Annotated in this window: 220 protein-coding genes, 4 tRNA genes, 6 pseudogenes and 1 riboswitch (2 of these 231 cut by a window edge); of the genes and pseudogenes, 125 read left to right on the top strand and 105 right to left on the bottom strand. The window is 67.7% G+C overall.

Annotated features, from left to right (window positions below; genetic code table 11):
* Together ACZYZ3_RS03565 and ACZYZ3_RS03560 are read left to right on the top strand one after the other, a co-directional pair.
* Positions 1-441: the 3' portion of a tyrosine-protein phosphatase gene (locus ACZYZ3_RS03565; protein WP_463962505.1), read on the top strand. The gene continues 240 nt to the left of window position 1, outside the view; 441 of the gene's 681 nt are visible here — the last part of the coding sequence; the start codon falls outside the window, past its left edge; the stop codon is at positions 439-441.
* A gap of 9 nt (positions 442-450) precedes the next feature.
* Positions 451-2,829: a hypothetical protein gene (locus ACZYZ3_RS03560; protein ID WP_463962459.1), complete on the top strand. Its 2,379-nt coding sequence runs from the start codon at positions 451-453 to the stop codon at positions 2,827-2,829.
* A 344-nt stretch (positions 2,830-3,173) separates the two neighbouring features.
* On the opposite strand, the gene ACZYZ3_RS03555 is transcribed toward ACZYZ3_RS03560, so the two are convergent.
* The 3 genes from ACZYZ3_RS03555 to paaZ form a co-directional block, all read right to left on the bottom strand.
* A complete protein-coding gene (locus ACZYZ3_RS03555) occupies positions 3,174-3,890 on the bottom strand; it encodes a DUF4397 domain-containing protein (RefSeq protein ID WP_463962458.1) in 717 nt (238 codons plus the stop codon).
* A gap of 70 nt (positions 3,891-3,960) precedes the next feature.
* On the bottom strand, positions 3,961-4,368 hold the full coding sequence (locus tag ACZYZ3_RS03550; protein ID WP_463962457.1) for a VOC family protein: 408 nt from the start codon (positions 4,366-4,368) through the stop codon (positions 3,961-3,963).
* Positions 4,369-4,544: 176 nt separating this feature from the next.
* Positions 4,545-6,656: a phenylacetic acid degradation bifunctional protein PaaZ gene (paaZ, locus tag ACZYZ3_RS03545; RefSeq protein WP_463962456.1), complete on the bottom strand. Its 2,112-nt coding sequence runs from the start codon at positions 6,654-6,656 to the stop codon at positions 4,545-4,547.
* A 163-nt stretch (positions 6,657-6,819) separates the two neighbouring features.
* Between paaZ and ACZYZ3_RS03540 the strand changes: the two genes are divergently transcribed.
* Positions 6,820-7,236 carry a PaaI family thioesterase gene (locus ACZYZ3_RS03540; protein ID WP_463962455.1) on the top strand — a complete coding sequence of 139 codons (417 nt, stop codon included), beginning with the start codon at positions 6,820-6,822 and terminating at the stop codon, positions 7,234-7,236.
* A gap of 408 nt (positions 7,237-7,644) precedes the next feature.
* Here ACZYZ3_RS03540 and ACZYZ3_RS03535 read toward each other — a convergent pair whose 3' ends face one another.
* The 4 genes from ACZYZ3_RS03535 to ACZYZ3_RS03520 all read right to left on the bottom strand — a co-directional run bounded on the left by ACZYZ3_RS03535 (position 7,645) and on the right by ACZYZ3_RS03520 (position 11,416).
* Complete coding sequence (locus ACZYZ3_RS03535; protein ID WP_463962454.1) at positions 7,645-8,574, bottom strand: DUF427 domain-containing protein; 930 nt, start codon at positions 8,572-8,574, stop codon at positions 7,645-7,647.
* 280 nt (positions 8,575-8,854) lie between these two features.
* Complete coding sequence (locus ACZYZ3_RS03530; protein WP_463962453.1) at positions 8,855-9,460, bottom strand: TetR/AcrR family transcriptional regulator; 606 nt, start codon at positions 9,458-9,460, stop codon at positions 8,855-8,857.
* A gap of 84 nt (positions 9,461-9,544) precedes the next feature.
* Positions 9,545-10,873, bottom strand: coding sequence for a phenylacetate--CoA ligase PaaK (gene paaK / locus ACZYZ3_RS03525; protein ID WP_463962452.1), 1,329 nt, complete (start codon positions 10,871-10,873; stop codon positions 9,545-9,547).
* 15 nt (positions 10,874-10,888) lie between these two features.
* Positions 10,889-11,416 carry a hotdog fold thioesterase gene (locus ACZYZ3_RS03520; protein WP_463962451.1) on the bottom strand — a complete coding sequence of 176 codons (528 nt, stop codon included), beginning with the start codon at positions 11,414-11,416 and terminating at the stop codon, positions 10,889-10,891.
* A gap of 538 nt (positions 11,417-11,954) precedes the next feature.
* Between ACZYZ3_RS03520 and pta the strand changes: the two genes are divergently transcribed.
* On the top strand, positions 11,955-14,066 hold the full coding sequence (pta, locus tag ACZYZ3_RS03515) for a phosphate acetyltransferase (RefSeq protein WP_463962450.1): 2,112 nt from the start codon (positions 11,955-11,957) through the stop codon (positions 14,064-14,066).
* 87 nt (positions 14,067-14,153) lie between these two features.
* Here pta and ACZYZ3_RS03510 read toward each other — a convergent pair whose 3' ends face one another.
* Positions 14,154-14,429, bottom strand: a complete 276-nt coding sequence (locus tag ACZYZ3_RS03510) for a hypothetical protein (protein WP_463962449.1) — start codon at positions 14,427-14,429, stop codon at positions 14,154-14,156.
* A gap of 209 nt (positions 14,430-14,638) precedes the next feature.
* On the opposite strand from ACZYZ3_RS03510, the gene ACZYZ3_RS03505 reads away from it, so the two are divergent.
* Positions 14,639-15,811, top strand: a complete 1,173-nt coding sequence (locus ACZYZ3_RS03505; RefSeq protein WP_463962448.1) for an acetate kinase — start codon at positions 14,639-14,641, stop codon at positions 15,809-15,811.
* Positions 15,812-16,130: 319 nt separating this feature from the next.
* Here ACZYZ3_RS03505 and ACZYZ3_RS03500 read toward each other — a convergent pair whose 3' ends face one another.
* Both ACZYZ3_RS03500 and ACZYZ3_RS03495 read right to left on the bottom strand, forming a co-directional pair.
* Positions 16,131-16,706 (bottom strand): class F sortase, encoded by a 576-nt coding sequence (locus ACZYZ3_RS03500; RefSeq protein ID WP_463962447.1) that lies wholly within the window; start codon positions 16,704-16,706, stop codon positions 16,131-16,133.
* Between the two features lie 138 nt (positions 16,707-16,844).
* On the bottom strand, positions 16,845-18,074 hold the full coding sequence (locus ACZYZ3_RS03495) for an ice-binding family protein (RefSeq protein WP_463962446.1): 1,230 nt from the start codon (positions 18,072-18,074) through the stop codon (positions 16,845-16,847).
* Positions 18,075-18,228: 154 nt separating this feature from the next.
* Positions 18,229-18,303, bottom strand: a riboswitch (cyclic di-GMP riboswitch).
* A 294-nt stretch (positions 18,304-18,597) separates the two neighbouring features.
* Here ACZYZ3_RS03495 and ACZYZ3_RS03490 point away from each other — a divergent pair.
* A complete protein-coding gene (locus ACZYZ3_RS03490; protein WP_463962445.1) occupies positions 18,598-19,197 on the top strand; it encodes a GNAT family N-acetyltransferase in 600 nt (199 codons plus the stop codon).
* 63 nt (positions 19,198-19,260) lie between these two features.
* On the opposite strand, the gene ACZYZ3_RS03485 is transcribed toward ACZYZ3_RS03490, so the two are convergent.
* The 6 genes from ACZYZ3_RS03485 to ACZYZ3_RS03460 form a co-directional block, all read right to left on the bottom strand.
* Positions 19,261-20,091, bottom strand: coding sequence for an HpcH/HpaI aldolase family protein (locus ACZYZ3_RS03485; RefSeq protein WP_463962444.1), 831 nt, complete (start codon positions 20,089-20,091; stop codon positions 19,261-19,263).
* Positions 20,076-20,861: a 2-oxo-hept-4-ene-1,7-dioate hydratase gene (gene hpaH, locus ACZYZ3_RS03480; RefSeq protein ID WP_463962443.1), complete on the bottom strand. Its 786-nt coding sequence runs from the start codon at positions 20,859-20,861 to the stop codon at positions 20,076-20,078. The genes ACZYZ3_RS03485 and hpaH overlap by 16 nt, the downstream gene beginning before the upstream one ends.
* 2 nt (positions 20,862-20,863) lie before the next feature.
* Complete coding sequence (gene hpaD, locus ACZYZ3_RS03475) at positions 20,864-21,943, bottom strand: 3,4-dihydroxyphenylacetate 2,3-dioxygenase (protein ID WP_463962442.1); 1,080 nt, start codon at positions 21,941-21,943, stop codon at positions 20,864-20,866.
* A 72-nt stretch (positions 21,944-22,015) separates the two neighbouring features.
* The gene (gene hpaE / locus ACZYZ3_RS03470; RefSeq protein ID WP_463962441.1) at positions 22,016-23,548 is read right to left on the bottom strand and encodes a 5-carboxymethyl-2-hydroxymuconate semialdehyde dehydrogenase; all 1,533 of its coding nucleotides are present in this window, start codon (positions 23,546-23,548) and stop codon (positions 22,016-22,018) included.
* Positions 23,549-23,647: 99 nt separating this feature from the next.
* A complete protein-coding gene (locus tag ACZYZ3_RS03465; protein WP_463962440.1) occupies positions 23,648-24,352 on the bottom strand; it encodes a GntR family transcriptional regulator in 705 nt (234 codons plus the stop codon).
* Positions 24,345-25,946 carry a fumarylacetoacetate hydrolase family protein gene (locus ACZYZ3_RS03460; protein WP_463962439.1) on the bottom strand — a complete coding sequence of 534 codons (1,602 nt, stop codon included), beginning with the start codon at positions 25,944-25,946 and terminating at the stop codon, positions 24,345-24,347. The genes ACZYZ3_RS03465 and ACZYZ3_RS03460 overlap by 8 nt, the downstream gene beginning before the upstream one ends.
* A 251-nt stretch (positions 25,947-26,197) precedes the next feature.
* On the opposite strand from ACZYZ3_RS03460, the gene ACZYZ3_RS03455 reads away from it, so the two are divergent.
* From ACZYZ3_RS03455 to ACZYZ3_RS03445, 3 genes are all read left to right on the top strand, one after another.
* On the top strand, positions 26,198-28,138 hold the full coding sequence (locus tag ACZYZ3_RS03455) for an FAD-binding monooxygenase (RefSeq protein ID WP_463962438.1): 1,941 nt from the start codon (positions 26,198-26,200) through the stop codon (positions 28,136-28,138).
* Between the two features lie 320 nt (positions 28,139-28,458).
* Positions 28,459-28,839, top strand: a complete 381-nt coding sequence (locus ACZYZ3_RS03450) for a VOC family protein (protein ID WP_463962437.1) — start codon at positions 28,459-28,461, stop codon at positions 28,837-28,839.
* A gap of 414 nt (positions 28,840-29,253) precedes the next feature.
* Positions 29,254-29,898, top strand: a complete 645-nt coding sequence (locus ACZYZ3_RS03445) for a GNAT family N-acetyltransferase (protein ID WP_463962436.1) — start codon at positions 29,254-29,256, stop codon at positions 29,896-29,898.
* A gap of 226 nt (positions 29,899-30,124) precedes the next feature.
* On the opposite strand, the pseudogene ACZYZ3_RS03440 reads toward ACZYZ3_RS03445, so the two are convergent.
* Both ACZYZ3_RS03440 and ACZYZ3_RS03435 read right to left on the bottom strand, forming a co-directional pair.
* Positions 30,125-30,418: pseudogene (locus ACZYZ3_RS03440) on the bottom strand (DUF2306 domain-containing protein); the annotation flags it as partial.
* Positions 30,419-30,460: 42 nt separating this feature from the next.
* A complete protein-coding gene (locus ACZYZ3_RS03435; RefSeq protein WP_463962435.1) occupies positions 30,461-30,934 on the bottom strand; it encodes a hypothetical protein in 474 nt (157 codons plus the stop codon).
* Between the two features lie 392 nt (positions 30,935-31,326).
* Between ACZYZ3_RS03435 and ACZYZ3_RS03430 the strand changes: the two genes are divergently transcribed.
* A complete protein-coding gene (locus tag ACZYZ3_RS03430) occupies positions 31,327-32,382 on the top strand; it encodes an iron-containing redox enzyme family protein (protein ID WP_463962504.1) in 1,056 nt (351 codons plus the stop codon).
* A gap of 39 nt (positions 32,383-32,421) precedes the next feature.
* Positions 32,422-32,664 (top strand): CDGSH iron-sulfur domain-containing protein, encoded by a 243-nt coding sequence (locus ACZYZ3_RS03425; RefSeq protein WP_463962434.1) that lies wholly within the window; start codon positions 32,422-32,424, stop codon positions 32,662-32,664.
* Between the two features lie 242 nt (positions 32,665-32,906).
* Here the strand turns inward: ACZYZ3_RS03425 and ACZYZ3_RS03420 are convergent, their stop codons facing one another.
* The 5 genes from ACZYZ3_RS03420 to ACZYZ3_RS03400 all read right to left on the bottom strand — a co-directional run bounded on the left by ACZYZ3_RS03420 (position 32,907) and on the right by ACZYZ3_RS03400 (position 38,218).
* Positions 32,907-33,203 (bottom strand): hypothetical protein, encoded by a 297-nt coding sequence (locus ACZYZ3_RS03420; protein ID WP_463962433.1) that lies wholly within the window; start codon positions 33,201-33,203, stop codon positions 32,907-32,909.
* Positions 33,204-33,205: 2 nt separating this feature from the next.
* Positions 33,206-33,589 (bottom strand): hypothetical protein, encoded by a 384-nt coding sequence (locus tag ACZYZ3_RS03415; RefSeq protein WP_463962432.1) that lies wholly within the window; start codon positions 33,587-33,589, stop codon positions 33,206-33,208.
* Positions 33,590-34,352: 763 nt separating this feature from the next.
* The gene (locus tag ACZYZ3_RS03410; protein ID WP_463962431.1) at positions 34,353-34,619 is read right to left on the bottom strand and encodes a GlsB/YeaQ/YmgE family stress response membrane protein; all 267 of its coding nucleotides are present in this window, start codon (positions 34,617-34,619) and stop codon (positions 34,353-34,355) included.
* Between the two features lie 225 nt (positions 34,620-34,844).
* Positions 34,845-37,061, bottom strand: coding sequence for a S9 family peptidase (locus tag ACZYZ3_RS03405; RefSeq protein ID WP_463962430.1), 2,217 nt, complete (start codon positions 37,059-37,061; stop codon positions 34,845-34,847).
* A gap of 77 nt (positions 37,062-37,138) precedes the next feature.
* Positions 37,139-38,218, bottom strand: a complete 1,080-nt coding sequence (locus tag ACZYZ3_RS03400) for an LCP family protein (RefSeq protein WP_463962429.1) — start codon at positions 38,216-38,218, stop codon at positions 37,139-37,141.
* Between the two features lie 489 nt (positions 38,219-38,707).
* On the opposite strand from ACZYZ3_RS03400, the gene paaA reads away from it, so the two are divergent.
* Genes paaA through ACZYZ3_RS03370 form a run of 6 tightly spaced genes read left to right on the top strand, consistent with a single transcriptional unit; the run spans position 38,708 to position 43,613 of the window.
* Positions 38,708-39,739, top strand: a complete 1,032-nt coding sequence (paaA, locus tag ACZYZ3_RS03395) for a 1,2-phenylacetyl-CoA epoxidase subunit PaaA (protein ID WP_463962428.1) — start codon at positions 38,708-38,710, stop codon at positions 39,737-39,739.
* Positions 39,736-40,041, top strand: a complete 306-nt coding sequence (gene paaB / locus ACZYZ3_RS03390) for a 1,2-phenylacetyl-CoA epoxidase subunit PaaB (RefSeq protein ID WP_024367847.1) — start codon at positions 39,736-39,738, stop codon at positions 40,039-40,041. Before paaA ends, paaB begins: the two co-directional genes overlap by 4 nt.
* Complete coding sequence (paaC, locus tag ACZYZ3_RS03385; RefSeq protein ID WP_463962427.1) at positions 40,038-40,982, top strand: 1,2-phenylacetyl-CoA epoxidase subunit PaaC; 945 nt, start codon at positions 40,038-40,040, stop codon at positions 40,980-40,982. The genes paaB and paaC overlap by 4 nt, the downstream gene beginning before the upstream one ends.
* 11 nt (positions 40,983-40,993) lie before the next feature.
* Positions 40,994-41,548 (top strand): 1,2-phenylacetyl-CoA epoxidase subunit PaaD, encoded by a 555-nt coding sequence (gene paaD, locus ACZYZ3_RS03380; RefSeq protein ID WP_463962503.1) that lies wholly within the window; start codon positions 40,994-40,996, stop codon positions 41,546-41,548.
* Between the two features lie 10 nt (positions 41,549-41,558).
* On the top strand, positions 41,559-42,791 hold the full coding sequence (gene paaE, locus ACZYZ3_RS03375) for a 1,2-phenylacetyl-CoA epoxidase subunit PaaE (protein WP_463962426.1): 1,233 nt from the start codon (positions 41,559-41,561) through the stop codon (positions 42,789-42,791).
* 39 nt (positions 42,792-42,830) lie between these two features.
* A complete protein-coding gene (locus ACZYZ3_RS03370; RefSeq protein ID WP_463962425.1) occupies positions 42,831-43,613 on the top strand; it encodes an enoyl-CoA hydratase/isomerase family protein in 783 nt (260 codons plus the stop codon).
* 2 nt (positions 43,614-43,615) lie between these two features.
* On the opposite strand, the gene ACZYZ3_RS03365 is transcribed toward ACZYZ3_RS03370, so the two are convergent.
* Positions 43,616-44,722, bottom strand: coding sequence for a hypothetical protein (locus ACZYZ3_RS03365; protein ID WP_463962424.1), 1,107 nt, complete (start codon positions 44,720-44,722; stop codon positions 43,616-43,618).
* An 86-nt stretch (positions 44,723-44,808) separates the two neighbouring features.
* On the opposite strand from ACZYZ3_RS03365, the pseudogene ACZYZ3_RS03360 reads away from it, so the two are divergent.
* The 3 genes and pseudogenes from ACZYZ3_RS03360 to galU all read left to right on the top strand — a co-directional run.
* Positions 44,809-45,072, top strand: a pseudogene (locus tag ACZYZ3_RS03360) (2Fe-2S iron-sulfur cluster-binding protein); the annotation flags it as partial.
* A gap of 6 nt (positions 45,073-45,078) precedes the next feature.
* A pseudogene (locus ACZYZ3_RS03355) lies at positions 45,079-45,533 on the top strand (enoyl-CoA hydratase/isomerase family protein); the annotation flags it as partial.
* A 102-nt stretch (positions 45,534-45,635) separates the two neighbouring features.
* Positions 45,636-46,526 (top strand): UTP--glucose-1-phosphate uridylyltransferase GalU, encoded by an 891-nt coding sequence (gene galU, locus ACZYZ3_RS03350; protein WP_463962423.1) that lies wholly within the window; start codon positions 45,636-45,638, stop codon positions 46,524-46,526.
* Positions 46,527-46,831: 305 nt separating this feature from the next.
* Here the strand turns inward: galU and ACZYZ3_RS03345 are convergent, their stop codons facing one another.
* The gene (locus ACZYZ3_RS03345) at positions 46,832-47,296 is read right to left on the bottom strand and encodes an Lrp/AsnC family transcriptional regulator (protein ID WP_463962422.1); all 465 of its coding nucleotides are present in this window, start codon (positions 47,294-47,296) and stop codon (positions 46,832-46,834) included.
* Between the two features lie 159 nt (positions 47,297-47,455).
* On the opposite strand from ACZYZ3_RS03345, the gene pdhA reads away from it, so the two are divergent.
* From pdhA to ACZYZ3_RS03295, 10 genes are all read left to right on the top strand, one after another.
* On the top strand, positions 47,456-48,706 hold the full coding sequence (gene pdhA / locus ACZYZ3_RS03340) for a pyruvate dehydrogenase (acetyl-transferring) E1 component subunit alpha (protein WP_463962421.1): 1,251 nt from the start codon (positions 47,456-47,458) through the stop codon (positions 48,704-48,706).
* Positions 48,703-49,827 carry an alpha-ketoacid dehydrogenase subunit beta gene (locus ACZYZ3_RS03335; RefSeq protein WP_463962420.1) on the top strand — a complete coding sequence of 375 codons (1,125 nt, stop codon included), beginning with the start codon at positions 48,703-48,705 and terminating at the stop codon, positions 49,825-49,827. Before pdhA ends, ACZYZ3_RS03335 begins: the two co-directional genes overlap by 4 nt.
* A 2-nt stretch (positions 49,828-49,829) precedes the next feature.
* A complete protein-coding gene (locus ACZYZ3_RS03330; protein WP_463962419.1) occupies positions 49,830-51,275 on the top strand; it encodes a dihydrolipoamide acetyltransferase family protein in 1,446 nt (481 codons plus the stop codon).
* Positions 51,276-51,414: 139 nt separating this feature from the next.
* Complete coding sequence (locus ACZYZ3_RS03325) at positions 51,415-52,230, top strand: MBL fold metallo-hydrolase (RefSeq protein WP_463962418.1); 816 nt, start codon at positions 51,415-51,417, stop codon at positions 52,228-52,230.
* A gap of 130 nt (positions 52,231-52,360) precedes the next feature.
* Entirely contained in the window at positions 52,361-53,773 is a 1,413-nt protein-coding gene (locus ACZYZ3_RS03320; protein ID WP_463962417.1) for a MinD/ParA family ATP-binding protein, read from the top strand.
* 57 nt (positions 53,774-53,830) lie between these two features.
* Entirely contained in the window at positions 53,831-54,565 is a 735-nt protein-coding gene (locus ACZYZ3_RS03315; protein WP_463962416.1) for a GAF and ANTAR domain-containing protein, read from the top strand.
* 84 nt (positions 54,566-54,649) lie between these two features.
* Positions 54,650-55,864, top strand: coding sequence for an MFS transporter (locus ACZYZ3_RS03310; protein ID WP_463962415.1), 1,215 nt, complete (start codon positions 54,650-54,652; stop codon positions 55,862-55,864).
* Positions 55,865-56,070: 206 nt separating this feature from the next.
* Positions 56,071-56,607 (top strand): hypothetical protein, encoded by a 537-nt coding sequence (locus ACZYZ3_RS03305; RefSeq protein ID WP_463962414.1) that lies wholly within the window; start codon positions 56,071-56,073, stop codon positions 56,605-56,607.
* A 17-nt stretch (positions 56,608-56,624) separates the two neighbouring features.
* Positions 56,625-57,161, top strand: a complete 537-nt coding sequence (locus ACZYZ3_RS03300; protein ID WP_463962413.1) for an RES family NAD+ phosphorylase — start codon at positions 56,625-56,627, stop codon at positions 57,159-57,161.
* Positions 57,162-57,250: 89 nt separating this feature from the next.
* Positions 57,251-57,673: a DUF6855 family protein gene (locus ACZYZ3_RS03295; protein ID WP_463962412.1), complete on the top strand. Its 423-nt coding sequence runs from the start codon at positions 57,251-57,253 to the stop codon at positions 57,671-57,673.
* A gap of 53 nt (positions 57,674-57,726) precedes the next feature.
* Here ACZYZ3_RS03295 and ACZYZ3_RS03290 read toward each other — a convergent pair whose 3' ends face one another.
* The 6 genes from ACZYZ3_RS03290 to ACZYZ3_RS03265 form a co-directional block, all read right to left on the bottom strand.
* Positions 57,727-58,950 carry an aminotransferase class I/II-fold pyridoxal phosphate-dependent enzyme gene (locus tag ACZYZ3_RS03290; protein ID WP_463962411.1) on the bottom strand — a complete coding sequence of 408 codons (1,224 nt, stop codon included), beginning with the start codon at positions 58,948-58,950 and terminating at the stop codon, positions 57,727-57,729.
* Between the two features lie 159 nt (positions 58,951-59,109).
* Positions 59,110-60,585 (bottom strand): amidase, encoded by a 1,476-nt coding sequence (locus tag ACZYZ3_RS03285; protein WP_463962410.1) that lies wholly within the window; start codon positions 60,583-60,585, stop codon positions 59,110-59,112.
* Positions 60,582-61,826, bottom strand: coding sequence for an amidohydrolase (locus ACZYZ3_RS03280; protein ID WP_463962409.1), 1,245 nt, complete (start codon positions 61,824-61,826; stop codon positions 60,582-60,584). Before ACZYZ3_RS03280 ends, ACZYZ3_RS03285 begins: the two co-directional genes overlap by 4 nt.
* A gap of 85 nt (positions 61,827-61,911) precedes the next feature.
* Positions 61,912-62,640, bottom strand: coding sequence for a hypothetical protein (locus ACZYZ3_RS03275; protein ID WP_463962408.1), 729 nt, complete (start codon positions 62,638-62,640; stop codon positions 61,912-61,914).
* Positions 62,641-62,684: 44 nt separating this feature from the next.
* The gene (locus ACZYZ3_RS03270; protein WP_463962407.1) at positions 62,685-63,431 is read right to left on the bottom strand and encodes a DUF5058 family protein; all 747 of its coding nucleotides are present in this window, start codon (positions 63,429-63,431) and stop codon (positions 62,685-62,687) included.
* A gap of 103 nt (positions 63,432-63,534) precedes the next feature.
* Entirely contained in the window at positions 63,535-64,809 is a 1,275-nt protein-coding gene (locus ACZYZ3_RS03265; protein WP_463962406.1) for a M20 family metallo-hydrolase, read from the bottom strand.
* Positions 64,810-65,105: 296 nt separating this feature from the next.
* Here ACZYZ3_RS03265 and ACZYZ3_RS03260 point away from each other — a divergent pair, with 296 nt between their 5' ends.
* Positions 65,106-66,077, top strand: a complete 972-nt coding sequence (locus ACZYZ3_RS03260; protein ID WP_463962405.1) for a LacI family DNA-binding transcriptional regulator — start codon at positions 65,106-65,108, stop codon at positions 66,075-66,077.
* A gap of 22 nt (positions 66,078-66,099) precedes the next feature.
* On the opposite strand, the gene ACZYZ3_RS03255 is transcribed toward ACZYZ3_RS03260, so the two are convergent.
* Positions 66,100-67,077, bottom strand: a complete 978-nt coding sequence (locus ACZYZ3_RS03255; RefSeq protein ID WP_463962404.1) for a phosphatase PAP2 family protein — start codon at positions 67,075-67,077, stop codon at positions 66,100-66,102.
* A 166-nt stretch (positions 67,078-67,243) separates the two neighbouring features.
* On the opposite strand from ACZYZ3_RS03255, the gene ACZYZ3_RS03250 reads away from it, so the two are divergent.
* The 10 genes from ACZYZ3_RS03250 to ACZYZ3_RS03205 all read left to right on the top strand — a co-directional run bounded on the left by ACZYZ3_RS03250 (position 67,244) and on the right by ACZYZ3_RS03205 (position 79,262).
* The gene (locus tag ACZYZ3_RS03250) at positions 67,244-68,617 is read left to right on the top strand and encodes a glycoside hydrolase family 32 protein (RefSeq protein WP_463962403.1); all 1,374 of its coding nucleotides are present in this window, start codon (positions 67,244-67,246) and stop codon (positions 68,615-68,617) included.
* 250 nt (positions 68,618-68,867) lie between these two features.
* Complete coding sequence (locus ACZYZ3_RS03245; protein WP_463962402.1) at positions 68,868-69,392, top strand: DUF6993 domain-containing protein; 525 nt, start codon at positions 68,868-68,870, stop codon at positions 69,390-69,392.
* A 13-nt stretch (positions 69,393-69,405) separates the two neighbouring features.
* Positions 69,406-70,194 carry a class E sortase gene (locus ACZYZ3_RS03240; protein WP_463962401.1) on the top strand — a complete coding sequence of 263 codons (789 nt, stop codon included), beginning with the start codon at positions 69,406-69,408 and terminating at the stop codon, positions 70,192-70,194.
* Positions 70,195-70,197: 3 nt separating this feature from the next.
* Positions 70,198-70,353 (top strand): hypothetical protein, encoded by a 156-nt coding sequence (locus ACZYZ3_RS03235; RefSeq protein WP_463962400.1) that lies wholly within the window; start codon positions 70,198-70,200, stop codon positions 70,351-70,353.
* A 3-nt stretch (positions 70,354-70,356) separates the two neighbouring features.
* Positions 70,357-71,361: an o-succinylbenzoate synthase gene (locus ACZYZ3_RS03230; protein WP_463962399.1), complete on the top strand. Its 1,005-nt coding sequence runs from the start codon at positions 70,357-70,359 to the stop codon at positions 71,359-71,361.
* Between the two features lie 103 nt (positions 71,362-71,464).
* The gene (locus tag ACZYZ3_RS03225; RefSeq protein WP_463962398.1) at positions 71,465-71,647 is read left to right on the top strand and encodes a hypothetical protein; all 183 of its coding nucleotides are present in this window, start codon (positions 71,465-71,467) and stop codon (positions 71,645-71,647) included.
* 193 nt (positions 71,648-71,840) lie between these two features.
* A complete protein-coding gene (locus tag ACZYZ3_RS03220; protein ID WP_463962397.1) occupies positions 71,841-73,931 on the top strand; it encodes a PhoX family protein in 2,091 nt (696 codons plus the stop codon).
* 168 nt (positions 73,932-74,099) lie between these two features.
* Positions 74,100-75,992, top strand: coding sequence for an arginine--tRNA ligase (argS, locus tag ACZYZ3_RS03215; RefSeq protein ID WP_463962396.1), 1,893 nt, complete (start codon positions 74,100-74,102; stop codon positions 75,990-75,992).
* Positions 75,989-77,782 carry a 2-succinyl-5-enolpyruvyl-6-hydroxy-3-cyclohexene-1-carboxylic-acid synthase gene (gene menD, locus ACZYZ3_RS03210; RefSeq protein ID WP_463962395.1) on the top strand — a complete coding sequence of 598 codons (1,794 nt, stop codon included), beginning with the start codon at positions 75,989-75,991 and terminating at the stop codon, positions 77,780-77,782. The genes argS and menD overlap by 4 nt, the downstream gene beginning before the upstream one ends.
* A 526-nt stretch (positions 77,783-78,308) precedes the next feature.
* Positions 78,309-79,262, top strand: coding sequence for a type IV toxin-antitoxin system AbiEi family antitoxin domain-containing protein (locus ACZYZ3_RS03205; protein ID WP_463962394.1), 954 nt, complete (start codon positions 78,309-78,311; stop codon positions 79,260-79,262).
* Between the two features lie 304 nt (positions 79,263-79,566).
* Here ACZYZ3_RS03205 and ACZYZ3_RS03200 read toward each other — a convergent pair whose 3' ends face one another.
* The 4 genes from ACZYZ3_RS03200 to ACZYZ3_RS03185 form a co-directional block, all read right to left on the bottom strand.
* Positions 79,567-80,370 carry an amino acid ABC transporter ATP-binding protein gene (locus ACZYZ3_RS03200; protein WP_463962393.1) on the bottom strand — a complete coding sequence of 268 codons (804 nt, stop codon included), beginning with the start codon at positions 80,368-80,370 and terminating at the stop codon, positions 79,567-79,569.
* Between the two features lie 11 nt (positions 80,371-80,381).
* Positions 80,382-81,173 carry an amino acid ABC transporter permease gene (locus tag ACZYZ3_RS03195; RefSeq protein WP_463962392.1) on the bottom strand — a complete coding sequence of 264 codons (792 nt, stop codon included), beginning with the start codon at positions 81,171-81,173 and terminating at the stop codon, positions 80,382-80,384.
* Between the two features lie 94 nt (positions 81,174-81,267).
* Entirely contained in the window at positions 81,268-82,071 is an 804-nt protein-coding gene (locus ACZYZ3_RS03190) for an ABC transporter substrate-binding protein (protein WP_463962391.1), read from the bottom strand.
* Between the two features lie 162 nt (positions 82,072-82,233).
* Positions 82,234-83,733, bottom strand: coding sequence for an isochorismate synthase (locus ACZYZ3_RS03185; protein WP_463962390.1), 1,500 nt, complete (start codon positions 83,731-83,733; stop codon positions 82,234-82,236).
* Between the two features lie 118 nt (positions 83,734-83,851).
* Here ACZYZ3_RS03185 and ACZYZ3_RS03180 point away from each other — a divergent pair, with 118 nt between their 5' ends.
* The 4 genes and pseudogenes from ACZYZ3_RS03180 (at position 83,852) to ACZYZ3_RS03165 (ending at position 88,535) form a co-directional block, all read left to right on the top strand.
* On the top strand, positions 83,852-84,652 hold the full coding sequence (locus tag ACZYZ3_RS03180; RefSeq protein ID WP_463962389.1) for a demethylmenaquinone methyltransferase: 801 nt from the start codon (positions 83,852-83,854) through the stop codon (positions 84,650-84,652).
* Between the two features lie 12 nt (positions 84,653-84,664).
* A pseudogene (locus ACZYZ3_RS03175) lies at positions 84,665-86,014 on the top strand (geranylgeranyl reductase family protein); the annotation flags it as partial.
* 197 nt (positions 86,015-86,211) lie between these two features.
* Positions 86,212-87,312, top strand: coding sequence for a polyprenyl synthetase family protein (locus ACZYZ3_RS03170; protein WP_463962388.1), 1,101 nt, complete (start codon positions 86,212-86,214; stop codon positions 87,310-87,312).
* Positions 87,313-87,713: 401 nt separating this feature from the next.
* The gene (locus ACZYZ3_RS03165; RefSeq protein ID WP_463962387.1) at positions 87,714-88,535 is read left to right on the top strand and encodes an endonuclease domain-containing protein; all 822 of its coding nucleotides are present in this window, start codon (positions 87,714-87,716) and stop codon (positions 88,533-88,535) included.
* A gap of 104 nt (positions 88,536-88,639) precedes the next feature.
* Here the strand turns inward: ACZYZ3_RS03165 and ACZYZ3_RS03160 are convergent, their stop codons facing one another.
* Complete coding sequence (locus ACZYZ3_RS03160; protein WP_463962386.1) at positions 88,640-89,068, bottom strand: hypothetical protein; 429 nt, start codon at positions 89,066-89,068, stop codon at positions 88,640-88,642.
* Positions 89,069-89,082: 14 nt separating this feature from the next.
* Positions 89,083-89,754: a trimeric intracellular cation channel family protein gene (locus ACZYZ3_RS03155; protein WP_463962385.1), complete on the bottom strand. Its 672-nt coding sequence runs from the start codon at positions 89,752-89,754 to the stop codon at positions 89,083-89,085.
* A gap of 61 nt (positions 89,755-89,815) precedes the next feature.
* Between ACZYZ3_RS03155 and ACZYZ3_RS03150 the strand changes: the two genes are divergently transcribed.
* From ACZYZ3_RS03150 to ACZYZ3_RS03070, 17 genes are all read left to right on the top strand, one after another.
* On the top strand, positions 89,816-90,550 hold the full coding sequence (locus tag ACZYZ3_RS03150; RefSeq protein WP_463962384.1) for a sirohydrochlorin chelatase: 735 nt from the start codon (positions 89,816-89,818) through the stop codon (positions 90,548-90,550).
* 190 nt (positions 90,551-90,740) lie between these two features.
* Positions 90,741-92,489: a nitrite/sulfite reductase gene (locus ACZYZ3_RS03145; RefSeq protein WP_463962383.1), complete on the top strand. Its 1,749-nt coding sequence runs from the start codon at positions 90,741-90,743 to the stop codon at positions 92,487-92,489.
* On the top strand, positions 92,486-93,202 hold the full coding sequence (locus ACZYZ3_RS03140; protein ID WP_463962382.1) for a phosphoadenylyl-sulfate reductase: 717 nt from the start codon (positions 92,486-92,488) through the stop codon (positions 93,200-93,202). The genes ACZYZ3_RS03145 and ACZYZ3_RS03140 overlap by 4 nt, the downstream gene beginning before the upstream one ends.
* Positions 93,199-94,170, top strand: a complete 972-nt coding sequence (gene cysD, locus ACZYZ3_RS03135; protein ID WP_463962381.1) for a sulfate adenylyltransferase subunit CysD — start codon at positions 93,199-93,201, stop codon at positions 94,168-94,170. The genes ACZYZ3_RS03140 and cysD overlap by 4 nt, the downstream gene beginning before the upstream one ends.
* Positions 94,170-95,654 carry a sulfate adenylyltransferase subunit 1 gene (locus ACZYZ3_RS03130; protein WP_463962380.1) on the top strand — a complete coding sequence of 495 codons (1,485 nt, stop codon included), beginning with the start codon at positions 94,170-94,172 and terminating at the stop codon, positions 95,652-95,654. The genes cysD and ACZYZ3_RS03130 overlap by 1 nt, the downstream gene beginning before the upstream one ends.
* Positions 95,655-95,951: 297 nt before the next feature.
* Positions 95,952-97,187 (top strand): DUF1611 domain-containing protein, encoded by a 1,236-nt coding sequence (locus ACZYZ3_RS03125; protein ID WP_463962379.1) that lies wholly within the window; start codon positions 95,952-95,954, stop codon positions 97,185-97,187.
* 59 nt (positions 97,188-97,246) lie between these two features.
* The gene (locus ACZYZ3_RS03120) at positions 97,247-98,980 is read left to right on the top strand and encodes an ABC transporter ATP-binding protein (RefSeq protein WP_463962378.1); all 1,734 of its coding nucleotides are present in this window, start codon (positions 97,247-97,249) and stop codon (positions 98,978-98,980) included.
* A complete protein-coding gene (locus tag ACZYZ3_RS03115; RefSeq protein ID WP_463962377.1) occupies positions 98,980-100,098 on the top strand; it encodes a CapA family protein in 1,119 nt (372 codons plus the stop codon). Before ACZYZ3_RS03120 ends, ACZYZ3_RS03115 begins: the two co-directional genes overlap by 1 nt.
* A 158-nt stretch (positions 100,099-100,256) precedes the next feature.
* The gene (locus tag ACZYZ3_RS03110; RefSeq protein ID WP_463962376.1) at positions 100,257-101,066 is read left to right on the top strand and encodes an alpha/beta hydrolase; all 810 of its coding nucleotides are present in this window, start codon (positions 100,257-100,259) and stop codon (positions 101,064-101,066) included.
* Positions 101,067-101,137: 71 nt separating this feature from the next.
* A complete protein-coding gene (locus ACZYZ3_RS03105) occupies positions 101,138-102,304 on the top strand; it encodes an RtcB family protein (RefSeq protein ID WP_463962375.1) in 1,167 nt (388 codons plus the stop codon).
* 245 nt (positions 102,305-102,549) lie between these two features.
* Positions 102,550-103,788, top strand: a complete 1,239-nt coding sequence (locus ACZYZ3_RS03100; protein ID WP_463962374.1) for an ABC transporter substrate-binding protein — start codon at positions 102,550-102,552, stop codon at positions 103,786-103,788.
* A 44-nt stretch (positions 103,789-103,832) separates the two neighbouring features.
* Positions 103,833-104,558: an ABC transporter ATP-binding protein gene (locus ACZYZ3_RS03095; RefSeq protein WP_463962373.1), complete on the top strand. Its 726-nt coding sequence runs from the start codon at positions 103,833-103,835 to the stop codon at positions 104,556-104,558.
* On the top strand, positions 104,548-105,483 hold the full coding sequence (locus ACZYZ3_RS03090) for an ABC transporter permease (protein ID WP_463962372.1): 936 nt from the start codon (positions 104,548-104,550) through the stop codon (positions 105,481-105,483). The genes ACZYZ3_RS03095 and ACZYZ3_RS03090 overlap by 11 nt, the downstream gene beginning before the upstream one ends.
* A 282-nt stretch (positions 105,484-105,765) precedes the next feature.
* Positions 105,766-106,062, top strand: a complete 297-nt coding sequence (locus ACZYZ3_RS03085; protein WP_463962371.1) for a putative quinol monooxygenase — start codon at positions 105,766-105,768, stop codon at positions 106,060-106,062.
* 361 nt (positions 106,063-106,423) lie between these two features.
* The gene (gene cobA / locus ACZYZ3_RS03080; protein WP_463962370.1) at positions 106,424-107,716 is read left to right on the top strand and encodes a uroporphyrinogen-III C-methyltransferase; all 1,293 of its coding nucleotides are present in this window, start codon (positions 106,424-106,426) and stop codon (positions 107,714-107,716) included.
* Between the two features lie 109 nt (positions 107,717-107,825).
* Positions 107,826-109,298 carry an FAD-dependent oxidoreductase gene (locus tag ACZYZ3_RS03075; RefSeq protein WP_463962369.1) on the top strand — a complete coding sequence of 491 codons (1,473 nt, stop codon included), beginning with the start codon at positions 107,826-107,828 and terminating at the stop codon, positions 109,296-109,298.
* 220 nt (positions 109,299-109,518) lie between these two features.
* Positions 109,519-110,520: a DNA topoisomerase IB gene (locus tag ACZYZ3_RS03070; protein ID WP_463962368.1), complete on the top strand. Its 1,002-nt coding sequence runs from the start codon at positions 109,519-109,521 to the stop codon at positions 110,518-110,520.
* A 104-nt stretch (positions 110,521-110,624) separates the two neighbouring features.
* On the opposite strand, the gene ACZYZ3_RS03065 is transcribed toward ACZYZ3_RS03070, so the two are convergent.
* Positions 110,625-111,512 carry a DUF1206 domain-containing protein gene (locus tag ACZYZ3_RS03065; RefSeq protein WP_463962367.1) on the bottom strand — a complete coding sequence of 296 codons (888 nt, stop codon included), beginning with the start codon at positions 111,510-111,512 and terminating at the stop codon, positions 110,625-110,627.
* Positions 111,513-111,648: 136 nt separating this feature from the next.
* Here ACZYZ3_RS03065 and ACZYZ3_RS03060 point away from each other — a divergent pair, with 136 nt between their 5' ends.
* Entirely contained in the window at positions 111,649-112,185 is a 537-nt protein-coding gene (locus ACZYZ3_RS03060; protein ID WP_463962366.1) for a hypothetical protein, read from the top strand.
* 129 nt (positions 112,186-112,314) lie between these two features.
* Here ACZYZ3_RS03060 and ACZYZ3_RS03055 read toward each other — a convergent pair whose 3' ends face one another.
* The 3 genes from ACZYZ3_RS03055 to ACZYZ3_RS03045 form a co-directional block, all read right to left on the bottom strand.
* Positions 112,315-112,995, bottom strand: a complete 681-nt coding sequence (locus ACZYZ3_RS03055; RefSeq protein WP_463962365.1) for a FadR/GntR family transcriptional regulator — start codon at positions 112,993-112,995, stop codon at positions 112,315-112,317.
* Positions 112,992-114,329, bottom strand: coding sequence for an MFS transporter (locus ACZYZ3_RS03050; protein ID WP_463962364.1), 1,338 nt, complete (start codon positions 114,327-114,329; stop codon positions 112,992-112,994). The genes ACZYZ3_RS03055 and ACZYZ3_RS03050 overlap by 4 nt, the downstream gene beginning before the upstream one ends.
* A gap of 173 nt (positions 114,330-114,502) precedes the next feature.
* Positions 114,503-115,945, bottom strand: coding sequence for a PucR family transcriptional regulator (locus tag ACZYZ3_RS03045; RefSeq protein WP_463962363.1), 1,443 nt, complete (start codon positions 115,943-115,945; stop codon positions 114,503-114,505).
* Between the two features lie 145 nt (positions 115,946-116,090).
* On the opposite strand from ACZYZ3_RS03045, the gene ACZYZ3_RS03040 reads away from it, so the two are divergent.
* Together ACZYZ3_RS03040 and gabT are read left to right on the top strand one after the other, a co-directional pair.
* Positions 116,091-117,521: a gamma-aminobutyraldehyde dehydrogenase gene (locus tag ACZYZ3_RS03040; protein WP_463962362.1), complete on the top strand. Its 1,431-nt coding sequence runs from the start codon at positions 116,091-116,093 to the stop codon at positions 117,519-117,521.
* A 73-nt stretch (positions 117,522-117,594) separates the two neighbouring features.
* Positions 117,595-118,950: a 4-aminobutyrate--2-oxoglutarate transaminase gene (gabT, locus tag ACZYZ3_RS03035; protein ID WP_463962361.1), complete on the top strand. Its 1,356-nt coding sequence runs from the start codon at positions 117,595-117,597 to the stop codon at positions 118,948-118,950.
* Positions 118,951-119,098: 148 nt separating this feature from the next.
* Here gabT and ACZYZ3_RS03030 read toward each other — a convergent pair whose 3' ends face one another.
* Positions 119,099-119,926: an AMIN-like domain-containing (lipo)protein gene (locus tag ACZYZ3_RS03030; RefSeq protein ID WP_463962360.1), complete on the bottom strand. Its 828-nt coding sequence runs from the start codon at positions 119,924-119,926 to the stop codon at positions 119,099-119,101.
* A gap of 202 nt (positions 119,927-120,128) precedes the next feature.
* Between ACZYZ3_RS03030 and ACZYZ3_RS03025 the strand changes: the two genes are divergently transcribed.
* Entirely contained in the window at positions 120,129-121,001 is an 873-nt protein-coding gene (locus tag ACZYZ3_RS03025) for a universal stress protein (RefSeq protein ID WP_463962359.1), read from the top strand.
* A 44-nt stretch (positions 121,002-121,045) separates the two neighbouring features.
* On the opposite strand, the gene rarD is transcribed toward ACZYZ3_RS03025, so the two are convergent.
* Entirely contained in the window at positions 121,046-122,071 is a 1,026-nt protein-coding gene (gene rarD, locus ACZYZ3_RS03020; protein WP_463962358.1) for an EamA family transporter RarD, read from the bottom strand.
* Positions 122,072-122,277: 206 nt separating this feature from the next.
* Between rarD and ACZYZ3_RS03015 the strand changes: the two genes are divergently transcribed.
* The 6 genes from ACZYZ3_RS03015 (at position 122,278) to ACZYZ3_RS02990 (ending at position 131,009) form a co-directional block, all read left to right on the top strand.
* The gene (locus ACZYZ3_RS03015) at positions 122,278-123,726 is read left to right on the top strand and encodes an FAD-dependent oxidoreductase (RefSeq protein WP_463962357.1); all 1,449 of its coding nucleotides are present in this window, start codon (positions 122,278-122,280) and stop codon (positions 123,724-123,726) included.
* 862 nt (positions 123,727-124,588) lie between these two features.
* Positions 124,589-125,992: a GAF domain-containing protein gene (locus tag ACZYZ3_RS03010; protein WP_463962356.1), complete on the top strand. Its 1,404-nt coding sequence runs from the start codon at positions 124,589-124,591 to the stop codon at positions 125,990-125,992.
* A 167-nt stretch (positions 125,993-126,159) separates the two neighbouring features.
* Complete coding sequence (gene exaC / locus ACZYZ3_RS03005; protein WP_463962355.1) at positions 126,160-127,683, top strand: acetaldehyde dehydrogenase ExaC; 1,524 nt, start codon at positions 126,160-126,162, stop codon at positions 127,681-127,683.
* Positions 127,684-127,839: 156 nt separating this feature from the next.
* Positions 127,840-128,850, top strand: coding sequence for an alcohol dehydrogenase AdhP (gene adhP / locus ACZYZ3_RS03000; protein WP_463962502.1), 1,011 nt, complete (start codon positions 127,840-127,842; stop codon positions 128,848-128,850).
* 16 nt (positions 128,851-128,866) lie between these two features.
* Complete coding sequence (locus ACZYZ3_RS02995) at positions 128,867-129,277, top strand: DUF779 domain-containing protein (RefSeq protein ID WP_463962354.1); 411 nt, start codon at positions 128,867-128,869, stop codon at positions 129,275-129,277.
* A 154-nt stretch (positions 129,278-129,431) separates the two neighbouring features.
* Entirely contained in the window at positions 129,432-131,009 is a 1,578-nt protein-coding gene (locus tag ACZYZ3_RS02990; RefSeq protein WP_463962353.1) for an amino acid permease, read from the top strand.
* 148 nt (positions 131,010-131,157) lie between these two features.
* Here the strand turns inward: ACZYZ3_RS02990 and ACZYZ3_RS02985 are convergent.
* The 3 genes and pseudogenes from ACZYZ3_RS02985 to ACZYZ3_RS02975 form a co-directional block, all read right to left on the bottom strand.
* A pseudogene (locus ACZYZ3_RS02985) lies at positions 131,158-131,518 on the bottom strand (DUF2461 family protein); the annotation flags it as partial.
* A gap of 137 nt (positions 131,519-131,655) precedes the next feature.
* A complete protein-coding gene (locus ACZYZ3_RS02980; protein WP_463962352.1) occupies positions 131,656-133,161 on the bottom strand; it encodes a catalase in 1,506 nt (501 codons plus the stop codon).
* Positions 133,161-133,652 (bottom strand): Fur family transcriptional regulator, encoded by a 492-nt coding sequence (locus tag ACZYZ3_RS02975; protein WP_463962351.1) that lies wholly within the window; start codon positions 133,650-133,652, stop codon positions 133,161-133,163. The genes ACZYZ3_RS02980 and ACZYZ3_RS02975 overlap by 1 nt, the downstream gene beginning before the upstream one ends.
* A gap of 209 nt (positions 133,653-133,861) precedes the next feature.
* On the opposite strand from ACZYZ3_RS02975, the gene ACZYZ3_RS02970 reads away from it, so the two are divergent.
* From ACZYZ3_RS02970 to ACZYZ3_RS02960, 3 genes are all read left to right on the top strand, one after another.
* Positions 133,862-135,133, top strand: a complete 1,272-nt coding sequence (locus ACZYZ3_RS02970) for an MFS transporter (RefSeq protein ID WP_463962350.1) — start codon at positions 133,862-133,864, stop codon at positions 135,131-135,133.
* A 52-nt stretch (positions 135,134-135,185) separates the two neighbouring features.
* Positions 135,186-136,055, top strand: a complete 870-nt coding sequence (htpX, locus tag ACZYZ3_RS02965; RefSeq protein ID WP_463962349.1) for a zinc metalloprotease HtpX — start codon at positions 135,186-135,188, stop codon at positions 136,053-136,055.
* A gap of 630 nt (positions 136,056-136,685) precedes the next feature.
* The gene (locus ACZYZ3_RS02960; RefSeq protein WP_463962348.1) at positions 136,686-136,943 is read left to right on the top strand and encodes a hypothetical protein; all 258 of its coding nucleotides are present in this window, start codon (positions 136,686-136,688) and stop codon (positions 136,941-136,943) included.
* 716 nt (positions 136,944-137,659) lie between these two features.
* Here ACZYZ3_RS02960 and ACZYZ3_RS02955 read toward each other — a convergent pair.
* The 3 genes from ACZYZ3_RS02955 to ACZYZ3_RS02945 form a co-directional block, all read right to left on the bottom strand.
* Entirely contained in the window at positions 137,660-138,046 is a 387-nt protein-coding gene (locus ACZYZ3_RS02955; RefSeq protein ID WP_463962347.1) for a hypothetical protein, read from the bottom strand.
* Positions 138,047-138,166: 120 nt separating this feature from the next.
* Positions 138,167-138,601 (bottom strand): Panacea domain-containing protein, encoded by a 435-nt coding sequence (locus ACZYZ3_RS02950; RefSeq protein WP_463962346.1) that lies wholly within the window; start codon positions 138,599-138,601, stop codon positions 138,167-138,169.
* Between the two features lie 232 nt (positions 138,602-138,833).
* Positions 138,834-139,322: a helix-turn-helix domain-containing protein gene (locus ACZYZ3_RS02945; protein WP_463962345.1), complete on the bottom strand. Its 489-nt coding sequence runs from the start codon at positions 139,320-139,322 to the stop codon at positions 138,834-138,836.
* Between the two features lie 49 nt (positions 139,323-139,371).
* Between ACZYZ3_RS02945 and ACZYZ3_RS02940 the strand changes: the two genes are divergently transcribed.
* Positions 139,372-139,602: a helix-turn-helix domain-containing protein gene (locus ACZYZ3_RS02940; RefSeq protein ID WP_463962344.1), complete on the top strand. Its 231-nt coding sequence runs from the start codon at positions 139,372-139,374 to the stop codon at positions 139,600-139,602.
* Positions 139,603-139,985: 383 nt separating this feature from the next.
* On the opposite strand, the gene ACZYZ3_RS02935 is transcribed toward ACZYZ3_RS02940, so the two are convergent.
* The 12 genes from ACZYZ3_RS02935 to ACZYZ3_RS02880 form a co-directional block, all read right to left on the bottom strand.
* Positions 139,986-140,165 (bottom strand): hypothetical protein, encoded by a 180-nt coding sequence (locus ACZYZ3_RS02935; protein WP_463962343.1) that lies wholly within the window; start codon positions 140,163-140,165, stop codon positions 139,986-139,988.
* Between the two features lie 1,533 nt (positions 140,166-141,698).
* The gene (locus ACZYZ3_RS02930; RefSeq protein ID WP_463962342.1) at positions 141,699-142,523 is read right to left on the bottom strand and encodes a hypothetical protein; all 825 of its coding nucleotides are present in this window, start codon (positions 142,521-142,523) and stop codon (positions 141,699-141,701) included.
* A 9-nt stretch (positions 142,524-142,532) separates the two neighbouring features.
* Entirely contained in the window at positions 142,533-142,685 is a 153-nt protein-coding gene (locus ACZYZ3_RS02925; protein WP_463962341.1) for a hypothetical protein, read from the bottom strand.
* The gene (locus tag ACZYZ3_RS02920; protein ID WP_463962340.1) at positions 142,682-142,996 is read right to left on the bottom strand and encodes a hypothetical protein; all 315 of its coding nucleotides are present in this window, start codon (positions 142,994-142,996) and stop codon (positions 142,682-142,684) included. The genes ACZYZ3_RS02925 and ACZYZ3_RS02920 overlap by 4 nt, the downstream gene beginning before the upstream one ends.
* Positions 142,993-143,208, bottom strand: a complete 216-nt coding sequence (locus ACZYZ3_RS02915) for a hypothetical protein (RefSeq protein WP_463962339.1) — start codon at positions 143,206-143,208, stop codon at positions 142,993-142,995. Before ACZYZ3_RS02915 ends, ACZYZ3_RS02920 begins: the two co-directional genes overlap by 4 nt.
* The gene (locus ACZYZ3_RS02910) at positions 143,202-143,402 is read right to left on the bottom strand and encodes a hypothetical protein (protein WP_463962338.1); all 201 of its coding nucleotides are present in this window, start codon (positions 143,400-143,402) and stop codon (positions 143,202-143,204) included. Before ACZYZ3_RS02910 ends, ACZYZ3_RS02915 begins: the two co-directional genes overlap by 7 nt.
* On the bottom strand, positions 143,399-144,121 hold the full coding sequence (locus tag ACZYZ3_RS02905) for a hypothetical protein (RefSeq protein WP_463962337.1): 723 nt from the start codon (positions 144,119-144,121) through the stop codon (positions 143,399-143,401). The genes ACZYZ3_RS02910 and ACZYZ3_RS02905 overlap by 4 nt, the downstream gene beginning before the upstream one ends.
* Before the next feature lie 27 nt (positions 144,122-144,148).
* Positions 144,149-144,274, bottom strand: a complete 126-nt coding sequence (locus ACZYZ3_RS02900) for a hypothetical protein (protein WP_463962336.1) — start codon at positions 144,272-144,274, stop codon at positions 144,149-144,151.
* On the bottom strand, positions 144,271-144,519 hold the full coding sequence (locus ACZYZ3_RS02895) for a DUF3039 domain-containing protein (RefSeq protein WP_463962335.1): 249 nt from the start codon (positions 144,517-144,519) through the stop codon (positions 144,271-144,273). The genes ACZYZ3_RS02900 and ACZYZ3_RS02895 overlap by 4 nt, the downstream gene beginning before the upstream one ends.
* On the bottom strand, positions 144,516-145,013 hold the full coding sequence (locus ACZYZ3_RS02890; protein ID WP_463962334.1) for a hypothetical protein: 498 nt from the start codon (positions 145,011-145,013) through the stop codon (positions 144,516-144,518). The genes ACZYZ3_RS02895 and ACZYZ3_RS02890 overlap by 4 nt, the downstream gene beginning before the upstream one ends.
* The gene (locus tag ACZYZ3_RS02885; protein WP_463962333.1) at positions 145,010-145,252 is read right to left on the bottom strand and encodes a hypothetical protein; all 243 of its coding nucleotides are present in this window, start codon (positions 145,250-145,252) and stop codon (positions 145,010-145,012) included. The genes ACZYZ3_RS02890 and ACZYZ3_RS02885 overlap by 4 nt, the downstream gene beginning before the upstream one ends.
* Positions 145,252-145,449 carry a helix-turn-helix transcriptional regulator gene (locus ACZYZ3_RS02880; RefSeq protein ID WP_463962332.1) on the bottom strand — a complete coding sequence of 66 codons (198 nt, stop codon included), beginning with the start codon at positions 145,447-145,449 and terminating at the stop codon, positions 145,252-145,254. Before ACZYZ3_RS02880 ends, ACZYZ3_RS02885 begins: the two co-directional genes overlap by 1 nt.
* A gap of 115 nt (positions 145,450-145,564) precedes the next feature.
* On the opposite strand from ACZYZ3_RS02880, the gene ACZYZ3_RS02875 reads away from it, so the two are divergent.
* Both ACZYZ3_RS02875 and ACZYZ3_RS02870 read left to right on the top strand, forming a co-directional pair.
* Positions 145,565-146,071, top strand: a complete 507-nt coding sequence (locus ACZYZ3_RS02875; RefSeq protein ID WP_463962331.1) for a helix-turn-helix domain-containing protein — start codon at positions 145,565-145,567, stop codon at positions 146,069-146,071.
* Positions 146,046-147,155, top strand: a complete 1,110-nt coding sequence (locus ACZYZ3_RS02870; RefSeq protein ID WP_463962330.1) for a tyrosine-type recombinase/integrase — start codon at positions 146,046-146,048, stop codon at positions 147,153-147,155. The genes ACZYZ3_RS02875 and ACZYZ3_RS02870 overlap by 26 nt, the downstream gene beginning before the upstream one ends.
* A 19-nt stretch (positions 147,156-147,174) precedes the next feature.
* Here the strand turns inward: ACZYZ3_RS02870 and ACZYZ3_RS02865 are convergent, their stop codons facing one another.
* Positions 147,175-147,666: a YajQ family cyclic di-GMP-binding protein gene (locus tag ACZYZ3_RS02865; protein ID WP_463962329.1), complete on the bottom strand. Its 492-nt coding sequence runs from the start codon at positions 147,664-147,666 to the stop codon at positions 147,175-147,177.
* Positions 147,667-147,925: 259 nt separating this feature from the next.
* Between ACZYZ3_RS02865 and ACZYZ3_RS02860 the strand changes: the two genes are divergently transcribed.
* From ACZYZ3_RS02860 to ACZYZ3_RS02850, 3 genes are all read left to right on the top strand, one after another.
* A complete protein-coding gene (locus ACZYZ3_RS02860) occupies positions 147,926-148,180 on the top strand; it encodes a hypothetical protein (protein ID WP_463962328.1) in 255 nt (84 codons plus the stop codon).
* A 149-nt stretch (positions 148,181-148,329) separates the two neighbouring features.
* Positions 148,330-148,411 (top strand) — tRNA-Tyr (locus ACZYZ3_RS02855).
* Positions 148,412-148,796: 385 nt separating this feature from the next.
* Positions 148,797-149,099 (top strand): SHOCT domain-containing protein, encoded by a 303-nt coding sequence (locus ACZYZ3_RS02850; RefSeq protein WP_463962327.1) that lies wholly within the window; start codon positions 148,797-148,799, stop codon positions 149,097-149,099.
* 114 nt (positions 149,100-149,213) lie between these two features.
* On the opposite strand, the gene ACZYZ3_RS02845 is transcribed toward ACZYZ3_RS02850, so the two are convergent.
* The 4 genes from ACZYZ3_RS02845 to ACZYZ3_RS02830 all read right to left on the bottom strand — a co-directional run bounded on the left by ACZYZ3_RS02845 (position 149,214) and on the right by ACZYZ3_RS02830 (position 150,682).
* Entirely contained in the window at positions 149,214-149,711 is a 498-nt protein-coding gene (locus ACZYZ3_RS02845; protein ID WP_463962326.1) for an SRPBCC family protein, read from the bottom strand.
* Between the two features lie 15 nt (positions 149,712-149,726).
* Positions 149,727-150,059, bottom strand: coding sequence for an ArsR/SmtB family transcription factor (locus ACZYZ3_RS02840; protein WP_463962325.1), 333 nt, complete (start codon positions 150,057-150,059; stop codon positions 149,727-149,729).
* Between the two features lie 53 nt (positions 150,060-150,112).
* Positions 150,113-150,379: a hypothetical protein gene (locus ACZYZ3_RS02835; protein ID WP_463962324.1), complete on the bottom strand. Its 267-nt coding sequence runs from the start codon at positions 150,377-150,379 to the stop codon at positions 150,113-150,115.
* 117 nt (positions 150,380-150,496) lie between these two features.
* Positions 150,497-150,682 carry a hypothetical protein gene (locus ACZYZ3_RS02830; protein WP_463962323.1) on the bottom strand — a complete coding sequence of 62 codons (186 nt, stop codon included), beginning with the start codon at positions 150,680-150,682 and terminating at the stop codon, positions 150,497-150,499.
* 601 nt (positions 150,683-151,283) lie between these two features.
* Between ACZYZ3_RS02830 and ACZYZ3_RS02825 the strand changes: the two genes are divergently transcribed.
* Positions 151,284-151,460 (top strand): DUF1059 domain-containing protein, encoded by a 177-nt coding sequence (locus ACZYZ3_RS02825; protein WP_463962322.1) that lies wholly within the window; start codon positions 151,284-151,286, stop codon positions 151,458-151,460.
* A 217-nt stretch (positions 151,461-151,677) separates the two neighbouring features.
* Positions 151,678-152,631, top strand: a complete 954-nt coding sequence (locus ACZYZ3_RS02820; RefSeq protein WP_463962321.1) for an EAL domain-containing protein — start codon at positions 151,678-151,680, stop codon at positions 152,629-152,631.
* Here ACZYZ3_RS02820 and ACZYZ3_RS02815 read toward each other — a convergent pair.
* From ACZYZ3_RS02815 to ACZYZ3_RS02805, 3 genes are read right to left on the bottom strand one after another with little or no spacing between them, the layout of a single operon-like run.
* Positions 152,603-153,100: a DUF1810 domain-containing protein gene (locus ACZYZ3_RS02815; RefSeq protein WP_463962320.1), complete on the bottom strand. Its 498-nt coding sequence runs from the start codon at positions 153,098-153,100 to the stop codon at positions 152,603-152,605. The genes ACZYZ3_RS02820 and ACZYZ3_RS02815 overlap by 29 nt on opposite strands.
* The gene (locus tag ACZYZ3_RS02810; RefSeq protein ID WP_463962319.1) at positions 153,100-153,741 is read right to left on the bottom strand and encodes an ANTAR domain-containing protein; all 642 of its coding nucleotides are present in this window, start codon (positions 153,739-153,741) and stop codon (positions 153,100-153,102) included. Before ACZYZ3_RS02810 ends, ACZYZ3_RS02815 begins: the two co-directional genes overlap by 1 nt.
* A 53-nt stretch (positions 153,742-153,794) precedes the next feature.
* Entirely contained in the window at positions 153,795-154,520 is a 726-nt protein-coding gene (locus tag ACZYZ3_RS02805) for a GAF and ANTAR domain-containing protein (RefSeq protein ID WP_463962318.1), read from the bottom strand.
* Positions 154,521-154,764: 244 nt separating this feature from the next.
* Here ACZYZ3_RS02805 and ACZYZ3_RS02800 point away from each other — a divergent pair, with 244 nt between their 5' ends.
* The 6 genes from ACZYZ3_RS02800 (at position 154,765) to ACZYZ3_RS02775 (ending at position 158,798) form a co-directional block, all read left to right on the top strand.
* Positions 154,765-155,487 (top strand): GAF and ANTAR domain-containing protein, encoded by a 723-nt coding sequence (locus tag ACZYZ3_RS02800; RefSeq protein WP_463962501.1) that lies wholly within the window; start codon positions 154,765-154,767, stop codon positions 155,485-155,487.
* A gap of 15 nt (positions 155,488-155,502) precedes the next feature.
* Entirely contained in the window at positions 155,503-155,823 is a 321-nt protein-coding gene (locus ACZYZ3_RS02795) for a hypothetical protein (protein ID WP_463962317.1), read from the top strand.
* A gap of 83 nt (positions 155,824-155,906) precedes the next feature.
* Positions 155,907-156,632 carry an MgtC/SapB family protein gene (locus ACZYZ3_RS02790; protein ID WP_463962316.1) on the top strand — a complete coding sequence of 242 codons (726 nt, stop codon included), beginning with the start codon at positions 155,907-155,909 and terminating at the stop codon, positions 156,630-156,632.
* A 21-nt stretch (positions 156,633-156,653) separates the two neighbouring features.
* Positions 156,654-157,196 (top strand): GNAT family N-acetyltransferase, encoded by a 543-nt coding sequence (locus ACZYZ3_RS02785; protein ID WP_463962315.1) that lies wholly within the window; start codon positions 156,654-156,656, stop codon positions 157,194-157,196.
* A 104-nt stretch (positions 157,197-157,300) separates the two neighbouring features.
* The gene (locus ACZYZ3_RS02780) at positions 157,301-157,705 is read left to right on the top strand and encodes a VOC family protein (RefSeq protein WP_463962314.1); all 405 of its coding nucleotides are present in this window, start codon (positions 157,301-157,303) and stop codon (positions 157,703-157,705) included.
* Positions 157,706-158,252: 547 nt separating this feature from the next.
* Positions 158,253-158,798, top strand: a complete 546-nt coding sequence (locus tag ACZYZ3_RS02775; RefSeq protein ID WP_463962500.1) for an acyl-CoA thioesterase — start codon at positions 158,253-158,255, stop codon at positions 158,796-158,798.
* Between the two features lie 44 nt (positions 158,799-158,842).
* On the opposite strand, the gene ACZYZ3_RS02770 is transcribed toward ACZYZ3_RS02775, so the two are convergent.
* Positions 158,843-159,643 (bottom strand): ABC transporter permease subunit, encoded by an 801-nt coding sequence (locus ACZYZ3_RS02770; RefSeq protein ID WP_463962313.1) that lies wholly within the window; start codon positions 159,641-159,643, stop codon positions 158,843-158,845.
* Positions 159,640-160,662: an ABC transporter ATP-binding protein gene (locus ACZYZ3_RS02765; RefSeq protein ID WP_463962312.1), complete on the bottom strand. Its 1,023-nt coding sequence runs from the start codon at positions 160,660-160,662 to the stop codon at positions 159,640-159,642. The genes ACZYZ3_RS02770 and ACZYZ3_RS02765 overlap by 4 nt, the downstream gene beginning before the upstream one ends.
* A gap of 145 nt (positions 160,663-160,807) precedes the next feature.
* Here ACZYZ3_RS02765 and trxA point away from each other — a divergent pair, with 145 nt between their 5' ends.
* Positions 160,808-161,221 carry a thioredoxin gene (trxA, locus tag ACZYZ3_RS02760; protein ID WP_463962311.1) on the top strand — a complete coding sequence of 138 codons (414 nt, stop codon included), beginning with the start codon at positions 160,808-160,810 and terminating at the stop codon, positions 161,219-161,221.
* Positions 161,222-161,353: 132 nt separating this feature from the next.
* Here trxA and ACZYZ3_RS02755 read toward each other — a convergent pair whose 3' ends face one another.
* The gene (locus tag ACZYZ3_RS02755) at positions 161,354-161,632 is read right to left on the bottom strand and encodes a putative quinol monooxygenase (RefSeq protein ID WP_463962310.1); all 279 of its coding nucleotides are present in this window, start codon (positions 161,630-161,632) and stop codon (positions 161,354-161,356) included.
* Between the two features lie 101 nt (positions 161,633-161,733).
* Here ACZYZ3_RS02755 and ACZYZ3_RS02750 point away from each other — a divergent pair, with 101 nt between their 5' ends.
* Positions 161,734-163,410: an AMP-binding protein gene (locus ACZYZ3_RS02750; protein ID WP_463962309.1), complete on the top strand. Its 1,677-nt coding sequence runs from the start codon at positions 161,734-161,736 to the stop codon at positions 163,408-163,410.
* Between the two features lie 172 nt (positions 163,411-163,582).
* Positions 163,583-164,503 carry an endonuclease domain-containing protein gene (locus tag ACZYZ3_RS02745; RefSeq protein WP_463962308.1) on the top strand — a complete coding sequence of 307 codons (921 nt, stop codon included), beginning with the start codon at positions 163,583-163,585 and terminating at the stop codon, positions 164,501-164,503.
* A 103-nt stretch (positions 164,504-164,606) separates the two neighbouring features.
* Here ACZYZ3_RS02745 and ACZYZ3_RS02740 read toward each other — a convergent pair whose 3' ends face one another.
* Positions 164,607-165,599 carry a DNA-3-methyladenine glycosylase family protein gene (locus tag ACZYZ3_RS02740; RefSeq protein WP_463962307.1) on the bottom strand — a complete coding sequence of 331 codons (993 nt, stop codon included), beginning with the start codon at positions 165,597-165,599 and terminating at the stop codon, positions 164,607-164,609.
* Between the two features lie 166 nt (positions 165,600-165,765).
* On the opposite strand from ACZYZ3_RS02740, the gene ACZYZ3_RS02735 reads away from it, so the two are divergent.
* The 6 genes from ACZYZ3_RS02735 to ACZYZ3_RS02710 all read left to right on the top strand — a co-directional run bounded on the left by ACZYZ3_RS02735 (position 165,766) and on the right by ACZYZ3_RS02710 (position 171,627).
* The gene (locus ACZYZ3_RS02735; RefSeq protein ID WP_463962306.1) at positions 165,766-166,152 is read left to right on the top strand and encodes a VOC family protein; all 387 of its coding nucleotides are present in this window, start codon (positions 165,766-165,768) and stop codon (positions 166,150-166,152) included.
* Positions 166,153-166,222: 70 nt separating this feature from the next.
* On the top strand, positions 166,223-166,657 hold the full coding sequence (locus tag ACZYZ3_RS02730) for a VOC family protein (RefSeq protein ID WP_463962305.1): 435 nt from the start codon (positions 166,223-166,225) through the stop codon (positions 166,655-166,657).
* A gap of 136 nt (positions 166,658-166,793) precedes the next feature.
* Complete coding sequence (locus ACZYZ3_RS02725; protein ID WP_463962304.1) at positions 166,794-168,179, top strand: cystathionine beta-synthase; 1,386 nt, start codon at positions 166,794-166,796, stop codon at positions 168,177-168,179.
* A gap of 91 nt (positions 168,180-168,270) precedes the next feature.
* A complete protein-coding gene (locus ACZYZ3_RS02720) occupies positions 168,271-169,488 on the top strand; it encodes a cystathionine gamma-synthase (protein ID WP_463962303.1) in 1,218 nt (405 codons plus the stop codon).
* A gap of 6 nt (positions 169,489-169,494) precedes the next feature.
* Entirely contained in the window at positions 169,495-170,769 is a 1,275-nt protein-coding gene (locus ACZYZ3_RS02715) for a glycosyltransferase 87 family protein (RefSeq protein WP_463962302.1), read from the top strand.
* Positions 170,770-170,808: 39 nt separating this feature from the next.
* Positions 170,809-171,627 (top strand): SDR family oxidoreductase, encoded by an 819-nt coding sequence (locus tag ACZYZ3_RS02710; protein ID WP_463962301.1) that lies wholly within the window; start codon positions 170,809-170,811, stop codon positions 171,625-171,627.
* A 10-nt stretch (positions 171,628-171,637) separates the two neighbouring features.
* Here the strand turns inward: ACZYZ3_RS02710 and ACZYZ3_RS02705 are convergent, their stop codons facing one another.
* The 4 genes from ACZYZ3_RS02705 to ACZYZ3_RS02690 are packed head-to-tail and all read right to left on the bottom strand — an operon-like array spanning position 171,638 to position 176,252.
* Positions 171,638-172,819, bottom strand: a complete 1,182-nt coding sequence (locus ACZYZ3_RS02705) for an acyl-CoA dehydrogenase family protein (RefSeq protein ID WP_463962300.1) — start codon at positions 172,817-172,819, stop codon at positions 171,638-171,640.
* A gap of 24 nt (positions 172,820-172,843) precedes the next feature.
* A complete protein-coding gene (locus ACZYZ3_RS02700) occupies positions 172,844-174,361 on the bottom strand; it encodes an APC family permease (RefSeq protein ID WP_463962299.1) in 1,518 nt (505 codons plus the stop codon).
* Positions 174,358-175,572 (bottom strand): glutathionylspermidine synthase family protein, encoded by a 1,215-nt coding sequence (locus tag ACZYZ3_RS02695; protein ID WP_463962298.1) that lies wholly within the window; start codon positions 175,570-175,572, stop codon positions 174,358-174,360. Before ACZYZ3_RS02695 ends, ACZYZ3_RS02700 begins: the two co-directional genes overlap by 4 nt.
* A gap of 2 nt (positions 175,573-175,574) precedes the next feature.
* Entirely contained in the window at positions 175,575-176,252 is a 678-nt protein-coding gene (locus tag ACZYZ3_RS02690) for a Tat pathway signal protein (RefSeq protein ID WP_463962297.1), read from the bottom strand.
* A gap of 146 nt (positions 176,253-176,398) precedes the next feature.
* Between ACZYZ3_RS02690 and ACZYZ3_RS02685 the strand changes: the two genes are divergently transcribed.
* The 5 genes from ACZYZ3_RS02685 (at position 176,399) to ACZYZ3_RS02665 (ending at position 180,896) form a co-directional block, all read left to right on the top strand.
* A complete protein-coding gene (locus tag ACZYZ3_RS02685) occupies positions 176,399-177,052 on the top strand; it encodes an MOSC domain-containing protein (protein WP_463962296.1) in 654 nt (217 codons plus the stop codon).
* A 391-nt stretch (positions 177,053-177,443) separates the two neighbouring features.
* Entirely contained in the window at positions 177,444-179,639 is a 2,196-nt protein-coding gene (locus ACZYZ3_RS02680; RefSeq protein WP_463962295.1) for a DEAD/DEAH box helicase, read from the top strand.
* A 242-nt stretch (positions 179,640-179,881) separates the two neighbouring features.
* Positions 179,882-179,953 (top strand) — tRNA-Thr (locus tag ACZYZ3_RS02675).
* 61 nt (positions 179,954-180,014) lie between these two features.
* A tRNA-Met gene (locus ACZYZ3_RS02670) sits at positions 180,015-180,088 on the top strand.
* A gap of 148 nt (positions 180,089-180,236) precedes the next feature.
* A complete protein-coding gene (locus tag ACZYZ3_RS02665; RefSeq protein ID WP_463962294.1) occupies positions 180,237-180,896 on the top strand; it encodes an NAD(P)H-binding protein in 660 nt (219 codons plus the stop codon).
* A 90-nt stretch (positions 180,897-180,986) separates the two neighbouring features.
* Here ACZYZ3_RS02665 and ACZYZ3_RS02660 read toward each other — a convergent pair whose 3' ends face one another.
* Complete coding sequence (locus ACZYZ3_RS02660; protein ID WP_463962293.1) at positions 180,987-182,165, bottom strand: ROK family transcriptional regulator; 1,179 nt, start codon at positions 182,163-182,165, stop codon at positions 180,987-180,989.
* Between the two features lie 107 nt (positions 182,166-182,272).
* On the opposite strand from ACZYZ3_RS02660, the gene ACZYZ3_RS02655 reads away from it, so the two are divergent.
* From ACZYZ3_RS02655 to ACZYZ3_RS02635, 5 genes are all read left to right on the top strand, one after another.
* Positions 182,273-183,979, top strand: coding sequence for a glycoside hydrolase family 13 protein (locus ACZYZ3_RS02655; protein WP_463962292.1), 1,707 nt, complete (start codon positions 182,273-182,275; stop codon positions 183,977-183,979).
* Positions 183,980-184,047: 68 nt separating this feature from the next.
* Positions 184,048-184,980, top strand: coding sequence for an aldo/keto reductase (locus tag ACZYZ3_RS02650; RefSeq protein WP_463962499.1), 933 nt, complete (start codon positions 184,048-184,050; stop codon positions 184,978-184,980).
* A gap of 173 nt (positions 184,981-185,153) precedes the next feature.
* Positions 185,154-186,017, top strand: coding sequence for an HpcH/HpaI aldolase/citrate lyase family protein (locus tag ACZYZ3_RS02645; RefSeq protein WP_463962291.1), 864 nt, complete (start codon positions 185,154-185,156; stop codon positions 186,015-186,017).
* A gap of 24 nt (positions 186,018-186,041) precedes the next feature.
* A complete protein-coding gene (locus tag ACZYZ3_RS02640) occupies positions 186,042-186,983 on the top strand; it encodes a DUF2797 domain-containing protein (protein ID WP_463962290.1) in 942 nt (313 codons plus the stop codon).
* 147 nt (positions 186,984-187,130) lie between these two features.
* Positions 187,131-187,355 (top strand): DUF3188 domain-containing protein, encoded by a 225-nt coding sequence (locus ACZYZ3_RS02635; RefSeq protein WP_463962289.1) that lies wholly within the window; start codon positions 187,131-187,133, stop codon positions 187,353-187,355.
* Here ACZYZ3_RS02635 and ACZYZ3_RS02630 read toward each other — a convergent pair.
* Positions 187,345-189,006 carry a SulP family inorganic anion transporter gene (locus ACZYZ3_RS02630; RefSeq protein WP_463962288.1) on the bottom strand — a complete coding sequence of 554 codons (1,662 nt, stop codon included), beginning with the start codon at positions 189,004-189,006 and terminating at the stop codon, positions 187,345-187,347. The genes ACZYZ3_RS02635 and ACZYZ3_RS02630 overlap by 11 nt on opposite strands.
* Complete coding sequence (locus tag ACZYZ3_RS02625; RefSeq protein WP_463962287.1) at positions 189,003-189,380, bottom strand: ArsR/SmtB family transcription factor; 378 nt, start codon at positions 189,378-189,380, stop codon at positions 189,003-189,005. Before ACZYZ3_RS02625 ends, ACZYZ3_RS02630 begins: the two co-directional genes overlap by 4 nt.
* Positions 189,381-189,528: 148 nt before the next feature.
* Here ACZYZ3_RS02625 and ACZYZ3_RS02620 point away from each other — a divergent pair, with 148 nt between their 5' ends.
* The 4 genes from ACZYZ3_RS02620 to ACZYZ3_RS02605 are packed head-to-tail and all read left to right on the top strand — an operon-like array spanning position 189,529 to position 192,880.
* A complete protein-coding gene (locus ACZYZ3_RS02620) occupies positions 189,529-190,029 on the top strand; it encodes an FAS1-like dehydratase domain-containing protein (protein WP_463962286.1) in 501 nt (166 codons plus the stop codon).
* Between the two features lie 2 nt (positions 190,030-190,031).
* Positions 190,032-190,469 (top strand): MaoC family dehydratase, encoded by a 438-nt coding sequence (locus ACZYZ3_RS02615; RefSeq protein ID WP_463962285.1) that lies wholly within the window; start codon positions 190,032-190,034, stop codon positions 190,467-190,469.
* Between the two features lie 15 nt (positions 190,470-190,484).
* Positions 190,485-191,762 (top strand): MFS transporter, encoded by a 1,278-nt coding sequence (locus tag ACZYZ3_RS02610; protein WP_463962284.1) that lies wholly within the window; start codon positions 190,485-190,487, stop codon positions 191,760-191,762.
* Positions 191,763-191,812: 50 nt separating this feature from the next.
* On the top strand, positions 191,813-192,880 hold the full coding sequence (locus ACZYZ3_RS02605; RefSeq protein ID WP_463962283.1) for a UDP-N-acetylmuramate dehydrogenase: 1,068 nt from the start codon (positions 191,813-191,815) through the stop codon (positions 192,878-192,880).
* Positions 192,881-192,891: 11 nt separating this feature from the next.
* Here ACZYZ3_RS02605 and ACZYZ3_RS02600 read toward each other — a convergent pair whose 3' ends face one another.
* A complete protein-coding gene (locus ACZYZ3_RS02600) occupies positions 192,892-193,380 on the bottom strand; it encodes a hypothetical protein (protein WP_463962282.1) in 489 nt (162 codons plus the stop codon).
* Between the two features lie 69 nt (positions 193,381-193,449).
* Between ACZYZ3_RS02600 and ACZYZ3_RS02595 the strand changes: the two genes are divergently transcribed.
* The gene (locus ACZYZ3_RS02595) at positions 193,450-194,556 is read left to right on the top strand and encodes a winged helix DNA-binding domain-containing protein (protein WP_463962281.1); all 1,107 of its coding nucleotides are present in this window, start codon (positions 193,450-193,452) and stop codon (positions 194,554-194,556) included.
* A gap of 17 nt (positions 194,557-194,573) precedes the next feature.
* Here the strand turns inward: ACZYZ3_RS02595 and asd are convergent, their stop codons facing one another.
* The 17 genes and pseudogenes from asd to ACZYZ3_RS02510 form a co-directional block, all read right to left on the bottom strand.
* Positions 194,574-195,704 (bottom strand): aspartate-semialdehyde dehydrogenase, encoded by a 1,131-nt coding sequence (gene asd, locus ACZYZ3_RS02590; RefSeq protein ID WP_463962280.1) that lies wholly within the window; start codon positions 195,702-195,704, stop codon positions 194,574-194,576.
* Positions 195,705-195,848: 144 nt separating this feature from the next.
* A complete protein-coding gene (locus tag ACZYZ3_RS02585) occupies positions 195,849-196,268 on the bottom strand; it encodes a hypothetical protein (protein WP_463962279.1) in 420 nt (139 codons plus the stop codon).
* Complete coding sequence (locus tag ACZYZ3_RS02580; RefSeq protein WP_463962278.1) at positions 196,231-196,647, bottom strand: hypothetical protein; 417 nt, start codon at positions 196,645-196,647, stop codon at positions 196,231-196,233. Before ACZYZ3_RS02580 ends, ACZYZ3_RS02585 begins: the two co-directional genes overlap by 38 nt.
* Complete coding sequence (locus tag ACZYZ3_RS02575; protein ID WP_463962277.1) at positions 196,644-197,294, bottom strand: hypothetical protein; 651 nt, start codon at positions 197,292-197,294, stop codon at positions 196,644-196,646. The genes ACZYZ3_RS02580 and ACZYZ3_RS02575 overlap by 4 nt, the downstream gene beginning before the upstream one ends.
* A gap of 23 nt (positions 197,295-197,317) precedes the next feature.
* Positions 197,318-198,295: a WXG100 family type VII secretion target gene (locus tag ACZYZ3_RS02570; protein WP_463962276.1), complete on the bottom strand. Its 978-nt coding sequence runs from the start codon at positions 198,293-198,295 to the stop codon at positions 197,318-197,320.
* A 348-nt stretch (positions 198,296-198,643) separates the two neighbouring features.
* Positions 198,644-199,156, bottom strand: coding sequence for a hypothetical protein (locus tag ACZYZ3_RS02565; RefSeq protein WP_463962275.1), 513 nt, complete (start codon positions 199,154-199,156; stop codon positions 198,644-198,646).
* A gap of 221 nt (positions 199,157-199,377) precedes the next feature.
* Positions 199,378-199,758: a hypothetical protein gene (locus ACZYZ3_RS02560; RefSeq protein WP_463962274.1), complete on the bottom strand. Its 381-nt coding sequence runs from the start codon at positions 199,756-199,758 to the stop codon at positions 199,378-199,380.
* A gap of 44 nt (positions 199,759-199,802) precedes the next feature.
* Entirely contained in the window at positions 199,803-200,654 is an 852-nt protein-coding gene (locus ACZYZ3_RS02555; RefSeq protein WP_463962273.1) for a WXG100 family type VII secretion target, read from the bottom strand.
* 150 nt (positions 200,655-200,804) lie between these two features.
* The gene (locus ACZYZ3_RS02550) at positions 200,805-201,209 is read right to left on the bottom strand and encodes a hypothetical protein (protein ID WP_463962272.1); all 405 of its coding nucleotides are present in this window, start codon (positions 201,207-201,209) and stop codon (positions 200,805-200,807) included.
* Positions 201,206-201,433, bottom strand: coding sequence for an NF038396 family protein (locus ACZYZ3_RS02545; RefSeq protein WP_463962271.1), 228 nt, complete (start codon positions 201,431-201,433; stop codon positions 201,206-201,208). Before ACZYZ3_RS02545 ends, ACZYZ3_RS02550 begins: the two co-directional genes overlap by 4 nt.
* Positions 201,434-201,437: 4 nt before the next feature.
* On the bottom strand, positions 201,438-202,025 hold the full coding sequence (locus tag ACZYZ3_RS02540; RefSeq protein ID WP_463962270.1) for a dihydrofolate reductase: 588 nt from the start codon (positions 202,023-202,025) through the stop codon (positions 201,438-201,440).
* Positions 202,022-202,825 carry a thymidylate synthase gene (locus ACZYZ3_RS02535; protein ID WP_463962269.1) on the bottom strand — a complete coding sequence of 268 codons (804 nt, stop codon included), beginning with the start codon at positions 202,823-202,825 and terminating at the stop codon, positions 202,022-202,024. Before ACZYZ3_RS02535 ends, ACZYZ3_RS02540 begins: the two co-directional genes overlap by 4 nt.
* A 60-nt stretch (positions 202,826-202,885) precedes the next feature.
* Positions 202,886-203,863, bottom strand: coding sequence for an NUDIX hydrolase (locus tag ACZYZ3_RS02530; protein WP_463962268.1), 978 nt, complete (start codon positions 203,861-203,863; stop codon positions 202,886-202,888).
* Positions 203,864-203,874: 11 nt separating this feature from the next.
* On the bottom strand, positions 203,875-206,139 hold the full coding sequence (locus ACZYZ3_RS02525; protein WP_463962267.1) for an RNA degradosome polyphosphate kinase: 2,265 nt from the start codon (positions 206,137-206,139) through the stop codon (positions 203,875-203,877).
* A 114-nt stretch (positions 206,140-206,253) separates the two neighbouring features.
* Positions 206,254-207,234: a mycothiol synthase gene (gene mshD, locus ACZYZ3_RS02520; RefSeq protein WP_463962266.1), complete on the bottom strand. Its 981-nt coding sequence runs from the start codon at positions 207,232-207,234 to the stop codon at positions 206,254-206,256.
* A 283-nt stretch (positions 207,235-207,517) separates the two neighbouring features.
* On the bottom strand, positions 207,518-207,748 hold the full coding sequence (locus ACZYZ3_RS02515; protein ID WP_463962498.1) for a winged helix-turn-helix domain-containing protein: 231 nt from the start codon (positions 207,746-207,748) through the stop codon (positions 207,518-207,520).
* A gap of 195 nt (positions 207,749-207,943) precedes the next feature.
* Positions 207,944-208,216 (bottom strand): annotated as a pseudogene (locus ACZYZ3_RS02510) (DNA-binding response regulator); the annotation flags it as partial.
* Positions 208,217-208,473: 257 nt separating this feature from the next.
* Between ACZYZ3_RS02510 and ACZYZ3_RS02505 the strand changes: the two are divergent.
* The 6 genes from ACZYZ3_RS02505 to ACZYZ3_RS02480 all read left to right on the top strand — a co-directional run bounded on the left by ACZYZ3_RS02505 (position 208,474) and on the right by ACZYZ3_RS02480 (position 213,892).
* Complete coding sequence (locus ACZYZ3_RS02505) at positions 208,474-209,208, top strand: permease (protein WP_463962265.1); 735 nt, start codon at positions 208,474-208,476, stop codon at positions 209,206-209,208.
* Positions 209,209-209,383: 175 nt separating this feature from the next.
* On the top strand, positions 209,384-209,998 hold the full coding sequence (locus ACZYZ3_RS02500; protein WP_463962264.1) for a nitrobindin family protein: 615 nt from the start codon (positions 209,384-209,386) through the stop codon (positions 209,996-209,998).
* A gap of 102 nt (positions 209,999-210,100) precedes the next feature.
* On the top strand, positions 210,101-210,826 hold the full coding sequence (locus ACZYZ3_RS02495) for a flavodoxin family protein (protein ID WP_463962497.1): 726 nt from the start codon (positions 210,101-210,103) through the stop codon (positions 210,824-210,826).
* 22 nt (positions 210,827-210,848) lie between these two features.
* Complete coding sequence (gene ygfZ / locus ACZYZ3_RS02490) at positions 210,849-211,931, top strand: CAF17-like 4Fe-4S cluster assembly/insertion protein YgfZ (RefSeq protein ID WP_463962263.1); 1,083 nt, start codon at positions 210,849-210,851, stop codon at positions 211,929-211,931.
* Positions 211,928-212,314, top strand: coding sequence for an ankyrin repeat domain-containing protein (locus ACZYZ3_RS02485; protein WP_463962262.1), 387 nt, complete (start codon positions 211,928-211,930; stop codon positions 212,312-212,314). Before ygfZ ends, ACZYZ3_RS02485 begins: the two co-directional genes overlap by 4 nt.
* 51 nt (positions 212,315-212,365) lie before the next feature.
* Positions 212,366-213,892: a DHA2 family efflux MFS transporter permease subunit gene (locus tag ACZYZ3_RS02480; protein ID WP_463962261.1), complete on the top strand. Its 1,527-nt coding sequence runs from the start codon at positions 212,366-212,368 to the stop codon at positions 213,890-213,892.
* A 35-nt stretch (positions 213,893-213,927) separates the two neighbouring features.
* Here ACZYZ3_RS02480 and ACZYZ3_RS02475 read toward each other — a convergent pair whose 3' ends face one another.
* The 5 genes from ACZYZ3_RS02475 to ACZYZ3_RS02455 form a co-directional block, all read right to left on the bottom strand.
* Positions 213,928-214,638, bottom strand: a complete 711-nt coding sequence (locus ACZYZ3_RS02475) for a GNAT family N-acetyltransferase (RefSeq protein ID WP_463962260.1) — start codon at positions 214,636-214,638, stop codon at positions 213,928-213,930.
* A gap of 61 nt (positions 214,639-214,699) precedes the next feature.
* A complete protein-coding gene (locus ACZYZ3_RS02470) occupies positions 214,700-215,725 on the bottom strand; it encodes a 6-phosphofructokinase (protein WP_463962259.1) in 1,026 nt (341 codons plus the stop codon).
* A 156-nt stretch (positions 215,726-215,881) separates the two neighbouring features.
* A complete protein-coding gene (locus tag ACZYZ3_RS02465) occupies positions 215,882-216,136 on the bottom strand; it encodes a PspC domain-containing protein (RefSeq protein WP_463962258.1) in 255 nt (84 codons plus the stop codon).
* 3 nt (positions 216,137-216,139) lie between these two features.
* Complete coding sequence (locus ACZYZ3_RS02460) at positions 216,140-216,436, bottom strand: hypothetical protein (protein ID WP_463962257.1); 297 nt, start codon at positions 216,434-216,436, stop codon at positions 216,140-216,142.
* 1 nt (position 216,437) lies between these two features.
* Entirely contained in the window at positions 216,438-217,961 is a 1,524-nt protein-coding gene (locus tag ACZYZ3_RS02455) for a PspC domain-containing protein (RefSeq protein ID WP_463962256.1), read from the bottom strand.
* A 352-nt stretch (positions 217,962-218,313) separates the two neighbouring features.
* Here ACZYZ3_RS02455 and ACZYZ3_RS02450 point away from each other — a divergent pair, with 352 nt between their 5' ends.
* Positions 218,314-219,618, top strand: coding sequence for an ATP-binding protein (locus tag ACZYZ3_RS02450; protein ID WP_463962255.1), 1,305 nt, complete (start codon positions 218,314-218,316; stop codon positions 219,616-219,618).
* A complete protein-coding gene (locus ACZYZ3_RS02445; RefSeq protein ID WP_463962254.1) occupies positions 219,615-220,289 on the top strand; it encodes a LuxR C-terminal-related transcriptional regulator in 675 nt (224 codons plus the stop codon). Before ACZYZ3_RS02450 ends, ACZYZ3_RS02445 begins: the two co-directional genes overlap by 4 nt.
* A gap of 80 nt (positions 220,290-220,369) precedes the next feature.
* On the opposite strand, the gene ACZYZ3_RS02440 is transcribed toward ACZYZ3_RS02445, so the two are convergent.
* Positions 220,370-221,587 carry a pyridoxal phosphate-dependent aminotransferase gene (locus ACZYZ3_RS02440; RefSeq protein WP_463962253.1) on the bottom strand — a complete coding sequence of 406 codons (1,218 nt, stop codon included), beginning with the start codon at positions 221,585-221,587 and terminating at the stop codon, positions 220,370-220,372.
* 311 nt (positions 221,588-221,898) lie between these two features.
* Here ACZYZ3_RS02440 and ACZYZ3_RS02435 point away from each other — a divergent pair.
* The 4 genes from ACZYZ3_RS02435 to rplK all read left to right on the top strand — a co-directional run.
* Positions 221,899-221,971: transfer RNA gene (locus tag ACZYZ3_RS02435), tRNA-Trp, on the top strand.
* A 78-nt stretch (positions 221,972-222,049) separates the two neighbouring features.
* Entirely contained in the window at positions 222,050-222,334 is a 285-nt protein-coding gene (gene secE / locus ACZYZ3_RS02430; RefSeq protein WP_463962252.1) for a preprotein translocase subunit SecE, read from the top strand.
* Between the two features lie 115 nt (positions 222,335-222,449).
* A complete protein-coding gene (gene nusG / locus ACZYZ3_RS02425; RefSeq protein WP_463962251.1) occupies positions 222,450-223,313 on the top strand; it encodes a transcription termination/antitermination protein NusG in 864 nt (287 codons plus the stop codon).
* Positions 223,314-223,443: 130 nt separating this feature from the next.
* Positions 223,444-223,776, top strand: partial view of a 50S ribosomal protein L11 gene (rplK, locus tag ACZYZ3_RS02420; protein ID WP_024365990.1) — the 5' portion only. Its footprint extends 99 nt past the window's final position; the window shows 333 of its 432 coding nt (coding positions 1-333); it begins with the start codon at positions 223,444-223,446; its stop codon lies beyond the right edge, outside the window.

The raw sequence follows: 223,776 nt of genomic DNA, 5'->3' as shown, positions 1-223,776 counted from the left end.
GAATTCCGGGCGCTCTGCGTCCCCTACCTGAATGATCCGGCGTCGTACGCGGACAATGCGCGGATCTTCCCCGAGAAGCTCGCCGGGGTCTTCAAAGCGGTGGCGGAGGCACGCGGCGGCGTCGTGATCCACTGCTCGGCGGGCCGGGACCGCAGCGGGATGATCGCGGCCATGCTCCAGGACCTCGCCGGCGCGGGTGAAGAGGCCATTGCCGAGGGCTACGAGCGGGCCGTGCGGGGCATCAACGAACACCACCGGGTGTCGGCGGTCCCGCATCCGCATGAGCGGTACCTGCCCGAGGAGGTTCTCGCGCCGCTGCTCGAAACGCGCAGGGAAAGCCTGCTGCGGTATGTGCGACACGTCAAAACCGGGGAGTTCCTGCGCCGCAACGGGGTGACGGAGCCGGAGGTGACGGCCATTCTGGCTAGGTTGGGGCGCTAGAGTAACCGGGTGAAGACTCCGAAATATCAGCTGACAGTGCGGGCAGTAGCGGCCGCCGCCCTTGCGCTCGCGGGCTCGTTCCACGCGGTTCCCGCGCTGGCCGAAGCCGGGGGACCGGAACCCGTTTCGACAGCTTCGCCGTCAGCTTCGCCGTCAGCCTCGCCGACCTCCCCGCCGATGGCGACCGCCATCCCGGCCGCGCCGGTTGAGCCGGTTGATACGGCGACGGCGGCTGGCGCTCCGGCCGCCGTCGGGCCGGCGCCGGTAGTGGCGCCGGAAATCGGCGACGCCGGACTCGCGGAAGCCGTCCGGCGGGACCTGGGCATGACGCTCGAGGAATTCAACGCCGCCGGCCAGCTGGCCAGGACCGCCGCCGACGCCGTTCCCTCGCTGCGGGGGCTGCCCGGCTACCTGGGGATCAGCCTGCTGGGCGGCAAAATCCTCATCGAAGGCAGCGGCCCCGAGCTGCAGGCCCGGGTGACCGAACTGAACGGGACGGGAACCTCGGCCGTGTTCGTGCTCGTGGCTCCGGCAGCTGAGCGCTCGACTACTCCCTCGACCCCTCCGACGGAGGCTCCTACCGTTGCCCCCTCGTCGGCCGAGCTGGTGGCGTCCAGCACCGAGCAGCTGTTCCAAGCCTATGTCCGCGAGGTCGGGCCGGCCGGACTGCAGGCCGTGGCCTACTCAGGGGGGAAGTTCATTATCCGCACCGGCGGGACGAACCAGGCCGAAGCCGACCCCACCCTGCTCCCGGACCAGCAAGCCGCGCCGGAGCAGCAATCGGCCACGACGCCCGGGCCCGCGGCCACAGCCACGACGCCCAGGAAGATTTCCCCGGCCGACTTCGTGGCCCGCTACGCCAACGTCCAACTGGAGCAGGGCGCCCCGGTCACCACCGAAGCGGACGTTTTCGGCGGTGAGGGAATCGCCATTGACCGGCAGACCATCTGCTCGACCGGATTTGGCGCGTTCAACGCGGCGGGACTTCCGGTCGTTCTGACTGCGGGGCACTGCGCCGGGGACGGCACGGCACGGATCGCAGAGCTTGAACCGCCGACCTCCGCCACGGCCGGCGGGGCAGCGCCCCGGTCCGGCATGCTCGCCCTGCTGGGCAGCTTCGGCTTCAGCCAGTTCGGCGGGCCGCTGAACTCCTGGATGACCGGCACCGAAGACTCCCCCGGCAACGTGGGTACCGACATCGCCGTCATCGAGGCACTCGACAACGGAATCAACCTCCAGCCGGCCGCAACCACCTGGGCCGATCCCGCGAACCCCGGCGCCACCGCCGTGAAGATCATCGGGGTGGTTGCCCCGTTCCAGGGCCAGGAGGTGTGCCGCTCCGGGCGGACCGCGGGCTGGTCCTGCGGTCAGGTGGAGGAAACCGGCATCTACGTGGTGGGCGGACGAACCACCGCAGCCGCGGATCTCCGGGCCTTCCGCGGGTTCCTGTCCACGAACGTCCAGTCCAGCGGGGGAGACTCCGGCGGTCCATGGATCAGCGGCAACTTCGCCGTGGGCACCCATTCGGCCGGCGAGACTTCCGGAGACAACTTCGCCATCGCCACGACCCTAGAGGACGCCCTCACCAAGTTCCCGACCCCCGTGCAGCTCCAGCTGTTCCTGAACAAGCCCGAACTCGCGGCCCCGGAAGACCTGAGCGTTCTGGCGGGCCAGCCCATCACGGGCCGGGTCCCCGCGGCCCCGGCGTCGGCCGTCGCCGCCAACTCACGGGTCCGCGTCACCCTGGACAACCAAACTAACGAGCAAACGGTGGACGTGCCGGTCGACGCCGCCGGGAACTGGGCCTTCCCCGCACCCGAGAGCAACGGCAAGCTGACGTTCACGGCCGAGACGGTGAACGGATTCAGCCGTTCCGGCGCAGTCTCGCTGACGGTCATGGTCACGGACCTCGACGCCCCGGCGATCACCACCCCGGCCGAGGGTGCGGCGCTGAACACCGTCACCAGCATCGACGGGACCGGAACCCCAGGGCTCACGGTGAAACTCACGGGCGACATCACCGGCTCAGCAGTCGTCGCACCCGACGGCCAGTGGACGATCCCCGTCGACCCAGCCGCACCGGGCGGTTTTACGATCCGGGCTGTCCAGACTTCCGCCGGCAAGGTGGACAGCCCCTCCGTCACCCGGACCTTCACCGTTGAAGCCCCGGTCGAGCCCGTTGTGCCGGTTGCCCCGGCAGGGATCGTTGTCCCACCGGCGGCGCCGGCGGCCCCCGCGGAGCGTCTTAGCCCGGTCCTTCCGGCCGTCTCCGGTCAGTTGCCGGATACCGGCGCCGGTCCGCTGCTCCCGACGGCGGGTCTTGCCGGCGGTGCGATTCTGCTGGGTGGCGTCCTCTTGGCCGCCACACGGCGCCGGGCGGTCCGCTAACCACCGCGGTACCGCGTAGTCCGCAAGCTAAGGCCGTCGGATCCTAACAGCCGCCGAACGGTCCGCCAACTACAGCCGCGCGCCGCCGGGCGGCGCCCAGCCACCCGCCGGAGAACTCGGACCCGGAGCCCGTTCCACCGACGGGGTGTTCAGGAACCACGTCTTCAGCGTCACGTCCGGCAGGGCGGCCAGATCCTCCCGGACCTGCCCCCGGAGCGGGAAGGACGACTCGCTGCTATCAGCGTGCAGCAGCATCACCTGCCGTGGGGAGCCGGACAGGCCGGCGTCGCCGAAACCAGCAGCGCACCCCTGGTAAGAGGTGCGCTGTTGGCCGCAGCCGGAGCTCAGTCGTCGTCTCCGCGCCACTTGTCGGAATCGACGACCTGGACGGCCACGCCCAGGGAGTCGTCTTCCAGGCTGCCCCAGGCGTAAACGATGGTGTTCTTGCCCTTCTTGACCTGAATGTCTGCCGGGCCGATCAGGGGCTCGGTGGTGCCGGCGGCCGCAACCGAGGCGGAAACCGTCCCGGCCTTCAGCGTCAGCACCTTCTGCTCAGGATTCTCGAGCCCCTCAATCACCGCGGTGTCGCCGGCGAGGACGTCGACGGCCGGCGCCGCCGCCACGTGCCGGACGGTCAGCTTGCCCTCGCCCTTGGGGCTGGCCGAGGTGTCGTTCTTGAACAGGGTCGCAGTGGGCTCCCCGGAGGCATCCAGATGCGCCACGGCGGTGTAGTTCCGGCCCTCCTTGAGATCGACCTTGACCGGGCCGATCACGGGGTCGTCGGCGCTGGTGGCGTCGGCGGCCGTGATGGCGATCTTGTACCTGCCGTTGTCGAGCTTCAGCGGTCCCGCGAGGTCGCCAGGCTCAAAGTCGTCCAGGGCGAGCTTGCCGTTCACCCAGACATCCACGGTGAGGTCAGGGACGCCATGCAGGACGGACAGGAGGGCATAGTCGCTATAGTGCCTGCCGCCGTCGTGATTCCCGCCGGCCTGGGCGGGGGCAGCGAAAGTGAGCGCCGCCAGCATCGACAGGGCCCCGGCGGCATAAACAGTTTTGCGCATTTCAAACTCCTCGTGAGGCTGCCCGGATCCGGGCGTTGATTTGCAGGGTTCGACTCCCAGGGTGCGCCGGCTAGAGCTGGTAATCCACCGGCGTGGCGATGGTCTCGTGGACGCAGAGGATGTTGTGCTCGGTGTCCATGAACCAGGCGCACTTCTCGGAATCCGTTGTACAAATGTGGTTCTCGGTCTTCAGATCCGGCAGGTCGTAGTCCTGGAACTGGACGCCTTTAGACTCCATCTCCTGGACGGTCCGCTCGATCTCCGAGACTTCAAAACTCAGGGTGGTGTGCTCGGAATGCTTACCATCCCTGACGGGCATCAGCTGCAGCATGGGGCCGCCGTCGGTGCCGAATAGGTCGCTTCCGTCGTCTGCCACTCCACGGTGAGGGAGACCCAGGGCTTCTGCATAGAAGCGGTGGGCGCGCTCGACGTCATCGACCGGCAGGACTGTTGTGGCTTTATTCAATACGAGGGTCATGTCGCCACCTCCTACGTACGAAATTCTACGCCGGGTCGCGGCAGAAAGAGCCTGCCAATCGACGCCGAGGTGAGATTTCGCGCCCATATCCAACGGGACAATGGGCGCGAAATCTTACCTTTGCGGCAACGGCGGAAGAGCCGTCAGTGCAGCAGCGACGCCGGAAGAGGTTGCGGCTATTTCTCCACGAGGGTGAGGACGTCGTAGGTGGCCACGATCTCGTCGTTCTGGTTGGTCAGGACGGCGTCCCAGGCCACCTCTCCGTACTCGTCGGTCTCGCGCGGGGTGATCTTCTTGGCGGTCAGGGTAACCCGGATGGAATCGCCCGCGGCCACCGGAGTGACGAAGCGCAGGCTCTCCAGGCCGTAGTTCGCCAGAACGGGGCCCGGTGCGGGCTCCACGAACAGCCCGGCGCCCCAGGCCAGCAGCAGGTAGCCGTGCGCGACGATGCCCGGGAAGAACGGATTGGCCTCCGCGGCCTCCTGGTTGGTGTGGGCATAGAAGGTGTCGCCGGTGGTGTTGGCGAACTTCGTGATCTCGTCCAGGGTCACTTCGCGCAGCCCGGAGCGGATCGCGTCCCCGATGTGCAGCGTGCTCAGGTGCTTCCGGAACGGGTGCTGGCCCTCGGTCTCGAGCGTGAAGTTGCGGTCGGCCCCGGTGTGCCAGACGCCGGTGACGGCGGTCAGCATGTTCGGTGAGCCCTGGATGGCGGTGCGCTGCATGTGGTGCAGGACGGAGCGGATGCCGCCGAGTTCCTCGCCGCCGCCGGCGCGGCCCGGGCCGCCGTGGACCAGGTGCGGGACCGGTGAGCCGTGGCCGGTGGAGCTGCGGGCGTCCTCGCGGTTGAGCATATGCACGCGGCCGTGGTGCGCGGCGATGCCGGTGACGAGTTCACGGGCGACGTCGGGGTCGTTGGTGCAGACCGAGGCGACGAGCGAGCCGCCACCGCGGGCGGCGAGGCGGACGGCGTCGGCCAGGTCCGTGTAGCCGATCACCGAGGAGACCGGGCCGAAGGCCTCCAGCGAGTGGACCTCGTCGGCTTCCGGATCCGCCCAGCTCAGCAGCACCGGGGACATGAAGGCACCGTCGTCGACGACGCCGACCGTTCCGTCTGCGCTGGTGACCTTCGGCGAATCGAGCGTGCCGTAGGCGAGTTCGCCGCCGGCGTCGAGCATGGACTGGACGGCGGCGCGCACATCGGCGAGCTGCTCCAGGGACGCCAGGGCGCCCATGTTGACGCCCTCGGCGCGCGGGTCACCAAGGACGATGCGCTGCTGGATCCGCTCCCCGACGGCGGTGATGACGTTCTGCACCAGCTCCTGCGGCACGATGGCCCGGCGGATGGAGGTGCACTTCTGGCCGGCCTTGGCGGTCATCTCGGTGACGAGGGACTTGATGAAGGCGTCGAATTCCGGGGTGCCCTTGACGGCGTCCGGACCCAGGATCGAGGCGTTCAGGGAATCGGTTTCCGAGGTGAAGCGGACCCCGCCCTTGACCACATTGACGTGGGACTTGAGCGTGTTGGCGGTGGTCGCGGAGCCGGTGAAGGCCACGATATCGCGGTAGTCGAGGTGGTCCAACATGGTGCGGACCGAACCGGAAATCAGCTGCAGCGACCCCTTGGGCAGGATGCCGGATTCGATGATCGCCCTGACCACGGCGGCGGTGACGTAGCCGGTGGGGGTGGCCGGCTTGACGATCGTGGGCACGCCGGCGATGAACGCGGGTGCCAGCTTCTCGAGCATGCCCCACACGGGGAAGTTGAAGGCGTTGATCTGCACGGCGACGCCGGGAATACGGGTGTAGATGTGCTCGCCGGCGAAGGAACCGTCCTTGGACAGCACCTCCATGGGCCCGTCCACGATCACCTGGGCGTTGGGGAGTTCGCGCCGGCCCTTGGAGCCGAAGGTGAAGAGCACGCCGATGCCGCCGTCGATGTCGACCATCGAGTCGATCTTGGTGGCGCCGGTCTGCGCGGAGAGCGCGTAGAACTCCTCGCGGCGGCCGTTCAGGTACTGCGCAAGCTCCTTGAGCTTGAGCGCGCGCTGGTGGAAGGTCAGTTTGCCGAGTTCCGCCTGGCCGGTGGTGCGTCCGTAGTCCACGACGGCGGCGAGGTCGAGTCCCGCGGTGCTCACCCTGGCGAGGAGTTCGCCCGTGCTGGCATCAAGGACGGACGCGGCACCGGCTGCGGCGCCGGCGTCGGGGGTCCACCAGGAATCCCGGATGAAGCTGGGAACGATCTCGACAGTGTCTACTGTGGGTTCCGGAGCAGTTGCAGTGGTGGTCATCGTTGACGGGTCCTTCCAACAGGGGCAAGATCAACACGGCCAGCATTACTGACCGTCCGTTCGGTAATATGTCTACAGTACATGAATGAGGCCTGCCGCACACTAGCTGCGGCGGCACTGACCCCGCCGGGACCCCTGGATTTCCGGCCACAGAGGAGACGTTATGACGCCCGAGCCCCGCAGTACCGAGCTCTGGAAGATCACCCTCGGCGAACTCGACGAGAAAATGGGCGTGAAGATCGTTGAGGAATCAGTCGAACGGGTCGTCGCCACCATGCCGGTGGAGGGAAACCGGCAGTCTTTCGGGCTGCTGCACGGCGGAGCCTCGCTGGCGGTCGGGGAAGCCGTGGGCTCCTGGGCCGCGGTCATCCACGCCAGCACCCTGGGCAAGACCGCCGTCGGCGTGGACGTCTCCGCCACCCACCACAAATCCGCCCGCGAGGGGCTCATCACGATCACCGCGACCCCGATCCACCTCGGCGGCACAGTCACCACCCACGAGGTGCTGATCAGCAACGCCGCCGGCGAACGGCTCTGCACGCTGCGGATCACCAACCTGCTGCTGGACCGCAGGGGCTGAGTCGCAGCTCCCCTGGGGGCGAAACCGCCGGGGTCGCCCAGGGGCCGGGGACGCCAGCGGTTTCGGCAGGACGCACCCGGCGCCGGCGTCGCCCAGAGCTGCGATGGCGGGGCTCCGGAGGGCGAAACCTCCGGGGTCGCCCAAGAGCTGCCCAGTCGCCGTCCGGCTACGGCGACTGGGCAGCTTTCCGGCGAACCCGGTGAGCAGGGAGGCTGCTGGGCTGGCGTAGGTTCCTGGGTGCACCTGGGCGTGCTGCTGGGGGTCCCTGGGGGCGCCATGGACGGACAGCACCGAGCCGTCCGTCGTCCGGGGGCGCATTGACACGGACACGCCGGGCTTCTTGGCCGGAATCCGCCCCGCGGCCTTCAAAGTTGCCCCGGCCGACCGGAGCCTGACCACGACTCGCCCCTAACCATGGCCACCCCGCCCTGGAAAGCGGACACCGGACGCCTCACGCAGACAAGAAAGTGGCCTGCAGCCGTCAAAGAGCCCCCGGCCGCTGGGGCGGGACCACGGCGTCACCGGCCGCGGCTGGAGCACGCCGTCGACCGTCAGGTCCACCCGCTCGTTGAAGAAGCTGATGAGCCCGTGGATCTGGGCGGCGTCGCGGTACCTCCGGTCGTAGCTCCACGCGAGGTTCCTGCCCTGCCCGGAATCCGGGTAGCTCCAGTAGCTGGCCAGGCCCTTGTATGGGCAGACCGTCCGCTTCGGGCTCTCCTCCAGCAGGTCCAGCCGCACATCCGCCGGCGGGATGTAGTACCGCACCGGGAGCAGTGTCTCGTAGAGCAGCTGTGCGCCGTTTGTGCTGGCCAGCGCCACGCCGTCGAGCGCCACCTGCACGTCCACGGACGACGCGCGGATATCGACGCGGTGGAACGGATCACGGGGGTGGCCGATGATCTCCTCGTCGTCCTCAAGCCAGTCGAACGCCGCGAAATCCAAGATCACATACCCGGCCAGGTCGGGGTCCTCGGGACGGAAGGCGGCCCGGGGAGCCGTCGCCGCTGCCGTCACGACGTCGAGCTCCCCGCCGGCGGCAGTGTGATTCCCAAACGACGTTGAGGGGTCCAGCGACGTCGGGGCCGCGCCGTGCCGCAGGGCGAAGGGGTGCTCCTCGACCGAGGCCGCCGGCAGTGCCGGTGATGTGAGCTCGGCCAACAGTTCTCGCTCCGGTACCGCATAGATGGGGGTTATTCGCCGCGGTTCCCAGATCAGATAGGCCCGATGCGTGTCGACGACGGCGGCCCCGTCGAGGCTAGCGCGGACCCTTTTGGCCGTGGGTTCGTACCGCAACTGGGGGAAGGCGCCGATGAGCACCGTGGAAAGTCTCGTGGCCATGCCCCCAGCGTGGCCCGGAGGTCATGCGCCGTCAATGGGGGCGGACCCGACCAGGTTGGTTGCCGTGACGCGGGCGGAGCCGTCGCCGGATGGTCGGCCGCACGGGGGCACTGTGACACGGACACTCCGGTGTACGAGGGCGAAACCCGTGCCGATGCCCTCTACGAGCCCCCGGACCCACATGCGGAGGCCCTCTACGAGCCCCCGGACCGCACATGCCGCCGGACCCGGGGCGTCGCGAGGTGGCGAGGAGGGGCGGGCGTCATGAGGCCGCCCGGGCCTACTGCGGGACGTGGAGGCCGTGGAAGGCCATGGTGATGACGTCGTCGGCCAGTTTTTCGGGGGAGAGGGAGCCTCCGGGTTTGTACCACTCGACGATGGAGTTGATCGTGCCGAAGAGCAGCCGGGTCACGGTGCGGGGGTCGATGTCCTGGCGGAGCGAGCCCTCGTCGCGGGCGGCGGAAATCAGGGCAGCGACCTTGTGGTCGAAGGCGCGACGGCGTTCCATCGCGTCGCGTTCGATCTCGGTGTTGCCGCGCAGGCGCAGCAGCAGGGTGACGAACGGAAGCCGCTCCACCAGCACCGAGATGGTCTCGCGGAGGACGAACTCCAGCCGGGCCTCGGCGGTGCCGGTCCGGGCCTGCGGCTGGTCCAGGATGGCCTCGAGGCCGCCCAGGGCGTGGTCCAGCGCGAGCTTCAGGAGGTCGCCCTTGGACGGCACGTGGTGGTAGATGGCGGACTTCGAGATGCCCAGGTTTTCAGCGAGGATACCCATGGACGTGGCGTCGTAGCCGTGGCGGTTGAAGACGTCCACAGCGATCACCAGGACCGACTGCTGGTCATAACCGGGGCGGCCGCGTTTGGTGGTGGTTGCTGTTGTGGGCATAGTCGCTAGTTTCTCACGATCAGGAGATCAGTCAGCCCGCCGGGAGGCCCGGGTGGGCCGGCCGGCGGGCTGAACGTCATATGGTCAGGCCTTGGGACGCATGTCGTAGATCCGGCGGAGCTTGCCGTTGGACCGCTCCAGGGAGCCGGGCTCGACGACGTCGACGGCGCAGGAGGAGCCGACGTGGATCTTGATCTGCTGCATCAGGACCTTGGCCGCGGCCGCGCCGCCCTCGACCGTGACGGTGTCGCGGCGTTCAATCTTGACGGTCATCTGGTCCATCCGATGGCCCTCGGGCCGGGTGAGTTCCAGCTGGAAGTGCGGGCTGAGCTCGGGGATCCGCAGTGCGATCTCCTCAATCTGTGAGGGGAACAGGTTCACGCCGCGCAGGATGATCATGTCGTCGCTGCGGCCGGTGATGCGGCCCATGCGGCGGTGCGCGGGGCGCGCGGTGCCGGGCAGCAGCCGGGTGAGGTCCTTGGTGCGGTACCGGATGATCGGCAGCGCTTCCTTCGTGAGGGAGGTGAAGACCAGCTCGCCGTGTTCGCCGTCGCCCAGGACCACGGAGGGGTCGAAGGCGTCGATGATTTCGGGGCGGAAGTGGTCCTCCCAGATGTGGCTGCCGTCCTGGGTTTCCACGGCCTCGCCGGCAACGCCCGGGCCCATGACCTCGGAGAGCCCGTAGATGTCGCAGGCCTTGATGTTCATGGTCACTTCGAGCTCGTGGCGCATTTCCTCGGTCCACGGCTCGGCACCCAGCACGGCGTACTTGAGCGAGGTGGAGGCCGGGTCGATGCCCTGTTTCATCATGGCGTCGGCGATGGTCAGCAGGTAGGTCGGGGTGGCCAGGATCGCGTCGGGCTTGAAGTCCTGGATGAGCGTGATCTGGCGTTCGGTCTGGCCGCCCGAGATCGGGATGACCGTGCAGCCGAGGGCCTCGGCGCCGGCGTGGGCGCCCATGCCGCCGGTGAACAGGCCGTAGCCGTAGGCGTTGTGGACCTTCATTCCGGGGCGGACGCCGGACGCGCGCAGCGACCGTGCCACGAGCTTGGCCCAGTCGGCAAGGTCCTTCTTGGTGTAGCCGACGACGGTGGCGCGGCCGGTGGTGCCGGAGCTCGCGTGGATGCGGGCCACCTCGTGCTGCGGGACGGCGAACATGCCGAAGGGGTACTCCAAGCGGAGGTCTTCCTTGGTGGTGAAGGGGAACTTGCCCAGGTCGGAGAGCTCGTGGAGGTCCGTGGGGTGGACGCCGGCTTCGTCGAACTTGCGCTTGTACAGGGGAACACGGTCGTAGGCGTAGGCCACGGTGTGCTGGAGCCGGCTGAGCTGCAAGGCCTCAAGCTCGTCGCGGGAGATGGTTTCTTCGCGGTCCAGGACTGCATCACTGGTGGGTGCGACGGTTTCTTGGGTCATCTGGGGTTCCTGCTTCTATTTCTTGGAGATGGTGCGGCTGCGGCCGCGGAACTCGGCGACGAGTTCGCCCGGGAGGATGTCGGTGGGGAGTTCGCCCGGGACCGTGGTGGCCGGGACCGTGACGGCTGGTGAGGACGCTGTGACCGGTGCGGTGCCCGCGACCGGATCGGCGGCGTAGATCTGGATGTCGTAGAGGCCGCTGCGTCCGGTGCTGGCGCGGCGGTTGGCGACGGCGGTCAGCACCTGGCCGCGGAACGCGGGCTTGAGGAAGTTGATATCAACGCCGGACGCCACCGTGATGTTGCCTTCCTCGGCCGGGTCCGGGCTGGCCGGGTTGCAGGCCAGTGCGAAGGCGGTGTCGCCGAAGGCGAAGATCATTCCGCCGTGGGCCATACCGAAGCCGTTCAGCATTTCCTGCCGGAGCGGCATGCGGATCGTCGCATGTCCGTCGTCCAGCGCCACAACTTCGATGCCCATCCACTCCGAGGCGTAGTCGTCTTTAAGGATGGGATGGGTGTCACCGGAAACCGTCAATCCAGCCATGCGTCATTGCCTCCAGCTTTATTTACCGAATGTTCATTAGGTAATCCCATTATGGCGCCCGCTGTCAAGAGCGGGCGGGCGCATGAAGCTCAAGGCGGACCCGGCGAGGCGTGCGGAAGACGCCCGGAAGCGCCCGGAAAACCAGCTGCGAACTACAAGGTAGGCGGTCCGGCACGCGGTCCGGCACGCGGCCCGGCACGCGGTCCGGCACGCGGTCCGGCAACCGGCCCGGCACGCGGTCCGGCACGCGGTCCGGCAGCCGCTCAGGCTGAGCCGGAAGGCGCGGTCAGTCCCGTTCGAATGCGGGCCCACCAGGCTGTGCCGCCGACGTCCCGGAGCTCAATGCGCAGCGTTTCCACGAGTTCCTCCGCTCTGACCACCCAATCACTGGGTCCCCCCACACCGGCTGGCGGGCAGCAGAGGGGGTAAGCGGCCAAAGTCCCGCGGTCAGCCTGCGGGCGCCGCATGGAGAAACGGCAGCAACAAGTGAAAGTATGGAGGGACCGAGCACCACCACGGCACAACCTAAGGGCGAACCATGGCCAAAGGAATCTACGTCAGCGCGACCACGCCGGGCTCCGGGAAGTCGCTCATAGCCCTCGGGCTGGCGGACACCCTGCACCGGCACGCGGACCGCATCGGCTTCTTCAAACCTGTGGTCAACGGCCACGACGCCGCGTCGGACCCTATGGTGGCGCTGATGAAGTCCCGGTTCAACCTCGACGACGCACGCTGCCGCGGCGGCCTGACCTTCCCCGAGGTCCGCAGCCTGCTCGCGGAGGGCAAGCGCGAGGAGATCGACACCCGCTGCGTGGAGATTTTCGCCGAGATGGCCCGGCACTGCGACGTCGTGATCGTGGAGGGGACCGATCTGACCGGCCAGGATGCCGCCGTCGAGTTCGACCTCAATGCCCGGCTGGCCAACAACCTCGCCGCCCCGGTCGTCGCCGTCGTCGGCGCCAAGGGCCGCACCGTCGCCGAGACCGTCGACGCCGTCGAGGTGGCCCGCAAGGAACTCGTCGCCGAGCGGTGCACGCTGCTGGCCATCATGGTCAACCGCGCCGACCCGGAGGACCTCGAGGCCATCGCCGCCGCGGTCCGTCCGGGCACCTCCGGCCGTCCGGTTTACGTCCTGCCCGAGCTCGAGGAGATCGCCCGGCCCACCACCGGCGAGGTCGCGGCCGCCATGGGGATCGGCCAGGTGGCCGGCCTCGCGGACCTGGAACGCGACGTCCGCTCGGTGAAGGTGGCGGCCATGAGCGTCGCCAACTTCCTGCACGTGCTCGACGACGGCGCGCTGGTAATCGTGCCCGGTGACCGCGCCGACGTGCTCGTCGCCTGCCTGGCGTCCTCGTTCTCGCCGGAGTTCCCGGTGCCCTCAGCCCTGATCCTCACCGGCGGCCTGGCCCCGGACGCCACCATCTACTCCCTGCTGGCGCAGGCCCCGTTCCCGATCTTCGCCGCCCCCGACGACACCTACGTGACCGCCAAACGGGTCTCCGAGGTCCGCAGTGAGATCTGGTCCGGGCACCGCCGCAAGGTCGCCTCCGCCCTGGGTCTGTGGGCCCGGCGGGTCGACGAGGCGGAGCTGCTGGAGCGGCTGCACCTGCCGCGGCTGGAGCGGATGACGCCGCTGCGCTTCCTGCACGACCTGATCGAGCGGGCCCGTTCCGAGCGCCGCCACATCGTGCTGCCGGAGGGCACGGATGTCCGCATCCTGCGTGCCGCGGAAATCCTGCACCGCCGCGACGTCTGCGAATTGACCCTGCTGGGCCGCGAATCCGAGGTCCGCGAGCTCGCCTCCACCCAGGGCATCGACCTGTCCGGCATCCACATCATCGACCCGGCCACCTCGGAGCTGCGCCAGGGGTTCGCGGAGAAATACGCGGAGCTGCGGGCGCACAAGGGCGTGGACCTTGCCAAGGCCCTCGAGGTCATGCTGGATGGGAGCTACTTCGGCACCATGATGGTCCAGCTGGGAGTGGTGGACGGGATGGTCTCGGGCGCCGCCCACACCACCGCGCACACCATCCGGCCGGCGCTGGAGTTCGTCAAGACACGCGACGGCGTCAAGATTGTCTCGTCCGTGTTCCTGATGCTGATGCCGGACCGGGTTCTGGTCTACGGCGACTGCGCCGTGAACCCGGAGCCCAACGTGCAGCAGCTCGCGGACATCGCGGTGGCCTCGGCGGAAACCGCGGCCCAGTTCGGTGTGGATCCGCGGGTGGCCATGCTGTCCTACTCCACCGGCGGCTCGGGCGCCGGGGAAGCCGTGGACGCGGTCCGCCAGGCCACCGAGCTCGTGCGGTCACGCCGCCCGGACCTCGCCGTGGAAGGGCCCATCCAGTACGACGCCGCCGTCGACGCCGCCATCGCCGAGTCGAAGATGCCGGGGTCGTCCGTGGCCGGGCAGGCGACGGTCTTCATCTTTCCGGACCTCAACACCGGCAACAACACCTACAAGGCGGTCCAGCAGTCCTCCGGGGCGGTCGCCGTCGGGCCGGTGCTGCAGGGCCTGCGCAAGCCGGTCAACGACCTTTCGCGCGGCTGCACCGTGGAGGACATCGTCAACACGGTGGCCATCACCGCCATCCAGGCGCAGTCCGCGGAGGCCGCCGCCGATCCGGCCCCCGCGGCCGCCCATGCCTAGCCGGCGGTACTTCGGTCGGCGGGATCCGGGTCAGCTGTTCCACGGGTCAGCTGTTCCGGTCGGCTGTTTCTGTCAGCTGTTCTCCGGTCAGCTGTTCGCCGGCTCCACCGGGCTGTCGGGATCTTCCTGCTCCGCGGGCTCGTCGGCCAGTCCCGACGGCGTGAGATCCAGGTCCTCCAGGTTTTCCGGGGCCTCGGGGGCTTCTCCGGTCTCGGCGGCTTTGAGGTCCCCGGTGTCGTCCAGGGCCGGGTTCGCGCCCTCGACGCCGGTCGGATCCGCCTTGCCGGACCCGCTGGTCGGCTCCGCGCCCTCCGGCCCGGTGCCCTCCGGCGTGGTCTCTGGCTGCGTGGTCTCGTTAGTCATGGAAATCCCTTCGTGAGTGGTCCAGTTGCTCCGCCGACTCTAGGCGCCCGCCGCGGCTTACGCAACGAATCGGCGCCCCCGCCACTCCGGCAAAAAATAGTCCGGCAATTTATAGTGGGTCCCACGGAGCGCTCCGCCAGGTTCATCCGTGTTGCCCGTCCCGGCGCGCCCTTCGTGGTCAGCGCAGAAGCCAAGGCGTAGGAGGCCCCATGCTCGTGCTCGTTATCAACTCAGGCTCGTCCTCGCTCAAGTACCAGGTCCGCGACGTCGAAGCCGGCAGTGTGCTGGCCGAGGGGCTGGTCGAGAAGATCGGCATGGGCGCCGGCGGCGAGGGTGACGGCGAGATCGAGGGCCCGCGCGACCACGCCGAGGCACTCGAACAGGTGGACGCCGAGATCCACGCGGCCCTGGGTGGCCGGGTGCTCGACGCCGTCGGGCACCGGGTGGTGCACGGCGGGGAGCGCTTCTCCGAACCGGTCCTGGTCAACAACGAGATCACCCGCGCCATCGAGCGGCTCAACCCGCTGGCGCCGCTGCACAACCCGGCGAACGTGCTCGGCATCCGCGCGATCTCCAAGAAGTGGCCGGAGATGCCGCAGGTCGCCGTGTTCGACACCGCCTTCCACCGCACCCTGCCAGAGCACGCCTGGCGCTACGCGGTGCCGGAGGAGCTCTACGCCAACCACGGTATCCGCCGTTACGGCTTCCACGGCACCTCGCATGAATACGTCGCGCACCGGGCGGCGGCGCTGCTGGATGTCCCGCTGGAGGAGTTCGACGCCGTCATCGCCCACCTGGGTAACGGGGCCTCGGTCACGGCGATCCGCGGCGGTGCGTCCGTGGACACCTCGATGGGCTTCACCCCGCTGGAGGGCCTCGTGATGGGCACCCGTTCCGGGGACCTCGACCCGTCCATCCTCGTCTTCCTCGGCCGGGCCGGCTGGTCCCCGGAGGACCTCGACGCCCTGCTTAACCGCCAGTCCGGACTCAAGGCCCTGGCCGGCAACAACGACATGCGCTCCGTGGTGGAAGCCGCGGAGGCCGGCGACGCCCGGGCCGCCATGGCGCTCGCCGTCGCCTCCTACCGGCTCGCGAAGTACATCGGCGGCTATCACGTGGCCGTCGGAGGCGCGAAGGCCCTGGTCTTCACCGCCGGGATCGGGGAGAACTCGCACCAGTTCCGCGCCCTCGTGGCGGAGCGGCTGGGCGCCCTGGGCGTGCTGCTCGACGACGGCCTGAACCGTCAGCGCTCCAAGGAGCCCCGCGTGATCTCCACGGCGTCCTCGGCCATCCCGGTGCTCGTGGTCCCCACCGACGAGGAGCGCGCAATCGCCGAGGCCACGGCCGCCGTCGTCACCCACCCAGCATCGGTTGCTCCGTAACGGCCCTTTTGGGGGCTCATAACGGCATTTGTGGAGCAGTCGATGGTCTGCCCACCCATCGGTTGCTCCGTAACGGCCGTGTTGGGGCTCATAACGGCATTTGTGGAGCAGTCGATGGTAGCCCCCTCATCGGTTGCTCCGTAACTGCCCTGTGGGGGGGGGTCATCAAGGGGACGCCGGGTCCAGGGCCTCTCGGTCTGTGCGCTTGCAACCAGACACCGAATTCACCGAAGGACGGTGCGAGGTGAACTTAAACCTGCCGTAGTCAGTCGGCACTCCGGCCGCCGTCGAGATGTCTCCGCAACCCGCGTCGGTACCGTCAGGGGACGGGTTTCAAGTCCGCCGTGACGACAATGTTGGTTCCCTGGAGGTCGGCGGTGTAGCAGCTGACCAGGATCAGCCGGCCGGGGACCCTGATCCAGATGGGACTGTCCCGGAGCGTGTATTTGTTTTCTGTGGTCACCGTCTTGACGGTGTAGGTTGCCGGTCCGGCCGCTGTAGTGACGGTGAGCTGATCCCCCGGCTGTGCCTGGCTGCTGAGATGGTTAAAGGCTGAGTCGCGGCCCTCCCAGCTGTGGCCGATGAGGTACGTCGTGTCCGTGGAACCGGGGCTGCCGTAGGGCGTGAGCCAGTACGCGTCCGTGGTCAGCGGGGGAACGATTGTCGCCTGCGGTCCCAGGTCCTGGGGTGTCAGGGGGAGCACGTCCTGGTCCATGCCGATGACCGGATAGGTGATGTGCAGCGGCGGGGATCCTTGCGAAGGTTTGGCGCTCGGCGGAGACTCGGCAGGTGCAAGAGCTGTCGTCACGATGCCGGGTTCCGCTGCAGGAAGCGGCGAGGCCGGCCCTGCCGTGAGGACGACCGCGGCGGCCACCGCGGCCGCTAGCAGGGCCAACCCGGATATTATTCCGGTGCGTGGCCGGCAGCGGGCGGAAGCTGGGGCGGGCGCACCTTCGGTGACTGTCTCGTCCTTCACCGGAAGATGCGCCTGCCGCCGACTTGGGTGCCCCAAACAGTTGTCGCCGACCCGGGGTTACCGGTTCCGTCCGAACAGGCGCCTTCCACCAGCCAACATCCAGACCCCGATCAGGCCGGTCGCCGCAGCCGCTGCGCCGAGAACCGTCCCCGCGTTTGCGGACGTGGCTTCCACCGCAGTGTCAATATTCACACCACGATCAGCTTCCGTGTCCGCATCTGTGTCTGTATCAGTATTGGTGCCCGCGCCGGTGCCTGTGTCCGTGCCGGTGCCTAAGTCCGTGCCCGTCCCCGTGCCCGCGCCGGTGCCCGTGCCGGTGCCCGTGCCTGTGTCCGTGCCGGTGCCGGTGCCCGTGCCGGTGCCCGTGCTGGTCCCCGTGCCCGTGCTGGTCCCCGTGCCGGTGCCCGTGCTGGTCCCCGTGCCGGTGCCCGTGCTGGTGCCGGTGCCGGTGCCGGTGGCAGTGCCGGTTCGGGTCCCGGTGCCCGAAGCCGGGCCTGCGCCGGTCCCTGTGCCCGAACCCGGGCCTGCGTTTCCGGTGGGCGACGGCGATGCTGTGGGAGTTGTGGAAGGGGTCGGCGATGCTGTCACAGCCGGGGACGACGATGCTGATGCTGAGGGGGTTGTTGAGGCCGAGGGCGACGCTGTGGCGCAGCCCGGGGCCGTGAAGACGTTTGTATCCAGCGACACCTGCCCGTTCCGGGCCAGTGCCCTGCCCTGGACCGTTGTGCCGGTGGTCGCCGTGATCGAGGTCAGGGCCAGTATGTTGCCGTTGAACGTTGACGCCGTGCCCAGGGTGGCGGAGCTGCCGACCTGCCAGTAGATATTGCAGGCCTGGGCGCTGTTGGTCAGGACGATGCTGCTTGCCGTGGCGGTCGTCAGGGTTGAGGCGACCTGGAAGATGAACACCGAGTTCGGGTTTCCCTGTCCGTTCAGGGTCAGCGCGCCGCTGACGGAGAGCGGGCCGGAGGATTTGTAGACGCCCGGGGTCAGGGTTTTCCCGACCAGGTCACCGGCGACACTGGCGGTCATGGCCCGGCCTGCTGCGTCGTCGTAAGCGGTGGTCAGGTCGGACTGGGCTTGGAGGGCGTGCGCGTCGGCCGCGTGGGTGGCTCCGGCGACGAGACCCGGCTCAAAGCCCGTGATCGCGCTTCCGGGGTTCACCCCGAGGTCTCCGGCCAACGTTGTCGGCCCGGTGTTGGTGACCGTTGTTCCGCCCAGGACGGAGTAGGAAGCAGCCGTCCCCAGCCCCACCGGGGCGTCAGCGGCGTAGGCCGGAGACAACCCCACGGCTGCCCACGTCAGCAGGACCGTTGTTCCCAGGGCGGCCCCCGTTGCAACCCGGGGTCCTGCTCGATGGCCTCGCGCTCGGGATCCGCTACCGGATTGGATCTGAATGTGGCTGTGCCCAGGGGAGATCGAAAGCATCGTGGAATCCTTGCTGCTCGGCGGCCCGGCCAACCGCGAGGGTCCCGTAGCTTTGCGTCCCGGGTTCGCACCCGGTTTGCCCTTATCGACGAGCGGACGCTCAATCTGTCGCAACCCTAACAGCAGTAAGTATGCTTCTATTGGCATTTTGGCCGGATTTCCACAAATTGAAATTCATGTCGCCAGAGGCGTCCTGAAGCCCCAACTAATGCAGCTTGCGCCGTAGGAACAGCGATCCGGGATATGGCCGTGCCGGCGCCTTCCCGGTTGGTCAGGCCGCCGGACCCGAACGGAATAGCCATCACACGCATCGGTTGCTCCGTAACTGCCCTTTTGGGGGCTCAAAAGGGCGCTTATGGAGCAGTCGATGGGTAGCGTTGGGGGCATGACGGAACCCAAGCCCCTCCCGCTGCCGCTCCGGACCGGACGGCTGGTGCTTCGGCGCTTCGTGGCCGGGGACCTGGACGCGTATTACGCGTGCCATTCGCTGCCCGAGACCGCCCGGTTCCTCCCTGGGGAGGCGAAGAGCTACACCAAGTCCATGGAGTCCGTGGTCAAGTACGCCAACTTCGTCTTCGAAAAAGAGGGGGATTGGATCTGCCTGGCCATCGAGGCCGCGGATTCGCCCGGCCTGCTCGGCGAGGTGGTGCTGAAGTGGCTGCCGGGTTGCGGTCAGGCCGAGATCGGCTGGAGCCTCGCCCCGGAAGCCCGCGGCAAGGGCATCGCGACGGAAGCCGCCGAAGCCCTGCTGAGTCTGGGCTTCGAGGAACTCCACTTCCACCGGATCGACGCCAAGCTCGATGCGCTGAACACGGCATCGGCGGCGCTGTGCGAACGCCTAGGCATGCGGCTGGAATCCACCCAGGTGGACAAGTGGCACTACAAGGGTCAGTGGGCCACGGAAGTGCTCTACGCCATGCTCGAGCACGAATGGAAGGCCCGGCACCCCGCGTCCGACAACCGCGCTGAGGGCTCACCCAGTTGACGCAAATGGCCGCTATGTGAGGTCCCATAGCGGCCATTTGCGTCGAGCGGGTGCAGGAACGCGTCAGTAGCTGGCGGGGGTGTCGCCGCCGTCGCTGTCGCCGTCGTCCGGCCGGATGAACGCCGCGGCGAGTGCCTCGGAGCCGCGGGCCAGCAACGCCACATCGGCGCCCACCAGCACAAACGAGGCGCCGGAGGCCAGGTAGCGGTGCGCGGTGGCGGGGTTGAAGGCGTTCACTCCGGCGGGTTTGCCGGCCGCCCTCGCAACGGCCAGGCAGTGCTCGACGGCGGCGCGCACCCGGGGATGTTCCTGCTGGCCCAGCAGCCCCATGGAGGCCGCGAGGTCGGAGGGCCCGAGGAAGATGCCGTCCACGCCGTCGACGGCGAGGATCCCGTCCACCGCGTCGACAGCGGCCGTGGACTCGATCTGGACTGTGACGCTGATGGTCTCGGAGGCCGTGGCAAGGTAGTCCGGGACCCGGTTCCAGCGTGCGGCGCGCGCCAGGGCGGAACCGACGCCGCGCACGCCGTGCGGAGGGTAACGGGTGGCGCCCACGGCGGCCTCCGCCTCGGCCACCGAATTCACCATGGGGATCAGCAGGTTCTGCACCCCCAGGTCCAGGTACTGCTTGATCACCACGGTGTCGTTCACCGGCGGCCGCACCAAAACATGGACCGGGTAGCCGTGGATCGCCTGCAGCTGGGCGAGGATGGACTCGAGTCCGTTGGGGCTGTGTTCGGCGTCCACCAGCAGCCAGTCCAGGCCGGAGCCGGCGCAGAGCTCGGCCACCAGGGGGCTGCCGGAACAGACCCACATCCCAACCAGCGGGCGGCCGGCATCGCCGGTTTGGTTGCGCAGTGCGCCCCGGAAAGAAGGTTCTACTCGAAGCGGCATGTGACAACTCCCAAGGGTCCGTAGTCGGCGTGGACGGTATCGCCCTTGTACACCCAGAGGGGCCGGGTGAAGGAGCCGGCGAGGATGATGTCGCCGGCCTTCATGCCGTCCCCGTGGGCGGCGATCTTGTTGGCCAGCCAGTGCACCCCGTTGGCGGGGTGGTCCAGGACGCCGGCGGCGACGCCGGTTTCCTCCACGGTCTGGTTCTTGTAGAGGATGGCCGAGACCCAGCGCAGGTCCACGGCATCCGGGCGGACCGGGTTCCCGCCGATCACCATGGCCCCCATCGCGGCATTGTCCGAGATGGTGTCCACGATGGTCCGGCCCTCCATTTCGATGCGGGAGTCCAGGATTTCCAGGGCCGGAATGACGTAGTCCGTGGCGTTCAGGACATCGAAGATGGTGCAGCCCGGACCGGACAGGTCCTTCTTCAGCACGAACGCCAGCTCCACCTCCACTCGGGGATGGCTGTACTGGTCCCACGCCACCGAGCAGCCCGTCTCCAGCACCATGTCATCGAAGATGGCGCCGTAGTCCGGCTCGGTGATGCCAGTGGCGGCCTGCATCGCCTTGGAGGTGAGGCCGATCTTGCGGCCCACCAGCTTCCGCCCGGCGTCCTCGTTGCGGCGCCGCCACAGCTGCTGGACGGCATAGGAGTCCTCGACTGTCATCCCCGGATAGCGGGCGGTCAGCAGCGGGACCGGAGTCCGGCTCCGGCCGGCCTCCAGCAGCTCATCGGCGATGGCCTCAATCGTCATGGCATCCAGCATGGCTAGAGCTGCGTCCCGAGCTTGAAGCCCTCGGCTGCGCTTTCGGCGTCCTTGCGGGTGTAGGAGAACCCGTCGGCGCCGACGGTCACGGCCAGCTCGGAGGCGTCGGTGCGGACGACGACGGGCTGCGGGTTGCCGTCGAGGTCCAGGACCAGGGAGGCTTCGGTGTACCAGGACGGGACCACGGGGTTGCCCCACCAGTCGCGGCGCTGGTTGTCGTGGACGTCCCAGGTGATGGTGGGGTTGTCCGGGTCGCCGGTGTAGTAGTCCTGGGTGTAGATCTCCACGCGGTGGCCGTCCGGATCCAGGATGTAGAGGTAGAAGGCGTTGGACACGCCATGCCGGCCGGGGCCGCGTTCGATCCGGTCCGAAATGCGCAGCGCGCCCATCTTGTCGCAGATCTGGATGATGTTGTGCTTCTCATGGGTGGCGAACGCGACGTGGTGCATCCGCGGGCCATTGCCGCCGGTCAGGGCGGTGTCGTGCACGGTCTGCTTGCGGTGCATCCAGACCGCGTAGCTGACGCCGTCGGAATCCTGGATGTCCTCCGAGACCCGGAAGCCGAGGTCCTCCAGGTATTTCCGGCCGCGCGGCACGTCCGGGGTGACCTGGTTGAAGTGGTCCAGCCGGACCAGTTCGCCGGCGGAGTAGAGGTCGTAGCGCTGGGTGAGGCGTTCGACGTGCTCCACGTCGTAGAAGAACTCGTAGGGGAAGCCCAGCGGGTCCTCCACGCGGACGGAGTCGCCGATGCCCTTGGTGAAACCGTCCTTGCGGCGTTCGGTGCGGCAGCCGAGTTCCTTGTAATAGGCCTCGGCGGCGTCCACCTCGGCAGGGGACTTCACCCGGTAGGCGAAGGCGGCAACCGCCGCAATCGGTCCCTTGCGCAGCACCAGGTTGTGGTGGATGAACTCCTCCAGGGAGCGCAGGTAGATGTTGTTCTCGTCCTCCTCGGTGACGTGCAGGCCAAGGAGGTCAACGTAGAACTCGCGGGACTTGGCGAGGTCGGTGACCACGATCTCCATGTAGGCGCAGCGGACGATGTCCGGCGCGGGGACCGAGGGCTTGGGGATGACGTTGCTCATGGTGTTCTCTCTTCGTTGAGGGGCGGTGGTTGATGCACGACGACGGCGGGCCGGCTTGGGCGGCTGCGTCGCCTAGGCGCCGGACTTGGGGGTGTCGCCGAATTTAGGGGTGTGCACGGTGCCGAGGGTGATGTGGACGGCCTGCTGGTCGGTGTAGAAGTCGATGGAACGGTATCCGCCCTCGTGGCCGAGCCCGGAGGACTTGACCCCGCCGAAGGGGGTGCGGAGGTCCCGGACGTTGTGGCTGTTCAGCCAGACCATCCCGGCCTCGACATTTTGCGAGAAGTTGTGCGCCCGGGTGAGGTTCTGGGTCCAGATGTACGCGGCGAGCCCGTACTTCGTGTTGTTCGCCAGGGCGAGGGCTTCTTCGTCGCTGTCGAACGGGGTGATCGCGACGACGGGACCGAAGATCTCCTCCTGGAAGATCCGCGCATCCGGGGCGACGTCGGCGAAGACGGTCGGCGCGATGTAGTTGCCCTCCGGGAGGTGCTCCGGGCGGCCGCCGCCGGCCAGCAGCCGGCCCTCGGACTTGCCGATCTCCACGTAGCGGGCCACCTTGGCATAGTGTTCCGGGTGGACCAGGGCGCCCACCTCGGTCTTCGGGTCATGCGGGTCACCGACCACGATGTTCTTCGCCCGGGCGGCGTACTTCTCGCAGAACTCCTCGTAGACGGCGCGCTCCACCAGGATCCGGGACCCGGCGGTGCAGCGCTCGCCGTTGAGCGAGAAGACCCCGAACAGGGCCGAGTCGATCGCGGCGTCGAGGTCGGCGTCGGCGAACACGACGCACGGTGACTTGCCGCCGAGCTCCATGGACAGGCCCTTGAGGTTCTCCGCGGCGTTGCGGAAGATCGTCTGCCCGGTGGTCGTTTCGCCGGTGAAGGAGATCAGCGGCACGTCCGGGTGTTTGACCAGGGCGTCGCCTGCTTCCTCGCCCAGGCCGTTGACCAGGTTGAACACCCCGTCGGGCAGGCCGGCGTCCTTGAAGATCTGCGCCCAGAGCGAGGCCGAGAGCGGCGTGAACTCGGCCGGTTTGAGGACCACGGTGTTGCCGGTGGCCAGCGCGGGCGCCAGCTTCCAGGACTCCAGCATGAACGGGGTGTTCCACGGCGTGATGAGGCCGGCGACGCCGATCGGCTTGCGGTTCACGTAGTTGATCTGCGCGCCGGGGACCTTCATGGCGTCGTCGAACTGCGCCACAATCAGGTCCGCGAAGAACCGGAAGTTCTCCGCCGCCCGGAGGGCCTGGCCCTTGGCCTGGGTGATCGGCAGGCCGGTGTCGAAAGTCTCCAGCTCGGCGAGGCGCGACTCCTGCGCCTCGACGGCATCGGCGATCTTGTTCAGGATCCGGGCGCGTTCCCGCGGTTTCATCTTCGGCCACGGGCCGGTGGTGAAGGCCTTGCGGGCAGCGGCGACGGCGAGGTCGATGTCCTCTTTCTGGCCCGCGGCGGCCGTGGCGTAATTGGTGTTGGACACCGGGTCCAGGACATCGAAGGTCCTGCCGCTGACGGAATCAACGAATTCGCCGTCGATGTAGTGCTGGATGTGGGTGGTCAGGTCCTGCGGGACGTAGTGGGTGGCGGTCTCAGGGGCTGTGAACGTCATTGTTTTCCTTACTGAACTGATAGTGCAGCGCTGATCACTCCAACTGGTGCAGCGCTAATTACTGCAACGCGGGGTCACTTACGGCCCATGCGGGGGTCTTTAGTGGGCGCTAACTGACCCCGCGTTGCTTTGGGCGAGGTAGGCGTCCAGGGTGGCGGAGCGGTGCAGGCGGGCGGCTTTTTCGATCAGGTCGGCGTCGGCGGCCGACTCGATGAGCCGGAGCAGGGCCTCGTGTTCGTCCACCGATTCGTGGGCGCGGCGGGGGACAAAGCGGAACGTGGAGGACCGCAGCGACGCCAGCCGGTTCCAGCCCCGGTGGACCAGGTCCAGGATGTGCGGGTTGGGGCAGTGTTCGAACAGGATGCTGTGGAAATCCTGATTCAGCCGGGTGAACCGCACGGGGTCGAAGTGCTCCAGGCATTCGCGCATCTCGGCGTTCAGGGCCCGGGCCCGGGCGACGTCGGCCGGCCCGATCAGGGGAGCTGACAGGGCCGTGGCGGCGCCCTCGACGATGCTGAGGGTCTGCATCGTGTAGAGGTACTCGGTGGGATCGATCCCGGCGACGGTGGCTCCGACATTCCGCTCGAACTTCACCAGGCCCTCGGCCTCGAGCCGGCGGATGGCTTCGCGGACCGGCACCACACTGACGCCCAGGTCCTCGGCGATCTTGGCCAGCACCAGCCGGTAGCCGGGGGAGTAGTTCCCGTCCACGATCCGGGCCTTGACGGCCGTGTAGGCCTGCTCGGACTTGCTGGCGGTGTGCGTGCGGAGGTGGGTGCCCGCGGCGCTGACGGTGTCATTCATTGGCTTTGCCGGCTTCCCAGTTCACGTACCGGGCACGCCAGTCAGCGTTCAAGGGGTAGAGGCCGTCCACGCTGTGGCCCTGCTGCACCATCTCGGTGATGAAGGCCTCCTCGCGTTCCTGGGCGATGGAATCGTCCGCGAGTTCCGCGGCCAGCGCCGGCGGGATCACCAGGATGCCGTCCGCGTCGGCAACAATGATGTCTCCGGGCTGCACGGTGGTGCCGCCGCAGGCGATCGTGATATCTGTGTCCCAGGGGATGTGCCGGCGGCCCAGCACGGCGGGGTGCGGGTTGGCGTAATAGGTGGGGATGTCCATCGCGGCCACGGCGGAGAAGTCACGGACACCGCCGTCGGTGATGATGGCCGCGGCGCCGCGGACCTGGGCGCGGAGGGCCAGGATGTCGCCGATGGTGCCCGTGCCCTTTTCGCCGCGCGCCTCCATCACCAGGATCTCGCCCTCGTTGACCGAATCGATGGCCTTCTTCTGGGCGTTGAAGCCGCCGCCGTGGGTCTTGAAGAGGTCCTCGCGGTTGGGGACATAGCGAAGGGTCCGGGCCAGGCCCACGATCCGCTTCTCCGGACGGGTGGAGGTGAGGCCGTCGATGCTGACGTTGTTCAGCCCGCGCTTGCGCAGCTGGGAGGACAGGGTGGCCGTGCAGACGCTTTCCAGCTTGGTCTTAAGCTCCGGGGTCAGGACAGGCGCGACGGCGGCGGCCGGCGCCTCCGCCGAGGGGGCATGCTCAGCCGCTGGAAGCCCGGCCGCCGTGCGGGAACCGTAGGCCTCCTCGCGCTGCAGGTCATCGGTCCTGGGCTGCGCTCCGAACTCACCGAACGCCGTCGTACCGTCTGCCACCAGGGTGACCAGCCGGCCCGTTGTGGGGCCGCCGGTGGTGGGGCCGCCGGTGGTGGGGCCGCCGGTGGTTAGGCCGCCGGTAGTGGGGCCGCCGGTAGTGGGGCCACCCGCCGTCGTAGTCTCAGCGCCGACGACAGTGCTGACCTCAACCTCGACGACGTCGCCCGGCTTGGCCACCGACGCGCCGGCGGGGGTGCCGGTCAGGATGATGTCGCCCTCCTCGAGGGTGAGCAGCTGGGACAGGTCGGCGACCAGGCGGGCGAAGGGGAAGAACAGGTCCCCGGTGGCGTCGTCCTGGACCAGTTCGCCGTTGTGCCAGGTGCGGATCCGCAGGCCGGCGGGGTCCACGCCGTCCGCGGCGATCAGTCCCGGGCCCACGGGGGTGAAGCCGTCACCGCCCTTGGACCGGAGGTTGGAGCCCTTGTCGGCCCAGCGCAGGTCGTAGACGCCGAGGTCGTTGCTGGCCGTGACCCACTCGACGTGGCTCCAGGCGTCCTCGATGCCTACGCGGCGGGCGGGCTTGCCGATGATCAGCGCGATTTCGCCTTCGTAGCCGAGGAGCTCGCAGCCGGCCGGGCGCTCCACGGTCGAGCCGCTGAGGGCAAGCGACGAGGAGGGCTTCAGGAAGTACGACGGCTGCTCGGGGGTGCGGCCGCGCTGGGCCGCCCGGCTGGGGTAGTTGATGTGCACCGCGATGACCTTGCGGGCCGCTGCCAGGGTGTGGTCGGTGACCTGTTCCAAGAATGACTCCTCATCGAGTACGAAATCGTATACGAAAACTATTGCCCAGGAACCGCGGATCGTCAACCCTTCGGTTCCGGCGGACTCGACGGCCGCTTGTAACCCACGTCATATCTGCGTACAGTTTTGGGCAGACAGAAATTCTATTATTGAACGTCATGTTCTATTATCGAACACGCAGCGTCGGTGCCGGCCCGCCTCCCGGCGAAGTGCCACCCCGCGCAGTGCCCACAACGAAGTGAGGAAAGCCCGTGCAGTTCCACCACCACGGTTACGTATCCGGTGACCCGCGAGTCCAGCCCGCCGCCGGCGTCGGTATCGACCGGCCCACAAACCTTCCCGACGATGTCGACGTGCTCATTGTCGGCACCGGCCCCGCGGGCATCGTCACCGCCGCGCAGCTGTCCCAGTTCCCGGGCATCACCACCCGAATCGTGGAGCGCCGCGGCGGTCGCCTGCCCATCGGCCAGGCCGACGGCATCCAGGCCCGGAGCGTCGAGACCTTCCAGGCCTTCGGCTTCGCCGAGCGGATCATCGCCGAGGCGTACCGCATCACCGAGATGGCCTTCTGGAAGCCGGACCCCGCCGACCCGTCCAAAATCGTCCGCGCCGCCCGCGCCAAGGACGACACCACAGGAATCAGCGAGTTCCCGCACCTCATCGTCAACCAGGCCCGCGTTCTGGATTACTTCGCGGAGTTCATGGCCAACGCGCCCACCCGCATGGAACCGGACTACGGCTTGGAGTTCCGGAGCCTGGAGGTCGACGACGGCGCGGAGTACCCTGTCACCGTCACCCTCCTGCACACCGCCGGACCCGACGCCGGCCGGGAGCGCACCGTGCGGGCGAAGTACGTGGTCGGCGCGGACGGCGCCAAAAGCAAAGTCCGGGACTCGATCGGCTGCACCCTCGCGGGCGACCAGGCCAACCACGCCTGGGGCGTCATGGACGTCCTCGCCGTCACCGACTTCCCGGACATCCGCACCAAGTGCGCCATCCAGTCCGGTACCGGTGGCAGCATCCTGCTGATCCCGCGCGAGGGCGGCCACCTCTTCAGGATGTACGTCGATCTCGGCGAGGTCGACAAGGAGGACAAGGGCGCCGTGCGCAGCACCACTATCGAGCAGATCATCGCCCAGGCGAACGAGATCCTGCACCCCTACACGCTCGAGGTCCGCAATGTTGCCTGGCACAGCGTGTACGAGGTCGCGCACCGCCTCACCGACCGGTTCGACGACGTCCTGCCGGAGCAGCAGGGCACCCGCACGCCGCGCGTGTTCATTACCGGCGACGCGTGCCACACGCACAGCGCCAAGGCCGGCCAGGGCATGAACGTGTCCATGCAGGACGGCCTGAACCTGGGCTGGAAGCTCGGGCACGTGCTGGAGGGCCGCAGCCCGGAGAGCCTGCTGTCCACGTATTCGGCCGAGCGCCAGGTCATCGCGAAGAACCTCATCGACTTCGACAAGGAGTGGTCGACGCTGATGGCGAAGAAGCCCGAGGAGTTCAAGAGCCCCTCGGAGCTGGAGGACTTCTACGTGAGCACCGCCGAGTTCCCCGCCGGATTCATGACCCAGTACACCCCCTCGATGCTCATCGGCGAGGCCACGCACCAGGATCTGGCCACCGGGTTCCCCGTCGGCAAACGCTTCAAGTCCGCCCCCGTGGTGCGGGTCTGCGACACCAACCCGATGCACCTCGGCCACCACGCCACGGCGGACGGGCGGTGGCGAATCTATGTCTTCGCCGACGCCGCGACGCCCGTCACGCCCGTCACGGGGCAGCCGGGTGCGGGATCGCCGGTCGCCGACTTCGCCGACTGGATCGCGAACGCGCCGGACTCCCCGCTCGCCGCAACCCCCGAGGGGGCCGACCGCGACGCGTGGTTCGATGTAAAGGTGATCTACCAGCAGGACCACACGAGCATCGACATCGGCGCCGTGCCGGCCGTGTTCAAGCCCTCCGTGGGTCCGTTCCAGCTCACGGACTACGAGAAGGTCTACGCCACCGATCCCTCGGCGGACATCTTCGGGCTGCGCGGCCTCGACCGCGGCGGCGTTGTGGTGGTGGTGCGCCCGGACCAGTACGTGGCCAACGTCCTGCCCCTGACGGCGACGGCGGAAGTCGGCGCGTTCTTCGCACCCCTCCTGCAGGCCGGCAAACGCGCCGAACTCCAGGACCACGCGGGCTAAGCACCAATCCGGCCGCCGGGCGGTCGAACGGCGGCGCTCCCGCCCAGTTACTGCCTGCCGCACCGCCACGCAGCCACGGAATCCCGCAGTTCTGTGGGGCGGGAGGCAGGGTGCGGCACTGAGTAACTGGGCTGGAGCGCGGCTCGGTCCGGAACCTGGGGCGAAACCAGCCCACGAAAACCCCGGCTCGGTCCTCACCGCGGCCACTTCCGTTGCGGCAAACGTCCCATGACGCGCGGCCGGTCCAGCGGTAGGGGGATCCCTGTGGCGCCTGAGCCGTCTGCGCGTCGCCATTCCGGAACCTGGGTTATCGTGTTGCCATGTCTAGCAAATTAGCTGTTATTGCCATCGACGCGATCCGGCCACGGGTGGTGGCCGACTTCTGGTGCGCCGTCCTCGGCTGGAAAATTGTCGAAGAAGACAGCGACATCATAAGCATCGCGCCGCGGGAAAACAGCTGGCCTTCCATCGATGTGATCGCGGTGCCCGAGGGCAAAACTGTCAAGAACCGGCTGCATTTCGACCTGCGGGCTGACGGCGTGTCCACCGCCGAGGAGCTCGAGCGCCTCCTCGCCCTCGGCGCGCGGCGCATGGACGTGGGCCAGGGCCCGGACGTCAGCTGGGTGGTCCTGGGCGATCCCGAGGGCAACGAGTTCTGCCTGTTGTCCCGAACTGTCCAGGAGCTCGAAGATCAGCGCTGAGAGGTTCTGTCCTCTCCAGCCTGAATGAGAAGCGCCTGTCATTTCGAAGTCGTCTGCAAGGGCATCCGCGGACGTATGGGGGTTGTGCAGCCGGCTCTGGACACTTGGTTTGGGGTGACCGGCTAAAGGGCACTGGCAGGCCCTCCAGCGGCACCTGCTCGAACTAGTGAATGTTTGAGAAGTTCGCCAGACGGTCCACGGCCATGTCCCAGGCTCCGACGCGGTCATTTGAGCAGCAGAAGCGCAGCCAGTTCGCCAAAGGCTTTTCGATAAGTATGGTGGGACCACTTTCAACGAGGATCTTTACAGGGTCCATGATGCTGTCTCGTCTGGTGAAGCCGCGGGGACGCCGCTGTTGTGTATCCGGCGCTGAAGTTTCCAGGGGTACGTCGCGCAAGTCGGTAGGGTGGCGGCATGACTATCGAGCTGCGCACCATGTCCGCCGACGACTGGAGTGTTTGGCGGTCGGTGAGGCTCGCGGCGTTGACTGACTCGCCGGGTGCCTTCGGCTCACGTTTTCGGGATTGGGCAGACGCGCCGGAGGATCGCTGGCGTGAGCGTCTGTCTATCCCGGGAGCGATCGATCTGCTGGCCTACGATGCCAACGGGACCGCTCCCGTCGGCATAGCCACTGGCACCCCGGGTGGGGGTCGAGGCAGCCGCGCCGAGCTGATTTCGATGTGGGTCGACCCTGCCGTTCGCGGTCGTGGCGTCGCCACTGTGCTCATCACAGCGATCGCGCGTTGGGCGGCAGACACTGGTGCAGCGACGCTCATTCTGTCCGTGATGCCGGACAATTTCGCAGCGCGACGCACCTATGAAAGGAACGGCTTTACCGTGTCCAACGAACCCGGCGATCTGTTACCGGGTGGTCGGCGTGAGCTAGTCATGCTCCGGGACCTCAGCCCAAGCGCATCGGCAGCGACTGGCAGCGACTGGCAGCAACTGGCAGCGGGGCCGCAGGACGGAACCGCGCCAGATATGAGGTATCAAAGTTCAGATCAGAGTCACCAGGCCCTCGGCGGCGATTGGCAGACGGAACCATGGCGAACAGCGTGACGCTCCGGATGGGAGAGCCCGAACTCGGTTGCCTGGAAAAGACTTTTCTCGTCGGGTGTCCTTCTTGACTGGGTAACGGACTCCCGGGGCCCCGGGGGACGCCACAACGCTTTGAAGGGAAGCCCCGAGGTGGTGGCGGATCGGCGCGGAGCAATCGACTAAGAGCTACGACGGATGCGCAGTGCTTGATCCGGGTTCGTCTGGCAAGGACCCCCACGAACGCGCCGATGAGTCCGAAGTAGCTCCCGGTCATGAAACTGCGGTGTGCCCGGATATTCCTTTTGTATGCGGCGAACAGCCCTGCGGTGAGCGTGCAGAATGTCAGCACCGATAGTCCGTGCAGCCAGATGAACCCTCCGTCAATGGTCCGGATACCAAAAGACATCAGTATGACGGCAAACATCGCGGCGGCCCAGATTCTGCCCACGATGCGATGGAGCCTGCCGCCCTTAGTCCGACGGATCAGGTTCACGGCGCCAAAGATCAGCGAATAGCTGGCTGCTAGCGCGTGACGTGAGATCAGGTCGGTCCAGGTGGAGGGCCTACCCGGAGCCTAGCGGACTTAGTCGCAGCCGCCGCCTCCGTCGCCGCCGCCTCCGTCGCCGCCGCCTCCGTCGCCGCACCCGCCGTCCCCGCCAGAAGCGAAGCCGCCTCCATCGCCGTGGGATCCGCCGGATCGCTTGTTCACAGTGCGAGGGGCCATGGCGCCGAACAGCAGCACGCCAGCGGCGGCCGGGTCGCCTCCCGATGCCGCGAATGCGGCCCGACGACTGCGACCAAGGAGCCAGATGATGCCGAGGAAAAGGACGAAGGACAGTCCCATGCCGGCGGCCACTGCGGCCATGGTCCCCGAGTCGGACTCATCCGCATTGAAGGCATCCATTAGCTTCCCGCCGAAAAACAAGCCGACGGGGACGGCGAAGATCAGCCTGCGCCCCAGCGCCCAGCGGAGGCTTAAGACGGGAACTGGAAGCTTTTTGAACCGGCGGCTGCGTGAGCCCTTGCCGCTGCGTACCGTAATCTGTGACCTTGCCATGGCCCCCACCTTACGGTCGGCGACCCTGGACGAGGCGCGGCCGCGCCTGGCGTAGCCGAGGCGACTGCGCGTGACCCCGGATTGTCACCCTCACGTCGACGAAGGCCCGCCGTCAGAACCAGGCCTGAGGCGACGGGCATCGGCACAATAGACAGTTTGCTTATCATTTAATCTGCGCCTAAAGTCTACGTTGTAGGCAAGTCGCTTGGGCGGGCTTCCGCGGCACCCGGACAACCAGCCCAGCAACGCCTTTCCCCGGTCTGCGGTGTCTCAGGCAACCCGGGATCCTGCGTCAACGCCGCGTGCACGGCATTGAGGCCTAGCTGCTGTAGCCCCGCGGCGGCACAAATGCACTGCAAGGAAGCGACTCAGCCATGGCAACTTCTCAAAACATGACAATCCCTGCCGCGCGCGGACCCATCAGCGCCGGGCTTTTCCGGCTTCTCGCCGGCAGCCCGGGAGGCGACGCCGCGGCGATCGGCGCCCTGCATGATCTCGTCGAGGCACAGTTGTCCCTCACCGATGACATCGTCGACGACGGCGATGTGCAGCTGACGCTCTTCTGCCTGTACGAGCTGCATTACGGAGGCCTCGACGGGGTGGGTGACCGCTGGGAGTGGAACCCCGGCCTGATCGCAATCCGGCAGCTGATTGAGGGGCCTTTCGAGCACGCGCTGCGCGAAGCGGCCCTCCTGTCCGCCGGCCCTGACCAGCCCGTTTCTGCCGCGGGCCTGGACAGCGACGCAGTGGCGGACATCCTTTTCGCGATCGCGGCCCAGGACGGCGGACCGGGGATGTCCCGCCATGTGGCCAAGAAGGCGACCCTTGAGCAGCTCCGTGAATTCCTGATCCACAAGTCGATCTACCAGCTCAAGGAAGCCGACCCGCACACGTGGGCGATCCCGCGCCTGCACGGCCGGGCCAAGGCTGCGCTGGTGGAGATCCAGGCCGACGAATACGGCGGTGGCCGCCCGGACCGCATGCACAGCACTCTCTTCGCCCGGACCATGCGCGGGCTGGGGCTGGATGACCGCTACGGCGCCTACGCGGACGCCGTACCGCCCGTCTCGATCGCCTCGGTCAACATGATGTCCCTCTTCGGGCTGAACCGCCGACTCCGCGGAGCCGTCGCCGGTCACCTGGCGATTTACGAGATGACGTCGTCACGGCCGAACCAGCTGTACGGCAACGGATTCCGGCGCCTCGGATTCGGGGCCGACGTGACCGGGTACTTCGACGAGCACGTCGAGGCGGATGCCGTCCATGAGCAAATCGCCGGCAGGGATCTCGCCGGCGGGCTGGTGGAGTCGGAACCTGGCCTCTTCTCGGACGTCCTGTTCGGCGCGACGGCGGTGATGGCCATCGATGCCCGCCTCACCTTGCACATCATGGGGGCTTGGGAGAAGGGCGAGTCCTCGCTTCGGGCGTCCGTGCCCGCCGCGGTTTGACCCCATCCCGGCCCTTCAAACGCCAGACAGTGAGCACCGATGAACCTGAATGAATCCGCCAGCGAGAACTCCATCGTCGTGTGCCCCGACGGACCGATCCTGGTGCGCGGCGACTTCGAGATCGTCACGCCGTCCGGAGAGCAGGTGCCCCGGCAGCGCAAAACCGTGGCCCTGTGCCGCTGCGGCGCCTCCGCGATCAAACCCTTCTGCGACGGCACCCACAAGCTAATCGGCTTTCGGACCGAAATCCCCGCCAAGCCTGGGGCGAAAGAACGTCCCTAACTTCCGTTTCCGCTGCGCAAAATGTGCCGTGCTGCGCGGACGGCTCTGCGCTACGGGTATATCGTCGCGCTGGGCACGGTCCGCGTCGCCAGCCCGGATCCGTAGCGGACTATGGCCGGAACACGGCGTCGAAGGTCTCTGCAGCCCCAGTGTCGCCGGGCAGGTAGTGCTGGAGCCGACGACGGCGGGACAAGAGCCGGAAAGTGGCCGTCTGTCCGGACTCTGGCGGCTTTCCCGGGGGCTCAGCCGCGAGGTGCGTCCGGGACGGGACCCAGAGCGACCCGTGACGGGTGGGCGCCGCCGACGCCGGCGGCCTTGCCGTCCAGCAGGTTGCGGGTGCCGTGGCCAATGTACCGGGCCATCTTCTCCCCGACGGCGGTTGCATCCGTGCTTTTGAGGGCGGCGGCCAATTCTTCTAGCGTGCCGGCGACCGCCGCCCTGGCATGCCGTTCGGCGAGGCCCCAGGAAACGCCTTCGGCGACGAGGTCCTCTACGGTTAGGGACGGTTGAAAGCCGCGGGAGTTGACCTGCAGGGACATGTTCAGCTGGCCGTCTGGGGCCAGGGCATGCGAGGACACATCGTGCCGTCGGTGCTGCCGGCTTCCTGCTCGATCGTGCTGTCCTGAGTGGACTCGGCGGTGGTGTCGGCCGCAATGCCCTGGTTGATGATGACGCCCTGGTCGGAGAGCGCTTGGGCGTCCGAGCCGTAGGAGAGGATGTTCGCCGAGGCTGCGGCGTCGATCGGGGCGGCCACGTTGGCGTTGGCCGCGACGGCGAGGTCGATCGGGGCAGCAGCGTTGAGGCCGAGGTCCAGGTCAGCATTGAGGTCCAGGATGGAGGCCACTTCCTTGTCCGGAAGCGCGGTGCCCGCCTCCGCCATCAGCTCATCGTCACTCAGCGGGGTCATGTCCTGTTGGGTGCTCACGAAGACTACAGTTCCGGCGCGGTTTCTGCTGCCCCCAGTGAGCAGTTTCCAGACCGACGTGCCTGATGCGAGTCAATAGTAAGCATGATGAGCATTTATTCGGTAGACGACTCCCGAAAATTCCGCCGTCGTCCGTTGCGGTCGGTCAGCGGAGTGGCCGGCGATGCAGAGGTACCGGGTGGCGGCGAATTCGGTGATGCCTTACCGACCTGACGCCCGGGTGCAGGATCGGCGCATCGGTCCTGGATCGGCCACGGAGGATCCGGACTGGGCCGCCGCCCGGATGCGTCAGCCTGTTGCCAACTGGAACGGGAATAAGGGACATCAGATGTCGGTCGGCCCGTTTTCACTTCCGGAATGCAGCCTGGGCAGAACTCCGCCACCGCAGCCTCGCCTAGTATCGCTGAACAGAGTCAAACTTCCGGTGGCAAGAAGATGCCGGACATCGGGCTGGGATCGATAATCCGTCCCCTGCATACGTCCGCCCCCGTAGTCGTGCTACGGGGGGACTTCGAAATTTGCCCGCAGCGCAGTTCGCAGCCGTAGCCCTGCAGATAACGGCTTGGCTCGCTGCGCCGCGCCGTTATCTGCAGGGAATCTTCCGGTTGAGCGCACTGCGGCCCCTCCGGGTGCTGCCGCTCACTGGATGCGCGGGTAGCCGAAAAAGCCAACGGTCCGGATCGTGCTGTGACAGGTCGGCCCCGACCGCGGTACGTTGCTCAATACGAGCTCACCGGCAGGACAAGCGCGGCAGCCGCCAGCCTCACACCCTGCTGCGGCGTCCCGCGACGGCTCCGTAGACCAGCAGCACGATGACGGCGCCGAGGATGGCGAGGAGCCAGGTCCGCAGATCAAAGAAGTCAGCGAGACCTCCGCCGAAGATCAACGAACCAATCCAGCCGCCCAGGATTGCTCCCACGACGCCCAGAACCAGGGTGATTACCCATCCGCCGCCCTGGCGGCCGGGAAGGATGGCTTTAGCGATCGCCCCTGCGATCAGCCCCAGCAGAAGAAATCCGAGAATGCCCATGGCTGTACTTCCTTTCGGTGGGACCGTCGCGAGTCAGCGGCGGTAACAATGAGTTTTTCAGCATGCTTACGATCCCGCAATACCTGTGGCTGGAGGGGCAGGATCACTGGTGGGGCGAACGCCCGGCGGGGACGAGCCCGCCGGACCATCGGCTGCTCCGTAAGGGCCCTTATGGGGGCTCAAAAGGGCCCTTACGGAGCAATCGACGGCAAAGAGGGCGGGACGCTACTTAAGTCCGGCCCCCGGCAGCAGCTCCGTCGCGCCCAGGGAGTCGGCGACGAAGGCGTAGTCCCAGGCCCGTTCCTTCCACTGCACGTAGCGGCCCGAGGCGCCGCCGTGGCCGCCCTCCATCTCGATCTTCATCACGATCGGCTCGCTGCCGGTGTTGAGTTCGCGCAGCCGCTGCACCCACTTGGCGGGCTCCACGTAGAGCACCCGGGTGTCATTGAACGAGGTGACCGCCGCGATCTTGGGGTACGCCACCGCGCGGACGTTTTCGTACGGCGTGTAGGACTTCATGTACTCGTACACGGCGCGGTCGGTGATCGGGTTGCCCCATTCCTCCCACTCCAGCGCCGAAAGCGGCAGTTCGGGATCCAGGATGGTGGTCAGGGCGTCCACGAACGGGACGGCGGCCACGATCGCCGCGTACTTCTCGGGTGCCTGGTTCGCGACGGCGCCCATCAGCAGGCCGCCGGCCGAGCCGCCCATGGCCGCGATCCGGGCCGGGTCCACCCAGCCGGACTGCGCCAGCCAGTCGGTGGCCGCGATGAAGTCCGTGAAGGTGTTCTTCTTCTGCAGCTTTTTGCCGGTGTCGTACCAGTGCCGGCCCAGTTCCCCGCCGCCGCGGATGTGGGCGATCACAAACACGATGCCGCGGTCCAGCAGGGAGAGCCGCGGGATGCCGAAGCCGGGATCCATGCTCAGCTCGTAGGAGCCGTAGCCGTAGACCAGGCCGGCCGCCGTCGAATCGCGGACAACCGAGGCGTGCCGCAGCACGGACAGCGGGATGCGGGTCCCGTCGGAGGCCTCGGCCCACTCGCGGGTGGCGACGTAGTCCGTGGCGGAGTAGCCGCCGAGCACCGGGCTTTCCTTGCGCAGCAACAGCTCACCGGCGGGCAGTTCCGCGGTGGGCAGCACAAAGTCGTAGACCCGGGACGGGGTGAAGTAGGAGGTGTAGCCCATCCGGATCACCGGGGCCTCGTAGTCAGACCCTGCCACCCCGGCGGTGTAGAGCTCCTCCTCGAAGGCCGGCTCCACCGGGGCGCCCTGCTCCGCCGTGCCCAGCCCGGCCAGCGGCAGGACCTGCACGCGCTCGATCGTGTCCTTGCGGACCGAGACCACCAGGTGGGTGGAGGTGACGCCGGCGCCGTTGACGCGCACCTGGTCGGAGTGTTCGACGACGGTGGTCCAGTGCTGCTCGGCGAGCGGCTTGACGAGTTCGGCCGGGTCCACCAGGGAGACCATGGAGTTGATGGCGTCCTTATTGTGCGTCAGGACGATGGCCTCGGCCGGTGTCCCAGAGGCGTCGGTGAGCAGGAAGGGCTCAGCCTCGTAGAGGATGCGTTCGTCCCGGGAGATCACGGTGCGGAGCCCGGCGTCGAGCGCGTCGAAGCGCAGCAGCCGGGTTTCGCTGAACTCGGAGCAGCCGATGCCCAGCACGAGGTGGCGCCGGTCGGCGGAGAGCTCGAAGCCCAGCCACATGGCGACGTCGTCCTCCTGGTAGATGACCTCGTCCCCGGCGACGGGCGTGCCGAGCACGTGGGACTTCACCTGGTAGGGCCGCCAGGCGTCGTCCACCACGGTGTAGAAGAGCCGGGTGCCGTCGGGGGAGAAGGAGATGCCGTAGAAGACGTTCTCGATCACGTCGGGCAGGAGTTCCCCGGTCCTCAGGTCCTTAATCCGCAGCGTGAACCGCTCGTCGCCGGCGTTGTCCACGGCGTAGGCGTAAAGGTTCCCGTCGATGGTCACGGCGGCGCCGCCGATGGCGAAGAACGGCTTGCCCTCGGCCTCGACGTTGCAGTCCAGCAGGATTTCCTCGCCCGGAACCTCGACGCCGACCTCGACGGCGGGCGGCGTCCAGTCGGCGACGCGGTCCCCGGTGTCCTGGGCGCGGACGCGGCATTGGATGCCGTATTCCTTGCCCTCCACCGAGCGGGTGTAGTACCACCAGCCATCCTTGCGGTTGGGCACGGAGAGGTCCGTCTCCTGGGTGCGGCCCTTGATCTCGCCGAAGATTGCCCCGCGCAGCGGCTCCTGGTGGGCGGTCACGGCCTCCTGGTAGGCGTTCTCGGCCTTGAGCAGCTCCACGACCTCCGCGGATTCCTTGTCCCGCAGCCACTCGTAGTTGTCCTCGAAGGCATCACCGTGGTGCGTGCGGAGGGCGGGGATCTTCTTGGCAACGGGGGGCTGCGGGGAGGGCTGCACGGGAGTCTGGGTCATTTCCCTAATCTACCGCCCGGGCATCGGGAGTCCGCCACCAGCCGGGCCCGTCCCGCCGCCGCCCCGCAAACGGTGCCTCAGTTGCCGTTCTGCAGCCCGTTCGCGGCGATGTACTCGGCCAGGGTCCCGGAGGCCAGCGCGGCGGACACGGCGGCGGTGGCCGCGGGATTCTGCAGGATGATGGACTGGCCGTCCCGGCTGAATCCCGGGCCAGCGGTGGGGAGGGTGAAGAACCGGGCGTTGCCTGGGGGCGTGCTGCGGAGGCTGAACGCGAGCTGTTCCAGCGACCCCACCGTGAGTCCCGGGGAGACAGTGGCGTGGGGAAGGACGGTGGAGACCAGCTGCTTCACCGTGTTCCGGTCCGACAGCCCGCCCTCGGCGGCCATCTTGGCCATCACGGCCTTGAGGAAGGTCTGCTGGTTTCGGACCCGCTGGTAGTCGCCGTCGGAGAAGGCGTGGCGCTCGCGGACAAAGGCCAGCGCCTGCAGCCCGTTGAGCCGATTCACCCCCGCCGGGAAGTACACGAAGTCGTCGACGGTCCCCTGAAAGGCTTGCGGGATATTGACGTCCACCCCGCCGAGCGCGTCTGTCATGGCGGCGAAGCCCTCGAAGTCCAGCATCACGGTGTGGTTGATGGGCTGCCCGAGCAGGGCCTCCACCGTCCGCGTCATGAGCGGCAGGCCGCCGAGCTCCAGCCCGGCATTGACCTTGGCCGCGCCGTAGCCGGGGACATCCACCCAGACGTCGCGCATGATCGAGATGCCGTAGATGCTCTGCCGGTCGGCCGGGAGATGGAGGAGGACCAGGGCGTCCCCGCGCTGGTCCGAGGTGGCACCCGATGCTGCGACGGCCCGGGCATTCACCCTGCTGTCGCTGCCCACCAGCAGGATGTTGAGCGCGGTCGGCGGCGGATCCGGGGTCGGGGTCGGCGATGGGTCCGGGGTGGGGGCCGGTGTGGTCTCCGGTGACGGCGCGGAGGTCTGCACCGGGGCGGCGGTCTCGGTGCGCGGCCGATTCAGCAGGAACGCGGCGGCGGCGACGGCAAGAACCACCAGTCCGGCGATGACGGCGATGGCAATGGTGCGGCGGCGGTTCGTTCCGCCCGGGGCCGCGGTTGAGCCTGCGGCTGCTTCTTCTGGTTCCGGCGACGTTCCCATGGCCGGACATTACCACCGCCATCCCTCAAATGATGCCGGTGGCGCGGAGGTTGCTAGTTCAGCCGTGCTGGCGGGCGAAACCGCAGGATGGTCAGGATGGCCGGGGCGAGTTCGTCCTCCGTCTGGGGGTACAGTTCCTGGTCGCGCCGGTAGGGGTCACCACGTCGTTGTCGGAGGCCTCCGGGGCCAGCACGTGGGCGGACTCCTGGAGCATTTTTGGTATCTGCAGCCGGGCCGCTACGGGGGAGCGGCAGATGTTGCCGGTGCACACGGTCAGGATACGAACGGAGTGGGGCGTTTCGCGGGAGGCTCATTCCGGGGTGGATGGCAGGTCGGTGCGAACCGGGAGTTCCAGCTCAACATGACGAGGGTGGCCAATACCGGCGAGCACCCCCAACGGAGCGCCCCGGTGCTTGACGCATCTCCCGCCTTCCGCATATCCTGAACGAACGGTCGGTAATTATTTATCGGAAATGCATAGGAGCAACCATGGCATCGCAGACCCTGCAGTCAGTGCCCGGAGAGCCATCAGCGGCACGGCACGAACAGAGCCTTGAAGATGTGGCCCGGCGTGAGGCTGAAGGCCAGGCATACTTCGACAAAGTCATGGCGGAAGACTCGCGGATCGAACCCCGCGACTGGATGCCCCCGGCATACCGCAAGACCCTGCTGCGCCAGATCTCCCAGCACGCGCACTCGGAGATTATCGGCATGCAGCCGGAAGCCAATTGGATCTCCCGCGCCCCCAGCCTCAAGCGCAAGGCCATCCTGATGGCCAAGGTCCAGGACGAGGCGGGCCACGGCCTGTACCTGTACTCCGCCGCCGAGACTCTCGGCCAGCCGCGCGATCAGATGATGCAGGACCTGATGGACGGCAAGGCCAAGTACTCCTCCATCTTCAACTACCCCGCCCGCACCTGGGCGGACATGGGCGCCATCGGCTGGATGGTCGACGGCGCCGCCATTGCCAACCAGGTGCCGCTCTGCCGCGCCTCCTTCGGCCCCTACGGCCGCGCCATGGTCCGCGTCTGCAAGGAAGAATCCTTCCACCAGCGCCAGGGCTTCGAGATCCTGCTGGAACTCTCCCACGGCACACCCGAGCAGAAGCAGATGGCCCAGGACGCGGTGAACCGCTGGTACGCCCCGGCCCTGATGATGTTCGGCCCGCCGGATGACGACTCGCCGAACTCCAAGCAGTCCATGGCCTGGAACATCAAGCGATTCAGCAACGACGAGCTGCGCAACCGCTTCGTCGGCATGATGATGGAGCAGGTCAAGGTCCTGGAGCTCACCCTCCCGGACAAGGACATCCGCTTCAACGAGGAGACCAAGAAATGGGAGCACGGCCCGCTGGACTGGGATGAATTCCACGAAGTCCTCGCCGGCCGCGGCCCCTGCAACGCCCAGCGCCTGGAACGGCGCCGCGAAGCCCACAATGAGGGCACCTGGGTCCGCGAAGCCGCCGCCGCCTACGCGGACAAGCAAAGCCGTAAGCAAGCAGAGAAGGAATCCGCAGCATGACCACCCCCGAACCGCACGCAGGTAACGTCTGGCCCATCTGGGAAGTCTTCGTCCGCTCCAGCCGCGGGCTTTCCCACGTCCACGCCGGCTCCCTGCACGCGCCGGACGCCGCCATGGCGCTGCGCAACGCCCGTGACCTCTACACCCGCCGCAACGAGGGCGTGTCCATCTGGGTTGTCCCGGCGGACGCCATCGCCTCGAGCGATCCGGACGCCAAGGGCTCGTTCTTCGAGTCGCCCCAGGGCAAGGATTACCGGCACGCGACGTATTACACCAAGAGCGAGGGCGTGAAGCACCTGTGAGCACCTCACCCGAAACCACGGCAGCCGCGGCAGTGGCCCCCGCAGAAGAAACCGGCGGCCACGGCGACATCTCCGTCGGCGTCAAGGGCTCCGGCAACAGCGGCGAGGCCACGGCCAGCGCCACCCGCATCACCCCCGGCAACGCCCTCCGTCCCGAGGACATCGCCCTTGCCGTCAGCCGCGGCACCGCCAAGCCGGGCCAGGACGTCGCGGAGCTCGCCCTGCGCCTGGGCGATGACGCCCTGGTCCTCGCCCAGCGCCTCGGCCACTGGATCTCCCGTGCCCCGGAGCTCGAGGAAGACATCGCCCTCGGCAACATCGCCCTGGATCAGCTGGGCCACGCCAGGTCCTTCCTCAGCTACGCCGGCGGACTTGACGGCCGGAGCGAGGATGACCTCGCGTACTTCCGCCGCGAACCCGAGTTCCGTTCGGTGGAGATCTTCGAACTCCCGAACGGCGACTTTGCCGTCACCATCGCCCGGCAGTTCGTCGTCAGCTACTACCAGTTCGAGCTCTACCGCCGGCTGACCCAGTCCACCGACGCCACCCTGGCCGGCATCGCCGCCAAGGCCGTCAAGGAAGTGGACTACCACCGCGACCACAGCGCCCAGTGGGTGCTGCGGCTGGCCCAGGGCACGGACGAGTCCCGCGAGAAGATGATCCACGGCTTCAAGGTCATCTGGCCCTACGTGGACGAGCTGTTCCGCGATGACGAACTCACCGCCCGCCTCAGCGCGGCCGGCGCCGCCGTCGAGCCTTCCAGCCTGCGCGCGGACTTCGACCGCCTCACCGGCGAGGTCCTCGCCGCCGCCGGACTGGACGTCCCCGCGGTCAAGCCCGCCCCCGGCGGCGGACGCCAGGGCCTGCACTCCGAACACCTCGGCTACCTCCTCGCCGAAATGCAGGTGCTCGCCCGCGAGTACCCAGGCGCCAGCTGGTAACCACCATGGACATGTACGTCAGCCACCCCACCGCCGCGGACGGCCGCCCGGCGGAGCAGAAGACGCCGGAGCAGAAGGCCTGGGACCTCGCTGCCACCGTTTGCGACCCGGAAATCCCGGTCCTCACCATCGAGGACCTGGGGATCCTGCGCAACGTCCAGCTCTACGACGACGGTGGCATGGTCCCCGCGGTGCAGGTCACCATCACGCCGACGTACTCCGGCTGCCCGGCCATGGACGCCATCCGTGACGACCTGAAGGCGGCCTTCAGCCGCGAGGGCTACCCCAGCGTCACCGTGGAAATGGTCCTCTCCCCGGCGTGGACCACCGACTGGATGAGCGAGTCCGGCAAAGCGAAGCTGCAGGAATACGGCATCGCGCCGCCCTCCGGACACTCGGCCGCCGTGCGGCACGCCGGGCCGGTCCGCCTGTCCCTTGCCGTCAAATGCCCGCAGTGTTCATCGTTGAACACCAAGGAACTCACCCGCTTCGGTTCCACCTCCTGCAAGGCGCTGTATGTCTGCCAGGACTGCAAGGAACCGTTCGACTACTTCAAAGTCCTGTAAGGAAGCACCCATGCCTGTTGTCCGCCAGACCGCCGCTGAAACGGCCGCCGCCACCGGGCGCCGTCGTGCGTCCTTCCACCCGCTGACGGTGGACGAGGTCCGCCGGCTCACCGACGACGCGATCGAGGTGAACTTCGGCGTTCCGGCTGAGCTCGCCGGGCAGTTCGACTACCTCCCGGGCCAGTACGTCGCGCTGCGCACCACCCTGCCGGATGAGAACGGCGAGCCGAAGGAGATCCGGCGCAGCTACTCGATCTGCGCCGAACCGCGGAGCTTTGCGGACGGCAGCAGCGAGATTCGGGTCGCCATCAAGAAGGACCTGGGCGGGCTGTTCTCCACCTGGGCGAACGCCGAGCTCAAGGCCGGCGACGTCCTGGACGTGATGAGCCCGATGGGCGCGTTCGTGTCCAGGCACGGCCGGGATGGCAAAGAGCAGAACCTGATGAACTCGATGAACCACCCGGAGGCCATGGCCACCGAACTCGCGGGGGAGCCCGGCTCCTTCGTCGCGATCGCCGCCGGATCCGGGATTACCCCGGTCATCGCGATCGCCCGCACGCTGCTCGCGGCACACCCGGAAACCCGCTTCGACCTGGTCTACGCCAACAAGGCCGCCATGGACGTGATGTTCCTCGAGGAACTCGCCGACCTGAAGGACAAGTACCCGGCCCGGCTCGCCCTGCACCATGTGCTCTCCCGCGAACAGCGGATCGCCCCGCTGCTCAGCGGCCGGATTGACGCGGAGAAACTGCAGGCCCTGCTGGGGACCGCCATCCACGCCGACGACGTCGACGAGTGGTTCCTGTGCGGCCCGTTCGAACTCGTCCAGCTCTGCCGGGACACCCTGGCCGAGCGCGGCGTCAACCCGGAGCACGTCCGCTTCGAACTGTTCACCACCGGCAAGCCGGACCGGCCTGAGGGCAATGCCGGGCGTCCGGTGATTGTGGACGAGTCGCAGGCGACGCACAAGATCACCTTCAAGCTGGACGGCCTCCAGGGCGAGGTGGCCAGCCCCACGCACGCCCGCGAGTCCATCTTGAACGCGGCCTTGCGGGTCCGCCCCGACGTGCCGTTCGCCTGTGCCGGCGGCGTCTGTGGGACCTGCCGCGCCAAGGTGGTCACCGGTGCCGTCACCATGGACGAGAACTACGCGCTGGAACAGGACGAGCTGGACAAGGGCTACGTGCTCACCTGCCAGTCCCACCCCACGACGCCGGAAGTCACCGTCGACTTCGACGTCTAAGCATCCAGTCCCACTTCCCGCCCCGACCCCAGGAGCACCGTGATTTCCCTTTCCATCGCCGACGGCGTCGCCGAGATCGTCCTGAACGCCCCGCATAAGCTCAACTCCCTGGACGGGCAGGCACTCAGGGATCTGTCGCAGGCGTACGACGACGCCGCTGCCGCCGCCGCCCGCGGTGAGGTGCGGGCGCTGCTGCTCCGGGGAGAGGGCCGGGCCTTCTGTGCAGGCCGGGACATCGCCGGCGTCACACCGGAGACCGACGACGTCCAGGGATATCTGGGCGGGCTGCTGCAGCCCTTGTTGAAGAAGATGTCAGAGTTCCCGGCGCCCACCTTCGCAGCGGCGCAGGGGGCCTGCCTGGGCGTGGGGCTGGGCCTGCTGCTGGCCACCGACGTGGTCTACGTGGCGGAGAACGCCAAGTTCGGGTCCCCCTTCGCGAACCTGGGCGCCACCCTCGATTCGGGCGGGCACTGGTACTTCACCGAACGCCTCGGCATGCACCGGACCCTGGACCTGATCTACACCGCCGACCTCATGAGCGGCGCGGACGCCGTGGCGCAGGGGATGTTCAGCCGGGCCATGCCCGCAGCTGACCTTCTGGAGAACACCCGCGCCATCGTCGCCAAGGCCGCCGCCGGCGCCACCGGCGCGTTTACCGCCAGCAAGGACCTCGTGGCGCATATCCGGGACCAGCGGCTGGGCCTCTGGGAGTCCATGGAAGAGGAGAACGCCGAGCAGGCCCGCCTCTGCAAGACCGGGGATTATGCGGAAGGATTCCGGGCCTTCCAGGAGAAGCGGACCCCGCAGTTCAAGGGCAGGTGAAATCAGGCCGCCGGATCGTCCACCATAACTACGCTGTCCCTCAGTTCGGACCAGAGCTCTGACTCCGTGGGCAGGTTGGCCGGGCAGGCGAGGTTGAGTTCCATCAGGCCGTTTCCGGCGGGCATGGAACGCACCGCAATCCGGTACACCAGGTCCGTGTTGCCCTTGTTCGTGAACCGCAGTTCGGCCTCCTGAAGTTCAATCACATTGCCGCCTGCATTCCGCAGCTTGGTGTAAGTCGAACCAGAATCGCTCACCACTGTCACCGGCGATCCAGCAAAGGACTTGACGCCCTCGATCTCGATCTGCATTGTGGCCGCGGTTGCTTCTTCGTCAACTGTGGCGTCCCTGGGCGGCAGGATGGCCTGGTGGGTGGTGAAGATACAGGGGTTGTCACTGCTGCGGTACGTGACGGTGCCGCCCTTGACGTCCGACATTTTCCAGCCGTCGGGGATCTTGGTGGACCAGACAGGCGGTGAGGTGAAGTCCGCGTCGTGGAAGAGATACACGCTTTCGCCGCCGGAGGCTGCGGCCGGGGAATTGTCCGGAGTAGCCCCGTCGGTGGCGTTCGGGGACTCCGAGCTTCGGGTGCTTTCGGTGGGCGCCGGCGTCGGCGTCGCTTCGGGCCCCTTGCCCGAAGCGAGGCCTCCCAGGACCATGACCCCTGTAACTGCCAGGACCGCAGTTACACCCACGCCGCCGGCAACCCAGCCCCAAACGGGAATCCCGCCCTTGGGCGGGGCCTGGCCGAACTGTCCCGGTCCCGGCTGGCCGTACGGTCCCTGGTTGGGATCGCCGTAGGGCGGCTGACCAGCGTTGTACTGGTCTGCGCGCGGGGGATAGGGCGGCTGCCCAGCGTTGTCCTGGTCTGCGCGCGGGGGATAGGGCGGCTGCCCAGCGTTGTCCTGGTCTGCGCGCGGGGGATAGGGCGGCTGCCCAGCGTTGTCCTGGTCTGCGCGCGGGGGATAGGGCGGCTGCCCAGGGGTGGGCTGGTACTGACCCTGCTGGCCCGGCTGGCCCGGCTGACCCTGCTGGTTCTGCTGGCCGGGCTGCTGCCACCCGTTGTTCTCCGGCTGCTGCGGTACGCCGGGCTGCTGGTCGTTATTCAAGACATCCCCCAATATTGGAAAAAACTGCAACCAGTAGTATGTCTGACAAATCCGGGCCCTGCGATGGGCAGAGGTGCCCATGAGGCGTCATTTTGAAACTGGACGGCCTCCAAGGTGAGGTGGCCGGCCCCACGCATGCCCGGGAATCCATCCTGAACGCAGCCCTGCGGGTCCGCCCCGACGTGCCGTTCGCTTGTGCCGGCGGCGTCTGCGGCACCGGCCGCGCCAAGGTGGTCACCGGTGCCGTCACCATGGACGAGAACTACGTGCTGGAACAGGACGAGCTGGACAAGGGCCACCTGCTCACCTGCCAGTCCCGCCCCACGACATCGGAAGTCACCGTCGACTTCGCCGAGATCGTCCTGAACGCCCCGCATAAGCGCAACTCCCTGGGCGGGCAGGCGCTCAGGGACCTGTCACGGGCGTACGACGACGCCGCTGCCGCCGCCTCCCGCGGTGAGGTACTGGCGCTGCTGCTTCGGGGAGAGGGCCGCGCGTTCTGTGCGGGCGGGGGCATCGCTGGCCACGGGCGTGGTCCACGTGGCGGAGAACGCCAAGTTCGGTTCCCCCTTCGCGAACCTGGGGCCACCCTCGATTCGGGCCACCCTCGATTCGGGCGGCACGGGTACACCGGCGCCACCGGCGCTTTCACCGCCAGCACGGACCTCGTGGCACACATCCGGACCAGCGGCTGGGCCTCCGGGCGTCCACGGAAGAGGAGAACGCCGAGCAGGCCCGCCTCCGCCAGAAAGGGAATTACTCGGAAAGGGTTCCCGGCGTTCCAGAAAAGCGCAAACCTGTATTCAAGGGCTGGCAGCCCCGAAATACGAACTACGCGGAACCAAGTTGTCTCTGGTACTTGTCTTGTGTTGAAGCCGTTCTCATTTTGATGGGGCGCTTGTAGGGTTCGTCTATGACTGCGGGGAAACCAGTAATTAAGGCTGTCATTCCGGCCGCGGGACTCGGGACACGCTTCCTGCCCGCCACCAAAGCCATGCCGAAGGAAATGCTGCCGGTGGTCGACCAGCCGGCGATCCAGTACGTTGTCGAGGAAGCAGTTCGCGCTGGCCTGACCGATTTGTTGATGATTACCGGCCGTCAAAAGCGCGCCCTCGAGGACCACTTTGACCGTGAGCCCAGCCTGGAACGCGCACTGGAACTCAAGGGTGATCTGGAGAAACTGGAAGCCGTCCAGCACGCCTCCAGTCTGGGACCCCTCTTCTACGTCCGTCAGGGCGACCCCAGGGGCCTGGGGCACGCCGTGCTCTGCGCGCGCCAGCACGTGGGGGACGAGCCCTTCGCCGTTCTTCTGGGCGATGACCTGATCGACGAGCGCGACGAGCTCCTGAGCACCATGATCGAGGTGCAGGCCCGAACGGGAGGCTCCGTCATCGCACTGATCGAAGTGGACCCCGTTGAGATCAGCGCCTACGGCTGCGCCGATATTTCAGCCGTCGACGGCGAAAACCATGTGCGCGTAAACCGACTGGTGGAAAAACCCTCGATCGGCGATGCCCCCTCCAACATGGCCGTCATCGGACGGTACGTGCTCCACCCGGCGGTCTTCGACGTCCTCGAGGAAACGGAGCCCGGCCGCGGCGGCGAAATCCAGCTCACGGATGCCTTGCAGACTCTGGCCCTTTCGGAGTGTGAAGGCGGCGGCGTGTATGGGGTGGTCTTCAAAGGCCGCCGCTACGACACCGGCGACAAGCTGAGTTACCTCAAGGCCGTCATCTCGATCGCCTCGGAACGGGTGGAATTCGGCGAAGAGCTCAAGAGCTGGATGAAGGCGTTCGTCAGCTAGCCCCTAGCTTCCGCGTCCTTTCCTCGGCCCCGGGATTCCTGGGCCAGGAGAATTCCGAGCAGGGTGCCTGCCGTGTCGGTCGCGCCCAAGGCCGCTGTCTGCCACCAGATGCCGCGGCAACCAGAGCCATACCCACAACAACCGGCCCTGCTGACAGGTCATCTGGGGTCCAGGTCATTCTGCTCACAGGCGGTGGCGAGGGCGGCGATGTCGCCGGCACGGACCAGCCATTGCAGGCGTTGATTTTCGTGCCAATGGCTCCCCACGGTTCCCATAGCTATCACAGCCGGGCGGCGGTGGAGCCGCTAGCGGGTGTCCACGTCCTCGAACACCAGGAAGGTCTGGGTGTCCAGAACCCCGGGCATGGACTGCAGCTGGTCGAAGATCACCCGGCGCAGGTCTATGTTGTCCACCGCGCGTACGAGCAGGATGACGTCGAAGTCCCCGCCCACCAGGGCTATATGGTGCACCTCCGGGATAGCGCGCAGCAGTTCCCGCAGCTCGCGCCAGGAATGCTGCCGCACCTTCAGAGTCACGTAGGCCGAGGACTTCAGGCCGGCCTTGATTGGGTCCACCAGCGCAGTGAACTTGGTCAGGACCCCTTCGCCGGTCAGCCGGGCGATCCGCGTGTACGCGTGAGCACGCGAGATATGGACGTTTTCCGCGACCTGGGTGACGGACATCCGGCCGTCCCGGGTCAGCTCCGCAATGATGTTCCGGTCCACATCATCCAGCGGTACCGCCGTCTGGTCCGCCTCGGCATCTGCCATTCGTCCACAACCCCCGCCGGTAATCCAGCTCACACTTACGATTCGTCTTCCAGAGTAGTCCTGTTCGCTGGACTTCTCCAAGATTTCAGCCGGAGCTGGATACGAAACATCGCCCCGCGCCATACTGGGAACGAATAGTGGCTACAGAAGGACGGACCAATGACGATCTCCGCAGACCACACTGCGCAGCACCCGGCGCCCGGGGACCAGACGCCTGGCGTTGCAACACCGGGCCCTGCGCCGGAAGACGCCGCCACCGAGGCGGTGCGCAAGTTCGGCATCACCGTGGAGGACTATATGCTGCCTGCGCGGCACCAGATCCAGATGGTGGGCCCGGACGGCACCCTGAACCCGCACGCCGAACAGGGCGCCCAGCCCGGCCACGAATACTCCCTCCCCGGCGACGAGGAACTGCTGGCCGCCTACGAGCAGCTCGTCGTCGGACGCCGCGTCAACGACCAGAACTCTGCGCTGGTCCGGCAGGGCCGCATGGCCGTCTACCCGTCCAGCCACGGCCAGGAGGCCTGCCAGGTGGCCGCCGCCCTGTGCCTGTCCGAGGGCGACTGGATGTTCCCCACGTACCGCGACTCCGTGGCCGTAATGGCCCGCGGCGTGGATCCGGTCCAGACCATGACACTCTTCCGCGGTGACTGGCACGGCGGCTACGATCCGTCCAAGCACAAGGTCGGCATCCAGTGCACCCCTCTGACCACCCAGCTGCTGCACGGCGTCGGCGTGGCCCACGCCGCCAAGCTCCGCGGCGAGGACACCGTGGTCCTGGCCATGTGCGGTGACGGCGCCACCAGCGAGGGCGACTTCCACGAGGCGCTGAACTTCGCCGCAGTGTTCCACCTGCCCGTCGTGTTCTTCGTCCAGAACAACCAATACGCGATTTCCGTGCCGCTCGCGCACCAGTCCGTTGCACCATCGCTCGCCCACAAGGCCGTGGGCTACGGCATGGCCGGGGAGCGCGTGGACGGCAACGACGTCGTCGCGCTCCTCGCCGTGCTGGGCCGCGCCGTCAGGCTCGCCCGGGAAGGCTCCGGCCCGCTGCTGGTGGAGGCGCACACCTACCGCATGCAGGCCCACACCAACGCCGACGACGCCACCCGGTACCGCCAGGACAGCGAAGTCGCAGAATGGGTGGCCAAGGACCCGCTGAGCCGGATGAAGACCTACCTGACGGACCGCGGACTGCTCGACGACGACCACGCTGCCACGATCGCCGGGAAGGCCGAAACCGTGGCCACCCAGCTCCGCGACGGACTCAGCGAGGAAGTCCCGGTGGAACCGCAGGACCTCTTCAAATACGTCTTCTCCACGCCCACACCCCAGCTGAAGGAACAGTCCGCCATGCTCGCCGACGAACTCGCCCGCGACGCCGCATCGAAGACGGAGGCCGCGAAATGAGCCCCACCATCACCACCTCGTCCGAGGCGAACGGCAACGTCAGCGCCGCCACCGCCCGCGCCGCCGCCACCGCAGCGACTGCTGCTGAGCAGAAGGCAGCGGAGACCGGCCCGCAGTCCATCACCCTGGCCAAGGCGCTGAATACCGCCATGGCCGACGCCATGCACGCGGACCCCTCCGTTTTGGTCTTCGGCGAGGACGTCGGCATGCTGGGCGGGGTCTTCCGGATCACCGACGGGCTGACTAAGACCTTCGGTAAGGAGCGTTGCTTCGACACCCCGCTGGCCGAGTCCGGCATCGTCGGCATGGCCGTAGGCATGGCGATGAACGGCATGCGCCCGGTCATCGAGATGCAGTTCGACGCGTTCGCCTACCCGGCTTTCGAACAGATCGTCAGTCACGTCGCCAAGATGCACAACCGCACCAAGGGCGCCGTGAAACTGCCCATGGTCATTCGGGTGCCCTACGCCGGCGGGATCGGGGGCGTGGAGCACCACTGTGACTCCTCCGAGGCGTACTACGCCCACACCGCAGGGCTCAAGGTCTTCACCCCGGCCACCGTCGCCGACGGTTACCGGATGCTCCGCGAGGCCATCGACTCCGACGACCCTGTGATGTTCATGGAGCCCAAGAAGCTCTACTGGTCCAAGGACCAGGTGGACCTGGACGCACTGCGCGCCGAACATGCCGAGAACGCCGAGCGGGGGACCTCCTCCGAGGGCCGCGCCGCCGTCGCCCGCCCGGGCACGGACGCGACCCTGATCGCCTACGGGCCCTCGGTCCCGACGGCGCTCGCCGCAGCCGCCGCAGCGGCCGAAGAGGGGCGCTCGCTCGAGGTCATCGACGTCCGCTCCATCGTGCCATTCGACGACGAGACGGTCTGCGCCTCCGTGCGCAAGACCGGACGGGCTGTCGTTATCGCCGAGGCCCACGGCTTCGCCTCCGTAGCCTCCGAGATCGTTGCCCGGGTCCAGGAGCGCTGTTTCCACCACCTGGCCGCGCCGATCCGCCGCGTCACGGGCTTCGACGTCCCGTACCCGGCGCCGAAGCTTGAGCACTACTACCTGCCCGGCGTCGACCGCATCCTCGACGCCGTTGACGACCTCCAGTGGGAAGACTGACCATGACCGAACCGAAAGTATTCCTCCTCCCGGACCTCGGCGAGGGCCTCACCGAAGCCGAACTCGTGAACTGGCTCGTGGCCGTGGGCGACGAGATCAGCGTCGACCAGCCGATCGCCGAGGTAGAGACGGCCAAGTCCATGGTTGAGGTCCCCTCCCCGTACGCCGGCACCGTCGCCGTGCTGCACGGCGAGCCCGGCCAGACCCTCGACGTCGGAAAGCCGCTGATCTCCGTGACACCCGTCGGCTCGGCGGCGGCGCCTGCCGCTGCTGCGGTGTCCAAGCCTGCCGACACCGCCGACGTTGCCGCGGAGGTCTACCGCGAGGAAGAAAAGGCCGGGTCCGGAAACGTCCTGATCGGCTACGGAACTCCCGGCGGGCACGGGATTGCCCGCAGGAGTCGGCCCCGGAAATCCTCGTCCGGCACCGCAGTGGCCGAGCCGGCGGCCCAGGTGCCCGCGGCTGAGAAGGCAGCGGATGACCTGCTGCTGATGCGGACCCGGGTGCCCGGAAAGCTGGGGGCCGTTATTTCCCCGCTGGTCCGGCGGATGGCGCGCGAGCACGGGGTCGATCTGGGCGAGCTCCAGGGGTCCGGGGACAGCGGTCTCATCATGCGGCGTGACGTTGAGGCTCTCATCAAGCCCCCGGCGGTTGAACGTCCCGCGGCTGTGGAGATTCCGGCGGTAGCTCCGGTCGTGACCGTCGGCGACACCGACGCGCGCACGGGGCTGGGCATTTCCGGCCGGACTGCCGTCCGTGGCGTGCGGAAGGCTGTTGCGGCGAACATGAGCCGCAGCCGCTCCGAGATCCCCGAGGCCACGGTGTGGGTCGATGTCGACGCCACGGCCCTCGTGGAGATGCGTGCCGCGCTGAAGAAGGCTGACCCGCACCATACCCCGGGCCTGCTGGCATTCATCGCGCGCTTCGTCACCGCGGGGCTGAAGAAGTTCCCGGAGCTGAACACGCGGATCGTCACCACCGAGGACACCACCGGGGGAGCGTCCCAGGAGATCGTGGCGTTCGACGGGGTCAACCTCGGCTTCGCGGCCCAGACCGACCGCGGTCTGATGGTGCCGTCGGTGCGCAACGCCGACCAACTCAGCGCCCGTGAACTGGACGCGGAGATCCGGCGGCTTACCGGCGTCGTCCGCGACGGCAAGGCCAGCCCCGCGGAGCTGGGCAGCGGCACCTTCACTTTGAACAACTACGGTGTGTTCGGGGTGGATGGCTCCGCCGCGATCATTAACCACCCCGAGGTCGGGATCCTCGGCGTCGGGCGCATCATCGACAAGCCCTGGGTGGTCAACGGCGAACTTGCCGTCCGCAAAGTCACCGAGCTGACCCTCACGTTCGACCACCGCGTCTGCGACGGCGGAACCGCCGGCGGCTTCCTGCGCTATGTGGCCGACGCGATCGAGAACCCGGGTTCGGTGCTCGCGGACCTCTAAACCAGCCGCGGGCTGCGCTCGAGGAAGGGCCTAACTGGCGGTGCCGGCTTCCAGCTTGGGACCAGTTCCGGTGCGTACAATCGAGGGCAGAACATCGCACCAACGACGCCGGAAATATGCCGGAATACGGAGAATCATAATGTCACGATGGCTTGAGGTTGGCCCGGACAACTACGTCCTGACCACCCAAGGTTCCCTGCTCAACACCGGCTTGGTTGTCGGCTCCGAACGCGCCCTTGTGATCGACACCGGCGGCGGGCCGAGGCAGGGACGCGAGATTCTTGACGCCGTGCGGGAAAAGACGCAGTTGCCGCTGGTCGTCGTTAACACCCACGCCCACTACGACCACTTCTTTGGTAATGCGGTGTTCGCCGATGCTGGCGTCACCGAGTTCTGGGCGCATGAAAACTGTGCCGCCGAGATCGACGAGGCTGGCGACACTCAGCGCCGCGCCGTCGGGGCGGATGAGCCGGAAATGGCAGCAGCCGAGGGCAGCAACACCGAACTCGTCGTGCCAAATGCGATCGTGAAGGACCAGCCGGTCCTGGTGGATCTCGGCGGCCAGACCGTCACGCTCTTTTATCTGGGCCTTGGACACACCGACGGCGACCTCCTGGTCGGGACGGCGACCACCCTCTACGCCGGCGACTTGGTGGAGCAGGGCTCCCACCCGTCCTTCGAGGATTCCTACCCCGAAGAATGGGCAGATGTCCTCCGGCACGTCTCGGCACTCCGCCACCGCTACGAATTCCTGATCCCCGGGCACGGAGAACCGTGCAGTGACCAGTTCGTCAAGACCATGGCCAACACCATGACTACGGCCGTCCGGCAGGCCACCCAGGCGACAAGGGAGACCCCGGACGACGCCACCAAGGCCATCCCGATCCTTCCCTACGGGCCCGAGCAGTCCCGATGGTTCATTAAGCGCCTGCAGGAGACCCGGGCACACCACTGAGTCCGCGGCTTGAGGCTGCCGATGGCAAGGGTACTCACGGCAGCGCCTAGAATTGCGGTTGAACCAATACAACCGAGCACCGCAGCGGTCTGCGCTGTGAGTCCCAGGGGGGACCAATATGCCCGATCCGGTGGACAACAAGACAGCCAACGCTGCCGCTGAGGCAGATCAACCCGAACTCCGTCGCCGGCGCGAGCGCCGCCGCGGCGAGGACTCCGATTCCCGGACAGGAACCATGCCGATCACAAACTCCGACGCCGTCGACAACCCGGCGGCGCGTCCGCTGCGCCGTAGCTCTTGGGCCGAGGCCGCCGAAGCTGCCGACGAGCGCAATGCCGCCGCCGGGACTTTCCCCCTGATCCGGCAGGTCCCGGCCGCCCCCGAGCTGCCCGCCGCTCCGCCGGCGGTGGCTGCCTCGGACGCCGCCGTGTCAGCTGACGTTGACCGGCAGGCGTTCGAGGAGTTCGAGACGGAGTCGCCGGCCTTCGCAGCGGTCGTTCCTTCGTCCCGCCGTTCAGCTGTGCCGGCGGCGCCGGACAGTGCCCCCGCCGTGCCGGCCCTGCCGGGACGTGCCACTCGCTCCGCCAGCCGGGCCGCCGCCCTGACCGCCCCGGCTCCCGACTTCATCAGCTCGCCCGGGCTCTTTGTCCGCGAGCAGAAGCCCCGCCCCGTCGGCGGTGTCCGCGGCGCCCTCTACAGGATGACCGGCGGCGGGCTGAATCTCGGCCCAAGTCCCCGGCAGCGCGAGGAAGACGAACTCGCCCGGCGCATCTCCCGCCAGCTCCAGGGCAGCTACAACACCGCCGTCCTGAGCCTCAAGGGTGGAATCGGCAAGACCTCGACTACCGTCGGTGTCGGACTCACCCTGGCGGAGTACCGCGGCGACCCGCCATGCGCCATCGACGCGAACCCGGACTCCGGCGACCTCGTTGAGCGTGCCCTTGGCGAAGGCATCTACCAGCAGCAGAGCCCGCGCACCATCACGGACCTGCTCAAGAACATCGAATCCATCGATTCGCTCACCGCCCTGGCCCGGTACATGCACCACGCCGGCCGGCTTCACCTGATAGCCGGTGAACAGGACCCCGAGGTCTCGGACTCGCTGACCGCCGAGGAATACCTGCGCATCCGCAAGCTCATCTCCGGCTACTACTCCGTAGCCCTCACCGACTGCGGCACCGGGGTCACGCACAACGCCATGAGCGGCATCCTGCAGTCCGCGGACAACCTCATCATCGCGGCTGGCTATGCGGTCAGCGGCGCAAAGCGTGCCCGCAGCACCCTGCACTGGCTGGCCGGCCACGGCTACGAGGAACTGGCGCGCAACGCGATCGTCGTGATCACGGACAAGGACGAGGTCTCCTCGCGGGTGGACAAGGACGCGATCGAGGACCACCTGTCCGGTATCTGCCGCCAGCTGATCGCTGTGCCGCACGACCGCGGAGTGGCCGACGGCGATCTGGTCACCCTTGATGTGCTCCGCCCGGAAACCCGACGCGCCTACCGAGAGATCGCCGCCGCGATCGTGGACGGCTACGTTTAATGGCTGGTCCCCCGGGCTGAATTTGTGTCGGGCCGGGGACCGCCCTACATTTTAGGCATGACCAACAACGCCGGGGACGAAGCAGCCCTGCAACTGCAGGACCTCCTGATGGGAACCGAGAACGTCGAGGACTTCCTCGACCAGCTCGCGGGATTCTCGGCGGCAACGCTCAGCCACGCCGCCGGCGCCGAGATTGAATGCGGCGTGACGCTGCAGCGCCGGAAGAAGACCATGACCGTGGCGGGGAGCAGCCAGCGGGCGGTCACCCTGGACCGCATCGAGCAGGCCCTCGGTGAGGGCCCGTGCATCGAGGCGCTGCGGACCAAGTCCGTGGTCCTGCTGGCCGATGTAAGAACCGATCCGCGCTGGCCGGCCTATCAGGCGGAACTGGCGAGCCACGGGTGCTTCAGCACCCTGGGCGTGCCCCTGGAAATCGGCGATGGCGCCACCGCAGCCTTGAACTTCTTCGCCCCCGGTACCGGGATCTTCACCGAGAACATCATCACCGAGGCGGCAGGCTTCGCTGACCTCGCCGGCGGCTCCCTGCGCCTGGCCGTTCGGATCGGCACCGCGCAGTCCCGGGCGGAGGACCTCCAGGCCGCCATGGAACACCGCACCTCGATCGACCTGGCCTGCGGAGTGGTGATGGCCCAGAACCGCTGTACCCAGGAGGAAGCCATGGGAATCCTCACCCGGGTCTCCAGCAACCGGAACCAAAAACTTCGTGTCGTCGCAGCCGAGATCCTCAAGAACCTCACCGCCGGGGAAGTCCGCACCCACTTCGACGCCTGAGCACGCCGACGCCTCAACACTTCGTCGCCTACGCACTTCAACGCCTGGGCGCTTGGGGCTCGCCGTCGGCCTAGGATGAAGGGGATGAGCACCACACAGACCGCGCCGTTCAGCCTCCGCAGCATCGCCGTCCCCGCCTTCGGCCCGGCCCTGCTGTTCAGCATCGGCGAGGGCGCCATCCTGCCAGTGGTGGCACTGTCCGCCCGCGGCCTCGGCGCCTCGGTCGCCGTCGCCGCCCTGGTGGTCACCCTGATCGGTCTCGGCTCCTGGTTCTTCAACCTGCCTGCCTCGCTTATCACGCTGAAGTTCGGCGAACGCTGGGCAATCGTCGGTGCCGCGGCGGCCAGCGCCGTCGCGCTCGCCGCCGCGGCCCTGGCCCCGCTGCTGCCCGACGGGCTTTGGCTGCTCGCCGCGGCGATGCTCGTCGTCGGCATGGCCGCGAGCGTCTTCAGCCTGGCCCGGCAGAAGTACCTGACCGAGGCGGTCCCGGTGGTCCTCCGGGCGCGGGCGTTGTCCACACTCGGCGGCGTCAACCGGATCGGCATCTTCATCGGCCCCTTCATCGGCGCCGCCGTGATGCAGTCCGCCGGCATCACCGGCGCGTACTGGGTGGGCGTCGTCGCCATGGCGGCGGCCGCGGCCCTGTCGGTGACCATTCCGGACCTGGTGGCCAGGCCCGTACCGGACGGCGGCGTCCCCGTCCCGCAGGCGACGCTGCGCAGCGTCGCCGCCTCCCACGCCGGGGTGTTCCTGTCCGTGGGCGTGGGGGTGCTGCTGCTCAGTGCGCTGCGCGCGTCCCGGCAGGTGGTGATCCCGCTCTGGGCCGAACACCTGGGGATGGACGCGACGCAGGCCTCGCTGATCTACGGGCTCTCCGGCGCCATCGACATGCTGGTGTTCTATCCGGCCGGGAAGCTGATGGACCGCAAGGGCCGGCAGTGGGTGGCCATTCCCTCGACCCTGATCATGGGCACGGCCATGCTGCTGATCCCGCTCAGCACGGGCTTCGCGGGGCTGCTGCTCGCGGCGCTGCTGATCGGCTTCGGCAACGGCATCAGCTCGGGCCTGAACATGACGCTCGGCGCCGACTTCTCACCCGACAACGGCCGCGGCCAGTTCCTGGGCATCTGGCGGTTCATGGCCGACGCCGGCGCCACGGGTGGGCCGGTGCTGCTCTCAGGCGTGACGGCTGTGGTATCGCTCGGGGCCGGGGTGGCAGCCACCGGCGTGCTTGGCTTCGCGGCCGCTTCGGTGTTCGCCATCACCATCCCGCGGCTGAAGCACCGGCGCAACTACTGAGGGTTCCGGCGCACGCCTTGCTATTTACCTGACCACGTCGGCAGCGTCCCGGTCCACGCCGCCGATCAGGCCCGAGGTCTGGGCGTACTCAGCGCGTCGCCCACCGGCAAACACGGCCGGACGCCGTTCGGCGCTCCCCTCGGGGCGGGGATCAAAGAAGAGCCCAAGCACTATTCTCGGAGCTGCCCAACGGATAGTGTTGGGCTATGGAGGCGAAGCGGACAATCCCAGAGCAGACTGTCATCCTGAAAGGCCCCGGCCGTGCGTTTACTGTTAAGGTCCGTGACGGCGCCGGTCTAATTCCTAAGGATCTGACCCAAGTGCAGAAGCGCCGGCCGGCACGTTCGAAGGCCCATACAAAAGCGCCGGCAGAGACAAGCACCATCAGCTTGAGCGGCTTTAAAAAGAACGCTCCTGACTACGGACCGGGCGCCATGACGCAGCGCCTCGTCAATGCCCTCGGGAACAACACAGTCGCCGCACTCTTGGGCGTCAACAAGGATCGCCCTAGCCGGTGGGCGTCCGGCAAAGACGCACCGAACGAAGAGAACCGTGCCCTACTGGCCGACCTCGACTCTCTGGTGGGCCATCTCCACAGTGCATTCACCCCGGCTCAGGCCATCCTCTGGATGGAGGGGCACAACGCCCATCTCGATGCCCGGCCGATAGACGTCTACCGGCTCGAAGGTGCAGCACCCGTGATCGAGGCGATCCGCGCCCACGAGCAGGGGGCTTTCGCCTAGTGGAATTCTGGCGCGTAGTGAACTATCTTCCGGCCGCCACTGAACCCGCCTCGAACGGGCATCCGCTCTACATCTGGCCCAGGCAGGGATCCGGGCGCGTCGATGACCCCGACCGGGACTATCTGGTGCTCTATGTCGGCGATTCACCGGAGGGTGCCGTTGCCGAAGCTCTCGGCGACTTCGCAGTCTGGAGGCCTGAAGTGCTGGATCCGCCGCCGGGGGCCCCGGCAGGGACGGTAAAAGCCCTTGTGAAGTACACCGGGGACCCGGCCATCCTGGACCTTGATGACCCTCAGGTGCTGCAGGACTGGTCGCTGCGTCCCAGCAGTGTTGTCTCCAAGGACCGTGGGTCCACACAGCAGTGGGCGCGGTCCATGTACGAGACGGGCGACTACGCCGGGCTGTCCTGGTGGTCCTTCTACGAGCCGCGCTGGGCAAGCTATGGACTGTGGGACATCGCGGGACTCAGTGTGGCCGGCGCTCCGGAAACGCTGACCCTCAATCACCCTGCAGTGCAGGATGCGGCGGCCCTGATCCGGAGGATAAACAGCTGACCCGGCCTAGTGCACACTTTTCCGCACGTCTCCCCGAGTCGGTAACTATGCTGTGTACGACCGAACCACGAGTGTGAGGAAGGCCCGACATGGCGCAAGGTACGAAGGAAGACCCCTGGCAGCTGCTGACTGCTCCCGGTACATCGGAGTACAGCATGTACCGCGACGAGGGCGCCGATCCTCCCGCTCTGGTGTGCCAGATCGGATCCACCACGCTTAAGTACCACCTGCGCGCCGTCGAGGACCTGCATCACTGGCTCACGGCACAGGGCGGCTGGGTTCCGCTGGGCGCCGCGGACGAGAAGAAGCCCGCGGCCGACGGAACCGTGGAAGCCTGGGGGAGGGACGCCTCGAACCCGGTCCACGGCTGGTACGGGCTCCGCAACGGCTACCGGGGCAGGTTCGGCATGTACCTGCCGCCACTGCTGGAGGCGCTGGGCCTGGCCGAACTCACCCACGAGAAGCGGAACAACAGCATCCGCGCGATCAGCCCCGACGGGGCCACGACGTAGGGAAAGCGCGCCGCCGTCGCGCACCAAGCCCAACGGGCGGACGACGGCGCGTGTCAGTGCTGCGGCAGTGCCCCGCCCGAGTCCTGGATCGCCGCGGCGAAGACCGGCAGGGCGCGCTGGATCATGTCCTCCGAGGCGGTGAGCGAGATCCGGAAATAGCCCGGGGTCTCGAACAGGGTGCCCGGCAGCACGAACACGTCCTGGTCCGCGAGGGCGGCGGTGAACTGCTCGTCGTCGTCGGCGGGGGTGCGGACGAACAGGTAGAACGCCCCCTCCGGCCGCGTGACCTGGTAGCCCATGCCGGTCAGCGCCTCCACCATCAGGTCGCGTTTGCGCTCCAGTTGCCCGACGTCGATCGAGAACTCCTCCAGCCGCGGCAGCGCATACTGCAGCAGCGCGTTGGGGTAGATCCAGCCCAGCGCCATCTGCAGGGCAATGATCGCCTCCCGCAGCGGGCCGCGGTCCGGCATGGTCGGCGGCAGCGCCAGGTAGCCGATCCGCTGCCCGGGCGCCAGATGGGTCTTGCCGTACGAATAGGCCAGGAGCGTATACGGATAGTGTTCGGCGGGGCTGTGGAACCGGGCGCCGTCGTAGACGATCCGGTTGTACGGTTCGTCCGAGAGCAGGTAGACCCGCCGCCCGTTGCTGCGCGAGGCGCCCTCGAGCATGGCCGCCAGGTCCTTCAGCAGCGCGGGCGGGTAGATCCGGCCGGTCGGGTTGTTGGGCGTGTTGACGATCACCACCCTGGTCCGCGGGGTGATGGCCGCACCCAGTGCCGCCAGATCGACGTCGAACGTCCCGGGCTCGCAGCGGATCTTGACCGGCACCAGTCCGGCCTCGAGCACCAGCGGCTCGTAGAAAAACCAGGGCGGCAGGGTGAAGATGACCTCGTCGCCGGGGTCGGCCACGGCCTTCAGCCCTAGCGGAATCGCGGTGAAACCGCCCGTGGTGAGGTGGATGTCCGCCGGCTCGAACGGCATCCCCAGCAGCCGCTGCAGGGACGCCGCCGCCGCGGCCTGTGCCTCCAGCTCGTTGGTCTTGTAGGCGAACCAGCGCTCGTTCCGGGGCGTCAGCGCGTCCGCCAGGGCCTCGACGTAGGCGGCCTGCGGCATCTGGTGCGGGTTGCCCAGGGCCAGGTCGCAGACGCCCAGCAGGTGCTGGCGGCGGGCGTAGACGGAGTCGCGGAGAAAGGTATTGATCCGCTGCTGCGACGGGACGGACGCGAGGGTGGCGGCGCGCCGTGAAACGTTCGGTGAAGCCGGAGAAGCAGTGCTCATGACACTCCCTCGAGAGGTGGCCGCGTGATCCGCCGATGGCCCAGCGCGCCGCCGGGCCAGTGGCCGTGCGGGACTAATTCTGGCCCCCGGCGGGCCCGATGTAAACGGTTTCGGGCACCGGGCGGGGAGTTTCCGCAGTGTCAGCGCCCCGGCCGCCCGTCACCCCACGGCTGGCTCCCGCTTAGCGTGGCCAGTGGCCTGTTCGTAGCCGTAGGCGACCTGGAGCAGCTCGAAATCCTGCCCGTGGTTCATGGCCAGCTGTAGCCCCACCGGCAGGCCGCCGTCGCTGAACCCGGCCGGGACCGAGATGGCAGGGATGCCGGTCGCGGAGATCAGGCAGGCGGAGCGCATCCAGTCCAGGTATGTCTCGAACTCGACGCCGTTGATGGACATCGGGTACCGCAGGGACGCCTCGAAGGGCAATAACTGCGCGGTGGGGCTGGCGAACACGTCGTACCGGCTGAAGAAGCGCCGCACGCTGGTGTCCAGCCGGGTCCGGGCGAGGGCGGCAGAGACCAGGTCCTGCCCGCTGAGGGCCCGCCCCCGGTCCACGTTCCAGCGCACCTCGGGCTTGACCACGTCCAAGTGCCTGCCCACCAACTCACCCATGCCCAGGGCAAAATCGAACGCCCGGGTGGTGCCGAACACTTCATCCGCGTCCCGCAGGTCCGGCGCGGATTCCTCAACGGTGGCGCCGAGCTCCTCGAAGATCCGCAGCTGGCTTTCCAGGACGCGCAGTACCTCCTTCTCCACCGGCACGCCCAGGCCGAAGTCCGGCGACCAGCCAATCCGCAGGCCGGTCAGGTCCCGCCGCAGCGGCTCGGCGAATCGCCCGGCCGCCACCGGCGCGACGAATGGCACGGCGGGGTCCGGCCCGGCCACGGCCACCATGGCCAAGGCAATGTCTTCCACGTCGCGGGCCATGGGACCGGTCCGGGCGAGCCAGGCCCACGCGTTGCGGGTCGGCGCCACCGGGATCACGCCCAAAGACGGCCGAAACCCCACGACATTGCAGAACGATGCCGGGATGCGCAGCGAGCCGCCCATGTCGCTGCCGTCGCTAAGCGGCTGGACGCGGGCCGCGATGGCGGCGGCCGCGCCGCCGCTGCTGCCGCCAGCGCTTTTAGCCGTGTCATAGGGGTTGACGGTGGTGCCGAAGACATCGTTGAAGGTGTGCGAGCCCGCCGCGAACTCCGGCACGTTGGTCTTGCCGGAGGTGACCACCCCGGCCGCCTTGAACCTGGCGATGATGAGGTCATCAAAGTCCGGCACGAAATCCCTGAAGATCACCGAGCCCTGCGTGGTCCGCAGCCCCCTGGTGTTGTTGGTGTCCTTGTGCGTCATGGGCAGGCCATGGAGCGGCGGGAGCTCCGCCCCGGAGACGGTGAGCGCGTCGGCGGCAGTCGCCCGCGCCGCAGCGCCCTCACGGTCCTCGGTCACCACCGCGTTGAGCGCTCCGTTCACGGCGTCGATCCGCGCGAAGTGCGCATGGAGGGCCTCTCGTGCGGAGATGTCCCGACGCCGGATGGCGGCGGTCAGCTCCTTGGCGGACAGCGCGCTGATGCCGTCGGCCGCCGCGGAAGCTGCCTGGCGTGCGGCCGGGGTGGCCCCGGACCGGGCCGCCGGGTCGGTCATAGCGCGGCCCCGGACCGGCCCACCCGGGAGAGCAGGGAGGTCAAGGCGGCGCGGAGGCCCGTGCTCAGGGTTGGCTCGACGTCCGGCGCGAAGTACGGGGAATGGTTCCCGGGAAGGGGAGTCTCGGCGTCGAGCCTTTCCTGCGTGTAGGCACCGAACATCCAGTACACGGACGGCACCTCCAGCACCTCGGCCAGGAGCCCGAAGTCCTCGCTGCCCATCACCGGCGGGACCACGTTCACGCAGTCCTCGCCGAGGGCCGCCTGGAACTCGCAGATCAGGGCGTCGGCGGAGGCGGGGTCGTTGTAGCACTGCGGGAAGCTGGAGATTTCCTCGATCGCGGGGGCCGGGGCGCCGGAGGCGTCCGCTTCGGCGTGCAGGATGCGCCGCAGGGAGTCGAGCACCCGGGTGCGGACGTCGACGTCGAACGTCCGGACGTTGATGGAGAACTCGGCCGTGGCCGGGATGATGTTTTCCTTCAGCCCGGCGTGGAAGGTGCCCACGGTCACCACGGCGGACTTCATCGGGTGGACCTCGCGGGAGACGACTGTCTGCAGCCGCACCACCATGTGGGCGCCGAGGACGATCGGGTCGATGGATTGTTCCGGCTGGGAACCGTGCGCCTGGCGGCCGTGGACGGTGACCTTCCAGGAGTCGGCCATGGCCATGGCCGTGCCGCTGCTGATGTTGACTGTCCCGGATAGGCCCGGCCAGACATGCTGCCCGTAGATGATTTCCGGCTTCGGGGCCTTGTCCCAGAGTCCGTCCGCGATCATGGCTTTGGCTCCGGCGCCGGTTTCCTCGCCGGGCTGGAAGATGAAGACCACGGTTCCGGACCACGCGTCCAGGTTTTCGCTCAGCAGTTGCACGGCCGTCAGGGCGACGGTCATGTGGGTGTCGTGCCCGCAGCCGTGCATCACAGGGACAGGCGTGCCGTCCGCGAGCGTGCCGGTGGCGGTGCTGGCGAACTCCAGGCCGGTCTCTTCCTTCATCGGCAGGCCGTCGGTGTCCGCCCGGTAGCCCACCACGGGTCCGGTCCCGTTGCGCAGGATCCCGACGACGCCGGTGCCGCCGCACACGAACGTTTCCAGGCCCAGGGCGTCGAGCTTCTGCTGGATGAACGCCGCCGTGTTGGTCTCCTGCATGGAGAGTTCGGGGTTGGCGTGGAGGTGGCGGTAAAGCTCGTGCATTTCGGCCTGGCGGGTGTCGCTGAGTTCAAACAAAGCAGTGCTGGTGGTCATGGGGTTCCTTCCGGAGGAGTTGGGAGTTGGGAGTTCGGTTCGGGCGCTCACTCGGCTTAGCTCAGTGAGCATGGTTCGGATGCGCCTAGTTCACCAAGGTGGTGGCGGCGGGCGCGTCCTTGCGGGGCCGCAGGAACCACGCCAGGGTCGCCGTCAGGAGGACCACAATCCCGGTGGCCGGCTTGGCGAGCGCCGGCACGGCGGGGACCAGGACGAAGAGGACCACGACGGCGACGACGACGGCGATGACCGTCACCCGGGGCTGCTTCATCGTGACGACGAGCTGGACCAGGACGGCGCCGATGATGGCGGGGAAGATGTAGAGCCGGGCGACGTCGACGATGTCGGTCGGGATGACGCTGACCAGCCAGGTGCCTAGCACGCCGACGAACAGCAGCATCGAGAACACGTGCACCATCGCGGCTCCGCAGATGGCCATGAGGGCCGCAAACTCGCCCCGTTTGGTGCCGGCCTTGGCGCCGACGGTCGCCTGGGCCACCAGGGCCGACGGGAGCAGCTTGTTGGCGATGTTGCCGATCATGAAGGCCTGGTACATCGCGGCCGGGCCGAGGACGGGGTAGTAGGTGATGGGCTCGACGAACCACAACACGAAGAACGCGGCCGCGACGGCGAAGAAGGCCGTCCAGACCTGGCCGGAGGTGATGCCCAGGTCGCCGAAGAGCACCAGGTAGAGCGGAGCTGCGACCGAGAGGATGAGTGCGGAGCCCATGGTGATCTGGCCCCAGCGGGAGGTGGTGCGGTCGAATTGGAGGAGGGTCGCGGCGCGGGAGGCATCAGTATCGAGAGCGGTCATGAAAATCAATCCTTTCGAGACGGGATATGGCTGGAGTTCGCTGCCTAGGCAGCCATGCCGGACGTGTGGGCGGCGTAGGCGACGAACAGGCCAACCAGGATCGAGATCCCGAGTCCCCATTCCCGGAGCCACGCGGCGTCGAACTTCTTGGCCAGCGCGAGGCAGATGCCCATGACCAGGGCGGACACGATGACGGTGATGATATGCACCGGGGTCTTGCCGAGCTCCGCAATGCCGAGGCTGGCGAACGCCCCGATCAGGGCGGCCGCGGGAACGATCGCCATCAGGGCCGGGTTGACCTTGCGCAGTTTCGAGTCACCGCGCCGGAGGATCGGGGTGAGGATCAACGTGGAAATCATCCACATGGCACCGGACATGCTCATCGCCATGAAGGCCACCGCAAAGACGCTCTGGTTGTAACCCGGGCCGCCGAGCGTTGCCCCCATGGTCGTGGCGGCAAGGCTCGCCGATGCGGATTCTGTGGCTGCAGAGCCCACCAGGCCGATCCGGACCAGCACTGCGGGCGTCCCGAACAGTGTCATCAGCGCAATGCTGACCAGCACGACGGCGAGGGACGGGCCGATCGCCGCCACGGCACCGGCACGGAAGGATTGTTTCAGCTCGGTCTCGGAAATGTCAGCGGCGGGCCCCGCCTTCCTGGCCGCGCGCATGTAGATGACGGTCTGGAGAATGATGGCCCCGAAGACGCCGATGGCCAGGACCCACAGGACTGGGATGTTGGCGATCGCGAGAATGTCCGTGGAGGCCCCGGAATTTGCTGCAGTACTCATGGATGCTCCGATACTGGATGAGGATGTGAGCGGAAATGGAGTGGCGTGCTGCCGGGTCAGTGGAGGTCAGGGCGGTTCAGTTGTCAGGTCCAGGCGGTTCAGGTCAGGGCTGCGGTTCCAGCTCGGCGCGGTCGAGCCGGGTCAGCGTCTGCGCGAGCGCGACGACACCGGTGGCAATGTCCGCGAAGTCGGTCCATTCCTCCGGGCAGTGGCTCTTGCCGGCCCTGGACGGGACAAAAATCATGCCCATCGGCGCCAGCGCCGCCATGTGAACGGCGTCGTGGGTGGCCCCGCTGGGGATAGGCATCCATGGAATGCCGATGGCGTCGGCGGCCGCGGCCGCGACGTCGTGGATGCCGGCGTGGGCGTGCACCACGGTGTTGTCGGTGGACCAGTCGAATTCGACGTCGACCCCCAGGCTCCGGGCGTTGGCCAGGATCTCCTCGGCCAGCCGGCCGCGGACACCGCTGAGCCAGTCGTTGTCGACGCTCCGGACTTCGCTGGTCATCCGGACCAGGGAGGGCACCACGTTGGGCGACCGCGACTCGGATTCGACCCGGGTGGTGGTGGCGACCCCGTGGTTGGGGGCTCCGCAGCCTTCGCGGCGGACCGAGAGCACCGCTTCGGCCGCGGCGACCATGGCGTCCTTGCGATCATTCATCGGCCGGGTGCCGGCGTGGTCGGGGCTTCCCGTGAAGGTTGCGACGAGGCGCTCGATCCCGGTGATCGCGGTGACGATGCCCAGCGGCAGCCGGCGCTGTTCCAGCGTGGGGCCCTGTTCGATGTGCAGCTCGATGAAGGCATGCAGCGGCGCGGTGCGTGCCCAGCGTGTCTGGAGCACGGCCCCGGGATCGAGCCCGAAGTCCCGGTACGCCTGCCCGAGGCTGACTCCGCGGTAATCCTGCCGGTCCAGGTCCGCGCGCGTGAGTTCGCCGGCGATGGCCCTGCTGCCCAGACAGCTGAGGCCGAAGCCATTGGATTCCTCGCCGAGGAAATCCACCACGAGGAGGTCGCGGCTGAGCCGTTGTCCGGATTCCCGCAGCAGCTGCACGGCCTCCAGCGCGCCGAGCACTCCCACGACGCCGTCGAAACGGCCGCCGCCGTCGACCGTGTCCGTGTGTGACCCGGTCACCAGCGCCGGGGCGTTGGGGTCGGTGCCCGCCAGCCGGCCAACGATATTGCCGGCAGTGTCCACCTGGACCTCCAGTCCTGCGGCAGCCATCCGTTCGGAAATCCTCTGCCGGGATTCGCGGTACGCCTCGCTGAACACTTCCCGGGTCCAGCCTGGCCGGGTCGCATCCCGGTACCTGGCCAGGTCCAGGATGCCTTGGCCGAGTCGTTCGGCGGCTTCCTGGCTCTGATCGGTGAGATCGAGCATCGGGCTCCTTCGTCGAGCATCGGTCCTAATGGATGACGGACAGTGCAATCGATTGCGCTGCACCCGTAACGGGTACAAAGCGGTGGGAATGTTTCGTACATCACACTAGAATCCGGTTGTTTCGTCAAGGTTTCATCGCGATTGCGATGTGACGATCATCCGGGCGTTGCGGACCAACGCAATCCTTTGCGTCGAATTTTTCCCCGGATGGCCCTAAACTTCTTGGAACAGAAGGGGGCACCGCCATCGCCGACCAACCCGCATCCGGGCGCTCCAAACCCGTCACGCTGGCCACGGTGGCCCGTCACGCCCAGGTGCATGTCTCCACGGCCTCCCGGGCGCTCAGCGAGGACCCCGCCGGGATCAGCACCGAGACCGTCCGGCGCGTGCGCGAGCTCGCTGCCATGCTCGGTTACCACCGCAATCTGGGCGCCGCCGGGCTCCGGACCGGAACGTCACGACTGATTGGCGTATTGGTTCCCCGCCTGACCGATCTGGCGCTCGCCACGATCTACGAGAGCATCGACGCGACAGCGGAATCGGCCGGCTACAGCACCGTAGTAGCGAACACCTACGACGATCCCGAGCACCGCCGGGCCCGGCTCGATGCCATGCTGTCCCGGCGGATGGACGGTGTGATCATTGGGGATTCGCACATCGGCGACACAGCCGGCTACGAGCTGCAGAGCCGCGGCGTTCCCTATGTGCTCGTGATGCGCCGGCTGGAGGGGCATCTGTCCGTGGCGACCGATGACGAGCTTGGCGGCAGGCTGGCCGCGCAGCACCTTTTGGAATTGGGTCACCGGCGGGTCGGCATCATCGCCGGGGACCTGCTGGCGAGCACCGGACGAGAACGGTCCCAGGGCTTCCGGCGAGCGTTCGACGCGGCCGGCTATCCGGTGGAGGACCCGTATGTGGTGAGCACCGGATTCGGCACGGCTGCCGGCCGCGTGGCCGGAGCGCAGCTGCTGGCGCTGCCCGAGCCGCCCACGGCGATCTTTGCCGTGGACGACCTCACCGCCCTGGGCGCGATGGGTGCCATCCGGGCCGCCGGAAAAAGGCTGCGCGAAGACGTTGCGCTCATCGGCTACAACGACCTCATCCTGGCCGACAACCTGCCCGTTCCACTCACGTCAGTGCGTTCGGACCTGCTGGCCATGGGCCGGCTCAGCGTCGAGGCCCTGCTGCAGGGGATCGGCGGCAAAACGGCGAGCTCAACGCTGCTCCCGCCGGTCCTGGTGCCGCGGGCGACGACTGTGGCTGACTAGACGGGTCCCGCTGCCCTGCCGGTCAGCGGCGCGGCGCGGTCCGCCGTCGGGCCGCATGCCCGAACAGCCAGACGCCGGCGACCGTGGCGAGGTAGCCCGCGATGATGATCAGCGCGGTCCCGGCCCAGAAGTAGTGCGTGGTGCTGCCCGCCAGTCCGGTGCCGGCGGCGACACTGAGCAGCGCAAAGGCGGCCACAGCGGCCGCGGCGAGCCCGGCCAGCAGCATCAGCGCCAGCCACAGCCGGGAGGAGGCCCAGTGCCGGCCGTAGCCGTCCCAGACGTTCCAGCGCGGACCCTGGCGGATGATCAGCCAGCCTGCCGGGAGCATAAACACGGCCACGACGAGGAAGGCCGCGACGACGTCGGCGGGCCGGTGCCACTGGTTGATCAGCGTGGAGACCCCGGTGGCGACGGCGAAGCTGCCGCCCAGGAAACCGGCGAGCGGCCGCCAGCGCGGGGAGACCATCAGGAACACCGCCGCCGCGGCCGACGCCGCGAGGGTGGTGTGGCCGGAGGGCAGCGAGTTCAGCTCCAGCGTCTCGATCCCGCGGTAGGGCCGGTCGGGGGAGATGCCCTTGAGGATCTGGGTGGCGACGTTGGCGCCCACGCAGGCGGCCACGGCGATCCCGGCCGCGGTCCAGCGCCGCTTCAGCACGGTGACGATCAGGACCACCACCGCGGAGATCAGCAGGGACAGTGCGGGCAGCGAGTCGAGGAGCTTGTTGGCGGCCTTGCCGGCGGTGCCGTGGATTTCGACCGCCTCCACGAGTGCCGATTCGTCGATGAACTGGCCCGTGGTGGTGCGGACAAAGAAGTAGTAGGTCCCGGCCAGCGCGGCCATGCTGGCGAGGGTGGCGAGCAGGAACAGGAACCCGGTGCCCCGGCCCTGGCGGCCGGCGGGCTCTGCAGGGGAGTCCTCCCGGGAGTCCTCCCGGGTGCCGGTGCGTGGGCCCGCGGCGCGCGGGGTCGGCGGCTGCGGGTACTCCGAAGCCGGCTGCATGCTGGTGTGTTCCTGCCGAAAAATCATCGATCTCAGGTTCCCACAGAACCCTGCGAACTTTCTGAGGGGCCACCTCCGGGCAGATCAGGGCGGATGCTGGGAGCGCATTCGCCCTGATCTGCCCGGCGGGCAGCCCTCCGCCCGCGGCGCGGGTAGTGTTTTGGCCATGGACACCGCGGCGCAGCATCCGGACCGAGCCTTCCCCCGCTTCCATCCGCGGCCCGCGCAGGGCTGGATCAGCGATCCCAACGGCCTGGGCTACGCGGACGGCCGCTACCACGTGTTCTTCCAGCAGAACCCGGACTCGGCACGGCACCACAGCATCTGCTGGGGGCACCTGAGTTCCCCCGACCTGGTCCACTGGGACGAGGAACCCGTGGCGCTCCGGCCCCAGCCCGGCGGGCCGGACGCGCTGGGCTGCTGGTCCGGTGTGGTGATGGACGACGGCGGCGTCCCCACCGCCGTCTATTCCGGCGTCGACACCGTGGGCGGCCGCTCCCGCGTGGTCCTGGCCCGGGCCGATGCGGCCCTGCGCACCTGGACCCAGGAGGGGCACGTCGCGGCCGAGGTGCCCCCGGACCCGCAGGTCACCGCCGTCCGCGACCCGTTCCTCTTCAGCTTCCAGAGCCGCCGCTTCGCCCTGCAGGGCGCCGGGCTCGCCTCCGGCCAGGCCGCCGTGCTTCTGTACAGCGTGGAGGATGTGCGCCACTGGAGGTACGAGGGGATCTGGTTCAGCTCCGAAGACCCGCTCGCGGCCCGGCACCTGCCCGCGGAGATCTGGGAGTGCCCGCAGCTGGTCCGGGTCCCGGACTCCTCCGGCGCCGAAACGTGGGTGCTAATGGCCTCGCTCTGGCTCGCGGCGGACCACCACGACCACCCCAACGGCGTCGGCTACCTCCTGGGCTCGCTGGCGGCGAACGGCAGCGGGCTGCCGGTGTTCAGGCCGGCTTCGGGCGGAAAAGCGGACCTGGGGCGGGAGTTCTACGCCCCGCAGCTCCTCGCGTTGCCGGACCGGGTGCTGCTCTGGGGCTGGTCCGCTGAGGCCGAGGATTCCCAGGACCGCCCCGGGCGCAGCCAGGCGGAGACGGACGACGCGGGCTGGGCCGGGATCCTGACCTTCCCGCGCCAGCTGTCCGTGCACGGCGGGGTCCTCGCCGTCGAACCCGCACCCGAACTACGCGCCTACCGCGGCGACCGGCTGCACCACGGCGCGGCCGGCACGATTCCTGTTCCGCCGGCGTCGGAGGTCCGGGTGGCCGGGGGAGAGGGCACGCTCCGGCTGGTTCTCGTCTCGGCGGGGCGGCGTCGGACCGTGTTCGCCGACACCGTGGCCGGCGGCGATGAGCTGCGGATCTTCGTCGACGCCTCGATCGTGGAGGTCTACCGCCACGGCTCGGTGCCCGCGACCCTGCGCGCCTACCCGGGCCCGGGCGAGGAGTGGCAGCTCGAGCTGCCGCACGGCGCCGCGGCGGACGTCTGGGAGCTCCGGCAGCCGGAGCGGCCGGACGGTTCCCGGCCCGCGGAGGCACCGACGGCATGACGGCGCGGGCACGCGGGACATGCCCCACTCTTGCGTCGAGGAGTGGACATAGTCCCGATATGTCCACTCCCGGGCGCGCCAAGGGGCATGTCCGCTGCGCCCGCCGGGCCGCGGGAGGGCATGCCCGGTCTTGGACGCGCCAGATGGGCATCCCCGCCGCGTTGGCCAGGCAGCCGGAGGGCATTCCCATCCCGTCGGAGCCCGGGTGCGGGTGCGGGTGGCGCCGGCCCCGGTATGGGAGGATGATCCGGTGACTTGCCCTGCCCCCGCCCCGCTCCGCAGCTCACGCGGCCGCCGTTACGTGGGGATGGTTGCCATGGTGCTGCCATTGGTGATCGGGATGGCTGCGTGTTCGGCCCCCGCACCCGCGGTTACCTCCAGCCCGGCTGATTCAACCGGCCCGACCGGCGGCACCCCGGCTGCGGGCGGGCAGGCCACGGAGGCCCCCTCCCCGGGAGTGACCGGGGCGTCCCCGGCCGCTCCGTCCGCCGTTTCCGGTGCCGTCGAGGCGGCGCTGCAGGCGCTGATGGCTTCCTCGCCACAGCCCAGCACGGCGCAGGTCCGCGAGAGCCTCTTCGCGGCGGGGTTCGCCCCGGCCGCCGTCGAGGTGTCCGCGTCCCGCACCCCCACCGGACTGGCCGCGGACGCCGTCGAGGTCGGAGTGCTGGGCGGGAACGAATGTGTGATGGCGCAGCTCCGGTCCGGAACTGTGGCCACGTCAGTCTTGCCGGTTCTTCCGAACGGGCGATGCTTCATTGGCAGCGTCCAGCGGTAGCAACAGGAGTCGCATGTCGAAGGTACTGAACCGCCGCGCCGCCGTCGCGCAGGAAACCCGCCGCACCCGCCCGCGGCGATCGCTGATGGCTGTCCAGGTGGCGGGGGAACTGCTGATCACCCTCGGCGTGATCGCGGGCCTCTTTGTCGCCTGGCAGCTGTGGTGGACCAACGTTGAGGCCGATGCGGCCCAGGGGGCTGCCGTGAAGCAGTTCGTCCAGGAGCACCAGGCGCCCATCCCTGATTCTTCCGGCACCCTGCCGGCGGACACGGTCCCCGCGGCCACGCCGGTCGGCACCGCGCCGGCCCACGGGACGGCCATCGGGGTCATCTACGTTCCCCGGTTCGGTGCCGATTACAGCCGCCCGATCATCGAGGGCACCAGCAGCGATGTCATCGACACCCTGGGCCTGGGCCGTTACGCAGGCACGGCGATGCCGGGCGCCGTCGGGAACTTCGTCATGGCAGGACACCGCCAGACCCACGGCGCGGTCCTGGACAACATCCACACCCTGGTGCCCGGGGACAAAATCTACGTCCAGACGGCCGACGGCTTCTACACCTATGTCTTCCGGAACCAGGAGATCGTCCTGCCGGACCGGACCGACGTGATCCTGCCCGTGCCGGCGCAGCCCGGCGCGGCGCCGGAGCAGCGGCTGCTGACCCTGACCAGCTGCAATCCGCTCTTCGGGTCCGAGGAGCGGATCATCGCCTACTCGGCCTTCGAATCCTGGCAGCCGCTCAGCGCCGGGCCCCCGGCGCCCATTGCCCAACAACTCGCCGCACTGCAGGGGAAAGGCTAGACCATGTACCTTTGGCTGTTTCAGCACCTTCCCGGGCCGCTCTGGCTGCGGATCCTGCTTTCGGCCGCTCTCCTGGCGGGGGCGCTGTTCCTGCTGGCCGAGTTTGTCTTCCCCTGGCTGGCCGATCTCACCAACCTGACTGACGCGACGGTGGGCTGAGCGGTGCCTGCGAGCTCGCACCTACCGTCCCTGGAGGAACTCCTCGCCGGCGCGCACGTGGTGAGCCTGCCGATGCGGGTGAAATTCCGCGGCATCCTCCGGCGCGAGGCCCTGCTGCTGGACGGCCCGCGGGGCTGGGGCGAATTCTGCCCCTTCCCGGAGTACGGCGACCCGGAAGCCTCCCGCTGGCTCGCCGCCGCGATCGAGGCCGGCTGGCAGAGGTTCCCGGAGCCGCGCCGTCAGCTGATTCCGGTCAATGCCACGGTCCCCGCCCTCGCCGCGGACCGGGTCCCGGAAATCCTGGCCCGCTTCGGCCGGGTGGATGCCGTCAAGATCAAGGTGGCCGAACCCGGGCAGAGCCTCGACGACGACGCCGCCCGGGTCGCCGCGGTCCGCGCGGCGCTCCCGGACGCCGCAATCCGGGTGGACGCGAACGGCGGCTGGGACGTCGCGACCGCCGTCGCGGCACTGATACGGCTGGCCGACGTCGGGCTCGAATACGCCGAGCAGCCGGTGCCGGACATCGCCGGCCTCGCCGAGGTCCGCCGCCGGCTGCGCGCCGCCGGGGTCCCGGTGCTGATCGCCGCGGACGAGAGCGTGCGCAAGGAAGACGACCCGCTCAAGGTGGCCCGCGCCGGCGCCGCGGACCTGATCGTCGTGAAGGTGGCACCGCTCGGGGGAGTGCGGCGCGCCCTGGACATCGTGGCGCAGGCCGGGCTCCCCGCCGTCGTCAGCTCCGCACTGGACACCTCCGTGGGAATCCGCGCAGGACTGGCACTCGCCGCCGCGCTGCCGGACCTGCCGTACGCCTGCGGGCTGGGGACCGTGTCGCTGCTCGCCGCCGATGTCACCCGGGATTCCCTGGTGCCCGACGACGGCGCCATCCGGGTCCGCGACGTCGCCGCCGATCCGGTGTTGCTGGCCGAACACGCGGCCGCGCCGGAACGCCGCGAGTGGTGGCTGGAGCGCCTGCGCCGGGTCCACGCGGTGCTGGCTGCCGACCGGTGACGCCCGGGGTTGCGAGGAAAGTGGATGCGGACGCGGCGACGTTGCCGCCGGAAATGGCCCAAGAACCGAATATTCGTCATGACCACCCCGGTACCCCAGCAAGTTGACGAGCCTGGCTAAGGCCACGCCTGCGGAGGGCCGGAACGCGACCCCCAAAGTCGGGCTGCTGCGCATGGTCCAGGGCCGCCTTGGGGGTGCGGCGTCCACCTCGCCCACAAAGGCCATCGCGTTGATGTCGATCGTGCCGATCCGCAGCTTCCCGGACAGCCGGATCCGGAGCGCGTAGGTCCGGTGTCAACCGCCGCAACGCTCCGGACGCCGATATTCCGGTGATGCATGCTGTAGGAGCATCTCCCTCACATCTGGCGGATTTCGGGGCGACGCCCGGTGTTCACCAGGACTTCATGCGAGAGTCGGCTCCGTGTAGTTTGCGGCTGGGACGGTGGGCAGGCCCCCAATTCCCCGTGGAAGGTCTCTCCATGTCTGTCTCCTCCGGACGCAAATTCTCCCTGCTCCCGATGCTCGGCCACACCAAAGGCAAGCGCAGCGCCGTCACCTGCGCGCTGAAGTGCGACAATGCCTGCACCGGCGAGGTCTGCAACACCAGCTCCAACGACTACTTCCGCGACATCGCCTCCGCGACCATGTCCCGCCGCGCCGCCCTGGGCTTCGGCGCCGCCGGTGCGCTCGCCGTCGCGTTCGGCGGTGCCCTGGCCTCGCCCGAGTCCGCAGTGGCCGACGGCGGCCCCGGCCTGTCCGCCGCCGCCAAGAACGGCTACGGCCACGGCAAGTCCAAGCTCAAGTTCACGGCGATCGCCCCGGTGGATGCCGCCGTCGACGCCGTCACGGTCCCGGAAGGCTTCACCTGGCAGCCCGTGATCCGCTGGGGTGACCCGATCTTCAAGGACGCCCCGGACTTCGATCTCGACAACCAGACCGCAGCAGCCCAGGCGCGGCAGTTCGGTTACAACAACGACTACACGGACATCCTCGAGATCCCCGGCAGCAAGAGCCGCCGGGCGGTGCTCTTCGCCAACCACGAATACACCAACGAGGCCATCATGTTCCCGGCCACGATGCCCCCCGCGGACGTCCGCGCGATCGGTGCCGCAGCGCACGGGCTCTCCGTCGTCGAGCTGGAGCGCAAAAACAAGAACAAGCCGTGGTCCTACGTCAAGGGCGCGAAGCTGAACCGCCGCTACCTGAACGACACGGCGTACCAGCTCACCGGTCCGGTGGCGGGCTCGCCGCTGGTCCGCACGAAGGCGGACCCCACCGGCCGCACCATCCTGGGCACGCTGGGCAACTGCGCCGGCGGCACCACCCCGTGGGGCACCATCCTCTCCGGCGAGGAGAACTTCAACGGGTACTTCGTCGCCCCCGGCACCTCGGCCGAGGACAAGCGCTACGGGCTCACCAACAAGCCCACGGCCCGGCAGTGGGAACTCGACGATCCCCGCTTCGACACACGCAACCCCGACTCCGCCAACGAGGCCAACCGCTTCGGCTGGATCGTGGAGGTCGACCCCTTCGATCCCACGTCGACCCCGAAGAAGCACTCCTCGCTGGGCCGCTTCAAGCACGAAGGTGCCAACGTGATCGTGGCCGAGTCCGGCCATGTGGTGGCCTACTCGGGCGACGACGAGCGTTTCGACTACCTCTACAAGTTCGTCTCCGCCGCGAAATACCGTGAGGGCGACCGCAAGCACAACATGACGTTGCTCTCCGCGGGCGACCTCTACGTGGCCCGGTTCACCGGCAACTCCCCGGCCGCCGAGATCACCGGCACGGGCGCTGTCCCGTCCGACGGCGGCTTCGACGGGACCGGCAAATGGCTGCCCCTCGTCGTCGGCGGAGTGTCCCACGTGCCCGGGATGTCCGTGGAAGAGGTGCTGGTCTACACCCGAGTGGCCGCGGACAAGGTGGGCCCCACCAAGATGGACCGCTGCGAGGACGTCGAGCCCAGCCTGCACACCGGCAAGGTCTACGTCGCCTGCACCAACAACTCGGACCGCGGCAAGGCCGGCAAGGAAGGCGCCAACGAGGCCAACCCCCGCAACGAAAACCGCGACGGCCACGTCGTGGAGATCACCGAGACCGGCGGCCAGACATCCACGTCGTTCACCTGGAACCTGCTGATGGTCTGCGGCGATCCCGCTCAGGGCGACGTCACCTATTTCTCCGGTTACCCGGTGGACAAGGTCTCGCCCATCTCCTGCCCGGACAACCTTGCCTTCGACTCGGTCGGCAACCTCTGGATCTCCACCGACGGTGCCCCCTCCGGCATCAAGAAGGCCGACGGGCTGTTCAAGGTCACCCTCGAAGGCGCCGAGCGCGGCCGGGTGGAGCAGTTCCTCGCCGTCCCGCGCGACGGCGAGACCTGCGGGCCGATCATCCGCGATGAGGAGCGCACCGTGTTCGTCTCCGTGCAGCACCCGGGCGAGGACGGCACGTTCGGCGCGCAGCTGTCCTTCTTCCCGGACTACGTGCCTGCGGGGACGACGCCGACCCGGGGCCAGGCCCGCGCCCCCCGCCCCTCGGTAGTCCAGGTCTTCCGCACGGACGACTAACCCCGCCCGCCCCACCCCACCTCCACTCCCGCAAAGCAACGCGGGGTCACATCCGGCCCATGTTGGGGCCCGTGATGGGCGATATCTGACCCCGCGTTGCTTCCGGGGTGGGGGAGCCGGGGGTGTTGGGGAACTGATAATTTGAACAGTGTGAATAATCCGGCCGAAATGGTTGTCCCCAGAGTCCAGGCAGCAATTGCCAGCGCGTTCGGCGAAGAGTACCGCGGGACCGATCCGGTGGTCCGGCCCTCGCAGTTCGCGGACATCCAGATCAACGCGGCCATGGCGCTGGCCAAGAAGGTCGGACTGCCGCCGCGGGAGGCCGCCGCCAGGATCGTCGGGGCCCTGGACCTGGACGGGATCTGCACCGCAGTCGAGATCTCCGGACCCGGCTTCATCAACCTCACCTTCGACGGGACCTGGATCGAGGAGCTGCTCAACGCCGCGTCTCCCGGCGCCCCGGCCGTGCCGGCGGCGGAAGCCCAGCGCGTCGTCGTCGACTATTCCTCCCCTAACGTCGCCAAGGAAATGCACGTGGGCCACCTGCGCACCACGGTGGTGGGCGACAGCCTCGTGAAGGTCTTCGAGGCGCTGGGCGACACCGTGATCCGGCAGAACCACATCGGCGACTGGGGCACCCCGTTCGGCATGCTGATCGAGCACTGGCTGGAGATCGGCGAGGACTCCCCGGAAGCGGCGCTGCTGGTTGATGACCCCAGCGCGTTCTACCAGGCCGCCCGCGCCAAGTTCGACTCCTCCGCCACCGACGCGGACGGCTTCGCCACCCGCGCCCGGCAACGGGTCGTGGCGCTGCAGGGCGGCGACGCCGAGACATTCGCCGTCTGGCAGCGGCTCGTGGCCCAGTCCAAACGCTATTTCAACGCCATCTACTCGATGCTGGGCATCAGCCTCACCGACGACCACATCGCCGGCGAAAGCTCCTACGACGCCGACCTGGCACAGCTGTGCCAGGAGCTCGAGGAACGCGGCATCGCCCGGATCAGCGACGGCGCCCTGTGCACCTTCCCGGCCGGCTTCACGGGCCGCGACGGCGAGCCGATGCCGCTCATCATCCGCAAGTCCGACGGCGGCTACGGTTACGGCACCACGGACCTCGCCACCATCCGCTACCGGGTCCGCGAGCTCGAGGCCCACCGCGTCCTGTACGTCGTGGGTGCGCCGCAGAACATGCACCTGCGCATGGTCATGGCCACTGCCCGCGACGCCGGGTGGCTGCCGGACACTGTGGAGGCCGTGCACGTGCAGATCGGCAACGTGCTGGGGGAGGACGGGAAGATTCTGAAATCCCGCTCCGGCGCCCCGGTCAAGCTGATGGCGCTGCTGGAGGAGGCCGTGGACCGCGCCCGCGCCGTCATTGACGCCAGCAGGCCCGAACTCACCGAGGCGGAGCGCGCCGTGACGGCCCGGCAGGTGGGCATCGGCGCGGTCAAGTACGCCGACCTCTCCGTGGGGCACGACACCGAGTACGTCTTCGACTTCGACCGGATGCTGGCCCTGAGCGGCAACACCGGACCCTACGTGCAGTACGCGGCCGCGCGGATCCGCTCGATCCTGCGCAAGGCCGGGGTGCTGGAGCGGTACACCGCGCTGGAGGCTGCCGGGGCAGCGTTCGGTGCCGCCGGGACCGAGGTCGTGGGGACCGACGCTGCCGGGACCGCTTTCTCGACCGACGCTGCCGGGGCAGGGTTCGGTGCCGCCGGGACCGAGGTCGTGGGGACCGACGCTGCCGGGACCGACAGCGACGGGGGGACGCCCGCGACTCCGATCGCCGTCGTCGAACCCGCCGAACGCGCCCTGGCCCTGCACCTGCTCGAGTACGGCGCGACGCTGTACAAGGTGCGCGAGGCGCTGGAGCCGCACCGGCTCTGCACCTACCTGTTCGAACTCGCGCAGCTCTTCACGGCCTTCTACGACCAGTGTCCCGTGCTGAAGTCCGAGGATTCGGTCCGGGAATCGCGGCTTGCCCTGTGCGCCCTGGTGCTGCGCCGGCTGTCCGGGGGCCTGGACCTGCTTGGCATCGAGACGCCGGAGAACATGTGAGCTCGGAGGAGCTGAGCGCGCTGGATGCCGCGCGGATCGCCGTCGCGGCCCTGCTGCTCGAGGGGGTCCGCTACGTGGTGGTGGCACCGGGATCCCGCTCCGCCCCGATGGCCTACGCCCTGGCCGAGGCCGACGCCGCCGGCCGGGTCGAGCTGCTGGTCCGGATCGATGAGCGCGACGCCGGCTTCACCGCCCTCGGCCTGGCCCTGGCCACGGGTGCGCCCGCTGCCGTGCTAACCACATCCGGGACGGCCGTCGGCAATCTCCTGCCGGCGGTGATGGAGGCCAACCACGCCGCCGTCCCGCTCGTGGTGATCTCGGCCGACCGCCCCGAGGAACTCCGCGGGACCGGCGCCAACCAGACCACGGCGCAGCCGGACCTGTTCGGTGAGCATGTCCGTTTCGGTGCGGATGTGCCCGCCGGCAGCGACCCGCGCCGTGCCGTCGAGACCGCGCTCAGTGCCGCCACCGGGGCCTTCGAGGACACCCCGCCCGGGCCGGTGCACCTCAACCTGGCCTTCCGCGACCCCCTCGTTCCCGCCCCCGGCGACGGGCTGCCGCCCGAGTCCGGCCGCCGGGTGTACCGCGCGCCCCGCGGCCCGCTGGACCTCGATTTCCCGCCCGCCCCGGCCGGCCTGCCGGAACGGCGCACCGTGGTGCTGGCAGGGCACGACGCCGGCCCGGTCGCCGAGGCGTTCGCCCGCGCTCACGGCCTGCCGCTGCTGGCCGAGCCGTCCTCCAACGCGCGGTTCGGGCCCAACGCGGTGGGACCGTACCGGCTCCTGCTCGAGGCGTTCGGCCCGGAGTCGGCGCAGCCGATCGAGCGTGTGGTGCTCTTCGGCCGGCCCACGCTCTCCCGGCCGGTGGGCGCCCTGCTGGCCCGCGCCGACGTCCCCTCCGCGCTGTACCAGCCGGTTCCGGTGGCCTGGTACGAGCCCGGCCGCCGCACCGAACTCCCCCTGAACAACCTGGGTGACCTCGCCGACTTCGCCGGCCGCGGCTCCGCGGCGTGGCTGGATGCCTGGCTCCTGGCCGGGGCCGCCGCGCAGCACGCCGTGGACGTGGTGCTGTCCGGGACCGCTGCTGGGACCGGGCCCGCGGCGTCCGGGTCTGGCGCGGGCGGGCACGCGGCGTCCGGGACTGCGGCGCCGGGCCCCGCCGTCGGGCCGGCCTCGACTGGACCCGCCGTCGGCGCCCTCGTCTGGGAACACACGCGCGGGCAGCTCGTGCTCGGCTCCTCCAACGGCATCCGCGACGTCGACCTCGCCGGCGCACCCGCCCCGGAGCCGGCCGCCGTCGTCTTCGCTAACCGCGGACTCTCCGGCATCGACGGGACCCTCGCAACGGCGACCGGCATCGCGCTGGCCGGCCGGCAGGAAACCACGGTGCTGCTGGGCGACGTCACCTTCCTGCACGACGCCGGCGGGCTGCTGCTCGGCGCCGGGGAACAGGAGCCCGACCTGCGGATCGTGGTCCTCAACGACGCCGGCGGGGCCATCTTCGGGCTGCTGGAGCACGGCGCCGTCGAGGCCGCGGGCCAGTACGGCACCGCCGTCGAACGCCTCTTCGGCACCCCGCACAGCGTGGACCTGGCAGCACTCGCGGCCGCGTACGGCGTCGCGCACCGTTCGGTCAGCACGACGGCGGAGCTCGCCGCGGCGCTCGCGGAACCGTGGGAGGGCCGCAGCATCATCGAAGTGCACACGGACCGGCGCGGGCTGCGGCAGCTGCACGGACACATCAGGGCCGCCGTGGCCGCCGCAGTGGCCGGAGTCCTCGCGACGGAGTAGCCCAGGCGCGTTCGCCCGCTGCGCCTCCGCTGCGGACGTGGCGGGGCGGCCAGCGCTGGCGGGGAAGGGCGGGTCCACGTACCAGGCGCGGGGCAGCCCGGTCTCGCGGCACGCTACATGCCCTGCGACGCCCTAACAGCCCTGCGACGCAGAACGTGCCTCGTGACGCGCCAAGTACCCGGCGCGCCCTTATACCCGCAGCGTCAGGTCTTTAGCGCCGCGCACAACCGGAACCGGGTCGCAGAACGGGAGGGAGCACTACGCGTGAATTAGCGACGCCGAACGTGCCCGGCGACGCCGAACGTGCCCGGAGACGCTGAACGTGCCCGGAGACGCTGAACGTGCCCGGCGACGCGGAACGAGCTCCATGAGGCGGCAAGTATTCGGCGCGCCCTTATACCCGCAGCGTCAGGTCTTTAGCGCCGCGCACAACCGGAACCGCGTCGCAGAGCTGGAAGCGCGTCGGTTGTCCACATGGCCACCCTGCGGGATGGTGGGGCCGCCGTAGTGCTGAGAGGTTCGTTCCATGAACGAGCTGCCAAAGTTGATCCTGACCCGCGAGAACATCCAACAAGGACTGAACCCCAAAGAGGTGGCCCGCCGCTGCCGCTCAGGCGCGCTGGTCCGGGTGCGTCGCGGTGTCTATGTCGACGGTGGCGGCTGGCGGGATTTGAAACCATGGCAGCAGTACCGGGTCCGGGTGAGTGCGGCGGCGGAGACCTTGGTTGCTCCGACGATCTTCGCCTGGCACTCCGCCGCTTCCGTGTGGCGAATCCCGACCATCGGACTGCGGCATCCCGTGCACGCACTGACCCTGCAGAACGACGGCGGACGCTCCCGGGCGGGAGTCGTGCGGCACTATGCCCCGAAGACCGGGTTGAAGTGCGTCCGGCGGGACGGGCTGCTGGTGACCGGGAGAGTTCGCACGGTACTGGATCTCGCGGCCTTCTCACCGTTTGTCGAGGCCGTAGTGCCTGTAGACCACGTGCTCAAGCCGGACGTTGCCCAGGGACTCCCGGCTCTCACGAAGGAGCAGCTCTTGGCCGGAATCGACGGCAATTACACAGCGGCTGCCGCGAGGCGGATCCGGGCGGCCGTGGAATTTGCCGATTCGCGGTCCGGATCGCCCGGCGAGTCATACAGCCGGGCTCTCATGTGGGTGGCCGGGTTCGAGGCGCCGGAACTCCAGCATGAGATTCGCGATGGTTCAGGGCTTGTCGGCTACACGGACTACTACTGGGACGGCGTGCGCGTGGCAGGAGAGTTCGACGGCGTCGAAAAGTACGTCAAGCCCGAATTTCTGAAAGGCCGGACTATCTCGCAGGCCGTCGTCGACGAGAAGGACAGGGAAGACAGGATCCGGGCATTGGGACACGGCGTGGTCCGCTGGGTCTGGGCCGATCTGATGGCAGCCGGCCAGCTCGAAAGGAAGCTGGCAGCGGCGGGTGTTCCCCGGCGTCGCACACGCTCTGCACGGTGACGGTGACGGTGACGGTGGCGGTGACGGTGACGGTGACGGTGACGGTGACGGCGACGCGCCATCCGCCTCATGACGCGCGAAAGCCCTGACGCCGCCGTATTCCGGTAGCGCCAGGGCTTTTGCGCGTCGCCAAGCGCAATCCGCCGCGCGCGGGTTCGCGCAAACGCCGTACTACGCGATGGCGGTGTGGGCAGGGAGTAGCGTCGGGGCTTTTGCGCGTCGCCAGGCGAGATCCGCCGCGCGCGGGACCGCGACGGACCAGCGGGCGACGTGGAATCCGCGGCGCAGGCGAGCGAAAGGGAACCTACTCCGCGATGTCGATGTGGGTCGGGTCGAGGACACGGCGGAGGAATTCCTTGGTGCGGGCGTGGGCGGGGGAGCTGATGACCTTCTCGGCCACACCTTCCTCCACGACGACGCCGCCGTCCATGAAGACCACCCGGTCGGCGACCTCGCGGGCGAAGCCCATCTCGTGGGTCACCACCAGCATGGTCATGCCTTCCCTGGCCAGGTTCCGCATGACGGATAGGACATCGCCCACGGTTTCCGGGTCCAGGGCCGAAGTGGGCTCATCGAAGAGCATCAGTTCGGGGTCCATGCTCAGGGCGCGGGCAATGGCCACCCGCTGCTGCTGCCCGCCGGAGAGCTCGTCCGGGAAACGGTCCGCGAGGTGTCCCAGGCCGACGCGCTCGAGGTTCTTTATGGCCGCCGCGGAGGCATCGGCCTGGCTGCGCTTGAGCACCTTGGTCTGCGCGATCGTGCAGTTCTGCAGCGCGCTCAGATGCGGGAAGAGGTTGAACTGCTGGAAGACCATGCCCACCTTGCGGCGCATCTTGTCGATGTCCACATCCGGGTCGGTGGATTCGAACCCGCCCACGTGGATCGTGCCCTGGTTCGGCTGTTCGAGCAGGTTCACGCAGCGCAGCAGGGTCGATTTGCCCGAGCCCGAGGGGCCGATCAGGCAGACAACCTCGCCGGGGGCAACCTCGAGGTCGATCCCCTTCAGGACCTCGTTGGAGCCGTAGGACTTCCGCAGGTCCTTGATGGAGACCCCTGCGGCCTGGACGGCCCCGCTGCGGCCGTGGGCGTTCTGTTCGACGTCGTTCATGACTGTCCTGCCTATCGCTTCGTCCGCGCGGAGCGGCTTTCGAACTTCCGGGCCAAGAGGCTCAGCGGGATGGTGATCACAAGGTAGAAGGCGCCGGCGACCAGGAGCGGGGTCAGGCCCGCGCCGAGGCTGGAGATGCCGTCGCGGCCGAACTTCGTGAGCTCGTACTGGGAGGCAGTGAGGCCGAGCACGTAGATCAGCGAGGAGTCCTTGGTCAGCAGGATGACCTCGTTGGTCAGCGGCGGCAGGACGATCCGGAAAGCCTGGGGGATGACGATCGAGATCATCGCCCGCCACTGCGGCATGCCGAGGGAACGGGCGGCCTCCATCTGTCCCTTCGGCACGGCCTGCAGGCCGGCGCGCAGAGTTTCGGCAATGTAGGCCGCGGCCACCATGCCGAGCGAGACCATAACCACCACGGTCACGTTCCAGGAAACTCCGAAGGCCAGCGGCACGCCGTAGCCGAACGCGATGAAGACCAGCAGGGCCGGGACACCGCGGAAGAACTCGATGTAGCCGGTGGCGATCCAGCGGTACAGCGGGAACGAGGAGAGCTTCATGAGGGCCAGCAGCAGACCGCCGGACAGGCCCACGATGAAGCCCAAGGCCGTGTAGATCAGGGTGTTCTTGAGGCCCACCAGGATGATGTCCGGGAACATCGGGCCGATCTTGGCGAAGTTGAAGACGCTGTTGCTGATGGTCTCCCAGTCCGTGGCCACGATCAGGGCGATCACGGCCGCCACAAAGATTCCGGCCTGGACATACAGGCTGACTTTGGCTCGTTGACGTGCGGTCATTGCCATGGTGCTCTCACATTCGTTTTGCGCAGTTGAGGCCCCGTACGGACTGTCGTCCAGCGGTACGGGGCCTCGTCTGTGTCGGTCTCAGGCCGGGGTGCTACTTGGCGGCTTCGCCGAACCAGGTGGTCTCGAACTTCGTCAGCGTGCCGTCATCGGTCAGGCGCTTGAGCGTGCCGTTGACCTGGGTGGCCATCGCGGTGTTGCCCTTCTTGAGGGAGATGCCGAGCTGCTCGCCGGTGGTGAAGTTCTCCACACGCTTGAACTTGGGATCGTCCTTGAAGGCGTAGGCGAGGACAGACTGGTTGCCGAGGGCGGCGTCGATGGTGCCGGCCTGCAGGGCCTGGACCAGGAGGCCGGTGTCCTCGAACTGCTGCGCGTCGAGGCCCTTTTCCTGGGCGTACTTGGCGCCGGTGGTGGCCTGCTGGACGCCGACCTTTTTGCCCTTGGCGCCGTCGAGGTTCGTGATCCCGGAAGCCTCGCTGGCCACCAGGGTCAGGTCATCGTCCATGTACGGGCTGGAGAAGTCCATGACCGACTTGCGGGTGTCCGTGATGGAGATGGAGGAGATGGAGATGTCGCACTGGGTCAGCGCGGTACCGGTCTCGATGGCCTCGAAGGAGCTGTCCACAACGCTGAGTTCAGCCTTCATGTCCTTGGCCACCTCAGCGGCGATGTCCATGTCGAAGCCGACGATCTTGCCGTCCTTCTGGAATTCGAACGGCTCGTAGGGCACATCCGAGCAGACCGTCAGCTTGCCGGCGTTGATGAGCTTGATGCCGCCTTCGGAGGTGGCTGCGGGGGTCGAGCTGCCGCCGCAGGCCGTGAGGGTGAGGGCGCCGACGGCGAGGAGTGCGGCTGCCTTGGCGGCCACCTTTGCCGAGGCGAGGGACTTGAGCTGCATGGTTTTTTACCTCTTGTTGCAGGAGCAGACGTGACTTAGCGGCTTATAGTGTACCGCCGAATACGAGATGTGCATCACAGGAAACTTAGTTTTACCATTGGATAACTATTGACGACACTAGTGCAAGCCCCCACGGGCCCGCAGTGTCTCCTATCCCGGACTCTAGCTGTTGATGCCGAGGGACTCCAGCATCGGCCGGAACTTCGCCCAGGTTTCCGCGAGCTCGGCCTCGGGCACGGATCCCTCGACGACGCCGCAGCCGGCGTACAGCCGCACGGTCTCCGGGGATTCGATGACGGCGCCGCGCAGCGCGATGCCCCATTCGCCGTTGCCGGCCGCGTCGAGCCAGCCCACCGGTCCGGCGTAGGGTCCGCGGTCGAGGTGCTCCAGCTTGCGGATCAGCGCTCCCGCCACCGTGGTGGGCGTGCCGCAGACCGCTGCCGTGGGATGCAGGGCGTTGATCAGCGCGAGGCAGGTGGGCACATGGCCTTCGACCTCGGCGAGCTCCGCTTTTACGTCCGAGGCGAGGTGCCAGACGTTGGGCAGTTCCAGGATGAAGGGTTCGCTGTGCGCATTCATCGCCTCCGAGAACGGCGCCAGCTGGGTGGTCAGGGACTGGATGGCGATGTCGTGTTCGTGCCGCTGCTTTTCGGACCCGGCCAGCACGCGCTCGGCGAACTCCAGCGGCGAGCCGTCCATGCCGTCGGCGTCGCGGCGGTCCAGGGTGCCGGCCAGGACGCGGGCCTGCGCGGTGCGGCCCTCCACCTGGATCAGCATCTCCGGCGTCGCGCCCACGAGCCCGTCCACGCCGTAGGTCCAGCATTCGCGGTAGCGGACGGCGAGCTGGCGGAGGATTTCGGCGGCGTTCACCCCGGCCGGGACGGTGGCCACGATATCGCGGGCCAGCACCAGCTTCTCCAGCGCCCCGGTGCGGATCTCCGCCACGCCCGCGGCCACCGCCGCCATCCAGTCCGCCTCGCTCAGCGACCCGGTGTGCAGCGTTGCCCCGGCGGCCAGCGGAAGGGGACGCACGACGGCGCCGCCCGCCGGCGCGGTGCTGATTGCTGCGGTGCCGTCCCCGGCTGTGCCGCCCGCCGGCGCGGTGCTGATTGCTGCGGTGCCGTCCGCAACAGAGCCGGCTCCCGCCGTCGGGCCCGCTACCAGGGTTGCGTCGACAAGAGTGGCGTCGAGCAGGGTGCCGCCCAGATCGCTGGCGCGGGCGCCGGCGTGCCCGCCGCCCAGCCAGCGGTCCAGCGCGGTGCGGGCGCCCGCTTCGGTGAGGTCGCCGTCGTCGAACGTCATCTGGGTGAGCCAGGCCTTGCCGTCGCGCAGCCCGACGACGATTTCGGGCACGATCAGCCTTGAGGCGTGCGCGGAGGCTTTGGAGAAGGCGAACGAGCCGAACGCGACGGGGCCGGTGCCGGGCCAGTCGACGGGGTCGTCGATCTCGGCCTCGAGGACCAGATGGCGCCACCAGATGTCCGCTTCGAGGAAACGCTCGGGTCCCGTGGCGGTGAACCGGGCCACCTCGCCGAAGCCGACCAGGCCGGCTTCGCGGCGGGTCCAGCAGAGGAGGTCGTCCCGGACCAGAAACGACGGCAGCCCCCCGGGGAATGATTCTGCATCGAGGGGGACTGTCAAGGTTCGGAACGCGCTCGTCATAGTGAGACAACACTACTCCCGCCCCGCCGGGGGCTCCGCTCAAGCGCTGCCGACGCGCAGTTCAGCCCCAGTTCAGGCGTGGTTAGGGTGTGTGCTGATCATTTGAGACAATGTCAGGGTGAACCGAGCATCCTTGGATAAGCGTCCGGACGAAGTAGCCACGATGTTTGACGACGTCGCCCCCAAATACGACGTCGTCAACGATGTCCTGTCAATGGGGCAGACGCGCCGTTGGCGCAAGGTTGTGGTCGAAGCCATGGATGTGAAGCCCGGCCAGCGGGTGCTCGACCTCGCCGCCGGCACGGGCACCTCCAGCGAACCGTATGCCGACGCCGGCATCGATGTGATCGCCTGCGACTTCTCCCTCGGCATGCTCAAGGTCGGCAAGCGCCGCCGCCCCGACATCGACTTCATCGCCGGCGACGCCACGCGCCTGCCATTCGCGGACAACACCTTCGATGCCAGCACCATCTCCTTCGGCCTGCGCAACGTCAACGAGCCCAAGAAGGCCCTGGCCGAGATGCTCCGGGTCACCAAGCCCGGCGGCAAGCTCGTCATCGCCGAGTTCTCCCAGCCCGTGGTGCCGCTGTGGCGGACCATGTACACCGAATACCTCATGCGCGCGCTCCCCGCGATCGCCGTCAAGGTCTCCTCCAACCCGGACGCCTACGTTTACCTTGCCGAGTCCATCCGCGCCTGGCCGGACCAGGACCACCTCGCGGCCTGGCTGCAGGAAGCCGGCTGGGACAAGGCTTCCTACCGCAATCTCAGCGGCGGCATCGTCGCGGTGCACCGCGGCGTCAAGCCCGGCGCCGAGACCGGTGCGTCAACTGACCCTGCCGCTGGCGCGAAGGCGCTGGCGAACCACACCGGACCGGTGGCGAAGCTGCGCCGCAACATCACCCGGCCCGCGCGTTAGTCCACCGACGCCGTGAAAGTACTGATCGTCGGAGCAGGTCCGGCCGGATCCACTGCCGCCTACTACCTGGCGCAGGCGGGCATCGACGTCACGGTGCTGGAAAAGACCAGCTTCCCGCGGGAAAAGGTCTGCGGCGACGGGCTCACCCCCCGCGCCGTCCGCGAGATCCAGAAGCTCGGCCTGCCGCACCCCGAGGGCGACGGCTGGCGCCGCAACAAGGGCCTGCGCCTGCTGGCCGGCGGCCGCAGCATCGAACTGCCCTGGCCCGAGGTCTCCGACTTCCCGCAGTACGGACTGATCCGGACCCGCCTGGGCTTCGATGAGGAACTGGCCCGGCACGCCCAGTCCGCGGGCGCCGTCGTGCTGGAACGCCACAGCGTCACCGAGGCACTTCGCGACGACGACGGCCGCGTCACCGGGGTCCGCGCCGCCCTGCTGGATGAGTCCGGCCGCAAGACGGGGGAGACCCGGGACTTCACCGCCGACGTCGTCCTCGCCGCCGATGGGAACTCCAGCCGCACCGCGGTGTCGCTGGGAATCCGGAAGCGCGATGACCGGCCGCTCGGCGTCGCCGTCCGCACCTACTTCACCTCGCCGCGGCACGACGACGACTGGATGGAAGGCTGGCTGGAGCTCCGTTCGCCGGCTTCCCACGTCTCGCAAGCTCGCCGCGGGCCCCCCGCCGGCTCGCTCGGCCGCGACGGCAAGCTGCTCCCCGGCTACGGCTGGGTGTTCGGCGTCGGCGACGGCACCTCCAACGTCGGCCTGGGCATCCTGAACTCATCCAAGGAATTCGGCAAGCTCGACTACAAGCAGGTCCTGCGCGAATGGACCGCCGGCATGCCCGCCGAGTGGGGCTTCACCCCGGAAAACCAGGTCGGTGAGATCCGCGGCGCAGCGCTGCCGATGGGCTTCAACCGCACCCCGCACTACTCGCCGGGCCTCCTGTTGCTCGGCGACGCCGGCGGCATGGTCTCCCCGTTTAACGGCGAGGGCATCTCCTACGCCATGGAATCCGCCCGGTTTGCGGCCGAGTTCATCATCGACGGCGCCGCGCGCTCTGCCTCCGCGGGCTGGGGCCCGGCCGACGCCGATGCGCACCTTTCGCGGTACGCGGACTATGTGCGGGACCAGTGGGGATCGCACTTCACCCTCGGCCGGGCCTTCGCCGCCCTGATCGGCAAACCGGCCGTGATGAAACTGGCCCTCCGGACGGGCATGCCCATCCCTGTCCTGATGCGCTTCGTCGTGAGGCTGCTGGCCAACCTGACCGACCCCGCGGCCAAGAGCTTCGAGGACCGCGTCATCCGGGTGCTGGAATCGCTGGGCCCGGCGACGTCCAATCAGGGCCCGTCCCGGGCGGACGCCGGCAGTGCGGCGGCGCCCAACCAGGCCTTGCCCAGGTCGGACGCTGGCAGTGCGGCGGCGCCCAACCAGGCTCTGCCCAGATCGGACGCCGGCAGCGCGGCCTCGCCGCAGACTGGCCCGTCCCGCACCGACATCCCTGCGCACACCGGCGCCAACTCCGCGGTTTCCGCAACAATAGTTAGGGTTAACCCGTGACCAACTCTGCAGACCAAAGCTGGACGCACGCCGGACACGGCCTGCCGAGCTCCGAGCCCGACCTCAACACCACCGCGATCGCCACCGGATTGCAGCTGCCGGCTGGCTTTGCCGCGATCGCCGGGGACCCCGAACTGGGGCCGGCGATCACCACCAACCTGGCCCGCGTGGAGAAGAAGCTGCGCGAAGCCATCGCCAACTCCGATCCGCTGGCTGACGCCACGTCGCGCCACCTCGTGGAGGCCGGCGGCAAGCGCATCCGGCCATTGTTGACTCTGCTCTGCGCCCACCTGGGCGACGCCTCCCGGCCCGCCGTGGTGCAGGCCGCCGTCGTCGTCGAACTCACCCACCTGGCGACGCTCTACCACGACGATGTGATGGACTCCGCTCCGTTCCGCCGCGGCGCCCCCACGGCGCACGAGGTCTGGGGCAACTCCGTCGCGGTCCTGACCGGCGACCTGATTTTTGCCCGCGCCTCCATCCTGGTCTCCGAGCTCGGTTCCCGCGCGCTGGGCATCCAGGCCCGCACCTTTGAACGGCTCTGCCTGGGCCAGCTGCACGAAACCGTGGGGCCGCGCCCGGACGAGGACCCGGTGGAGCACTACCTCTCGGTCATCGCGGACAAGACCGGCTCGCTGGTGGCGGCCTCCGGGCAGCTCGGCGCGATCTTCTCCGGCGCCGACGAAGCCTACGAACCGATGCTGGTCGAGTACGGCGAAAAGGTGGGCGTGGCCTTCCAGCTCGCCGACGACGTCATCGATGTCACCGGCGTCAAAGTCAAGTCCGGCAAGTCCCCGGGCACCGACCTGCGGGAAGGGGTGCCGACGCTGCCGGTCCTGCTGCTGCGCAAGAAGGCCGACGACGGTGACCAGTCCGCCGTCGAACTCCTGAAGCTCATCGACGGAGACCTCAGCTCCGACGAGGCCCTCGCCGCCGCCGTCGCGGGCCTGCGGGAGCATCCCGTGACGGCGGAATCCTGGGTGGTGGCCCGGGCCTGGGCCGACGAGGCAATTGCCGCCCTCGTGCCGCTCCCCGAGGGCGTTGTGAAGGACTCGCTGACCAACTTCGCGCTGGCAGTGGTGGACCGCGCCAGCTGAGTTTGGTTGGGTCCGGTTTCGGCGGATTTCATAGTCCTGGGTTTTCCGGCTTAAACGGAATGGCCCCGGTTCCTGCAACGGCGAGTCATCCGTTGCGTCGAACCGGGGCCATTTCTCCGTTCGCATCAGATCCACCGGAGGCATTTAGTGAACCCACGAACGAGCATATGACAGAAATGTCACGCTGTCTAGATCCTATGTAAATGGCTTGTCACAGGCTTATCAGGTGATTCCCGAAGGACTTTCCCCACGTTTCAACGTTGCATTGACGTAACCCCTGGCCTTTCGCTGCGGCACGCCGTGGGGGGTGTCTGATAAGTGGGGAGATTCGGCGGAGCGTTTTGTCCACATAGTCCAACCGCCGGGTCTACGACATGGTCCCCGACGGGTCTGCTGGAGTCATGGACGTCACCGAGTACTTGAAATACGCCGGCTCGGTGGCCCGGACGGCGACGCTGTTGCAGGCCGGATTCACCGAACGGGCCATCAGGAGCACCCTGGCTTCCGGGCAGGCGGTGCGGTTGCGGCACGGAGTAGTGGCGCTGCACGGTGCGCAGCCGGACTTCGTTGCCGCCGTACTGGCCAACGGACTGCTGTGCTGCGCCTCGGCGGCCCCGCACCACGGGCTCTGGAGACTGTATGCCCCGGAGCGGCTGCACCTCCTGTGCCGGCATGGCTCCGTTGCCGGGGTCGTGATTCATCGTGGCAGTGTGGTGCCGCCGGATTTCCCCCGCCCGGTGGCTGGGATAACCAACTCGTTGTTGCATGCAGTGCGGTGCCTGCCCGCTGTCGAAGCCGTGGTCATGGTGGAAAGCGCCCTGGTTCAGGGCCGCACCACGCTCGGCTATCTCGGGCAACGTCTTCCGGGAAATCGAAACGGAGGGGCACGCAGGGTCCTGGACCTAGTCGACGGAACCGCGGACTCCGCGATAGAAGTTGTGGCCAGGCTGCTGTTCCGGAGTGAAGGGATCTACACCCAGACGCAGGTGGACCTGCCGGGAATCGGCATTGTGGACTTCCTGCTTGAAGGCTTCCTCATCGTGGAGATCGATGGAGGCACGCACTTCGAACCCCGGCAGGTCAAGAAAGACCGCCTGAGGAACAATGCCAGCACCCTGACCGGCTACGCCGTGCTCCGTTACGGGTACCAGGACGTTGTCTACAACCAGCAAAAGATCGTCCGGGAAGTGTGGCAGGTCCTGCGGGGCCGGGCGGTGCGCTGAGATTCCCCACTTGTGGCTTCCCGACGCCGGGAATCCCCGCAATTCGGGGCAACACGCGGGATGTGCCAGTCAAAGGTGGGGAGAATCCGCCGGCGAAGAGGAGGTTAGTCCTCGTCCTCGTCGTTGAAGGCCCACTCGAACATGTCGAAGACGAACTCCGAGAACGTTCCCTCTTCGCTCTTCCACTGGCCGCGGGCATTGTTGCGGCGGTACACGATCGGGTCCGGGACACTGAGGTCGCCGACCCGGAAACCCCAGGTGAACTGTTCTTCCTCGTCCTCGAGGAACATGAGGAAGCCCTCGTCATCAACTTCGAGCTCTTCGGGGTCCCAGAAGTAGTGGTACGCCTCCATGATGTCCTCGCAACCGCCGACCGCGAGGTAGAACTCCCGCAACACCATCGGCACCTGGAACTGGTGCTCGGCGAGGGCATCGTCCAGCTCCTCGGCCAGGAGGCCATCCTCTTCCTGCCATTCGTCTTCGAGATACTTCGGAACAAGCGCGCGGAACTTCTCGAGGAACATGTCAGTCATGGTTCTTATCCTAGCTAATCCTTGGGACCGCCACTCGCCGCGCCCAGGCCGAGCCGGTGCCAGCCGCGGACCGCCAGCGGAACGTGCCATTGGCGCCGCCAGGCCGTGACGCGGAAGGCGAAAACGATGGCCGCAACGGCCCCCGCGGTGACCGCGTTGAAGGTGCCCGTGACGGACAGGACCATGGTCAGTGCCGCCCCCGCAAACGCCGGCAGCGCGTAGATGTCCCTCGGATCGAACAGCTGCGGCACCTCATTGGCAGTGATGTCGCGCAGCAGGCCGCCGCCCACCGCCGTCGTGACCCCGAGGAGCACCGCCGCAACGGGGTTCATCCCGGCGTCCATCGCCTTGAGGGTACCGGTGATGCAGAAGAGCGCCAGTCCGCCGGCATCGAACAGGATGAGCAGCGAGGTGTAGCGCTGGACGCTGGAGAACAGGAAGTACACCAGCACCGCGGCCAGCAGCGGCGGCGCCAGGTAGGCCGGGTTGGTGAAGGCCGTCGGCGGGCCGGCGTTGATGATGATGTCGCGGATGACGCCGCCGCCCAGGCTCACCACCGAGGCTAGGAGCAGGGAGCCGATGATGTCGAACTGTTTCCGCGCCGCGAGCAGGGACCCGGAGACCGCGAAGAAGAAGACACCGGCCAGGTCCAGCCAGAGCAGGACAACGCTGAAGGAAAAAGTCATGGAGGGTCCCGGGGGCTATCAGGGGGGCGGATGGGGCGGGTCCAAGGCTACGCTAACGGCTATGAATAGCCCCATCCTGATCGCCTGCGCCCACGGCACGTCAAGTACCGAGGGCGCCGCCGAAGTCAACGCCCTCCGGGCCGGGATCGCCGCGCTGCGGCCCGGACTCGACGTCCGCGAGGCCTACGTCGATGTCCAGGACCCCGAGCTGCCGGACGTGGTCGCGGGCCTGCCGGCGGGGGAGACCGCCGTCGTTGTCCCGCTGCTGCTCAGCGTCGGCTACCACGTCAAGGTGGACATCGCCCGGGCCGTCAAGAGCCGCCCGGGCACCCGCGCCGCCGCGCCGCTGGGGCCCGACCCGCGGCTCGCGGCGCTGCTGGACGTCCGGCTCCGGGAGGCCGGGGTGACCGACAACGACGCCGTGATCCTCGCCGCTGCCGGGTCCTCCGACCCCACCGCCGCGCAGAATGTCGAGGAACTCACGGTCCAGCTGCGCGCGCTGCGGTCCAACCGGATCATGGCCGCCTACGGGGCGTCCGCGAAGCCGTCCGTGCCCGAAGCCGTGGCCATGCTCCGCGAGGAGGCCGCAGGCGGCGCCGGCGCGGGGGAGTCCGCCGGGGCGGTGGACCTGGGCGGCCGGGTGGTCATCGCCGCCTACCTGCTGGCCCCGGGCTTCTTCCACGACCAGCTCGGCAAGGCCGGCGCCGACCTCGTCACGGCGGCCCTGCTGCCCTCGCCCGTGCTCGCCGAAATCGCGCTGGAACGCTACGACGCCGCGCTCGCCGCGGGGGCCTGACGCCGCGCTCGCGGCCGCGCTCGATGCGGGGCCTGACCCGCCTGGGGCACGGCCGGCCTGCACCCCGCACCATGCACACCGCCCCCGCCGCTTCAAGGCCCGCCGGTGCTTCGTGACGATTTGTTGCCCTAGGTGACCCCGCGTTTCCGGACCTTTGGAACGGCATTAAGGCCGCCCCTACAGTCGATCCATGACTGATACAGCTCTAGCCGGAGCGTCCCCGGACCAGGCTGCCCCAGGCCGCACCAAGCGCCCCACCTCCCGCCCCGCCGCAAAGCCGCACGGGCAGTGGAAAGTGGACGGCACCGCGCCGCTGAACGCCAACGAAACCTGGAAGCAGGAAGACAACGGCCTGAACGTCCGCGAGCGTATCGAGTCCGTCTACTCCAAACACGGCTTCGACTCGATCGAGGGCACGGACCTGCACGGCCGCTTCCGCTGGTGGGGCCTCTACACCCAGCGCAAGCCCGGGATCGACGGCGGCAAGACCGCAACGCTCGAGCCGCACGAGCTCGAGGACAAGTACTTCATGCTGCGGGTCAGGATCGACGGCGGCGCCCTCACCACCGGGCAGCTGCGCGTCATCGGCCAGATCTCCGTCGACTTCGCCCGCGACTCGGCCGACCTCACCGACCGCCAGAACATCCAGCTGCACTGGATCCGGGTCGAGGACGTGCCGGAAATCTGGCGCCGGCTCGAATCGGTGGACCTGTCCACCACGGAAGCCTGCGGCGACGTCCCCCGCGTCATCCTCGGCTCCCCGGTCGCCGGCATCGCCAAGGACGAAATCATCGACCCCACGCCGCTGATCCACGAGCTGGCCGAACGGTTCATCGGCGACCCGGAACTGGCCAACCTGCCGCGCAAATTCAAGACCGCCATCACCGGCCACCCCAGCCAGGACGTGGTGCACGAGATCAACGACGTCGCCCTGGTGGGCCTGGTCCACCCGGAGCTCGGCATCGGCTACGACCTCTGGGTGGGCGGCGCGCTCTCCACCAACCCGATGCTGGGCAAGCGCCTCGGCGCCTTCGTCCGGCCGGACCAGGCCGCCGACGTCTGGCTGGGCGTGACCAGCATTTTCCGCGACTACGGCTACCGGCGCATGCGCACCAAGGCCCGGCTGAAGTTCCTGCTGGCCGACTGGGGACCGGTGAAGTTCCGCCAGGTCCTCGAGGACGAATACCTCGGCTACAAGCTCGACGACGGCCCGGCTGCGCCCAAGCCCTCCACCCCGGGCGACCACATCGGCGTGCACGAACAGAAGGACGGCAAGTTCTTCATCGGCGCCACCCCGCTCGCCGGGCGCCTCTCCGGCGGCCAGCTAGTGAAGCTCGCCGACACCCTGGAAGCCCGCGGTTCGCAGCGGCTGCGCACCACCCCGCACCAGAAGCTCGTCGTCCTCGATGTGCCCAAGGACCAGGTGGAACCGCTTGTCGCCGAACTCGATGCCCTGGGCCTCTCCGCCCGCCCGTCCGTGTTCCGCCGCGGCACCATCGCCTGCACCGGCATCGAATACTGCAAGCTCGCCATCGTCGAAACCAAGCTCACGGCCGCCACCGCGGTCGCCGAGCTGGAACGCCGCCTCGCCGACCTCGTCGAGTCCCGGCAGCTCCCGCAGGCCCTGTCGCTGCACATCAACGGCTGCCCCAACTCCTGCGCCCGGATCCAGACCGCGGACATCGGCCTCAAGGGCATGATGCTTCCCACGCCCGACGGCGACCCCACCCCGGGTTTCCAGGTCCACCTCGGCGGCGGGCTGGCTTCCGAGAGCCGCGAGGAAGCGGGCCTCGGACGCACCGTCCGCGGCCTCAAGGTCACGGCCGAAGACCTCCCCGACTACGTGGAACGCGTGGTCCGGAAGTTCGTGGCCGACCACACCGAGGGCCAGACCTTCGCCGAGTGGGCCTTCGCGGCCGCTGAGGGTGATCTGCAGTGACCCGGACCCAAGCACTCCGCACCCACGACGAGCTCACGGCCGTCGCCGAATCCGGCGCCGCCGAGCTCGGCTGGGACGCCCCGGCCCGCGAGGTGATCGCCTGGGTGGCGCGCCACTTCGAGCTGCCCGCCGTCGCCGTCGCCTGCTCCATGGCCGACGCCGTCCTCCCGGCGCTGGTCGCGGACCAGCTTCCCGGCGTCGACGTGCTTTTCCTGGAGACCGGCTACCACTTCCCGGAAACTTTCGCGACCCGCAACGAGGTCGCGGCGAGCCTGCGCGTGAACGTCGTCGACGTGCTGCCGGAGAACACCGTGGAGCAGCAGGACCGGCTGCTCGGCAAGGACCTCTTCGCCCGCGACCCCGCCCAGTGCTGCGCGCTGCGCAAGGTGGCACCGCTGCGCCGCACCCTGGCCGGCTACGAACTCTGGTTCACCGGCGTCCGCCGCGACGAGGCCCCCACCCGCACCAATACCCCGCTGGTCACCTGGGACGAGACCAACGGCCTGGTCAAGGTCAACCCGGTCGCGGCATGGAGCTTCGACCAGCTGGTGCAGTACTCCGATGACAACCTCCTCCCCGTCAACCCGCTGCTTTCACAGGGCTACCCGTCCATCGGCTGCCAGCCCTGCACGCGCAAGGTGGCGCCGGGCGATGACCCCCGCGCCGGCCGCTGGGCAGGAACCGACAAGACAGAATGCGGACTACACGTATGAGCATCAAAACCACCAACGAGGATCTGGAGCTTTCCGTGCTGGATCTTGACGCTGATTCTCCGAATGCAGCCCCGGCCCGCCTGTCGTCCCTGGACACCCTCGAGTCCGAGGCCATCCACATCATCCGCGAGGTCGTGGCCGAGTTCGAGAAGCCGGCGCTGCTCTTCTCCGGCGGCAAGGACTCCGTGGTGATGCTGCACCTGGCCACCAAGGCGTTCTGGCCGGGCAAGGTGCCGTTCCCGGTGCTGCACGTGGACACCGGGCACAATTTCCCCGAGGTCATCGAGTTCCGCGACCGGACGGTGGAGCGGCTGGGGCTCCGGCTCGTCGTTGGCAGTGTCCAGGAGTTCATCGATTCCGGCGAGCTGGCCGAGCGTGCCGACGGCACCCGCAACCCGCTGCAGACCGTCCCGCTGCTCGACGCGATCCAGCGCAACAAGTTCGATGCCGTGTTCGGCGGCGGCCGCCGCGACGAGGACAAGGCCCGGGCCAAGGAACGGATCCTGAGCCTGCGCGACGAGTTCGGCCAGTGGGACCCGCGCAACCAGCGGCCCGAACTGTGGAACCTCTACAACGGCCGGCACACCGTCGGCCAGCACGTCCGCGCGTTCCCGATCAGCAACTGGACCGAACTCGACGTCTGGCGCTACATCGAGCGCGAAAACATCGACCTGCCGCACCTGTACTACGCCCACGACCGCGAGGTCTTCGCCCGCGACGGCATGTGGCGCGCGGTCGGCGAGGTCTCCCAGCCCCGCGACACCGAGCAGGTCGTCACCAAGACCGTCCGCTACCGGACCGTCGGGGACATGTCCTGCACCGGCGCCGTGGTATCCGCCGCCGCCACAGTGCGCGACGTCGTGATTGAAGTTGCAGCCTCCACCATCACCGAACGTGGCGCCACCCGGGCGGATGACCGCATCTCCGAGGCCGCCATGGAAGACCGCAAGAAGGATGGCTATTTCTAATGAGCACCGACATCGACACCGCCCGCGCGGCCGCCCTTCTTGACGAGGCGCCGCTGGCCCACCGCATTGCCTCTGCGACCCTGTTCCGCTTCGCGACCGCCGGATCGGTCGACGACGGCAAGTCCACCCTGGTGGGCCGGCTCCTGCACGACTCCAAGGCGATCCTCGCCGACCAGCTCGACGCCGTCGCCCGCACTTCCGCGGACCGCGGCTTCGGCGGGGCCGGCGCGGCCGAAGGTCCCAACGGGAAACAGCGGATTGACCTCGCGCTGCTCACCGACGGCCTGCGTGCCGAGCGGGAACAGGGCATCACCATCGACGTCGCCTACCGCTACTTCGCCACGGACCGCCGCAGCTTCATCCTCGCGGACTGCCCCGGGCACGTGCAGTACACCAAGAACACGGTGACCGGCGCGTCCACCGCGGATGCCGTCGTCGTGCTCATCGACGCCCGCAAGGGTGTCCTCGAACAGACCCGCCGGCACCTGTCCGTGCTGCAGCTGCTGCGCGTGGCGCACGTGATTGTCGCCGTGAACAAGATCGACCTGGTGGACTTCAGCGAGGCCGTGTTCCGCGGGATCGAGGCCGACGTGCAGCAGGTGGGCCGCGAGCTCGGACTGGGTCGTGACGACCCAAATACAGGCGGGATCACGGATCTTTTCGTCATCCCGGTCTCCGCGCTCGACGGCGACAACGTCGTGGACCGCTCGGACCGCACCCCCTGGTACGACGGCCCGGCCCTCCTCGAGGTCCTGCAGACCCTGCCGGCCGCGGACGAACTCGAAAGCCACCTGGAGAGCTTCCGGTTCCCGGTCCAGCTCGTGGTCCGGCCGCAGGGGGCGCTGGCTCCCGACGCTATCGCCGCCGGGATCGACGTCGAAGGCTTCCGCGACTACCGCGCCTATGCCGGCCAGATCACCGAGGGCTCCGTGAAACTCGGGGACCAGGTCAGCGTCCTCACCCCGGGCCAGGCGCCGCGCACCACCACGGTGACGGGTATCGACTTCGCGGGCCAGCGGCTGACCGAGGCCGTGGCCCCGCAGTCGGTGGCCCTGCGCCTGGCGGACGAGTTCGACGTGGCACGCGGGGACACGATCGCGGCGGCCGGGCCCGCCGGTGGCAAAATTCCGCAGGCCTCCGCCGACCTGTACGCCGCGCTGTGCTGGCTCTCGCCGAAACCGCTTCGCGAGGGCGCCAAGGTGCTGGTCAAGCACGGGACCCGCACGGTCCAGGCCCTGGTCCGGAACGTCACGGGAAAGCTGGACCTCGCCAACTTCCAGCTCGAGCCCACCACGACGCTGGAGCTCAACGACATCGGCCACGCGCAGCTGCGGCTCGCCGCGCCGCTGCCGCTGGAGAACTACCTGCACCACCGCCGCACCGGGGCGTTCCTGGTGATCGACCCGCTGGACGGCAACACCCTCGCCGCCGGCCTCGTCAAGGACCACCCCGGCGACCACGAGGACGAGCGGTATTCGATCTGAGTTGTTGGCCTGATCTCCGTCTCGCCATACGTAATATTTATGCTGCATCCCGTCAAAATGGGAATCATGCCTGCCGGCCACTAAGTTACTCCCTGGTAGCGGCGGAACGCCGCAAGGTGTGCGGCGCCGTGGGCAGGTACCCGGTGGCCGCCACCTGCCGCACCGGCTTCGGACCAGGCCCGGGTAGGGCCGTCTGGAAACTAAGTGGCGCCCTTCCGAGGCACGTAACCCAGTTCCGGATAAACGAGTAGCGGCTGGGCTTCCGGACCCATAACACCGTCGCGTAGCGTGCTCGGCATGAGCAGAGACCGAAGCATTTGGGTCAAACCGCTGGACGCGGAGCGAGTGGCAACGGCCAAGGCCGCCTTCACGACCCGCCGTGCAACTCCGGACGCGATGCGTTCGCTGATTTCCGGGGCAGTCCGTCCAGGGTCCGGTGATTTGGTGCTGGCCCGAATCGTCCAGTTGGGGCATCACCGTCACATCGAGCAACCGAACGGGCGGCGTGCGGTACTTCACGACGACGATGAAATCATCGTCACGTACGGGGACAGGTACGCGACCGACCAATTCGAATCGCACGTGCCGGCCACCCTTGGAGGGGCGCAGCTCGTCGCCTCTGGGGGGATCGCCTCCGAGGTCCTCAGCCGCAGCCTGGCAGTCCGCAAAGCGACAGAAATCGAGCCCATCGGCCTCGTAGGGGACGCAAAGGGCCTCCCGCTTAACATTCGGGACTTTGCGCTGAAGCCGGTCGGGCCGCAGACCCGCCGTCCCAGGACCATTGCCGTCATTGGTACTGCCATGAATTCGGGCAAAACGACCACTGTCCATTGCCTCGTCCACGGACTGAGCAGGGCGGGTATCCGTGTGGGCGCTACCAAAGTAACCGGAACGGGATCCGGCAACGACTACTGGTGCATGCTGGATGCCGGTGCCCACCGGATGCTGGACTTCACAGATGTGGGCTTGGCCTCGACCTACCGTCAGCCGATGGACGTGGTTGAGACCAAGTTTGGCGAACTGATCGACCATCTCACGGCCTCCGGGACGGCTCTCAACCTCGTTGAAGTCGCCGACGGCATCTTCCAGGGCGAAACATCCCGCCTGTTGGAGTCAGCGGTTTTCAAATCGATGATTGACGCGGTCGTCTTCGCGTCGCCGGACTCGATGGGTGCCTTGGCCGGCGTCACTCACCTGCAGAAATTGGGACATGAGGTCCTGGCTGTAACCGGGTTGCTTACCCGCTCGCCCCTGGCGGTCCGGGAAACCGCGGCCGTCACCGGACTGCCAGTGCTGACCCGTGAGGAGCTCTCCGATCCTCAACTGGCAGCGTCGCTGCTAGGTATTCCCGAAATCCTTGAGGCGACCGCCGTGAACCGTGCTGTATCCATGAGCGAGGTGGAAACAGTCTCCGAGACCAGAGAGGTTCTGATCGGGCCGTTCACCGCGTCGGAGGAGCGCCCCCGGGCGCGGCCGGGGCTCTTTGGGTTCCCCAAGCCAGCGACTCCCGCCGGCAGCCCGGACAGCTGGTGACCGCCGTGGCGGGCAAGGACGGGCTCTACCGCATCCCGCCTATTGTCTTCGTGAAGGTTGTGGCGATCGGCCTGGCCCAGGTTGTCACGCTGGTGTCCTTTGTTTTGTTGTTACGGTCCATCGTGGACAGCCTGACCCCGGTCACGGTCGGTGCTGCTGCGGACCTGCAGTGGCGCTGGGCGCTGGCTCAAACCGTCATCCTTGGCGTCGTCGCCTTGCTGCACGGCTGGCTGCGGGCCATCGGATTCAACGTCGCCGAAACAGCCGGCTACCAGATCGTCAGGGATCTGCGAATGATGATGTACAAACACCTGCAAGGCATGACACCTCGGCAGTTTCAGGGCAGGGCCCGAGGCGGCCTGCTCCTGAGATTCCTTGGTGACCTGTCAATGACCAGGATGTGGATCAGCCGCGGGGTGCTCGGCGGATTGATCGCCGCCATGGTCCTGGGTGGGACCCTGACGGTCCTCTTCTTCCTGAACTTCTGGATGGCACTTGCCATCGTCGCGGCCGTGTCCGCAGGCTCCGCTGCATCCTTCGTCGCCGGGCGTCGCATGCGCCAGGCGACACGCGTCATGCGCCGACGCCGTTCCCTCGTCATGAGCAACCTCGACGAGCAACTGAATGCTCAACCTGTGGCTCAGGTGTTTGGGCGCTCCGCAGGAGAATACGCCCGCCTTTCCCATCAGAACGATGAGCTGACGCGGGCCCTCATCAGGGTTGCCCGTCTCCGCGGTTACCTCCGCGGAGTCGCGACCGCCTTTTCTCTGGTGGCCCTGGGAGCCGTTCTCGCCGCAGGCCTGTTTGAAGTCCGGCAGGGCACCGCGAGCATCGGCCTGGTGGTCGGCTTCGTTGTAGTGACCCGACAGCTTTCCGGCCCGGTCCGGACCCTTGGATTAGCCCACGATTACTGGCACCGTGCTCAAGTGTCGGTCGGCAAGATCAAGGAGTACCTTCGCAGTTCGGGCAGGGAGCTGGAGGCAAGCGGCCTCGGGCCCCTGAAGATCCGTAAAGGATCAATCGAGTTTGTGTCGGTGACGGTCGACGGGGCCTTGCAGGATGTGAATCTGAAGATCAAACCGGGTGAAGTGGTTGCTGTGACGGGAGACGGTGGCAGCGGCAAGTCATCGCTGCTCGGTCTGGTCTCCAGGATGGTAGAGCCTGACCACGGCTGCCTCGTCCTCGACGGACAGGTACTTGGGAGAACCACGCTTCGATCTGCAGCCAGATGGATCGGAGCCATGGGCCCGGACCTGCCGCTGATGCGCGGCTCGCTGCTGCGGAACCTTACTTATGCCTGCCCCCAGGCGCCCCCGGAGGAAGTCGAGCGCGTGCTTGCCGCATCCGGGCTGGACGAGATGCTCCCGGACCTTCCCTATGGCCTTCAGACATGGATTACCGAGGGCGGACTGAATTTGTCCCATAGCCAGCGGCAGCGGATAGCAGTTTGCCGGGCGCTCATGGGTAATCCACCGATCCTGCTACTGGATGAGCCGACCTCTGGATTGGATGCGGCAGGACGGAAGGCCTTCGCGGCGATGTTGGCAAGATTTAAGGGGACCGTGCTGCTAGCCACCCATGATCCCCAGGACATCGCCCTGGCGGACAAGGTTGTGGTTCTGGCGAAAGGCGCCGTAGTGGAAGTTATCTCGCGTGAAGAGTTCCGGGACAGGGCATGGCTAGAGGCGAACCTCGTAGCGCCGGTGGCCTTGGCCGCCGACGGCGACGGTACCCCGCATTCTGCGGGCGGGGAACGCCACAAGCAGGCAGCCAGCCTGGAAGGGGACATGTGATGAAGCCAAGAACACGCGACAAATTCCTCATGGTGGTGGCGTTGGCTGTCTCCCTCACCGGGACCGGGGCCCTGGCGGCCAACTACGGGGATAATACGGCCCCGGCCGTAGAGTCCGTGGACCTCTCTGCGGCCCTGGTCACTGACGGGCGGTGGTCTGTTCAGTTCCTGGGGGACACCATGGTGGGTGACGGAGCCACTCCGATGCTGGATCCACGCGGCTTTGACGCAGCGCTCTCGGCGGTGGCGCCACTGATCGATGGAGACTTTGTCATCGCCAACCTGGAAGCACCGATAACGCTCCACGATCAGGCCTTGAATCCTGGAAAGAACTACTCGTACCGGGCAGAGCCGCAGGCAGCCGGGGCACTGTCCAGGGCGGGCATCGATGCCCTTGGACTGGGCAACAACCATGCCATGGATATGGGACTGCCAGGACTTGAGGAGACAATGACGCTCGCGGGCGACAAAGGGATGGCCAGTTTCGGGGCGGGGCGCAACCTGGCCGAGGCCGAGCGGCCCCTGATTCTTCGCACTGACATGGGCACTGTCGGCGTCGTCGCCCTCGGGGAGAATTTCGGCAAGGCTATAAAGGCCGCGGAGACCAACCCCGGCACCGTGGTGCTGAGCCCTGCCACCGTCCAGCGCGGGTACGATCTCGCCCGGGCGGCCGGCGCTGACTGGGTTGTCGCGTATGTGCACTGGGGGGACAACTACACGGACACAAATGCGGAGCAACGGCACTGGGCCCAGGTAATGGCGGATGCGGGTTACGACCTGATTGTGGGCACAGGCCCGCACATTGTCGACAAGATCGAATTTGTCGGCGATGTCCCGGTCGCCTACAGCATCGGCAACTTCGTTTTCGGCACGGCCGGACGTTACAAGTCCTTCGGAAAGCCGGGGGTGGGACTGATGCTCAGCGTGGAGATGAGCAAGGATGCTCCCGCCCAGCTGGCGATCAAGTGCATCGTGACGGACAACGTCGAGACCGGGTTCCTCACCCAGCCTTGCTCCGCCCCTCAGATTCAGAGCATCATTCCGGCAATCCATCCGGCCCTTGAGATTCAGGGCAACGTCGCCAGAATGCCCTGCCGCTGCTTCGAGACGCCGAATTGATCCCGCCACTCCTCCAGCCAGATCGGCACCAGCGGCGGCCCGGGGCCCTGCTGGCCCTGCTGGCCTTGCTCCTTGGATCGTTCACGGTGCTTACAGTCGCCACCCTCTCGGCAGGCGACAAACCCGCGAATTCAGAGGAATCCCAACAAGGAGACACGATGATCAAGCCGTCCACAAAGGGGGATTTTAGCTTTTCCGGGTCCGGGCCTCTGACCGGCCAACCCATACGCGTCTGGTATCAGGCGCCGGATGATCCGTCCTCGGCACAAATTCTGATGGTCATGACGGGAGCGCAGCGCGATGGCGAAGCCTATCGGGAGGACTGGCTGCCGTTGGTGGAGAATCGCAACACGCTGCTGCTGGTGCTGGAATTCTCCAAAGACGAATACCCGGGGGTTTCCTCCTATAACCAGGGCAACATTCTGGGCAAGGACGGCAACATCAATCCACCGGAGGCCTGGACCTTCAACATGGTGGAAGCTCTTTTTAGTGCCGTGGTGCGGGATACGAACAGCGGTGCCGTCGACTATGCCCTCTTTGGCCACTCAGCAGGAGGCCAGTTTGTGCACCGTTTCATGGAGTTCACCCCGGACAGCCATGTGCGCGTAGCCGTTGCGGCAAACGCAGGCTGGTACACCATGCCGGACCAGGGCATTGAATTCCCGTACGGACTGAAAAATTCACCCCTTTCGTCCAAAGGATTGCGGGAGGCATTTGCGCGTCCCCTTGTCGTGATGCTGGGCGCCGACGATGTCGATCCCAAGGACTCTCTCCTTCAGCGTGACCGGAATACCGATGCCCAGGGAGACAACAGGCTCACACGCGGATTGAACTTCTATCAGGCAGCCAGGGACGCGGCTGGGGACAGCGGAGAATTCAATTGGTCGCTGGTAGTGGTTCCCGGTGCAGCCCACGACCACACGCGAATGGCAGCAGCGGCGGCAAAATTGCTGCTGGACGCCAACTGAGCCAAGCCTTGGGGTTTGACACCGCCGCCCTGTGGCCATGGTTTCGCCCTATCCCGCCGGGAGGACAGGCCGTGGAGCGTATCAACAGCAAGCTGTTCAGCTGGGCGTCGATCCTGGATGACAAGACCCGAGAGCAGGCCCTGGCAACGGCGCAGCTGTCCATCATCTATCCGCATCTTGCGCTGATGCCGGACGCCCATCTGGGCCTGGGTGCCACCGTGGGGTCCGTCATCCCCACGCTGGGCGCCGTCATCCCGGCGGCAGTGGGCGTTGACATCGGCTGTGGCATGATCGCCGTCCGCACGCAGTATGCCGTGAAGGATCTGCCCCGGGACCTCAAACGGCTGCGGGAGGGCATCGAGCACGCCGTTCCGCTGTCCGCCGGCCACTTCAACCACAGGATCAGCGCCACCGCCGCACCCCGGATTGACCAGCTGCGGCGGCTGGCAGCGAAGGCACAATTCGACCCGGGCCAGTACGCCGCGAATTGGACACTGCAGCTGGGGTCGCTGGGCTCGGGCAACCACTTCATCGAGGTGTGCGCGGATGAAACGGACGCCGTGTGGCTGTTCCTGCATTCCGGCTCCCGCGGCGTCGGCAACAAACTCGCCCAGCGGCACATCGGTGAGGCCCGGAGCATGACGCGGAGCCGGCACATCGCCCTGCCGCATCCGGATCTGGCCTACCTCGAGGAGGGCACCCCCGAGTTCGACCGCTACATCAGGGAGCTCCGCTGGGCCCAGCACTTTGCCCTGCTGAATCGCGAGGAGATGATGGACCGGGTGGTCCGGCAGTTTGAATCCTGGACCGGCGGCTCCGTCCGGGAGGCCGAACGCATCAACTGCCACCACAACTTCACCGCGAAGGAACACCACTACGGGAAGTCAGTCTGGGTCTCCCGCAAGGGAGCCATCAGGGCCGAGGCGGGGGACCCGGGGCTGATTCCCGGCTCCATGGGCACCGCGTCCTACGTTGTGGTGGGCCTGGGGAACCGGGAGTCGCTGAACTCCTCGCCGCACGGCGCCGGAAGAGAATACTCCAGGCACGCCGCGCAGAGGATTTTTACCCTGGCCCAGCTGAAGGCCGCCATGGAAGGCATCGAGTTCCGTCCCAGCAAGGCCTTCATCGACGAAATCCCGGCGGCCTACAAACCCATCGACACGGTGATGCGCGACTCCGCGGACCTCGTAAAGATACGGCACAAGCTCCGGCAGCTCGTCAACGTCAAAGGCGACTAAGCCGCACTAAATCCGCAGCAGGCCCGGATTGCGGGCCGCATATAGGCCCGCATATGACGCTGCATGAACCCGCGTGACCCCGGGTTTCCGGGCCGTTGAACCGTCTTCCGCGCAGTCCCTATGGTGAAGCCATGACAACCACGGAACTGCCCTCCCAAGGCCCCGCCAGCCGGGTACCCCTGGGGCGATGTCGCCGGCGCTGACCACCTGCCCGGCCCCCACCCCCAGGAACAGGACTTTCCCGCATGTCATTTCCATCGGATCACCCCACCCCCGGGACCACCCCCGGCCGGACGCCCGGGACCACCCCCGGCCGGACGCCCGGGACCACCCCCGGCCGGACGCCCGGGACCACTCCCGGGACCACCCGGATCGTCGCCGGCGAATCGGCCAAGCCCAGGCGCACGCTGGAGATCAGTCTGGCGGCCGGCCTCGTGCTGCTGATCGGCGCCGGCGCCGCCGTCGCGTCCACGCTGTCCCGTACCAATGACGCCGCTGCCGCGGCCCCCGCGGCTGGCCCGGCTGCCGAACTCAAGCTCGGCTATTTCGGCAACATCACCCACGCCCCGGCCCTCATCGGCACCAGCCAGGGCATCATCGCGAAGAGTCTCGGCGACACGCGGCTCAGCACCCAGGTCTTCAACGCAGGCCCCGCCGCGATCGAGGCCCTCAACGCCGGCGCCCTCGACGCCACCTACATCGGCCCGAACCCGGCCATCAACTCCTATGTCAAGAGCAGGGGCGAATCGGTCAGCATCATCGCCGGCGCCGCGTCCGGCGGGGCGCAGTTGGTGGTCAAACCGGAGATCACCTCGGCCGCTGACCTGGCGGGCAGGAAGCTCGCGACCCCGCAGCTCGGCGGCACCCAGGACGTGGCTCTCCGCGCCTGGCTCGGCCAGCAGGGCTATAAGACCAATACCGACGGCAGCGGCGACGTAGCCATTAACCCCACCGAGAATGCCCAGACGCTGAAACTGTTCCAGGACGGAAAGCTTGACGGCGCGTGGTTGCCGGAGCCCTGGGCCTCCCGCCTGGTGCTCCAGGCCGGCGCGAAGGTCCTGGTCGACGAGAAGGACCTGTGGGAGAAGGGCGAATTCATCACCACCGTCCTGATCGTCAACAAGAACTTCGCCGCCGCGCACCCCGAGACGGTTACGGCACTGCTGAAGGGCCACGTCGCATCCGTGGACTGGCTCAACGCCGCCCCCGCGGCGGAGAAGTCCACGGTCCTTAACGCCGCGCTCAAGGACTCAGCCGGGGCAGCCCTGACCGCTGACGTGATGGACCGGTCGCTCAAGAACATCGTTTTCACCGTCGACCCGCTCGCCGGAACGTACCAGAAGCTGCTCCGGGACGGTGTCGACGCCGGCACCACCAAACAGGCCGACATCACTGGCATCTTCGACCTCACGGCGCTGAACAGCGTCCTCGGCGAGGGCACCACGGGAACGAAGATCTCAGCGCAGGGACTGGGCAGGGACTAACCAGTTCCTATCCCCGGCCCGCCAACAGAAGTAAGGACGTGACCATGCCAGTCGTACTGGAAAACCTGGGCAAGCGCTTCGGCGCCGGCGCCCCGGTGCTGGACGACGTCAACGCCACCATCGGGCAGGGAGAGTTCGTCGCCCTGCTCGGTGCGTCCGGCTGCGGCAAGTCCACCCTGCTGAACATCATGGCGGGACTGGAGGCGCCGACGTCGGGCGCCCTGGAGGTGCCGAGCGACGGTGCCGCGTTTATGTTCCAGGACGCGGCGTTGTTCCCCTGGCTGACTGCGCGGGAGAACATCGAGCTGGCCCTGAAGCTGCGCGGCGTCGGCAAGGCCGAGCGCCGGGTTAAGTCGAATGAACTGCTGGACCTTGTGCACCTGGGCGGGGCGGGGGATAAGCGCCCGCACGAACTCTCCGGCGGAATGCGCCAGCGCGTCGCCCTGGCCCGTTCACTGGCCCAGGACCGGCAGCTGCTGCTGATGGACGAGCCGTTCGCCGCGCTGGACGCGATCACCCGCGACCTGCTGCATGACGAACTGGAACGGATCTGGAAGGAAACCGGCCGCACCATCGTTTTTGTCACCCACAACGTGCGCGAAGCCGTCCGCCTGGGCCAGCGTGTGCTGCTCCTCTCCTCCCGGCCCGGCCGCGTGGTGCGGGAATGGCACGTCAGCGAGCAGCACCGAACCGACGCCGGACTGGCCGGCCAGCTCACCGGCGAAATCACCGCACGGCTGCGCGAGGAGATCCGCCGCCATGCCAAATAAAGCAACGCCGCTGGTGGAGCCCGACGAGACCCGCCACATAACAGCGGCCCTGACCCGGTCCTCCACCGGCCCGGCCGACCTGCGCGAGCTCGAGGCCGGCCTGGACTCGCTGCAGTCCGACGCCGAGCGCAAGGCCCGCGTCGACTGGAGCCGGATCCTGCTGCCGGCTGCCGCGCTGGCGGTGCTCGTCATCATCTGGCAGCTCTACGTGTCCCTGGGCATCAAGAGGCAGGACCTGGTGCCCGGCCCGCTGGATGTGCTGGGCCAGCTGGGAACCCTCTGGCACGACGGGAAACTGCAGGAAGCGGTGTGGACCTCGCTGCAGCGCGGGCTCGTCGGGTTCCTGATCAGCGTGGCCATCGCGACCCCCGTCGGGCTGCTGCTTGCCCAGGTCGCGCCGCTGCGCCGCGCGTTTGGCCCGCTGATCTCCGGGCTCCAGGTGCTGCCGTCCGTGGCCTGGGTGCCGGCGGCGATCATCTGGTTCGGCCTCACCGACGCCACCGTGTACTTCGTGGTGTTCATGGGCGCCATCCCCTCGATCATCAACGGGCTGATCTCCGGCGTGGACCAGATCCCGCCGCAGTACCGCAGCGTCGGGAAGGTCCTGGGCGCGTCCCGCCTGCAGCTGGCGCTGCAGATCATCCTCCCGGCTGCGCTGCCGGGTTACCTGGGCGGGCTCAAGCAGGGCTGGGCCTTCTCCTGGCGCTCGCTGATGGCCGCGGAAATCATCGCCGTCGGGGGCACCATCGGCTTCGGACTCGGCTCGCTCCTGGACCAGGGCCGCGTGCTGTCCGACATGACGGTGGTGATGGCCGCGATCCTGCTGATCCTCGCCGTCGGCATCCTAATTGAGCTGCTCGTGTTCGCCCCGGTCGAAAAGCGCCTGCTCCGCCGTCGTGGCCTCCTGAGCGGCAGCACCCGCTAACCCCACCCCCACCCAGCAACGCGGGGTCACTTAGCGCCCATAGACCCCAGGTTTATCGGCGCTAAGTGACCCCGCGTTGCTGTTGTCTGCCCAGGGCCCAGCGCCACGCTTTGGACCCGTGGGCTGGCTGGTCGAGCGGGTCGTCCTGCGTCGCTAACTGGAACGTCTTGTTGCCGGGCGAGGGGCCCTCCCAGCAACGCCTTGTCCGGACCCCGGGACCGGCCTACACTCGCGGCTATAGGCCGGTCCCCGGCCGATCCAGCCAATTCTGAGGAGACAGCCGTGGCGCCAAAATACGGAGTGTTGGCACTGGTCGAGGCCAAGCCGGGGAAGGAGGAGGACGTCTGGGACTTCCTCAACGGTGGCCGGGAGATCGTTCTGACGGAGCCTGGCACCCGGACCTGGTACGCCTTCCGGGTCAACGAAAACACGTTCGGCATCTTTGACACCTTCGACACCGAGGAGGACCGGCAGACCCACCTCAACGGCGCCATCCCGGCCGCCCTTGGCCAGCACGGACCCGTCCTGCTGGCCAAGGACCCCGACATCAGACTCATCGAACTCATCGCAGTGAAATAGGCCCATGGCCGCCCAGCCGCCGCCGAACGGGGGCACATTTACACGCCGTCAGCTGGGCACGCAGTGGCTGTTCCGGACATCAAAGTGCCCCCGGACGGCGACAGGGTCGCCCCATCCCCAAGCGACGGCCCACCAGTCGCGCTTCCAACCGCGGCCCGGTTCCTGGCATGTCTCGAAACCCTGCGCTCGGACGAGGAGCAAACAAAGTACCAGCGGTAGTTCAAGACCGGGGCCCTGCGCCGGCATTACCCGGCTCTGAGGTTGCCCTGAGCGCGACAGCTGTGTGACGCGGCGTTACCCCGCGTGAACGGGTGTTTCCGCACCGTTGTTCCGGCCCATCACGCCGCCCTATCGTCGATGCATGGCAATTCAGGACATTTACCCCACGGCGCTGCGCCTCCTGGGCCGCCCCGTGCTGGTGGTCGGCGGCGGCCCGGTCGCTGCACGCCGCGCCAAGGGACTGCTTGACGCCGGCGCCCGCGTCACCGTCGTCGCGCCCCTGGCCTGCCCGCCCCTGGCCGGCCTCGCCGACGCCGGTCTGCTCACCTGGGAGAACCGCACCTACCGCCCGTCCGACGTCGACGGCGTCTGGTTCGTCCAGACCGCCACCGGCGAACCGGCTGTCGACGCGCAGGTAGCCGCCGACGCCGAGGCGCAGCGGATCTGGTGCGTCAACGCCTCCGACCACGAGGCCTCCGCCGCCTGGACGCCCGCCGTCGCCGTCGTCGATGACGTCAAGATCGCCGTGAACGCCGGGGGAGACCCACGCCGGGCCATGGCGCTGCGCGACGCCGTCGCCACCGCCCTGGAAACCGGGGACCTGCCGCTGCGCCGGCGCCGTGCCCCGGCCGATGCATCCGCCGGCAGTGTGGCACTCGTCGGCGGCGGACCCGGGGATTCCGGGCTCATCACCGTCCGCGGCCGGCGGCTGCTGGGCCAGGCCGACGTCGTCGTCGCGGACCGTCTGGGCCCGCGCGAACTGCTCAGCGAACTCGCGCCTGACGTCCGCGTGATCGAGGTCGGCAAGACCCCCGGCCACCACCCCGTCCCGCAGTCCGGGATCAACCGCATCCTCGTCGACGAAGCCCTGCGAGGACACCGCGTGGTCCGGCTCAAGGGCGGCGACCCGTACGTGCTGGGCCGCGGCGGCGAGGAAGCCGAGTTCTGCCGGCAGCACGGCGTCGAGGTCGAAGTGGTCTCCGGCGTCACCTCCGCCATCTCGGTCCCGGCGGCCGCCGGCATCCCCGTCACGCACCGCGGCCTGGCCAAGGGCTTCAGCGTCGTCACCGGCCATGAGGAGCTCTCCGAAGTCCCCGCCCGGGCCGACCATACCGTGATCCTGCTCATGGGCGTGGGCCGGTTGCGGGATTCCGCGGCCTCGCTGGGCCGCGCCGGTTTGCCAGCGGGGACGCCTGTTGGCATCGTAGAGAATGGTTATCTGCCGAGCCAGCGGGTGACCATCGGAACGCTCGGGACCATCGCGGACCAGGCGGAGGCAGCAGGGGTCGCGAACCCCGCCGTGATCGTGATCGGTGACGTCGTCCGCGTCAGCCCGTTTGCGCCGTCGCACTTCAGGACCGCGGACTACAGCACCACCGCACCGAACGCCCCCCGCACGCCCCAGACCGCCCAGACCCGCGCACTGACCCCCTAGACCCGCGCACTGACCCCTAAACCCCGTCGATTGCTCCAAAACTGCCGTTATCAACCCCGAAAAGGGCAGTTGTGGAGCAACGGATGCAGAAGAACGAAGGAACACAGCCGTGTCAACGATCACCCCTGTAGGAACTGCTGCCCGCCCGCTGCGGATCGCCGTCGTCGGCTCCGGACCCGCCGGGGTGTACGCCGCGGACATCCTGACCAAGAGCGAGGCCGTCAGGAGCGGCGAGCTCACGGTCAGCATCGACCTGTTCGACCGCTACCCGGCGCCCTACGGACTGATCCGCTACGGCGTGGCCCCGGACCACCCGCGCATCAAGGGCATCGTCAACGCGCTGCACAAGGTCCTGGACCGCGGGGACATCCGCTTCTTCGGCAACGTCGACTACGGCACGGACCTCTCGCTCGAGGACCTCCGCACGCACTACGACGCCGTCATCTTCGCCACCGGCGCCATCAAGGACGCGGACCTGAACATCCCCGGCATCGAACTCGAGGGCTCCTACGGCGGCGCCGACTTCGTCTCCTGGTACGACGGACACCCGGACGTGTCCCGTGACTGGCCCCTGGACGCCAGGGAAATCGCGGTGATCGGCAACGGCAACGTGGCCCTGGACGTCGCCCGGATGCTCTCCAAGCACGCCGATGACCTCCTGGTCTCCGAAATCCCGGACAACGTCTACGCCGGCCTGAAGTCCTCCCCGGTCACGGACGTGCACGTCTTCGGCCGCCGCGGACCGGCCCAGGTGAAGTTCACCCCGCTGGAGCTGCGCGAGCTGTCCCACTCCAAGGACGTCGACATCATCCTGTACGCCGAGGACTTCGAGTTCGACGCCGAATCGGACCGGCAGATTCAGAGCAACAACCAGACCAAGACCATGGTTGGCACGCTCACCAACTGGATCGCGGAGCAGCCCGAGGACCTCGCCGAGCTCACGGCCTCCCGCCGCCTGCACCTGCACTTCCTGCACAGCCCGGTCGAGGTGTACGGGGACAAAACCGGCGAAGCCGGTGCTCCCGGCCGCGTCGCCGGCATCAAGTTCGAGCGCACCGAGCTGGACGGCACCGGCCGCGCCCGGGGCACCGGTGAGATCATCGACTACCCGGTCCAGGCCGTGTACCGCGCCATCGGCTACTTCGGCTCCTCGCTGCCCGAGGTGGAGTTCGACCACAGCAGGGGTGTCGTGCCGAACGACGGCGGCCGAGTCCTGGACGTTTCCGGCGCCCACGTGCCGGGCATCTACGCGACCGGCTGGATTAAGCGCGGCCCGGTCGGCCTGATCGGGCACACCAAGGGCGATGCCCTGGAGACCGTGACCTACCTGCTCGAGGACCGCGCGAACCTGCCGCTGGCCGCGGCACCCGCCCCGGAGACGATCGTCGAACTGTTGGAGAACCGCGGCGTGCAGTACACCAGCTGGGAAGGCTGGCTGGCCCTGGACGCGCACGAGCGGTCCCTGGGCGAGAAGGCCAGCGCCGGCGCCGGCACGGACGGCCTCGTCCGCGAACGCGTCAAGGTGGTCCCGCGCGAGGACATGGTGGAAATCTCCCGCGGCGGGGTAGCCGTAGAGGTCTGATCCCCGCACCCACCCACCGTCACCACCGCACCGAACAGCAACGCGGGGTCACATCGCGCCCATCCCGGAGGGGAATATGGGCCGTTGGTGACCCCGCGTTGTTTGGTGTGGGTGGGGGGAATTCGGGTTTGGTCAGTACGCTTACCTTCATGGATGAGCAGCACATGCCAGAAACCCGCACAACCGCCGGACCAGGAGCCCGCCGAGCCGGAGCCGGCCGATGAGGCTCCGGCGCAGCAACGCGTCCGGCCGCGGCTACCGCCGGGTCCCGGCCGGAACCGGTTTCAGCTACAAAGACCTGGACGGCTCCACGCTGCCGCCCGGGCCGGTGCGCGAGCGGCTGGAAAGCATCGGCATCCCGCCGGCGTGGACGGATGTCTGGATTGCACCGTACGACAACGGGCACATCCAGGCCACCGGGCTCGACGCCGTCGGCCGGCGCCAGTACATCTACCACCCGGGCTGGCGCGAAAAGAAGGACCGGCTCAAGTTCGACCGCGCCATCCAGCTCGCCGAAACCCTGCCCGCCGCGCGCCGGCTCGTCACCATGGACCTGCGTTCCGAGGGCCTCACCCGGGAGCGCGTGCTGGCCGCCGCCTTCAGGATGCTGGACAGCGGCTCGCTGCGGGTCGGCTCCGAGCGCTACACAAATGAAAACGGCAGCCACGGCCTCGCCACCCTGCTCTGCGCCCACGTCGGCGTGCGCAAGGACGAACTCCGGCTCAGCTTCCCCGCCAAAAGCGGCAAGAACTGGGAATCGCGGATCCACGACGCCGACCTGGCCGCCGTCGTGCGCCAGCTCAAGCGCCGCGGCGGCAACGCCCGCTTGCTGGCCTACAAGGACGGCCGGAGCTGGCGCCCGGTGTCCAGCTCGGACATCAACGATTACGTCAAGGAGCGCACTGGCCAGGACTTCACCGCCAAGGACTTCCGCACCCTGCGCGGGACGGTGGCCGCGGCCGCCAGCCTGGCGAAGAGCGGTCCGCAGCCCAAGGTGGCCGCCCGGAAGAGGGCGGTGAGCCGCGCCATGCTGGACGCGTCCGACGTCCTCGGCAACACGCCGTCGATCGCCCGGAAAAGCTACGTGGACCCGCGGCTGCTGGACCACTTCGCCGCGGGCGAGACCATCGATCCGAAGCGGATGGACTCCGCCGAATCCGAGGTCCGGGCCCTGCTGTATCAGGAGGGCGACGTCGTCCCGCTGCGGAAGGCCGCGGGGTAGCTGCCGGGCAGCCGACGTCGGGCAGCGTGCGCCGGGCTTGTTCGTCCGGCGACCTCCGCCGGGCCGCGTGCGGCGTGTTTGACCGTCCGGCGACCTCCGCCGGGCTACATCCGCCCGAAGCGTGCCCGGACCAGCGCGAACAGCCCGTAGGCGATGAAGCCCGCACCGATCGCCAGGAGCAGGACGGGGCCGAACGGGTGGTCCTGCAGGGCTTTGAGGCTGCCGTCCAGTCCCGTGGACGAACCGGGATCGTTGGTGCCGGCCGCGATGACAAACAGCAGGCCGGTCAGGATCAGCGCCACCCCCTTGGCGATGTGGCCGGTGACGCCCAGGCCGCTGATCAGCCGGCCCCGGCGCATCCCCTCAAAATGGCGCAGCTCCTCCTTGAACTTCTTTCCCGCGCCCTTGACGATGAAGTACACGCCGATCCCGATGATGGTCAGGCCCAGGCCGATCAGTGCCGGCACCCCAAAGGGGCTGCGGACCAGGGCGGTGCTGAAGTCCCGGGTCGAGTCGCCCGAATCGCCCCGGTTGCCCAGCGCGAAGGCCGCGAAGCTGAGCCCCACGCTGCCGTAGGCGATGCTGAGGAAGCCGGAGGATACGAGCTTGCCGAGCCGCTGCCGCCGCGGGAGGTGCCTGGCCCGCAGCGTCGCCTCGCTCAGCTGCCACAGGGAGAGCCCGGCGCAGGCAATGAACCCGGCCCACATGACCGCCGGACCCCACGGGTTGGCCGCGAGCTGTTCGATCGCCCCGGTCGGCTCGGCCTGGCCGGGGGCGCCCAGGACCAGGGCCACCGCAATCGCGCCGATCACGACGTGCAGCAGTGCCATCACGGCGAAGCCTGACCGGGCGACGACGTCGAGCGCCGCGCTGTCCGAGGCGGACTCCGCGGCGTCGGCAGCGCCGCCGGCGGCCGCGCCAAGGGCTCCGCCGAGAGTCTCGCCGCGCGCAGCGCCGGACGCTGGCTGGCCGTGTGGCCCCGGTGATTCCATGCCGCCGAGTCTACTCAGGGGGGGCGCATCCCCGGAACTACCAACTTTTTCATAAGTGTGCTTACCATAGCCGGGACGTGGCCTTTCATGGGCCACGACTGTTCCGGTTTCTAACTCAGACGATAGGAAGCTCAACATGGCAGGAAATCTTGTTGCCCGATCCATCCACGACCTGACGGCGGGTGCCTGGTTCGGCGGTTCGCTGATGGGCGCCATCGGGCTGAACGGTGCGACGGCGGAAGCCAAGGATCCGGCCGAACGCACCCGGCTCTCCAGCCTGGGCTGGAAGAAATGGGCCCCCGTGCAGACGGCGGCCTTCGGCGCGCATTTCCTCTCCGGCCTCGCGATCATGTGGGAGAACAAGGGCCGGATGGCCAAGCAGGACGGCGTCGCGCGCCTGAGCGTCATCAAGTCCGTTGTCACCCTCGCCGGCGCCGGCGTGAGCCTGTACGCCGGGCTCCAGGGCGCCAAGGTGGACAAGCTCGCCAGCGAAGGTGCCATGGGGGCCACCGAGCCCAAGCCCGGCGCCTCCGAGGAACTTCGCTCCGCACAGCAGCAGTTGAAGATCCTGCAGTGGGCCATCCCGGTCTTTGCCGGCACCGTGATTGTGCTGGGCGCCAGGCACGGCGAAATGCAGCGTCCCAAGAACGTTTTCGCGGGCCTCGCACGCTAATCGCGCACGCGTCCTGCACGCTGACTATGGGACACGTCAGCCGACGGCGAGCTAGCCGTGGTTCAGCGTGACATCAAAGGCCCCCGCACCGGGATTCCGGTGCGGGGGCCTTTGTGCTCGGCGGGGCAGCTACTGCTGGATCCACTCCGCGCAGGAGTTCAGGTTCCGGTGCACGCTCTCGACGGCGGCCGTTTCGTCGTGCGCGGCGATCGCGTCGACGAGTGCGTCGTGGCCTTCGTGCGGGAGGCCGTTGAAGCCGGAACGGCCCTGCTGCCGGAGCAGGTCGGCGTGGAAGACGACGCCGAAGCTGACGTACAGCTCGTGCAGCAGCGGATTGCCCGAGGCCTGCGCCACGTGGACATGGAAGTCCCAGTCCGCCCGGGCCCAGCCGGCGTAGTCCTCGGCCAGCCAGGCGATCCGGCGGGCCTCGAGCAGTCCGCGCATAGCGTCGACGTCGTCGGCGGTGGCGTGGCGGGCGGCGAGCCGGGCGGCCTGGGTGTCCAGGCCGACCCGGACCTCCAGGATGTGGACCTGCGAGTGGTCCCGGTACATGCGCTGGGCGGCGCCGGAGATCTCGCTCGTGGCGCGGACGTAGGTGCCGTCCCCGCGCCGGACCTCCAGCATGCCGCTGTGGGCGAGGGCTTTGATCGCTTCGCGCAGCGTGCCCCGCGAGACGCCGAGGGCGGCCATCAGCTCGGGTTCCGCCGGGATCCGCTGCTGCAGCGGCCATTCGCCTGAATGGATCAGCTCCCGCAGTTTGGCGGTGATTTCCTCCGCCAGCGGCGGCCGGTGCGATGTGGTGAGTGTCATGACTGTCCCTCTCGGGCGGAGGCCAGGCTGGAGGCCCCGGCAGGCCGCGGCCCGGCAGTCGACGCCTCGGCAGGCTGCGGCTCCGGTGGCCGGGGAACCTTGGTCCTGGCCGTCAGCAGGTGCCCGACGGCGATCTGGCCCAGGGCGACGGCGAGCAGCAGGATCAACGGCAGCGTCCAGGAACCGGTGGCGCTGTGCAGCAGCCCCATCCCGAAGGGGCCCAGTGTCGCCAGCAGGTAGCCCGCGGACTGCGCGACCGTGGACAGTGCGGTGGTTTCGGCGGTGGTGCGGCCGCTGCGGCTGATCATCACCATCACGAGCGGGAAGATGCCCAGCCCGAAGCCGAGCAGCACGGCGGTCAGCGGCGCCCAGGAGACCGGCAGGACGAGCATGGACAGGACCCCCGCCGCCATCGTGACCGTGGCCAGGTAGAAGGCGGTGCGCTGCATCCGGGGACGAGAGCCGATCGCCACCAGAACCATGCCGGCCGGGACGGAGACCAGCTGCATCAGGCCGAACATCAGCCCTCCCTCGGAGGCCGTCAGGCCGAGGGTGACCAGCATGTAGGGGAACCAGCTGAGCACGGCATAGGCCAGCAGGGCCTGGACCGTGAAGCCGAGTGTGATTAGCACACCCGTGCGGGTCCGCAGCAGCGGCCACGGTGACACCCGGCCGGCCTTGACGGCGGGCGCGTTGCGGTGGGCGTGCAGCGCGATCGGCAGGAAGCCGAGGCAGGCGCCGAGCGCCAGGAATCCTATCGCCCCGACGCCGGCGGAGGGCGAGCCGAGCTGCTGTGCCAGAGGGACGATCAGCACGGCCACGACGGTGGCTCCCGTCGTCATGGTCACGGTATACAGCGCCGTCATCAGCGATGTCCGGTGCGCGAAATGGACCCGGATGAAGGACGGCATCGCCACGTTGCAGATCGCCAGCCCGGACATCCCGACGACGGTGCCCGCCATCAGCATGCCGGTGGAGGGGATCCCGCGGACCAGCAGCCCGGCGGCGAGCAGCACAAGGGAGAGCAGGATCGCCTTCTCCAGCCCCAGCAGCCGGGTGAGCCACGACGTCGCGGCTCCGGCCACGGCGAAGCACAGCGTCGGGATCGAGGGGATGACGGCGGCGATCAGCGGCCCGTAGCCCAGGACCGCCTGCAGGTCATGCAGGAGCGCGGCGGCGCCGGTGATCCCGGCGCGCAGGTTGAGCCCAATCAGGACGATCGCGACGACGCCGGCGATGACCACGCCGCGCGGTGCGCGCACGACGGCGGGAGGTGCTGTGACGGCAGGAGGTGCGGTCTGGGGAAGGGCGGACGCCGCCGTGCTCGTAGCCATACCCAAAGGTTAGACGTTTGATGTTTGCTGCCCAGCCTTTAGTGGCGAATATCTCGGCACGTGACGCCCTCCGCACGGCCCCCTCCACCAAGCAACGCGGGGTCACTTCGCGCCCAGGATGGGGCCCGGGATGGGCCGTAGGTGACCCCGCGTTGCCCTGGGCGGGGGAGGGGTCAGCGCGGGTGGCGGGCGCCCAGGCGCTGCACGGCCAGCGCCAGCCACAACTGCACCCGGTCCGCGGTCTGGGCCGGGTCGTAGCCGGTGAGCTCGGTGATCTGGGCCAGCCGGTAGCGGACCGTGTTCCGGTGCAGGGTGAGCTCCTCGGCCACGGCCGCCACCGAGCCGTTGTTGTTCAGGTAGCTCTCCAGCGTCGTGAGCAGCTCGGCGCCATGGGCGGCGTCGAAGCTCCGGAGCGGATTGAGGGACTCGTTGGCCATGTCCGCCAGCGGCACATCCTCGCTGGCGAGCAGCAGCGAGGTCAGGCTCAGCCGCTCGGGTTCGTTCACGGGCAGGCCGTGGCTTGCCGCGTCGCGGGCCTCGAAGTAGCTCCAGCGCAGCCCGTTGGGCTTGGTGTACGCGCCGCCGATCCCGATCGTGGCGTGGATCCCGGCCTCGGCCAGGTGGTCGCTGAGGCTCCGGGCCAGCGCCCCGGCGCCGTGGCCGTCGTCGGGAACCACCACCACCAGATCCTTGCCGACGACGGCGCTCACCGCCTCTTCCAGCGGCTGCGGCAGGGAGGACGTGCCCAACTGCTTGGCGTGCGCGGCGGACTCGCCCAGCAGGACGACGTTCCGGCGCGTGCTGTTGACGCCGATCCCCGCGAGCCGGCGGGTGGCCTCGCTCGGCTCCAGGGTCCCGTGAATGACGTCCTCAAGGACCTGCCCGGCCAGGGCACGCCGGGACTGGCGCTGCTTGACCATGTTGTTGAGCTCGACGCTGATCAGGTTCTGGGCGTAGCCCACGATCCCGGAGTCCTCGAAGGGCTGCTTGACCCACAGCGTGCACGCGTCGCGGCGGCCGGTGGGAATCGGGAAGGACGCCCAGCCCTCCGCGCTAGGCGCGGGATGGCCGGGCACGCTGTTGTAGAGCTGGGCGGTGAACTGGGTCAGCACGATGTCGGTGCGCAGCATCGACCCGAGGTGCTTGAGGAGTTCGGCGAGGCCGCCGCCGGTGAGCAGGGCGCGGGCGAGGATCTGGTGCCCGGCGATCAGCCGCTCCAGCTTGGTGAAGTGATCCGCGGACTGGGCGTCGGCGACGAGTTTGCCGATCGCGATGAACGGCGTCTCGTAGGGCACCTCCACCACCGGAAGCCCCCAGCGGTTGGCCTCGGCGACCAGGGCCGGCGGGACGGCGTCATGCGTCAGGCCGATCCCGAAGCCGATGCCCACAGCCCCTGCACGCTGGACCTGGCGGACGAAGCGGCGCTGTTCCGGGGCGCTCCTGAGCCGCATGCCGGTGGTGAGGACCAGTTCGCCGCCGTTGAGGAACCGCTGCGGGTCTTCCTGTTCGGTGACGGCCACCCAGAGGATGTCCTGGTGCCAGGTGGTCTCCGCCAGACCCGCCTTGGCGAGTTTGAGGGACGGCACCCCCAGCAGGGCAGCAAGTGAAATGGCCATGGATTCAGGATAACCGCGGGCTGGGCAAGCGCACTAAAATATTGCCGCAACGGTGTGCAGGTGGCTATTCCCCGGGGTTGACCGGCTGGCATAGGCTCGGAGCAGTCTCATTGGGTCCTTTTCAGCGCGAAAGAGGTTGTACACCGTGGTTCAAACCTTGCAAAACTTCATCAACGGCGAGTTTGTCACTCCGGCCGGAACCGGGGCCCTGGACATCGTCAACCCCATCAACGGCGAGGTCGTTGCGAAGTCGCCGGTCTCGGGCCAGGCCGACGTTGACGCCGCCATGACCGCCGCGAAGGACGCCTTCAAGAGCTGGAAGCGCACGACGCCGGGGCAGCGCCAGCTGATGCTGCTCAAGCTCGCCGACGCCGTCGAGGCCAACAGCGACGAGCTCGTCGAGGCCCAGCACCGGAATACCGGCCAGGTCCGGTCCCTGATCGCCTCCGAGGAAGTTGCCGCCGGCGCGGACCAGCTGCGCTTCTTCGCCGGCGCCGCCCGCATCATGGAGGGCAAGTCCGCCGGGGAGTACTTCGAGGGCCACACCTCCTACGTCCGGCGCGAACCGATCGGCGTCGTCGCCCAGGTCGCGCCCTGGAACTACCCGTTCCTGATGGCCATCTGGAAGATCGGCCCGGCCCTGGCCGCGGGCAACACCGTGGTGCTCAAGCCCTCGGACACCACCCCGGAATCCACCCTCGTCCTGGCCCGCCTCGCCGGCGACATCTTTCCGGCCGGGGTGCTCAATGTGGTCCTGGGCACCGGCGAGACCGGTGCCCTGATGGTGGAGCACAAGGTCCCCGGCCTGGTCTCCATCACCGGCTCGGTGCGGGCCGGCATCGCCGTCGCCTCCGGCGCCGCGAAGGGCCTCAAGCGCGCGCACCTGGAGCTCGGCGGCAAGGCGCCGGCCATTGTGTTCGCCGACGCCGACATCAAGAAGAGCGCCGCGGCCATCGCCGAGTTCTCCTTCTTCAACGCCGGCCAGGACTGCACCGCGATCACCCGCGTGCTGGTCCAGGATTCGGTGCACGACGACGTCGTGGCCGCCATGGTCGAGCACACGAAGACCCTGCACACGGGCTCGCAGAACGACGAGGACAACTACTTCGGCCCGCTGAACAACGTCAACCACTTCGAGGCGGTCTCCTCCGTTGTCGAGCACCTGCCGGCGAACTGCAGGATCGAGACCGGCGGGCACCGGGCGGGGGAGAAGGGCTACTTCTTCGAGCCGACCATTGTCACCGGCGCCAAGCAGAGCGATGACATCGTCCAGAAGGAAACGTTCGGTCCGGTCATCACCGTGCAGAAGTTCAGCACCGAGGAAGAAGCCGTGGAGATGGCGAACGACGTCGACTACGCCCTCGCCTCCAGCGTGTGGACCACCAACCACGGCACGGCCATGCGCCTGAGCCGCGACCTGGACTTCGGCGCCGTCTGGATCAACACCCACATCCTCCTCACCGCCGAAATGCCGCACGGAGGGTTCAAACAGTCCGGTTACGGCAAGGACCTCTCCATGTACGGCGTGGAGGACTACACCCGCATCAAGCACGTCATGAGTGCACTGGACGCATAACGCCGTTGCATCCCCGCTGGCACCGCACCGCTGCACAGCCCCACGCACACCCAGCACGTTAGAAAGGCTTTCCATGACCACCACCGCGAATGACATCATCTACCGTCTTGAGCAGAAGCGCCGTGTCCAGGCCGATTTCCCGGGCCCGAAGTCCGTTGCCCTGACCGAGCGCCGCAAGGCCGTCGTCGCCGCCGGCGTCGCGTCCACCGTCCCTGTCTTCGTCGCCGACGCCGACGGCGGCATCATCCACGACGTCGACGGCAACTCCTTCATCGACCTCGGCTCCGGCATTGCCGTGACCAGCGTCGGCGCCTCCGACCCCGCCGTCGTCGGCGCGGTCAAGGAAGCGGTGGAGCACTTCACCCACACCTGCTTTATGGTCACGCCCTACGAGGGCTACGTCGCCGTCGCCGAGCAGCTGAACCGGCTCACCCCGGGCGACCACGAGAAGCGCACCGTGCTGTTCAACTCCGGCGCCGAAGCCGTCGAGAACGCCGTCAAGGTGGCCCGCCTGGCCACCGGCCGGGACGCCGTCGTCGCCTTCGACCACGCGTACCACGGCCGGACCAACCTGACCATGGCGCTGACCGCCAAGGCCATGCCGTACAAGACCAACTTCGGCCCGTTCGCGCCCGAGGTCTACCGCATGCCGATGAGCTACCCCTACCGCGAGGAAAACCCGGCGATCACCGGTGCCGAGGCCGCCAAACGCGCCATCACCATGATCGAGAAGCAGATCGGCGGCGAGCAGGTTGCCGCGATCATCATCGAACCGATCCAGGGCGAGGGCGGCTTCATCGTCCCCGCCGAGGGCTTCCTGCCCGCGCTGGCGGCCTGGGCCAGGGACAAGGGCGTCGTCTTCATCGCCGACGAGGTCCAGTCCGGCTTCTGCCGCACCGGCGAATGGTTCGCCGTGAACCACGAGGGCGTCGTCCCGGACATCATCACGATGGCCAAAGGCATCGCCGGCGGCATGCCGCTCTCCGCCATCACCGGCCGCGCCGACCTGCTCGACGCCGTCCACCCGGGCGGCCTCGGCGGCACCTACGGCGGCAACCCGGTGGCCTGCGCCGCGGCGCTCGCGTCGATCGGCTCGATGGAGCAGTACGGCCTGAACGCCCGCGCCAAGCACATCGAGGAGCTCGCCCTCGGCAAGCTGCGCCAACTGGCGGCCGAACAGCCCGTGGTCGGCGACGTCCGCGGCCGCGGCGCGATGCTCGCGATCGAACTGGTCCAGGCCGGCTCGAAGGAGCCGAACCCGGAGCTGACCAAGGCCGTCGCCGCGGCCTGCCTCAAGGAGGGCGTCATCATCCTCACCTGCGGCACCTACGGCAACGTCATCCGGCTGCTCCCGCCGCTGGTCATCAGCGACGAACTGCTGCTCGACGGCCTCCAGGTCCTGGCCGCGGCCATCAAGGCCAACGCCTGACCAGCCCGGGCTAAGACGCCGGCAGGAAGGCACCGGCACGACACCGGCAGGAAGACACCGGCGAGGCGCCGGCACGAAGACAGCGCAGCAGAGCCGCGGACACAGCGTCCGCGGCTCTGCTGCGTTAACCCCGCTATTTTCTCGGGAGCTATTTCCAGTAACTTGCGTCGAGCTGGACCGCGATCACGTACAGGTGCTGGCCCCGCTCGATTTTTTCGACCTCGTAGACCCGCACCTTGGTCTCCGGCACGGTGTTCATTGGCCGGCCGACGCCGATTCCGTAGCTGAGGACGCCCTCGAAGTCCCCGGCCGGGGCGTAGCTGGTGAGCGCGGGGTAGCCGATGGCGGGGGCCGGTGCGCTCGTGATCGTGCTGGCAGTGCCGTCCGCCGTGTGCGCCTGGGCTCCGTGGAAAACCACCTTGAGAATGGCTCCGCTTCCGGGCATGGGAACCGGCAGGCCGCTGCCGTCGGCGATCAGATCCGGCACAAACTCGATGTCGTAGCCCGGAAACCCGCCCTGGAACCGGAAGCTCAGCTGGTCGTAGGGCGGCGTCTCCGCGGGGTGCATCCCTGCTCCGATGGCATAAAGCGCGGGCAGGGGAGCGGCCGGCGGCGGGGAAATCGGTACCGGGTTCTCATGCGTGGCCTTGAACGGGCGGCCGGGGCCCGGCCAGGTCCAGTCGAGGGCGACCGTGGAGGAGATCACCTTGTCGCCCGATTGCGGCGGCGCCGTTTCGTCAGTGTCAGCCGGGACGGTGGAGGACGCGGACGGGGCCGCCGTCGACGTCGCAGGGGCGGACGAAGAAGCGGTGGACGTGGCCGGGGCGGTCGCGGCGGGCGGGGCAGCGGGCGGGCTGGTTCCGCCGGACTGCGGGGCGGACGGCGTGCAGGCGGTGAGGGCCAGCAGCAGGGCCACCATCCCCAGCCCGGTGTTCCGTGTGGCGGCGTGGATCTTCCGGGTGACTATCGCAATCATGACGAGCTCCCCTCGACCCTGCCAGCCTACGGACGGATGATTGCCCTGCTCAGGGCCGAAAGTCACGGACTGACACGGCCAATTCCGCGCCCCGCTGGGCTAGAGTCGTACCTACCACTGCAGGAACGCAGACCGGCCGACGTCGCCCGGAAACCCCCGGAGCAAAGCTGGCTTCTGCCACAGACCCATAAGGGGTTTATACATGCGATACGTAGTTGGCTATACCCCCACCGACCGCGGCGCCGACGCCGTCGCGCTGGCGTCCGCCATGGCCCGCGCCCAGGGCGCGCACCTTGATTTGGTCTACGTAGTGGACCGGAAAACCCCCTACGTTGCGATGAATCCCGAGGGAAGCCGGGTCAGCGCCGCAGAGCAGGAAGTTCTTAGCGCGGAACGGGAGGGCCTGTCCCTCATTCCCGCGGACATTGGGGCCAGGTTCCACGTCCGCCAGGCCGACTCGCACGCCGCTGGCCTCATCGATGCTGCCCTGGAATACAAAGCCGGCCTGATCATTGTGGGTGCCGCCAGCGCGGGGCTGTTCAAGCGGTACACGATTGGCAGCGCGGCCAACGCCCTGCTCCACGCCTCGCCCGTTCCGGTGGCGCTGGCGCCGCGGGGCTACCACCGCACGGAGCCGATCTCGCGGCTGACCCTCGCGGTGGGCCAGCGCGTCGGCGCGGAGGCGGCCATCGACGTTGCGATCGAATCTGCTGAACGCCGCGGGGTGCCGCTGCGGCTGGTTTCCCTCGTGGAACTCGACGCCGAAGGGGACAGCGGCGAAAACATCAATGCGGCACACATCCACGCCAGCACCGTGCTCACCGCGGCCGCCCACCGGCTCCCGGCCGGGCACCACGTCACCGTCGAGGTGGCCCACGGGCGCACCATCGAGGAAGCGATCGACGACCTCGACTGGGACGAAGGCGAGGTCCTGATCGTGGGCTCGTCGCGTCTCGCGGAAAAGAACAAACTGTTCATCGGCAGCACCGCCCACAAGGTGCTGCTGGCCCTGCCGGTGCCCATGGTGGTGGTCCCGCGCGACTACGTGCGGATCGACACCAGCCCCGACGACTGACCGACGACTGACCGCCGGCGCTGCGCCGGCCGCCTGGGTCAGCCTCAGGCGGCGGCGCGGGCCAGTTTCCGGGTGGCGGAATTCTTCCGGGTGACCAGCAGCATGTCCACGGTGAGGACCAGCAACGCCAGCCACACCACGCTGAAGCCGATCCAGCGGTCCGTCGTCATGGGCTCGCGGAACACTGCCACGGCCACGATGAACTGCAGCACGGGGGCGAAGTACTGCAGCAGGCCGATCGTGGTCATCGGCAACCGCCGCGCCGAAGCGCCGAAGAACAGCAGCGGCACGGCGGTGATGATGCCCGACGCGGCGAGGAGCCAGAAGTGCGCGGGGCCGTGGGCTGCCAGGGTCGCGGCTCCGGTGAGCGCCAGGATAACCATGGCGGCGGCCGCCACCGGCGCCAGCACGATCGTCTCGACGGTGAGGCTGGTGATCGCATCAGCGCGCGGGCCGACGCGCTTCTTCACGAAGCCGTAGAGGCCGAAGCTCAGCGCCAGGGTCAGGGCGATCCACGGCGGCTTGCCGTAGGACACCGTCAGGACGCCCACGGCAATGAAGCCGATGCCGACGGCGGCCCACTGCAGCGGACGCAGTCTCTCCTTCAGCACCACCACACCCAGCAGGACCGAGACGAGCGGATTGATGAAGTAGCCAAGCGAGGCTTCGACGGCCTGCCCGGTGGTCACGCCGTACACATAGGTCAGCCAGTTCACCGCGATCAGGACCGCGGCGATGGACAGCGGAAGGATCAGCGTGCGGTTCCGGAACGCGGCGCCCAGGACCCGCCAGGAGCGGGTGATGGTGATCAGCAGGGTGCAGAACAACAGGGACCAGAGCACGCGGTTGGCCACGATTTCCACCGCACCGGCCGGCTGCAGCAGGAAGAAGTAGAGCGGCATCAGCCCCCACAGGCCGTAAGCGCCGATCCCGAAGATGATTCCCGCCGTCGTGTCCGTGTCCACGGCCTTGAGGACCACCGGCGGCCGCTTCGACGGGCGTCCGCCGGGGGCGGCGGTGCCCGGGGCGCTCAGCGTGGCGGGGGAGGGGGAGCGGTCAGGGGTAGGCACAAGATCAATAACACCACTTGCGGGAGCCCTATTCCTGCCTTTCAGCCCCGGGGCGTCCGGCGCCTCAGCCCCGGGGCGTCCGGCGCCGGACGGGGATCCCTGCGACGTCGGTCACCGGGGCGCCCATACTGTCCTGCGGACATTTAGAATGGGGGATTGTGCGCTGCATGTGCTGGCGCCGTCGCTAAGACTCAGAAGGGCTTCCGGTGTCCAACTCGGCCAAAACATCGCCTAACAGAACGTCCAAACGTCCGCTCCGCGTTGCGATTGTCGGCGCCGGACCGGCCGGCGTCTACGCCGCGGACATTCTGACCAAGTCCAACGAGGTCAAGGGCGGCGACTTCGAGGTCAGCATCGACCTCTTCGAGGCGTACCCGGCACCGTACGGCCTGATCCGCTACGGCGTCGCCCCGGACCACCCGCGGATCAAGGGGATCGTGAACGCGCTGCACAAGGTCCTGGACCGCGGCGACATCCGCTTCCTCGGCAACGTCACCTACGGCCGTGACCTGACCCTGCACGATTTCCGCGCGTTCTACGACGCCGTGATCTTCTCCACCGGCGCCATCAAGGACGCGGACTTGGACATTCCCGGCGTCGGGCTCGATGGGTCCTTCGGCGGGGCCGACTTCGTCTCCTGGTACGACGGGCACCCCGACGTTCCGCGCGACTGGCCGCTGGAGGCCAAGGAGATCGCGGTGATCGGCAACGGCAACGTGGCCCTGGACGTGGCCCGCATGCTGGTCAAGCACGCCGACGATCTGCTCGTGACGGAAATCCCGGACAACGTCTACCGGGCGCTGAAGGACTCCCCGGTCACGGACGTCCACGTGTTCGGCCGCCGCGGACCGGCCCAGGTCAAGTTCACGCCGCTGGAGCTGCGCGAACTCTCCCACGCCCGGGACGTCGACATCGTCCTGTACCCGGAGGACTTCGAGTTCGACGAGGCCTCGGACGAGGCGATCCGCAGCAACAACCAAATCCGCACCATGGTCAATACCCTGACGAACTGGCTCGTCGAGGAGCATACCGAGGCCGAGGAGCCGTCCTCCCGCCGCCTGCACCTGCACTTCCTGCACAGCCCGGTGGATATTCACGACGACGCCGCCCACCCCGGCAAGGTCACCGGCATCAAGTTCGAGCGCATGCAACTCGACGGTACCGGCAACGTGAAGGGCACGGGGGAGTACCTCGACTACCCGGTCCAGGCCGTCTACCGCGCGATCGGCTACCACGGCTCGCCGCTGGACGAACTGGAATTCGATGCCCGACGCGGCGTCATCCCCAACGAGGGCGGCCGGGTGCTCGACGCCGAGGGCAACCCCGTCCCCGGCATCTACGCCACGGGCTGGATCAAGCGCGGACCCGTCGGCCTGATCGGCCACACCAAGGGCGACGCGCTGGAGACCATCGGCTTCCTGCTTGAGGACCGGCTGAGCCTGCCCCCGGCGCAGAACCCGGACCCGCAGGCGATCATCGACCTCCTCGAGGAGCGCGGGATCGAATACACCACCTGGGAAGGCTGGAACCGGCTCGACGCGCACGAGCTGTCCCTCGGCGCGGAGTGGTCCGCCGCCGGGGACGCCAACGGCATCGCGCGGGAACGCATCAAGGTGGTTCCCCGCGAGGACATGGTGCGGATCTCCCGAGGTTAGGCGCCCGCCCGCTGCACCTGGTTTTCTGCGCTGCGCAAAAACGCCGGCGCACAGGGTATTACGGCCTCGACTGTGCTTTCGCGCGTCGCCGAACCGATACCGCGTCGTGGAACCGTGTCCCCGGCGCCGAACCGATTCCGCGTTGCGGAACCGTGTCCGTGTCCGCGTCGCCGAACCGATTCCGCGTCGTGGAACCGATTCCGCGTCGTGGAACCGTGTCCCCGGCGCCGAATCGGCCGGCTAGACCTGATGCCCACCGAACCCAGGTGGTCGATGCGGAGCCCGGTGAGCACCGCCGGGTCGGCCAGCAGATCGATCCGGATGACGTTCCCGCCCAGCACGGAGAATCCGAACACCACGCGGGGCTTCCCGCCGTCAATCTACTCATGACGCGCGAAAACGCGGGCGCTGCCGTATTCCGGCGTCGACAGCGCTCTGGCGCAGCGTGAGACAGATGGCGCGTCGTGAAACTGGTGGCGCGTCGTGAAACCGGTGGTGCGTCCTGAAATAGGTGGCGCGTCGTGAAACCGGTGGTGCGTCCTGAAATAGGTGGCGCGTCGTGGGGCCGGTTGGGTCTCGCGGCGGCCCGAGGTGGTGCGCGGTTTGGCACGAGGACCGGCAGCCAGCGCGACGGAAAGTTGCCCATGACGCGCGAAAACACGTGCGCTGCCGTATTCCGGCGTCGACAGCGCTTTGGCGCGTCGTGGAACTGATGGCGCAGCGCGGAACCCATCCTTCCGCGCCCTAACCCTCCATCTGGGCCCGGGCAGCGGGAGCTCTAGCGGGCTTGGGGCACGCGCACTACACTGGACCGGACATGGCTGCCTCCGGCACGCCGTCGTGCCCGTCTGGTGGGAGTTCAATGAGGAATCCGATCCATCCGGCAGCGCTGTTCCCGCCAGCCGGCGGGGTTCCCGCAGCGCTGCGCCAGCAGTATGCCAGCGCCGGCCACGAGCAGCTGGACACCCAAGGGCTGGTGTTCCCGGCCGATCTGCAGCTGCCCGGCCTCAGCAGCCTGATCCAGGAGTCCTGGCGGCGCTCGGCCCAGCTGCACGCCAACCCGGACAATCCCGAGGCCCCGCTGGCGATGGACAGCGAAGAACTCGAAGAGTACCGGCGCCAGCACCCGCTCGCCGCGATCATGCCGGTCATCCACAAGCTCCTGGTCCTGCCCAGCCACGACAGCGGCATGCTCGTGGCTGTGGGGGACGAAGTGGGCCGGCTGCTCTGGGTCGAAGGAGATGTCGAAATGCGGCGCCGGGCCGAGGGCATGATGTTCGTTCCCGGGGCCGACTGGTCCGAAGCGACCGTGGGCACCAGCGCCCCGGGCACCGCCCTGGCGCTGGGCCGCGGCATCCAGATTTCCGGCGCCGAACACTACAAGCGCTCTGTCCACCCGTGGAGCTGCACGGCCGTTCCGTTCCATGATCCGGATTCCGGCGCCGTGCTGGGCGTTGTGGACATCACCGGCACCGAGTCCGCCGTCGCGCCACACACCCTGTCCCTGGTCGAGGCCACCGTGGCCGCCGCCCAGGCGCACCTCCGAGTGGAGCGGCTCCAGCTCGCGGCCGCCAAACAATCCTCGCCGGCCCGACGCCGGGGCGCTGCGACGTCCGGGACGGGCGGGAGCGCTGCCGCCTCTGGAACAGGCGGCTCGACCGGGAGCCTGTACCGCAACAGCCTTCAGCTCCTCGGCCGGGACCAGGCGCTGCTCAGCATCGAGGGCCGCACCGTGGCGCTGTCCGCCCGGCACAGCGAAATCCTGGCCCTGCTCAGCACCCACCCCGAGGGGCTCAATGCCGAGGAGCTGTGTGTCCTGCTGTACCCGGGGGACGCGTCCACCATGACGCTGCGGGCCGAGATGGTCCGCCTGCGCAAGGTCCTCCAGCAGCTCAACCCGGCGTCCGTTCCGGAGTCACGGCCCTACCGGCTGCCGCTGGACCTAGTGCCGGACTCCGGGCAGGTCCTGAACTGCCTGCAGCGCGGCGCCCACCGGATCGCCCTGGAGATCTACCGCGGCGCAGTGCTGCCCCGCTCCGAAGCCCCCGGCATCGCCGAGCTGCGGTCCCGGGTCTCCTCCCTGCTCCGCGACGCCGTACTGACGGATGGCAGCGCCGAGTCGCTCCTGAGGTTTGCCGAGCTGCCCGAAGCGAGGGACGACGTCGAGGTCCGGATCGCAGCGCTGAAGCTGCTGCCGCCGCGTTCGCCCAAGCGCGCCGCGATCGTCGCTGACCTGGAACGGCTCCAGGCGGAACTCAGCGCCTGACCCGCAACCTCCGGGAGTGACCTCCGGGAGTGACGGCACGAGTGACCGCACGAGTGACCCGGGTCACGTGGTTGCAACCTGACTGCAACCTCCTTGCTCCTAGGCTGAACGTAACGGTGGCGCCGGCATCTGCCCGCCACCGATCTTGCACAGCAAAGGAGCTAGCAATGACTGTTTACGCACAGCCCGGCACCGAGGGCTCGAAGGTCACCTTCAAGGACCGCTACGAGAACTGGATCGGCGGCGAATGGGTCGCCCCGGTCAAGGGCCAGTACTTCGAGAACATCACCCCCGTCACGGGAAAGGTCTTCTGTGAGGTCGCCCGCGGCACCGCCGAGGACATTGAACTGGCGCTGGACGCCGCCCACAAGATTGCCCCTTCCTGGGGTAAGACCTCAGTCGCCGAGCGCGCCGCCATCCTGAACAAGATCGCCGACCGGATCGATGAGAACCTCGAGATGCTCGCCGTCGCCGAATCCTGGGACAACGGCAAGCCGATCCGCGAAACCCTCAACGCGGACATTCCGCTCGCCGCCGACCACTTCCGCTACTTCGCCTCCGCCGTCCGCGCCCAGGAAGGCCGGCTGTCCCAGCTCGACGAGGACACCACCGCGTACCACTACCACGAGCCGCTCGGCGTCGTCGGGCAGATCATCCCGTGGAACTTCCCGATCCTGATGGCCGTCTGGAAGCTCGCCCCGGCCCTCGCCGCCGGCAACGCCGTCGTCCTGAAGCCGGCCGAGCAGACCCCGTCCTCGATCCTGGTCCTGATGGAACTCATCGGCGACCTGCTGCCGGCCGGCGTCCTCAACGTCGTCAACGGCTTCGGCGTCGAGGCCGGCAAGCCGCTGGCCTCCAGCCCCCGGATCCGCAAGATCGCGTTCACCGGCGAAACGTCCACCGGCCGGCTGATCAGCCAGTACGCCAGCCAGAACCTGATCCCGGTCACCCTGGAACTGGGCGGCAAGAGCCCCAACATCTTCTTCAACGACGTGGCCGACACCAACGACGCGTTCTACGACAAGGCCCAGGAAGGCTTCACGCTCTTCGCCTTCAACCAGGGCGAAGTCTGCACCTGCCCCTCCCGCGCACTGGTCCAGGAAGATATCTACGACTCGTTCATGGCAGACGCCGTGGCCCGGGTCGAGAAGATCATCCAGGGCAACCCGCTGGACACCGACACCCAGCTCGGCGCCCAGGCCTCCAACGACCAGCTGGAGAAGATCCTTTCCTACATCGACATCGGCAAGCAGGAGGGCGCCAAGATCCTCACCGGCGGCGCCCGGGCCGAGATGCCCGGGGACCTGGCCGGCGGCTACTACGTGCAGCCGACCATCTTCGAAGGCCACAACAAGATGCGGATCTTCCAGGAGGAAATCTTCGGCCCGGTCGTGTCCGTGACCCGCTTCAGCGACTACAACGACGCCATGGGAATCGCCAACGACACTCTCTACGGCCTCGGTGCCGGCGTCTGGTCCCGTAACGGCAACGTTGCCTACCGCGCCGGCCGCGAGATCCAGGCCGGCCGCGTGTGGGTGAACAACTACCACGCCTACCCGGCGGGTGCTGCGTTCGGCGGCTACAAGTCCTCCGGCATCGGCCGCGAAAACCACTCGATGATGCTGGACCACTACCAGCAGACCAAGAACCTCCTGGTCAGTTACAACGAGAACAAGCTCGGCTTCTTCTAAACCGCACCACACCCGGGCGGGGCGGATTCCGATGGATCTGCCCCGCCCGCACCGTGTGCACCCACGCGGAAGGACGCCGTGCACACGCCCTCTAGCTGCACCCACGCTTGATGACGCAAGGATTTCGCTATGATGACGACGACGACGACGACGACCATGCAAGCCGCAGTAGTAACCGAATTCGGCAAGGACCTGCAGATCCAGACCGTGCCCGTGCCCGTGCCGGGCCGTGGCCAGGCGCTCGTGAAGGTACTGACCACCGGCGTCTGCCACACCGACCTCCACGCCGCGGAAGGCGACTGGCCGGTCAAGCCGAGCCCGCCGTTCATTCCCGGCCACGAAGGAGTCGGCGAGGTGGTGGCCCTCGGTGAGGGCGTCACCGACCTGGCTGTCGGGGACATGGTCGGCAATGCCTGGCTCTGGTCCGCGTGCGGCGATTGCCAGTACTGCCGCACCGGCTGGGAAACCCTCTGCGAGGCGCAGCAGAACGCCGGCTACAGCGTTGACGGCTCCTTCGGCGAGTACATGCTGGTGGACACACGCTTCGCCGCCCGGATCCCGGCCGGCTCGGACCCCGTCGAAGTCGCCCCGGTGCTCTGCGCCGGAGTGACCGTCTACAAGGGCCTCAAAATGACCGAGGCGCGCCCCGGCCAGTGGGTCACCATTTCGGGCATCGGCGGCCTCGGCCATATCGCCGTCCAGTACGCGGTGGCCATGGGCCTGCGCGTTGCTGCGGTGGATATCGCCGATGACAAGCTCGCCCTGGCCAAGAAGCACGGTGCGGAACTGACCGTCAATGCCCTGCACGAAGATCCCGTCGAGGTCATTCAGCGCGAAACCGGAGGTTGCCATGGAGTCCTGGTCACGGCGGTGCACCCGTCAGCATTCGGGCAGGCGATCGGGATGGCCCGCCGCGGCGGAACGATTGTGTTCAACGGCCTGCCGCCGGGTGACTTCCCGGCACCGATCTTCGAGATTGTGCTCAAGGGCCTGACCGTCCGCGGTTCCATTGTGGGCACCCGGCAGGACCTGGCGGAGGCGCTGGAGTTCTACGCCGAAGGCAAGATCCACCCCACGGTCTCCACCCGCGAGCTCTCCGACGTGAACGCCGTCCTCGACGAAATGAAGCACGCCAAGATCGACGGCCGCGTGGTCATCAAGTACTGATCAGGAAGGGACTCTGATGCCACCACCGACAAAGCTCGACGCCGCCGTCACCCTTCCCGGGGAGGACTTCTCCCGGGTGGCACTCACCCCCGTGGCGGTGGAGCTGCTGCGCAAGCTGTGGCTCCAGCACGGGCCGCTGATGTTCCACCAGTCCGGCGGTTGCTGTGACGGGTCCTCACCGATGTGCTATCCCGCCGGGGAGTTCATCACCGGGGACTCGGACGTGCAGTTGGGCCTGTTCGACATTTCCGACGGTCTGCAGCCGCAGACGATCGGGTTCTGGATGTCGAAGGAACAGTTCAACTACTGGAGCCACACCCACCTGACCGTGGATGTGGTGCCGGGCCGGGGAAGCGGTTTCTCGGTGGAGGCGCCCGAGGGCAAACGGTTCCTGATCCGGTCAAAGCTGATGGACTGGCCGGTCTAAAACGGAACACACCACGCGCTGGCGGGCCGTGCAGGGCAACCTGCGCGGCCCGCTTTTGCGTCTCAGCATGTGGGATTAAAATGGCCGTCCAGTGGATGGACACTACTATAGATAGGTCTGTTTCCAACAAGCTACCCAGATTATGGATTTTTCTATGAACCTCTTCCGGACCAAATCGATCGAGCAGTCCCTGTCGGACGCCGATGAACCCGGACGCCAGCTCAAGCGCTCGCTAAGCTCCTGGGACCTGATGATCATGGGCGTCGCCGTTGCCGTCGGCGCCGGCATCTTCTCGGTGGGCGCCAAGGCCGCAGCAAACTTCGCCGGCCCGGCCGTGACCCTTTCCTTCGCCATCGCCGCCGTCACCTGCGCGCTGGCGATCATGTGCTACGCCGAGTTCGCCACGGCGATCCCCGTGGCCGGCTCCGCCTATGTCTTCACCTACGCCACCATGGGTGAGCTGCTGGCCTGGATCATCGGCTGGAACCTCATCCTCGAGCTGTTCACCGCCGGTGCCGTGATCGCCAAGTACTGGGGCATCTACCTCAGCAAGGTGTTCGCGCTCATGGGCGTCGACATCCCGCCGTCGATCTCCCTGGGCGGCGTGGACCTCTACTGGGGTGCCTTCCTGATCGTCGCCGTGTTCACCGTGCTGCTGGTGCTGGGCACGAAGCTGTCCGCCCGCGTCGGCAACATCTTCACGCTGATCAAGATCGGCGTCGTGCTCTTTGTGATTGTGGTGGGCTTCAGCTACGTAAAGTTCGAGAACTACGCCCCGTTCATCCCGGCCTCCGAGCCGACCGGCGGCACCGGCGCAGCCGACGTGATGAAGCAGTCCTTCTTCGGCTTCCTCACCGGCGCCGCCCCGGCGCAGTACGGCACGCTGGGCATCTTCGCCGGCGCAGCCCTGGTCTTCTTCGCCTTCATCGGGTTCGACGTCGTCGCCACCTCGGCCGAGGAAGTCAAGAACCCGCAGAAGACGCTGCCCCGCGGCATCTTCGGCGGGCTCGCCGTCGTCACTGTGCTCTACATTCTGGTGTCCCTGGCGCTGACCGGCATGGTGCCCTACACCGAGCTCGCCAAGGCCGAGAACCCCACCCTCACCACGGCGTTCGAGGCGGTGGGCAACACCGACGCCGCCAAGGTCATCGCCTTCGGCTCGCTCGTGGGCCTGACCACCGTGATCATGGTGCTGCTCATGGGCCTCTCCCGCGTGGTGCTGGCGATGAGCCGCGACGGCCTGCTGCCGCGCTCGCTGTCCAAGACCAGCACCATCCGTGCGACGCCGGTGCGGCTCCAGATCATCTGTGGCGCCGGCGTGGCGGTGGTCGCCGGACTCACCAACGTGGACCTGCTGGAGGAAATGATCAACATCGGCACGCTGTCCGCGTTCGTGACCGTCAGCATTGGCGTCCTGGTGCTGCGCAAGAAGCGCCCGGACCTCAAGCCCGCGTTCCGGGTGCCGTTCGGCAAGGTGCTCCCGATCGTCTCGGCCGTCCTGTGCCTGTACCTCATGACCAACCTGGCCGTGGAGACCTGGATCTTCTTCGCCGTCTGGCTCGTGATCGGCGTGGTCATCTACTTCTCCTATGGCCAGCGCCACTCCCGGCTGAACGAGAGGTTCGCCGAGGCCCGAGAGTCCGTCCAGGGTCCCGCAGACAGGGGCGCCGCCGCCGCGGACGCCAACGCCAACGCCAACGCCGGAGCCAACGCCGGAGCCAACGCCCACTAAGGAGCGTGGCGGCCACGCCGGGCGCTAACCGGTAAGTCTCCGCTCTTGAAAACCGGAGTCGCCGGAACCGTGCGAGTTCGCTGGAACCTTCCCGCGAACGGGCACCGCTTCGGCGACTTCGGCGTAAGCGGCGCTCTCCCCTTGATGGAACGGCACTGCGAAAACGCGACAGCTGCGCGGGCGTGTGGGTATGGCAGCCGCCGCCGATCAGGAGGCCGCCGGCGCTGAGCTGGAGGTAGTAGCCCACCCCGACCGCAGTAGATGCAAGGGCGCCTTGCGCAGTCTCGTACGGCGACTTATCCGGCGAAAAACCGGATGTCCCTGATGGGCCGAAACAGTTTGCCGGCGCCGAACGACAGCTCCGGCTCGGCAAGCAGCAAGGTCAGCGGCTCCTTCGCCGCGGAGTCGTAGGTGGCCTTGTGATCCAGCCACCAGCCACGGATGTTGTTGTGTTCAAGATCGGCATGGAACCGGAAAGCGGCATCCGGAATGCCTGGAAATGTGTCCATGTTTGGATCCTAGGGACAGCTCTGGCGCCCCGGCGAGGGGGCGTGGCCGCCCTGTGGAAAGCGCAAAAAACTCCCCGCCGCGAAGGTCCGCGGCGGGGAGTTTCAGTTCACGGGCAAGCCGGACCGGAGCGCTCCGATCAGAACTTGTTGGCTGCCTCAGCGGCGGAGAGAGAGGTTGTGCCCAGGTTGGCCCGCAGCTTGGCGCCGAGCTCGGCGTCGACGTTGGTCCAGTACTGGATGGCGCGTTCCTTGATCTCGGCGTTCTGGACGCCGCCCACGGCACCGGTGATGGTGTCGAGGAAGCGGGCCTTGGCTGCTTCGTCAAAGACATCGCGGTACAGCGTGCCGGCCTGGCCGAAGTCGCTGTCCTCGGAGTGCAGGGTCGCGGCGGTGCGGACCAGAGCGCCGTCGAACTCCCAGGAACCCTCGCCGGCGCGGGCCGGGTCGGCCACGGGGCCGCCGAAGGAGTTCGGTGCGTAGACCGGGGCCGTTGCCGGCTTGTAGCCGTGGCGCAGCGAGCCGTCCTGCGAGTAGTTGTTCACCGGCGAGACCGGGCGGTTGACCGGCAACTCGTTGTAGTTGGTGCCGACGCGGTAACGCTGAGCATCCGGGTAGGAGAACACCCGTGCCGTCAGCATCTTGTCCGGGGAGATGTCATGGCCCGGAACGACGTTCGCGGGAGACAGCGCGATCTGCTCGATCTCGCCGTAGAAGTTCTCCGGGTTGCGGTTCAGCTCGAAGCGGCCAACCTCGACCAGCGGGTAGTCCGCGTGCGGCCAGACCTTGGTCAGGTCGAACGGGTTGAAACGGTAGGTCTTGGCGTCCTCGTACGGCATGATCTGGACGTGCAGGTCCCAGCTGGGGAAGTCGCCCCCGGCAATGGCCTCGTACAGGTCGCGACGGTAGTAGTCGGCGTCGGCGCCGGCCAGCTGCTCAGCCTGTTCGTTGGTGATGTTGTGCTCGCCCTGGTTGGAGCGGAAGTGGTACTTGACCCAGAAGCGTTCGCCTTCGGCGTTCGTCCACAGGTATGTGTGGGAGGAGAAGCCGTGCATCTCGCGCCAGGAGCGGGGCAGGCCGCGGTCGCCCATGAGGTAGGTGACCTGGTGCGCGGACTCAGGGGAGAGGGTCCAGAAGTCCCACTGCATGTCGGCGTCACGCAGGCCGGAGCCCGGGAGGCGCTTCTGGGAGTGGATGAAGTCCGGGAACTTGATGCCGTCCTTGATGAAGAACACGGGGGTGTTGTTGCCCACGATGTCCAGGTTGCCCTCAGGGGTGTAGAAACGGGTCGCGAAACCGCGGACGTCACGCCAGGTGTCGGGGGAGCCCTGCTCGCCGGCCACGGAGGAGAATCGGATGGCCGTGCCGACCTGGGCGCCCGGCTGGAATGCAGCCACGCGGGTGTACCGGGAAACGTCGCCGGTCACCGTGAAGGTACCGAAGGCCCCGCCGCCCTTGGCGTGCACAATGCGCTCCGGGATCCGCTCGCGGTTGAACTGTGCGAGCTTCTCGAGCAGGTAGCGGTCGTGCAGCGCGGTGGCCCCGTCTGCACCGGTGGTCAGCGAGTGCTCGTCGGACGCGACGGGGGCACCGGTCTGGGTCGTGGTCGCGGTATGCGAGATGGGCGCGGAAAGGTTCGCAGTCATCATTCTCCTTTGTTGATTACTTGCTGTTCAGATGTGGAGGGAAGTTGTTGGGTGCGCTGGCAGTCCTGGCAGATGCCCTGGTACAGCACATCGGCGACCTGGATGGTCATCGGACTCGCGTTCCCGTCCCAGCTCGGCGTCAAGCACGGCGCGTGGCCGACGGCGCATTCGACGTCCTCGACTCGGCCGCAGCTGATGCAGACGGCGTGGTGGTGATTATCGCCCACCCGCGTCTCATACAGGGCGGGGGAGTGCGGCGGCTCAAAGCGGCGCAGCATCTGCAGGTCGGTCAAATCGCCCAGCACCACGTAGACGGACTGCGCTGTCAGCTCGGGGAGATCATGGCGGGCGGCTGCGAGGATGTGCTCGGCGGGGGAGTGCGGGTGGTGTTCGACGGCGGTGAGCACGGCGAGCCGCTGTTTGGTCACCCGGCGGCCGTGGGCACGCAGGGCGGCAGCCCATGCTTCTTGGGTGCCCGCGGAATCCGTCATGCCCCCATTCAAGCACTTATTATGAGTCGATCATAATAAGGCGCGCCTATAACGGCTCCGGCGCCGGCCGGCAGGCTGCGCAGCCGGCACGGGTGCGCCGGGCGCCGCGTACTCCGGCAGGCTGCGTCCGGCGCGGGGTACGCCGGCCTGGCTGCGCGTCGGACACGGGGTGCGGCGGCCAACCGACCAGGCGCCACTAGAGTATCCGGGTGGGAAAATATCTGGCGGACATCACGCCCTTGCGCGAGAGTCCGGCGTTCCGCCGCCTGTGGCTGGGATCCGCCGTCGCAGCCCTGGGCAGCCAGCTGACCCTGGTTGCCGTGAGCCTGGAGGTCTACCGGCTCACCCAGGACAGTCTCTACGTGGGACTGCTGAGCATCTTCGCCCTCGTCCCGCTGGTTTTCGGCGGGCTGCTGGGCGGCTCGATCGCGGACGCCCACGACCGCCGCACGGTGGCGCTGCTCGCCTCCTCGGTGCTGTGGCTGACCACCGCCTGCCTGGCATTGCAGGCCTGGCTGCAGCTGGGCAACATCTGGGTGTTGTACGTCCTGGTGGCGGTGCAGAGCGGCGCGCAGGCCATCAACCAGCCGGCCCGCAGCGCCATTATCCCGCTGCTGGTGCGCAAGGAGCTCCTGCCGGCCGCCAACGCGCTGAGCATGATCAGTTTCGGCCTCACCCTGACCGCCGGGCCCCTGCTGGCCGGACTGCTGGTGGCCACGGTCGGCTTTGCTTGGACCTACACGATCGACGTCGCCACCTTCGCCTTCGCCTTGTGGGCACTGTTCAAGCTGCCGGCCATGCCTCCGGGGGAACATGCGCGGCCCGCGGGGCTGCGGTCCGTCGTCGAGGGCTTCCGTTTCCTGGGTACACGCCCCAACCTGCGGATGACCTTCGTCATCGACCTCGTCGCCATGATCCTCGCCCAGCCCCGGGCGCTGCTGCCCGCGATCGGCGCCGTGATGATCGGCGGCGGCGAGACAACAGTGGGGATCCTGCTGGCCTCCACCGCGGTCGGCGCGTTCCTGGCCGGCCTCTTCTCCGGCCCGCTCGGGGCGGTGCGGCGGCAGGGGGCCGCCGTCGTCTGGTCCGTGATGGGCTGGGGCGCCTCGATTGCCGGCTTCGGCCTCGTCGTCGTCCTGGCCGGGGACTCCGGCGCCGGCGGCGCGACGTGGTGGCTGCTGCCCGCGGCCCTGTGCTGCGGGCTGGCCGGAATCGCCGACTCCGTCAGCGCCGTTTTCCGCACGACCATCCTGCAGTCCTCCACACCGGACCACCTGCGCGGCCGGCTGCAGGGCGTCTTCATTGTGGTGGTGGCCGGCGGACCCCGGGTGGGGGACATGATCGCGGGCGGTGGGACTAAAATTTTGAGTGAAGGCTGGGTCCTGCTTTTGGGCGGCCTGTTGAGCATCGCGGTGGCCTGGGCTGTGGCGCACTGGCAGTCGGGCTTCCTAAAGTACGACGCGCGGAACCCGGTGCCCTAGCGGGACGTTTTTCTTGTGCGGGTCGATATTTGGGACCACTTCGGGAGGAACCGTGCATCAGCATCACAACGGACTGAAGACCGCGGCCCTTTTTGGTGTGCTGTGGGCAGTGCTGCTGGCCTTCGGTGCGCTGATGGCTTCCAGTATGCGCAGTGCCGCACCGATCTGGATTATGGCCCTGGTCGGCGTGGCAACGACGGCCTACGGCTACTGGAACAGTGACAAAATCGCTATCCGGTCCATGCGGGCCTACCCCGTGACGGAGGCCCAGGCGCCCCAGCTCTACCAGATTGTCCGCGAGCTCTCCTCCACGGCTCAGCAGCCGATGCCGCGGATCTACCTCTCGCCCACCATGGCACCGAACGCGTTCGCGACCGGACGGAATCCACAAAACGCCGCGGTGTGCTGCACCGAAGGGATCCTCCGGCTGCTCGACGCCCGGGAACTGCGCGGCGTGCTGGGCCACGAGCTGATGCACGTCTACAACCGGGACATCCTGACTTCTTCGGTGGCCGCCGCCGTCGCCGGCGTCATCACCTCCGCGGCGCAGATGTTCCTGATTTTCGGCGGCGGGGACCGGCGCAACGCCAATCCGATCGCCGCGATCGCGATGGCCCTGCTGGCCCCGTTTGCTGCCTCGCTTATCCGCATGGCCATCTCCCGCACCCGGGAGTTCGACGCCGACGAGGACGGTTCCAGGCTGACCGGTGACCCGCTGGCGCTCGCCTCAGCCCTGCGCAAGATCGAGCAGGGCGTGCAGCTCGCGCCGCTGCCGCAGGACCAGCGGCTGGTCAACGCCTCGCACCTGATGATCGCGAACCCGTTCCGTGGCGGGGGAGCCGCGAAAATGTTCTCAACGCACCCGCCGATGAGCGAGCGGATCGGCCGGCTGGAACGGATGGCGGGCCGGCCGCTGGGCTAGCTTGCCGGGTTTGGGCCGGGGCGCGGCCTGCCCCGCCGCAGCTGACGGCGTGTCCGCGTCAATGTGCCCCCGGAGCGCGGCCTGCCCCGCTAACCGAGGGGATGTTGTGCCGGAGCGCGGCCTGCCCCGCCGCCGAGGGGATGTTGTGCCGGGGCGCCGCCCGGTGGCAGTGGATGCCCCTTGGATCTGGGGTGCCAAGGGGTTCGCGGGCTTGAGATGCCCGGGTGCGGGGTCGTGGGCGACGCGGAAACCCGGCTGCTCCCGCGACGCGCAAGTCGTTCCGTGATGCGCTAAAGGGCCGTCGACGCCGGAATACCGGCGCGACAGCCCTTTAGCGCAACGTCAGGAAATCTGCGCAGCGAGAGGCAGTTATCGCAGCGTCAGAAAAGTTTGCGCTGCGGACAGGCTGCTAGCTGCGGAAGTTCACGAACTGCCCGCTACTGGTTGGGTGGCATTGACTCATGCTGACTACCGCGAGTTTCCGGAGTTTTGTCGGTTGGGCGCACATGGCCCAGATGGGCGGTTTGCGGACCTCTTGCGGACTTTCTGCGGACTAACCTAGATCCGAGACGGGGCGCGAACTTTTCCCGGTAGTACCCTCAACACAAACCACGAAAGAACGGTCTAACCATGAACAGCACAGCACTTACCCCCACCGCCCCTGCCGGTTTCGTCCAGGCTATGGACCCCATACAGCCGGACGTGCCGGCTGATTACTTCGACGGGCCGTCTGAGACTGGCGACGGGTGGCGGATCGAAACTACGTTCACTTTCGAGCGCGGCGTCGAGTTCGAGTTGAATGCCGACTATTCGCAGGGTGGAATGACTCCGGCTCAGGCTATCGCGGCGGGAACTGCCCTGGCTGCACTGGCAACCAAGTACGCCTGAGCCTAAGCAACGAAAGAAGCCCCCGTCAGTCGCAATGACTGACGGGGGTCTTTTTTGCTGGGCGGCCCCTCCTCTACCTGGGGGGAAATGGAGGAGCCGCACCTGATGGTACTGCGGCTACCATCAGGACTCAATGGCTGCCGATGGACCCATTGCCAGCCAAGGCACAAGCGCCTACTCTTGCGTTGGGAGTGGCCCGAGCAACACCGTTGGGGGCAGACCACACGGCGGGCGCGCACCGCCGATCCCTGCACAATGCTGGCTCCATGGTCTCAACGCGATGGAGCCAGCTTGCAGGGAACCATGTGCTCATGCCCTCGGCGGAGCAGAGAAATGCCCGCCGTCATGAAGGGGGGCCACGGCGGCGGGCGATTCACTCCCCAGCTTACGCGCCGGGCGACAAGTGCCCACAGCGAGCCGGGCGGGCGAATCCACTGGATAGTGGCCCATGTCCACTGGGAAGACGCCATGCTCATCTTGGTAAGCGTCCAGGGCCGCTAGCTCGTTGTCGATGCTCCGGAGCAACTTCAAGCACACCTCACGGGCGCGATCGCTGGTCACCTTGGAGCGCTCGCGCGTGAACTTTGAGGTTTCGATCCACCAGTTTCCGGTCGTCGTAGCAGCGATTCCCACAACGACGCCCCCCACGCCCCAAATTTGCTCAGTCATGTCAGCAATTATGCCCGCCTGGAAATTCCACGCGGCAACCAAGCTTGCTACTTCTTGAGCGAGGGCCAGACCTCATGCCGAGGATCCCACCAAAGAATATGGAATACATGTTCCCGAAGAAAACCATACAGTCGCGGGGCGCCGCCACATCGAAGCCGCACTATCTCGGTCTCGTCGTCGCGCTCCAGTTCCGCCAGGCGCTTCTGAGATGCCGCCGGCATCTTTGCGACTTCATAGGACTTTCCGTGCTCGCTGCCAGGCGAAAAGATTTCTCCAAGCGTCATCGTTTCGAAGCTAGCCATCTTGTCAAACAGGTTCGGGACCTCATCTGGGGCGACTTTGACAGGGGACCATGTCCCATGGCGATCGATCTGATTGAATCGCCAGACAAGTTTCCTGTCAAGGATGGCTTCTTGCTCGATATCAAGAACCACAGGCCGCTTTTGGCGTAGGTCGTCGAGGGCTTGAGGCGTAGCGTGCTTCCCGGCGGCCGACTGCCATCCCCCAGCAGGAACCGGAACTTTCTTCCGAGTATTCTTGGCCACGGCTGGTCGTTAGCTTGAAAGCCCGTGGTAGTACTCGTGCAGCGAAGCCTGCGAGATATGAGCAGCGCTTCGAGCTCCATCTGGGAGGCCCCGGCGGGCGTCCAGCCAAGGATCCTCCCGATGGGTCATCTCGCTCAGTTCATGCGCCGTGTACTGACCGTACGCTTCCAGCACAGCATCTATCGTTTCCTTTTCCTCACTGCTGAGAACATCGGAAGAGCCCCAAGGCCAGCCGGTGACCCGGAAATCTCCCCGGTGCTTGTCGTAGAGCGCATAGACGACAGGTCCATTGGCCCACGCCTGAATGCCCTCTTCGAAGAGCGGCCGTTCTTCCCATACGAGGTTCCAGGCCTGCGAGTAATAGGCCAGTTTTTGGAGCTTCATGGCAGACATGCTGCCCTTTTGTTCCAGGATGTAAGCCGCAACGTCGTGTACGCTCGCCATCCAAATCACCGCTTCCCCGCTACGGGCCCGGTCAGAGTGGCCCAAGATTTAAACAAAGAGGGAATTCCACAGGTTATCCACAGAATTCCTTAGCTTTTGCACTAGTTATACACATGCATCGCTGTAGTTCAGTGTACATGTCCCGCGTGTTCCCCCGACGTGCGAGGAAGTCCGTGGTGGTGCGGCGACGTGCGGGTACCTATGCAAAGGGGTCCCGCAGGGGCTCGGTCCATCAGTCGTCGGGTTTGTCCTGGTGTTCGCGGATCCACGCCACGAGTCGCTGAATGTCGTCGTCGTGAAGCATGATTCTCTTGCCGACCTTTGTGTAGATGCCAGAGGCACGGCAGTAGCTGCGCAGTGATGACTTGCTGATGCCCAGTTCTGGGGCGACCTCCTCCGGAGTTCGGAATAGTGCATTAACTGCCGGTGTGCGCGGTGACACCATTGGCGGCCCCGGGAACGGCGCTACCTCTACGCCATCTTCCACCAGGTCGCTGAGCGGCTGGTGTCCGCCTCTCGGCTCAGTAGGTAGCGACTTCAGCCAGTCCTGCAGCTCGTCCGCGAGGATAACTGCTTTCGTGTTCGCGTACCGGGCTAAGAGGTCGTGGCGCCGGATAGCGATACGAAGTGTGCTCGTGCTGTAACCCGTTGCCTCAGCGGCTTCCTCCAGGTTGTATGCCAGCTTTGGTTTTTCCACGCGTGTGGTGTCATCCGGAGTCATGCCCTAGATGCTAGAGATGTTGGCTGCGTTTGCCACCTATGCTCGACGGATGGACGATTACCCCATGATGACGGCGGCGGCCCTTGCCGCGAGGCTCAACGTGTCCACCGATACGGTTCGGCGCATGTGCAATGCCGGCAAATGGCCTCACGCCAGGATCGGCCGACTCTACAGGTTTACGGAAGAGCAGTACCAGGCCATCATCGCACCGCCACCGACGCCCGAACCCTGGTCTAAGGCGCGGCGCGAGCATATTGCCCAAATGCTCAGGTCACTCTGACAGTGACCTGGGGAACTGCCCCGGCGCCTGTAACTGGTCCGGGGTTTTTCTGTGCCGTCAGGAAAGGGGTCACTACTAATGACACCCTTGGCGGTCAACCGTGGCAGGCTGCGGATAGTACCCGTACCCATGGATAGCCTCATTTCAAATGATGGCACTCTGCGGGATCGCGCAAAGTGCAGGAGGCGCGGCCGGCTCCGGCTGAGGCTCGGGGCGGGACCCCAATGCTGGACATTTGTCCGGCATTGACGATCCGCGAACGGTCACCCGTATGGACGGCAAGCAATACACCATCCAACCCCGCCCCGCCCCAACAAACGGCGCGATGGCCCGCCCTCCTGACGCTGTTACGCCGGGAGCCTCGACTCTCCGGGCGCGCCGGTTTAGTCGCGAACTCCTGCGGCGGAAACAAGATTCCGGAGGCGGGTCAGTTCGCGGATGGCGTCATCCATGCTGTGGACAATCTCAGCGGCGGGAACCTGGTCCTTGCCGGGGACGTAGTCCGTGTGCAGAGATGTAACGATACGGCTGGCGGCTGCCATGCCGGTGAGCTGGTTGTTCATCCTCCCCACCGACTCCCACGCTTTCCGGCTCCGCGGCGTCGGCTCGTCCAGGACGGCACCGGCTGGCACGGCCACGGAATGCCCACCGCGGTATGCCTTCTGACGGCAGGCCGCGGAGCAGAACTTACGGTCAGCGCGGCCGCCCACAACCTTGTTGCCACACGTAACGCACTCTCGTGTTACGGCTACCTGTACGGCCTTCTGCTTGGCCCGGACGGCTGCGACGCGGCAACGGGAAGAACAGAACGCGGACTTTCGCAGTTTCGACGGCGCAAAAAGGATCGGCAGAGCGCAATTCTGGCAATCGTGGCGCTCCCAGCCGTCAGTGACCTTCTGGCCCCGAACCATGAACAGGTTGTCCCTGCCAGTCGCGCCAGCGTTAGGCGTCGTGGCGCACCGGTTACAAGCCAGGACTTCGCCGCCGTAGCTACGGAACTTATGCTTCGGGCTCAGGCGCTTTTCGACAAAAGCCAAGCGGACGCCGGGACTCTCGGCGGTGATCGGTTCAAGGCAGATTGGGCAGGTAGCGGCTGTACACATAATCGTTACGTTACGGTTAGTTGTATTGGATTGTCAACCGGCCGTGGCACGAAAATGCCCGCCGTCATGAAGGGGGGGACATGGCGGCGGGCGATTCACTACTCAGCATAGGGGGCGGGGCGCCTGTGCAACCCCCTACGGGCGTCTGTGGAAATCGCGAGTCTGTGGATTCGGCTGAAAATAGATAGCTATGGCAGAGGATGCTGGGGCCTGAAAACGGGCGGAACCTCTTATCCCCACCCCCCTGTGTGCCGCTGGGGAGCTCCATACGCGCGTCAGGATGCGGGATGCGGGGTGGGGCGGTGGGGTTCCCTGGTGCCGGCAAGCCCCCCTCTGCCACTAGGGCCAGTTTCGCTCATGACCATTTTTCCAAAGGGGCAGGAGGGCAGTTATGGCCTCATGATCGTCACGTTGCGGGTTCCTCACGGTGACGGGGGGATATTTTTCCGCTAGGGCGTAGGTGCGAACGTGGCAGGGGTAGCACCCCATACCCCCAGTACCCGTGCGGCCGGCGGTCTGGTCAGCCGTTAGAGCTCGCTGGCGTTGTGTTGCTGCCGTGGGTGGCGGTGCTGCTTGCCCTGGCAGTGGTGCTGGTGCGCGGTTCTGCGCATCGTGAGCAGGTGACTGCATCCGTGGATGTGTCGAGGTCGAGCTGTTGGGCAGGGTGCCGCGGTCGTAGTTCAGTGGCGTTCCGCATCTTGGGCAGTAGGCCTGGCCGTCCCGCCTTGCTGTGGTGATGGCGCGGATCTGTTCTCTGTCGGTCAGGTTGGTCATGGTGCCAAGTCCTTCTAAGGTCCACGTGCTGGACGGTGCGTGTGTGCTGGCTATGGGTGAGGCCCCGCCCCTTCACCAGGTGCGGGGCCTCTGGTGTGCGCTGGGTGCCTGCGGTTGCCCGGTGATCGGCCGCCCATCGTTCCCTGACCCGGTGTTTAGGAAGGGGCCACCGGGGTGACGTTGACGCACTGACTCTGGCTAGCTGAGGAGGATGCTGCCTTAGCTGCCGGTTGTCGTCTCGACGCCGGCGAATACGGGCCCCTCGGGATCGCTGGTGGCGAGCTGGTGGTCCATGAACTCCTGAGAGGTCCGGAGCTGCTGCCATTCGCTGTAGGTCGGGTAGATCGGGCTGTACCCGGCTTCGAGGAGTTCCAGCCACCACTGGAGCCGGTGCATGTTGGGGGTTCGGCGTTCATCGAGCTTGGAGGCGGAACCTACTTCGTCGAATGCGCCCGGTTCGAGTGCCCATGCGGCGCTGTCCATGAAGAGGTCGTCCCCGGCGCTGGGCCCGTTGGGCGAGTGGAGGAGCCGGCGCACCTCGTGGAGGGACATGATGTGCCCGACGCTGTCTTCTGCAGCACGGATGGCGGCGGCGTGGCCGTAGTCTTTGGCCTTGATGGCGGCGTTGAGGCCGCAGCGGGTGCCGTGCTCTTCGTGGAAGTCGGTCAGCGTTTCGATGATGGGGTCAAAGACTTCCGTGCGGAGTGCCCGGATGATGCGCCCGGCGTTGGCGTTGAGCTTGTCAACGTAAGCGCGGTTGGCGTCCCGGGCGAGGACTTCACCGACTTTGGGCCGCAGTGCGGCGGCGGCTGCGAGTGCGAGGATCGGGTCGGGATCTTCGCCGTTGCGGACGGCTTCCGCGGCGTCGCTGATGTAGTCCCGGGGCGGCGCAACCTGATTGATCAACTCGAGCGCGTTTCCGTACGGGTATGGCAGGCCGGCGATCAGGTCCGCGGGGAGATCAAGGTCGCGTCCTTTGAGGTTGCTCACGAGACGGGCAACCTGGAAGTTTAATTCGTTGTTGTCTACGTTGATCTTGGTCATGTCTGACTCCTACTTGTTGTTTTTGGTCTTGTAGAGTTTGGCGCCGGCGGCGAGGCTGCCGGATTCTGACTTCTCGTTGGGTTCTTCCGGTTCGGCATGGGGCTTGCCCGTCTTCTGGGCGTAGAGCGCGCGGCCGTCGTCGAGAGACTTCTTTGCGGTCATTGGGTTTCCTGTCGTTCGAATTTGATGGTGAAGGTTCGGGAGCCGCCCGGGCGCCAGATAAGTTCCACGGTGGAGTCGTAGTGGCCGGCGCTGGCGTGGTTGGATGCGTTCTCCGCGCACCTGGCAATCACGGTTCGCTGTACCCCGGAGTTGATGGGCCACGGCTTGAGTTCCTGCGTGGAGTACTGGTGGAGGTAGTCGCAGCGGGGGCACCTGACAGTCACGGCGGCATTGGTGACCGCTTCCGGGGTGACGGTCGGGTGCTTGCTCACGTGTTCAGCCTTCGCGGCCTCGTGAACTGGCATGGTCATGCCTCTTTCCTGGCGGCTTCGCCGTTCGCTTCGAGATGGTCAGCCATGTCATGCAGATTGTCAGCCAGGGCGCGTGCCTCGGTGAAGGTGAGGTGAGCCCGGATCTGGCCGCCGTGCATCAGGCCAATGCCGGGCGTCAATGTTCGGTCTTCGTCCCTCCATATGTAGGGACGGGGCTTGAGGTATGGGCGCTTGGCGGTGGTGGTCAGCATGTCGGTTCCGTTCCCGCGGGTTCGTATTCGCTCTTGAGGATCGCGAGCTGTGATTCTGCGAGTAGTGCCCGGTTCGCCCATGTCCGGGCGTCCTGGTGGGCTTGCTGGGCTTTGCCCCTGAAGGTGTCGCATAGGTCGATGTACTGGGCTTTGGAAAGCTTCATGACGGCTACGGACGGGGGTGTGGTGATCAAGATGCTTTCCTTCCCTGCTGTTTTTCGTATTCGGCCTGGCGTTGCAGGAGGCCGGCCGATTGCTTGTTTCGTTCATCGTTGAGGGACAAATTTCCAGTCAAGGCATTGAGCTCTTCTCTCGTGCGCGGTGGTTCTCTAGTTACGAAACTGGCCGATTGAATTAAGTGGTTGGAGTAGGTGTTGAAGTCACTTGTAGTAGGGGGTAGAGAATCCCAATGGCTGTGTGTTGTGATTTCCAATGGCTCAGGGGTAGGGATTTCCAATGGCTCAGGGGTAGGGATTTCCAATGGCTGAGCCTTATCTCCGTCAAGGGTGGAAGCCAACGATGCGAAGTCTTTACCCTGCATTCCGAGCGGATATTCCGAGCGGTTCGCCCTCTGCCACTTGATGTTCCGACCCTTCCCGATAGGCCGCCAGGTGTAGTCAAATTCCAGCGCAAGGGCGTATGTTGCCCCGACGCCGGCGCGGGCTTGCCCGGAAGACACGAGAGCCCCGTAACGCCGAAGCTCCCGGATGACCTCATTGACAGCTTGCTCCGCTGCCTTCTCGTTCCGGATTGGGGCTCCGATTGCCCACGCGAGGTCTCCACGGTCTCCGAAGAACACGGGTGGATTCGCGTCGTCCATCGCCTTGGAGGCCATCCAGATCAAGCCGACCTTGGCGCGGTGCTTGAGGCCGGGCCATTCTGAAAACACCTTGGCTACATTCTCGGATCCCACTCGGCGCTTCCCTTCGTTGTCCGGGGCTCAGAAAGGCGAACCGAAGATGAGCTTCGCCAGGGTGGCCGGCAGAGCCAGGGCGATGAACAGGGCGCATCCGGCGAGGACCCAGAATGCTCCCTGCGCGGCCCGCTGGACTGCCCGGCGCATCATGCGGCGTTCCGGAGGTCAGCGTGGAGCCATGCGCAGAGCGGGCAGACGACGCTGCCAGATTTTCTGTCGATGGTCCGGGTTCCCTGCGGCAAGGACGTTTCACCGATGAATCCGCAGAGCGCGGTTTCCTTCGTGCCGAGCACCAGGGATCGTGTGATGGCCTCTTTTTTGAAGTAGTGGAAGACCACCGGGTTGAAGTCATGGGCAGTTGCGGTGTTCAACCCCTCAACTGCCGGGGCGGTCACTGGCCGTCCTCCGTGGCCTTCAAGGCCATGATGGTTTCCATGGTGGTGATGTAGGCACCCATGCTGAGCATGGCTTCGGCGTACTCGTTGGCCTCGGCCGCCGTCATGGGCTCGTCATCTGCGGTGTAGAACGTCAGCGAGAATTTGCGGGTTTGAGGAACGTATTCCGAGATGATCTTCCAGCGGGCGCCTTCCATGCGCTTGCCCGTGTAGACGTCGCACTCTTCGTCCAACGGAGTGAAGCCGGGCGGGATGGTTGCCGGCGGTGTCGCCCAGAATTCTCCGCTGCGGGACGCAAGCGGGCCGAAGCTGTCAGTTCCCGTAGGCCAGGACAACCCGGTGGTGACTATGAGGTCTTCGTGGTCGTCGTTCCACCAGTTCGCACCGAGCGCTTCGTCAAACAGGTCCAGGAGCTCAGTAAGGCCCATGTCCAGCTTGTCGGCCACGGCTTCGAACTCTCGAACGGTGGTGGGGATCTTGATAAGGTGCTTCACAGGACTGCTTCCTTCTTGGTGGTTGGTTCTGAGGCCGTGACGGACTTTGGCGAGGCGTCACGGTCTTTTTCTGTCTTCAGGGCCACTCGGCAGGCTTTTGCCGGCGTGGTCCCTTGGACCCTGTGCGGGTTCTTCGCCGCGACTGCAGCGTCATTGAGCGGTCCCTCGTGGCTGGTGCCGTGCCAGTACCCGCTTTCCCACGCGGCCGCCAGATCGGCCTCCGTGTAGACCTTGCTCATCAGGAAGCCTCAGCTTCAAACGCGGCGTTGATCCAGTCGATGACGTCCTGCTCGCGGTACATCACGCGGCCGCCGAGTTTTGCGCAGCGCGGGCCGGAGCCGTTGTGACGCATCCAGCGGACCTGAGCCGGGGACTTCCGCAGCATCTCCGCTACTTCGTCCAGCGTGAGTAGCTTCATGGCCTTTACCGTTTCCATCTATCCTCCATCAGTTACCGGGGTTTCTAGTAATGCCCGACTAGAAAAGAGAATACCGTCTGTCCTAGTAGCTGTCAACTGGCTTTTCTAGTGCGGCGTTGGGTACAGTGTTGACATGGCGAGTCACGACGAGAATATTGGCCAGATCCTCACGCTCAAACGCGGGGAGATGTCCCAACAGGCCCTAGCCGAGGCAATGCGGGCGCGAGGTTGGAAGTGGTCACAGGCCACTGTCTGGAGTGTTGAGAAAGGGGAAAGGCCGCTGCGGATGGCGGAAGGCGCGGACCTGGCCGCCATTCTTGGCATGGACGTCAAGGAGTTCCTTGCCACGCCTGAGGGTGAAGCGCTCCTTGAGGAAATTCGGGTGGCTGTCGCTCATGTCCACGCCGCTGAGAAAAAGATCTGGGATGCGGCCCACGAGTATGAGGGGGCGGTGGGCTCGGCTGAATGGGTCGCCTCGAAAATAGAAACGCGGGCCTCTGAACTACCTGCCGGCACGATCGAGGCTGGGCGCCTCCGGTACTGGATGGAAAAGCTGCAGAAGTCACAGGGCCGATTGCCAGACTCCGTGATCCGCGAATACATGGAGGTGCGATATGGCGAGCATCCAGAAGAGGCCTGATGGCCAGTGGCGGGCCCGGTACCGGGACGCGGCCGGGAAGGAGCACGCCCAGCACTATTCGCGGAAGATCGACGCTCAGCGTTGGCTTGATGAAGTAACGGCATCCGTGGTCACTGGCCGGTACGTCGATCCGAAGGCCGGGAAGATCACGTTCGCTCAGTGGTTCGAGCAATGGGCCGAGGCTCAGGTGTGGGCGACTGGGACCAAGCTGAAAGCCGAACAAGCGCTGGCTATAGCCACATTCCGGGAACATCAGATCCGGTCAATCCTGCCGTCCCACGTACAGGCTTGGGTGAAGGGGATGTCCGCGAGGCTGGCGCCGGCCACGGTGAAGGTCTACTACAACATCGTGAGCTCTGCATTTCGTGCGGCGGTGACGGACAAGGTCATCGCGGAAAATCCCTGCACCGGGGCGAAGCTGCCCCGGGAGCGCCGTCGTGAAGCAGCAATGACCATTCCCACTCCGAAGCAACTGGGGGAGGCGCTGGAGGCCGCTCCGGACTGGTTTGAGCCCTTCGTCTCCGTCTGCGCGTTCGCCGGGCTGCGTCTGGGTGAAGCGGCGGGGTTGCAGCTGGCCGATGTGGATTTCCTGCGCCGGACGATCAGCGTCTCCCGGCAGATCCAGGGCAACACCAAGGCGTCGGCTGAAGTTGTTCCGCCGAAGCATGGTTCCGAGCGCGTCGTCTATGTCGCTGAAGAACTGATCCAGGTCCTGGCCCGGCACGTCGAAACGACTGGTGTGTTCGGTGCTGAGAAATGGCTGTTCGGGACCGGCGGAACCTACTTCAACCGCAACTCAGCGGCCGACCGCTGGCGGCAGGTTCGCGAGGCGTCCGGCATAGGTGAGTTCACCCTCCACGACCTCCGGCACTTTTACGCCTCAGGTCTCATCGCTGATGGGTGCGACGTCGTTACCGTGCAGCGGGCGCTGGGCCACGCCGCGCCATCGATCACCCTGAACACTTATTCCCACCTCTGGCCGACCGCCGAAGACAAGACAAGGACCGCAGGATCAAGGCTGATCGCTGCGGTCCTCGGGGATTCTGCGGACTCTGTGCGGACTGGGGAAGTAACTTCCCTGTAATCACGCGGCAGGATCGGCCTTAGCTGCGGAAGTTCACGAACTGCAGGTCCGCCTCGTCGAAGCCCTTGAGTAGGTTCATGGTCTCCTGCAGGTCGTCGCGGGACTTGGAAGTCACCCGGAGCTCGTCACCCTGGATCTGCGACTTGACGGACTTGGGACCCTCGTCGCGGATGAGCTTGTTGATCTTCTTCGCGAGGTCCTGCGCGATGCCCTCCTTGATGGTGGTCTCGAGCCGGAACTCCTTGCCGGACGGGTAGGGCTCGCCCGTGTCGAGGGACTTCAAGGATATGCCGCGGCGGATGAGCTTGGACTGCAGCACATCCAGGACCGCGAGGACACGCTCTTCCGAGTTGGCCTTCATCAGGATCTTCTCGCCGCTGAAATCGACCTCGGCGCCGACGCCCTTGAAGTCGTACCGCTGGACCAGTTCCTTCTGCGCCTGGTGCAGCGCGTTGGCGACTTCCTGCTTGTCGACCTTGCTGACGACGTCGAATGTGGATTCGCCTGCCATGACTGTTCTCCTGGTGGTTGGGGGCGCCCGGTGAGGGGTCGTTGTGTCTGGAATCAAGCCTAGTACGGATGCCCCTGATGTGAAGGCCGCGGGGGTGTAGCCACCTTTAGGGTCCCCTCCACAGTCCCCTGCGCGGTCCTCTTCACAGTCCGCTCAACGGTCCCCTTCACAGTCCGCTCAAAGCTAAGTCACGGCGGGAACGAAGTTTCGGGCCGCAGAGTTGGAGGTGTTGGAAAGAGTCGCTCGAAAGGTACAGCTCATGCAGAACAAAGCCGTCCGTTACGTCGTCCGCTCCACGGCAGCCGCCGCCGGCAGTATCGCCACCGCCGCGAGCTCGGTGGCAGCCGCGACACTGGCGGCCTCGATCATCTTCAGCCCGGCCGCCGATGCCTCGTCGCGGCTGGACGGCGTCCATGCTGATCTGGCCCGCGCCGTCCAGCTGAACCAGATCACGGAGGAGCAGGCGGCGCGGTTTGAGTCCAGACTGGCCGGCCGCATCCTGGGAGATGCCTGATTTCCGGGCTTTTTCCGGCCTCAAAGCGCCGATTCGATTCTTCGGCAGAAGTTCTGTAAAGTTGTCTTGCCCGCGGTTACTGGAAGCGGAACGGACTGGAAACAGACGTTCTGACGATGGAGGCCGCGAGTGATCTTCTTTTGAAGTTCGGCAGATTACCCGAGCGGCCAAAGGGGGCTGACTGTAAATCAGCTGGCAACGCCTACGGGGGTTCGAATCCCTCATCTGCCACCCTTGGAATAGCCTCCGGAACCAACAGGTTCCGGGGGCTATTTCTTTGCCCTGGGCGGGCGCGGTATCCGGGTCAGGGGTCAGGGGCCAACCCGCCGGCGACGGCGTCAGCGCCTGGCAGACAACCGGCCCAGCGAGAGGGAATCGCCGAAGCGGCAAGTGCGATTCTCCCGGGGAGCGTCGCCGCACTGACTGTCTACGAGAACATCTGGGCGGCACCCTTCGTGGCGGCCGTTCGCGGCGGCGGGGGTGAGCTCGTCGCGAGTTCAAGGATCCCCGCCCCGGACGTCATGGCAGCGCTCGGAGCGCTCGACGGTGTGCCGCCCGTGGGCTGACACACAAGACGCGATGCCAGAGGACAATAACAAGGGGACTGCTTAGGGGTATGGCGCGGACGGCGGTCGTCGCCGGGACGGCATCTGCGGTCAGCGGCCGCGTCCAGCGCAGGCAGGCTTCGAAGTTCGCCGAAAAGGACGCCGCGACCGCTGCGAAGCAGCAGGAGGCCTACGACGCGCAGATGGGCCAGCAGCAAGCCGAGTACCAGCAACCGGCTCCGCCCCCGCCCGCCGCAGAAGGAATCTCCAACGAGGCCATCCAGCAGCTGAAAGAGCTCGCGGCGCTGAAGGAGCAAGGGATTCTCACGGAACAGGAATTCGGGGTGCAGAAGGCGAAGATCCTTAACGGCTAAGTCACGGCTAAGTCCGGCCGCCCTGCCTGCCCCGAACAAACACCCCCGCGCTGCCTGGAGGGCAGCTGCGGGGATAATCCCGTGTGGGTTCGGTCTCCTGCGGACCGGGTCCTGTCAGCTGACTTTGGACCCGGCGAGGATACCGTCGATCTGGGCGAGGGCCTGCTTCATGCCCTCTTCCATGCCCATGGCGAGCACCTTCTCCAGCGCCTCCGCGGAGTCAAAGGTCGACACCACGGTCATCCGGGTGCGGTGGCCGATTGCCTCAAGCTCCATGACGGCGTGGCTGATGCCCATCGCGGGAACCGGGTCGCCGTCCTCGTCCGCGAACCCGTCGTCGAACTCCAGACGGCGTGGGGCCTCGATGGCGGTGAACCGCCACCATCCCCGGCTCTTCTCGCCTTCGGGCCCGGTCATGTAATAGCTGGCCTTTCCCCCGGACACGAAGTCGTGGCTGTCGAACGTCGCGGGCCAGGTGGGCGGGCCCCACCAGCGCTCCAGCTTGCGCGGGTCTTCCCAGACCTGCCAGACCCGCTCGACGCCGGCATCGAACTCGGCGACCACGGTGAAGCTCAGGGCTTCGGCATTCTTCTGCGAACTGATTACGGTCATGACGGAACTCTCTTCCTATCCCTCTGCGAGAATGTCTGCGATCCGCTCGGCCCGCTGCCGCCAGATCGTCTCGTACTCATCGAGCAGCCGTCGAGCGCGTTGTAGGCCATCGTGGTGGGCCCGCACGATCTGCTCCCGTCCGCGCCGTTCCTTCGTCACGAGGAAGGCGCGCTCCAATACCGCCACGTGCTTCTGTACGGCGGCGAAACTCATGGTGTAGTGCTCCGCCAGCCCAGATACCGAAGACTCGCCGGCCGTCACGCGGGTGACGATGTCCCGGCGGGTGGCATCGGCGAACGCCTGGAACAGGCGGTCAAGGTCAGCGTTCCCGAGCTCATCTACAACCATTTGGTTGTAGAATAATCCGCCGGTTCCGCCGTGTCAACAGGTTTTTCTGTGGGCTATTTGGCGATGCCGGGGTGCACCGCGACGAACTCGATCGCATTGGCAGGCTGGACGGTCCTTTTCGGCGCCCGGGAATATCCCTTCGCGTCCAGGTGGTTCTCTGCCCGGTACACGGCCAGGGCCTCGTCGTAGAGGGTGTTGAGCTGCTGGCCGGTGAACTCCTCCGTGGAGCCGTCTTGGAAAGTGACGGCAATGACGGTGCTGCCGGGGAAGTGCCTCTTCATGCGGATGAAGCCTTCGGCGTCCTGCTGGAGATTGATCAATGCGGTCCTGCCTTCGTATGGGGGGCTTCCAGTCTCCCGCACGTTCTTCGGAACGCCCGCATGCGGGGCCCGACGGAGCGGAAGGCCCCTCGTGGAGGAGCCTTCCCTGGTTGTCGGTCAGACCTTCTCGCGGGTCCCGTCAGTCGTGGCCGGCTCCTCGACGGTGAACTCCCTGCTGCGGCGGGGGAAAGCCCAGAACTTGAAGCCAGGCGATTCCACCCGGGGCTCCGGGCGCTCCTCAGTGTCCGTTGATTCATCCTTCTTGATGTCCCGCCGGAACTCTTTGTTGTACGGATAGCACATCACTGACCTCCTCATCGTGACTGCCCTTTAATCCTCCTCCGCATCCCCCCGGACGTCGATACCCTGCCTGCCGAACCGGGGAAGTGCCTGGGGACTGCGGGGGAGGCCCTTCCGGATCGGCCGCGGACCGGCTCTACTGAAGCCTGTGACACACAACGGAGGGGCAACCATGACGTCCAACGGAGCACGGGAAATCGTGGCGGGCAGCCCTGCCCCGGCTGCGGCCATTTTTGTCCTGCCGAGCCGCTTTTCCAGGTGGCCACCGGCAGGGCCGATGCGGGAGCGGCGGGATTGTTCGTTCTCGGCCGGCATTGCTGGCCGGCGGACTCGGATCGCCCGGCGTCGGACTCCTCCGGCGCTCCCGCGACTTGAAGACCGCGCGGAGCTACGCTGCCGGGGAGGCGTCCTCCCGTGACGAGGTCCGCAGGTTAAGCCTCTCGCGATCCCCAAGTCGTACGGCACGGTACCGCCGCTGTCGTGACGAGGTCCGGTGCCGGCGGGAACTGGAGAAAACACCCGGTAGCAGGTATCCAATACCGCCGGATTTCTGCCCGCGGCGAAGTAGGGTGGTGCGGTTCGCTGTCGAATATAGGGAGCCTTTGTGAAGTCGTTTGCATGTGGTGATGTAGTGCCCGGTTGTGAAGCCCGGTGGGTTTGCAGCACGGACGATGAAATCCTGGTCAACGTTGCCGCCCACGCAGCGTCCGCCCACGGCCTAGTGCATCTGCCGGCCGAGGTGGTCCAGTCCGTCCACAAAGCAATCGTGCCGGTTAGTTGAGCAGTCCTGCGGCAGGCGTGTCCGCTCCCAGCACCGGCGCCCCTGCGGGCGCGGACTGGAAAGAACTCTTGGCTGCCGCCTGCCGCCTGCCGTCTGCCGCCTGCCGCGGTGAAGGCCTGGGCGTGGCCTATCAGCCGATCGTCGATACCTCGCGCGGCACGGTGGTTGGCTATGAGGCGCTGGCACGCTTCCCGGGCTATTCCGAGAGAACCCCGAAGTGTGGTTTTCGGCAGCCCGTACCCACGAGCGATCCGCTGGACTGGAAGCGGCGGCCCTGCGGATCGCGCTCGCGGCCCGTGCCACACTGCCACCCAGCTGCTTTCTGACCCTCAACGTCTCACCCGACCTTCTCACTGCCGAGGAGATCCGAAGCGTGTGGCGGAGCGAGGGAAACCTGGGCGGGATAGTCGTCGAACTCACCGAGCAGACCCCCATCGATTCCTACCTCGGGCTGGAGCCGGATCTGAACCAGCTGCGCGCTGCCGGCGCGCTGATCGCCGTCGACGACGCCGGGGCCGGTTACGCGGGGTTGCGGCACCTGCTGGCGCTGCGATCCTCGCTGATCAAGATCGACCGCGAACTTATTCAGGATGTGGACCGCGATGAAGCCAAGCGGGCACTGATCGAGATGCTTGGCACTTTTGCCGGCCGGGTGGACGCGTGGATACTGGCCGAGGGCGTGGAGCGTGTGGAGGAACGTGATGCCTTGGTCTCCCTTGGCGTGCCGCTGGTGCAGGGCTACTACCTGGCCAGGCCGGCGCCGTCGTGGACCGGCATCGACCTGGACCTGGCACACCGTCTTGCCTCGAAACCGCCGGTAACCCATAAGTCCGTCATCCGCGACGTCCTCGAACCCGCCACCACGGCCGCGACCCCAGCGCTCGCCGCCGAAGCTTTTGCCGGAAACCCGGCGCTTCAATCGGTGGTGCTGATCGGGGAGCACTTCCGGCCGGTCGCTGTGCTGGACCCGGTGGCCGCGGGACTGGGCATGGTGAGCCCCGGGATGCGCGTGAACCTCGATACCCCGCTGAGCGAAGCGTTGGCCCGGTCCATGATCCGGACTCCGTCCAGCCGGTTTAAGCCCCTTTTGGTGACGGACAATGCCGGCCGCTTTGCTGGCGTCGCCCGGATGGATCGGATGATCACTGCATTGGCGCGGCCGGGAGAATAGCCGGGTCGGCCTGCTCGCCGAGGAGACGGTCGGTGGCCGCATCGGGCAGCCCGTCGAAGTATTTCGCCAGGACCTCCCGGAAGACGGCCTGCCGGGGGTCGGCCCGGAGGAAAAGGGTCATCGAGGAGTGCAGCTTCCGCTCGTCGGTGCCGCCGAAGATCTGCCTCGCGGTGCGCCCTTCGAGGCCGGCCACAGCCCCGGCGCATTCGGCCAGCCGTGGACCCAGCACGGGGTGGCCCAGGTACGCTTTCGCTTCATCGAGCGAGGTCACGGCATATTTTCGTGCGGTCGGGCTCTGCCCGAGCCCGGCGAGCTGCGGGAACACGAACCACATCCAGTGGCTGCGCTTGGATCCCGCCCGGAGTTCGTCGAGGGCGTGCCGGTACGTGCCGCCGGCGTCCTGGGCCGCAGCAAACCGTTCCAGACCGAACGGATCCGCCACGGCGTCCTCCCCGGCTCCGGGTGACATCACTCCTCGAACCGGGCAGTCATATCGGTATCGCCGGCGATGGAAGCGACGACGGCCACCGCGACGTCGCGGATCTTCAAGTTCCTATTGTTGGAGGTATTCCGGAGGATCTTGAAGGCGGCTTCCCGCCCGCAGCGGTTCTGGGCCATGATCGCCCCGACCGCGATGTCGATGATGGTCCTCGACTGCATGGCGGCGGCAAGGTCATCCCGGGAGTCGCTGAGCCGGGAGAGCCTCAAGGCCAGCAGGAGGGCCCGGGAGGCTTCGACGGCAAACTCATGTGCGTGCTCGGCATCGTCGTTGGAGAATGCCTCGGCCCGCGTCGAGTGGAAGGTGACGACGGCCGAGCTGTCACCGTCGAGGACGATCGGGATCCGAAGTGTGCTGGCGGATCCCTCGCTGGTGCTGCCCCCTTCTATGGAAGCCTGTTTCCGCCGGTCTACGGTGATCCCGCAGGAGACCTCGGATCCCGGGCGCGAGAGTTCCGCCGCCGCAAGGCCGGCCAGGCCAGCCAGGAAATCGTCGACGCCGGACCCCGCCCGGGTGCTCTCCAGCAAAAGGCCCAGCAGTGCGCCGCTTCCGCCTCTGACGCCGCCTCCGATGTTGTGCGCCGGAGACGAATCGGCTCGGTTCTCACGCATGCTGCCCCCCAATTCCCAGCCGCACGCTCACAAAGCGGCGGCTTTCTCCCATCCTATTGCTGAGGATCCGCCGAAGGTAGCGAAGCGCCCTCCAGGATATCCGCGGCAATGGTGTGGAGCTTCGTGTCGGTTGCCCTGGCGGCCAGATGGAGCAGCTCCAGGGCCTGCTCCCTGCTGCACCTGTTCTGAATCATGATGAGGGCGACGGCGGCGTCAATGACGGCGCGGGACTTCAACGCGGACCGCAGGTGTTCCGGGTAAGTCTCCGGGGGGTGGACTTTGAGGGCGAGCCGTAATATCCGGGACATGGACGCGGCGTGGCGCTCCACCTCCGCGACCGTCTTGCTGTCGAAAACGCCGCTGGAGCGGGCATAGCAGTTCAGGGCCGCGGCTGAACCCGGATCCGTGGCGATCGGCACGGCCAGCACCGACCGGATGCCCTCGCCGGAGACCGCCGAAGCGTAGTGCGCCCAGCGGTCGTCAGCCGCCACGTTCGGGACAAGGACGGTGGTTCCGTGCCGCAGGGCCGTCAGGCAGGGGCCGTCGTCGAACGCGTATTGCTTCTCATCCAGCCGCTTCGCTTCCTCGCCGCTGCTGGCGACCGTGGCCGGGGAACCGTTCCGTTCCACCGTGATGGCACACAGCATGGGCTCCGGACCGCCGAGGCGGGTCGCAGAGATGGTGGTCAGGCTCAGGAGAAAGTCGGTGAACCCCGGACTTTCCAGCAGGAGATCCTGCAGTTGCTCGGGGGTGGGAGATGCGCCGGTACCGGAAACCATGCCGGCCTCAATCCTACGAACGCCGGAACGTATGGGACGCGCCGGCTTGGCGGTGGCGGACTCTTGATCGCACGCCACCCAAATAGCGAAACCCGGACCGGTCAAGGCCAACATCCAGCTACTACCGACACTACGCCGTGCGGGGGTTGTGAATATAGGCGCCCTGCCCAGCCCGCCGTATGCTTGAAACCTGCGGCGATGCGCGCCGGCTGGCCTCCCGCCGGTATGGACTTCTGAGGTGAAGATGAGCGTGGACCTGCCGCTGGCTGACGAGATCACCGCTGTTTTCGCCCGAGCCACGAAGCTGCTCCTGACGGAAGAGACGGTAGCCCACGCACTCCGGCTGGTTACCGACGCCGCAACGGCGGCTATACCCGGCGCGATCGGCGCCGGCGTATCCCTGATCAACCGTTCGGGTCTGCGGCATACGGCTGCCTCGTCCGACGCCGTCGTGGCTGAGGCCGACGCACTGCAGTACGAGCTGGAGGAAGGCCCGTGCATCACGGCCTGGGCGAGTGGGGAAACGGTTCTGGTGGAGGATCTGGCCTCGGACCGGCGATGGAAGCGTTGGGCTCCCGCCGCGGCGTCCCTGGGAATTTCGTCCTCGGTAAGTTGCCCCCTGCTGTCCGGCGGGCTGGCACTGGGGGCGGTGAAGGTCTACTCCGACGGCGGACAGTTCGCCGGCAACGGCACGGTCCGTTTGGCCGAGCTCTTTGCCGAGCAGGCGACGCTCTTTGTCATCCACTCGCACGCCCGTGAGGCTGCCCGGACGCTGAGTGACCGCCTGCAGGAGTCGCTGGCGCAGAGGGACACAATCAGCATGGCCAAGGGCCTGCTGATGGCCCGGAACAGCACCAATGACGACGTGGCACTTCGGGATTTGATGATGCTGTCGCGGCAGGCAGGGAAACCCCTGGCGCTGGTCGCGGCGGAACTGCTGGCTGCGGCCAGGACCTTCGAAAATTAAGCGCAGGACGACGGCATGGCCTTGGGCGACGAGGAGAGCGAACAACGGCAGCGATTTGCCGAATCGCTGCGCCATGCCGACGTCGGCATGGAAGAGCTGTGGCTGAGATATTTCACCCTCGGGGGCCACGCCGGACAGTTCGAGGTCGAGGCGTACATCCACGGCGCCATCGCGTTGCCCCCGCTGCAGCGGGACGTCCTCGCCCACGCACTGAACGAACGCCTCGATGAGCTGTATTCCCGGGCGCCCCGGGCGCCGTACAGCGTCGATGCCACCGACAAAACGCCCGGCGACACGTCGGACGACGGGTCCGAAAATGAGTCCGACGGCGGCTGACTGCCGCCTTGCTAGAGTCAGCAATAGGGCGAGTGATCCGGCCCGGTCCGCCACGGAGTGGGGGGCCGAGGAAGGTGGGTGGCATGTTCGCGTTCTTCACTGATACCAGCCTGGTGGAAGCCGGTCTGCTGGCCGCGACGTTCGTGCTGTGTTCGCTGATCGGCATTGAACGGCAGGTCCGCCAGAAGAGCGCGGGCTACCGGACCCATGTGCTGGTGGGGCTCGGCTCGTGCGCCTTCACTCTCGTGTCCGCGTACGGTTTCGCCTTCGTGACGGAGCCCGGTGCCGTCCTGGACCCGTCGCGCATCGCGGCCCAGATCGTCAGCGGCATCGGATTCCTGGGCGCCGGCGTTATCTTCAAGGGCCGGGACGTGGTCCGCGGCCTCACCACGGCCGCCACTATCTGGGTTTCCGCCGCGGTGGGCATGGCCTGCGGGGCCGGCATGGTTTCCCTGGGCGTGGTGCTGACGATCTTTCACCTTCTCACGCTGTTTGTGGTTGCCCCGGCGGTCCGCAGGATTCCGTCCGTGGACAGAAACCGCGTGATGCACATCGAGTACGCCGATGGCCAGGGAGTGCTGCGGCAGATCCTCGAAATCGCCACCACCATGGGGTTCAGTTCCTCGATTCTGCGGACCCGGAGGACCGGGAAGGAGCAGAAGCCGATGGTTGCGATGGAGGTGCGGTTTTTCGGCCGCCATCCGCTGCGCAACCTGGTTCTTCCCCTGATGGACCTGCGCGGCGTCGCCAGCGTGATTGTCCGGGGGACCGATTCGAGCGAGGACGACGACGACGATGACGAAGATTGAGGCGCTGCCTGGGGCTTCCGGATGACCGGGACCAGCCGGACCCTGGCGGGCAGCGTCCGGATCCGGGTGTTGAGAGCCACTGACGCGGAACCCATGTGCGCCGCGTACCTGCGCAACCGCGAACACCTCGCGCCCTGGGAACCACTGCGGGCCGAGGAGTTCTTCACCGTTGACGGCCAGATGATAAGTGTCCAGTCCAAGCTGGCACTGTTCATCGCGGGATCCGACGTTCCGTGGGTGCTGACCGACGGGGAAAAGATTGTGGGCCTGATGACCCTCAGCGGCATCGTCCGCGGGCCGTTCCTCAGTGCCCACCTCGGGTACTGGGTAGACAAGGACCATACCGGGCGCGGGATCGGCTCCGCGGCGGTCGCCTTCGCCGTCGACGCGGCGCGCGACGAGCTGGGCCTGCACCGGTTGCAGGCCGCCACCCTCCTGCACAACGCGGCCTCACAGAGGATCCTCCAGCGCTCGGGCTTCACGGAAATCGGCGTGGCAACGGCCTACCTCAACATTGCCGGTGGCTGGCGGGACCACATCCTCTTCCAGCGCATCCTGTACTGAGGCGCCGGACTGAAGCACCTGAAACTGAGGTGCCCGTTCCCGTGCCCGTGCCCGTGCCTGTGCCCGGCGCAAGCCGGCGGAACCGGGCGTGCGAGACTCTCTGGGTGACTGATGAATCGCTCGGGGCCCTGCATCATATTGAACTGTGGGTGCCGCACCTTGGCCGTGCCAAGGACGAATGGGGCTGGCTCCTGGCCCGGCTGGGCTACCAGGACTACCAGGACTGGCCGGACGGGTGCAGCTGGCGGCGGGGGCCGACGTACATCGTCGTTGAGGAATCCCCGGCCCTCAGCGGCCGGGAGCATGACCGTACCGCTCCCGGACTAAACCATTTGGCTTTCAGCGGCGGGACCAGGGAGCAGGTCGACGCGCTGGCCGCGGCCGCCGTCGGGCACGGCTGGCGTGAGCTGTTCCCGGAGAAGTATCCGCATGCCGGCGGCGCGGACCACTTCGCCGCGTACCTGGTGAATTCCGACGGCTTCGAAGCCGAGCTGATCGCCACGGACTGACGCCGCGCCCGTTCGGCTCAGCCGTTGCGCGGGTAGACGGCGAATGCCCGGGAATGTCCTCCGCAATCCAGAGGGCCGCGCCGGCATCGCCCACGGCCGCGTCCAGCAGCATTTGCCCCGACCCCGAGCCGTAGTGGCTGGCGAGCACGTAGCTGCCCCCAGCTCCCTGGGCGGGGGCCCGTCGTCATCGCGGCCGGCTCCGGTGCTCGCCCAGCCGATGAGGTCAGTCAGGTGCACCCGCGCAATGCCGGCCGCATCATCCAGCGCGGCGGCCCCGAACGGTCAGCTGTGTCGTCATCCGCATCCGCACAGCGTAATACGCATTTTTGCCCCAACCCGTGGCAGCGATCCGGGCGCCCCCTATCTGGGCTTCCCCGCGGGTGCCATGATTGCGCCGGAGCTGGCCATTATCGGCGGCTACCGGGCCCGCGGCGTCGAGGTGTGCCCCGAGGACGCATCCGAGGGCCTCGGGGTGATGGAGTTCCGCGAGGGTCTGGGCTCGTACCGTTCGCTGTGGACGTCCCTACTGGCGGGTAACATAGTCCCCATGCATCTGCTCCTCCGCACTCTTGTGCTGCTGTTCACGTCCGCCCGCCGCCCCCCGCTGAGCATCTGGGACACGTCGTCGCTGCCGCTGAAGGTCCTGCCGACCGACATTGACATCGCGATGCATGTCAACAACGGCATGTATTTCTCCCTAATGGACCTGGGCCGGTTCGACCTGATGGCCCGCAGCGGGACCTGGAAGACCATGCGCCGCCGGGGATGGAGCCCCGTGGCGGCCGGGGAGACCATCGCCTTCCGCCGGTCGCTGCAACTGTGGCAGCGGTACACGATCGAAACGAAGATCATCGGCCTCGACGAGAAGGCCATCTACTTCGAGCAGCGCATGGTGGTGGACGGGGAAATCTACGCCCGGGCCTTTATCGCCACCCGCCTGGTCAGCAAGGGCAAGCCGGTCAGCCAGGAGGACATCCTCCGGGAGTTCGGTGCGCCGCCGGCGGACCTGGAACTGCCCGAGTGGATCCACGAATGGCGCGAAACCAACGCCCTCCCCGGCGCGCGCCGCCCGGCGCCCCACGTCTGGGCCTGAGGCGGGCCCGGCCTGAGGCGGGCTGGGCCTGGGCAGGCCAGGGATTACCGTCCCACGTCGCGCCGGCTCAGAGCCGCCGCGCTGAGCGCCACGAGAACGGCCGAAAGTCCCCACAGCCAGCCGGCGGCCGCCCAGTCCGCGCCGTTGGCCACCGGGTTGTTGCCGTACGCCCAACTGTAGGGCGAGACGTTCAGGAGCCAGTCGACGTCCTCGCTTTGCCGGCCCACGGCATTGAACACATAGCCCAGGACGCCGACGCCGGCGCCGGCGGCCAGCCCGTAGGTCTTCCGCCCCGTCACCGCGCCGGCGAACAGCGCCGTGCTGCCCGAGAGCATCGTCAGCCCGGCGAACAGCACCGAGGCGCCGAAAAGGTTCTCCGGCCTGATGTTCAGCTGGGCGGAATCGGTCAGGAGCCGGATCAGCACAAACACCAGGGAGACGAGCAGCAGCACGCGCAGCAGGATGGCCAGCGCCCGCTCCAGGACCACCTGCGAGCGGGTCACGCCGTGCGCCAGGGTGAGTTCCAGCTGGCCCGATTCCTCGTCCCCGCCGACCGCCGCCGCACCCCACGCCACCGAGGAGATGGTCATCAGCAGGAAGCCGATCAGCCCGAACATGGTGGCCTGGGTGTAGCCGGGTCCCGAGGTGATCTGGTCGTAGTTGAGGGCCTTGATCATCTCCGGCGGGAAGGCATCCATCACGCCCTGCATCTCCGGGCTTCCGCCGATCGAGGGATAGAGCGGCAGGTAGAGGAAAATCGTGGCGGCGAGCCCTGCCGCCCACCCGAGCGTGGAACGCCAGGAGTCCACGAACGCCCGCGTGAACAGCGGCAGCGGCTTGCTCATGCGCCGTGTCGTTTCCGTCTGCGGCGTCCGGTGCCGTTTGGGGGGCCGCCGTTTGTGCTGCCGGCGGCGCCGCCGTTGCCGTTGCCATGGATGGTGCCGTAGAGCTCAAGGACCGATTCCTCCAGGTCCGGCTCCTCCAGCACCAGTTCGGTGAGCGTGAGGGAGGCCAGGACATGGAGCAGCGGCTGGATCGCGCCGCCCACCGTGGCGGACAGCTCGACGCCGTCGCCCGCCGGAAGCACCTCAAGGTGACCGATCCCGGGCACCCCGGCCAGCAGCGCGCCGGCGTCGGCCGCCGAAATCCCGGCGGCTGTGAACCGCACGTGCCGGACCGCGCCTTCCCGCAGGCTGTCCACGGTGGCGACGGTCATGATGCGGCCGTCGCGGAGGATCGCGACCCGGTCGGCGGCCTGCTGGACTTCGCTGAGCACATGGGAACTGAGGAAGACCGTCTGCCCGTTGGCCTGGGCCTCGCGGACCATGGTCAGGAATTCCTGCTGGACCAGGGGGTCCAGCCCGCTCGTCGGCTCGTCCAGCACAAGCAACTCAGGATCATGCATAAAGGCCTGGACGAGCCCCAGTTTCTGCTTGTTGCCCTTGGAGAGCTTGCGGGTGTGGCGGTCCAGATCCAGGCCCAGCCGTTCGGCCAGGGCATCGACCCGGCCCGGCCGGACGGGGCCGCTGATGTCGGCGTAATGTGACAGCAGTTTGCGGCCGGTGATCCGCCCCTCCAGGAACAGTTCGCCGGGCAGATAACCGATCCGGCGGCGGAGCGCCGGGCCCGCCGTCCGGGGGTTCTCGCCCAGCACCGTCGACGCGCCGGCGGTGGGCCGGATGATGTCCAGCAGGCACCGCATGACGGTCGTCTTGCCCGCACCGTTGGGCCCGATCACGCCAAAGACGGAGCCCTTCTCGATGCCGAAGCTGACCCCGTGCAGGACTTCACGGCGGCCGAACTTTTTGGTCAGGGAGTCGACCGTGATGGCCTGGCTGGCGGTGTTCTCCGGGTCCGGGGGCATGGCGCCGATGGTAGGCCGTGGCCGCCGCGCGGGCTAGGGTCCTAGGGCCCCGGGCCGGATGGCAGGGCGGGGGAGGGCCGTCACATGGATGTGCCAACAGCGAAATGCGGGGGACAAGCCGGGGCTGCTCGCGTACCGTTGACCCATGGCTACCGTAGACCTTACAGGTGAACAGTTCGCATCCACCGTCGAGGACAATGACATTGTCCTCGTTGATTTCTGGGCCGAATGGTGCGGCCCGTGCAAGCAGTTCGGCCCCACCTACGCCGCAGTTTCCGAGAAGCACCAGGACGTCGTCTTCTCCAAGGTGGACACCGAGGCCGAGCAGCAGCTCGCCGCCGAGGCCGGCATCACGTCCATCCCGACGCTGATGGCGTTCCGCGAAAAGGTGCTCGTGTTCTCCCAGCCGGGCGCGCTGAATGCCCAGCAGCTGGAGCAGGTCGTGGACGCCGTCAAGGCCCTGGACATGGAAGAAGTCCACGCGCACGTGGCCAGGTCCCAGGCCGAGGCCGCCGCCGCGTCCGGCAAGCAGGATGGCAGCCAGATCCCGGAGGCCTAAGCGCCACCCCTCACCGGCGGACAGCAACGCCCCGGAATAAGGCAACGCGGGGTCACTCCGCGCCCATAATGTAACGATTTATGGGCGCGGAGTGACCCCGCGTTTTTTGGTTCTGTCGAGGTTCTGGTCCGGCTAGAGCTTCACGAGTTTGACCGGCTCGGCCAGCAGGGCGCTGAGGGATTCATTGAGGTCCTGGACCGCGGTGCCTTTCGAGTGCGTGTCCAGGTCATCCTGCGAGGCCCACCGTTCGGTGAGGACCAGCTTGTCCTCGCTGGCCTCGGTGAGCTCGTACCGGATGCAGCCGGGCTCGTTGACCACCTCGTCAATCGCGATCTCCAGCGCGAGCTTCACACGGAAGAACTCGCCGTCGTTGGGGATGAAGATGGCCTGAAGGTCGATGGGTGCGCTCATGGTTTTCACAATACCGGGCGTCGGCAATGTGTCCCGAAGATTTCGTAGGACATCCAAGCTTTACTCTTCTTTTGGGGGCCGAGTGTTGGTAGCGTCACATCATGCTTGCATACACAGCCGGGGACACTGACGTCCCGCTGCTCGAGGAAACCATCGGCGACAATTTCGAACGGGTCGTGGCCAGGTTCCCCTACCAGGACGCACTGATCGAGGCTGCGGCGGTGCCGGGGGAAGAAGCCCGGCGCTGGAGCTACACCAAGCTGAACGACGACGTCGACCGCGCGGCACGAGCGCTGCTGGCCCTGGGCGTGGCCAAGGGTGACCGGATCGGCATCTGGAGCCCGAACTGTGCCGAGTGGACCATCCTGCAGTACGCGACGGCCAAAGTCGGGGCAATCCTGGTCAACGTCAATCCCGCGTACCGCAGCCATGAGCTGGAATTCGTGGTCAAGCAGAACGGGATGCGGATGCTGGTCGCGGCGCCGTCGGACCGCAACAGCGATTACACCGGCATGGCCCGGCAGGCGCTGGCCGAATGCCCGGAGCTGCGCGAACTCGTGTTCCTGCCCGACGCCGGCCTGCCCGCGCTTACCGCCGGCGTCCCCGAAACCCCGGCGGAGCGCACGTTTGCGGAGCTGCTCAAGCGGGCCGACGACGTCGCCCATGCCGCGCTGAAGGCGCGCATGGCCGAGCTGGACCCCTACGACGCGATCAACCTGCAGTACACCTCCGGGACCACCGGGTTCCCCAAGGGGGCCACGCTCTCGCACCACAACATCCTGAACAACGCCTACTCGATCGGTGAGCTGATGGGGTACACCGAGCACGACCGGGTGGTGCTGCCGGTGCCGTTCTACCACTGCTTCGGCATGGTGATCGGAAACCTGGCAGCACTCAGCCACGGCTGCGCCACCATCATCCCGGGCCGGGGGTTCACCCCCGCCGCCGCGCTGGAGGCCGTGCAGGACTTCGGCGGGACGTCGCTGTACGGCGTGCCAACGATGTTCATCGCCGAGCTCGCGCTGCCGGACTTTGCTTCCTACGACCTCTCCACCCTGCGCACCGGGGTGATGGCGGGATCGCTGTGTCCCATCGAGGTGATGAACCGCGTCATCTCGGAGATGAACATGACAGATGTGGTCATCTGCTACGGCATGACGGAGACCTCGCCGGTGTCCACCATGACCCGCAGTGTGGACACCATGGCGCAGCGCACCGAAAGCGTGGGCCGGACCATGCCGCAGCTGGAGAGCCAGGTGGTGGACCCGATGACTGGTGACGTGATGCAGCGCGGCGAGATCGGCGAACTGTGCACCCGCGGGTACTCCGTCATGAAGGGCTACTGGAGCCAGCCGGACAAGACCGCCGAGGCGGTCGACGCCGACGGCTGGATGCACACCGGGGACCTGGCCCGGATGGACGAGGACGGCTACATCGTGATCGAGGGCCGGATCAAGGACATGGTGATCCGCGGCGGGGAGAACGTCTATCCCCGCGAAATCGAGGAGTTCCTGTACACCCACCCGGACATCCAGGACGTGCAGGTGATCGGCGTACCGGACGCCAAGTACGGCGAGGAGCTGATGGCCTGCGTCATCCTCAAGCCCGGGGCCGCCCCGCTGGATGCCGGCAGCCTGGCCGCGTTCTGCCGCGGGAAGCTGGCGCACTACAAGATCCCGCGCTACGTGGACGTGCGCGAGGACTTCCCGATGACCGTCTCCGGGAAGATCCGCAAGGTGGATATGCGGCAGGAAGCTGTGGCCCGGCTCGGCCTCTGACCGCAGCCAACCGCCGCCAACCGCAACCAACCGCAACCAACCGCAACGCGGGGTCACATAGCGCCCATAAAACACCCCCGGATGGGCCGGAACTGACCCCGCGTTGCGGTGATTCGCGGGGACCTGTGGATAACTTCTGCGCCGGGGCCGGGAGGCGGCCACAATGGTGCGCATGGTCCGCATTGCGCCGCTTCCCGAGCGCCTCGCCCAGGCGCCGTTCACCGTCTATGAGTCCCGCCGGCTGGGTGTCCCGCCCAAACGGCTGCGGGCGAAGGACTTGTCCGACGGTGGCCGCCTCATCTACCTGCCCGCCGGGCGGTCCCTGGAAATCATCGAACGTGCCCGCGTGCTGGCCGCCGCCACACCCGGCGCCTGGGTGTCCCACGAAACCGCGGCGGTCCTCACCCTGCTGGGCCTGCCGCCGTGGCTGGGCGGCTGTGCCAGCATCCACCTCAGCAAGCCGCATGAACTGCCCCGGGTCCGGCGGGCGGGAGTCATCGGTCACCGCGTACGGTGCATCCCCGGCGAGCTGACCGACGTCGACGGCATCCCCGTGACGGCACCGCCCCGGACCTGGCTGGATCTGGCCGCTGTCCTGCCGCTCCACTACCTCATCGCCCTTGGCGACCAGATCATCCGCCGACCCCGGCCGGGGCTCGAGGGTCGGTCCGAACCCTACGCGGAGAAGGAAGGGCTGCGGCTGCTCATCCGCCAGCACCCCAACATGAAGGGCGTGGAGAAGGCCAGGCTCGCCCTGGAGGAGATGCGGGTGGGAGCTGACTCCTTTCCGGAGACCTTCCTGCGGCTGGCGATGCTGGATGCGCGGCTGCCGGAGCCGGAGCTGCAAGTGAGGCTCGATCCGGACGACCGGCGCTCGCCGGCTGCCGACCTGGGCTACCGGCGGTACCGGATCGCCATCCAGTACGACGGCGCGCCCCACCTCACGCGGGAACAGCAGTCGCGCGACAACCGGCGGGACGAGGCGTTCCGCAGCGCCGGGTGGGCGTATTTCAAAGTCAACGCCGATGACCTGGCCGAGGGCTTCGAAGGCGTCGTCGCCCGGATCAAGAGGGCCCGGCTCCGCCGCCTCTGACCCACGTGCCGCCGCCCACCGGCACTGCAACGCGGGGTCAGTTAGCGCCCAAGAAGGGGCTCCGGATGGGCCGTAAGTGACCCCGCGTTGCTTTGGGGAGGGGCTAGTGGCTGCGGTGGTCCTGGATGGTCATCCGCGGGCCGAAGGTCGGTTTGCGGAAGCCGCTGAGCCCGAGCATCCGGACCACGCGCTGCCGGTGCCCGGCCCACGGGGCCAGCAGCCGGAGCATCCCGGCGTCGTCGGTCCGGCGCCCGGTCAGCGCCGCCCCCACATACGCCGCCAGGTGGTAGTCGCCCACCGCAATCGAATCCGGACAGCCGTGCGTGCGCTGCACGACCTCGGCCGCGGTCCATACGCCGATGCCGGGGATGCTCTGCAGTTTCGCGGAGGCCTCCGCGGCCGGCAGGACCGCCAGCCGTTCCAGCGCGGCGGCGGAGCGCAGCGCGCGCATGACGGCCGCCGAGCGCTGCGGACCCACCCCGGCCTGGTGCCATTCCCAGGACGGGACGCGCAGCCACTGCTCGGGCGTGGGCTGCACCAGCAGGTTCGCCGGCGCAACGGTGCCGGCACCCGGGGCCGGGGTGCCGAAGCGGTACATCAGGTAGCGGTAGCCGCGCCGGGCCTCGATCACGGTGACCTTCTGCTCCAGGATCGTGGGCACCAGGGCGTCGACCAGGCGGCCGGTGGCGGGCAGCCGGACGGCGGGGTTCCGGCGTCGGGCCTCGACCACCAGCCGGGGGAGGGTGGCGTGGAAGGCGGGCGCATCAAAGGCGGACCAGTCGTCGTCGCGGCCCAGCAGCCGCGGCGCGGCATCGGCGGCATCGGCCGCACCCGGTCCCCAGGCCTGGATTTCGACGGCGGGACCCGCCGGCGGACAGTCCGACGGATAAGCCACCGCCAGCCGGAGCGTGGCCGGACCCGACGGCGTGGTGAACGCCATCCAGAGGCCGTCCGCCGCCATGCGGATGGATGGATCGCCGTGCCCCCGCAGCAGCGTCCCGATGGTCTGCATCAGGTCGAAGGGACCGCCCGGGTGCCACCGCACGGAGGCGTCCGCCGCGGCGGCAACGCCGGCGGGGACGTCTGCAATGGTCATCCGACCATGATTCCACGAACGCCTGACAGCGGCTGTACCGGAGGCACCCGCAGGATGGGCCGGAGGCCCCTTATCCTTCCCCGCAGCCGGGGCTAGACTCCGGCTGTGGCACGGACCGCCCGCGCCCGCCGCCGGACCCGGATCCCAGGGTTCCTAGGAGAATGTGATGGCTGGTGAAGTAGTTCATTTTGAGATCCCCGCAGACGACGAGAATCGCGCCCGGGAGTTCTACAGTTCCATTTTCGGCTGGGAGTTCCAGGTTCTTCCGGAGATGGACTACAGCCTTGCGATGACCACGCCGCTGGACGAGCAGGGCAGGCCCACTGTGCCCGGTTCCATCAACGGCGGCCTGTTCAAGCGCGGGGAGGGGCTCACCGCCCCGGTGGTGACGATAGATGTGGAGGACATTGACGCCGTCCTGGCGCAAATCGTGGCGCAGGGCGGTGCTGTTCATCGGGAAAAGATGGAGGTTCCGGGGTCTGGCTGGAACGCCTACTTCAAGGACTCCGAGGGCAACATTGTAGGCCTGTGGCAGAACGCGGCAGAGACCTAGACTTTCGCTGTGGCGCGGACCGCCCGCGCCATGGACCGAGACACCGAGTTCCTGTTCTAAGGAGAGTGTGATGGCTGGCGGAGTAATCCATTTCGAAATCCCCGCAGACGACGAGAACCGCGCACGGGAGTTCTACAGGTCGGCGCTCGGCTGGAGAATAGACGCCATGCCGGAGCTGAGTTACGCCATGCTCATGACGACGCCGACGGACGAGACGGGCATGCCCTCCGTTCCGGGATCCATCAACGGCGGTATGTTCCGCCGCGAGGGGGAACTCACGTCCCCGGTTATCACGGTGGACGTGGAGGACATCGACGCGGCGCTGGAGAAGATCAATGCCCTGGGCGGCAGCACCGTCCTGCCGCGGCAGGAGGTTAGCACCATGGGCTGGGCCGCCTATTTCCGGGACACCGAAGGCAACATCATCGGCCTGTGGCAGAACGCCGCGCCGGAGGCAGGTGCCGCGGACGCCGGGGCGGCTGGGGCGAACGACATCGGCGCCTGAGGCACGCGGGCCCGCCGGCGCCGGTGCATCGCGGTGGTGAGGCGGCGGGCGTCAGCCTCCGGCCAGGGCCGCCCCCGGAACCGCCCCGCCGTGCCCGGGGCCACCCCTGGCCGGCGGAGACGGTAACTTTGTACCTATGAAGTACGCCCAGTCCGTTCTGGACCTCATCGGCAATACGCCGCTCGTCAAGCTGCACCACGTCACCGACGGCATCGGGGCCACGGTCCTGGTGAAGCTGGAATACCTGAACCCCGGCGGTTCCATCAAGGACCGCATCGCGGTGAAGATGATCGAGGAGGCCGAACGCACCGGCAAGCTCATGCCCGGCGGCACCATCGTGGAACCCACCTCCGGCAACACCGGCGTCGGCCTGGCCCTCGTGGCCCAGCAGAAGGGCTACCGCTGCATCTTCGTGGTGCCGGACAAGGTCGGCGAGGACAAGCGCGCCGTGCTCCAGGCCTACGGCGCCGAGGTTGTGGTGACGCCCACCGCCGTTCCCCCCGACAGCCCGCAGAGCTACTACGGCGTCTCGGACCGGCTCGTCACCGAGATCCCCGGCGCCTACAAGCCCGACCAGTTTTCCAACCCCGCCGCCCCGGCCAGCCACTACGAGTCCACCGGCCCGGAAATCTGGCGCGACACGGACGGCCGGATCACCCACTGCGTCATCGGCGCCGGCACCGGCGGCACCATCACCGGCACCGGCCGGTACCTCAAGGAAGTATCCGCCCACCGCGCGGAGGCCGACGGCGGCATGGTCAAGATCATCGGCGCGGACCCGGCGGGTTCGGTCTACTCCGGCGGCACCGGCCGGCCGTACTTCGTCGAGGGTGTCGGCGAGGACATGTGGCCCGCCAACTACGACAAGTCCATCCCGGACAGCGTCATCGCCGTCAGTGACGCCGAATCCTTCGAGATGACGCGGCGGCTGGCCCGCGAGGAAGGCCTGCTCGTGGGCGGGTCCTCCGGCATGGCCGTCGTCGCCGCCCTGCGGGTCGCCAGGGACCTGCCGGAGGACGCCGTCGTCGTCGTGATCCTGCCGGACTCCGGCCGCGGCTACCTGGCCAAGATCTTTAACGACCAGTGGATGCGCTCCTACGGCTTCCTGGCCAGCGGCGACGAAGCTTCCGTGGGCGAGATCCTCAAGGCCAAGACCGGGGAGCTGCCGGACCTGGTGCACATCCACCCGAACGAGAGCGTCCGCGACGTCATCAACATCATGAACGAGTACGGCGTCTCCCACATCCCGGTACTGTCCCAGGAACCGCCCGTAGTGATGGGCGAGGTCCTCGGCGCCGTGGACGAGCGCACCCTGACCGCCAAACTGTTCCGCGGCGAGGCCAAGCTCTCGGACAAGGTCTCCGAACACATGGAGGCCCGGCTGCCGGTGATCGGTTCGCTCGAATCGATCCAGACGGCCCGCGAACTCCTCTCCGACGCGGACACCCTCATGGTCACGTTCGTCGGCGCTCCGGTGGGGATCCTGACCCGCCACGACCTCCTCGCCTACCTGAGCAACTGAAGCCACTGACCGCCGCAACTGACCTCAGCCACTGACCCGGCAGCCGGACCGCCCTCCAGGGGCGCCCGGCCGCCGGCCGAAAGGATCGCACATGTCTTTGCCAGAAAGCTCCTCCGCACCCACCCCCGGCTTCAACACCCGTGCCGTGCACGCCGGCCAGGAGTTCGAGCCGCGCACCGGCGCCGTCGTGCCGCCGGTGCACTTTTCCACCACCTACGCCCAGGAAGCGATCGGCGTGCTGCGGGCCGGCTACGAGTACGGCCGCGGCACCAACCCCACCCGTGACTCGCTGCAGGAACAGCTCGCCGCGCTGGAGGGCGGGACCGCCGCGTTCTCCTTCAGCTCCGGCCTCGCCGCCGAGGACTCCATGATCCGCGCGCTCACCCGCCCCGGGGACCACATCGTGCTCGGCAACGACGCCTACGGCGGCACCTACCGGCTGATCGCCCGGGTGCTGGGGGAGTGGGGCATCGGCAACACCCCGGTGGACATGTCCAACCTCGACGGCGTTGCGCAGGCCGTGGCGGCGGGTGGATCAAACGGGGGCAAGACCCGCCTCGTGTGGGTGGAGACGCCGTCGAACCCGATGATGAAAATCACCGACATCGCCGCCCTCGCCAAACTGGCGCACGACGCCGGCGCCCTCCTCGTCGTGGACAACACCTTCGCCTCGCCGTACCTGCAGAACCCGCTTGCCCTCGGCGCCGACATCGTGGTGCACTCCACGACGAAGTACATCGGCGGGCACTCGGACGTCGTCGGCGGCGCCATCATCGTCAACGACGCTGAGCTGGCCGAGAAAATCGGCTTCGTACAGTTCGCCGTCGGTGCCATCTCCGGCCCGATGGACGCGTTCCTGACCACCCGCGGCCTCAAGACCCTGGGCGTCCGGATGGACCGGCACAGCGACAACGCGCAGGCCGTGGCCGAATGGCTGCTGCAGCGCCCCGAGGTCGAAGCCGTGCTGTACCCGGGACTGCCCTCCCACCCCGGGCACGAGCTCGCCCGGAAACAGATGAAGAAGTTCGGCGGCATGATCTCCGTGCAGTTCAAGGGCGGCGAGGCGGCAGCACGCAAGGTGGCCGAGTCCACCTCCGTGTTCACTTTGGCGGAGTCCCTCGGCGGGATCGAATCCCTGATGAACTACCCCTCGGAAATGACGCACGCCTCGGTCAAGGGCACCGAACTCGCGGTGCCGGTCAACCTGATCCGGCTCTCCTGCGGCATCGAGGACGTCGAGGACCTCATCGCCGACCTCGAGCAGGCCTTCGCGCAGCTCGACTCCGCGGCCGGCGCGTCAGGCAGCTAAGCACCCGTGACCACCACCAGGGCCACGCCCTCCACCATGCGCGGCTGGCTCGCGACGTCGGCCGGCGCGCTCGCCGTCGTCCTCGCCCTGGTGGTGCTGTACTCGGCCTACATCCCGCTGATGAACGACTTCGAGGTGTACTTCTACGGCGGCAGCCGGGTGCTGCAGACCGGAGAGGCCGGCGTCAACGAGCTCTACGCGCCGCGGGACGGGCTGCCGTTCACCTACCCGCCGTTCGCGGCGCTGCTGTTCGCGGCGATGGCGGCCCTGGGCCAGGGCGGCGGAAGCCTCGTGTTCATCGCCACGGCGTTGCTGGGCGCCGCGGTCGTGTCCGCCTGGCTCGCGCGGCACTACTTCCGGCTGGGAAGCTGGCGGCACGCGTTCGCCGACTGGCGCTTCCGGGCCGTGGCCCTGGCCGGCACCGCAGCGATCCTGCTTCTGGGTCCGTGGCGGGACACCTTCGACTTCGGCCAGATCAACATCATCCTGATGGGCCTGATCCTGGCTGACTTCGCGCTCTACGGCAAAGCCCGGGCCGGGGAGATCCGCTGGCCCGCCGGGCTGCTGATCGGCATCGCGGCCGGGGTCAAACTGACCCCGCTGGCGTTCGGGCTGTATTTCCTGGTCCGCCGCGACTTCAAGGCGCTCGGCTGGATGGCAGCGGGCTTCTTCGGCTCGATCGGCCTGGCCTGGGCCATCCTGCCCACGGCCTCGCTCACCTTCTGGACCAGGATCCTGCCGGACACCGGACGGATCGGCGGGCCGGCGTACGTGGACAATCTCTCGGTCAAAGGCCTGCTGCTGCACCTGGGACTCCCCGACTCCGGCCTGACCAGCATGCTGTGGCTGGTGCTCTCCCTGGCCCTCGCCGCGGTGGCCGCGCTCGTGATCGCCTGGGCTGTGGCCGCGGACGAGAACTTCGTCGCGGTCTCCGCCACCGCCGTGCTGATGCTCCTGATCAGCCCGGTGTCCTGGTCCCACCACTGGGTGTGGATGGCCGTTGCGCTGCCCTGCATGGGCTTCGCGATCCACCGGGTGCCGTCCCGGAACGGCCGGATGCGCCTCGCCGGGTGGATCATTGTCGCATTCTCGGCCCTGGCCTTCTACCTGACGCCCAAGTACCTCTCCGTCATGGCGGGGGCCGCCGAATGGGGCAAGGACCCGCAGACCCAGTGGCAGCTCATCGTGGCGAGCCTCGGCGTGCTCTGCGGCATCGCCATGCTGGTGTTCTGGGCGCTGGCCTACCGGCCCTCCCGCGCTGCGCTGCGCCAGGGGGCCTAGCGCCTCCGTCTCTTCCTGCCCGCCGCTAGGCTGGTCCGCATGGAAGCCACCCAGCCTGCCACCCCGCCTGCCGCACTGTCCTATGTACCCCAGCCTGCCGAGCCCCCGGCGCACCGCAAGACTGTCCTCGTGACCGGCGTCGGCCGGCTGAAGGGAATCGGTGCGGGCATCGCACGCCGGTTGGCGGCCGACGGCTGGGACCTCGTGCTGACCTACTGGCAGGACTACGACGCCCGGATGCCGTGGGGAGTGCAGCCCGACGACGTCGCACGGCTCACCGCGGAACTGCGGGCCACCGGCGCCGCCGTGACCGCGCTGCCAGCGGATTTCCAGGACCCGCAGGCCGCGGACGGGCTGATGGAGGCGATCGCGGCGCAGGCCGGGCCGCTCCAGGGGCTGGTGCTCAGCCATGCTGAATCCGTGGACTCGTGCATCCTCGACACGTCCCTTGAGAGCTTCGAGCGGCATTTTGCCGTCAATGCCCGCGCCAGCTGGCAGCTGATCGCGGCGTTTGCCCGGCAGGCTTCGCCCGAGGGCGGCGCGATCGTGGCCCTGACCAGTGACCACACCGCCTTCAACCTGCCCTACGGCGCGTCCAAGGGTGCGCTGGACCGGATCGTCACGGCGGCGGCGCGGGAACTCGGACCGCTGGGGATCAGCGCCAATGTACTCAATCCCGGGCCGGTGGACACCGGCTGGATGGACCGGCCGCTGCGTGAAGAACTGGCCCGGCGCCAGCCCGGCGGCCGGCTCGGAACCCCGGCGGATGTGGCCGGGACGGTGGGGTTCCTGCTCTCGCCCGAGGGCCGCTGGGTGTCGGGCCAGCTGGTCAAGGCCGACGGCGGCTTCTCCGCCTGAGGCGCCGGGGCTAGCGGAAGGCGGCCAGCCCGGTGATGTGCTGGCCCAGGACCAGGGTGTGGACCTCGTCGGTGCCCTCGTAGGTCCGCACGGATTCCAGGTTGGCGGCGTGCCGGAGCGGCGAATAGTCCAGGGTGATCCCGTTCCCGCCCAGGATGGTCCGGGCCTCGCGGGCTATCGCGATCGCCTCACGCACGTTGTTCAGCTTCCCCAGCGAGATCTGCTCGGGCCGCAGCTTCCCGGCATCCTTGAGCCGTCCGAGCTGCAGTGCCAGGAGGGTGCCCTTCTGGATCTCGAGCAGCATGTTCACGAGTTTCTCCTGGGTCAGCTGGTACCCCGCGAGCGGCCTGCCGAACTGCAGGCGCTCCTGCGAATACTGCAGCGCGGCCTCGTAGGAGTCCCGAGCCGCGCCCATCGCACCCCACGCGATCCCGTAGCGGGCCTCGTTCAGGCAGCTGAACGGGCCACGAAGCCCGCGGGCTGCCGGAAGCAGGGCCTCCGGACCCAGCCGGACGCCGTCGAACGCGACATCACACTGGATCGAGGCGCGCATCGAGAGTTTCTGTCCGATCGGTGTCGCGGTGACTCCGGGGGTGCGGGCGGGGACCAGGAAGCCGCGGACCCCGTCGTCGGTCATTGCCCACACCACCAGCACGTCGGCCACGGAGGCGAGTCCGATCCAGCGTTTGGTGCCGTCCAGGATCCAGCCGGCTTCCTCGCCGGAGCCGTCGCGGCGGGCGAACGTCTGCATGGCGGCCGGGTCCGATCCGGCCGTGGGCTCGGTCAGCGCGAAGCTGCCGATCAGTTCGCCGGCGGCCATCCGGGGGAGCCACTCCTGCTTCTGCTCCTCGGAGCCCCACTTGTGGATGGCCGTCATGGCCAGCGAGCCCTGCACCGAGACGAAGGTCCGGATCCCGGAATCGCCGGCCTCCAGCTCCATGGCCGCCAGGCCGTATTCGACGGCGGAGCGGCCCGGGCAGCCATAGCCCTCCAGATGCATCCCGAGCACGCCGAGTTCCCCCAGCTCGGGGGCCAGCTCCAGCGGGAAGACGCCGTCGTCGTACCAGCCCGCGATGCCGGGACGGATCCGCTGGTCCGTGAAATCGCGGACCCGCTCCCGGACGGCCAGTTCCCCGGCGCTCAGGAGGGAATCGATTGCCAGGACATCGGAAAGGTCAGCGTCATTGCTCATTCCAGCATCCTACGGCGGCGCCCGCTACCCGGCGGAGCCGGAGGTCGTGTGCTCAAGGAAATAGCGCCGGGTGGACGGTGCGAAACGGCACACCGCGGCCAGCACCGCGCCGAGGCCCAGCAGCACAACACCGCTGACGAAGGCCCCGCCAACGCCCAGGATTTGGGTGTCGCCGTAGCCCGGATCCCACATTTGCACCGCGGAGACGCAGAACGCGCCGGTCAGCGCCAGGGCGCCCAGGAACGGCAGGACCCCCCGGAACCAAAGGTTGCGGGCCGATCCGCGCAACGTCCCGCGGAAGTACCAGACGCAGGCGAACCCGGTAAGGGCGTAGTAGAAGGCGATAAAGAGGCTGATGGAGCTGATCGAGTCGGAGAGCAGGTTCTCACTCAGCAGGCTCATCAGCACGTAATAGGCGATGGCGGCGCCACCCATGACCTTGGTCGAGAACCCGGGGGTCTGGTAGCGCGGGTGGACCTCGCCGAACTTCGCGGGCAGTGCCCCGTGCGCCCCCATCGACAGGGTGCCGCGGGCTGTGGGGAGGATCGTGGTCTGCGTGGAGGACAGCACGGAGGCCAGGACCGCGACGACGATCAGCCAGCCCCAGGGCCCGAGAACCACGTCCTTCATGGCCAGGAAGACATCGCCGTTGTTGGCGTCGTTGCCCAGGCCGATCCCTTCCGTGCCGTCGGTGGCGTACATCATCACAAGCAGGGCCACGGACACGTAGATCGCCACCAGCACAAACGCTGAAATAACGGCGCCACGGCCCGGTGTGGTGGCCGGATTCTCGGTCTCCTCGTTCACCGCGAAGCAGGTGTCCCAGCCCCAGTAGATGAAAAGCGCCAGGAGTACGCCGTGGACGACGGCGCCGGGATCGGCGAAGGCGCCGACCGGATTGAACCACTCAAAGTCGAAAGCCTGGCCGATCGGGGACCCGGACGGCGTCCCGCTGACGATTTGGACGACCATCGCGACGGCGAAGATGCCCAGCGCTATGTACTGCACGTAGGTCAGGACCCGTTGAACATGCTCACCGAGCCGGATGCCCCGGTGGTTCACCACGGTCATAAAGGCAATGAACAGCACCCCTGTGGCGGTCACCACGAGGCTGTTCGCAGCCAGCGAACCGTCCCCGACCAGCAGCCACAGGTACTGCCCGGCGACCTGGCCAAGGTTGGCCAGCACCACGACGCCGGCGAGCGCCACGCCCCAGCCGCCCAGCCAGCCGGCCCAGGGGCCGAAGGCGCGCCGGGCCCAGATGAAGGTGGTGCCGCAGTCCGGCATGGCGCTGTTCAGTTCACGGAAGGCATAAGCGATGAAAAGGACCGGGACAAAGCCCAGGAGCAGGATCAGGGGCGTGTAATTGCCGTTCACCGCCACGATCAGGCCAAGGGTGGCGGCGAGCGAATAGACCGGGGCGGTGGACGCCAGGCCCAGCATCACCGAGTCGCCGAGATCCAGGATTCCGGCGCGCAGCCCCTTGGCAGGGATGGCGCTTTGTCCGCTGGGGCTGCCGGCCGTCGTCGTCCTGGTGCTCATAGGGTGATACCTGCCTTGCTGGAATGGGCCTTCGAGAAGGAGAGCGGGGCCGCAGAGTCAATGGTGTTTGGCACAAAGCGGCAGAAGTAGTCGGTGATCGGGCCATCAGATTCGCGGATGCCGCAGCCGACCGATTCGCCGCCGACCACCCAGAGCCCTAGCACCGGACGGTTGCCGTCGAAGTCCGGTAAGGCGTGGAACTGCTGGTAGCACCAGCCTTCACGGCCGTAGCCGCCGGGCTGTTCAAGGTTGATGCCGTTGGCGTGGATCTTGATGTTGTCCCCTTCGCGGCCGTGCAGCGGCTTGGCCACCCATTCGGTGAGGGGGCCGGGGCTGTCAAGATAGGCCGGCAGCAGGTTGGGATGGTCCGGGTACAGATGCCACAGGGCCGCGAGCAGTGCCTTGTTGGACAGGAGCATCTTCCAGGCGGGTTCCACCCAGCGCGGGTTGTGGGAACGTTGGAGCAGGCGCTGGCCGAACTGCTCCTTCATCATCAGTTCCCAGGGATAGAGCTTGAACATGGTGCTGATCAGGAAGTTGTCCAGGTCCACGAAGCGGTTGAGGTTCGGGTCCCAGCCGATATCGGACATGTTGATTCCGATGGTGGTCCAGCCGCCCTGGCCCGCGACGTCGCGCATGTAGGCGGCGGTCATCCAGTCCTCGCCGGATTCCTCCTCTTCGGCGTGGGCAACATGCAGGGTACTCATGCCGGTCCTGTACTGCAGTTTCTTCCACTCCCGGACCAGGGCTTCATGGATGCCGTTCCACTGGTCCTTCCCGGGGAAGACGTCCTGCAGCCAGAACCACTGCGCCACGGACGCCTCGATGAGCCCGGTGGGGGTGTCGGCGTTGTATTCGAGCATCTTGGCCGGGCCGCCCTGGCCGTCGTAGACAAAGTCGAAGCGGCCGTAGACGTCGGCGTCGCCGGCCTGCAGGGACTCAGCGGCGAGCTCCAGCGCCTGGGGCCCGATGCCGATCGGCCCCATGGCGCCCGTCGATAGGTACTTCGCGGCCTCCAGAGACATAAGGTGCATCTCCTCCGCAGTCTGTTCGAGGGTCTCCACTTCGTCCATGGTGAACTCGTAGTACGCGTCCTCGTGCCAGTACTCGAGGGCGCTGCCGTCAGGCAGGGTGGTGGTGGAGAAGACGAGGCCCTGCTGTTCAACCCGCTGTTTCCAGTCCGGCCGTGGCTCGGAAATATGTCGTTTCATGCCTAGCCTCCTGTGCTTCCGCCCTTGGAGCTGGAGCCGAAGCCGCCCCGGCTCACAGTGCCGCCCTTGGAGCTGTACCCTGTCGATGCCTTCGCGCCGGCCGGGGCAGTCCTGGTGTAGCTGGGGTAGCTGGACCGGTTCTGTCCCAGCCCCGGCACGCTCGCACCGCGGGAGTAGAAGTACCAGGCGTAGGCACCGGAGCCGCGTCCCGCGGTGCTGCTGTTGCCGCACTGGGTGTCCTCGACGCGCTCGCCGGTGTCGTCGTTGAAGCACACCTGGGCATAGTCGGCGTCATCCTCCTTACTGGCCACCATCGCGGTGATGGTTCCGGCCAGCAGCGCGGTCACGCCGAGCGCGACCACAACTGTGCGGCGCTGGTTGCGCTTCTTCCGGTCCGGAGCTGATGCCAGCTTCCGCGCACGTTCACGGCCGAAAGGGTCCACGATGGGGCTCGACGGGACGGGACCGGCCGGTGACGGGGACCCGGGGGAATCTGACACCTTGTCCTGGTCCACCAATTCGGGGCGGAGCACCGGCTGGGGCACCTGCCACGGCGGCTGCTGGCCGTCACTGCTCCGGGGCCTCGGGGTGAAGTCCTCCCGGGCGGTTTTCCACGCCGGCGGTCCGGCCGCTTTTCCCTCGCCCGGCCCCGATTTTTCCGGCTTGTCCTGCTTGTCCATGCTTCCCCTGCATTTCCTCTGGCTTGCGGCCGTAGTGCCGGTGACAGCCTAACCGCCAACCGTTCCGCCGACTAACGTCAAACAGGGTAGAACTCCCCGTGCCTGCGGCGGGGTCCCGCCTCGGTGCCCAGGCCTACACTGGTGCCATGGACACCGCTTCTGTGCTCGCCGTCTGCCGCGTACACCAGTTGCTGGACGACCCCGGCAGCGTGGGCGTCACGGCGATCGACAAACGTCCCGTGGCCGGGCCCGTCAGGGTGCACAGGCTCGGGCTGCGCGGTGACGTCCAGGCCAGCCGGGTCCACCACGGCGGCGAGGACCAGGCGCTGTACGCCTACTCCCAGGACGATGCCGACTACTGGGCCGCGGAGCTCGGCCGGGAACTGCCGCCGGGGATCTTCGGTGAGAACCTGCGCATTGCCGGCATCAGCGCCACCCACGCCATCATCGGCGAACGCTGGAAGATCGGACTCGACGTGGAAGTCGAAGTGACCTCGCCCCGCACCCCCTGCGCGGCCTTCCAGCGCCGGATGCATGAGCCGCACTGGGTCAGGCGGTTCGGCGATGCCGGGCGGGTGGGGACCTATCTGCGGGTGGTGCGGGCGGGCAGCATCCAGGCGGGGGACCACATCCACCGGATCTTCGTTCCCACCCACGGGGTGAGCATCGGCAAATGGTTCAGCGACCCCACGCTCGAGGACATGGAGGCCCTGCGGGACGCCGACGCCGACGGCGAGATCCGCCTCCAGCCCGAGTACCACGGGGAGTTCGCGAAGCTTCAGCGCCGCCTTGGGGTGTAGCGGGCCGGGCGCCCGTGTGCGCAAGGTCACCGCCGTCGTCGGCCCCTGCGTTACCCAAGCGCGAATCCATGCCCTACAATTGAACTATCCCCCACTCCGGAAATCCCTTATTTCCTGCCCAATTCTTGAGGCAAGACTGGTAAGTGTTGGGGCCCGCGCAATTGAGATGCGGGCATTTTCATAGGGAGAGCCGGCTAAAGAAAACGCTGTACAGACTGCTGGGATAGCAGCCAAGAGATGCAGCGGGAAGTCCTGCCACGGGATTGCGAAAGCGCCGGGCTTCTATGTGACCGGCCGGTCAAAGTATGCCCGGCGGTTTCGGTCACGCGTACTGCGGCTCCGCTCACCTCGGGTTGTGCCGCTTGGCCCCTATGGATGAGGATATTCACCTATGCCCGAAAATCAGAACAACTCCGTCGAAACCGAACTCACCACCGAGAATAGCCAGGTCGACGTCGAGACTTCTGAAACGGCTGCCCCCGCAGCCGGCTCCGCCCCGGTATTCACCGAGGCTCCTGCGAACAACGACGCTCCGGCCGCTGCCGAAGCCGCACCGCAGGCCGACGCTCCGGCTGCCGCCGAAGCTGCCCCGAAGGCCGAAGCCCCGGCTGCCGCCGAAGCTGCCCCGAAGGCCGACGCCCCGGCTGCCGCCGCGAAGGAAGAAGACGCCGAAGAAGAAGGCGTCAAGTTCGTCGACCTCGGCATCGACGCCCGCGTCCTTGCCGCCCTCCAGGACGTTGGCTACGAGAAGCCGTCCCCGATCCAGGCAGCAACCATCCCGTTGCTGCTCGAAGGCCGCGACGTCGTGGGCCTGGCCCAGACCGGCACCGGTAAGACTGCAGCATTCGCAGTACCGGCACTGTCCCGTCTGGCCGAGCTCCACGACCTCAACGGCCCGTCCCGCAAGACCCAGGCCCTGGTGCTCGCTCCGACCCGCGAGCTCGCCCTTCAGGTCGCCGAGGCCTTCACCTCGTACGCCAAGCACATCGACGACTTCACTGTCCTGCCGGTGTACGGCGGCTCCGCCTACGGCCCCCAGCTCAACGGCCTGCGCCGCGGCGCCCAGGTTGTTGTCGGTACCCCCGGCCGCGTGATCGACCACATCTCCAAGGGTTCCCTCGACCTGTCCGAACTCCAGTACCTGGTCCTGGACGAGGCTGACGAGATGCTCCGCATGGGCTTCGCCGAAGACGTGGAGCAGATCTTCCAGCAGACCCCCGCGGGCCGCCAGGTTGCCCTGTTCTCCGCCACGATGCCGAGCCAGATCCGCCGGCTGTCCAAGCAGTACCTGAACAACCCGGCCGAGGTGCAGGTCAAGTCCAAGACCACCACGGGCGCCAACACCCGCCAGCGCTACCTGCAGGTCATGGGCCCGCACAAGCTCGACGCGCTGACCCGCATCCTCGAGGTCGAGCCGTTCGAAGGCGTCATTGCCTTCGTCCGGACCAAGATGGCGACCGAGGACCTCGCCGACAAGCTGCGTGCACGGGGCTTCCAGGCCGCCGCTATCAACGGTGACATCCCGCAGCAGCAGCGCGAGCGTACGGTCGAGGCCCTGCGTGACGGGAAGATCGACATCCTGGTCGCCACCGACGTTGCGGCCCGCGGCCTTGACGTGGAGCGAGTCAGCCACGTGGTCAACTACGACATCCCGCACGACACCGAGTCCTACGTTCACCGCATCGGCCGCACCGGCCGTGCAGGCCGTTCCGGTGACGCGATCCTGTTCATGACGCCGCGGGAGAAGTACCTGCTGCGGTCTATCGAGAAGGCGACCCGCCAGCCGGTGGAGCAGATGCACCTGCCCACCGCCGAGTCGGTCAACACCCTGCGCCTGGGCAAGTTCGCGGAGAAGATCACCGAGACCCTCGCCTCCGAGGATGTTTCGTCGTTCCGCGACCTCATCGCCTCCTACGAGGAAGAGCACAACGTTCCGGCCTCGGAAATCGCCGCCGCGCTGGCAGTGATGGCCCAGGGCGGCCAGCCGCTGCTGGTCAAGGAACTGCCGGCTGCTCCTGAATTCCAGAAGCGCGAGCGCGCCAAGGACGGCTTCGGCTCCCGCGGCCCGACCCGCACCCTGACCGAAGGCAACGCCACCTACCGGATCGCCGTCGGACGCCGTCAGCGCGTCATGCCGGGTTCGATCGTTGGCGCCATTGCCAACGAAGGCGGCATCTCCTCGGCCCAGATCGGCGGCATCGACATCCGCGCCGACCACTCCCTCGTGGAGCTCCCGGCGGACCTGAGCGCCGACCAGCTGAAGGCCCTGTCCCGCACCCGGATCGGCGGCGAGCTGATCCACCTCGAGCTGGACAACGGCCGCAAGCCCTCCGGCGAACGCGGCAGCTACCAGGGTGGCGGCCAGGGCGGCAGCCGCGGCGGATACTCCGGCGGCGGCGACCGTGGCGGGTTCTCGGGCGGCGGCGACCGTGGCGGCAACTTCAAGGGCAACGGCGGCTTCAAGCGCGAATTCCGCAAGACCGACGGCGAGCGGACCTCCGCTGACCGTGACGGACGCTCCTTCAGCGACCGCAACGAGCGTGGCGTCGGCTCCGACGCGGCCCGCAAGCCGCGCACCAAGTGGTAACCATCAGCTGCTAACGCACTGATTCACCCCGAGAACGGGCCGGCCCAGCAGCCGGCCCGTTCTCCGTTAAGTTCCCTTGGTCACATCCGCAGGTCCGGCGGTGCCGCAGGACGCGCCAGCGGAGCATCTCCGGGCCGCTGAGACCCCGGAGACCCCGGATTTCCGCCGGTTCTGGCGCTTTCGGGGCGCCCCCGGCGCCGATTTGTTGGGAGCGGAATCTTCCGGTAAAGTATTTACTCGTTGCCCCCCTAGCTCAGTGGTAGAGCGCGTTCTTGGTAAGAACGAGGTCACCGGATCGATTCCGGTGGGGGGCTCTGAATGAGGGCCTGTGTCAAGGCGGTTTTGACCGGCTGAGCGCAGGTTTTCCTCATTTATGGCGGCGTAGCTCAGTTGGTTAGAGCGCACGACTCATAATCGTGAGGTCGGGAGATCGAGCCTCCCCGCCGCTACAGAATGACCCTTCAGGCCCAGCCTGCGGGGTCCTTTTGTTTTTAACCCGGTTGCCCTGTCACTTTTAGTGCTTTTGGCAGCCCGGAAGCAACCAAAGGTGATAGCGCAACGGGTGCGGGTTCGGGGCGCGTGGGCCAGAATGGGTCCATGACTCGAATCGCAATCATTGGCGGCCACGGCAAAGTGGCTCTGGAACTGTCCCGCATCCTCTCCGCCGAGGGAATGGACGTGACATCGTTCATCCGCAACCCGGAGCACCGGGAGGACGTCGCAGCCACCGGCGCCGCTCCGGTGGTCCTGGATGTTGAACATTCGACGACGGCGGAGATCGCCGGGGCGCTCCGGAACCACGACGCCGTGGTCTGGTCCGCCGGTGCCGGCGGCGGGAGTCCCGAGCGGACTTACACCGTGGACCGGGACGCCGCCATCCGGTCGATGGACGCGGCGGCCGAGGCCGGCGTCGGGCGGTACATCATGGTCTCCTACCTCGGCGCCGGGACGGATCACGGGGTCCCCGAGGACAACGGCTTCTTTGCGTACGCCGAGGCCAAGGCCGCTGCGGACTCCTACCTGCGCGGAACGGATCTGGACTGGACCATCCTGGGGCCCGGAACGCTCACCGACGGGCCCGGCAACGGCCTGATCGAGGTCAACCCGGAGGACGGCACCGCGGGCACCGAAACGGCGCGGGCCAACGTGGCCCTGGTCGCGGCGGCGGTGCTGGGGCTGCCCTCGACGGCCGGACGCACCGTCGAATTCCGGGACGGCACCCTGCCGCTGGCGGCGGCCCTGGAACCTGTGAGCTAGCCGGCGCAGGGTGGCGCCCCGGCCCTGCCGAACCACGGACGCCGGTCTGCCCTTGATGCGATAACCCCGGGGAGGCTTCTGCGGGGCGCCCTAACGCGCGATCCTCAGCTCCAGCGCATTCTCCTCGACGTAGTCCAGGGCATGCCGGACAGCGCCGAAAGTGACAATCGCGTCGCCCAGGGGCGAGACCGTCACGCGCGGGGGCGTCGCCGTGAACCGGGGGAGCAAGGCCGTGATGCCGGGCAGGAGCGCGCCGGCGGAGTCGGCCACCGCCCCGCCGATCACCACCTGCTCCGGGTTCACGAAGCTCGCCACGGACGCGATCACCCGTGCCATCCGTTCCGAGATGCGTGCCAGGATCGCCAGCGCGGCGGGATCCCCGGCGGCGGCATCCTCAAACACGCGGCGGGCGCTCGCCGCACCGCCAGCGGCGGGGCCGCCGCCGGCTGCAGACCACTGCCGGGCCAGGCTGGCGATGCCTTCGCTGGAGCCGACGCCCTCCACGAGGTCCAGATAGCCCATTTCGCCGGCCGCTCCGCCGCGGCCGTGCAGCAGCCGCCCGGATTCCATCACCCCGGCGCCCAGCCGTTCGCCGGCCAGGAGCACCACGAGATCGTCGACGCCGGCGCCGGAGCCCCGCCAGCGTTCGCCCAGGGCGGCCAGATTCGCGTCGTTCTCGAGCAGCACCGTCCAGCCGTGCAGCTCCTTCAGTGCCGAGCGGAGCCCGACGTCGAACAGGCTCCAGAAATGCTGGGTGACCAGCACGTTGCCGGCACGGTCCACGGGTGCGGCGATGCCGGCACCGACGGCCAGGACCTTGTCCGGGCCGGTCCCGGCGGCGGACAGCGCCCGGCGGCAGGCACGGTCGACGATCTCGATGCGCTCCTCCGCGGGGATGTCGGCGGCCCGGAAGCGCTCGCTGGACCGGCCGAGGATGGTGCCGCGGAGGTCCGCGACCGCCGCGGTGGTGGTGGCGGCGCCGATGTCCAGGCCCAGCACATACCCGGCGCCGCTGTTGAGCTCGAAGCGGCGGGCCGGGCGCCCCTTGCGCGGACTCCCGGGCAGTTCGTCGTCGCGCGACTCCAGTTCACGGATCCAGCCGCGCCGGATCAGGTCCTCGCAGACGGCGATCACCGATGCCCGCGTCAGCCCGGTCCGGGCCATCAGCTCGGTCCCGGTGGCCACCTCCGTGGTCCGGATGACGCCGAGCACGGAGCGGGCGTTGAACCGGCGCAGCAGCTGGGGCGTGGCGGCGGCTGCGTGCGGCATCGGAATCTTGACCTCCCCATAACTACGGACCCATAATTGATCCGGCAATATATTTAGCTTGTATCTAAATTATCAGAAGCACCGCTCCGAACCCGAAGGATCACCCCTTGTCCAACACCGCCACGCTGGCAACCCTGTCCGGTTCCGATCTCGCCGCTGACCCCAACTGGTGGCGGCAGGCTTCCGTGTACCAGATCTACCCGCGCAGCTTCTCCGACTCCAACGGCGACGGACTCGGCGACATCAAGGGCATCACGGCGAAGGTCCCCTACCTGAAACAGCTCGGGATCGACGCCGTCTGGCTGAGCCCGTTCTACCCCTCGGCCCTCGCGGACGGCGGCTATGACGTCGATGACTACCGCGACGTCGACCCCAAGCTGGGAACGCTGGAGGACTTCGATGAGATGTCCGCCGCCCTGCACGCCGCCGGCATCAAACTGATCGCCGACATCGTCCCCAACCACTCCTCGAACCGCCACGCCTGGTTCCAGGAAGCCCTGACGTCCCCGCGCGGCTCCGACGCGCGGGAGCGCTACATCTTCCGCGATGGGCTTGGGCAGAACGGCGAGCTCCCGCCGTCGGACTGGGAGTCAGTGTTCGGCGGGCCGGCCTGGGAACGCATCACCGAGCCGGACGGCAGCCCCGGCCAGTGGTACATGCACATCTTCGCCAAGGAACAGCCGGACCTGAACTGGTCCAACCGGGAAATCCGCGACGACTTCCTCAAGACCCTGCGCTTCTGGTCCGACCGCGGCGTGGACGGCTTCCGGGTCGACGTCGCGCATGCCCTGACCAAGGACCTCACCGAGCCGCTGCTGTCCAAGGTCGAGCTCAGCGAGGCCAACAGCGGCACCGACGGCTTCGACGACGGCTCGCACCCGTTCTGGGACCGCGACGAGGTCCACGAGATCTACGTCGAGTGGCGCGAGGTCTTCAACGAATACAACCCGCCGCGCACCGCGGTCGCCGAAGCCTGGGTCCACGCCAGCCGCCGCGGCCGCTACGCGAGCCCGGAGGGCCTGGGCCAGGCGTTCAACTTCGACCTCCTGCAGGCCGACTTCGACGCCGACGAGTTCCGCGAAATCATCACCCGGAACCTCGCCGAGGCCACCGAGTCCGGAGCCTCCTCCACCTGGGTGTTCTCCAACCACGACGTCGTCCGCCACGCCACGCGCTACGGGCTGCCCAAAGGCGGCGGCAAGCACGCCAAGGGACAGGACGGGAAGGGCTGGCTGCTGGCCGGCGCCCCGTCCGAGGAGCTCGACGTCGAGCTCGGACTGCGCCGAGCCCGCGCCGCCACGCAGCTGATGCTGGCGCTGCCGGGCTCCGCCTACCTCTACCAGGGTGAGGAGCTGGGGCTCCAGGAAGTCGCAGACATCCCCGACGCCGAACGCCAGGATCCGACCTTCTTCCGCAACAAGGGCGTGGAGATCGGCCGGGACGGGTGCCGGGTGCCGCTGCCCTGGGCCGCCGAGGGCAGTTCCTTCGGCTTCGGCGACGGCGGGGCGCACCTGCCGCAGCCGGCGTGGTTCGGCCGCTACGCCGTCGCTGCCGAGGACGGTGTGGAGGGCTCCACGCTGGAGTTTTACCGCCAGGCGCTGAAGCTGCGCCGGGAACTGCAGACCTCCGAAGAACTGCAGTGGCACACCACGGCCAGCCCCGCGGTGCTGCACTTCAGCCGCCCCGGCGGCTGGCAGACCGTGACCAACTTCGGGAACGAACCCGCCCCGCTGCCCGCCGGAACCGTGCTGCTCAGCAGCGGGCCGCTGGAGAAGAACCTTCTGCCGGGCAGCACCACCGTCTGGCTGCGGTGAACCGGCCGGAGACCAGAGAGCCGGGCAGCGCACCGGTCAAACAACCGGCCGGACGGCGCGCCCAGGAAGTGATCTACGGCTGCATGGGCCTGGGCGGCAGCTGGTCGCCGGAGCCGCACTCGTCCGCACATGTGGACGAGGCGGCTGCCGCCGTCGACGCCGCCCTGGAGGCCGGCATTACCCTGTTCGACCACGCCGACATCTACCGGGGCGGCAAGTCCGAGGCCGTGTTCGGCGAGGTGCTTGCGCAGACCCCGGGGCTGCGCGAACGCATCCGGCTGCAGACCAAGTGCGGCATCCGGCTCAACGAACACGGTCTGGAGGGCTACTACGACCTGAGCCGGGACGCCATCCTGGCCCGGGTCAACGAGAGCCTGGGCCGGCTCCGCACGGACTACGTGGACGTGCTGATGCTCCACCGCCCCGATCCGCTGATGGAGCCCGCCGAGGTGGCCTCCGCCGTCGGGCAGCTGATGGCCGAAGGCAAGGTCCGGGCGCTGGGCGTGTCCAACATGTCCGCTGCGCAGATCGAGCTGCTGCAGGACCGGCTTGAGACCCCGGTGGTCGCCAACCAGCTGGAGATGAGCCTGTTCACACGCGCCTGGCTGGAGAGCACGGTGCTGGTCAACCATGCCGAGGGAACGGACTACAGCTTCCCGCACGGCACCGTGGAGCACTGCGTCCGGCACGGCATCACCCTGCAGGCGTACGGCTCCCTGGCCCGGGGACTCTATACCGGGGCGCCGGCTGCGGTGCCGTCGGCCGCGGAGGAAGCGACCGCCGGGCTCGTGGCGCAGCTGGCCGCGGAGAAAGAGACGACCAGGGAATCGGTCCTGCTGGGCTGGCTGATGAAGCACCCGGCCGGCATTGCCCCCGTGATCGGCACCGCCAGGCCGGACCGCATCCGCGCCTGCGCGGACGCAGCCGGGGTCGCCGCGGCCATGACCCGGGCCGAGTGGTATCGGCTCTGGGTCACGGCGCGCGGCAGCAACATCCCGTAGCCGCCCCGCCGTCGTGACCCCGCCCATTCAGCTCGCAGCGGGGGCCGTTCTGACAGTCGAGAACGGCCCCTGCTGCCAGTCAGATGGGCGGGGACGTGATTTTGGTCGTAATGGTCGCCCCGGAGGGCCGGATCGCTTAACCTCAAACGCCCCCGGGCGGCTAGCGTAGATACATGACTTCCACCACCACTGCCGGGACCCTCCGGACCCAACGCAATATCCCCGCTGAAATCGCCCGTTCCTGGCTGCTGGTCAATGCCATGAAAACCGAGCTCTTCGACCAGTCGGCTGGCTCCCGCGCGGACGCCATCATCCTGGACATCGAGGACGCGGTGGACCCCTCGCAGAAGGATGCTGCCCGCGGACACGTCGTGGACTGGCTGACGGCCGGCGGCAGCGCCTGGGTCCGGATCAACGACGCCACGAGCCCCTTCTGGGCCGATGACCTTGCCGGGCTCCGCGGCACCCCGGGCCTGCTTGGCGTGATGCTGGCCAAAACCGAGTCCGCGGACCAGGTCACCGAAAGCTTCCACCGCATGGACGGCAAGACCCCGGTCATCCCGCTGGTCGAATCCGCCGTCGGCATCGAGGAAGCCAACCACATCGCCAAGGCCCAGGGCGCGTTCCGGCTGGCCTTCGGCTCGGGCGACTTCCGCCGCGACACCGGCATGGCGGCGACCCCCGAGGCCATGGCGTACCCGCGAGCCAAGCTCGTCGTGGCCAGCCGCGTCGGGAACCTGCCCGGCCCCATCGACGGCCCCACCGTCGGCACCAACCACCCGATCCTGCGCGAGCAGACCGGGATCACCGTGATGATGGGCATGACCGGCAAGCTGTGCCTCGCGATCGACCAGACCCACGTCATCAACGAGGTCATCAGCCCGACGCCGTCCGACGTCGCCTGGGCCACCGACTTCATGGCCGACTTCGAAGCCAACGGCCGCGTCATCCGTGACGGCTCCGATCTGCCCCGCCTGGGCCGCGCCGAGAAGATCATGAAGCTCGCGGTAGCCTTTGGGGTGCAGCCGGCCCTGTAGCCGGCCCCGAACCAAGGAGACCCCGTGACCGATACCTGTTATCTGGTCCACGGGGTCTTTTGGGATGCCGGACCGACGGGCTCGGCGGTGCACGACGTCGGGCGCCCGGCGATGCGGCTGCAGGACCCTGACGGCGGCTTCACCGAACTGCCGCTCTACGCCGGAACCCGGCTCGGCTTCCGGCTCGCCGCCGCGGGGAAGCACTGCCTCGGGCACCACTTGGTCCACGGGCCCGCCGACCGCGATCACGTCCTGTGCCCGGACCGGGCACCGGCCGTGAAGGGCAGCCAGTGCGAGCGGTGCTTCGTCGTGGACGACTCGCGGCTCATCCACGACTTCCACCGCGGCGGGCGCGTACCGCCCGGGCTGCGGGCCTACCTGATGCAGCCGCACTGGCTGTACATCGCCACCTTCGCCAACGGCGCCAGCAAAGTGGGCACCGCCGCGAACCTGCGCAAATGGCAGAGACTCGCGGAACAGGGCGCCGTCACCGCCCGCTACGTCGCCCGCGCCGACGACGGCCGGGTGGTCAGGAACCTTGAGGACCTGGTGACCCGCGACGCCGGCATCCCCCAGCAGATCCGCTCCGCCGCCAAAGCCGCAGCCCTGGCCGGTCCGGCGCCCGCGGCCGAACTGGATGCCCGGAACAGCCGGCTGGCCGCGGAGGTCCGCGGGCTGCTGGCCGGCGCCGGGGGCGGCGGCTTCGGCGTCGTGGATGAGCACTGGCAGCGGCCGGGCCTCTCGGATGCGATCTGCGCGCCGGCTGCCCGGCACGCCTACCCGCATGAGCTCGGCACTGGAGCCCACGGGTTCCGGGTCGACTCGCTGAGCGGCAGCGTCGCGCTGGCCCCGCTCGACGGCGCCGATCTCGAATTCATCGTCAACCTGGGGCAGCTGAAGGCGCGGACGATGGTGCTTGGGGACCACGGCTCCGGCGTCCCCGCGGTGCAGGAAACACTGTTCTGACGCTGAAATTTCCCCGCGACGCGCAAAATACCGGACGCGCCCGTATTCCCGCGTCGCCAGGCATTCTGCGTGTCGCCAGGCATTCCGGGTGTCGCCAGGACTTTTGCGGATCGCGGCGCTGCCGGCGGTCCCCGGTAGACTGGCACGGTGCTGAAAGAATTCTGGGACTCCGCGCCAACCACCTACAAGGTGCTCGTTTTCACTGCCATGGGTCTGCTCGGCATCGGCATCGTCCTGAACCTGGTCGGCAACAGCTCCGGCAACCAGGACCTCGCCGTCGCCTCCCTGGCCGTGATTGGACTCGGCCTGGTCCTGCATATCGCCGGGATCGTTGTCCGCGGCCAGACGATCCGCAAAAACTTCAAGAGTTAGCGGCGGCGTTCCGGAGCACATGGCTGCGGGCGTGCGCCACGGCCTCGGGCAGGGTCGTGAACAGGTGCTTGTGGTGCCGCAGCGAGCGGATCACCCCGACGTTGGTCACGAGCTCCAGGTGCTGCGGCTGGACGCCCTTCAACAGGACCGTCACCCCGCGCAGCTCCAGTGCCGAGATGACCTCCACCAGCGTATGGGCCCCGGTGGCGTCGAGCATCCGCACCTGTGAGAGCCTGATGATGGCCACCTGGATGTCCTTGACCTGGCTGATTTCCTGCAGGACCCGTTCCGCGGCGCCGAAGAACATGGCCCCGTCCAGCCGGAAGATGGCGATGTGCTCATCCCCCTCCTCGCGCGGACCCGGAATCTCCTCGCGCTTGACCCCGCTGAGCGACGCGAACTTCCGCAGCGTGAAGATGGCCGCGGCGACCAGCCCGATCTCGATGGCCACAATCAGGTCGAAGGCCACGGTGATCAGGGCAGTCAGGACAAACACGAAGGCGTCGGCGCGGGTGGAGCCCATAATGGCGGTGACCGTGCGCCGGGACACCATGCGGGTGGCCGTGACCATCAGGATCCCGGCCAGGACGGCCAGCGGGATCTTCCCGACCAGGCCCGCCGCCAGATAGATGATGGCCAGCAGGACCAGGGCGTGCACAATCGCGGAGAGCCGGGTCTTGGCTCCGGAGCGGACGTTGACCGCGGTCCGGGCGATCGCACCCGTGGCCGGCATGCCGCCGAAGAACCCCGAGGCGACCGAGGCGAGTCCCTGCCCCATCAGCTCCCGGTCCGGACTGTACGCCCCGGAGGGCCTCCCGTCAGGGCCGACCATGCCGGCGGCCACCCGTGCGGAGAGCAGGGACTCGATGGCGGCCAGCATTGCGATGGACACCGCAGGCATCAGCAGCGCGCCCAGCAGGGCCGGATCCAGGGACGGCACCGACGGTGCGGACAGGGAATGCGGCAGGGCGCCGATCCGGGGAATGTCCAGCTGCAGCAGCTCGGCGGCCACGGTGGCCAGCAGCACCGCGATCAGGCTTGCGGGCAGGGCCTTGTTCAGCTTCGGGAGCAGCAGCATCACGGCCGCCACCCCGGCGACGACGCCGAGCGTCTGAAGGACGGTGGGCAGGGTGGCCTGGGAGGCGCTCTCGACGGCGGCCAGCAGGGTGTTGTGGCCCGGCACTGCCGAGGTGCCGGTGGCCAGGGGCACCTGCTGGAGAAAGATGATCGCGGCGATGCCGAGTGTGAAGCCCTCCACCACCGGCCACGGGATGAAGGCTACGGCCCGGCCCAGCCCGCTGATGCCCAGGATAACCACCAGCAGCCCGGCCATCAGGGAGACCAGTGCGATGCTGCCGACCCCGTGGACGGCGACGACCGGGGCGAGCACCACCACCATCGCGCCGGTGGGGCCGGAGACCTGGACGTGCGAGCCGCCCATGACCGCGGCGACCAGCCCGGCCACGACGGCGGTGATGAGTCCGGCTTCGGCGCCGACGCCGGAACTCACTCCGAAGGCCAGTGCCAGCGGAAGGGCCACAATCCCCACGGTGATGCCCGCCAGCAGATCCGTTTTCCAGGAGGAGCGCAGCCCCTCGTAGTCACGGCGCGACGGCAGGAACCGGGTGAGGATGCCCGGCGAGGCACTCATGAAGCAGATCCCTGCAGATGCTCGCTGGGGAGTCCCTGGGCGAGTTTGAGCTGTTCGTTGGAATCGGCCAGGGTGTCCAGGAGGAAGGTCCGGGCGATGGCCAGCAGTTCGGCGATCTTCGGGTGGGCCAGCCGGTAGGTGACGGTGTTCGCAGTCCGGGACGAGGTCACCACCCCATGCCGCCGCAGGGTGGCGAGGTGCTGGGACAGGTGGGATGCCTCGAGGCCCGTCGTGGCCAGCAGGTAGCTGACGGGAGCGGCGTTGTCCGGCGCGGCGGACAACAGCTCGAGCACGCGGATCCGCGCCGGATGGGCGAGCGCCTTGAACAGGTTCGCTTTGATCTCGTACAAGGGGGTCTGCGCTGGTGAAATCATCGCTGCCTGGGCTTTCTCGTCACTGCGGATCCGGGAACCAGTAGTGAATTGATGAAATGATGTTTTCATCATACCGCATGGCCGTCATCCCGTGCGGTCCCCTGTCATCCGCGCGGGCGCCCGGAGGCCTGCCGCTAGGCTGGAACCCATGACTATCAATCCGGATCTGCAGGGGCGCAGCTACCCTGCCAAAGAGGTGTACGACGTCGGCCGCGAGAAAGTCCGCGAGTTCGCCCGGGCGGTCAAAGCCACCCACCCCGCCCACTTCGAGGTGGAGGCGGCCAGGGCGCTGGGGCACCGCGACCTCGTGGCGCCCCCGACTTTCGCCATCATCGTGGCGCAAAGGGCCGACGCCCAGTTGATCGAGGACCCCGACGCCGGCATCGACTTCTCCCGCGTCGTCCACGCCGACCAGCGGTTCATCCACCACCGGCCCATCGTCGCCGGGGACCAGCTCGTCGCGGAACTGCATGTCGACGGCGTCCGGGCCATGGGCGGGGGAGCCATGATCACCACGCGCTCGGAGATCTTCGCCCTGCCCGCCGGTGCCGCAGACGCCGGTGCCGGCGTCGGTACAGCAGACGACGCCGGGCGCGAGCCCGTCGCTACTGCCACCTCGTCCATTCTGGTCCGCGGAGAGGGACAGTAGCCATGACACCCACACTTTCGGACCTCGCTGTCGGCCAGGACATCGGCAGCCGCAAAATCGACGTCACCCGCACGGACCTCGTCAAGTACGCCGGCGCCTCCGGCGACTTCAACCCCATCCACTGGAACGAAGCGTTCGCTACCGGTGTGGGGCTGCCCGGCGTGATCGCGCACGGCATGTTCACCATGGGCTCCGCCGTCCAGCTCGTCACCGACTGGGCCGGCGACCCTGCCGCCGTCGTCGATTTCCAGACCCGCTTCACGAAACCGGTCCCGGTGTCCGACACCACGGGAACGGCCGGGCCCGGCGCCGTGATCGAGGTCAGCGGCGCCATCGGGGCGATCGACGCCGACAGGGGGACCGCCCGGGTGGACCTGACCGTCACCTGCGCCGGCCTGAAGGTGCTCATGAAGGCCCAGGCCGTCGTCAGGCTGGCCTAGCCGCATGGCCTTGCCGTGAGCGTAAGCACCGGACAGGCCGCGGAGGTCACGCACTGGCGGAACGCCGTCGTGGCCGCCTACGCGTTCAGCGGCATCGCCTTCGCCACCTGGGTGTCCCGGCTGCCGGCCATCCGGGACGGCCTGGACCTTACGCCCGGCAACGTCGGGCTGCTGCTGCTGTGCATGACCCTGGGCTCCTTCATCTCGGTCTCCGCGTCCGGGCTGATCGTGCTGCGGTTCGGATCCCAGCAGACCATCCGGATCGGCAGCATCATGGTGGGCGCCGGGCTGGTCCTCACCGGCCTGGGAACCTCGGTCCTGGTCAGCCCGCCCGCCGTCGCCGCGGGGCTCGCCGTCATCGGCCTGGGCACGGCCAGCTGGAACACGGCCTCCAACGTCGAGGGGGCCGCGGTGGAACGCGCCGTCCGCCGGCACATCATGCCGCGGCTGCACGGATCGTTCAGCCTCGGCACGGTCGCCGGCGCAGGGGCGGGCGCCTGGGCTGCCGGGGCCGGTGTTCCGGTCTTCGGGCACTTCGCCGTGGTGGGGCTGCTGGTCGCGGGCTCCGTGGCCACCGCCGCCGCCTGGTTCCGAGCGGACATCACCCCGGTGGAGGGCGGGCCGAGCTTCCGGCCGGCCAGGCCCGACACCTTCGAGGACCCCTCCACCGGACCCATCCCGATCATCGCCCCGGCCACGGACCGGCCCGAGGCCCCGCTGGACAACAAACGCCAGATCGCCCTGGCCTGGCGGGACCGCCGGACGCTCCTGCTGGGGGTGCTGGTGCTGGGACTGGCCCTCGCCGAGGGGGCGGCGGGGGACTGGGTGGCACTGGCGCTCGCCGACGGCCACGGCCAGTCCGACGCCGCGGGCGCCGCCGGGTACGGGCTCTTCGTCACGTTCATGACCGTGGGCCGCTTCGCCGGCACCGTGGTGCTTGACCGCTTCGGCCGGGTCCCGGTGATGCGCTGGTGCGCGGCCCTGGCCGTGCTGGGCCTGGGCCTCTTCGTCTTCGCTCCGGTCCCGTGGGTCGCGTACGTGGCCCTCGCGGTCTGGGGGCTCGGCGCCTCGCTGGGCTTCCCGGTGGGCATGTCCGCCGCCGCCGACGATCCGCGCAAGGCCGCGGCCCGGGTCTCTGTGGTCTCCACGATCGGGTACGGCGCGTTCCTCTGCGGGCCGCCCCTGCTGGGCCTGCTGGCGGAGCACGTCGGCATCCTGCACTCCCTGCTGGCGGTGATGGTGATGCTCGTGGTCAGCTTCCTGCTCTCCCCGGTGGCCCGCAAGACCGGGTAGTCCGCGGCCCTGCTTAGGGGAGTCCGGCGTTACCCGGTTAGGCTGGTCAGGTGACCCAGACACTGCTTTCCGCCCTGACCACGTCCGCCGTCGGCGGCCCCGCCGGCAGCTTCATCGAAGCCCGCACCGAGGCAGAGATCATCGGGGCCGTCCGCTCGGCCGACGCTGCCGGTGAGCCCCTGCTGATCATCGGCGGCGGCTCCAACCTGCTGGTGTCCGACGACGGGTTCCCCGGCACCGTGCTTAAAATCGCCTCGGAGGGTTTAACTGTCAACGCGGAGGACTCCTGCGGCGGCGCCGCCGTCGTGGTCCAGGCCGGCCACAACTGGGACGCCCTGGTCGAGCACGCCGTGCGGCACGCCTGGTCCGGCATCGAAGCACTCTCCGGCATTCCCGGCGCCACGGGCGCCACCCCGGTCCAAAACGTCGGTGCGTACGGCTCGGACGTTTCCCAGACCATCGCCGCCGTGCGGACCTGGGACCGGCAGCGCAACGCTGTGCACACGTTCACCAGTTCGGAGCTGAAGTTCGGCTACCGCGATTCGATCCTCAAGCAGACCACCGTCAACGGCTCCCCGCGCTACGTCGTGCTCACGGTCGAGTTCCAGCTGCCGCTGGGCCGGATGAGCGCCCCCATCCGCTACGCCGAACTGGCCCGTGTCCTGGGCGTCGACGCCGGCCAGCGCGCCTATTCCAACGACGTCCGGCGTGAGGTGCTCCGGCTCCGGGCCTCGAAGGGCATGGTGTGGGACGCCGCGGACCGGGACACCTACTCCACCGGTTCCTTCTTCACCAACCCAATCGTGCCGGAAGCCGTGGCCGCGGGGTTGCCCGGGGACGCACCACGCTACCCGGCCGGCTCGGACGGGCTGACCAAACTCTCGGCGGCCTGGCTGATCGACCAGGCCGGCTACGGCAAGGGATTCGGACTTGAGCCGGGCAGCGTCTCGGGCGGCCGGGCCTCGCTGTCCACGAAACACACCCTGGCCATCACCAACAGGGGAAACGCCAGCGCCGCGGACCTGCTGGCAATCGCGCGGGAGGTGCGCCGCGGCGTCGTCGAACGTTTCGGGATCGAACTGCACCCGGAACCGCTGCTCATCGGCGTCGAGCTCTAGGAAACGGCCGGTCAGTTCCGTCCGCGGTGTCCGACGACCCTGCTGAACAGCACAAACGTGAAGCCGGACGCGGCCGCGCCCAGCAAGAAGACCTGGCAAAACGCCACGGACTGGGCGCTGGGTCCGCTGCGGAGCACCAGACCGGCGAGGGCGAAGACGACCGCCCCGGCCAGCAGGGCGACGGAGCCGAGCAGGAAACTCTGCACGGTGTCCGGAAACTCCCCGGAGTCCCGGCGGTCCGGTGCTTCAAGTGAATCAACGGCCCCCCGCACTTGAGGACGCGGCTGCACCGAGGCGGCCGTGACGAAACTGGCCACCGCCACGGCCATGGACGCCACCGCCACGAGCTGCAGGGTGCTCATCATGGGCGACAGCCGTGTCCCGCTCGCAATGGCAACGGCGAGCCCGGCGCCCATGCCGGCGGCGCTGGATGCCCAGCCCAGCAGGGCCAGCCGCCGGCTCAGGGGCCGCAGCAGCGGCCACATCTCACTCAAGGTCATCCATCAAGGGTAGGGAGTCCGGCTGGACGGCGGCTGGGAACCGCCCGCCAGGAGCCCTAGCATGGGTGCATGGCAGCAACAGCGCGTGCCCGGCTGGGCCGGGGGATCCTGGGACGGCTGCGGCTGGCCTCGCAGGGGCTGTCCGGGGCCGGATTCGGCAGCGTCCCGGCGGCTGTGCGCTGGATGACGGCCATGCAGGCGCAGGATCTGCAGTCCGCCCTCTGGGCTGTCGGCCAGCGTGTGCCGGGATCCCGCGCCGGCGATGTCCGCAGCGCCCTTGACCGCGGGGAAATCGTCCGCTCCTGGCCGATGCGCGGCACCCTGCACCTGCTGGCGCCCGAAGACCTGAAATGGATGCTGGGCATCACCTCAGATCGGCTGATCCGGGGCCTGGCCGGCCGCCACCGGGAACTCGGCATCACTGCCGCGGACATCGACGCCGCAGCGGTAACCGCGCTGCAGCTGGTCGCCGGCGGGGCAGCGGCCAGCCGGGCGGAGCTGTTCCAGGCCTTCGAACGGGCGGGCCAGTCCGCGGCGGGCCAGCGCGGCATCCACCTGCTGGGAATCCTGTGCCAGCGGGGACTGCTGGTGCAGGGCCCGCTGGCCGGCAACCAGCAGCTCGTGGTGGCCTTCGACGACTGGATCACGGAGTCCCGGACCCTGGACCGTGCGGAGGGCACCGCCGAGTGGCTGCTGCGGTATTTGCGCAGCCATGGGCCCGCGACGGAGCGCGACTTCTCCTGGTGGTCCGGCATTCCCCTGACGGAGGCCCGCGCGGCCCTGGCCCGGGTGCAGGACCAGCTGGCGGAGCTGAGGTTCGAGGGGACCAGCTACTGGATGTCCCCGGAGACGGCGGCGCTGCTCGACGAGGGCGTCCCCGCGGGGCGCCTGGTGCTGGCACTGCCCGGCTTCGACGAGTTCCTGCTCGGCTACACGGACCGGTCGCTCGTGCTGCCGCCGGAGCATGCGGACAAGATCGTCCCGGGCGGCAACGGGGTCTTCCGGAAGACGATTGTTGCCGGCGGGCAAATCGTCGGCACCTGGGAGGTCTCCCGCAGCGGACGGGCCGCGCTGGTCGTGCCTGAGCCCTTCGACGAGATCAACGGGCTGCGGCCCGCGGCCCAAAGATCCTTTGAGCTGCAGGCCGCGAAGTACCGGCGGTTTATCGGCACCTGAACGGAGCCGGTGAAGCCCTAGAGCTTGCCGGTGGCGATGTTGAGCATGCGGCGCAGCGGTTCGGCCGCGCCCCACAGGAGCTGGTCGCCCACGGTGAAGGCGCTGATGTACTGCGGCCCCATCTCCAGCTTGCGGATGCGCCCCACCGGGATGTCCAGGGTGCCGGAGGCCGCCACGGGCGTCAGGTTCGCCATGGAGTCCTCCTTGGTGTTGGGCACCACCGTGGCCCACTCGTTGTCCGCGTCCAGCAGCTTCTCGATCTCGGCGACAGAGAGGTCTTCGCGGAGCTTGAGCGTGAGCGCCTGGGAGTGCGAACGCATGGCGCCGATCCGGATGCACAACCCGTCCATGATGATGTGCTCATCTCCGGAGGTGCCGAGGATCTTGTTGGTCTCCACCCCGGCCTTCCACTCTTCCTTGGACTGGCCGTTGCCGAGGTCCGCGTCGATCCAGGGGATCAGCGACCCGGCCAGCGGGACGCCGAACTGGGTGGCGTCGATGTCGGTGCGCTGGTGGGCCAGGACCTTGCGGTCGATCTCCAGGATGGCCGATGCCGGGTCGTCCAGTTCCGTGCTGACCTGGGAGTTGAGCGTGCCGAACTGGCTCAGCAGCTCGCGCATGTGCCGGGCGCCGCCGCCGGAGGCCGCCTGGTAGGTCATCGAGGTGCCCCATTCGACGAGGCCGTTCTTGAACAGCCCGCCAAGGCCCAGCAGCATGCAGGAGACGGTGCAGTTGCCGCCAATGAAGTCCTTGGTGCCGTTGGCAAGGCCCTTGTCGATCACGTCGCGGTTGATCGGGTCCAGCACGATGATCGAATCGTCGTTCATCCGCAGGGTCGACGCGGCGTCGATCCAGAGGCCGTCCCAGCCGCGGCCGCGCAGCTCGCCGTGGACCCGTTTCGTGTAGTCGCCGCCCTGGGCGGTCACGATGATCGGCAGCTTCGCGAGCGTCTCGACGTCGAACGCGTCCTCGAGCCCGCCTGCCCCTGCAGCGAACGCCGGGGCGGCACCCCCCGCGTTCGAGGTGGAGAAAAATACCGGGTTGATGTTGGCGAAGTCGCCCTCGGCCTGCATGCGCTGCATCAGGACGGAGCCGACCATGCCACGCCAACCGACCAGTCCAACGGACGGAGTAGCTGCTGTAGTCATTGGTCCAGCTTAGACTTTGCTGGCTGCGGGACGCAGCCCGTTACGTCACGGACGCCGGTTTACGCAAAGTACGACGGCGGCCGGCACCTGCCGCACTATTCGACGGGCCGCGGGAGGTTCTTGGCCCTGTGCGGCGGGTGGCCGTTAGCGACGGTCGAACTGGCGGGCGGCGGGCTCGGGAATTCCCCGTTCCGCGCGGAGACGTCTTGCCTTGGAGGTTATGGCTGCCAACCGCACGGCATGCGCCACGCCTCCAATGGCAGCGACCGTTAGGACCAACGCACCCCAGAATGGATCCTGGCCCCGGGTGGTGGGACCGGCGAAAATCATGATGGAGAAGACGGCTGCGGCAGCGAAAAAGACGGCCATCACCAGGAAGCCGCCGGCAGACCGCACCTGGGGGTGGGAACTGGCGGTGACCGCTCCGAGTTCTTCCCGCGAATACCTGTGCAGTTCACCAGTCACGGTGGGGTGGACGATCCGCTCGCCATTCTTTGCAGCGGCCGCCCCGTGCCTGCCGTGCGCGTCACTGGGAGACGTGCCCGGCTCCTGGGTCAGGGACATGCCGCTCTGTCCGCAGCTTTTTGGCCCGGTACTCATCCCTTGCCATGCCGAAGGTGTACCAGGCTCCAAAACCTCCGAGCGCGGTGAGGAACAGCGCGCCCCAGAACGGCTGCTCACCGCGGCCCACCGGGCCCAGCAGGATCAGCAGGGAAAGGATAACCAACAGCCCCATGACGGTGGTGAGGATTCCCATGCCCCACCAGGTCCGGACCTGCACTTGTCCACGGCCGGGGGAAAAGCCGATTTCGTCGGCAGGATAGCTGTGCAGTTCGCCGGCGTCGGTCCGGCGCAGTACGCGCTTCTCTCCGCGCGCCAGCGCCCCCTTGTGTTCGGCATACACGTCATCGTTGCGGCGCTCACGCTCGCGATCGAAGGTCACAGTCCGTCCTGACGGATGATGCGGATCTGGTCAAGGAGGGCAGCATCGTCCAGGCCGGTGGTTTCAGCAATGTCCTTCTGCTCCGTGGTGGCCGTGCCGGTGGTCCATGATCCGCCACCGCCTTTCTTCACATAAAGGGTCTGTCCCGTGGAATCCTCACGGCGGCGAAGGGTGGCGCCGCCCTCTGGATGAGTGCGCAGGTGCTCTCTGATGACCATGAAGTTGGCCTCAGCAGCAGTTACGTCAGGCCTCTGCGCCATGGCCCACCAGGTGAAGTAGGCACGGGGCTGGAACAGCAGGTGGATGTCCTCGCTTTCCATAAAAATGACGCTGTCGCCACCCTCCGCCGTCAGCAGGGAGATCTCTATCCGGCGACTCGCGGAAGTGAGGACGGCGGCGACCGCAGCAGTGGGGCCTGCGACGGAGAGAAGACCGTCGCTTTCGGCCTTCGCCAGGCCGCGGGCCACCAAGGAGGACGCGCCTGCGCTCACCATGGTCGTATCGCTCAGATAGCCGTCCACCCTCAACGCCTCTGCGCTGAGCACCGCCCCCGCACCGCCCTTCAAGCTTGCGAGGGTCGCTATCTCAGCAAACCCGAAGCCGATGGCGTCCGGAGTAGCGGTGGATTCCGTTGCAGTTTCAGTCATCGTCGATACCTTTCATAATGAGCTCAGAACCCGAAGAAGTCGCCGACTGTGTCGGCAGCGTCCCCCGCGCCTTCCCAAGCTGCCTCGGCGCCGTCAGCGATGGATCCGCCGATGGCATTGACAGTCTCCTTGACCACCGGCACGTTGTCATAAATCGCGAGTGCCCCGGAGGCGACCATGGCCACTGTTCCCAAAGGTGGCGGTGCAAAGCTTGCCACTCCCAGGCCCGCCTTGATTCCCGAGTATAGGGCTGCGCCCCCGTCACCTTCCTTGATGTTGTTGACCGTGTCCAGCACGTCAAGGCCGACGCCGAGTCCGCCGAGGGCTTTTCCGCCGACCTCGAAAAATGCCGCTGCCTTCCCACCTTCGGCGAGGTTCAGGGCAGTATCCCACCTGCCGTCGAACAGCTCCGATGACGTGTTGAAATACTGGCTCAGCATGTTCGAGTCCTGGAACGCCTTAGCCACATTCCTGAAGTCCTTGGAGAAGAACTCGGAGAAGCTGTCGGCCTTCCTGATGAAATGGGGGAGGTCGAAGAGGCCGGCCCGGAGACTCGGGAGAGCCTTGGTGAGGCCATAGATGTCCCAGCCGTCGCGGAACGGGGAGTCCGGCTCGGTAAGCCAGTCCGGACCCCACGGGTCATTGCCGCCCGGGCCCGGGACCGGAGTGCGGGAACCGGGGGTGCTGGCGGGTCCACCCGAGCCGGTCCCGCCGGTCCCGTTCGAGCCGGCGGTGCTTGTCTTCTCCTGCTCGTCGGCGTTCGTCAGCAGCAGCTTCGATTCCTGCTTTAACCGTGATGCTGTCTGCTGCACCAGAACGCGATGGGTGCCGTTCCAATCGGACCGGAAGTGGTCGGCGTCGAGGCCTTTCCACGCCGGATTGTTATTGATCTGGTTGCTCAGCTGCGTTGACTGCTGCTGCAGCAGGTCCGCTGTCTTGCTGAACTGCTGCGCAAGAGTCCGCAACTGCGCCACGTCGGCGCCCCACACGTTTCCCGTCACCAGGCTTCCCCCCACTATTCGAACACCCCTGAGGGCTGCAACCTTAGCCTAAGGCAGGAGGCGGCCGGCCGCGATGGGGTGTCCTCCCCATGCGCCCGCGCAGGGCGAAAGCGCCGCAGGTGAACACCTCGTATCAATGGTGGTGACCACCGCGACGTTGGCGAGCTCCGTCGATCGGCGGAGAGCATCGCCGCCACCCAGGATCCACACGGTCTTGCCGCCGTCGTGAAACTGCGACTCAAGGAGCGTGTCATCCTAGGAGGGAACCACGACGGCGGCCTCCGCCTCAGGCGTGTCGGCCCAGCTGTTCTGCCGGTAATGACGATGATCGGCAGAGCCCGGGTCTTCTCATCCGCGCAGCGGCTGACTCGTTGTTCGATGATCTTCTCCCGGGAACGGGTGGCTGCTGTCGGGGAAGTTCCCCCGGGTCACCGGTATTCCGGCAGGGTGCTCCTCGAACCACCGGCGTGCCTGGTCGTCGGTGACAGCGAAGCGCGGTTTGGGCAGGCCCTTCAGGCGCCGCAGTTTGCCGGCGGTGAACTCATTTCTCAGTGTGCTCAGTCCCAGCAGCCATCCGCCGGTGAAAAGGGCGGTGCAGACCAGGAACAGCAAGGCCACGCCAAGATTCAGCCCCACCACAGCGATGACCAACATCACCGGGGCCAGAAGCGCCGGGATGGTCATCAGGGCCGTTACGATGACCAGACCGGTGACGGTATGGACCGAGTAGTTTCCGTAGGGCTGCGAGCCGCCGACGCCCCACTCCTCCCGGGTGTAGGCATGGATCGTGCTGTCCATCCCGGTGCCGTAATACCACGGACGGAAGAGCGCGGAACGGCGCTTCGACGACTCAACTGTCACCAGATACCGCCTGCGGGGCCAACGGTGCGGGGGAGGTTGCGCCCGTACCGGAGTTTCTCGGCCCGGCGCTCCTGCAGGTAGTAGCTCCAGCGCTGTAGATCAGTTGTTCTTCGGGCGGGGAGGGGACATAGCCGTCGCCCTGTGGATTGCGAGTGTGGTGTCTTCCCACGGGATTCCTTGCTATCGGGGCCGACCGCCGGGCCGGGGAGGTTGTGGGCGGGTCACTCAACTGGCCGCGGCAGGTTCCGAGCTCTGCGCAGCTTCTCTGCTTTGCGCTCATGGAAGTAGCTGGCCCACGCAAAGATGAAGGGATAAATGCAGGCGGGAAACACCCACCACACCCTGCCCGCGATGTCCCACGCATCCTGGATGATCACCTGGACGACGAAGTAGACCAGCCCCCCCATTGCTGCCGTCAGCAAGATTGCGAGGAACAGGAGGCCGTTGGGACTGCTGATCGGCTTGATGATTCCAAGGCCGTCGTCCTTGCGAACCCCGTACTCTTCGTCCGTGTAGGCGATTATCTCGCCGTTCTCCGCAAGGCGGTGGACCACACGCGCTTCCGGCGGTTGGTAAGGGATGTAGCCCGGTTCCTGGGGCACGTGCCGACTACGCCTGGCCACGGGACTCCTCAATGGCGTGCACGCTAGTCAACGGGCCGGGGCAGATTGCGGGCCTTGCGCAGCTTTTCGGCCTTGCGTTCCGAGAAGTAGCCGGCCCAGCCGGCGAACAGTGGATACAGGATCAACAGATACATCCACCAGATGTCGCCGAGAATCTCCCATTGGTCGGTAATCGCCATTTGCAGGATCCCGTACAGCATGCCGCCGAATGCGATGGTGATCAGGATTGCGAGGAACAGCAGACCACCCGATGAGTTCACGGGTTTAACGACGCCGAAGCCGTCATCCTTTTGGACCCCGTACTCCTCGGCGGTGTAGGCGACCAGCTCGCCGTTCTCAGCCAGACGGTGGATGACCCGCGCTTCGCTCGGCTGGTATGGCACGTAGCCGGGCTCCTGGGGCCCGTCCCGGCTACGCCTGGCCACGGATCCAGTCCCGGACGATTGAGCGGCGGGTGGGGTGCTGAGGGGTCGTGCCGCTGGCACGTCGAAGCCGCCCGCCGAATTAGTCGGCTCGACGCCACTGCCCGCTGAGCCTTTGTTGACGCCGTATTCCTCAACGGTGAATCCCTGGTTCGCGGCTTCCAGTTCGATCTGGCGCTTGTAGTGTCCCTTCCGGCGGAAACCCCCGGCGTGGGTCAGCAGCCGCTTGGACTCGGCCTTGTGGGCCAGTGCGGTCTTCTGGACCAGGGCGCGGTGGCTGCCGTTCCATTCGGAGGTGAACCGCGCACCGTCGGCACCTTTCCAGGCGGTGTTGTTGTTGATGGCCGACGTCAGTGTGGTCGACTGCTGCTGCAGTGACTCGGACCACTTGCCGAACTGTTGTGCGAGTGTGCGCAGCTGGGCGACGTCGGGGCCCCACAAATTTCCTGCCATAGCGGCATCCCCCTTGTACGTGCATCAGCCTAACCGGCTGCGGCGCAGACCTCGTGCATTCCGGCGTAAATGCCGAACGGCCACCAATCTAGCCGCAACCGTGAATGCCGGCGATGGGGTGATCTCCCCATCCGCCCCCAGCCGGCCCGCCTAGTCCCGGACCATTGAGCGGCGGGTGGGGTGCTGAAGTATCTTGCCGCTGGCACGTCGAAGGCGTACGGCCTTGCGTTCCTTGAGGTAATACGCCCATGAAGTGGGCACCAGAAACAGGACGGTGACGAGGCCGAAGGCCAATTGCGCCCAGTTGGTGACGCCGTCGCTGGTCAGGAGCACGATGGCAAGCCCAACAATCACGGTGCAGATCAGCGAGATCAGGATGGCGAGGAAGAGCAGTCCGCCGGCGGAATTGATCGGCTTGATGGCACTGCCCACCGAGCCTTTGTAGACGCCGTACTCCTCAACGGTGAGTCCCTGCTTCGCCGCTTCCTGCTCGATCTGGCGCTTGTAGTAGCCCTTCCGCCGGGCGCGGCGTCCGTTCTCCGGAGCGTCGCTCATGAGGCTCGGTCGCCGCCGTGCTCCGTGAGCAGCGCGTGCTTGCGCCTGCGGAGGGCGTAGAACGCCCCGAAGGCAAAGGCCTGGGTGACCACCACGAGCACGATAGCGCCGACGATCTTGTTGCCGCCCAGAATCATGGTCAGCCCCACGATCGCCGACAGCAGCGCCAGCAGCGGAAGCAGCATGTAGCCCAGGACAAAGAGGGTTTCGGGTTTCTGCAGCACTGTCTTAGCCCTCCGTCCGGCGCCACACGTTGATGCGGTAGCGGGTGCCGTCGTCGGCGGTGTCCCAGCCGTCGGCCGGCAGGCTCGCGCCCATGCTCCAGTCGTAGCCCAGGTCCGGGGCAAACGTGTCGCCCTCCGTCGTGGCGTCGATCGTGGTGATCACGGCGACGTTGGCCAGGTCCATGGACTGCGCATAGATGTTGCCGCCGCCGATGATCCAGACCATCTCGTTGCCCGGTGCGAACTGGGACTCCAGCAGCGCGTCGTCCAGGGATTTGACCGCGATGGCGCCTTCCGCCGCCGGTGACCCGCCCCACTCCTCCTGCCGGGTGATGACGATGTTCGTCCGCCCGGGCAGTGGGCGGTACTGGTCGGGAAAGGATTCCCAGGTTTTACGGCCCATGATCACCGGGTGGCCTGTGGTGAGCCGGGTGAAGTGCCGCATGTCCTCGGGCAGGCGCCACGGCATCCCGCCGTCCTTGCCGATGACACCGGTGCTGGTCTGGGCCCAGACGACGCCGAGCCCGGTCAGGGCGGGGAGCGTGTCGGAGAAGTCGGCGGGCTGTGCGCCCTGGATGTCGGCGTTGCTCATACGGCTATCGGGGCCTTAATTGTCGGGTGGTGCTGGTAGCCGACCACCTCGAAGTCATCGAGGGTGTAGTCGAAGATGGAGGCAGGCCTGCGGGTGATCCTCAGCTGCGGGTACTGGTAAGGCTCGCGGGCGAGCTGTTTGAGGACCTGGTCCATGTGGTTGTCATAGATGTGGACGTCGCCGCCGGTCCAGACGAATTCGCCCGGTTCCAGGCCGGCCTGCTGGGCGACCATGCAGGTCAGCAGGGCGTAGGAGGCGATGTTGAACGGCACGCCGAGGAAGGTGTCCGCGGAGCGCTGGTAGAGCTGGCATGAGAGCTTGCCGTCGGCCACGTAGAACTGGAAGAAAGCGTGGCACGGCGGCAGGGCCATGTCCTTGAGCTCGGCGACGTTCCAGGCCGAGACGATGTGCCGGCGGGAGTCCGGGTTGCTCTTGAGGTTCTCGATGAGCTCGGCGATCTGGTCGATGTGGCCGCCGTCGGGGGTGGGCCAGGAGCGCCACTGGACGCCGTAGACCGGGCCCAGTTCGCCGTCGGCGTCGGCCCATTCGTTCCAGATGGTGACACCCTGGTCCTGCATCCACTTCACATTCGTGTCCCCGCGGAGGAACCAGAGCAGCTCCACGGCGACGGACTTGAAGTGCACGCGTTTGGTGGTGACCAGGGGGAAGCTCTTGCTGAGATCGAAGCGCAGCTGGCGGCCGAACACACTCAGGGTCCCCGTCCCGGTTCGGTCTGATTTGTGCGTGCCGTGGTCCAGGACGTCGCGCAGCAGGTCTTCATAAGGAGTTGGAATGCTCACGGTCCCAGTCTACTGAGAAGTCGCGGCCACTCCTTATTCGTCTTGCTGGCTGAGCGCGGCTCAGTCGTCGAAGGGCCTGAACCGCTCGACCGCGACCACCTTGCTTTTGCTGTGGTGCGCCACATGGCACACGACGATCTCACCGGGGGCAAGGAACGGGTCGGCGTCCGGGAGCAGGGCGCGCAGCCGGGACCCCATGTGCCTGCCGAGCTGGGCGAACACGGTGGGGAGGGCGGGGCGGTGCGTGCAAAGTGCCACGGCCCGCTGCTTGTCGAAGAGGCCCTCGACGGCGGCGGCCGCCTTGTGCGGGTGGCGGCCGTGCCGGTGCTCGGTGAGGGCTTCATTCAGCTTCACCTTCGCATCGGACGCCTTGGCGTACGGGGCGATGGTGGCGACACACCTCAACCACGGGCTGGAGACAATACGCATGGGCTTCCAGACCTGCAGCAGCCGCCCCACTGCCTGTGCCTGCCGCAACCCGGTGACAGCCAGGGGCCGGTCCCCTTCGGCTTTGGACCAGGAGGAGCGCGGCTTGGCCTTGGCATGGCGCACGATCACGAGCGGCCATGTCTTCAGTTCGTCGCGGGCGTGGGCGGCCACCAGGTGCTCCAACGGAACCACGTCGCTGGGGTTGCTCAGCAGGCGGGCCGCCGTCTCCGGCGAGCACCACATGACGCTGTCCACTTCCTTGCCGTCGGGCAGGAGGGCGGCCCCATCGACGTCGACCGCCCAGTAATGGACGACTTTCAGCCCGACGGGGACGTGGTAGTGGATGGCCGGCAGCGGGATGCCCAGGGGCGCCTTCAGCCCGATTTCCTCATCGACCTCACGGACGGCGCACTCGGGCACTGTCTCGCCGGGGTCGATCTTGCCCTTGGGCCAGGACCAGTCGTCATACCGCGGGCGGTGGATCAGCAGGACCTCGACCTGGTCCTTGTCGCCCGGGGAAACGCGCCACGGCACGGCGCCGGCAGCCACCACCACGATTGCTTCGCCGGCATGGTCTGTCTGGTCGGCCACCAGTGAATCGCTACTCAATGCCAGAGCCCCTACCGCAGACCGGAAGAACGCTGCCGCGAGCGGGAGTTGAGCAGCCAGGACTGGATGTCTTCGAGGTCCTGCCCGTCTTCGGTGACGTGGTGGCGGGTCCATACCGCCTGGTTGTCCAGGTGCCAGCTGGCGGTGCCTGGATCCATGTAGCGGCGCAGCAGGTCCATGACATACGTCGTGTCGTCCCCGCTGGTCAGCTGCACGAGGGCCTCAACCCGGCGGTCAAGGTTCCGGTGCATCATGTCCGCCGAACCGATGTAGACCACCGGGTCCCCGGCATTGGCGAAGGCGAAGACGCGGGAGTGCTCCAGGAACCGGCCCAGCACGGAGCGGACGGTGATGTTCTCGCTGAGGCCGGGCACGCCGGGGCGCAGGGAGCAGATGCCGCGGACGATGATGTCCACGGGAACACCGGCCTGGGAGGCCCGGTACAGGGAATCGATGATGGCTTCGTCCACCATCGAGTTGACCTTGATCTGGACCCGGGCGGTTAGCCCTGCACGGGCGTTCCGGATCTCGGTTTCGATCCGGTCTATGAGTCCTGAACGCACCGACCGGGGGGCCACCAGGAGCCGCTTGAAGGTCGACTTCGGGGCGTAGCCGGACAGCTGGTTGAAGAGCTTGGAGAGGTCCTCGCCCACCTGCTCATTGGCCGTGAGGAGGCCCAGGTCCTCGTAGTAGCGGGCGGTGCGCGGGTGGTAGTTACCGGTGCCGATGTGGCAGTAGCGGCGCAGGCCGTCCACTTCCTGGCGCACCACGAGGGAGAGCTTGCAGTGGGTCTTGAGGCCCACGATGCCGTAGACCACGTGGACGCCGGCCTGCTCCAGCTTCCGGGCCCACGAGATGTTGGCCTGCTCGTCGAAGCGGGCCTTGATTTCGACCAGGGCCAGGACCTGCTTGCCGGCCTCGGCGGCGTCGATCAGGGCGTCGACGATCGGGGAGTCGCCCGAGGTGCGGTACAGCGTCTGCTTGATGGCCTGGACCTTCGGGTCCGAGGCCGCCTGCTCCAGGAACGCCTGCACCGAGGTGGAGAACGAGTCGTAGGGGTGGTGCAGCAGGATGTCCCGGCGCCGCATGGCCGCAAAGACGTTCGCCGCCTTGGACGTTTCCGACTCGTTGAGGTGCCGGGAGGTGTGCGGGACGTGTTTCGGGTAGTGCAGGTCGGCCCGGTCGATTCCGGCGATGACCGAGAGCCCGCGGAGGTCCAGCGGTGCCGGGACCGAGTAGACCTCGGACTCCTCGACGCCGAGCTCGCGGATCAGCAGGGCCCGGATGTTCGGGTTGATGTCATTCGTGACTTCGAGCCGGACCGGCGGGCCGAAGCGGCGGCGCAGCAGTTCCTTCTCAAGGGCCTGCAGCAGGTTCTCGGCGTCGTCCTCTTCGACCTCGAGGTCCTCGTTGCGGGTGACGCGGAAGGTGTGGTGCTCCAGCACCTCCATCCCGGCGAAGAGCTGGTCCAGGTGGACGGCGATGACTTCCTCGAGGGCAATGAAGCGTGCCACCCGGCCCGGCACGGAACCGGCGCGCGGGCCGTCAACCGAGATCAGCCGGGGGAGCTGGTCCGGGACCTTGAGGCGGGCGAAGAGTTCCTTGTCGCTGATCGGGTTGCGGACGACGACGGCGAGGTTCAGTGAGAGCCCCGAGATGTAGGGGAACGGGTGGGCCGGGTCCACGGCCAGCGGGGTCAGGATCGGGAAGACCTTCTCGGCGAACATGGCGCTGAGCTGGTCCTTGGCCTGGGAGTCGAGTTCGTCCCAGTGCATGAGGTGGATGTGCTCGTAGGCCAGTGCCGGGCGGATCTGCTCGGCGTAGACGCGGGCGTGGCGCTGCTGCAACCGGTGGGCTTCCTCGCCGATCTGCTCCAGGACCTGCACCGGGCTGAGTCCGGCGGGGGATGGAACGGCCAGTCCGGTGGCGATCCGGCGTTTCAGCCCGGCGACGCGGACCATAAAGAACTCGTCCAGGTTGGACGCAAAGATGGACAGGAAGCTGACGCGTTCCAGCAGGTGCAGGTCCGGGTCTTCGGCGAGTTCCAGCACGCGGGCGTTGAAGGAGAGCCAGCTCAGTTCGCGGTCCAGGAAGCGGTCCGGGCTGAAGTCGCCCTCCGGCTCCAGGTTGGGCGCGAATTCCGGAATGTCGATCCGGTCCTGTGTGGCACGTGAGGCAGGCACTTCAGAGGAGCCGAACTGGGCTCGCGCGGGTCGGACTTTTTTATCCGACGTGGCGGCCTCAGACGTGGCTGTCCGGGCAGAATCCCGTTGCATGGTCTCTCCTAATGCTGGCTCGAGTTAGCTTCAACCTTACAAGCAATCATCCTGCGATCCGCTTTCGCGGAATGCAGATTTCCGCGGGCGGAAACAAGATGTCCGCCGACTGGATTAATGCCCCGCCACCGGGGCATACATGACGTCGACGTCCCAGCGGGTGAAGCCCAACTTCCGGTAGAGCGAAACGGCCGGGACGTTGTCCGCATCGACGTAGAGCATGACGGCGTGCAGGCCCTGGCGCTGCAGGTGCCGGATGCCGGCCACGGTCAGCGCTTTGCCCAGCCCGGTGCCCTGCGCCTGGGGAGTGACGCCGACGACGTACACCTCGCCGATCGCCGGGTGGTCCCCGTGCCGGGGATGGACCTTGGTCCAGTGGAAGCCGAGGATCCGGTCCGAGGCATCAACGGCGAGCAGGAAACCGGCGGGATCGAACCACGGCTCGGCCATCCGGGCGTCCAGATCGGCGCGGGACATGTTGCCCTGCTCGGCATGGTGCGCGAAGGCGGCCCGGTTCGCGGCGAGCCAGGGGTCCTCATCCCGGCCCGGGACGAAGGCGCGCAACGTCACCCCGCCGGGCAGCGGGACGTCGGGCAGTTCCGCCGTCGAACCGGCGAGCCGCATCTTCCACAGCTCCCGGACCGGGCCGTAGCCGTAGCGGGCCGCGAGGTCGGCCGCGGCCTCGTGGTTGCCGTGGGACCAGGCCTTCAGACCGGCGAAACCACGGGTGGCCTTGAGTTCTTCGACCAGCCGGTTCGCCACGCCCTGGTTGCGGTAGCTGGGGTGCACGGCAATTTCCAGCACGCCGGTGCCGTCAGATTCCTCGATCACGACGGCGACGCCGGCCAGATCCTGCGCCGTCGCCGGGTCGGAAGTCTCGTCGGGGCAGTAAAGGGCGAGGGTCAGCACTGCATGGATGCCGGTGGTGCCTGCATCCGCGGTCCGGAGCGTCACGAGCGTCTGCTCGGACAGCGGCGGATTGCCATCGGATTCCTCCGCGGCCGCCGCGAGGGCTTTGACGTCCTTCAGGAGCTGCGGATCCGCGGCTCCCTTGGCAGCGAGGACGGGCCAGTTCTCAGGGTGCGCGGGAGTCATGGTGCAAGGCTATACGGTGCCGCGCGGGCGGGGCCGATTTTGTGGATTCCGGAACTGTTCCGTATAGTCGTTATCTCGTCAGGCTGTTCGGCCCAGAACTGGTTTCTGGGTGCCGCTTGCCGGGACACGAGGGGGATCCACCACTGGGGTGGCCTCGATACGTTCGACCCGTATGTCCTCCACTGCAGAAAAAGAAAGCCCCGGACTGATGTCCGGGGCTTTCCGCGTGCCTGCTGCAGCTGACGTGGGGCGGGCGGGATGGGCCTCGGGTGCCCGCTGCGTGTCAGGCCCCGGTGAGTTCTTCCTCCGGATGCCGGACCAGCGTCAGGCGGTAGCCGACGTTGCGGACCGTGCTGATCAGGTTCTCGTGGTCGGCGCCGAGTTTGGCCCGCAGGCGCCGGACATGGACGTCCACCGTGCGGGTGCCGCCGTAGTAGTCGTAGCCCCAGACCTCGGTCAGCAGCTGCTGGCGGGTGAAGACCCGGCCGGGGTGCTGAGCGAGGTACTTGAGCAGTTCAAATTCCTTGAAGGTCAGGTTCAGCGGGGCGCCGTTGACCCGGGCGGTGTAGCTGGCCTCATCGATGACGACGCCGGCGGCCCGGATCTCGGTCGGGGCGTCGTCCTTGTCAGGGACGGCCCGGGCGACGCCCAGGCGGATGCGGGCCTCGACCTCGGCGGGTCCGGCGGATTCCAGCAGGATGTCGTCGACCGCCCACGCCGAGGACACGGCGGCCATGCCGCCCTCGGTCAGGATCAGCATGAGGGGGGCGCTCAAACCGGTGGCCTTGAGCAGCTGGGTCAGGGAGCGTGCGCCGACAAGGTCCTTGCGGGCGTCCAGCAGGACGATGTCGCAGGGGTCGGTCTCCAGCAGCGCCGTCGGCTCGGCGGGGAGAATATGGACCCGGTGGTTCAGTAGTTCCAGCGCGGGCAGGACGTCCACCGATGAGCCGGTGCTGTTCGTCAGTAGCAGGATGTGCGACATGTTTCCTCCAAGGGGTGTCCGCGCATCGTTGGGCGTCTGTAGCTGAGTCTGAGTATACCCAAGGGCCCCTTGCCGGACATGTCCCGGTCACCCGCGCCCGCTTCTGTTGCGACACAAAACGGTCACATAGGGCAGGATTGATCCGTCGGGGCCTGCCGCCCCCATGACGAAGGTTCAGGTCGAAGTGGGTCCGCAGGGAGCGAAAGTACAACGATGGACGGAAGACGGATGACGGAAATACACATGTCTGGCAGCAAGTGAGGGCTTGGTCCATCGGCGGCATCGGCCTGGCCGGCCTCGCCGCGATCGTCGGCGCATCGTACACCTCGCCGGAGGCCCTGCTGGCGGTGGGGGTGCTGACCGCCGCCGCCGTCGGAATCGGCTGGCCGCATTTCCTGGGCATCCCCGCCCGGAAGACCCTCGCCGTGCTGATCGGCCTGCCGGGCGTGGGCGCCGCCGTCGCCGCCACGTACCTTCCCGCTCCGGGTTTTCTGGACTGGACGCCGGCGTTCATGGCGGCAGGGGTGATGGCGATCTTCGTGATGCAGCTGATCCGCGGCACCGGCCAGTCGCAGCGCCTGGAATCCCTTCTCGGTTCCTCCGCCGGCGTTCTGTTGTCCTGCCTGGGCGCCGGGTGGATCGCGTGCTCCCGCTTCAACGGCGTCCGCGAGATGGTCCTGGTCGCCGCGATCAGCGCTGCGATCGCCCTGCTGGCGGGCCTGATCCGCTGGCCGGACCGGGTGGTGGCGCCGCTGGGTGTCGTCGCTGCCGGGTTGGCCGGGCCGCTCGCGGGCCTGGTCTTCTCCGACATCGCCGTGATCCCCGCCGCGATCGTCGGGGTGGTGGTGGGGGCCGTGCTGGTGAGTTTCCGCCGGCTGGTCATCCTCCGCGGTGAATCGCTAAGCTTTCCAGCAGCCCTGGGAATCGGGCTGGGCCCGGTGTCCGCCGTCGGTTCGCTGGCGTACTTCATAGACAAACTACTCATCTTCTAAAGCGCTAGGATGGCATCATGTCCGTACTTGCATTTGAAATCTTCTTCCTTGTCCTCCTTGGCGTTGCCAGCCTGGCCATGGCCTGGTTTGCCGGCTTCGTGGTCTACCGCCTGTTCAAAGGCCAGAAGTAACAGCCAGAAATTCCTAGCCGTCGTCGTTTCCAGAGGTAGCTGCTGTGCCGATTGAAATACCTACAGATCTGACCCCGGAAATCGTTCCGCTGTCCTGGCTCATTGGCGAGTGGGAGGGCCGGGGCCGGCTGGGGGCCGGGGAAGAGGATTCCGAGCACTTCCTGCAGCACGTCTCCTTCACGCACAACGGTCTGCCGTACCTGCAGTACCGGGCCGAGAGCTGGCTGACCGACGACGACGGCACGAGGCTGCGTCCGTTAACGGTCGAAACCGGTTTCTGGGCCCTGGAGCGCAAGCAGCGCGAGGAAGACGGCGGCCCCGGGCTGGTCCCGGCGGACATCGTTCCCGTGCTCAAGAGCGCCGACGAAGTCGAGGCCCTGCGCAACAAGGACGGCGGCTTCGACATCTCCGTGTCGATCTCCCACCCCGGCGGGATCTCCGAGCTGTACTACGGCCAGATCAAGGGCCCGCAGATCCAGCTCAGCACCGACATGGTGATGCGCGGCAGCCACTCCAAGGAGTACACGGCCGCCACCCGGATCTTCGGACTCGTGGACGGCAACCTGCTCTGGCGCTGGGACGTGGCCACGGGCAAGGCTCCTGCCGGCGGCAGCGGACTGGAAGCCCATGCGTCCGCCATCCTCCACAAGACCACCTGAGCGGCGGAACGCTCCGCCCCGCACCGCCAGATGTCAGGCCTCACTGATTTTCCTTTGTCCGTAGCGACCGCAGGGAGTACCACAGTGACTGGACCCGATGCCATGCCTGGAGTGGCTGGAAGGGCCGCCGATTTCAGCGACCTCACGGCGGTGTATTTCAACGGCACCCTCAAGAAATCCCCGGAGACCTCCAACACGCAGGGCCTGATCGAGGTCAGCCGCCGGATCATGGACAAACACGGCGTCAGCACGCGGGTCATCCGGACGGTGGACCACGACATCGCCAGCGGCGTCTATCCGGACATGCGCGAGCACGGATGGGCGAGCGATGAATGGCCGGGGCTGTATCCGGCGGTGCGGGACGCCGACATCGTCATCGTGGCCGGACCGATCTGGCTGGGCGATAACTCCTCGCAGACCAAGAAGCTGATCGAACGCCTCTACGCGCACTCCGGCGAGCTCAACGAAAAGGGCCAGTGGGCGTTCTACCCCAAGGTGGGCGGCTGCCTCATCACCGGCAACGAGGACGGCATCAAGCATTGCGCCATGAACGTCCTCTACAGCCTCCAGCACATCGGCTTCACCATTCCGCCGCAGGCCGACGCCGGCTGGATCGGCGCCGTCGGGCCGGGCCCGAGCTACCTCGATGAAGGCTCCGGCGGTCCGGAAAGCGACTTCACCAACCGCAACACCACGTTCATGACGTGGAACCTGCTGCACCTGGCCCGGATACTCAAGGACGCCGGCGGCATCCCGGCCTACGGCAACCTGCCGGAGGCCTGGAAGGCCGGGACACGCTATGACTTCGAGAATCCGGAATACCGCTAGCCTGTTAGGACTTCTACTTCATATGACTATCAAGAGCCCCCTGCTGGCGCGCCCTGGCGCCGTCGACGCCGGCGGAGCCGACGCCGGCGTCGCCTCCCACTATGGCGAACCGCTGCGCGAACAGCGGGCGCTGGCCGCCGGCACCGCCGTCGTGGATCTGTCCCACCGCGGCGTCGTCACCGTCACCGGGCCGGACCGGCTGAGCTGGCTCAACACGCTGTCCTCCCAGCAGCTCACCAGCCTGGCACCAGGCCAGTCCAGCGAACTGTTGCTGCTGAGTGTGCAGGGACGGATCGAATTCGACGCGCGCGTGGTGGACGACGGCGCGAGAACCTGGCTGATCGTCGAGGCGGCCGAGGCCGCCCCGCTGGCCGAATGGCTCAACAGGATGAAGTTCATGCTCCGGGTCGAGATCGCCGACGCCTCGGCGGACTGGGCCGTGCTGGGAACCACCCGCCGGATGCCGGAATTCTCCGGCCTGCTCGTCTGGGAAGACCCCTGGCCGCATGTCGGTGCCGGCGGTTACTCCTATGCCGTGGTCGCGGAGGACTCCCACCCCGGTCTGGAACGGCCCTGGTTCGAATACCTCGTCCCGGCCGCCGAGCTGGAAGCCACGGTGGGCGACCGCCCGCTCGCCGGGATCTGGGCCGCCGAGGCGCTGCGCATCGCAGCCTGGCGGCCGCGCTGGGGCGCCGAAACCGACGACAAGACCATCCCGCACGAACTGGACCTGCTCCGCACCGCCGTGCACCTGAACAAGGGCTGCTACAAGGGCCAGGAAACCGTCGCCCGGGTCCACAACCTGGGCCACCCGCCGCGCCGGCTGGTGTTCCTGCAGCTCGACGGCTCGCAGCACACCATGCCCGCCGTCGGCAGCGAGGTCCGTTCCGGGAGCCGCAAGGTCGGCACCGTGACCTCGGTGGCGCAGCACTACGAGATGGGGCCGGTGGCCCTGGCCGTGGTCAAACGATCCGTCGCGCCGGAGGAGGTCCTCACCGTCCTCGACGGCGAGGAGCCCTACACCGCGGCGCAGGAAGTCATCGTGGCCCCCGACGCCGGCCAAGTCGTGGGCCGACAGACCGGCTTCCTGCGGGGTACCCGATGACCACCGCGCCGGACGACGAGACGCTGGCCCTGGCGCACAAGCTCTTCGACGCCGCCCGGCAGGGGGACGCCAGGCTGCTCGCGGACTACCTCGCCGCCGGGGCCCCGGCCAACCTGACCAACGCGGCGGGGGACACCCTGCTGATGCTCGCTGCCTACCACGGCCACGCCGACACCGTCCGGCTGATCCTGCAGCACGGCGGAGACTCGAACAGCGCTAACGACCGCGGCCAAACGCCGCTCGCCGGCGCCGTGTTCAAGGGCTACACGGAGGTGGCGCAGGCGCTGCTGGAGGCCGGAGCGGACCCCGACGCCGGCACGCCCTCCGCCCGCAACGCCGCACAGATGTTCGAGCGAAAGGACATCCTGGCCCTGCTGGGCTGAGCGCACCCGCGCCGAACTGCATCAGCCCGCACTCCAGCCCTAAGGAATCCCGTGGAAAACGTCGCCAGGCCGTGGCCGGCACTCTGGTCCCTGGTGATCGGCTTCTTCATGATCCTGATCGACACCACCATCGTGTCGGTGGCCAACCCCCGCATCATGGAAGGACTCAATACCGACATCAACTCGGTGATCTGGGTCACCAGCGCCTACCTTCTCGCCTATGCCGTCCCGCTGCTGATCACCGGGCGGCTCGGTGACCGGTTCGGCCCCAAGAAGCTCTACCTGTCCGGTCTGGTGGTCTTCACCGTCGCCTCGCTCTGGTGCGGGCTCTCCGGCGACGTCCAGACACTCATCATGGCCCGGGTGCTCCAGGGCTTCGGCGCGGCGATGATGACGCCCCAGACCATGGCAGTCATCACCCGGATCTTCCCCCCGGACCGGCGCGGCGCCGCGATGGGCATCTGGGGCGCGACGGCCGGCATGGCCACCCTGGTGGGGCCGATTCTCGGCGGCGTCCTGGTGGACGGACTCGGCTGGGAATGGATCTTCTTCATCAACGTCCCGGTGGGCATCGTTGGCTTTGTCCTCGCGCTGCGCTTTGTGCCGGCGCTGAGTACCCACCCGCACAAGTTCGACATCCCCGGCGTGGTGCTCAGCGCCGTCGGGCTGTTCCTGCTGGTGTTCGGCATCCAGGAGGGCGAGACCTACGATTGGGGCACCATCACCGGTCCCATCTCCGTGTGGGGGCTGATCATCTCCGGGATCGCGGTGCTGGTGGTGTTTGTTGTGTGGCAGAGGGTGAACAAGGGCGAGCCGCTGCTGCCGTTGTCCCTCTTCAAGGACCGCAACTTCTCCCTCGCCAACATCGGCATCACCACCGTGGGCTTCACCGTGACCGCGTTCACGCTGCCGCTGATCTTCTACTTCCAGGTGGTCCGGGGCCTGACCCCCACCCAGTCCGCGCTGATGATGGTGCCGATGGCGCTGATCTCCGGCGGGCTGGCCCCTGTTGTCGGCAGGATCATCGACCGGATCGACCCGAAGTTCATCACCGCGGCCGGCCTGGTCCTGATGTCCGTGGCGCTGTTCTGGAACGCCTTCCTGATGCACCCGGACACGCCGGTCTGGCTGTTCCTGCTGCCCAGCGCCGTGCTCGGCTTCGCGAACGCCGGCATCTGGGCGCCGCTGAGCACCACAGCGACCCGGAACCTGCCACCCCGGCAGGCGGGAGCCGGCGCGGGCGTCTACAACACCACGCGCCAGATCGGGGCCGTCCTGGGCAGTGCCGCGATCGCGGTGCTGATCCAGGCGCGGCTCGCAGCGGAACTCCCGGCAGCTCCCGCAGGCGCCGGGGAGGCGAGCCCGCTGTCCTTTGGCGGCGCCCTGCCGGAGGCCTTGCAGGAGGGCTTCTCGACGGCGATGGGCCAGTCCATGCTGCTGCCCGCCACGGTCATCCTGCTCGGCGCGGCGGTCGCGCTGTTCTTCGCCAAACCCCAGCCAATGCAGGGCTGGGACAGGGCCCCCGGGTCTGCGGCAAAGGCCGCCGGCTCCCAGGGTGCCGGGGCACCGTCCCGCTGACGCTATCGTGCCGCGGGGTCCGGCGCCCCTGCGGCTCAGCCCAGCAGGACGCTGGTCTGGATGCCGCCGGCGGTGAAGCCCAGGCTGCGGGCGGTGGCCAGCGAGCCCTTGTTGCTGACGTCGGAGCGCCACTGCAGCGTCAGCCCGGAGGCGAGTGCCTCGTGGGCGGCGATGGAGGCTGCCAGGGAGCCCAGCCCCTGGCGGCGCCACTCCGGTGCCACCAGCACCCCCATCTGCGCCAGGATGCCCTCCCACTCGGTGTAGGCCCCGCATGCCACGGGGGTCCGGCGGCCGTCCTCGACGCGCAGGATGGTGAAGCGGTGCTCGAGGCCCGAGAGGCCCACCTCGTTGACGTCATCCGGCGGGCAGGCGGCTTCCAGCTCGATCGCTTCCGGATGCCCGTGTGAGACGGTGAGCTCCTCCGCGGGCTGCCGCAGGGGCAGGTCGTCCGCGAAGAACAGCGCGGCGGCGCCGAGCCCGTGGCCGCCGTGGTCCCGGGTGATGGTCAACAGGGTGACATGCTGCGCGAGGTCCTCGTCGGACAGCCCGACGGCGGCATCCAGCGCCCACTGCGGGCCCACCAGGGCGGAGTTGCCGAACAGCCGGACGAACTGGACGGCGCGGGCCGTGTCATCGGCGCGGGTGACGCGGACCCCGGCGGCGGCAGCGAAGGCGCCGTCGTCGAGACCCAGGCGGCGGGCCCACGCGAGCTGGATGATGTCGACCGAACCGGGCTCAAGTGTCATGTCTCCACCCTACCCACGGGCGCGGCGGGCTCGGCGCGGAGGCTCAGGAGGTTCAACCGGCTCAGCCGAAGAGGACCGCGGCCTCGTCGTAGCGGTACTGCGGGACGGTCTTGAGGTTGCCGAGCGCGGCGTCGAAGCCCACGTGGACGATGTCGGTGCCGTTGAGGGACACCATGGTGCCCCAGCGTTGTTCCACGACGGAGTCAATGGCCGCCATGCCGAGGCGGGTCGCCAGTACCCGGTCGAAAGCGGTGGGGACCCCGCCGCGCTGGATGTGGCCGAGGACAGTGGCCCGGGTTTCGATGCCGGTCATGGCTTCCAGTTCCGGGGCCAGCCGTTCGGAGATCCCGCCCAGCCGCGGACGGCCGAAGGTGTCCAGTCCGCGTTCGGAGTGCGGTGCTTCCTGGTCGTCGGGGACGAACCCCTCCGCGACGACGAGGAGCGGGGCGCGGCCGCGGTCGCGGGCCGAGGTGACCCATGCGGCGATCTGCTCCATCGAGGCTTTCTGCTCCGGGATCAGGATGGCGTGGGCGCCCGAGGCCATGCCGGCGTGCAGTGCGATCCAGCCCACGTGGCGGCCCATCACCTCGGCGATCATGCAGCGGTGGTGGGACTCTCCCGTGGTGCGCAGGCGGTCGATCGCTTCGGTGGCAATCTCGACGGCGGTGTCGAACCCGAAGGTGTAGTCGGTCGCGTCGAGGTCGTTGTCGACGGTCTTGGGGACGCCGACGATCTTCAGGCCGGCATCCGTGAGCCGCTTGGCGGCGGCCAGGGTGCCCTCGCCGCCGATGGCGATGAGGGCGTCGATGCCGAGCCGGTCCATGTTGGCCTTGATGACCTCGGGTCCGCCGTTGTTCTCAAACGGGTTGGTGCGGGACGTGCCCAGGATGGTCCCGCCCTGCTTGGCGATACCGCGGACCATGGTGCGGGGGATGTCGATGATGTTGCCCTCGACCACGCCGCGCCAGCCGTCCAGGAATCCCACGAATTCGTGGCCATGGACGGCGATGCCCTTCAGGACGGCGCCACGGATGACGGCGTTCAGTCCGGGGCAGTCTCCGCCGCTGGTGAGGATTCCAATTTTCATGTCTCGGCTCAAATCCTGGCTCGAAGGGTTACAGGCAGAGCGCCACGTTGAGCTCACCTAGAGTCTAATGGCGCATGTGCGGCAGGACACAAACCATGACAACGCCCGAGTGCCCCCGCCGGCGGCAGGGGCACTCGGGTCCTCGCGGAGGGGGCCTCAGGGTCGGTCGAGGCGCTTCGCCAGGAATGACTCGAGGACGATGGCGTTCCGCTGGTCCGGCAGGAGCAGCCAGGCCGCGAGATACAGCACGAAGGCCGGTCCGGGCAACAGGGCGAAGAGCAGGAACGCGATCCGGACGAACGCAACATCCACGTTCAGCTTGGCGGCGATCCCGCCGCAGACACCGCCCAGCCACCGCTGCGGACCACGTTTCAGGCCAAGGCCCCGGACAGTGCTAAAGAACTTTTCCATGGCTCAAGACTTCCCTGTTCGGGCTGCTTTGTCACGCCCGCGTGCCGAGAGCAGCCCGCCGATCACCAGTGCCGCCCCGGCGCCAATCATCAGGCCGATCAGAACATAGGTGCCGTTGAGCGCCACGAGGCCGAGCTGGGCGACGATGATCAGGGCGGCGAGGGCCACCACGATCAGCCCCCAGACAATGGTGCCGACGCGGGCCGGGGAATCCTCCGGCGGCTCCGGGGCACCGAATCGCGGGGGGGCGGCGGGGCTGCTGTTGTTCGCGCGGCCGGTCGGTGCGTCATGGCTGCTCATGTCAGTTCCCTTCCCTGATGGTGACGTTGCTGAAAGTGCCGTTGATCTCCACGATCAGCGTCTCTCCCGGCTTGCCGGTGTGGTAGTTGCTTACCTGTTTGGTCATGCCGCCGTGGCTCTGGCTGCCCTCATTGAGGTTGCCCATGGTCATATCGGCGCGGATCTGCACCGGAACCGTGTCCGGGATGACCACCGTGAGGTTGCTCGCGGTCGCGTCGATGGGGACCACCAGGTCGGTCCTCAGCGGCGGCTTGATCGCGAGCCTTGTCAGGTCCACGGTCCCGGTGCCCGCCGTGATGTCGAACCCGGCCCGGGCCTGCTCGATGCTCACCGGTGACCAGTCGGCGTTCTGCGGGCGGAAGCGGTCGCCGTTGGGAAGTACGTTGAAGATGCCGCCAACGATCAGGGCGACCACGGCGAAGAATCCGAGAATGCCCGAGGTGCGTCCCCGCAGGCCGGCGACGAGGATGCCCAGGCCCAGGACCACCGCGGCGCTTGCCCAGACGACCGCATTGCTGGAGGTGCCGAGGTCGATCACGTTGGCGAGATCGAGGGCTTTGAGGCCGCCGCCCACCAGCAGGGCGAGGCCTGCGGTGACCGCGACGGCGGGGGCGCCGGGGCCGAAGTTCCGGGCCCTGGCCGGCGGGACAGGCCCGCCGCCCGGCACCGGCTGGTAGCCGCCGCCCCCGGAGGGAGGGGTGGGACCGGCGGGCGGAGGCGTGCCCCAGCCCGTGCCGGGCACCGTTGACTCGCCGTAGCGGGGCAGCGTGGCCGACCCGCGGTATCCGGTCGTAGTGAATGCAGCCGTCGGTGTTGACGGGTTGGGCGGAGTGGTCGGGTTCGGCGGATAGTCGGGGCTTGCCGGGCCGCCGGGCCGGGGGCTCGAGGACATCGGAGTGACTCCATTGCGGGACTTGTTGCGCTGTGTTAGGTAGTAGACGAGGTAGATGGCGCCACCTACCCAGACGACGGTCCAGATGAGGGGGCCGAAGCCATAGCGGTCCCAGCCCCAGACGCCGGTGCCCAGGCTGGGGAAGCCGACGATGGTGGCGATCAGGGCACCGGTCATGCCGGACGACCAGCGGCCGGCGGCGGCCTCCTCGACGTGGATGCGGCCGTCGGGTTCGGGCAGGAGGGCCCAGGCGATGCCGTAGAGGAGGACGCCGACGCCGGCAAAGACTGCCAGGACGATCAGGATGCCGCGGACGATCAGTGGGTCGACACCGAGGCGCTGGGCGATGCCGCTGGCGACGCCCCCGACCCAGCGCTCGCGTCCCCTGTAGACGCCCTGGCTTCGGACCCAATCGAAGAAACTCTGCGGCTGGCTGCCGGCCGCCGGGGGTGTCGGGCCGTAGTAGGGCGGCGGGGGCGGCGGCGTCCCTGCGCCGCCGGCGCCTGCGGAAAAGTCCAGGGGGAGAGTCGCGGAAGTGTACAGCGGAACGGTGGCGGAGGTGTCGGCCACGGGCCGCTGGTCCGGGGCGGGACCGCGGGACGCCCCGGCGCCGGCGCCGGCCGGAAAGTCCAAGGGGAGAGTCGCGGAAGTGTCCAGCGGAAGGGTGGCGGAGGTGTCGGCCGTTTGACCGGACGGCCGAACCGCGGATTGCCCTGTATCTTTCCCTTCGGACGGCTCTGCATCCTGCCTTTGAGACGGCCCTGTTTCATGCCCTGTATCTTTCCGTGTATCTTCGGGCTGGCCGGCGCGTCCGCCCGAAGGGTCGTGGCCTTCATCGGGGTGCTCAGTGTGCGGATTCATACTCCGATCTTCCCGTCCGCCGCGAATCCGCTCTACTGGGGAACACCCTGAACTGTCCCTGAGTCACCCCCGGTTGGGGCCGAAAACGGGTCCGGGGAACCCTGATCCATGTTTGGATTGAGTCATGACAACCGCCGCTTCCCGCCCGCCGCTGGTCCGCGGCAGCGACCGGGTGGTCGCCGGGGTCTGTGCCGGGCTCGCCCGGCACCTGGGCTGGCAGGTGCGCATGGTCCGCCTCGGCATGGCGGTGGCCGCGCTCGCCGGGGGTGCCGGCGTCGCTTTCTACGCCTGGCTCTGGATCATGCTTCCCACTGCGGACGAAAGCGCCAAACGCAATGCCCGCCCGCCGGCGTCGCCGATTGCCCCGGCGGTCGCACCGGCAGGGGCGGTTCCTGCCGATTCCTGGTGGAGCAGGGCCACCGGCGTGCGCTACGGCAAGGAGATCCTGCTCGGGGCGGGTCTGCTGCTGGCCGCCGGTATCCTGATCGCCCGGCTGCTCGGCGTTGACGTGCCGCTCGGGACCCTCATCCCGGTTGCGGCCATCCTCGGCGGCGCGGCCATCGCCTGGATGCAGCTGGACGAGACCCGCCGGGCCGGCCTCGTGGACAAGACCAAGGCGGACCAGGCCGGCGGCTGGGCACGCCTCGCGGCCGGGCTGGCCCTCGTTGTGAGCGGTGTCCTGGTCATGGTGTCCGGCTCCGGGTCCTGGGAGCAGACCTGGCTTGCCCTACTGTCCTCGGTGGCGGTGCTCGGCGGCGTGGCCCTGGTCCTCCTGCCCTGGGGGCTGAAATTCTGGCGGGACCTGGAAGCGGAGCGGGCCGGGCGGGTCCGTGCGACCGAACGGGCTGAGATCGCCGCCCACCTGCACGACTCCGTGCTGCAGACGCTGGCCCTGATCCAGCGCCGCGCCGGCAACGAGACCGACGTCGTCCGTCTGGCCCGGGCCCAGGAGCGCGAGCTCCGGGGCTGGCTGTACCGGGATCCGGGCAAGGACGCCGGTCAACTGTCCGAGGGCATCAAGACCGCTGCGGCGGAAGTGGAAGACTCCCTGGGCCACGCCGTCGAGGTGGTCACGGTGGGCGACTGCGCCATGACCGAACGCCACGAGGCACTCGTCCAGGCGGCCCGTGAGGCGATGCTGAACGCGGCCCGGCACGGCGGCGGCGCCGTATCGGTGTATCTGGAAGTCACCGACGGAGCGGCGGAGGTCTTCGTGAGGGACCGCGGTCCCGGCTTCGATCCGGACGCCGTCCCCGCCGACCGGCTGGGGGTCCGCGAGTCGATGGTCGGCCGGATGAACCGGCACGGCGGAACCGCCACCATCAACACCACCCAGGACGGCACCGAGGTGCGGCTCAGGCTGCCCCTGCCGGCGGGCGCACCCGCCGGGTCTGCCGCCACGAACAGCGACGGAGAGGCAAGACTGTGAGCAACAGCGAAGCGGGCAGCCCGGCCCGGGGGATCCGGGTCGTGATCGTGGACGACCACGCCATCTTCCGGTCCGGCCTGAAGGCGGACCTGGACCCGGACATCGTCGTGGCGGGCGAGGCCGGAACGGTGGAGGACGCCGTCGCCGTGATCGCCGTCATGCGTCCCGACGTCGTGCTCCTGGACGTGCACCTGCCCGGCGGGCTCGGCGGCGGCGGACGCGAAGTGCTGGTCGGTTCCGCGCCCCTGCTGGGCGGCACCCGGTTCCTGGCCCTCAGCGTCTCGGACGCGGCCGAGGACGTCGTGTCGGTGATCCGGGCCGGGGCCCGCGGCTACGTCACCAAGACCATTTCGGGGGCGGAAATTTCCGATGCCGTCCGCCGTGTCGCCGGCGGGGACGCGGTCTTCTCGCCCCGGCTGGCGGGTTTTGTGCTCGACGCCTTCGGGACCGCCCCGGCGGACATAGCCGACGACGAGCTGGACCGGCTCTCGGCCCGCGAACTCGAGGTGATGCGGCTGATCGCCCGCGGCTACAGCTACAAGGAGGTCGCCAAGGAGCTGTTCATCTCGATCAAGACCGTGGAGACCCACGTCTCGGCGGTACTGCGCAAACTCCAGCTCTCCAGCCGGCACGAACTCACCCGCTGGGCCGCCGAACGCCGGCTCCTCTAACCAAAGATGCGCTATCCCTTAGAGTCCTTATCGCGCTGGAATAAGGACTCTAAGGGATAGCGCATCGGGGGTTGGGGCTGCTACTTCGCCTTGCCGAGGAAGTCCTGCAGCCGGGCGACGCCGGTGGCGAGGTCCTCGTCGCCCAGGGCGTAGGAGAGGCGCAGGTAGCCGGAGGGGCCAAAAGCTTCGCCCGGAACCACGGCCACCTCGACCTCATCCAGGATTAGGGTGGCCAGCTCCGCCGACGTCGAGGGACGCACGGGACCGTTCGCGGACGGGAACTCCTTGCCGAGCAGGGCACGGACGTCCGCGTAGACGTAGAAGGCGCCCTTCGGCGTCGGGCATTCCACGCCCTCGATGGCATTCAGTCCGGCGACGATGGCTTTGCGGCGGCGGTCGAAGGCGAGTTTCATCTCGTCGACGGCGGTCAGCGGACCGGACACTGCGGCGAGGGCAGCGACCTGCATGATGTTCGAGACGTTGGAGGTGGCGTGCGACTGCAGGTTGGTGGCGGCCTTGATGACGTCGGCCGGACCGATCATCCAGCCCACGCGCCAGCCGGTCATGGCATAGGTCTTCGCAACACCGTTGAGGATGACAACCTTGTCGCCCAGCTCCGGAACCGCCGTGGCAATCGAGGTGAAGGGCACATTGTCGTAGGTCAGGTGCTCATAGATCTCATCCGTGACCACCCACAGGCCCCTGGCGGCGGCCCACTGGCCGATTTCCCTGACCTGCTCCGGCGAGTACACGGCGCCGGTGGGATTGGAGGGGGAGACGAAGAGCAGGATCTTGGTGCGGTCCGTGAGGGCTGCCTCGAGCTGCTCCACCGTGGCCAGGTATCCCTGCTCCGGTCCGGCGAAGACCTCGACCGGCACGCCTCCCGCGAGCCGGATGGCCTCCGGGTAGGTGGTCCAGAACGGCGTGGGGACTATGACCTCGTCGCCCGGATCGAGCAGCGTGGCGAAGGTGTTGTACACGGCCTGCTTGCCGCCGTTGGTGACCAGCACCTGGGCCGCCTCGGTCTTGTAGCCGGAATCCCGGAACGTCTTGGCCGCGATGGCCTGCTTCAGCTCCGGCAGGCCACCCGCCGGCGAATAGCGGTGGTACTTGGGCTGGCTGGAGGCTTCGATGGCTGCCTGCACGATGTATTCGGGGGTCGGGAAGTCCGGCTCGCCGGCGCCGAAGCCGATGACCGGGCGGCCGGCAGCCTTCAACGCCTTCGCTTTGGCATCAACGGCCAACGTGGCGGATTCGGCTATGGCGGAAATGCGCTGTGAAATGCGGGCGGCAGTCATCGCGGGTCCATTCTTCGCTGGCAGCTTCGGTGGCTGTTGGTGGGATTCGACGGAACCTACTCTATGCTGTTCACCGGACCGTCCGCGGTGCCGGCGTGGAAATGTGACTGCGTATCGTTCAGGTGCCTTTCGCAGCTGGTTTATCGTCCCGTTTTCTCTCTGTTTACCGGTGAAACGGCAGGGTCCCGGAGGGCCGGTTCGACGTAGGCGCAGTTGTTGCGTAGACTGGATCTCCGGTGTTGAAAACACGATGATGGTCTGCGCCTCAGGGAAGTCTGGGGGAAATGGGCCGGAACTGGTTTTCGCTCCATAGGGTAGTGGCGCAATTGGTAGCGCAGCGGTCTCCAAAACCGCAGGTTGCAGGTTCGAGTCCTGTCTGCCCTGCGCAAGCTGTTTCGGTTTCTCCGGAACAAGCGCAGCAACCATGGTTCAGTTCAGAGCCGGGTATCCGACATTGCGAGGATGAGTGAGGACCAGGTGACCGAAACGGCTGCAAGCAGCTCCAGTGGCCGCCCCGCCAAGAATGCCCCCAGGGCAGGCTTGTTCGCTCGAATCGCGCTCTTCGTCCGCCAGGTCATCGGCGAACTGAAGAAGGTCGTTGCACCGACCCGCAAGGAACTGATCAACTACACCCTCGTGGTGCTGGTGTTCGTGGTCATCATGATGCTCATCGTCACCCTGCTGGATCTGGCCTTCGGGACCGGAGTGGGCTGGGTCTTCGGCGGCACGGGCCCCACGGACAGCTAAGGCGACCGGTCCGCAGACTGCGTGGATTTCCACCGGGATTCCGGGGGATCCGCGGGGTGTGCGGAATTGAGTCATTTAAATAGGCATGTTAGGCAATGAGGAAGCAGGAGACCAAGTGTCTGAGCAGGAGCTCGAGGTAACTGAGACTGAGCTGGATAAGAGCCAGGACGCCGCGGTGGAAACCGGGGAAGAGTCCGAGGCTGTGTCTGCTGCGCCCGAATCCGATGTCGCTGACGAGGCCGTTGACACGGCAGGGACCGCCGCTGACGAGGCTGGCGAGTCCGCCGAGGCAGACACAGTCGCCGAGGCCGGCGAAGAGGCAGCCGAGGGCGACGCCGAGTCGGCTGACGCACTGGCCGCCGCTGCGGCCGCCGCCGAGGTTGATCCGGCCGATGAATTCAAGGCCAAGCTGCGCCGCCAGGAAGGTGACTGGTACGTCATCCACTCCTACGCCGGCTACGAGAACCGCGTCAAGGCCAACCTGGAAACCCGCATCCAGACCCTGGACATGGAAGATTACATCTTCGAAATCCAGGTTCCGATGGAGGAAGTCGTTGAGATCAAGAATGCTCAGCGCAAGGTCATCAACCGCGTCCGCATCCCGGGTTACGTCCTGGTCCGCATGGACCTGACGGATGCCTCCTGGGGCGCCGTACGCCACACCCCCGGCGTCACCGGCTTTGTGGGCAACGCCCACAACCCGGTCCCGCTGCGCCTCGATGAGGTCTTTTCCATGCTCGCCCCGGTCTTCGAAGAAGAGCAGGCCGAGAAGGGCAAGCCGGTCAAGCACGCCGCCGAGCAGATCGACGTCGACTTCGAGGTTGGCGAGTCCGTCATCGTCAAGGAAGGTCCGTTCGAGACCCTTCCGGCCACGATCTCGGAAATCAAGGTGGACTCCCAGACCCTCGTGGTGCTGGTCTCCATCTTCGAACGCGAGACACCGGTCACGCTGGCATTCAACCAGGTCAGCAAGATCTAGTCATAACCACAGAATTCGCCCCGGACTGCCCGCTTTAGCGGCCTGGGGCGGCCGGCCGCCTCGCCATGGCGGCCACCAACCTGAGGCACGCTCCTGTGTCCCAGGAAATATTTGAGAGAAGGACCCTACATTGGCTCCCAAGAAGAAGGTCACCGGCCTCATCAAGCTGCAGATCCAGGCAGGTGCCGCTAACCCGGCCCCGCCGATCGGTCCTGCGCTTGGCCAGCACGGTGTCAACATCATGGAATTCTGCAAGGCGTACAACGCTGCGACGGAAGCCCAGCGCGGCAACGTTATTCCGGTGGAAATCACGGTCTACGAGGACCGTTCATTCACGTTCATCACCAAGACCCCGCCGGCTGCAGAGCTCATCAAGAAGGCTGCAGGCGTTGCCAAGGGTTCACCCACCCCGCACACCGTCAAGGTTGCCAAGCTGACCCAGGCCCAGGTCAACGAGATCGCC

Source organism: Pseudarthrobacter linnaei, from assembly GCF_055412825.1.
Note: the sequence above shows the minus strand (reverse complement) of the source record. Positions and strands in the feature narration are given on the sequence as shown.

Coding starts and splice junctions, on each gene's coding strand:
- hpaH (WP_463962443.1), bottom strand. CDS start 20,861: ATGCTGGATGCCATGACGATTGAGGCCATCGCCGATGAGCTGCTGGAG.
- ACZYZ3_RS02525 (WP_463962267.1), bottom strand. CDS start 206,139: ATGCAACGGGATTCTGCCCGGACAGCCACGTCTGAGGCCGCCACGTCG.
- ACZYZ3_RS02475 (WP_463962260.1), bottom strand. CDS start 214,638: ATGACACTTGAGCCCGGTTCGGTCGACATCATCCAGCTCGCGTGGGCC.
- secE (WP_463962252.1), top strand. CDS start 222,050: ATGAGTGAGGACCAGGTGACCGAAACGGCTGCAAGCAGCTCCAGTGGC.
- ACZYZ3_RS02945 (WP_463962345.1), bottom strand. CDS start 139,322: ATGACTCCGGATGACACCACACGCGTGGAAAAACCAAAGCTGGCATAC.
- ACZYZ3_RS03275 (WP_463962408.1), bottom strand. CDS start 62,640: ATGACCGCTCTCGATACTGATGCCTCCCGCGCCGCGACCCTCCTCCAA.
- ACZYZ3_RS02995 (WP_463962354.1), top strand. CDS start 128,867: ATGCCACCACCGACAAAGCTCGACGCCGCCGTCACCCTTCCCGGGGAG.
- galU (WP_463962423.1), top strand. CDS start 45,636: ATGACTGCGGGGAAACCAGTAATTAAGGCTGTCATTCCGGCCGCGGGA.
- ACZYZ3_RS03250 (WP_463962403.1), top strand. CDS start 67,244: ATGGACACCGCGGCGCAGCATCCGGACCGAGCCTTCCCCCGCTTCCAT.
- paaB (WP_024367847.1), top strand. CDS start 39,736: ATGACCACCCCCGAACCGCACGCAGGTAACGTCTGGCCCATCTGGGAA.
- ACZYZ3_RS02850 (WP_463962327.1), top strand. CDS start 148,797: ATGGCGCGGACGGCGGTCGTCGCCGGGACGGCATCTGCGGTCAGCGGC.
- ACZYZ3_RS03330 (WP_463962419.1), top strand. CDS start 49,830: ATGACCGAACCGAAAGTATTCCTCCTCCCGGACCTCGGCGAGGGCCTC.
- ACZYZ3_RS02540 (WP_463962270.1), bottom strand. CDS start 202,025: ATGAGCAACGCCGACATCCAGGGCGCACAGCCCGCCGACTTCTCCGAC.
- ACZYZ3_RS02975 (WP_463962351.1), bottom strand. CDS start 133,652: ATGACGGATTCCGCGGGCACCCAAGAAGCATGGGCTGCCGCCCTGCGT.
- ACZYZ3_RS03555 (WP_463962458.1), bottom strand. CDS start 3,890: ATGCGCAAAACTGTTTATGCCGCCGGGGCCCTGTCGATGCTGGCGGCG.
- ACZYZ3_RS03315 (WP_463962416.1), top strand. CDS start 53,831: ATGACCAACAACGCCGGGGACGAAGCAGCCCTGCAACTGCAGGACCTC.
- ACZYZ3_RS03550 (WP_463962457.1), bottom strand. CDS start 4,368: ATGACCCTCGTATTGAATAAAGCCACAACAGTCCTGCCGGTCGATGAC.
- paaZ (WP_463962456.1), bottom strand. CDS start 6,656: ATGACCACCACTGCAACTGCTCCGGAACCCACAGTAGACACTGTCGAG.
- ACZYZ3_RS03540 (WP_463962455.1), top strand. CDS start 6,820: ATGACGCCCGAGCCCCGCAGTACCGAGCTCTGGAAGATCACCCTCGGC.
- ACZYZ3_RS02755 (WP_463962310.1), bottom strand. CDS start 161,632: ATGAGCGCACCCATCGACCTTCAGGCCATCTTCATCCCCAACGACGGC.
- ACZYZ3_RS03485 (WP_463962444.1), bottom strand. CDS start 20,091: ATGCCGCTTCGAGTAGAACCTTCTTTCCGGGGCGCACTGCGCAACCAA.
- pdhA (WP_463962421.1), top strand. CDS start 47,456: ATGACGATCTCCGCAGACCACACTGCGCAGCACCCGGCGCCCGGGGAC.
- ACZYZ3_RS03090 (WP_463962372.1), top strand. CDS start 104,548: ATGCCAAATAAAGCAACGCCGCTGGTGGAGCCCGACGAGACCCGCCAC.
- ACZYZ3_RS02660 (WP_463962293.1), bottom strand. CDS start 182,165: ATGCCGCACGCAGCCGCCGCCACGCCCCAGCTGCTGCGCCGGTTCAAC.
- ACZYZ3_RS02600 (WP_463962282.1), bottom strand. CDS start 193,380: ATGACCTTGAGTGAGATGTGGCCGCTGCTGCGGCCCCTGAGCCGGCGG.
- ACZYZ3_RS03065 (WP_463962367.1), bottom strand. CDS start 111,512: ATGGAATCACCGGGGCCACACGGCCAGCCAGCGTCCGGCGCTGCGCGC.
- ACZYZ3_RS03310 (WP_463962415.1), top strand. CDS start 54,650: ATGAGCACCACACAGACCGCGCCGTTCAGCCTCCGCAGCATCGCCGTC.
- ACZYZ3_RS02550 (WP_463962272.1), bottom strand. CDS start 201,209: ATGAGCGACGCTCCGGAGAACGGACGCCGCGCCCGGCGGAAGGGCTAC.
- ACZYZ3_RS02815 (WP_463962320.1), bottom strand. CDS start 153,100: ATGTCACCCGGAGCCGGGGAGGACGCCGTGGCGGATCCGTTCGGTCTG.
- ACZYZ3_RS03435 (WP_463962435.1), bottom strand. CDS start 30,934: ATGGCAAGGTCACAGATTACGGTACGCAGCGGCAAGGGCTCACGCAGC.
- ACZYZ3_RS02775 (WP_463962500.1), top strand. CDS start 158,253: ATGCATCTGCTCCTCCGCACTCTTGTGCTGCTGTTCACGTCCGCCCGC.
- ACZYZ3_RS02645 (WP_463962291.1), top strand. CDS start 185,154: ATGACTTCCACCACCACTGCCGGGACCCTCCGGACCCAACGCAATATC.
- paaK (WP_463962452.1), bottom strand. CDS start 10,873: ATGACCCAAGAAACCGTCGCACCCACCAGTGATGCAGTCCTGGACCGC.
- ACZYZ3_RS02885 (WP_463962333.1), bottom strand. CDS start 145,252: ATGAGCAAGGTCTACACGGAGGCCGATCTGGCGGCCGCGTGGGAAAGC.
- ACZYZ3_RS03200 (WP_463962393.1), bottom strand. CDS start 80,370: ATGAACGACGTCGAACAGAACGCCCACGGCCGCAGCGGGGCCGTCCAG.
- ACZYZ3_RS02950 (WP_463962346.1), bottom strand. CDS start 138,601: ATGGCGAGCGTACACGACGTTGCGGCTTACATCCTGGAACAAAAGGGC.
- pta (WP_463962450.1), top strand. CDS start 11,955: ATGGCCAAAGGAATCTACGTCAGCGCGACCACGCCGGGCTCCGGGAAG.
- ACZYZ3_RS03430 (WP_463962504.1), top strand. CDS start 31,327: ATGACAATCCCTGCCGCGCGCGGACCCATCAGCGCCGGGCTTTTCCGG.
- ACZYZ3_RS03535 (WP_463962454.1), bottom strand. CDS start 8,574: ATGGCCACGAGACTTTCCACGGTGCTCATCGGCGCCTTCCCCCAGTTG.
- exaC (WP_463962355.1), top strand. CDS start 126,160: ATGACTGTTTACGCACAGCCCGGCACCGAGGGCTCGAAGGTCACCTTC.
- ACZYZ3_RS02665 (WP_463962294.1), top strand. CDS start 180,237: ATGACTCGAATCGCAATCATTGGCGGCCACGGCAAAGTGGCTCTGGAA.
- trxA (WP_463962311.1), top strand. CDS start 160,808: ATGGCTACCGTAGACCTTACAGGTGAACAGTTCGCATCCACCGTCGAG.
- ACZYZ3_RS02805 (WP_463962318.1), bottom strand. CDS start 154,520: ATGGTTTCCGGTACCGGCGCATCTCCCACCCCCGAGCAACTGCAGGAT.
- ACZYZ3_RS02720 (WP_463962303.1), top strand. CDS start 168,271: ATGTCTTTGCCAGAAAGCTCCTCCGCACCCACCCCCGGCTTCAACACC.
- ACZYZ3_RS02460 (WP_463962257.1), bottom strand. CDS start 216,436: ATGAGCAGCCATGACGCACCGACCGGCCGCGCGAACAACAGCAGCCCC.
- ACZYZ3_RS02800 (WP_463962501.1), top strand. CDS start 154,765: ATGAGCGTGGACCTGCCGCTGGCTGACGAGATCACCGCTGTTTTCGCC.
- ACZYZ3_RS03240 (WP_463962401.1), top strand. CDS start 69,406: ATGTCGAAGGTACTGAACCGCCGCGCCGCCGTCGCGCAGGAAACCCGC.
- ACZYZ3_RS02880 (WP_463962332.1), bottom strand. CDS start 145,449: ATGGAAACGGTAAAGGCCATGAAGCTACTCACGCTGGACGAAGTAGCG.
- ACZYZ3_RS02940 (WP_463962344.1), top strand. CDS start 139,372: ATGGACGATTACCCCATGATGACGGCGGCGGCCCTTGCCGCGAGGCTC.
- ACZYZ3_RS03465 (WP_463962440.1), bottom strand. CDS start 24,352: ATGAATGACACCGTCAGCGCCGCGGGCACCCACCTCCGCACGCACACC.
- ACZYZ3_RS02750 (WP_463962309.1), top strand. CDS start 161,734: ATGCTTGCATACACAGCCGGGGACACTGACGTCCCGCTGCTCGAGGAA.
- ACZYZ3_RS03100 (WP_463962374.1), top strand. CDS start 102,550: ATGTCATTTCCATCGGATCACCCCACCCCCGGGACCACCCCCGGCCGG.
- ACZYZ3_RS03490 (WP_463962445.1), top strand. CDS start 18,598: ATGACGGAACCCAAGCCCCTCCCGCTGCCGCTCCGGACCGGACGGCTG.
- ACZYZ3_RS03410 (WP_463962431.1), bottom strand. CDS start 34,619: ATGGGCATTCTCGGATTTCTTCTGCTGGGGCTGATCGCAGGGGCGATC.
- paaD (WP_463962503.1), top strand. CDS start 40,994: ATGTACGTCAGCCACCCCACCGCCGCGGACGGCCGCCCGGCGGAGCAG.
- mshD (WP_463962266.1), bottom strand. CDS start 207,234: ATGACTCCCGCGCACCCTGAGAACTGGCCCGTCCTCGCTGCCAAGGGA.
- ACZYZ3_RS03445 (WP_463962436.1), top strand. CDS start 29,254: ATGACTATCGAGCTGCGCACCATGTCCGCCGACGACTGGAGTGTTTGG.
- argS (WP_463962396.1), top strand. CDS start 74,100: ATGGTTGTCCCCAGAGTCCAGGCAGCAATTGCCAGCGCGTTCGGCGAA.
- ACZYZ3_RS02690 (WP_463962297.1), bottom strand. CDS start 176,252: ATGGACAAGCAGGACAAGCCGGAAAAATCGGGGCCGGGCGAGGGAAAA.
- ACZYZ3_RS02865 (WP_463962329.1), bottom strand. CDS start 147,666: ATGGCAGGCGAATCCACATTCGACGTCGTCAGCAAGGTCGACAAGCAG.
- ACZYZ3_RS02785 (WP_463962315.1), top strand. CDS start 156,654: ATGACCGGGACCAGCCGGACCCTGGCGGGCAGCGTCCGGATCCGGGTG.
- ACZYZ3_RS03335 (WP_463962420.1), top strand. CDS start 48,703: ATGAGCCCCACCATCACCACCTCGTCCGAGGCGAACGGCAACGTCAGC.
- ACZYZ3_RS02845 (WP_463962326.1), bottom strand. CDS start 149,711: ATGACCGTAATCAGTTCGCAGAAGAATGCCGAAGCCCTGAGCTTCACC.
- ACZYZ3_RS03185 (WP_463962390.1), bottom strand. CDS start 83,733: ATGACGAGCGCGTTCCGAACCTTGACAGTCCCCCTCGATGCAGAATCA.
- ACZYZ3_RS03405 (WP_463962430.1), bottom strand. CDS start 37,061: ATGACCCAGACTCCCGTGCAGCCCTCCCCGCAGCCCCCCGTTGCCAAG.
- ACZYZ3_RS02440 (WP_463962253.1), bottom strand. CDS start 221,587: ATGACTGCCGCCCGCATTTCACAGCGCATTTCCGCCATAGCCGAATCC.
- cobA (WP_463962370.1), top strand. CDS start 106,424: ATGGCAATTCAGGACATTTACCCCACGGCGCTGCGCCTCCTGGGCCGC.
- ACZYZ3_RS03295 (WP_463962412.1), top strand. CDS start 57,251: ATGGCGCAAGGTACGAAGGAAGACCCCTGGCAGCTGCTGACTGCTCCC.
- ACZYZ3_RS03130 (WP_463962380.1), top strand. CDS start 94,170: ATGAGCACCGACATCGACACCGCCCGCGCGGCCGCCCTTCTTGACGAG.
- ACZYZ3_RS03510 (WP_463962449.1), bottom strand. CDS start 14,429: ATGACTAACGAGACCACGCAGCCAGAGACCACGCCGGAGGGCACCGGG.
- ACZYZ3_RS02695 (WP_463962298.1), bottom strand. CDS start 175,572: ATGAAACGACATATTTCCGAGCCACGGCCGGACTGGAAACAGCGGGTT.
- ygfZ (WP_463962263.1), top strand. CDS start 210,849: ATGACTATCAAGAGCCCCCTGCTGGCGCGCCCTGGCGCCGTCGACGCC.
- ACZYZ3_RS02485 (WP_463962262.1), top strand. CDS start 211,928: ATGACCACCGCGCCGGACGACGAGACGCTGGCCCTGGCGCACAAGCTC.
- ACZYZ3_RS03055 (WP_463962365.1), bottom strand. CDS start 112,995: ATGACACTCACCACATCGCACCGGCCGCCGCTGGCGGAGGAAATCACC.
- ACZYZ3_RS02495 (WP_463962497.1), top strand. CDS start 210,101: ATGCCTGGAGTGGCTGGAAGGGCCGCCGATTTCAGCGACCTCACGGCG.
- ACZYZ3_RS03205 (WP_463962394.1), top strand. CDS start 78,309: ATGAACGAGCTGCCAAAGTTGATCCTGACCCGCGAGAACATCCAACAA.
- ACZYZ3_RS02450 (WP_463962255.1), top strand. CDS start 218,314: ATGACAACCGCCGCTTCCCGCCCGCCGCTGGTCCGCGGCAGCGACCGG.
- ACZYZ3_RS03165 (WP_463962387.1), top strand. CDS start 87,714: ATGGACGTCACCGAGTACTTGAAATACGCCGGCTCGGTGGCCCGGACG.
- ACZYZ3_RS03190 (WP_463962391.1), bottom strand. CDS start 82,071: ATGCAGCTCAAGTCCCTCGCCTCGGCAAAGGTGGCCGCCAAGGCAGCC.
- ACZYZ3_RS02875 (WP_463962331.1), top strand. CDS start 145,565: ATGGCGAGTCACGACGAGAATATTGGCCAGATCCTCACGCTCAAACGC.
- ACZYZ3_RS02925 (WP_463962341.1), bottom strand. CDS start 142,685: ATGACCGCAAAGAAGTCTCTCGACGACGGCCGCGCGCTCTACGCCCAG.
- ACZYZ3_RS02830 (WP_463962323.1), bottom strand. CDS start 150,682: ATGTGCTATCCGTACAACAAAGAGTTCCGGCGGGACATCAAGAAGGAT.
- ACZYZ3_RS02465 (WP_463962258.1), bottom strand. CDS start 216,136: ATGGAAAAGTTCTTTAGCACTGTCCGGGGCCTTGGCCTGAAACGTGGT.
- adhP (WP_463962502.1), top strand. CDS start 127,840: ATGCAAGCCGCAGTAGTAACCGAATTCGGCAAGGACCTGCAGATCCAG.
- ACZYZ3_RS02725 (WP_463962304.1), top strand. CDS start 166,794: ATGAAGTACGCCCAGTCCGTTCTGGACCTCATCGGCAATACGCCGCTC.
- ACZYZ3_RS02980 (WP_463962352.1), bottom strand. CDS start 133,161: ATGACTGCGAACCTTTCCGCGCCCATCTCGCATACCGCGACCACGACC.
- ACZYZ3_RS02860 (WP_463962328.1), top strand. CDS start 147,926: ATGCAGAACAAAGCCGTCCGTTACGTCGTCCGCTCCACGGCAGCCGCC.
- ACZYZ3_RS02920 (WP_463962340.1), bottom strand. CDS start 142,996: ATGACCATGCCAGTTCACGAGGCCGCGAAGGCTGAACACGTGAGCAAG.
- ACZYZ3_RS03280 (WP_463962409.1), bottom strand. CDS start 61,826: ATGACCACCAGCACTGCTTTGTTTGAACTCAGCGACACCCGCCAGGCC.
- ACZYZ3_RS03220 (WP_463962397.1), top strand. CDS start 71,841: ATGTCTGTCTCCTCCGGACGCAAATTCTCCCTGCTCCCGATGCTCGGC.
- ACZYZ3_RS03290 (WP_463962411.1), bottom strand. CDS start 58,950: ATGAGCACTGCTTCTCCGGCTTCACCGAACGTTTCACGGCGCGCCGCC.
- ACZYZ3_RS03520 (WP_463962451.1), bottom strand. CDS start 11,416: ATGGCTGGATTGACGGTTTCCGGTGACACCCATCCCATCCTTAAAGAC.
- ACZYZ3_RS02585 (WP_463962279.1), bottom strand. CDS start 196,268: ATGTCCCTGACCCAGGAGCCGGGCACGTCTCCCAGTGACGCGCACGGC.
- paaA (WP_463962428.1), top strand. CDS start 38,708: ATGGCATCGCAGACCCTGCAGTCAGTGCCCGGAGAGCCATCAGCGGCA.
- ACZYZ3_RS02620 (WP_463962286.1), top strand. CDS start 189,529: ATGACTATCAATCCGGATCTGCAGGGGCGCAGCTACCCTGCCAAAGAG.
- ACZYZ3_RS03155 (WP_463962385.1), bottom strand. CDS start 89,754: ATGACTTTTTCCTTCAGCGTTGTCCTGCTCTGGCTGGACCTGGCCGGT.
- hpaE (WP_463962441.1), bottom strand. CDS start 23,548: ATGACGTTCACAGCCCCTGAGACCGCCACCCACTACGTCCCGCAGGAC.
- ACZYZ3_RS03095 (WP_463962373.1), top strand. CDS start 103,833: ATGCCAGTCGTACTGGAAAACCTGGGCAAGCGCTTCGGCGCCGGCGCC.
- ACZYZ3_RS03030 (WP_463962360.1), bottom strand. CDS start 119,926: ATGATTGCGATAGTCACCCGGAAGATCCACGCCGCCACACGGAACACC.
- ACZYZ3_RS03125 (WP_463962379.1), top strand. CDS start 95,952: ATGAGCAGAGACCGAAGCATTTGGGTCAAACCGCTGGACGCGGAGCGA.
- ACZYZ3_RS03150 (WP_463962384.1), top strand. CDS start 89,816: ATGAATAGCCCCATCCTGATCGCCTGCGCCCACGGCACGTCAAGTACC.
- ACZYZ3_RS03050 (WP_463962364.1), bottom strand. CDS start 114,329: ATGGCTACGAGCACGGCGGCGTCCGCCCTTCCCCAGACCGCACCTCCT.
- ACZYZ3_RS02625 (WP_463962287.1), bottom strand. CDS start 189,380: ATGATTTCACCAGCGCAGACCCCCTTGTACGAGATCAAAGCGAACCTG.
- ACZYZ3_RS02470 (WP_463962259.1), bottom strand. CDS start 215,725: ATGAAAATTGGAATCCTCACCAGCGGCGGAGACTGCCCCGGACTGAAC.
- ACZYZ3_RS03450 (WP_463962437.1), top strand. CDS start 28,459: ATGTCTAGCAAATTAGCTGTTATTGCCATCGACGCGATCCGGCCACGG.
- ACZYZ3_RS03145 (WP_463962383.1), top strand. CDS start 90,741: ATGACTGATACAGCTCTAGCCGGAGCGTCCCCGGACCAGGCTGCCCCA.
- ACZYZ3_RS03110 (WP_463962376.1), top strand. CDS start 100,257: ATGATCAAGCCGTCCACAAAGGGGGATTTTAGCTTTTCCGGGTCCGGG.
- ACZYZ3_RS02930 (WP_463962342.1), bottom strand. CDS start 142,523: ATGACCAAGATCAACGTAGACAACAACGAATTAAACTTCCAGGTTGCC.
- ACZYZ3_RS03530 (WP_463962453.1), bottom strand. CDS start 9,460: ATGCCCACAACAGCAACCACCACCAAACGCGGCCGCCCCGGTTATGAC.
- ACZYZ3_RS02745 (WP_463962308.1), top strand. CDS start 163,583: ATGGTCCGCATTGCGCCGCTTCCCGAGCGCCTCGCCCAGGCGCCGTTC.
- ACZYZ3_RS02735 (WP_463962306.1), top strand. CDS start 165,766: ATGGCTGGTGAAGTAGTTCATTTTGAGATCCCCGCAGACGACGAGAAT.
- ACZYZ3_RS03060 (WP_463962366.1), top strand. CDS start 111,649: ATGGCAGGAAATCTTGTTGCCCGATCCATCCACGACCTGACGGCGGGT.
- ACZYZ3_RS02915 (WP_463962339.1), bottom strand. CDS start 143,208: ATGCTGACCACCACCGCCAAGCGCCCATACCTCAAGCCCCGTCCCTAC.
- ACZYZ3_RS02960 (WP_463962348.1), top strand. CDS start 136,686: ATGAACAGCACAGCACTTACCCCCACCGCCCCTGCCGGTTTCGTCCAG.
- ACZYZ3_RS02705 (WP_463962300.1), bottom strand. CDS start 172,819: ATGAGCAATGACGCTGACCTTTCCGATGTCCTGGCAATCGATTCCCTC.
- ACZYZ3_RS03400 (WP_463962429.1), bottom strand. CDS start 38,218: ATGGGAACGTCGCCGGAACCAGAAGAAGCAGCCGCAGGCTCAACCGCG.
- ACZYZ3_RS03255 (WP_463962404.1), bottom strand. CDS start 67,077: ATGCAGCCGGCTTCGGAGTACCCGCAGCCGCCGACCCCGCGCGCCGCG.
- ACZYZ3_RS02900 (WP_463962336.1), bottom strand. CDS start 144,274: ATGATGCGCCGGGCAGTCCAGCGGGCCGCGCAGGGAGCATTCTGGGTC.
- ACZYZ3_RS03505 (WP_463962448.1), top strand. CDS start 14,639: ATGCTCGTGCTCGTTATCAACTCAGGCTCGTCCTCGCTCAAGTACCAG.
- ACZYZ3_RS02680 (WP_463962295.1), top strand. CDS start 177,444: ATGCCCGAAAATCAGAACAACTCCGTCGAAACCGAACTCACCACCGAG.
- ACZYZ3_RS03325 (WP_463962418.1), top strand. CDS start 51,415: ATGTCACGATGGCTTGAGGTTGGCCCGGACAACTACGTCCTGACCACC.
- ACZYZ3_RS02795 (WP_463962317.1), top strand. CDS start 155,503: ATGGCCTTGGGCGACGAGGAGAGCGAACAACGGCAGCGATTTGCCGAA.
- ACZYZ3_RS03425 (WP_463962434.1), top strand. CDS start 32,422: ATGAACCTGAATGAATCCGCCAGCGAGAACTCCATCGTCGTGTGCCCC.
- ACZYZ3_RS02730 (WP_463962305.1), top strand. CDS start 166,223: ATGGCTGGCGGAGTAATCCATTTCGAAATCCCCGCAGACGACGAGAAC.
- ACZYZ3_RS02710 (WP_463962301.1), top strand. CDS start 170,809: ATGGAAGCCACCCAGCCTGCCACCCCGCCTGCCGCACTGTCCTATGTA.
- ACZYZ3_RS02685 (WP_463962296.1), top strand. CDS start 176,399: ATGGACACCGCTTCTGTGCTCGCCGTCTGCCGCGTACACCAGTTGCTG.
- ACZYZ3_RS03285 (WP_463962410.1), bottom strand. CDS start 60,585: ATGACCGACCCGGCGGCCCGGTCCGGGGCCACCCCGGCCGCACGCCAG.
- cysD (WP_463962381.1), top strand. CDS start 93,199: ATGAGCATCAAAACCACCAACGAGGATCTGGAGCTTTCCGTGCTGGAT.
- ACZYZ3_RS03235 (WP_463962400.1), top strand. CDS start 70,198: ATGTACCTTTGGCTGTTTCAGCACCTTCCCGGGCCGCTCTGGCTGCGG.
- ACZYZ3_RS02630 (WP_463962288.1), bottom strand. CDS start 189,006: ATGAGTGCCTCGCCGGGCATCCTCACCCGGTTCCTGCCGTCGCGCCGT.
- ACZYZ3_RS03025 (WP_463962359.1), top strand. CDS start 120,129: ATGCGATACGTAGTTGGCTATACCCCCACCGACCGCGGCGCCGACGCC.
- hpaD (WP_463962442.1), bottom strand. CDS start 21,943: ATGAGCAACGTCATCCCCAAGCCCTCGGTCCCCGCGCCGGACATCGTC.
- ACZYZ3_RS03045 (WP_463962363.1), bottom strand. CDS start 115,945: ATGGCCATTTCACTTGCTGCCCTGCTGGGGGTGCCGTCCCTCAAACTC.
- ACZYZ3_RS02615 (WP_463962285.1), top strand. CDS start 190,032: ATGACACCCACACTTTCGGACCTCGCTGTCGGCCAGGACATCGGCAGC.
- ACZYZ3_RS02840 (WP_463962325.1), bottom strand. CDS start 150,059: ATGGTTGTAGATGAGCTCGGGAACGCTGACCTTGACCGCCTGTTCCAG.
- ACZYZ3_RS03195 (WP_463962392.1), bottom strand. CDS start 81,173: ATGGCAATGACCGCACGTCAACGAGCCAAAGTCAGCCTGTATGTCCAG.
- ACZYZ3_RS03345 (WP_463962422.1), bottom strand. CDS start 47,296: ATGGCAGATGCCGAGGCGGACCAGACGGCGGTACCGCTGGATGATGTG.
- ACZYZ3_RS03160 (WP_463962386.1), bottom strand. CDS start 89,068: ATGACTGACATGTTCCTCGAGAAGTTCCGCGCGCTTGTTCCGAAGTAT.
- paaE (WP_463962426.1), top strand. CDS start 41,559: ATGCCTGTTGTCCGCCAGACCGCCGCTGAAACGGCCGCCGCCACCGGG.
- ACZYZ3_RS03265 (WP_463962406.1), bottom strand. CDS start 64,809: ATGCTCGATCTCACCGATCAGAGCCAGGAAGCCGCCGAACGACTCGGC.
- asd (WP_463962280.1), bottom strand. CDS start 195,704: ATGACTACAGCAGCTACTCCGTCCGTTGGACTGGTCGGTTGGCGTGGC.
- ACZYZ3_RS02990 (WP_463962353.1), top strand. CDS start 129,432: ATGAACCTCTTCCGGACCAAATCGATCGAGCAGTCCCTGTCGGACGCC.
- ACZYZ3_RS02595 (WP_463962281.1), top strand. CDS start 193,450: ATGGCAGCAACAGCGCGTGCCCGGCTGGGCCGGGGGATCCTGGGACGG.
- ACZYZ3_RS02870 (WP_463962330.1), top strand. CDS start 146,046: ATGGCGAGCATCCAGAAGAGGCCTGATGGCCAGTGGCGGGCCCGGTAC.
- ACZYZ3_RS03420 (WP_463962433.1), bottom strand. CDS start 33,203: ATGTCCCTGCAGGTCAACTCCCGCGGCTTTCAACCGTCCCTAACCGTA.
- ACZYZ3_RS02555 (WP_463962273.1), bottom strand. CDS start 200,654: ATGGCAGGAAATTTGTGGGGCCCCGACGTCGCCCAGCTGCGCACACTC.
- gabT (WP_463962361.1), top strand. CDS start 117,595: ATGACCACCACCGCGAATGACATCATCTACCGTCTTGAGCAGAAGCGC.
- ACZYZ3_RS03115 (WP_463962377.1), top strand. CDS start 98,980: ATGAAGCCAAGAACACGCGACAAATTCCTCATGGTGGTGGCGTTGGCT.
- ACZYZ3_RS03070 (WP_463962368.1), top strand. CDS start 109,519: ATGAGGCTCCGGCGCAGCAACGCGTCCGGCCGCGGCTACCGCCGGGTC.
- ACZYZ3_RS03305 (WP_463962414.1), top strand. CDS start 56,071: ATGGAGGCGAAGCGGACAATCCCAGAGCAGACTGTCATCCTGAAAGGC.
- ACZYZ3_RS02700 (WP_463962299.1), bottom strand. CDS start 174,361: ATGAGCACCAGGACGACGACGGCCGGCAGCCCCAGCGGACAAAGCGCC.
- ACZYZ3_RS03010 (WP_463962356.1), top strand. CDS start 124,589: ATGAGGAATCCGATCCATCCGGCAGCGCTGTTCCCGCCAGCCGGCGGG.
- ACZYZ3_RS02770 (WP_463962313.1), bottom strand. CDS start 159,643: ATGAGCAAGCCGCTGCCGCTGTTCACGCGGGCGTTCGTGGACTCCTGG.
- ACZYZ3_RS02740 (WP_463962307.1), bottom strand. CDS start 165,599: ATGACCATTGCAGACGTCCCCGCCGGCGTTGCCGCCGCGGCGGACGCC.
- ACZYZ3_RS02790 (WP_463962316.1), top strand. CDS start 155,907: ATGTTCGCGTTCTTCACTGATACCAGCCTGGTGGAAGCCGGTCTGCTG.
- ACZYZ3_RS02810 (WP_463962319.1), bottom strand. CDS start 153,741: ATGCGTGAGAACCGAGCCGATTCGTCTCCGGCGCACAACATCGGAGGC.
- ACZYZ3_RS02765 (WP_463962312.1), bottom strand. CDS start 160,662: ATGCCCCCGGACCCGGAGAACACCGCCAGCCAGGCCATCACGGTCGAC.
- ACZYZ3_RS03270 (WP_463962407.1), bottom strand. CDS start 63,431: ATGAGTACTGCAGCAAATTCCGGGGCCTCCACGGACATTCTCGCGATC.
- ACZYZ3_RS02575 (WP_463962277.1), bottom strand. CDS start 197,294: ATGACTGAAACTGCAACGGAATCCACCGCTACTCCGGACGCCATCGGC.
- ACZYZ3_RS02935 (WP_463962343.1), bottom strand. CDS start 140,165: ATGAACAACCAGCTCACCGGCATGGCAGCCGCCAGCCGTATCGTTACA.